The sequence below is a fragment of the Microbacterium sp. A93 genome, assembly GCF_051842835.1.
In genome coordinates this window covers 1-230686 of record NZ_JBPXMT010000007.1, presented here as the reverse complement: position 1 = coordinate 230686, position 230686 = coordinate 1, and the positions used below count along the sequence as shown (strand labels likewise).

Genomic DNA, 230686 nt, shown 5'->3' with positions numbered 1-230686 from the left:
GGCGACGTCCAGAGCCTCATGCTCGTTCACGATGAGCACATCGACTGAGGGGAGCAGTGCGGCTCCGGCCGTCACGAACGGCGCCGACGGCGCGGCGTTGAGCAGATGCCATGCCTGCGCACCGCGGCTGGCTGCGGCATCCTGTACCAGCGAGATCGGATTCTCCAGCTGGGTGAGAACGACCTGCGCCGACGCCACGACCGCACGCTGTGCCGGTGTCAGGGCGGTCGCGACCGCGTTGGCGCCGGGCACGACGACGATGGTGTTCTCGGCGGCGTCATCGACGGAGATGAGTGCGATGCCGCTCGGCCCATCGACCTGCGAGACTCCCGAGACGTCGATGCCGTCGGCGACGAGCGCGCCACGGAGGCTCTCGCCATCCGAGTCTGTGCCGACCGCGCCGACGAATGCGACGGATACGCCGCCAGCTCGGCGTGCGGCGACAGCCTGATTGGCGCCCTTGCCTCCGCCGGTGCGCACCATCGAGGACGCGAGCACTGTCTCGCCGGGGGCGGGAATCCGGCTGACGCGCGCGACGATGTCCTGGTTGATGCTGCCGACGATGACAACACTCATGACGTTCCCTCCGACAGGCGAAGCGTACGCTCGGCGAGTTCGCGGATGGATCTCTCGGCGCCACCAGGCATCGAGGTCGCGATGCGGTCCTTCAACGGCGTGGTCCATGCCTCGCCGATTCCGTCAGCGCCCACGAGTCCGCCGACAACGGACCCGACGGTCGCCCCGACCGAGTCGGTGTCCCAGCCGCCCGCCACCGCCAACGCGATCGCTGCGCCGAAGTCGTCGCCGTATGCCTGAAGAGCACACGCAGCGAGCGCCGCATTGTTGAGGGTGTGTACCCAGTGCATCCCTTCGAAAGCCGCGTGTAGAACGTCGAGCGCCGAGTCCGCGGTCAGCAAACCTGCGGCCAGCGAGCGGCCGGTCTTGCGGCCGAGACGCACGGCGTCAGCGAGGCGTGAGGCCGGCGGCACGACCGTGTCGGCAGCATCCAATGCCTCGTCTGCGGAACCGGCGACCAGCGACGCCGAGCAGAGAGCCGCGGCCCACATCTCACCGTATATGCCGTTGCGGGCATGGCTCAGCCGCGCATCGGTCCATGCCGATGCGGCAGCGGCACGCACGTCACCGGGATGCGCCCAGCCATGCACATCGGCGCGAATGAGGGCGCCGATCCATTCGCGGAACGGATTGTGATGGGTGGCAGTCTCGGGCACGGGCCTGGCATCGAGGATGTTCCGATACGCCGCGCGCTCGGCGGTGAAGACGCGGCCTGCGGGCAAAGCAGCCAGCCACGCCTGGGCGACATCCTCGGTCGTCAGATTCTCACCGTGCGTCTCGAGCAGATCGAGCGCGAGGATTGGGAAGTTGAGGTCGTCGTCCTCTGGCATCCCATCGATGTTCTCCACGAGCGAGGTGGGCGCCGAGCGGCGGTTCCACGGCCAACGCTGTGCGACCTCTGTGGGGAGTCCGACAGCCGTGAAGTACGTCTGGATCGGCCAGTTCCCGGTGGCACGCGCGATCTCTTCGATGCCGTCGCGGGGAATCTTCTCCACGGGCTTTCCGAGCAGGCAACCGGCAGACCGGCCGAGCCATGCCCCATGCACGCGGTCGAACGCCACCGAATCTGCAGAAGCGGGCGCAGCAGCGGGAAGCAGCGCGACGATATCGGACCACTCGTCCGGCTCGTCGGCGCTCGGCGTCTGCAGGCGCTGCAACTCATCGAGAACAGTGCGCGCCAGGGCGCGCAGCTCCGGGGGAGCAGGCGTAGCGCTTGCCCCCGAGGGCGCGAGCTGGATCGATCCGCCCGCGTCCGCCCATTGCTGCTCGATGGCAGCGACGTCGCTCTCCGCGACGCCCTGCTCGCGGAGCGCGGCGAGTTCTGCGGGGACCAGGTCTTCCGGCTGCGCCCAGGTCAATCTCACGCCGCGCCCTCCTGATTTTGTGACGCGCCGAGCACCGTTGCCAGTGCTGCCACCCGCTGTGTCGCACGGTCGGCGTCTGCGCGTGCGACGTCGCGGACGACCTCTGTCATCGAGGTCACGACGCCGTCGAGATCGAGTCGACTGGCCGTCGTGACGCCCGAGACCCATTCGCTCGGCACCGCATCCTGGCCATGGAGGCCACCGCAGATGGCACCGGCCATCGTCGCGATCGAATCGGAGTCACGGCCGTAGTTGACGGCGTCGAGCACCGCGGCGCGCAAGTCGCCATCGCGAGCGACGACGAAGCCGAGGGCGACGGGAAGCTCCTCAATCGACTTGGTGCGAGAGGGCAATCGGGCATCCATCGCCGGCGCGCGGTACTGCTCGCCCACGGTGTCAAACGGTGCGACTGCTGCGCGTACGACGCGAGCGAGGTCTCGTGGATCATCCGATCCACCGGCAACCATGAAGGCATCGACAGCGTCGAACACAGCACGAATCGCCGCGGCGGTGCCGTCGTGAGCGACATCGAGCACTGCCGCGCGCACGTCGGCGATCGTCGCCCCGGATGCGGCGGATGCCGCCACAGCCGCGGCGAACACGCCAGCGGCTTCGCGTCCGTAGGACGACTGGTGCGCTCCGGCGATGTCGATGGCCTCGGCATATGCACCGCGCGGGTCACCGATGTGCACGAGCCCGACGGGGGCCATATACATCGTGGCACCGCAGTTGACGATGTTGCCGACGCCTGCCTCACGGGGGTCAGCGTGACCGTAGTGCAGCTTCGCGACAATCCACTTCTCGGCGAGGAAGACACGCTGCAGGATGAGTGCGTCGTCCTCGAGCTCGGGGACCCAGCGGCGCTCACCGATCATGAGCGGGACGAGATCCCCGGCGACGTCGTACGCATCGAGGTGGCGACGCCGCTTGGCGTACACCTCCACGAGCGCGTGCGTCATGAGAGTGTCATCCGTGACGTGTCCGTCGCCCTTGTGGTACGGAGCGATCGGTCGCGCCGTCCTCCAATCGGCGAGGAATGGGCCGACGATTCCCTCGACCCGACCGCCGTGACGTTCTTCGATCTGCTCGGGGGTCCAGCCCTCGGTGGCACCTCCCAGTGCGTCTCCCACTGCGGCGCCGGCGAGCACTCCGGCCACTCGGTCCTGCAACACGAACATTTCCACTCCTTGTTTACCTCTGATGTCGATGACGGGCGGGGGCGAACCGGTGGCTCGCCCCCGCAGATGTCATCAGCCGGCGATGTCGGCCCAGCCGTCGGACAGCTGGGCGGCCAGCTGCTCACTGGTGATCTGGTCGGCCAGGTACTGCTGGAAGGCCGGCGTCGCGATGGTGTCTTTCCACTCGGTGTACTTCTCCACCTTGAGGAACGGCGGACCAACGAGTCCCTCACCGGATGCCAGCACCTGGGTCCAGGCCGGGTTATCGGCGGCCAGCTTCTCCACCGCGGCGCGTGCCGAGTCGGACGACGGGATGAGCGCATCGGCGTAGGCGATCTCGGCGAGGTTGTCGCTGCTCATGAAGAAGTTGAGGAAGTCGGCAGACTCCTCCACGTGCTCGGAATCGATGTTCACCGAGTACGTCTGCGGGTTCGCTGCCTGGATGGCACCGGCCGAGCCTTCGAGCGGCGGCAGCGCGACCCAGTTGAACCCATCGGGCGCGTCGTTCGCGATGTTCGTCGCCTGGAACGAACCCTGCACGGTCATCGCGATCGTGCCGCCGTAGAACGATGCGAGCACGTCCGATCCTGACTGGGTCAGGGAGACGGGTTGGATCGACTTGTCGGTGTACGCCATCTCGTGGATGAGCTCCGGCACGGCGAGTTCGGCATCGCCGACCTCGATCGAGGCATCCGCGCCTTCACCGGAGAAGAAACCGCCATCGAAACCGAGCGAAAGGCTCATGATTGTCGAGGTAGGCGACGCGAGGCCCCAGCCGAGTCCGTGAACGTCGGCAGTGGTCGTTGCTTTCGCAATCTCCTGCAGCTCTTCCCATGTCATCGTGTCGCCGCTGGGAATCTCGACGCCGCTGGCCTCAAGGAGGTCGGCGTTGGCGAACACCATGTACGACTGCAATGTCGATGGGTAAGCGATGATCTCGCCGTCCTGAGTGACGGACTCCCAGATGCCCTCGGAGATATCGGACTTCAGGTCCGGATCGATGTAGTCAGTGAGATCGGCAAGGTAACCATCAACGGCGAAGGAAACGATAGAGCTCGCCTCATAGTGGATGATGTCCGGTGCCGTTCCGCCCGTGAACTGGGTGATGAGTTTGTCAAACGTGCCATCCCACCCGGCCTGGATGATCTCGACCTGAACGTCGGAGTTGTCCGCGTTCCATTCGTCGACGATCGCCTTCACTGCGGCCTGCGTCGCCGGTTGGTCAGACAACGACTGGAACTCGAGGGTGACAGCATCGCCCTCACCCTCGTCGCCTCCGCCGGTCGCGCTGCCCTGCTGGCATCCGCTCAGGGCGAAGACCGCCACGCCCACGAACGCGATGGCGCCAATGCCTCGGATTCTCTTCATGATGCTCGCCTTTCTTCTGTGATCTTTTCTTGGTGAAACGAATCAGCCCTTGACTGCACCGGCGAGCATTCCGCCGGTGAGTTTCTTCTGCAGGATGCTGAAGATGATGAGCGACGGGATTGTCGCGAGGATCGCGCCTGCGGCCAGCGGGCCCAGCTGTGTCTGCCCTTCGGCTCCCAGGAAGGAGCGCAGAGCGATCGGAAGCGTGTAGAGCTCGGGGCTCTGCAACAACACGAGGGCGAGGAAGAATTCGTTCCAGGCCGAGACGAAGGTGAACATCGCGGTTGCGACGAGTCCCGGTGCGAGCAGTGGAAGGACGATCGTGCGGAGGATCGTCACTCGTGATGCCCCGTCCATCTCGCCGGCTTCCTCGAGTTCCGTCGGAATCGCCGCGACATAGCCCTGCAGCATCCAGAGCGTGAACGGCAATGTGAAGGTGACGTAGACGAGGATCAATCCGAACAGCGTGTCGTTCAGGTGGATCGTGCGGAGCACCAGGAACAGCGGGATGATGATCAGGATCGACGGGAAGACCTGGCTGGTGAGGATCCAGACCGTTCCGGCCGCACGAAGCTTGCCCTTGAGCCGCGCGAGCGCATAGGCCATTGGCATGGACAGCACTACCGTGATCACCATCGTCGCGAGCGAGACCATGAGCGAGTTGCCCGCAGCGAGCAGGAGATTCTGTCTCTCGAGTGCATTGCCGTAGTTGCTGAAGTCCCAGGTGGCCGGCAGCAGGTTGACGGCGAGAGAGTTCAGCTCTCCCGACGACTTGAACGACGCTGACAGCAACCAGAGCAGAGGGAATCCGAGGAAGAACAGGAATGCCGCGAGTGCCGTATACATCAGCACCGTCGCGTACCAGGGGCGCTTCGTGGTCATGAGCGCGCTCCCTTCGTCTGACGGAACTGGTTGATGAGATAGAGCGACAGGATCAACATGATCGCGATGACGAGCACGTCGCCCATCGCGGATGCATATCCGATCTCACGGTTGCGGAAGGCCTCCAGATAGGTGAACAGCGGAGGGATCATCGTGCGCCCGCCCGGCCCACCCTCGGTGAGCACATAGATGAGCCCGAATGAGTTGAACTGCCAGATGAAGTCGAGGGCCGTCACCGCGAAGATGATGGGGCGAAGCGCGGGAAGCGTGATGTGCCAGAACCGGCGGAAGGCGCCGGCGCCGTCGACGGCGGCAGCCTCGTGCTGCTCCGCCGAGATCGACTGCATTCCGGCCAGCAGCAGCACCGTCGTCTGAGGGATGCCTGCCCAGACTCCCACCACGATGACTGCAGGCAAGGCGGTGGAGAAGTCGCCGAGCCAGTTGACTCCGGGGATCCCGACCGCTTCGAGGGCTCCGTTGAGGGGGCCAGAGTTGGGGTTGTAGATCATTCGCCACACGATCGCGATGACCACCGGCGGCATTGCCCAGGGGATCAGTGCCAGAACCCGGGTGAGTCCTTTCAGGCGCAGGTCACTGTTGAGCAGGAGTGCGAGCCCCATGGCACAGACGAGGGTCAGAAGCGCAACGGAGCCTGCCCAGACGATGCCGATGCCGAACGATCCCCAGAAGCGGTGATCTCCGAGCAGCTCGATGAAGTTCCCGAAGCCGATGAAGTTGACCTCGGCGTTCCGCTTGAGCGTGGCATCCGTGAAGCCGAGTGCCACACCGCTGACGAGCGGGATGACGGAAAAGATGATGATCGGCAGGAGTGCCGGGATCACGAGGGCGACGGCCTCACGGCGCTGCGCGCGGGCGCGATGACCGATCCGCTTCGTCTGCCGCGGGGGTTTCGTGGCGGTGATGCTCATCCGGCTGTCCTCTCTTCATCGAGTTCGGTGGGTTCGGTGGGTTCGGTGCTCAGGTTGAGTGCGGATGCGGCGCCACCCCGTGCATGAGCGCGGGAGAGGGATGATCCGCGCACGACCAGTGACGGTGCGACGGTGACCGTGTGCGCGGCGCGCGATGGCTCGGCAATGCGCGCGAGCAGGAGCTCTGCGGCGACACGACCGCGCTCCTCGGCGCCGAGGTCGACGCTGGTCAGGCCGGGGCGGATGACTCCCGCGAGTTCCGTGTTGTCGATGCCGGTCACAGCGATGTCGTGTGGAACGGTCAACCCGAGGTCTTCGGCGGCACGAATCGCGCCAATGCCGATCAGATCGTTGGCCGCGACGATGGCGTCGGGGCGATGGTCGCCTTCGAGTACTTGGCGTGCCGCGGCGTACCCGGCAGCGATTGTGAAGTCTTCGGCGTCGAAACTGCGGGTCGAAACGAGTGGGTGCGCGGTGACGGCTGCGGCGAAGCCATCGCGACGGAAAGTTCCAGGAGTCGTATCGCTGGGGCCGTTCACGAAGGCGATGTCACGTCGTCCCTCAGCGACGAGGTGATCCACCACAAGGCGCATCGCGGTGAGCGAGTCGGCCCGCACAGTGTCGAGGCTCGAGCCGTCGGGCAGGCGCCCGAGAACGACGATCGGCGTGGGCGTCTTCGCGAGAGCAGCGAGAAGTTCGTCGGTGACGCGCAGAGGCGAGAGGATCATGCCGTCGACGTAGCCTCGCCCGAGGTCACGCACGACGTCGACCGACGACGATGACGTTCCCGTCGACGAGAGGACCAAGCGATACCCCGACGCAGACACCACCCGCTCAACCGCGGTCATCATCTCGACGTAGACGGGGTTACCGATATCGGCGACGGCATAGGCGAGTTGGTGAGTGCGGCCGAGTTTGAGCGACCGCGCGGTCGCATCGGCGACGTACCCGAGTGTTTCGGCCGCGTGCTGCACTTTCGCGATCGTCTCAGCGCTCGCGATCTGACCGTTCAGAGCCCGTGAGGCGGACGCGATCGATACGCCAGCGTGCGCAGCGACCTGAGTAATGGTTACACGAACCACGCGCTCTCCTTCGAGTACTGTAAACGTTTCCAACGGTGACAAAACTATGCCACCGGAGGGTGTTCGATGTCAAGGTGGCGGGGTGACGACCTCGTAAAGTCAGCGCTGAGACAGTCGTGGACGTACCCGTTCGCGATGTCGCGGGGGAAAAGGAGTCAGCAACACTGACGGGTATAACTTGTTATACTTCAATTATGAAAACGGCGATCTCACTCCCGGACGGAGACTTCGAACGCTTCGAGCGTGTGGCGGCACGGCATGGTATGAATCGATCGGAGTTCTATCGCCGCGCCGGAAATCGCCTCGTCGAAGAGTTGGAAGGCGAAGCCGAACTGACAGCACTGGCCAACTCCGTAATAGCGCGCATTGGGCAGCCTTCTGCGGGTAGTCCGTTCCTTCAGGAGTCGGAGCGCATCGTGCGTGAGGGCACCGAGTGGTGATCGCGCACGGCGACGTTGTCTGGGTCGACTTCGGGTCGCCGCGTGGTTCTGAGCCTGCAAAACGTCGACCTGCCGTCGTCATGCAGGAGGACTGGCTCCTCGCCACCGAACTCGCCACGGTGCTCGTGGTGCCGCTGACCTCGAATGCTGCGCTTGAGGCGTTTCCAGGCAATGTGCTTGTGCCGATCGATGCGTCTGGACTGGGGCAGGACTCCGTAGCAGTCGTGTCGCAGGTCGGTCCGGTCGGTCGTGAGTTTATTGAGCCGTATCCGGTCGGACATGTCCCGACGTATATCCTTTCAAAAATTGCCGATGGTATTCGACTGGTATTGGGCATCTGACGAGCGACAACAGATCAGCGGCGCGTGCCGACGTGAGGCTTCCTTCCCAAGATGTGGAGTAGGTGGTTCGATCGTTGGATGTCTACGAGAAGGCCACAAGCGCTGTATGTCTGGGCGCATGCGTACGCGGCGGGGCAGCTCCCAGAGGACGTCCGCATCGAACAGCAGAAGCTGCGGGATGCTGAACTTGTCATCTTCCAGTTCCCGCTCTGGTGGTACTCGGTGCCTGCGACGCTCAAGGGCTGGTTCGGCGGGTGTTCGCGTCTGGATTCGGATTCGATGTGCTTGATCCTGCGACCGGCATCCCGCGGAAGTACGGTGACGGCGTGCTTGTCGGGAAGCGTGCTCTGATCTCCATATCGCTCGGAGAGGGCCTCCGCTCGGTCGCGCCGCGCGGGATCGCGGGTGATCTCGGTTCTCTTCTCTTTCCCCGACGCACGACACGCTGTTCTACACCGGCATCGAACCACTTCCGCTTCACATAATCGCGGATGCCGATGATCTGGGTCCTGACGATGTGGAGCGTGAGATCCGACGATTCACTGTCGTGTTTGAGTGGCGAGCACAACTTCGGACGGCAGACGTGACACGCTGCCAGGGCGACGCATCTCGCGGCGTGTCGGAGGAGTGATCCGAAGTTGTGTACGGGCCGCTGGATGAGGCGTGAGCCTACCGAAGGTGAGACGCGCCGTTGAGATCGCGGACGCCTCAGTACCAGTTCACCGACTGCGAGTGGCCCCATGCCGAGCAGGGTGCGCCGTAGGCGCGCTGGATGTAATCCAGGCCCCAGCGGATCTGCGTGGTTCCGTTGGTTGCCCAGTCGTCGCCGAAGCTCGCCATCTTGTTGCCGGGGAGCGACTGGGGGATGCCGGTAGCTCCGCCGCCGGAGTTATAGGCCTGGTAGTCCCAGCCGGACTCCTTGTTCCACAGCGAGTTCAGGCACGAGAACTGGTCGTCGCCCCAGCCGTACTGATCAGCAGCGATCTGCCGCGCGACGTTGCGGGCACCCTCGGGAGTATTCGCTGCGGTGAGGGCCGCGACGGCCGCCGCTTCAGCCTGCTGCTGTGCGATCGCGGCATTCAGTCGTTCGCGCAGCGCCGTGGCCTGCGCGGTCATCAGCGCGGTCTGCTCGGTGAGGCCGGCGGTGAGGGCTGGGCGCTGCAGTATCGCGTCGGCATCGCCCTCGGCGAGAGAGCCGAGTGTGCTCAACAGGTCTGCGGTGTCAACCGCGATGCTCTCGGCACCCAGATCGACTTCGGCCGACGACGCATCCACGACGACAGTTGCGGCATTCGTCAACGCAGCGCGCGCGGTGGTGACAGCCGCGTCGGCCTCGGCCATGCCGACTCCGAGCTGTTCAGAATCGGAGACGGCAGCGCGTCCGAGCGATGCGGCAACGGCGGGCGCCGCCGCCGAGATTCCGGCGGTGACGAGCAGTCCCAGAACCGCACCTACGGCGATCGTGATGATGGCGGTGCGCGGTCGGGCAGGTGTGAGCAACGGAGTTTCTGGCATGACGAACGTAACGATCCTTTGAAGTATCTGGGGGCCGCGTACAGCGGTGGGTGTGCCTTCGGGGGCGGGCACAAGGTAACGATTCTGTATCACCGACCCTGTGCGTGGCCCCGGTGCTCCCTGGATGCCAGGTGTGAGAGAGGTTGCAAAAAGATCGCTACTCAGTCTTGCCAAGTACCGGTACCTAGTGTTACTTTCTACCGGTAGTCAGTAACACCAACTAGAAGGGAGGGCTCAGTGGCAAGTCAACTTACCGAGATGCTCAAGGGCACTCTCGAGGGCATCGTCCTTACCATCCTGACCGAGCGCCCCGCGTACGGGTACGAGATCACGGCGCGGCTGCGCGACGAAGGCTTCGTCGACGTGGTCGAGGGCACGGTGTACGCGCTGCTCGTCCGCATCGAGCAACGCGGTTTCGTGGATGTGAAGAAGGTTCCCTCTGAGAAGGGGCCGCCCCGCAAGGTTTATTCGCTCAATAGGAACGGCCGCACCCAGCTCGGAGAATTCTGGAAGACCTGGAGCTTCCTCTCCGAACGCATCGAACACCTCCACCAGAACACATACGACGAAGGGAAATGATCATGGCCGCAAAATGGATCGAAGCGCTCACTGGATCGCTCGAACAGAAGAAACTGTACAAGCAGGACAAAGCCCGCATCGATGGTCTCCCCGAGCCCTATGCTTCGGCAGCGGGTGCAATGCACCGGTACCTCATGTACTCCGGAAATGTCACCGATGGCGACACTCTCACGACGATGTTCACCGACCTGGCTGACCTCTGGGAGCGCGCCGCGGTCGATGGCACGCCCGTGCGCGAAATCGTGGGTGACGATCCGGTGGAGTTCACCGAGACGTTCGCCAGTGCCTACTTGGGCAAGCGGTGGATCGACAAGGAGCGCGCACGCCTCACGAACGCGATCGACAGTGCGGAGAAGAAGGAGGAACGATGACCAGCGCTACGCCCAGTGGGCCCGCTATCAGAGTCAAAAGCATCACGAAGTCCTTCAAAGATCTGCAGGTGCTGCGGGGTGTCGACTTCGATGTGCAGTCGGGCAGCATCTTCGCGCTTCTCGGTTCGAACGGTGCCGGAAAGACCACGCTCGTACGGATCCTGTCGACGCTGTTGAAGGCGGATGCGGGTACGGCAGTGGTTCATGGGTTCGATGTCGCGACAGCGCCGAACGATGTGCGTCAGTCGATCAGCCTGACGGGCCAGTTCGCCGCAGTCGATGAGGTGCTCACAGGCCGGGAGAACCTCGTACTGGTCGCGAAGCTGCGTCATTTGAAGAATTCTGGAGAGATCGCGGATGACATGCTCGCCCGGTTCTCGCTCACGGATGCCGGCGCCCGCAAGACTGCCACCTACTCGGGTGGGATGCGGCGTCGGCTTGACATCGCGATGAGCCTGATCGGCAACCCGCCGGTGATCTTCTTGGACGAGCCGACCACTGGCCTGGACCCGCAGGCGCGGATCGAGGTGTGGCAGACCATCAAGGAGCTGGCGAACGGCGGTACCACGGTGCTCCTCACCACGCAGTATCTCGATGAGGCGGAGCAACTCGCTGACCGGATCGCGATTCTGCACAAGGGCACCATTATTCAGAACGGCACTCTCGCCGAACTCAAGCAGCTCCGCCCCTCGGCGAAGGTCGAGTACATCGAGAAGCAGCCCTCCCTCGAAGACGTCTTCCTCGCTCTCGTCGGCGAGACAGCGACCACAGCATCCAACGGAAAGGAACTGTCATGACCAGTCACGTGCTCAGCGATACTCGTGTTCTCACCGGGCGATCGCTGACTCATATCCTTCGCAGCCCCGACACGATCATCAGCACAGCGGTCACTCCGATCGCGCTGCTGCTGCTGTTCGTCTTCGTGCTCGGCGGCGCGATCGACACCGGCAGCGGTGGTTCCTACATCGACTACATGCTGCCGGGCATCCTGCTCATCACGATCGCCTCCGGTGTCGCCTACACCGCGTATCGGCTGTTCCTCGACATGCAAGGCGGCATCTTCGAGCGGTTCCAGTCGATGCCGGTGGCACGCTCCAGTGTGCTGTGGGCGCACGTGCTCACCTCCGCCATTGCGAACATCGTGTCCGTGGTGCTGGTCACTGGTGTTGCCTTCGCGATGGGCTTTCGCACCGCTGCATCATTCGGTTCCTGGCTGGCGGTCGCCGGCATCCTGGTCTTGTTCACCCTCGCGCTCACCTGGCTGGCCGTGATCGCCGGGCTCTCCGCCAAGACAGTGGATGGCGCGAGCGCGTTCAGTTATCCGCTCATCTTTCTGCCGTTCATCAGTTCGGCGTTCGTCCCGACGGAATCGATGCCTGGACCGGTCGCCTGGTTCGCGGAGCATCAGCCGGTGACGTCGATCGTCAACACCATCCGGGCGCTGTTCGCAGGACAGCCCGCCGGTGCGGAGATCTGGATCGCCCTCGCCTGGCTCGTCGGCATCCTCGTCGTCGCCTACGGCTTTGCAGTCGCCGTGTATCGCAAGAAGCTCAGCTGACGGCAAGCGTTGCGGCTAGTGGCCGGACTGCACCAGCGCCAAGCGTGAGTACAGGCCGTCAGCCGCGACTAGTTCGTTATGCGTTCCGGTCTCGATGACGCGTCCACCGTCGACCACCACGATCAGGTCGGCGCCGCGCACAGTCGACAGACGATGCGCCACGATCAGGGTCGTTCGTCCGGTGCGGGCTCGGTCAAGCGCTTCGGTCACCCGTGCCTCAGATGCCGAATCGAGAGCACTGGTCGCCTCATCCAGAACGAGGATGCGCGGATCGCGGATTAGCGCCCTGGCAATCGCAAGGCGCTGACGCTGACCCCCGGACAAGCGCGAGCCGCGCTCGCCGACGATCGTGTCGAGTCCTTCCGGTGTTCCGGTGACGATGTCGAGGGCGTTCGCCTCGGCCAACGCTGCGAAGACGTCGACGTCGTCGACGTGGCTGGACCCGTAGGCGACGTTCTCCCGCACAGACCCGGCCAGCAGCACCGTCTCCTGGGGGACAATCGAGACGAACTGGCGCAGCGCCCGAAGGTCGAGATCCGCGAGATCACGGCCGTCGACGCGCACGACTCCGGATTCGGGCCTGACGAAACCGAGCACGGTGTTGAGGATGGTCGACTTGCCCGAACCGGACGGCCCGACGAACGCGACGGTCTTACCCGCCGGGATGTCGAGATTGATGCCGTCCAGCGCTGGTCGCTCATCGGCGGAATACCGCACGACCACATTCTCCAGGCGGATGTCGCCCCGCACGGACGACACATAGTGCTTACCTCGGCTGTCTTCCACATCGAGTTCCTCGGCCACGTCGGCGATGGACCGCATCGCGTCCATACCGCGCGTGAAGACCGGCGCCGCGTTCATCAGCATCACGATCGCATTCGTCAGCATGCCGAAGTAGGTACTCAGCAGCACGACCTGGCCCGCGGTAATCGGCACAATGCCCGTCACCGCGAGCGTTGCCGCACCCACAAGGCACAGGAGCCCCAGCACTTGATAGGCAATCCATGACATCGCGCCGAAACGACCGTTGAGCACATCGAGGTCGCGTCCGGCACGGCGCACGGAATCGGCGCGCTCTGCGACCCGCGCGGTGGCCACATCTTCCAAGCCGTGACCGCGCGTAATCGGCATGAGTGCCGCCATCTCGCTGACCCGCGCCGAGAGCTGCTCAACCTCGATGCGGAACGCCTCGTTGCGTGAGGACGCGCGACGGCGAATATAGACAATGAGCGTCGCGGCGACCGGGATCGCAATTGCGAAGACAGCGATGAACAACGGCACGTTCAGCGCGGTGACAACGAGGGCGCCGACCAGCGTCGACAGCCCGGAGATCACGGTAGGGAACACCTGCGCGAGCATGAGCTCAAGGTTTTCCACGTCGCGCACGATTTTCGTTTGCACCACGGAGGCGCTCTGTCGGTTGTGAAAACCGAGCGAAAGCCGCTGCAATCGCGCGGCCAGGCCCGCGCGCACCGTGTACGCAAGCGCCCGGTTCGCGGTACTGGTTAGCCGAACAACGATCATGTTGAACGGGTAGTTGAGCACCAGCACGCTCAGCGCAAGAAGTCCCCAGAATCCGATGTTCGTCACTGGACCGCCACCCACGACGATGTCGATGATTGCTGCGGTAACCGGAGGCAGCACCCATGCGGCGCTGTCCTTGATGGCGAACGCGCCGACGGCGAGCGACATCCCGACGCGGTGCGGGCGCAGCATCCGCAGCAGTGAACGCAATGGTTGACTGCGACGCACGCTCATCGTCAGTAGGCGCTCGGGGTCGACGAGTGGGATCAGTCCCGTCCGGGGGACGGTCACGCCGAGCCCGCGCGGTGCAGATGCGCGGCGAACGGATGCTCGGCGGCGAGGCCAGCGAGAGCGACGGCCCCGTCGATACCTGCGCCCAAGGGTGCGACGAGCTTGACGGAGTCTGGCTCGGCGCGCGTCAGGGCCGTGCGGAATGCCTCCTGCAACGGGGCAGACCGGAAGACACCACCGATCGCGCACACGGTGAACACCTCGTCGTCTTCGCGGACGCGCCGGATCGCGCACGTCACGCTCGTGCTCAGCTCTTCTGCCGCGCGGGCGGTGATTCTGAGTGCCACGGCATCACCCTCGGACGCCAGGCGGGCGACCTGGGTCGTGAATGCCGCGACGATCCGCACGCGCTCTTCGTTCGCTTGCAGTGTCATATATGCCTGTGAGAGATCGGGCCACGTCGCGCGCACGACGTCGGTGAGTCCGGTGGCGGGGCCCCGGCCGTCGTAGGCACGCATGACCGCGTCAAGCGCCTCGCGCCCGATCCAATACCCGCTTCCAGCGTCGCCCATGATGTTGCCCCAGCCGTCCACCCTGGCGATCTCTCGCGGGCCGGCCGCCAGAGTCACGACACCTGTTCCTGACGCGACGACCGCTCCATGCTGATCGCCGAGCGCGCCTAGATAGGACGTGGTGGAGTCGTGCGCGAGGGCGACCTCTTCGATGCCGTTTGTGCGCGTAAGAGCGAGCAGGGCACCCGCATCGGCATCTCGTGCCGTGAGTCCGGAGATCCCCGCGGTCAGGATGCCGGGGGCAGTCTTCGTCTGCGAGATCGAGGCGCGGACGACCTCTGCGAGCTGCGGCAGCAGCGGCTCGTGAGTGTCGATGCCGCGGAACAGAAGGTCGTCGCTGCGCTCGACAGTGAGCACTCGCACCTTTATCCCGGACTGGCCCGCATCGACTGCGATGACACTCCTCGTAGTCACGCCGACTCCTTGACGCTCAACGTGGAATATGTCGCCCGCAGGAAGTCGCCAGCGGGCTTGCCGTACGGGCAGTAATCATCGTTCGCCGCCGCATCCGCGAGGTCGTAGAGCTGTGGGGGCCAGTCCCACAGGAACCAGCCGCGCACCCACGGCCTGCGCGCGCATGCGGCGAACATCTCCTCGTACCAGGCGAGTTGCGCCTCACCGGATGGAGCCCCGGCCAGGCTCCAGTCGTTGGGAAGTGCCGGAGATCCCTCGCGGGACGGGCATCCGCTTTCGAGGAAGACGAAAGGGCGATCAGCTGCTTCGACCACGCGCTCGATGCGGTCGAGGTGCTCCTCCCACGTGCCCTCCGGGTAGTACCCGCTGGAGGAGATCACGTCGACGGCATTCCACCAGGTGACGTGATCCTCCTGGTACTTGTCACAGTTGTAGGTCACCAGCCCCGAGTAGACCTCGCGCACGTCGGCGATCAGTGCACGCCAGTGCGCTTCCTGACCATCGGCGCGCACCATCTCGCATCCGATGCAGAACATCTCGCAGCTCTCTGCCTCGGCGATGCGGGCGGAATGCAGGATGAACTCCCGGTACGAGGCGAACCACTGCGTCCAAGTCGGCTCGCCAGGCACATCCCAGTCGAAGAAGCCGATGTGGGCGCGCCAGGTGCCGTCCGCGACGTTGACGACCGGCTTCAGACACACCTTCATCCCTAGATTCTTCGCCTCGCGGATCGCCCACACGATCTCGTCATCGGCCACCGTCGGAGCATCGCTGAAGGGGATCTCGGTCGAGAACGGTGTGGCCTGAAGTGCCGCGTAGGAGATTGCCGTCCACGTCACCGCATGGTCGGCCATTTCTCGCATCGAATGCGCAGCCGTCGGCGTCGCCCAGGTGCCACGCACTCCCGTCCAGCCCCACGTCATTCCGCAGACGGGGGCGTCGAGAGCGCTCACGCGGTCACCAACTGATTCGCGCTGCGCAGCACGCCGGGATTGGCGAGAGCGGTGGCATCGAGTGAGCCGTTGTGACGCACGAAGATCCGCGCGGTCTCGCCGGGGAGCAGCGTCAGCAGGCCCTCCTCGGCGTGCGCCGAGGGGTGCACCTTGTCTACGAGCAGCGTGACATCGCGCACGAGCACCTTCGCGGTCAGCGTCACCTCCGTGCCGCCGTCGACCGTTCGCGTGGACAGCGCGATCTCCTGCGCGGGCAGGGCGGAGTCGCGCGGCTCGGCGAAGAACCACAGGCCACGGGCATCCGGTGCCTCGGCGACGAGGAGTTCGCCGGCGGCATCCGACGGCGTCGCCAACTCAGCAGGAACCGGCACAACGAGCGTGCCGCGCGCAGGCACGGCGACGTCGATCGTGCGCTCGGCCAGGACTGCGCCGTCGAACGACAGTCGGCGTAGCGCCAGAGGTCCGTTCCACGCCTCGGCAGTGTCGTTGCCGAGTGCGACGACGAGCGCATCCGGGCGCGGTTGGATCGTGGCGACCCGGGGCGCGAACGCGTTGCGCAGTGCATGAAACAGGGGCTTCGCGCGTTCCGCACCGTCGATCGCGGCCCACGAGGTGACCGGCCAGCAGTCGTTGAGCTGCCAGACGATCGCACCCATGGTGTGCGGCGCGCAGGAGCGGAAGTGATCCAGCGCCGCACCCACAGCATTCGCCTGGTTCAGCTGCATTGCCCAGTGCCATGTCTCCATGTCTTCGGGCAACCGGAAGTGCGGGAGCAGCCCGTTGGTGAGCTTCGTGTTGCCCTCCATCGCCTTCTGGTGCACCACCATGCCGGGCGATTCTGGGGTGAGCGGCGCGTCATCGAGCGACTCGACGAGCGTCGTCCATGCTGGCGGACCCTGCCATCCAAATTCCGCCACGAATCGGGGAGTGTGCTTGCGGTAGGTGGTCCAGTCGCGGTCGTTCCACTGGCGCCACAGGTGCACCGTCCCGGAGGAATGATCGAGCGGATGCGGCCCGGTCTGCGTGCCGCTCGGCGACTCGGACGTCGGCGTCGGGTCCCAACCCATGCCCGTGCTGAACGGGCTGCCGGGAACATACGGCACATGTGCGGCCAGTTCGGCTATGAGCTGCGGAAACAGCTCGTAGTAGTAATGCGCACCCCACGTCTTTCCGTCGAGGCGCAGCTGCCAACCCCAGTCTGCGAAGCCCTCAAGAGCTTCATTGTTTCCGGCGAGCAGTACGAGCGACGGATGCGACGCCAGACGAACGATGTTCTCGCGCGCCTCCGCCTCGATCTCCGAGCGCAGCGGCTCCTCCTCCGGGTATGCAGCGCAGGCGAACAGGAAGTCCTGCCACGTGAGCAGACCCAGCTCGTCGGCTAGATCGTAGAAGTCGTCCGACTCGTACAGGCCGCCACCCCACACTCGGATGAGGTTGAGATTGGCGTCCAGTGCCTGACGGAAGCGGCGTTCGATGCGTGCGCGGTCCACACGCACGGGGAGCGCGTCATCCGGAATCCAGTTGACGCCCTTGACGAAGACCGGCTGGCCGTTGACGACCAGGGTGAAGGGATTGCCTGCGTCATCCGGGGCGGTGTCCCACTCCACGGTGCGAAAGCCCACCTTGCGCGTGGCGTCGTCGATGACCTCGCCGTCTGCCTCGAGTGCGACCTGCACTGTGTAGCGCGGCTGTGCACCGTAGCCGGTCGGCCACCAGCGCTCGACCTCGTCGAGTGTCAGGCGGATGCTCGCGCGGTCGCCGACCACATCCACTTCGGCAGTGCGGTCTCCGACGGACAGCCGAAGCGACAGTGCGGCATCCGCGTCATTGCGCTCGATCACAGCTACGGCATCGACGAGTCCGCCGTCGCCGTCTGGTGTCGCAGTCACGCGTACCTCGGCGATACGCGCACCCGACCACGACTCCAGTCGGATCGGCTTCCACGGACCACTGGTGAAGGTCGCGATGCCCCAGTCCCAACCGAAGTTGCACGCGGATTTGCGGATGGCATCGTAAGGCAGCGGGTACGGCCGGGGGCGGGTACCGAGCGTGATGCTCTGCGCGTTGGCGTATGGCACCGGCGCGCGGAACGCGAGCACCAACCGGTTCGTGCCCTCGGTGAGTAGAGTCCGGACATCGAAGCGGTACGAACGGTGCTGGTTGGCCACCTCGCCGAGGAGATGACCGTTCAGCCGGATCGCCGCCACCGTGTCGAGGCCGTCGAACACGAGATCATGCCGTGCGTTGTCATCCGGCGTCCACTCGAACGTCGTCTCGTATGTCCAGTCGACCAGACCGATCCACGCCACGAGTGCTTCGTTGACGCCGTGGAACGGGTCGGGGATGAGGCCGGCGGCCAGCAAATCCACGTGCACGGTGCCAGGCACAGTCGCGGGGATGAGCGCGGACGCGACCTCGGTGGGTGCGGGACCGGATGCGGCACGCACCGTCCATCCGTCGTGTAGCGTGCGGGCGGTGAGATGTGTCACTTGACGGCTCCTGCGGTCAGACCCTTGTAGATCCAGCGCTGAAGCAGCAGGAACGCGATGAGGGTCGGGATGATTACGAGCACAGCGCCCGCGGCGATGACTTCCCATTGGGCGCCGAACGGTCCCTTGAACCGGAACAGCGACGTAGAAATGAGGCCCTGCGATGGCAGATAGAGGAACGGCGTATAGAACTCGTTGTACACCGCGATGCCCTTGATGATGACGACCGTAGCGATTGCGGGCTTGAGCAGCGGCAGGATGATCCGCCAGTAGATCGTCCAACGGTTCGCGCCGTCGATCATTGCCGCCTCGTCGAGCGAGATCGGGATCGACTGCATGAACTGAATGAAGAGGTAAATCGCGATAATGTCGGTGCCCATAAACAGCAGGATCAGCGCGGTCTTGGTGTCGTACAGACCCAGCCCATTGATCAGCTGGAATGTCGCCACCTGACTGGTCACGCTGGGGATCAACGTTGCGACCAGGAACAGGCCGAAGACAACCTTCTTGCCGCGGAACTGGAAACGGTCCAGCGCGTACGCAGCCATGGTTCCGAGGAAGATCGTTCCCACCAGTGAGACGCCGAGCACGATCGCGGTATTGACGAAACCCTCGAGCATCTTTCCGCTCGTGAACGCGGTGACAAAGTTGTCGAAGTTGAGCCAGCTCGACGGCGGGTCGAACGGCCCGGTCTGCGCATACTCGGGAGCCGTCTTCAGGCTGGCGAACAACAGCACCGATAGCGGCAACAGTGTCACGACCGACGCAATGATCAGGCTGAGATACTTTGCCGACGTTGCGCTGCCGCTACGGAGGCGCTCCCAGTGCGAACGCCCATGGATCTGCCTGGGTTGTGTGGTGCGCAACGGCATTGTGCGCAGCGACTCGGTGGAAGTCATGTCAGGTCAACCTTCTCGTCGGGGAAGATTCTGCGTTGGATCCAGGTGACCAGCAGCACGATGACCAGCAGCACGACGGCCATCGCGGATGCGAGTCCGACCTGCCGGAACGTGAACGCCGTTTGCAGCGTTTGGATGACGAACGTGGCGGAGCCGTTTGCGCCACCGGTCATGATGAATGGGATCTCGAACACCGCAAGGCTGCCCGAGATCGCGAGGATGAAGCACAGCCCAACCACACGGCGGATGCCGGGGAAGATGATCGCCCAGAACTGCTGCCAACGGCTCGCACCGTCAAGGTCGGCGGCCTCGTACAGCTCATGCGGGATCGACTGGATCGCGCCGAGGAAGAGCACGAAGTTCATGCCGGTGTATCGCCACACTGACGTGCCAGCGAGGGACATGTTGACGACATCGGCATCACCGAGCCAGAGCGGCGGATCGGTGAGACCGAACCAGCTGAGCACCGTGTCGAGCGTTCCGTCGGGCTGGAAGAGGTAGAGGAACACGAACCCGATGGCGACGCCGTTGATCAGGTAGGGGAAGAACAGGATGCCGCGGAAGAGGCTCGAAAACCGCGTCGAGAAACTCAGGATCGTCGCGAAGTAGAGCGCGATCGCCATCTGCGCGAATGACGCGACGAAGTAATAGAGGCTAACGCCGAACACGGAGAAGATGCGTGGATCGGTGAATACCTGGACGAAGTTGTCCAGACCCACGAAGTTCTTGTCGAGGTCGATGCCGTCCCAGTCGGTGAGGCTGAAGTAAATCAGATTCAGCGCCGGCCAATACGTGAACAGCAGGAGCAGCCCCACCGCCCCGGCCAGGAAGAACCAGGGGGTGAGTCGTTGCAGGAGGAAACCGGTGCGCCCGATCCGGCGGGTCTTCCCGCCGGACAGGCGCACCTGCGTGGCCTGCGAGAGGGCGGCGGATGAACCCGCCGGTGCCCCGGAAGTTGTGATGGTCATGTCTCCGCCGCCCTCTCGTCTCAGTCCGCGAGCTTCAACCCGCGAGCTTCTCGACCGAAGCGCCCCAGCGCTCGTTCAGTTCTGCGAAGTAGCTCTCCTTATCGCCATCGGCCGCGCCGCGCGCGACGTCGATGAGTTTCTGGCGATAGATCTGGCCGTACAGGTCGATCTGCGCGTCGTCGGAGACCTCGTTGATCAGGCCTTCCTTGCCAGCGGGGGCGGGGTTGGTCTCGATGAGCTGGACGCCCTCGGCTTCGAAGTCGGAGAGTGTGGAGGGGAGCGCTGCGTCCTTCAGCGGCGAGACCATGCCCTCGGACTCGGTGTAGCCAGACTCGGACACGACCCACTGGATCCATGCCCAGGATGCGGCCTTCGCCTTGGAGTGCTTGCTCACCGCGAGGTTGTAGTCGCCGCCGATCACCGCGTACTGGGTACCGTCGACGTTTGACGGGAAGGCCATGAAGCCGATGTCGTCAGCCGAGGCGCCGTTGCCTTCAGCCGCGGCCTGCAGCTGAGAGATCGCCCACGAGCCGAGAGTCATCGTCGCGATCTTGCCGGTGCCGATATCGACCTTGGACTGCTCCCAGTTGGTCGTGAGTGGGTCCTCCTCGGTGAGCCCAGCGGCGACGGATTCGTACAGCAGGCCGTCGATTGCGTAGACGTCGGAGCCCTCGGTCCACGGTGCCGGGTCCTCAGCCATCTCGGACACCGCGTCCGGGTTGTTCGTGATGCCGCCGACGTTACTGAAGCTCTGGGTCAGCGGCCAACCGTCCTTGTAATTCGTGTACATCGGGATCGCATCGGTGTTGTCCTTGACCTTCTGTAGCGCCTCGAGCCACGATTTCTCGTCCGTCGGCAGTTCCGTGATGCCAGCCTCCTCGAACACCTTCTTGTTGTAGACGACGCCGTTCGCGTTGCCACCGAAGGCGATGCCGTACTGCGTGCCATCAAAGCTGGCCGCGGGGAGGAAGCGGTACTTGTCGGCGAAGGACGCGGTGTCGCCGAGCGGCTCGAGGAACTGATCGAACTGGTCGGGCTGGATTGCCGGGATGCCGATGACGTCGCCGTAGTTGTTTGTGCTCATGCGCGTGAGCATCTCGCCGGAGTAGTCAGTGATGCCCTCGAACGTGACCTTCACGTCGGGGTAGGTCTTGTTGAACTCCTCCGCGTACGCGTCGAACGTTCCGTTCTCGATCAGATCGGTGCGCCAGGTGACGACCTTGATGTCGCCCTTGACGTCTCCGTCGATCGTGTTGGATGCATCGGCGGCGCCGCCGCCGCCACTTGAGCATCCAGTCAACGCAGCACCAGCGAGCGCGAGCGTCGCAACGGCCACGAGAGATTTGCGTGCCATGTTTTTCTCCTTGTCAGGTTCACCATTGAAACCATCACGTGCTCGCGCAGTGCGACATGTAGAAGCGCTACGACCGTGGAGCCCGCGCGGTCAGAGTAACCCGCATGGGATCGCTCCCACAAGTGGCCAATGACAGCGCTGTCTTGTCGTGTCCTGCTCGATGTCCGATCGCAGATAATGACTTTGAACTGGGTTTTAAAATCAAACCTGGACGAGTATCGGCGTGAAATGTCCCTCAAATGTCCATGGTCGTCATTTGTCACATGAGCGCGGTTTGCGGTGTAAAGTGCTCGGTCAGGAGGATCGAAAATGGTTGATCAGCGCGCAACGCTCGACGATGTCGCCCGACTCGCAGGAGTCAGTTCGAAGACGGTGTCGCGGGTGTTCGCACAGCGCGAGCTCGTCGCGCCGCAGACGGTGGAACGTGTGCTCGCCGCCGCGAAGCGACTCCGCTTTCGGCCGAATTCACTGGCGCAGGGGCTGCGCCGAGGCGGCGGAACCCGCACCGTGGGCTTCATCATCGGCGAGCTGAGCAACCCGTTCTACTACAAGATCGCTGCGGGCCTGGAGAAGGAACTCTCCGAGCACGGATACGGCCTCGTCGTCGCGTCCACCGATGATACCGACGACGGCGAAGCGCGGGTGGCGGACGCTCTGCTCGCGCAGCGGGTTGGTGCGTTGCTGCTCGTTCCGGTCAGCGATGACCAGTCGTATCTGGAGGGTGAGCGTCAGCTGGGCACGCCAGTCATCGCCATCGATCGACCAGCACGAAATCTTGCCGCGGACTCGATCGTCCTCGATAATCGTGCCGCAGTTCTCGAAGCGACGAGGCGTCTGATCGCGGTGGGGCATCGACGGATCGCCTATGTCTGCAACCCGGCCGCGGTGTACACGCAGATCGAGCGAATTGGCGGCTACCGGCAAGCGATGGCGGAGGCCGGGATCACCGACACATCGCGGTGGGAAGTGCTGCGTGATGATCTCTCGCTCAACTCGGCAGAGATGATGCGCGCACTGATGACTTCGGCTGAGCCGCCGACCGCGATCATCGCCGGCAACAACCGCATGACCATCGGTGCACTGCGGTTGCTGCGCGACATTGACGATCGTGAGCGCACGGCCCTGATCGGCTTCGATGATTTCGATACCGGTGACGTTCTCGGCGTCTCCGTCATTTCGTACGACCCTTTGGAGCTCGGCAGGCGTGCGGCGCGCCTCGCGCTTGAGCGGATCGCAGATCCTTCCGGATTCACGCAGCAGATCACGCTTCCGACCTGGATCATCGAGCGAGGAACGGGCGAGCGCCCTCCCGCTGAAGCCCGTCCGATTCAAGGCTGGGCGCCGTGACAGCGGAAGACCTCGTTACCTGGTACCGTTCCTGGAACTCGACACGAGATCGGAGGCGCGTAGTGACGGTGGAACCGACGCCAGTGCGTGCGATGACCGGCCCGGCGATCGCGAGTCTGATGCTCGCCCTTGCTGCTGCGGTGCTGGTGCCGATGGGGCTCTGGTACGTCGCCATTCCGTGTGCGCTCGCTGGTATCTCCACGAGTCTTCAGGCGCGGCGTGCGCTGCGCGCCGATCCGAACCTTCGCGGCACAACCTTCAGCCTGATCGGTTTCCTCATGTCCGCGGTCGTGCTGTTCGTCACGCTCTGGCCAACCGTGCTGTTCTTGTGGGGCCTGATTCGAACGCAGCTGGGCTGAGCCGCCAGGCCCGGGCCTCTGAAACCATGCTTCCCGCTACGGCGCGGCCCAGCGACCCTGGCTGGCATGCGCCGACTCACCTCTGAGGGCTAGCCCGGGGCGAGTTTTGAGACAAAGTCCCGGCCCTGTCGAATCGGGCACCGGCCGAACCCTATATTCGGAATCAAGTCGGCCTGCGATATTCCGGTCCGCAGAGTGACAGAGACACACAGCGTTGCCGTTGCGCGTGCAAGCCCGACTTCGTGGCAAGTGCGTCGTCGGCACGTCGGTGATTGAGTGCCGAGGGGGCAATAGTGCTGAGGAATGCGCAGAGACACCGTGCCAGCGGTCGTGCGATCGAAGAGTCCGGATTCGGGCAACGGATGCGTCATATCGCCGCGCTCGCGGCCTCTGCACTCGTCTTAGGAATGTTCGCGGCCGTGTCACCTCTCGCGGCACCCAGCGCGAGTGCCGCGCCAGGGGAAGCCTTCGACGATGCGCGCCCCACTGTGTTCGTCGCTCAGTCGCAGACCGGCAGCCCAACGGGGTTGTACCGCTCGGAGACCGCCGGAGACGGCACGTACGCATTCACGCCCGAGGGCGGTCCGATCGCCAGCGGCAATTACAACGCGATCAGCTACAACGCCGCTAATCAGTTTGTTTATGGCGCAGTGATCACCGCCATCGGCGGGATCCCGCGGAACGCGTTGGTGCGCATTGGCCAGGGCGGCGTCGTGACTCGAGTCGGCTCGGCGACCTACCCGGTGGCGCAGTGGGCTGGCGCGTTCAACCCTGCAAACGGTCTCCTCTATTCGACCAACGGCGGGGTGAGCACGTCGGCCGTTCTGTACCGGGCGAATCCCACTACGGGAGCGATCACCGCTGGTGCCACGATCACCGGCGCGAACTGGACGCTGGCAGACTTCGAGGTCCACGACGGATACCTCTGGGCCTTCAACTACAACGCCGCTCAGCCGGCCGGCACGATCGCCCGAATTGATCCGAATACCGGTATCCTCACGAACTTCCCCGGAGTGATTCCGGGTGCGGTGGGTGGCGCCTGGGGCGCCGCCTGGAAGTTCGGAAATGGGAACCTCGGATTCTCCAACAACGGCACCGGCAACATTGCGCAGCTTCGCATTACGAATGGTAGTTCCACAACGCCCACATTTGAGGTCATTTCGATGACCGCCGGTCCTCCCTCTTCGGGTAATGACGGCACGGCGATCCCCGGCGACCCGGTGGATCTCGCGATGGACAAGTCTGCTCCGCCGAGGTTCACGCCCGGTGGCGAAGTGGCCTACACCCTCACGGTGACGAACAACGGCCCCGGCGAATCAAGTGGCTGGTCCTTCTCCGACGTCGTGCCTGCCGATTTGACGGGTGTGAGCGTCACGAGCGACGACGCCACCTGCACCGCCGACATCAACACGGTGAGCTGCGCCGGTGGTCGCCTGCTCCCAGGGGACAGCGTAGAGATCATCATCACGGGTACTTCCTCTGCGACAGCGGTGGACTGCTTCAACAACACGGCAACGGTGCTCGGCAACGAGCTCGACCCGGATGAGACGAACAACTCCGATTCCGCGGAGGTATGCCCTCGCATTCTCGAGATCACCAAGCAGTCTGACGCCACGGAGAACACGCGCGTGGGAGACACTGTGACGTACATCGTCACGGCGACCAACGTCGGCGCTGCGGACTACACCGACGCGGATCCTGCCTACGTGTTCGACGACCTCTCGGCAGTTCTCGACGATGCGACCTACAACGCTCATGCTTCCGCGACGCTTCCAGGCACGGTGTCCTACACCGCTCCGACACTCAGTTGGTCTGGTGCACTCGCCGCCGGCGCGACGGTCGAGCTGGAATACACCGTCACGATGGTGGCGGGCGGCGACGGCGACGTCCGCAACGTGGCGTGGGAGCCCAACGTCCCGACGGACTCGACTCCTCCGGCGTGTGCTCCGCCCGTCGACGGTCGTGACCCGGTGACCGGGGAGAGCTGTGCAGAAGTCGAGTTCCTGCTGCCCAAGCTCACCATCACGAAGACCGCGGATCGCACCGACCTTCCCGCGGTCGGGGAGAGCGTCGAGTATACCGTCGTCGTGACCAACGTCGGCCCCGGTGTGTTCACCGCGGCAGCGCCGGCAACCTTCACCGATGATCTGACTGAGGTTCTCGACGACGCCACCTTCGTCTTCGGGATGTTGTCGTCGGGGGTCGTGACGTACGTCACGCCCAAGCTCTCCTGGTCCGGCGCCCTCGGTGTCGGCGAGTCGGTCACCGTAACCTACTCGGTCGTCTACACGGGTGCCGGCGACCAGCTCCTCGACAACCGGGCGTGCATTCCCGCCTCGGAGACGGCTGCCGGCCAGCCGAGCTGCGACACTGTGCAGATACCTGGCTCTGATCTGACGCAGTGGAAGCAGGCGACGCCGTCGTCGGATCCCGTAGTTGCGGGATCGACCATCACTTACACGCTGTTCTTCAACAACACAGGGGAAGCCCCGGCAACGGTCAACGCAGTGGACAACCTCGTGCACGTTCTCGACGACGCGGAGATCGCGATCGAGCCGACATCGCCTGACGGATTGACCGTCGCGCGCGACGGCGATGAGATCACGATCACCGGATTGGTGCCCGCTGGCGAGCAGTACACCGTCACCTACACGGTGGCCGTTCTGCCCGATGCGGACCGCAACGACAGCGTCGCGACGAACTTCCTCCTGCCTCCGGGTGGGACACCTCCGCCGGACGGCGAATGCACTCCGGTCGACCCTGCTGCACCGAATTGCACGACGACTCCGATCACCGGAGTCATCTACGCCAAGTCGGTCGTCGCGTCAGAGAACCCCGTCCAGGCCGGCACCGAGCTCGCGTACACGATCACCGTGACGAACACGGGCGCGACCGTGGTCGATGTCAACCGTGATGACAACCTCGCCGGTGTGCTCGACGATGCCGCGATCACAACGCCCGTGGCATCCGACACCGCATCTGTCACAGCCACCGGTCCGGCGGCGGACATTATCGCTATCCGCGGTACTCTCGCGGCTGGCGCGACCGCGACGATCACGTACACCGTGACCGTCAACGCGCCCACCGACCGTGGTGACAGCATCGCGGCGAACTACATCGTGACGCCGGGTGAGGCCCCCGATCCGGGATGCGACCCGGCAGACGGACTGTGTACGCTCACGCCGATTCAGAGCTATTCGGTATCGAAGTCGGTCGACAAGAGTGTGGTCATCCCTGGCGATGTGCTCGCGTACACGGTCACGGTCATCAACACCGGCGCCGTGGCGTTCGACGCGGGCAGCCCCGCGAGTTTCACCGATGACCTCGCAGCGGTGCTCGATGACGCCGTCTACAACGACGATGTCAGCGCCGGTGGCGTCGTCACCGGAGACCAGCTCAGCTGGTCAGGACCGCTCGCCGTCGGCGAGACCGTGCTGGTTACCTATTCCGTCACCGTCAACTCGCCGCTGCGCGGGAACGGTCTGCTCACGAACGCGGTCGTCCCCACTGCGCCGACAGGCGAGTGCGAGCCGGCAGACACGTGCATCACTGAGACCCCAGTGCTCGCGCTGACCGTCGAGAAGGACGTGGACGTCAGCTCGGCGATGCCGGGCGACGTTGTCTCCTACAGCGTGACCGTCTCCAACATCGGGCAGGCCGACTACACGGCAGCAACCCCCGCCGCACTCCTGGACGAGCTCGGTGGCGTGCTCGATGACGCCACCTACAACAACGACGCATCCTCGGGCGCCACCCTCACCGGGACAGTCCTGTCCTGGTCCGGCCCTCTGGCCGCAGGTCAGTCGCAGACGATCACCTACTCGGTGACCGTGAACGATCCGATCAGCGGAGACCAGGCGCTCCGTAACACCGTCTCGACGCCGTCACCCGGCGGGTCGTGTGCAAGTGGGAACAGCTGTGAAACCGAGACACCCGTTGCCTCCTTCACTGTGAACAAGGAAGCGGATGTCGCCACGGTGCTGCCCGGTGGCATCGTGAACTACACGGTCGCCGTCACCAACACCAGCGATGTCGATTACACGATTGCCAACCCGGCGAGCTTCTCCGACGACCTCACTGGTGTATTCGACGATGCCGTCTACAACGGTGACGTCTCCACCGGTGGCGCGGTCACCGGCAACACACTCACCTGGTCCGGCGCACTTGCCGCGGGCGACACTGTCACGGTGACGTACTCCGTCACGGTCGACGCGTCCGTATCGGGTGACTTCACGCTGGTCAACGCCGTGGTGCCCACGGCACCGGGTGGAGAATGCGATGTCAACTGCACGACCGAGACGCCGGTTTCCGCGCTGCGGGTAGAGAAAACTTCTACCTCCACCGAGGTCGTACCCGGGGACGTCGTCGAGTACCAGATCGTCATCACCAACACCGGCCAGGTCGATTACACCTCTGCCAATCCGGCATCCTTCACGGATGATCTTGCCGCAGTGCTCGACGACGCCAACTACAACGACGACGCGGCCAGCGGCAGCGGTGCGGGTATCGAATACGTCGACGGCGTGCTCGAATGGACCGGCCCGCTGGCGATCGGCGCATCCGTGACGGTGACGTACTCCGTCACAGTCAACGACCCGGCATCGGGCGATAGTCGCTTGGAGAACACCGTCGTCACCCCGCCCGGTACTGGCGGAAACTGTGACGAGGGATCGACCGACCCCGACTGCACTGTGCAGATCCCCGCGGCAGGGTTCTCCCTGTCCAAGAGCACGGATGTCACCTCCGCTCTTCCCGGTGACGTCGTGACCTACTCGGTGATCGTCACGAACACCGGCTCGGTCGACTACACGAACGCGGCTCCGGCCTCGTTCAGCGACGACCTTGCACGTGTGCTCGACGACGCCACATACAACGACGATGTCTCCACCGGCGGTGTCATCACGGGCGACCAGCTCGCCTGGAGCGGGGCTCTCGCTGTCGGCGAGAGCATCACGGTCACCTACTCGGTGACCGTGGACGACCCGATCAGCGGAGACTTCCAACTCCGCAACGTCGTCACGCCGACGGCACCTGGCGGGGAGTGCATCGTGGATGAATGCGTGACGACGACTCCGATCGCCGCGTACCTCGTCTCGAAGACCGCAGACGCGGCCACTGTCGTTCCCGGCGGTGTCGTCACCTACACGGTCACTGTCGAGAACATCGGCGGCGTCGCCTACGACACCGACTACCCGGCAACATTCACCGACGATCTCTCCTCGGTCATCGATGACGCAACCTACAACGGCGATGTCACCGCGGGTGGCACGGTCGTGGACGCCGAGCTCAGTTGGACAGGGCCGGTCGGGATTGATGAGACCGTTACGGTGACGTACTCCGTCACCGTCAACGACCCCGCAACGGGCGATGGCACGCTGACCAACGCGGTCATCCCGGATGGCCCCGGCGGCAAGTGCGATCCGGATGCCGAGTGCGTGGCATCCACTCCCGTGCTGTCGTACTCGGTAGACAAGGCAGCCGATGTCGCCAGCGTGATGCCGGGTGACCAGGTCACGTACACCGTCACGGTCACCAACACCGGCCAAGCCGACTACACCGACGCGGCGCCGGCATCCTTCACGGATGACCTCACCGCCGTGCTCGACGACGCGGTCTACAACGATGACGCCTCCTCAGGCGCTGCCGTCGAGGGCGCCGTGCTGAGCTGGAGCGGAGCGCTGGTGGTAGGCGAAACCGTCACCGTCACGTACTCCGTGACAGTGAACGACCCGATCAGCGGCGACCAGATGCTCGATAACGCGGTCGTTCCGACCAGCCCCGGCGGCTCATGTGTCGCCACGGACGGCTGCGTGACGCAAACACCGGTCGCCTCATACACGGTGAACAAGCAGGTGGATGCGGCGACGTCGTTGCCCGGCGGTGTCGTCACCTACTCGATCACGGTCACCAACACCGGTGCCGTCGATTACACCGACAGCAACCCGGCGAGCTTCTCGGACGACCTTTCGGGCGTGCTCGACGATGCGGTCTACAACGGCGACGTATCCGAGGGCGGTGCCGTGAGCGGCAACACCCTCACCTGGTCGGGCGCTGTGGCAGCAGGGGAGAGCGTCATGGTGACGTACTCCGTCACCATCGACGACCCGATCCTTGGCGACTTCGATCTCGTCAACGCTGTCGTTCCGACCGCACCCGGTGGTGGATGCGACACGGTGTGCACAACGCAGACGCCGTTGGCTTCCTACCTCCTGGCGAAGACGACCGCGTCGACAGAGGTCGTGCCCGGCGAAGTTGTCGAGTACGCCATCGTCATCACCAATACCGGTCAGGTCGACTACACGGACGCGATGCCGGCATCCTTCACGGATGATCTCGCCGCGGTGCTTGATGACGCCACCTACAACGGTGACGCCGTAAGCGACAGCGGTACAGGCGTCGAGTACGTCGACGGCGTGCTCTCCTGGTCTGGGCCGCTGGCGATCGGTACCAGCGTGACGGTCACCTACTCGGTCACCGTCAACGAACCGGCAACTGGCGACGGCAGCCTCGAGAACGTCGTCGTCACGCCTCCGGGATCCGGCGGCAACTGTGACGTCGAGTCGACTGACCCGGCGTGTGTGGCCAACGTGCCCGCGGCATCCTTCACCATCTCGAAGAGCGCGGATGCGGCGACCGCACTGCCCGGCGACACTGTCACCTACACGGTGACTGTCACGAACACGGGAGAGGTCGCGTACACCGAGGAGGAGCCAGCCTCCTTCACCGACGACCTGTCGCGTGTGCTGGATGACGCCACCTACAACGACGACGTCTCTGACGGCGGCGACGTTGACGGAGACGTGCTGAGCTGGAGCGGTCCGCTCGCGGTCGGCGAAAGCATCGAGGTGACCTACTCGGTCACCGTGCATGTTCCTGTCGAAGGCGACTTCACACTGCGCAACGTCGTTATGCCATCGGCACCGGGCGGCGAGTGCGTTGAGGAGGAGTGCGTCACCGAGACGCCGATCGCCTCGTACATGGTCGCGAAGGATGCCGACGTCGAAGATGTCGTCCTCGGCGGCGTCGTCACATACAGCGTCACGGTCACCAACACCGGTCAGGTTGCCTACACCGAGGACGCCCCGGCATCCTTCATCGACGACCTTTCCGAGGTTCTCGATGACGCCGCCTACAACGGCGACGTTTCGGCCGGCGGCGCAGTGGCAGGCAGTGAGCTGACCTGGTCTGGGCCGTTGGCGGTGGGCGAGTCCGTTGTCGTCACCTATTCGGTCACCGTCGCGCAACCGGCGACGGGTGATGGGATGCTGCGCAACTCGGTGATCCCCGACGGCCCTGCGGGAACCTGCGACACTGCGGCGGACTGCGCGGTGGAGACACCCATCGCCGCCTTCCAGGTGGACAAGCAGGTCTCCTCGGAAACAGTCGCTGTCGGAGGCGCCGTGACGTACACGATCACGGTGACCAACATCGGTCAGGTCGACTACACGGATGCGCGTCCTGCGGCGTTCAGCGACGACCTCAGCTCGGCACTCTCGCTTGGCACGTACAACAACGACGCCACTCACGGGGCAGAGTATGACGCTCCGATTCTGAGCTGGGAAGGCGCGCTTGCCTCGGGCGAGAGTGTGTCGGTGACCTATTCGGTGACGGCGACGCATGTCGGAGAGATCACCAACGTCGTCGTGACGGCACCGGAGTCGGGCGCCAACTGCGCACCGGATTCAGGAGATCCCGATTGTCGTACGGTCATCGATGTCATCCCCGGTCTTGCAATCACCGGTGGCGCGGCATGGGGCATCGGTGGTACAGCGGGTCTTGTGCTCGTGGCTCTCGGGATCTGGTTCTACTCCCGGCGCCGCCAACTGGAGACCGTCGGATAGGGGCCTCTCAAGTGTCCGACCGATGAGTGGAATCCTCCCCGGGTCTCTCATCGGTACGGCTGCAGAAAGGCCAGCGCTGCACCCGCACGCTGGCCTTTCTGCGCGATTTGCTGATGATCACGCGGGGTCGATACGGTCGGGGTATCAGAGGGAGGGATCTGTTGTACAGCGCAGAGCGATTCATCGTCGTCGACGCCGACCTGGCAGCCGATGACAATGACGGTGTTCGTGCGTGGACCCGGCAATCCGCGGTCGCAACAATGAACACCATCGCCTGGCTGGACGCGCGGTTGCCGTCAGGGGAGCCGATCGCGAGTGCCGGTGTGTTGTGGCGTCGTGGCATCAGTTATCTGCACTCGCAGGGGCAAATCGACGATGCCAGGCTTCACCGCGAACTTCAGGCGGCCAACGAGTCGGGGCACGCGGCTGCGGAGGGTCTGGCGAGGATCGCGCAGGATGTGGATCACTTCGTCATCGTCGTCGATGCCAGCGCTGTGGAGCCTGATCTCGTCGCGGAACTGGAAACTGATTTCGTCGCTCTGCTCTCCCGAACGACGCATGTGAGAGGCATCCTCATCAGGCCTCAAACCTCGGCGGAGATCAGTCCCGTCTCGAGCGATGCATCAGTGAGCAGTCGTCCGGCGCAACCGCCGTGTAACGGTGCGTACGCAGGTTTGTGGCAGATCGCCGCCTTCGACGCCGCACAGACATTCATCCGCGCAACGAGCGACGCGCCCTACCTTGACATTCGACTCGCGAAAGCGCTGACAGGCCAGGACGACGTTGTCGCTCAGCTTGATCGGATGGCGCAGCAGGGAATCGGAGCATGGCGTGCCGCGCCCGATGGGAAGCGCACGTTTCACTACAGTGACGTCGTGCGTGAATGGTCGCAGTCTGCGGCTGAGAGCTCATCTGACGACCGCCGCAAGCATTCAACAGCTGCGATAATTGCGCGCTGGCTCCTCGAAGAGCGATTCGAACCGCCCTCTGCGCTGGCGTTTGCCGTACGCAGCGGCGACATCGACCTCATCGCCGCTGCCGGCCTTCGCACTTTTCCGTTCACTCCGGATGCGAGCGAGGTGACGACGGACCTCATCAGGCGTCTGCCTCGATCCGAGCAGTTGGCCCACCCGATGCTGGCGCTGTGGATTGGCGTGCAGCTCGCCCTCCAGCCCGATGGTGCAGAGCGCGCGATCACGCAGTTTCGTGTAGCAGGAACACGCGGAAACGTCGGCGGACGAACGCTACCGCGGACAGAGCGGATGATCCTCATGGGAATGCAGGCCTATGTCCTGCGTAGGGCCGGGCGGGCCAGTGCAAGTCGCTCGAAGGCGAGGAGCGCGTATCGGAAAGCGGCGAAGCTCATTGTCAACGGTGACGTCGATGTCTCACTCAACCAGATCTTCGTGACGGTTGTGCATCAGGTCGGCGTTAGTCTCCTCTACGCCGGTGAGAGCGAAGAAGCCGGTGACCTCTACCGGCTCCTCTTCGAGTACTGCGAAGAGAATGGCCTGGGGCATCGCAGGAATTCGTCCGCGTCAGTTCTCGCTTTCATCGCCGCCGACGGCGGGGCGACTCGGGAGGCAGAGCGGTGGCTGGAGCAGGTTGCGGAAGACGACTGGCCATCAGCGTGGCGCACGGGGTACACCAGGACCTATTTCGACCTGGCAGAGATGCTGATCGCAATCAATCGTGCGGATCTTCCTCGTCTTGAGTCCGTTCTCGCGCGCTTCATCCAGTTCGAATCGGAAACGGAGCATTGGGATGTCGTCGTTTTCGCGCAGGTTTGTGCAGAGCTGATTCGGGGCGATGCCTCAGCGGCACTGACGTGGTTCAACGAGCGGGTGCGTGAACGACTCGCCGACACGACGCACCCGTGGATCAGAGAGCGGCTTCGTCGTCTGCGACTGATGTTGCAGGCAGCCGGAACCCATCCTCGCCAGGAGATCCCCGGGCGAGTGTCTGCCGCGGAGGGCGCCGCGCACGCGGCACTGGAAGCCTTGATCGCCGCGCGGGAGGGGAACGCGGAACGGGCGGTGGCGAAGGTTGTCTCGGCCGGACTGACCGCGCAGACGCCGCTCGAGCAGAGCTTCGCGACCATCGCATCCTTGCTCGTCGCGAGATACAGCGACTACTCCATCGACTTCTCCTCCGCGCGGGCGAAGCTACATGTCCTCTGCGAGATTCATGGGCTGCACTTCCCGCTCGTCTTCCTCGCCGAATCCGAACGCGAAGCTCTCATCTCCGACTCGGGGGTCGGAGTCACCGCGCAGCACGCGCTTCATGCCGTGCTGGACAAGCTGCCGACCTGTGTGCAGGCGGATGACGCTTGGGGTGTCCGGCGGTCGCTGCTCACGCGTCAGGAACTCGCCGTTCTGCGCGCGCTGTGCGATCACACCGCGCGGGCGGACATCGCGCAGCAGCTTCATCTCTCCCTCAATACGGTGAAGGTGCACCTCGGGTCGGTGTATCGAAAGCTCGGAGTCCATTCCCGGGCAGAGGCGCTCGTTGCCGCATCGCTCCTCGGCGTGCTGCCAGAGGACCGTCAGTGACCTTCGACGCACTCACTCCACGAGCTTGCCCTCGGACGAGACATCGCGGATGAGAGCCTGGATCTCGGCGGGCACGGGCGGGATCTGCTCACGCGTGACGCCGGTGATCGGTGACCAGACGAGGTTCACTTGCAGCGCCGGATCCGTCTCTGGGAAGTCGCTGCGATTGTGGCATCCGCGGGTCTCGCGCCTCTCTAGTGCTGCTTCCAGAGTCGCCCGTGCGGCCAGAGCCGAGCCCTTGAGGTCGAAGGCGTGCGCGAGATCCTGAAAACCGGCGATGTCGGGGTGGATACCGACGTCCTGCATCCGAGCCTCGATGCGGGTGAGCTCAGCAAGGCCCGCCAACAGCCCCTCTTCAGAACGCACCACGCCCGCGTGCGCTGTCATCGTGTTGCGGATGCCGCGCTGCAGCGCCCGCACGTTCTCTGGCCCATCGGCCGCGAGCAGGTCATCGATCTCGGCGCGAGCCTGCGCGACGGCCGCGGGGGAGCGCCGTTGTGCATCCAGCGCCGAAGCGTGTGCGATCGCGGCCTGACCGACCAGCCGCCCGTACACGAGCAGCTCGATCAGGGAGTTCCCGCCGAGACGGTTCGCGCCGTGCAATCCGCTCGATGCCTCGCCGATCGCATAGAGCCCGTCGACGTCGGTGCCGTGGTCTTCCGGACGCACCCACACGCCACCCATCGAATAGTGCGCGGTCGGAGCGATCTCGATCGGGTCGGTGGTGATATCCAGCATCTGCAGCTCCATCATCGTCTGGAAGACGCGGGGGAGGCGGGTCATGATCGTCTCGCGAGGCAGATGCGACACGTCGAGCCAGACGCCGCCGTTCTCCGTGCCGCGGCCCTCCGCGATCTCGGTGTACGCGGCCAACGCGACACGGTCGCGGGTGGACAGTTCCATCCGCTCCGGGTCGTACTTCGACATGAAGCGCTCACCGAGTGCATTGCGGAGGATGCCGCCTTCACCGCGCGCGGCCTCGGAAATCAGGGTGCCCGCGGCGTTCTCCGGCTCGATGATGCCGGAGGGGTGGAACTGTACGAGTTCGGGGTCGCGCAGCCGCGCCCCCGCGTCGACGGCGAGCCGGAACGCATCGCCGGTGTTCTCGTCACGACGCGACGAGGTGCGGCGCCAGATGCGGGTATGTCCGCCGGCAGCGAGGATTACAGCATCCGCATGGATCAGAAAGCGCGTGCCGTCGGACTGATCGAATCCGTAGGCGCCGAACACGACGTTGTCCTTGACGAGAATGCGCGTGATGTAGACGCCATCGAGGATCGGCACATCGAGCTGCTCGGCTCGGCGCACCAGCGTGCGCTGGATCTCCAGCCCCGTGTAATCGCCGGCGAATGCGGTGCGGCGGAACGTGTGCGCCCCGAAGAAACGCTGCGAGATGCGGCCGTCGTCTTCACGGGCGAAGTCCATGCCCCAGCGCTCCAGATCACGGATGCCGCGCTCCGCACCCTGCGTGACGACCTCGACCGTGTGCGGATTGGCGAGGAGATAGCTCTCCTTGATCGTGTCGGCGGCGTGCTGCTGCCAGCTGTCGTCGGCATCCATCGTGCCGAGAGCCGCGTTGATGCCACCAGCGGCGAGCGAGGTGTGCGCGTCGTCGCGGTGCCGTTTGCCGACGGCCAGCACGTCGACACCGCGTTCAGCCACTTCGATGGCCGCGCGGAGGCCGGACCCTCCGGTTCCGATGACCAGGACGGTGGTGGAGATCTGTCTTTCACGAGCGCTCATGCTTCCATGCTAAGAACGCACGTCCGATAACTCCAGTGCATTGTTCATATCATGTCGATAGACTTTGGACATGAATCTGGAGCAGTTGAGAGGCTTCGTCGAGATCGCCGACATTGGACACTTCACTCGTGCATCCGAGAATCTGCATCTTGCCCAGCCTTCGCTGAGTCGCCAGATCTCGACGTTGGAGCAGGAGTTGGGTGCCGAACTGTTCCATCGCGCTCGCGGGAACATTTCACTCACCGACGCGGGCCAGACGCTTCTGCCGCGTGCACGGCGCATGCTGGCGGATGCTGATGCCATCCGTTCCGAGATGGCAGAGCTGGCGGGTCTGCAGCGGGGGCGTGTGCGTCTCGGTGCCACGCCGACCCTGTGCATCAGTCTGGTCGCCGAGGCGATGGGGGCGTTCCATGTCGCGCATCCAGGGGTGGAGCTGCTGCTCACCGAGGCTGGCTCGAACGTATTGATCGAGCAACTTGCGGCCGGCGCCGTTGACATGGCGCTCATCACGCTGTCGGATGCGCTGCCGGTCACGGGATCTGCGCTGGTGCGCACGCCGTTGCTGACCGAGGAGTTGGTGGTCGTATCGTCCGCAGCGCACGCGCCTGTCGCCACCGATGAGGGTATCGATCTTGTCGGCCTCTCTCGTCTGCCGCTCGTGTTCTTCGCGGAGAGCTACGACCTTCGGGCGACGACGGATGCTGCCTTCCGTGCAGCCGGCCTCGCGCCGACGCCGGTTGTCGAGGGTGCCGAGATGGATGCAGTGCTGCGGTTCGTCGAGCGAGGACTCGGCGTCGCGGTGGTGCCGGCGATGGTGTTGCTTGACCGACCGACGCTGCGGTCCGCGCGCCTGCGTGACCCACGTCTTGCCCGTACGATCGGCCTCGCTCACCGCTCTGACGTCAATCCCACTCGTGCGGCGGCGGCGATGCGGCGGGTGATCGTGCGAACGGCCGGTGAGCTCGTCGACCGTGACCCGACGACGATGAGCCTGGTTGGGTGAACCGCGCCGCCTGCTCGGCCGGCGCGCCACGAAACAGGTGCTACCACGCACGACGAAGGCGGCTGGGCTGTCCGTCCGAACTGCCTGCCGCCTTCGAAGTCATTCTATCAAGCCTTCTCGACGAACACCACGGCTCCGCTCTTGAGCGTGAGAATCAAGGAAGTCAACCAAGTGCTGTGCTCAAATCGTCGCAACGCCTCACTGTAGATGACTGCGTCACCGAGCTCAGTCCGAGAAGTATCGAGAACAAGGCGTTCAGCACCCTGTTCCTTTGCCCGGCGGAACTGATTTGAAATCGTGCTCCGACCCGATCCTCTGGGAGTCTTGATCTCCCACGTCTGCCCGTTCATCAGGATGTCCAGGTTCTTCACTCGATCACCGTGTTTGAGAGGCAGGAACTCAACCTTCATTCCGACGGACGCGAGGCGTGTGGCCGTCTCCAGTTCGTTGAGTTGAAGTTTCAGGCCTCGTGGTACGCGTACGGGGTGTCGATGCTCTTGGAGAACAGCACCCATGACGTGCGCTCGCGTTTTCATCGCTTCATTACACAAGGCGGTGGACGCGCGGGTGGGGCGTGTTGGTCGCAGATGACGCGATCCGTGGAGAACTCGAGAAGATCGTGTGATGTGCAGAAGATCAGGCGCGGCCTAACCCGCGGGTAGCGCCTTCACCGCCGCGGCCAGCACCTGCGGCACCGTTGGTACTCCCTCGGCGCGGAATACCTGAATGCCGGCGGCATTGCGCACGATCACGGTGGGTGTGGCGCGGATGTAGAGCGCCTCAGCGGCATCCGGATCCTGAGCCACATCGATTTCGGTGATCGTCGCATCGGGGAGGAACCGCACCGCATCGGCGAGCACCGCGCGCGTTCGTGAGCATGCGCCACAGAATGCGGATGTCACCAGTGTCAACTCCACAGAGCAACCTCCCTTACTCCACCCCAACGCAGACTCGGGTAATCAAATTCCGTCGAAGGTCTTGCGGTTTAATTAATAAGTGTGGATTATTAATTAACCATCCGGGTCTACTCACGATGGTCTACCTAGTGGCTCACAGAGGAGTTCAGATGCGAGAGATCATGCGAGTGGCGGTGAAGGGCTGATGCGCGCGCACACTCTCATCCCGCGTCCTCGTCTCTACGAGACGGCCGATGGCGCGTTCACAATGACGGAGTCCATCGAGGTCGTGCAGGCCCCGGATGCCGCGGATGCTGTCGCACTGCTCGCTGAACGGCTCTGGGCCGGCGCCCGCATTCGCGTGGACAAATCGGAGTGCGATGGTGCCGGCATCCGCTTCGTGGAAGATGCCGAGCTGGCATCCGAGGCGTATTCGATCGACGTGACACCGCTCGCCGTCACGATCGCAGCGGCAAGTGCCAGCGGATTCGGTCATGCGGTCGCTACGTTGCTGCAACTCATGGGCGAAGGAATCTGGCGGGCGGCATCCGCTCTGCCTCGCACCATCGAGATCCCGGCCTGTCTCATCGAAGATGAGCCGGCATTCGAATGGCGTGGGGTCATGATCGACGTGGCCCGGCATTTCCTGCCGGCGCGCGAGGTGCTGCGCATCGTCGATCTGCTCGCGATGCACAAGTTCAACCGTTTGCACCTGCATCTCACCGACGATCAGGGCTGGCGGGTTGAGATCCGCGCCTTCCCTCGTCTGACTGAAGTTGCCTCCTGGCGTGATCGCACGCAGGTCGGCGCCGATGATGCGACCGCTCCTGAGATCACGCGTCCGCACGGTGGCTTCTATACGCAGGATGACATCCGCGAGATCGTCGCGTATGCCGCGGGCCGTGGTGTCGAGGTCGTTCCCGAGATCGATCTGCCTGGGCACTCGCAGGCCGCCATCTCGGCGTATCCCGAACTGGGTGTTCCCGGCCCGGGTGGTGCGCTGCAGGGTGTCGAGGTCTACCCGCGCTGGGGCGTCAGTGCGTACCCGCTCAACGCCGAGAACGCCACGGTCGACTTCTTCCGCACCGTTCTCGACGAGGTGCTCGAACTGTTCCCCTCCGTCGACATCGGTCTCGGTGGTGACGAGGTGCCTGCAGGTCCGTGGGAAGTCGACCCGCGTTCGCAGCAGTTGGCGCGTGAACGTGGTCTGACGGGTCCGCGGGAGTTGCAGTTCTGGTTCCTCGAGCAGTTGCGCACGCACATCCAGCAGAAGGGTCGGCGGATGCTGGCCTGGGATGAGGTGCTCGAGCACGAGGTCACCTCAGATGTCACGGTGCTCGGATGGCGAGGGGATGCCGGGATTGGTGAGGCACTGCGCCGCGGCATCCCGGTCATCGCCTGCCCCGACAATCAGCTGTACTTCGACTACCGTCAATCCGACGATCCGCGCGAGCCGATCCCGGTCGGTGTGGTCGTCGGGCTCCGCGAGGTCTACGGGTTCGACCCGGTGCCTGCATGGGCGACACCTGAGCAGGCGTCGTTCCTGCGCGGCGCACAGGCGAACCTGTGGGCCGAGCATTTGGAAGACGCCCGGGCGCGCGACTACATGCTGTGGCCGCGCGCGTGTGCCTTGACTGAGGTGCTGTGGAGCGGCCCAGGAGGCGACTTCGATGATTTCGCCGAGCGACTCGGCGCCCACCTGCGCCGCCTGGACGAGCGCGGCGTGGAGTACCGGCGCGCGTCAGGGCCGCTACCGTGGCAGGAGCGTCCTGGTGTGAGCGGACGTGTTCAGAATCAAATGGAACGGCAGCAGGAGATCGACGAGCTGACGTCCGCGATCGTACGGTGAGCGTGCGAGAGAAGGATGACGTGGCACGACAGGGTGAGCCGTCTCGTGGGGCGACCGGCATCCTGGCGCTGACCCCGGCCGAGTTGCGTGCGCTGCGACGTGAGCCGCATGCCCCAGGCGGGGCGGCGATCCAGGTCACCAGACAGCACAATCTGTCGGTCATCCGCCGACTGCTCTACGCGAACGGACCGCAGACCAGACCCGAGCTTGCGCGTCTCAGTGGCCTGTCGCTACCTACCGTCGGCGGGCTCGTCTCAACTCTGGTGGATGCCGGCACGGTACAGGACCTCGGGGTTCTCGCACAGGCGAAGGTGGGAAAGCCTGCATCGCGCGTGGCCATAGACGCGGCCGGAAACGTCTCGATCGTGCTCGACCTCACTCATGACGACATGTTCATCGGCGCGCTGGTCGACTTGGACGGGACAGTGGTCGACCGCGTGCACGTCAGCATTGGAGACGCCAGCGGCGAAGCCGCGCTGGAGCACGCGGTGGATCTCGCGACCCTCCTGCTCGATCGCGCCACGGCGCAGGTCATCGGCATCGGAGTGGCATCCCCCGGACTCGTGGACGATCGCGGGCAGGTTCACGTCGCCGATCGGCTGCGTTGGCGCGATGTGCCGCTCGCCGACGTGTTGCAGGAACGCACCGGCATCCCCACGGTCGTCGGCAACGATGTCAATCTTCTGGCGCTCGGTCTCAGCCGCTTCCGCAATCGCTCAGGACGCGACGCGATCGTCGTCGCGCTCGACAACGGTGTGGGTGCCGCGGTACTCGAGGGTGGCAAGCCCGTGCTCGGCGAGCAGTTCGCGGCGGGGGAGATCGCGCATCTCACCGTCGTCGCCGACAGTGAGATGTGCCCGTGTGGACGACGCGGATGCCTCGACATGATCGTTGGCACTCAGCACCTGGCGCGCCGACTCGAGGCAGAAGGCGAAGGGATTCTCGAACCGTCCGGGCGGATTCTCGGCGAGGTGCTCGCTCCCATCGTGATCATGCTGAACATCAATGTGATCGTGGTGGTGGGTCCTGCATCGCTTGTCGAGGGTCCGTTCGCGGATGGTGTTGTCAGCGGCATCCACTCACGGCTGCGCCCTGCGATCATCGAGGGCTTGAAGATCGAAGTCGGCGCAAACGATCCCGATCTGGTTCTGCTCGGTGCTGCCGCTGTCGTGATGGAGTCCCAGCTCGGCATGCGCTGAGTGCTGTCTGCGCCGGACGTTGGCCAGCACGATGCTGCCGAGCACGAGAGCGATACCCAGCAGTTGCAACGCGCTGAGCGTCTCGCCGCTTATTGCGACGCCGAGTGCGACGCCCGTCACGGGGTTAAGTAGCCCGATCACGCCGACGACTCCGGCGGGCAGGTGACGGAAGCCGCTGAACCAGCAGAAGAAGCCAAGAGCGGTGGCGATCAGGCTGACGTAGCCGAATGCGATGAGCTCGGATGGTGAGACGGCGGGCGGGGCGCCCTCGAACAGTGAGGCGGCGACGGTCAGTTCGATGCCGCCGACGATCAGCTGCCATGCGGTGACGGTGAGCACCGGCGTGCCGTCGTTCCACCGTTTCATGAGGATCGCGCCGAGCGCCGACATCGCCATCGATGCGAACGATGCCGCGATGCCCCAGGCATCTAATCGCCCGGTCGCGGTGCCGACGATGAGCAGCACGCCCGCAGCGCCGACGCCCGCGCCCAGCAGTACGCGCGCGGTGGGGCGCTCGTGCAGGATCAGCCAGGCGAAGCCCGCGATCATGAGCGGCGCGACGGAGGTGATGGATGCCGCGACGCTGGAGGGCAGCAGCTGGGCTGCCACGTAGACGAGGCAGAAGAACAATCCCATATTCAGGGTGCCGAGCACGATCGAACGCCACCACCAGGCACCGTGGGGCAGCCTCCTCACAACGAGCAGCAAGACGAGTCCGGCCGGCAGTGCGCGGATGGCCGAGCCCCACAGTGGCGAATCGGCCGGCAGGAACTCGTGCGTGACCCAGTAGGTTGAGCCGAACACGATCGGTCCGATCGCGGCGATCAGCGGCCAGCGCAGTGTGCGCCAGACACTGTGTTGATGCCGAGAATTGTTTTCCATGGAAACGAGCATACGTTCCATGGAAAGTAAGATGGTGCCTATGTCAGAGATTGATCGCGTAGCGACGTTCGTGGAGCAGTGGCGTCGGGAGCGCCCGGAGCTCGACCCGAGCCCTATGGCCGTCATCGGGCGGATGCGGCGAGTATCGGATGACTTCACCGAGGCGCTGATCGAGAACTACCGTCGCTACGACCTCGGCGAGGGGGAATTCGACGTGCTCTGTGCGCTGCGTCGCACAGGAGATCCCTTCACGTTGCCGCAGGGAGAGCTCGCCGCGCACACGATGGTGACCGCCGGTGCGACCTCGAAGCGTGTCGACCGTCTGGCTGCGGCCGGTCTGGTTACGCGGCATCCGCATGCCGAAGATGGTCGGGGCCGTGTCGTCGGGCTCGCGGACGAAGGGCGAGCGCTGATCGATGAGATCTACCCGACGCACCTCGCCCTGGAGGAGTCGCTGCTCGCACCGCTCAGCGCCGCGGAGCGCCGGGAGCTCGAGCGCATGCTGCGCAAGCTGATCACTGGCTGACGTCGGAAGGCGGATTTTTCGGCAGCGGCTTCGAGTGCAAGATACCGGACACCGCGCCGAGCGTCGCACCGATGATCGTGTCGATGATGCGCTCAAGGGCGACATCCATCGATCCGATCTGGCCCGTGGCGGCTCCCGTCAGCAGCAGCACGAGCGGAGTGATGATCATGAGTGCGAGTGCGTAATGGCGAACCACGACGAGTTCGACCGAGAACTGCATGATGCCGAGCAGCAGCGCGATCCATAGCCCGGAAGGATGCAGCAGCACCAGCAACGCATAGACGCCGACGCCGAGCACCGTGCCCAGCATCCGGTGCATGCCGCGCTGGAAGGCCGCCTTGCGCGCGGCGGCTGATCCGATCACGGCGATGGCGGCTCCGACGATCCAGTAGCTGCGAGCAGGATCAACGAAGGAACCGATTAGTACACCGAGCACGGACACGATGGCTACGCGCAGAAGCAGCATCTTCGCATCGGTGTCGAGCGCCGGGCCGGGCAGCAACTCGCGCAGAGGGCGCGCGCGTCTGGCGCGTACGCGGGGGACGAGCAGTGGAGACACGGCGACCAGATACGCGAACAGGCAACCGCCAGCAACGGCCGCGGTGTACTCGAGCGGCGTGACCGGGGAATGGGCGATGACCTGGGCCGACAGCCCGAACATCAGCACGAAGAACAATGGGCCTGGCGGGCCGAGTCGGAATCCGAACGCGAGTCCCGAGCTGATCAGCGCGATGGCCACGATGCCGATGCTGACCAGCCACGGCTCCGCGGCAGCGTATGCGCCGGCCATAGCGCTCAGGGTGAGGCCGATGCCGACCAGCGGCAGCACTTTGGCGCGCTCGACCACGGGGGCCGCGCCGGCGAACAGGACGGTGAACGCGCCGGATGCCGCGACATAACCCAGCGTCGGCATACCCAGCAGCGTCAGCACGACGATCGGTACGGTGAGCCCGATCGCCGCCTGCAATCCCAGTTGCCAACGAGGACCATGGGATGGGGCGAAGGCGAACAGACTCACACTTCCATTGTCCTCCTGCCTCCCGCACGCTCCCGCCGCTTCCGGGCTCAGCCGCGGAGGAGGATCACTCGCGGTCGAGACCGAAGGTGCGCTTCACCAGCGCCTGCACGTCACGGTCGAGTCCGTCCATTCGGCCGTTCATTGCGTCGAGACGAGTGTTCACGGCGTCGAAGCGCGCATTCATCTCTGCGCGCAGGCCGCCGATCTCGGTGCGGACCACGCGGATGAACAGCGTCGACACCACAGTGAGCATGCCGAACATCAGGGCTATGAAGGCCCCGATCATCGTCCATATCTGTGCATCGTTCAACGCGTCCACCCTTTCATTGTCATCGACACGACCCATCCTGCCAAGTGGATCGCCGACAACGCGGAATCGGTGGATAACTCTGTTGAACAGACAAATGTGCAGTAAGAGTCAGTGCGCGGTGAGCCACTCTGCGAATGTCTGACGGCCGAGCGCGGCGCCCGGTCCGGGCAGCGCGTAGCCGGCGCGCATCCCCTTCATCTGCGCCGTCGGCAGATTGATGGAGGAGATCCACGCGCGGTGTCCTTCGGCGCGCGCATAGGCCTTGATCATCGCGTCGAGGGCCTCCTCGCGGGGACCGGCAAGATCTCTCGTGCGCTCCTGAGGATCTCCTGCGGCGAGGTCGGCAAGATGCGCGCCCACCTCGCGGGCAGCGATCGGCTGTACACGGGCGCGCGGGGCGAGGTGGAGCGGCCCCACTTTCCCCCGGGCGAACAGCTGCGCGGCGAACTCATGGAACTGCGTTGCACGCAGGATCGTCCACGGCACGGGAGAGCCTTCGTACACCTTCTCCTGGGCGACCTTGCCGGCGTAGTAGTCGTGCGGCATCCGATCGATGCCCACGATCGACAGCAGCACGACATGGCGGGCTCCGGCATCCGCAGCCGCGCGCACCAGCTTTCCGGATGCCGTCGTGAAGAACTTGATCGCGGCATCCGCCTTCAGTGTCGACACGTTGGCGGTGTCGATGACGGCGTCGACGCCTGCGAGCGCGGCATCCAGCCCCTTGCCGGTGATGAGATCCACACCCTGAGATCGGCTCAGCACGACTGCCTCATTGCCTGCGGCCTGCACAGCATCGACGGCTCGCCGGCCGACGACTCCTGTTCCTCCAGCCACTGCGATCTTCATGCGATGTCCTCCTTCGTTTCGATGATGGACCCTGATCTGGGGCTGCGGCTACGGGGTCCAGGAAGCATGAGCAGAAGTCCGAGCAGAACACTGCCGCCGAGGCCGATGATGTTCCCGATCACGTCGATGATCGGCATCCCGCCGAACTGGGCGGCGTGGTAGATCAGGTGAGGGATCCCGAAAACGGTCCACGCGACGCCGACGACTCGACCCGATTCGGGGCCACGCGTGAACGCCGCTGCGATGCTGGCCGCAGCCAACGCCAGATACAGCGCGCCGACGTCGCGGATGAGGTGCTCATTGAAGGGTCCGTCGACCGCGATCCAGACTCTGCCGAGGCCAGGGAACGACTCGTAGAAGCTCGACGGCCAGACGGCTGCCCACAGTCCGACGAAGCCTCCGACGACCGCGGTCGCCCACAGCAGTATGCGGCGCATGATCATGTTCATACCTCTTCGACGATGCAGCGCAGGGAAATGTGAGGATTCCGCCTCACATTTCGGCTCGCCGCATCGTCGAAGGTGGAGGAGGATGTGACGTGATGGATGGAATCGACGCGCTCGAAGACGAACGGCGTGGCCTGCTCGCGCTCTCTTACCGGCTGCTTGGAACAGTCGCCGACGCCGAGGACGCCGTGCAGGAGACATATGTGCGTTGGTACCGGATGTCGGCTGCCGAACGTGCGGTGATCGTGAACCCCGCGGCGTGGCTCACCCGTGTCGCAGGCCGCATCTGTCTCGACATGCTTGGATCCGCGCGCGCCAGGAGGGAGCGCTACGTCGGCGAGTGGCTGCCCGAGCCGGTTCCCTGGTCATCGTCCGTTGTGTCTGTGCGGTCGGTTGATCCTTTGGATGCCGTGACACTCGACGACTCCGTCAGCATGGCGTTGCTCGTCGTTCTTGAATCACTCACCCCAGCCGAGCGCGTCGCATTCGTGCTCCACGACGTGTTCGGGATGCCGTTCGCCGAAATCGCAGCAACCGTGGGCCGAACGCCGGATTCCGCGCGGCAGCTCGCCTCACGGGCCCGTCGGCGTGTGCAGGAGCGCCGAGTCGGGGCGGCGTCTCGTGAGCAGCACGATGCGGTCGCACGGGCCTTCGCGGCGGCAGCTGCGACTGGAGAGCTCTCGGCGCTGATCGCGCTGCTCGACCCCGACGTGGTGCTGCGCTCGGACGGCGGGGGCAAAGTTTCCGCGGCCCGCCGACCCGTGTTCGGCGCCGACCGGGTGGCACGATTTCTTCTCGGACTGCCGCACCTCAACCCGGGCATGGTGCTCGCTCCGACACTGATGCCGGATGGTGTGGCGTTCCTCGCGAGCATCGATGGCAGGGTCGACACGATCATCTCCCTCGCGGTGAGGGCCGATCGCGTCGCCGAGATCTATCTGATGCGCAACCCAGACAAACTCACGCTCTGGCACGCGTCCTGACGTTCCGGTCGCAGTTTCTGTCGTCCGGCGTCCGTCGTAGCGACAGAAACTGCGACCGGAAGGATGCCGACTCACCGGATAGTCTGGCCCGATGACTGCAGTGACAGCGCGGCCGGGCATCGCTGACCGGCTCTCTCGGATGATTCAGCTGCCGACGGTGTCCGCTGAGCTCGAAGAGCGCGGGATCGAGCCTTTCGAAGATTTCGTCGTGCTGATCGCAGAACTGTATCCGCTCGTCCACGCGCACCTCCCACTCGAGCGTCACACTGAGTTCGGACTGTTGTTCCACTGGAATGGTCGAGCTGCCGCATCCGACGGCCCGCTCGTGCTGATGGCGCACTATGACGTCGTCCCTGTCGACGAGAGCGACCCATGGACGCACCCACCGTTCTCTGGCACCATCGCCGACGGCCACGTCTACGGGCGCGGTGCGCTCGATGACAAGGGTCCGCTCATCGTGATGCTCGAAGCCGTCGAGAATCTGCTCGCCACGGGTTTCGTCCCCGCACGAGACGTGTACCTCTCCTTCGGCGGGAACGAGGAGACTTTCGGTGCGGCCGCCGTGGAGATCGCCCGAGTTCTGAAGGAACGGGGGATCGTGCCGTGGCTCGTGCTCGACGAGGGCGGTGCCGTGGTGGATGCGCCGCTGGCGTTCGTACAGGGCCGTGCCGCGATGATCGGTGTCGGGGAGAAGGGCGTGCTCACGCTGAAGCTCAGCACCCGCGGTGACGGCGGACACGCCTCAGCGCCGCCGACGCTCACTGCCGTGCGTCGTATCGCCCGTGCGGTGAACCGGCTCGATCCAGGAACGTTCCGTCCTCGCACACCGAAGGCGATCTCGCGGATGCTGTCGCAGTTCTCCGAACAGGCATCCGGACCATCGCGGCTGCTGCTGAAGGTGCTGGCCAGCGTGCCCTTCCTGACTGCGCGCGTGTTCGCGGCGCTCGGCGGAGAACCCGCCGCGATGGTGCGCACCACAGTCGCTGCGACCATGCAGTCCGGAGGGACAGCGGCCAACGTCATCCCCTCACAGGCATCCGCCACCATCAACCTGCGTATCGCGCTCGGCGAGACGGTCGAGGATGCCGTCGTCCGCGTGCGCAGGCGAATCAACGACCCGCTCGTCTCCATCGATGTGCTCGAGGGCAGTGCGCCGTCACCGGAATCTCCCACCGACAACGCGCAGTTCGCTCTGCTCGGCGAGGCACTGGAACAGGCATTCCCCGGCGTCCGACCGGTGCCCTACGTGATGATGGCGGCAACCGACTCACGCCACTTCCACCGGTACTCGCCGGCCGTCTACCGCTTCGCGCCGCTGGAGATGTCGAACGCCCAGCGGGCCTCGATCCATGGTGTCGATGAGAGTGTCGAAATTTCCACGCTGGAACGCGGCGAGATCTTCCACCGAGCGTTGCTCGAACACCTGAACTGAGGACGAAGATGTCACGTACTGCCAGCCTGGGCGCTGTCGCCTCGATCGTCGGATTCCTTGCATTCGTCGAGTTCACCAGCGGAGTGCTGCAGGGGTATTACACGCCGATGCTTTCTGACATCGCCCGTCACTTGCAGATCCATGATGCGGATGTGAACTGGTTCGAGGGCACGCAACTCATGCTTTCGGCCCTCGTCGTGCCTGCGTTCGCCAAGCTCGGCGATATGGTCGGCCACAAGCGGATGCTGCTGATCTCCACCGCCCTCACGGCCGCGGCCGCGCTGGCGCTGCCGTTCACGGACTCGTTCTGGGTGTTCCTCGTTGCGTGGACGTTGATGGGCTTCTACGTCGTCTGGTTACCGTTGGAGATCGCGCTGATCTGGTCGCGATCGCGGCGGATCCAAGGTCGCTCGATCATCACCGCTCGCGCTGCGGGAATGCTCGTCGCAGCGCTCGAGACCGGCGCCATTGCGGGCGCACTCGTCGGCGGCGCACTCATCGACGTGCTGCCGCTCACGATCGTGCTGCTGATTCCGGCGCTGCTCGTCGTGGTGTGCTTCTTCGTCATCCTGTTCGGTGTGAAGGAGTCGCCGGAATCCAACGGCGGCGTGCTCGACACGGTCGGTCTCGTGCTCATCTCGATCGCTCTCATCTGCTTCACCGGCGGGCTCAGCCTGCTGCGCTTGGAGGGCGGCCTGGTCAATCCGTGGTCGTGGGCCGTCGTCGTTCTCGGAATCCTGCTCATCGTGCCGTTCGTGCTGTGGGAGCTGCGTCACGACGACCCGCTGATCGACGTGCGCATGTTCCGATCTCCCGCGCTCGGCCCGGTCTTCCTCACGGCCGGTCTGTTCGGGGTGAGCGTGCTCGGGGCTCAAGCGCCGCTGTCGACCTTCGCGCGCACCGATCCGGATGTCTACGGGTACGGTCTGGGAACGACCGGGTTCGCGACCTCGCTGATCATCGGCATCTATCTCATCGGCATGATCACCGGTGCCCTGCTTTACTCGCGGATCGCCCGCCTGATCACGCCGAGGCGCACCCTCATCGGGGCGGCGCTGCTGGTGGGCGTCGGGTTCCTGCTGTTCTTGCCTTTCCATGACACCTACGCGCAGGTGATCATGAACATGGTGATCGTCGGCATCGGTTCCGGGGCGCTCGTCGCGGCTCTCCCGGCGGCCGCGGCATCCGCTGCTCCCGAGACACAGACCGGCGTCGCGACCGGACTCACCAACTCGGTGAAGACGCTCGGCGGGGCGATCGCCTCGTGCGTGTTCGGTATCGCGCTGATGCACGGCGTTGCCACGACGGCCGGTGCGACCGAAGGAACGGCCGGGTCGCTGGAGGGCTACATGACGGTGTGGATCGTCTGCGGCGTGACAGCGCTTGTGGCAGCGGTGCTGCTGGTGTTCGTGCCGAAGCAGGCGTTCACTGATCGTGCGGTCGACGAGGTAGAGGCGATCGCCCAGTAGTCAATCCCAGCCCTTCGGATTGTGCATGAACTCCAGTCGGATGCCGTTCGCGTCCTCGACGAAAGCGGCGTAGTACCCGTCTGTGAAGCGCGGATACTCCTTCGGCCTGCGCACTTCGGCCCACCCTGCGGCGACCGCAATGTCGTGGAGCTGGTCGACCTCCGCCCGCGAATCGACGGCGTAGGCAAGGTGCTGCCAGCCGACGCGACCGTGCCGGTGAGGTCCGGTTCCTTCCTCGCGTGCCGGGTATAACAGAAGCTCGGGCTCGCCCTCCTTTTGCCAGTACGCCAGATCCTCCGCGTCATGAGCGCGGGTGTAGCCGAGCGCTTCCAACACCGGATTGAACTGCGCGGATGCGCGCGGGACGTCGTCAACGGTGATGCCGAGGTGATCGAAGGTCGCCATGGGTACAGTCTCGCTCAGAACAACGCGGTCGGAAGGGCACCTTCGAACTCCAGCAGCCGGCGCTTCGTCACGAGTCCCTGTTCACTGTCGCCGCCCGAGTATCCGCCCAGTCCGTCGCTGGCGACGACGCGATGGCAGGGGACGATGATCGGGATCGGATTCGCTCCCATCACGGCGCCGACGCCACGGGCGGGGATGCTGGTGCCACTCCGGGCCGCGAGCTCACCGTAGGTGATCGACTGCCCATGCTCGACGGTCTCTGCCAGAGCGGTCAGGACCGCGCGGGTCGTGTCGGTCTGCAGACCGAGATTGAAAGGGATGTCGAACGTCGTCAGCCGGCCGTCGAAGTAGGCGCGAAGTTGCCGCAGGGCTTCGGTCAGAAGGGGATCATCTGCACGATCGCCCACCGGTGGGATGCCCCAACCCTGGTAGCGGCGCGGATCAGTGCGGGGCGTGGTACTCGGCCTCGTCGCGCTTCCAATAACCCTTCACTATCGCCTGTGCGGTGTCGACGCTCCAGCGCTTCAGCAGTGCACGGCCGGGCTTGACGATGGCCTGCTCGGCCGCGATGAACACGAACGGGTCAGCGCCCACGGCATCCGCTTCGGTGAGCGCTTCCAGGAAAGTGATCAGCGCGGAGCCCGCCAGGGCATCGCCGCGGTGCAACCATTCGACGTCGACGGGTGCCTCGATGTCGAGCTCTCCGTCGCCACCCTGCACTTCGATGACGATGCGTGCCGGTTGGTCGCCGATCAACGCTGCGAATCGGCGGATCGCGGGGATTGCCGTCTCGTCGCCCACCAGGAGCCATGAGCCGGGCGTTCCGGTGATCACTGCAGACCCTCGCGGTCCACCGACGCCGATCTTCGCGCCGATCGGGGCGCCTGCTGCCCAGACAGCAGCAACGCCCTCGTCGCCATGCACGGCGAACTCGACCTCAAGCCAGTTGTCGCCCCACACCAGCGGCGTGTACTCGCGGCTGGGTGCGGCCCGCATCTCCTCCACGGTTTCCGGCGTCTCCTCCGGGAAGAACAACCGCATGTGGTCGTCACTGCCGAGGGAATCGAAGCCCAGGAGGTCATCGCCCTCGAGCCGTACGCGCACGTAGTTCGCGGCGAGAATTTCGCGTGCAGTGAGCGTCACGGTGCGGAACTGGAGATCGAGCGGATGGCGCACCAGCGAGAAGCCGGATTTCAGATCGGTCATGAAGTTAGGCTAGCCTACATAACAGCGAGCTGAGGTAAGCCTTACCTAGCTCTACCGCCTTCCCCGCATCCCTTCAAAGGAGCCCTATGTCTTCGCGACGTCCACTCGCCGCAGCATCCTTCGTCCTCATTTCTGCGCTCGCGCTCGCCGGCTGCGCATCGACACCGGCTGCGGAACCTGAGAAGCCGACGTCGTCAGACGAGCCCGTTTCGGTCACTGTCGAAGACAACAACGGCACCCACACACTCGACCTTCCGCTGACCTCCGTCGTCGCGACGGACAACCGCACCTTCGAGACTCTCGAATCGTGGGGCGTCGAGCTGACCGCCGCAGCCGTTTCGCTGATGCCCAACACGATCTCGTACACCGAGGATGCCTCGATCATCGACCTGGGTAGCCACCGTGAGCCGAACCTCGAGGCGGTCGTCGCCGTCGAGCCCGATCTCATCATCAACGGCCAGCGCTTCGCCGAGTTCCACGAAGATTTCGTCTCGCTTGCTCCGGACGCGGCCGTGCTCGAACTTGACCCTCGAGAGGGTGAGCCTTTCGACGAGGAACTCAAGCGTCAGACCACCGTGCTCGGCGAGGTCTTCGGCAAGCAGACCGAAGCCACTGAGCTCAACGACGCCCTCGATGCCGCGATCGACCGGGTCAAGGCCGCATACGACGACAGCGAGACCGTCATGGCAGTGACCACATCCGGAGGAGCAATCGGCTACATCGCGCCCACCGTCGGACGCACCCTCGGCCCGGTGTTCGACTTCGCCGCGCTGACTCCTGCGCTCGAAGTCACCGATGCCACCGATGACCATCAGGGCGACGATATCGCCGTGGAGGCGATCGCCGACTCCAACCCCGATTGGATCCTGGTGATGGACCGTGACGCTGCCGTCGGCGCCGATGACCCCAACTACGCACCTGCCGCCGACATTCTCGAGAACTCGGAGGCACTGGCCAAGGTCACCGCTGTCTCCGAGGGCAACATCGTCTACATGCCCGCCGATACGTACACGAACGAAGGCATCCAGACGTACACCGAGTTCTTGAACGACTTCGCGGACGCACTCGAAGCACGCTGAGCGCGACGCATGATGGGGGCCGTCGAGGCGATGGCGGCCCCCGTTTATGCGAGAGAATCTACTGAAACACCATGATGCGATCGACACTGAGCCCACAGCCGCGCACGCGCGGCAGATTATTCGACCCCACGCTCCTGATCGGCATTGTGATCGTTGCGCTGCTGCTGGTCGCGTCGCTGTTCGTCGGGGTGTATGACATCTTCGGTGCCGATGACGGAGCCGAGATGTTCGCCATTACTCGGATTCCGCGTACGGCTGCGCTCATGCTCGCCGGTGCAGCGATGGCCATGTCCGGACTGGTGATGCAACTGCTCACACAGAACCGCTTCGTCGAACCGACGACCACAGGAACTACCGAATGGGCAGGCCTCGGGCTGCTCGCCGTGATGATCATCGCGCCGACCGCTGGCATCGTGCCCAAGATGACCGGCGCCATCATCGCGGCGTTCATCGGCACCATGGTCTTCTTCCTGTTCCTGCGCCGAGTGTCGCTGCGTTCTTCGCTGATCGTCCCCATCGTGGGCATCATGCTCGGAGCTGTCGTGGGGGCGGTGTCCACCTTCATCGCCCTCCAAACCGACATGCTCCAGAGCCTCGGCATCTGGTTCGCCGGTAGCTTCACCTCGGTGCTGCGCGGACAGTATGAAGCCCTGTGGATCGTCGCGATCGTCGGCGTCGTCATCTTCATCGTCGCCGACAGATTCACCGTCGCCGGTCTCGGCGAGGAAATCTCCACCAACATCGGAGTCAACTACAACCGCGTCGTGCTCCTCGGCACCGCACTCATCGCCGTCGCCACCGGCGTCGTCACCGTGATCGTCGGCAACCTCCCCTTCCTCGGGCTCATCGTGCCGAACATCATCTCGATGGTCAGGGGCGACGACCTGCGCAGCAACCTGCCGTGGGTGTGCCTGCTCGGCATCGCCATCGTCACGGTGTGCGACATCATCGGCCGTACCATCATCATGCCGTTCGAGGTGCCGGTCTCGCTCATCCTCGGCGTCGTCGGATCGGTCGTATTCATCGCGCTCCTGCTGAAGCAGCGTCGTCGTGCTTAGGGCTCTGCGTGGCACCACGCCGCTGCATCGTCCTCCCGCCGAGCGCCGTGCAGGACCGCTTCCGCATGGGCGCGCGCGGCGCAAGTACTTCACGGTTCTCACCATCCTGATCGTGCTGGCAGTGGCGTTCGGAATCGGCATCCTGGTGTGGGACAACCCGGTGCCCTTCGGCACAGACGGGTTCTGGCGCATCACGCAGATGCGCGGCACGAGCATTGTGGTGATGATCATCGTCGCCTTCTGCCAGGCGATCGCCACCGTGAGTTTTCAGACTGTCACGGAGAATCGCATCATCACTCCGTCGCTGATGGGGTTCGAGGCGCTCTTCATCGCAGTGCAGACCGCCGCGGTGTACTTCCTCGGAATCAGTGGGCTGGTGGCGCTGCAGGGAAATCTGCAGTTCGTCCTGCAAATCGCCCTGATGGTCGGACTATCGGTGCTGCTGTACGGCTGGCTGCTGTCGGGACGCTACGCGAACCTGCAGGTCATGCTGCTGGTCGGCATCATCATCGGCGGCGGTCTCGGATCGGTGTCGGCATTCATGCAGCGTCTGCTCACTCCGAGTGAGTTCGACGTGCTCACCGCGCAGATGTTCGGCAGCATCTCCAATGCCGACCCCGAACAGTTGCCGATCGCGATCCCGCTGTGCCTGGTCGCGGGCATCCTGCTGTGGACGAACGCCAGGCGGCTCAACCTGCTCGCCCTCGGCAAAGACATCGCGATGAACCTGGGCCTGAATCATCGGCGCGAACTCATCCGGACGCTGCTGCTGGTATCGATCCTGATGGCGGTGTCGACCGCGCTCGTGGGGCCGATGACCTTCCTCGGTTTCCTCGTGGCGACACTGGCGTATCAGTTCGCCGACACCTACGACCACCGCTACATCTTCCCGATTTCGGTGCTGATCGGGTTCGTGGTGCTTGCCGGTGCCACGTTCGTCATGAAGAACCTTTTCTACGCGCAGGGCGTTGTCTCGATCATCATCGAGTTCGTCGGCGGCATTCTCTTCCTCATCGTGATCCTCAGAAAGGGTCGGCTGTGATCAACCTCACCGACGTACGCAAAGACTACAGCGACGAAGTCGCGATCGGGCCGGTCAACCTGCAGATTCCGGCCGGGGGAGTGACCGCGCTGGTCGGACCCAACGGCGCCGGAAAGTCGACCCTGCTGACCATGATCGGTCGACTTCTGGGTCTGGATGCCGGCACGATCGAGATCGGCGGATTCGACGTCGTCAGCACGCCGTCGAAGGACCTTGCCAAGATCGTCTCGGTGCTGCGTCAGGAGAACCACTTCATCACGCGGCTGACGGTGCGCCAACTGGTGGGATTCGGACGTTTCCCGCACTCCAAGGGGCGCCTCAATGTGGACGACGAGCGAGTCATCAGCGAGGCGATCGACTTCCTCGGTCTCTCCGACCTGGAGTCGCGCTATCTCGACGAGCTGTCAGGCGGCCAGCGACAGCGGGCGTATGTGGCGATGGTGCTCGCTCAGGACACCGACTACGTTTTGCTCGACGAACCGCTGAACAACCTCGACATGCGGCACTCGGTGCAGATGATGCAGCACCTCAAACGCGCAGCCGCAGAGCTGGGTCGCACGATCGTGATCGTGCTGCACGACATCAACTTCGCCGGTCACTATGCGGATCACATCTGCGCGGTGAAGGAAGGCAAGATCGTGCAGTTCGGCACGCCGGACGAGATCATGACGGATGCCGTGCTCAGCAGCGTCTTCGACACCGAGGTGCAGGTGATCGACGGGCCGCGGGGGCGGCTTGCGGTGTATTACTGAGCGCTACAACTCGATGCCGCGGGACTCGTCGTTGACGCCGCTGTTGCCGCCCTTTTTCGACTCGGCCGCAATCAGCCAGACCAATGAGACGATCACAGCGAGCAGCAGACCGAGCCACACGTTCTGCAGGATGAGTCCGATCACCACGCCGAGTACGATCAGGGCGATGGTGCCACCAAGCCACGTCCACCGCTGTTTCTTCGTCGCTGCCATGCGGCCAGCCTAGTGGTCAGCCCAGTGGTCAGCCCAGTGGTCAGCGCGTGCGATGGTCCTCGGGCGCCAGGCGCGGCCCGCGGCGGGCTTCGCGTGGACCGCCGGCGAGGATGAGACGGATGACGCGCTGACGGTGGCCTGCCCAGGGAGCGAGGAGCTCCAGCATCCCGTCGTCGTCGACGCGGGAACCGGTGAGGGCGAAGCCGACCTCGTGGGCGAGGTGGTAGTCGCCGATGCTGACCGCATCGGGGTCGCCGAGCGCGCGGATGCGGGTCTCGGCCGCTGTCCACGCGCCGATTCCGGGCAGGCTGGTGAGGATGCGGTCTCGGTCGGCGCCGGTCTCGGCTGCGATCACGGCATCGGCGATGCGCTGCCCGCGCTCCGCCGCGCGGACGATCGCGCGGGACTGCGGCGGTTCGACACCGGCGCGATGCCATGCCCAGGAAGGGATGCCGCGCCACCCATCGATCGTGGGCGGTGCGAACATCGGTCGCGGCGTCGGACCAGGGGCGCGCTCGCCGAAGCGGGTGATGAGCACGCGCCAGGCACCGAAGGCTTGCAGCGAGGTGACCTTCTGCTCGATCGTGGCACTCACCAGCGCGTCGAAGACCAGGTCGGTGCGGGTGAGGCGGCTGCCGATAGTTCGACGGGCGATGTCGGCGAGAATCGGATGCCCCGACACGTCGAATCCGCTCGCATCGTCGTCAGCGCCGCAGAGCACGGGCAGCTGTTCGAGCACCCAGGATGCGCCAGGGCCCCACGCCGTGGCATGGATGCCCTCGCCGCTTTGCCGCAGCGCCAGGGTGGCGATGCCTTCGGGCGTGCGGCTGGCGCGCCACAGTGCCACGCCATCGACGAGCATCGTCGGATCCTTCGGCCCGCGCATGAGTACGCCAACCGTGCGGAAGAGGTTCAGTGGATGTGCGGGGTGGTACGTCGTCTGCAACGGCGCTGGCAGCACTGCAGGCACGGCATCCGCTGTCATCGACATGCGAACACCCTACGCGGCACGTCCGACAGAACCCACGGCTGGCTGAACTCAGAAGCGGTCAGGCGAAGGCGTGCCGTGGCCGTAACGGATGACGACGTCGGCGTGACGGTCGAAGCGGTAGCCGACGCCACGCACGGTGCGCACGATGTCCTCGTAGCGGCCGAGCTTGGCGCGCAGGCGACGCACGTGCACATCGATGGTGCGCTCGCCGGGGGTCTCGTCATCCGGCGACTGCCAGAGTGCGCCCACCAGTTCGGTGCGCTCGATCGTGCGGCCCTCGCGAAGTACGAGGTACTGCAGCAGTTCGAACTCCTTGTAGGTGAACGCAGCGGAATCGCCGTCGATCAGAACACGCTTGCGGGAGATGTCTACGGTGACGCCGTAGTTCTCATCCTGCTCTTCTTCCTCTGCGGCCTTGGTGCGAGCGATCGCACCGGGCTCCTGCAGAGCGAGGCGGACGACGTCAAGGTCACGACCACCCGAACCGTGCGGCGCGAGAGCGACGGTAGCGTGCGTCTCAGCGCCGGGAGCGAGCTCGGCGAGTGTGCGACGGAGTGCGTCGACGAGAAGCGGCAGGCTGACGCCGGCTTCGGCGGCCTTGATCTCGTCGAGGCCGACGTACAGGGCGAAGCCGCGAGGAGAACGGGTAGCAGGAAGATCAGCGGTGGCAACGGGAGCGGGAGCAGGCTGCTCGGTGATGGGCGCAACAGCACGGAGGTGAGAGGTGCGGGTGGCGGGACGCTCGAGGAGTGCAGAGTTCGACATGATGATGAGTCCTTGCGAAGGGTGAGCCGATACGGCTCGAATGTGTTGCGTGAATGACCGGGAGGGCCGGGAGCGAGCACGCAGGTGGGTGCTCGGTGGCTCAGACGTCGCAGATCGCGAAATTCGTCGAGCCGGGCGGGGCGGCTGGGGTCAGCTACACATTCGGCAACACATGCCAACGCAGCCGGGCATCATCATCCCGGCAGTCCTGTTCGCCTCCTGGGCGGACAAAGGGCGTGCGTTGGTGGTCATGGGTGGATTATTACTGACGAAGTCACACCGTGTCAAAACGAGTCCCCGCGTGACTTTGAGATATAGCGTGGAGATGTGACCATTTCGAGCACCATCGACGGCTTCATCCTCACTGATGAGAAGGATGCTTCGCGCTACACGCTGATGCGCGATGGAGTGCTCGTCAGCGCTCTTGACTATCGCGACGACGGGAAGACGATCGCGCTCACCAGAGCCTTCACAATCCCGACTTTCCGCGGGCACGGGCATGCGGCACGTGTGGTCGCCGGGGCTGTCGCCGACATCGAGAGTCGAGGGGAGCGCAGGGTCGATCCGGTCTGCTGGTACGTGGCCGAATGGTTCGAGCAGAACCCTTCGCACGCCGGGCTGCTGCGTCGATCCTGAGAGTATGTCGCACTGTTACGCCGGGCGTCGCATCCGGGAAGGACGCAGGAGGTGAAACTCGCCGAGGCGTAACAACCCGCGGTAGGTGAGTTTCCGCGTTCCCCTGTTGCGCGAGGCGGCCCGGGTGTACCCTGGCGTCGTTCTCGCGAAAGAAGAACCTCATCATGGGTGATGATTTCGGCGCCGGGGGGCTGGGGGACGGCGTCACAACCACTTCACTGATCGTCCGGTGCAGGGTGCCGGACGGCAGCGACGACGGGCGTGCGATCGACTCCATCGGAGGAATCGATGCGCGGGGCCGGCAGTGGCATCTGCCGCTGGCCGAGGCCGTCGCACTCGCGCGCAGCGGCCTGCGTTTCGTTCTGCAGGGTCCGCCGCCGCTGACGCATTCCGGACCACCCCTGTATGTGCCGCTGCTGGTCGCGGTCAACGAACGGGGCACGGCATACCTGCGTGCGGAAGCGGGCAAGGGCCTGCGTCTGGCGGATCTGCCGCAGTGCACTCACCGATACCACGCACCGCCCGAGCTAGACGACGGCCCGCTTTCGCGTGGATGCCGTGAAGCGGTCGAGTATCTGCGCACGCATTGCCCAGACGTCCTTCCCACCCCGCTCGCTCCGGGCGAGGAATCGGCACCGGTGCCGCTGGAGAAGAAGCGCATGTCCGCGCTTATCCAGGCGGCTGCGGCGCAGAGCGCCTGGCGCTCAGTCGGGTTCCGCGGGGATGAGCAGGATGCCCCGCACGCTGTGCTGTGGCGAGATGGGCCGGATGCGCTGCTCGTACTGCTTGACACCGTGCGGGTTGACACAGCAGAGGGCGTCGTCACGGTCTCCGTCGAAGTCGCGTGTGACGAGCTGCCGGCGCGCGGCGGCCACAGGGCGAGAGTGTGGGTGGACCTTGTGGTCGGCACTGTGGAGCGGCCGACCGGGGCGATGCTCGCGGCGACGCCGCCGCGCGGCCCTGACGTAGTCACCCAGCGTTGGGCAGATGCCCTCACTGCGTTTGCCTGGCGGGCGCTGATCGACGTGTCTGCAGCGATGGGCTCGACTCTCGGTCACGACGAGGACGGTGCCGCGCTCGTGCCCAGCCGGTGGTTCGCCACTTCGGGTGGCTTCTCGCTCGGCGTCCAAGCACGCCACACCTTCGACCGGATGGGCCTCGGCATGGCGCAGGCACGCAGATGAGCGATCTCTTCGGCGACATCGGTGGGATTGCGACAGCCCTCGGCGTCACGAAACCGGGCTGGTTCTCTCAGCCGGACACTCACCTCAAGACGATGCTCTCTGACCCGGAGCAGCGCGCGGCGCTCATCGAGGTGATCGACACTCTGCTCGGCGGTGAGGATGCCACGGCGGAGGGCGATCGCACCCTGATGCCGATCGCAGATATCGGCGTCGTCAAGGTCTTCGGCACGCTCACCGAGCGCGCAGAACTCCTCGATATCGGGCTGCTCGTGCGGGTGCGGCTGGCAGGTTCCGCGACGGAGGTCGGCGGACGCCTGGACTTGGAAGTGCCGCTGTTCGCGGCATCCGGAGAGCCCCCGTCCGGCGGAGGGCCAGAGTCCACCGAGCCGCTCCTGCTCGGCACCGAGCACGGCGTGATCCGCCTCGACGTCGGCATCGACCTGCCGACGGGAGCAGCCCCAGGTCCCGGCGGGCTCAGCCTCGGGGCGGCCGAGCTGACGCTGCGCATCCCCACCGACGGCGCGCTTCCCGACCTCGACCTGGCGCTGCGCGGTCTGCGGATGCCGGGGGCCGCTGAACCCGTCGACGTGGTCGTCGCGCCCGACTCTCTCGCGGATCTTGGCGATTCGCTGCTGCAGTTCGTGATGGGGCTGGTGAGTGCGCAACTGGACGGGCTCGGTGGGAGTGACCCGGTGCGCGCGCTCGGCGGGCTGTTCGGTCTCGTCGCAGCCGACGGCGTCCCCGATTTCCCGATTGCGCAACTCGTAGCGGAAGGCCCTGGTGCGCTCGCACGGTGGTGGGGTCTCGCGCTGTCTGGCGGTTCCGGCGATGCCTGGTTCGCGCATCTGCGGACGCTGCTGGGCGGCACATCGTCGACACTCCATGGACTACCGGCGGTCGACGTCGACCTCACGAGCACGGTCCGGCTGCGCGTCGCCGTGCGCACTGCTCCCGGAGCCGCCGGACTCCCCGTGGTGACGCCGGTGATCGCGATCGTCGCGGCCGCAGCGGCCGGTGTCGAGCTCGCCGCCGAGGTCGAACCGATCTCGCTCGATCTGGCATCGGGGGCTGCCGTCGCGCTGCCCAGCCTTCGCGTCGTCGCCACAATCGCGGGGGAGGGCGGACCGCTCCTTCCTACCCAGAGCGTCGGCGGGTTGTCGATCGGCGTGGGCAGCATCACCGCTGGTTTTGCGCTCACCGCAGACCGCACACCGCAGTTCGTGCTCGCAGCCCGCAACGCCGTCGTGGGGACGACGCCTTACGACGTGCTCGATCTGTCGAATGGCGACGCGCTCGCGGCCGCAGGCGGCACGGTGCTCGGCGACGCCGCGGAGGTGCTGCTCGACCAGCTCGGTGACGTGGGCGGCGTGCTCGGCCGACTCGTCGGGCTGGACGGCGGTACGACACCGCAGATCGACCCGGTGCGGTTGCTGTCCGATCCGATCGGCGCCATCAGGGACCGGTGGCTGGAACTGTTCGACGAGACACCGGTCATCGTGCGGGGCGTGCTCGAGCAGCTGCGCGACGCGTTCGCCTCCGACGCGGGCCGTGCACTGCCTGTCGAAGGCACCGGAACCCCCAAAGACCCCTATCGACTCATGCTCGTGCCCGGCCTCGTGCTGGAGCTCGTCCGCGTCGGAACCCGCATCGCCGTCGCGCTCTCGGCTCATGTCGACCAGGAGCTGCAACCATCGATCGATTTCGCCTTCGACGCGCGGGTGGCTCTGCTGCGTGCGGACCTGGATCCGTCGCATCCGTCGGCATCCGTGCTCGGCGACCTCGCCGCCGCCGTATCGGTGGTGCCGTCCGGAGCATCTCCGATCGAGCTCGGTGACGAGCAGGTCTCGGTGCGCACCCGGGGACTCGGCGCCCGCGTCCGCTGGCGTCCAGGGGCGGATCCTGCCGTCACACCCTGGCTGCGGGAGGCGGAACTGCGCATCGGGTCGGTCACTGTCGACCTGGACACCCTTCACGCGGCAGGGGTACTCGCGGGTGGAGCCACCCCGCTCGCGGAGGTCGCAGAGCAGGCCGTTGCGGATGCGGCGATGGATGCCGCGCACGTTCTCGCCGAGCAGGCAGTGGATGCCGCAGCCGCGTGGGGCGATGCGGCATCTGTCGCCCTCGCCACCGCGGTCGAGCACCTCGGTGCGGGGATTCTCACGGCTGCGGGCTCCGATGCGCTCGTCGCCCTGCGCGACCTTGTCGCCTGGGGTGACGCCGGCGGAGGGGGCGCGCCCGGCGGAGAGACGCTGTCGATCGCCGCGCTGGTCGCCGACCCCGCCACGGAACTGCGGCGCTGGTGCGCTGCTGCCTTCGGCATCGACCCCGCCGCGGGCGAGGTCACCGATCCTGATCGGCTCATCGGGGCGGTCGCTCGCGTGGGGAGGCTCGTCGGCCTCGACATTCCAGACGCTGCGGGACTCGCGGACGATCCGCTGCGATTCGTCCTGCCGGGTATCGAGCTCCTCGCTGGCGTCGCCGGGGAGGACGCCCAGCGGCTCGTCTCGCGCGTCACCGGCATCCTGAACGGCTGGACACCCGGCGACGCACTGCCCTCGTCGACCGAGCTGCTGGAGGGGCTCGCTGTCGACGCCGGGATCGACAACGTCCTCGCCGACCTGCTCGCGGGGCGTTCGCTCGGTCCGGACATGATTGAGGGGCTCGTCGCGCGCTGGGCGGACACCGACGGCGTCGTCGCCGTCGCGACGGCCGCGCTGCCGACGGGGCTGGATCTCACCCGCATCGACGGTCTCGTGCACGGGATGCCGCTGGACGGCGCCGGAGTGCGCGACGCCGTGGCCAGCGTGCTCGGCTCGGCGCCGGCGCGCCTCGTGCTGGTCGGCGTCGAAGCGGAGGGTGAGCCCACACTGTTGCCCGCGCGGGGCGACGCCGCGATCGAACTCGATGTCGACCTGACTGCGGCCGGGGCGCCCGCGGCATCCTTCCCGCTGCCCGGCGTCGCCCCCGTCGGCATCACCGTGGTGCGCCTTGCGGGCAAAGGAGCGAGCAGTGTCCAGGGCGCGGTGGTGACGGCGGACTCCGGATTCGACGCGCAGGTGGCGCGGCTCGCCCCTGCGCTCGCCGCGCTTTCGTCCGGTGGGGACCCCGTCGTCATCGTCGCAGGAGGCGCAGCCGGACGCGTTGCGGTCGCCGCAGCCGCCGGGAGCGACGTCGCCAGCGTGGTGACGGTCGGCACACCGTGGAGCCCGCTCGCCCTCGGCGACCTGGACTCAGGGCCGGCTTCCCAGGGCCTCCGACTGCTTGCCTCGCTCGCCGACCTCGGCGATGACGGGGAACCCCTGGATGCGGTGGCGGATGCTGCGGTGAGGCGAGGACGCGACCTCGTCGCCGCACTCCTCGGCCGCGATGTGCGCGGCGATCCATTGACAGAGCTGTCGGCGCCGGTGCGTGCGCTTCCCGCAGGGCTGGACGTCCGCGCGATCGTCGGCCGGATCGACGCCGATGCGGTGCGCGAGGCCATCACGGCGCTCGTGCGCCGCGCGCTCGATGTACGTAGCGCTGTGCGGGCGGTACCGGCTACGGCGGAAGCCGCGCTCTCGCGACTCGGCGTGCGGATCCCGCTCGCGTGGGGGGATCAGCCGGGCGGGCTGCGGGCGAAGCTCGACACGGACCTCGATCTCGCAGCCTTCGCGAGTGCGGCACTCGCCGGCGGAGACATCCCGCGTCGCATCGCGCCGCGACTTCGCCTCTGGGCGGACGGACGCTGGCTCATCGGGGGACCGGACCCGGGGCGTGCGCCTGGGCCACGGCCGTTCGGGCTGCGCGCGGTCACGCTCGAGGCGGAGATCCCGCTCCCGGCCGTGGGCGGGAGCGGCGCAGCCGCACCGCGCGGCAACGGCCGACTCATCCTGCACGACGCGTTCGTGTTCGGTGTGCGCCGCGCACGCTGGGTCATTGATCTGTCCGACACCGGTGCCCTGCTGCCGGAGGCGCGGGCACTGCTCGGCGAGCTCGCGACCGCGCTGCGCCGCGCTGCCGGTGAAGTCGCCTCGTCTGCTGCGGGCGCGCCAGGCGCTGTCGCCGACACCGCGGCCCGTGCGGCGCTGGACCTGCTGCGCACCCTGGGACTCATCGGCCCAGACGGCGGGTTCGACGCGGTCACGCTCACGACCTTCCTGTCTGACCCCGGTGCCGTGCTGCAGACGGCGCTCGCGAGTGCGCCGTCTGCGCTCGCCGCGGCCCTCCGTGACGCGGTCGGCGATACGCGGACGGACGCGGGTGCCACGGTCGAAGTGCACGCCGGCCCCGCAGTGGCGAGCATCGACCTCTCGGCCCGCATGCTCACTGTGCATACGGAAGGCGCGCACGCCGAGGTCGCGTCTGCGGATGCGGCGGCTCCGCGCATCTCGCTGGAGCTCTCCGCATCGCGCGGCGGCGTTTCGCTCGGTCTCGGGCTCGGCTGGGCGGGCGGCCTCGAGATCGAGGCGACGCTTGCTGGCGGCGACGAGCTCGTGGTGTCTGCGGGCCTCGCGTACGACGCCTTTGGCGAAGCGATCTCGCTGTGGCCACAGGAGGCGGCTCTCGCGTCTGGGCTGCGGATCGGCGAGCTGGCGCTCACGTTCGCGCGGGATGCGGCGCTGGCCGTCGCCACCCGAGCGTTGCGGGGGACGCTCGGCTCCGGCTCGCCCGAGCGGGGGCTGGTCGATGGCCTGCTCGGCGCCGTGGGGCTTCTCGACCGCGACCGCCTCGTCTGGCCGGGCGGACTCATCGCGGATCCGGCGGGGTGGCTGAGCGATCAGGTCGGCGGTGCGGCGGATGCGCTCCCGCAGCTGCTGGATGCCGCGGCATCCCTTGCCGGCATCACCACGACTCCTGGCCGGCTGAGCCTCGTCGACGGGTTCGATCTCACCGCACGCACCGTCGACGGGGTGCTCCGTGTGGGCGTCGAGGTCGACGCTGCACGCTTCTCGGGAGCGGCGCCTGGCTTCGTCCTTGGTCTCACCGGAGCGGCCCTCGTCCGGGCGGATGGGGTGGTGGTGCCGGAGGCGACGCTCACGGTCGGCACCGCCGAGGGCTCGCTCGATGTGACGCTGGGTGCGCAGGCGGGCGGTGTCGGCGACGCCATCGGCCTCGCGGTCACGCTTCGTCGCGCCGGCGGCGCCGCATTCCCGCTATACCCGGGCGGCCACGGTGTCGGCTCCGCCGTCGACCTCGCCACCACGGCCGCCGTTGCCGCCCTGCCGCGACTGCTCGACGCCCTCGCGTCCCACGACTCCGCCAGCGCACCGGACGACGCCCTCGAGATTGCCGCGCGGGTCGTCGCGACCGCGGGGCGTGCCCTCGGGCTCGCCACAGCGGCCAGCGGGATCACGACGTTCGATGCGACAAGGTTCGCGGCGTTCGTGACCGCCCCGACCGCCGCACTGCAGGCGGCGCTCGGCGCTGCGGTGGGCGAATCGCTCGGCCTGCTGCGGGACGCAGCGGAGGCGCTGTTCGACGTCGGAGACCTGTTCGAGGTCACCGTCACCGGTGGCGTGCTCGCGATCGAAGCGGGACCAGCCGAGGCCCGAGTGCGGCTGGAATGGGAAACCTCGGCGGGTGCGATCTCGATCGACGTTGCCTGCGACAGCATCCCGGTGCTCGGTGCGATCCGCGGCGGCGCCAGGATCACCCCGGTCGGCGTGCAGCGCGTGAGTGCGGTGATCGGCCCCACCCAGATTCCGATCGGGCCGGTCATGCTCACCCCGCTCGCCCGATTCTCGTGGACCCCGGCCGCCACCGCGATCGAGGTCGGCCTGGCCGCGAGCGATGAGTCGCGGGTCATCGCCCGGCTGACGCGGACGGGCACTGCCGCATTCGTCTTTGCGCTGGTGGCTGAGATCGGTGAGATCGATCCAGACACGCTCCTCGCCGCGAGTGGCGGAGTGCTCGAAGAGGCAGAAGCGGTGGCAGCCGCGCTTGCGCGCACCATGCTCTCGCTCGCCGCCGACGTGGTGCTTTCACTCGAGGAAGTTTCCGACTTTCTCGACGACACCACGCTGCCGATGCCCGCCCCTGCAGGCACACCGCTGCGCGACGTGATCGAGGGCGTAGTGCTCATCGGCGGCAGGCTCGATCTCGGCATCATCGATGACCTCGACGAGCCCGGCGCACTCCTTGCGCGTGTCGGGCGGCTCGCCGCCAATCTCGCACCCGCGCTGCCTGCAGTGCCCCTCGGCGGCGGCTACGGAGTCGGCATCCTCGCGGAACTGGCGGACGCAGGGCGGACGCTGCTCGGGCTCCGCCTCGATGTCGCAGCCGAGACGCCGTTGGGCGGCGACGACGTCGTCGTGAGCCTGGTCGCGGATGCCGCGTGGATCGACGATGAGGATGGTGGTCCAGCCGGGATCCGCGTGCCGATGATCACCGTCGGCGCAGCAGATGTCGAGATCGCCCTCGGCATCGAGGTGCGCGGTCTCGGCATCCGGCTTTCCCGAGTGAGCGGGCCGCTGCTGGATGCCGGCCTGCGCATCGAGTCCGTGCAGCTGCTCACATACGGGAGCATCCAAGACACCGCCGACGGAGTGAAGCTCGGCGGTGGAGTGAGCGTTGCTCTGGAAGGCCTCGGGCTGGCACTGGGCGGTGCGGGCGGCGGCGAGGGATCCAATCCGATCGCAGAAGGCGTCATGCCGTCGGGTGGCGCAGGCGAAGATGCGCCGAAGCCCGCGTTCAGCCCGTCGCTCAGCATTCTGAAGAAGCCGGGTGTGCCGCTCGCCGTCGACGTCCGAGCGGGAACCGCACCGGGACCGTGGTGGCTCACGGTGCAGCGCGAGTTCGGTCCGATCTATCTCGAACAGGTCGGTCTGGACGTCAAGACCGCGGCCGGCGCGATCACCAGCATCAGCGTCCTCGTCGACGGAGCCGTCTCGCTGTTCGGATTCGCGGCGGCCGTCGATAATCTCTCCCTCACCTATCGCGCGCCTGGCAGCCCGTTCGAACCGTCCTCCTGGGCGGTGGATGTCGAAGGGTTCGCGATCTCGGCCGATGTGGGTGGGCTCACCCTCGCTGGCGGACTGCGCAAGTTCGAGCCCCTCGAAGGCGGCACCGAGTACCTCGGCATGCTGCTCGCCCGATTTGGCACGTATGGGCTCACCGTCTACGGCGGGTTTGGGCAGGTGGGGGAGGGCGCGGATCAGTACCTCTCACTCTTCCTCATCGGTGGTGTCAACGGGCCGATCGGCGGCGTGCCCGCCTTCTTCATCACCGGCATCGCCGGCGGATTCGGCGTCAACCGGCGCCTAATGATTCCGCCCGACCTGAACGAGTTCCCGACATTCCCCCTCATCCGTGTGCTCGATTCCGCCGCCACCGACGTCGATCCGTTCGCGGAGATCGCGGCGATGCGAGGGAAGTTCCCGCCGGAACGAGGATCGTTCTGGTTCGCTGCAGGGCTCTCGTTCAACAGCTTTGTGCTGGTCGACGGCATCGTAGTGGTGGCCATTGAGTTCGGAAACGGCTTCGAGCTCAGCATCCTCGGCCTTGCCCGAATGGCGCTGCCGCGTCCGCAGCTGACGCTGGTATCGATCGAACTCGCCCTCGTCGCCAGAGTGTCGAGCCGTGAGGGCATCATCCTCGTCCAGGCACAGCTGACCGACAACTCCTGGCTGCTGCTGCCGAGCGTAAAGCTCACCGGCGGCTTCGCGTTCGCGGCCTGGTTCGCCGGACCCAACAAGGGTCAGTTCGTGCTGACTATTGGCGGCTACCACCCCGACTTCGTGCGGGAGGGATACCCGGTCGTCCCGCGCCTCGGCATCGAGGTCTCCATTGGCGACTTCGTGGTCATCATGGGCAAGTCGTACTTCGCGCTGACCAGCGAGGCGCTCATGGCTGGCGTGCGGATCGAGATCCATGCCGAGCTCGGCCCTGCCTGGGCGCACGTCGTGCTCGGAGCGGATGCCATCATCTACTTCGATCCGTTCTGGCTGAGCGTCACCATCTATGCCTCGATCGACGCCGGCATCACGATCGACGTGTGGATCGGCAAGATCACCCTCTCGGTGCACATCGGAGCGCGGGTCACTCTCACCGGTCCTCCCTTCCACGTGATCGCGACCCTGGAGATCGGCCCGGCAGAGGTGACGCTGGAGATCGGACCGTCTGTCAGCGTGCCGAAGCCGCTGGACTGGCCGACGTTCCTCGAGAAGTACCTTGAGGATGCCGGGTCGAACACGGCGCGCGCACTGAGCATCATCACCGGCAAGGGCACGATCCCGCCGGCGGGCGGAGCTGCCGATGGAGGGGCCGCGTCTCCGGATGGGCAGCCCGATCGCCCGTTCCGCGTGGTGGCGGAGTTCCAGGTGACGCTCACCTCGACCGTGCCGATCACGTGGTACCGCGGGGCGCCGTTGAAGACGGCCCAAGGACCGGTGACCTCGTCGGGCGCGCTCGCACTGCCAGGTATCCTGCCGATGGCCGTCGCCCCCATGCGCAAGGGGCAGGTTCTCACCTGCTTGACGCTGAGGGCAAGAGCGCGAAGCGCCTCCGGCGGGATCGACGAGTCCGATCCGAACGACTACCTTGAGCTGCCAGGTGTGACAGGAGCGCACGCGACCGGCGACTTCCCGATCGGCGTGTGGGGGCCGCTACCAGACGAGGAGACCGTTCCTCAGGGCGATCTGCTGAAGGCGCCGAACACGATCTCCATCGACGTCGAAGCTGTCATCGCGATGACGCCGCTGCCGCCCGCGATCAAGTACCGGCAGGTGCGCACCGGCAGGCGGCGGGTTCTGCCGTTGCTGCCTTCGGTCGCAGCCCTCCAGCGCACGGCGATGCAACAGGCCGCGGCGTTGACCTCGGATGCGGTGCAGGCGCTGCGCGCAGCATCCGGAGGCGCCGATGACACCACGATCGCCATGGGGCTGCTCGCGGATCGGGGCGGCATCGGTCACCTGAGGGCGCAGGACTGGCGGGCCGCCCTCGCCGCCCCGGTGCGGCTCGGATCGCTCGGTCAGAACCTGGGGCTGCTCACACCAGAGCCCGCGATCGCAAACGTCACCGTGTCGCCGGTGGCCGCGCACCAGATTCGTCCCGCCCGGATTCGCACGGTGATGACGGCACCCGTGCTGCATGACAGCGTCGCGGCCGCGATTATCGGCGGCACCAGCGTCTCCGCGGCGTTGATGTCCACGCTGGCAGGCAAGGCCGCTGCTCGCAGCATGACGGCGCCGAGCGTGGCCGCGGTGGCGTCCTCGCTGGACGGCGCGATCCCCACCAGGCTCATCCGGGCCGGTTCCGCAGCCAGAGTGTCCGGTGCGACCGTGCTCGCAAGCACTCCGTTGCCCGCCGCCGTCTTTACGGCGACCGCCGCGAGTACGGCATCCCGTCTGGCGGATCCCGGGAGCGTTCGCACCGTGCGCGGGGCCTCGCAGGAGCTGACGGATCGGGGATGGACGCTCCGCGACGGCGATGTCGCGATGCTGGAGGTTCCGGATGCGGCCCGTGACGGGCGCACCGCGCGGCCCGCGCTGCGGGTAGAGAAAGGTGGCGCGCGGATCGTTTGCTTCGGAGGCGGCGGCATCGTGCTCTCCGATTCCCACTACACGCGGGAACAGGCGATCATTATTCCGGCCGGCGCGAGCGGCCTGACGGTCATCGCCGGTCCGGATGCCCCTGCCACCGCAGGCATCGCGGTGCACGGCGGCTGGCACGACACCAGCATGCTGCCCTCGGCGACCGCCGGTTCATTGGTCGGCGTGGGATGCGTTGTCGCAGCGGTCGGAGTCTTCGCCCGCACGGCGGCGGATGTCGACACTTCGTGGACCACGCCGTCTGCCGTCACCGCAGACCTCGCCCCCACGACCACCACGCTGAGGGCCCCCGCCGCGGACCGCGCGATCGCCGCGATCGCGGTGGGCGTCACCGGCTCGGGTTCCGACGGGGTCGCGGTCGGGCTGGAGAACGCAGAACCACTCGGTGCGCCGCTGGTCACCGTGGACACCGACGGAACCTCGGTGCTCGTCTTCGCGATCCGTCAGAGCGGGCCGGGCGTCGTCGTGGTCAACGCCTCCGTCGAAGATGGGCGCGATGTCACCGGGGTCTTTGCGGCATCCGCTCCGCTGGTGGGGGTGCAATCCGATCCCGAGGTCGCAGCGCGGTGGCTCGCGAACGCGATCGGCGCCCGCGGGCTCGCCGGTCTCGATCGCCCGGTCGCGGCATCCGGCGCGGGCACCACCCGCATCCGTTGGAGGCAGTCATGAGCAGGCCACCGGCAGGAACGTTCCGCATCTACCCGGCTGCCCTCCCGCCGATCACGATCGGCAGGTACGTCGTCGACGGCGAGATCGAGATCATCGACGTCGCGGACAAAGCCGCAGCCGCCCCGCAGCCGATCGGCACGCCGGTCGGCACGTTCGAGCAGTTGCAGGGGGCGTTCGACGTCGAGGGACCGCGATATCAGCTGCCGCCGGACCAGGTGCTCTCCACCTATCCGCCCTCAGGCTCTCGTGGCGCGTACAGCAGGCGGTTGCCGCAGATCGTGATCAAGCGGCGCACGCTGCCGTGGGAGTGGTCCATGCCGCCGGGGCAGGGGGGAGCGCCAATGCCATGGCTCGCCCTGGTGCTCATCGGCCCAGGGGAGGGAACGATTGTCGTCGACCGACCGATCGCGGAGTGCGTGACGTCAGGGACGACCCTGCCGCATCCGGACGTGTTCGACACTCCGAAGGGCACCTATCTCAAGGTTCCGCAGTCCGTCGTCACCAGGACCTTCCCGACCGCAGACGACCTGCCGCTGCTCACGCACGTGCGTGAAGTCGACATGAGCGACACCGAACTCGCCATCGGCGACGATGACGGCTGGCTCGCAGTGATTCTGTGCAATCGTCTGCCGCAGGCGGGCGTGACGTACACCGCGTGCCTCATCAACATCGATTCGCAGACCGCGCACCTGCCGGACGACCCAGCCGTCGAGAACTCCTTCGACCCGTTCAGCGTGGTCTTCGACATCGGCGAGTTCACACAGGTGCTCGCCAATACTCACCCCGTCAGCGTGGATGCCGCAGTAATGGGGGCGACGCAGGTCGGCTCCGTCGCCGCAGCCGAGGCGGTCGCGGGATACGCGGTGGCGAACACCGGCGCAGCGTGGGCTGCGGGCACCAAGCGCGACGTGTCGATGACTGTTCCGGTCACAGCGGGCGTGACGAGCGTTTCTGCGCAGCCACTTCTCGGCATGCTCAACTTCCCCTACGAGCTGCTCGATACGGTGCGGCATTTCCCGGTGCTGACGTCCTGGTCGTTCACCTGCGACGGCGACGGCGATTTCGCAACGCTTGCGAACGAGGTCTCCTCTCGGCTGCTCGGCGATGTCGCGTCTGCACCAGAGGACCCGGATGGCGGACCGCGCACCAAGGACCTGCCCACCCTCACCGAACCGCCGTCGAACCGCCCGCTGCCGCTGGTGACCGAGTCGGGCCACATCGTCACCGCCTATCGGACCCGCGTCGGCGACGAAAGTCAGGCGTATTTCCGCGGGCCGCTGATCCCGAACCCGAGTGTGAGACCCACCCCAGGAGACTCCGATCGGGTGGTCCTCGCGCACCACGCCGACCAGCTGCGGCTGATCGTCCCGGACGGCCTGCAGGATCTCACCTACTCTTCAGCGTTCGAGATCGGACGCCTGCTGGCGCTCAGCAGGCCAGGAGTCGTCGCGTTGCTTGCACGCTGGCGGCGCGAGAAGTTTGCCGCGGCTGCGACCGCCGCGGTCCAGGCCCACGTCTTCGCACAGTTGCCGAGCGCGCTGCGCGAAAGCATCCGAATGGTCGACCCGCTGCGGCAGGGGATACCGATCGCGGTCGGCATCGACCTGCCGGGGCCGACTCCTGATCGGTTCGAGAAGGCGCCGACCGGCAGGCAGTTCATCCGTGGGCTGCTGTCGGCGCTCGATGCCTCGGCGGACGAGATCGCGTCGCCGCTGCCTGCCGTGAACGCGGGATTCGCGCGCGACGACACGGCGAAACTCACCCGGTCGAGGGCGACGCGCCTCGCCAAGGGGCTGGCACTGGACGTGGATCTGACGGTGCCGGCGGAAGAGCTCGCCAGGCAGCTGGCCTCGACCCCGCTCGCGAGGGCCGAGCGCGACCAGGCGGCCGAGCTCGCCGGGGCACGCATCGCGATGGAGGGCCTCGTCGCTGAGCTGATCGAGGGAGCGGATGCTCTCCAATCGGGCGGTATCGAAATATCGGACATTCTCGGGAGGATGAGATGAGCTTCACGCTGTCGACCGCGCAGCTCGTGAGCGCGGTGGCGGAGATGACCACGCACATCCTCGCCACGATGGAACCGGAACAGGAGGTACAGGACGCGCCGGACCCTGGGCCACGGCGAACGCCGCGCGCGCTGCGGCTGTGGCTTGCGCGTCTGCGCCTGTTGGAGGCTGTTCCGTTCAGCCATCTGGTCGCCGATGCGACGCTCCTCCCACCGGAGTCGATCCGCTTTTTCCACGTCGATCGTGGGTGGACGGATGCCCTGGTCGAGGGTGCCCTCTCCGTCGGCACTGTCACGACGGCGGATCGCGCGACGCTGGAGGCGATCTACCCGATGCTGCGCCCTGAAGTCGATGAGGCAGAGCGACTCGTGCGTTTGCCTGGCTGGGAGCGCGGCGCGAACGTCCCGTCGGGTCCAGCGGGTCCGATCTCGGGATTCCTGCTCCGCTCGCGCCTAGTTTCGGGATGGCCCGCGATGACCGTGCGCGGATACGGCCGAGACAATTTCCGGCTGACCGGTGCGCTGCATGCCGATGACGAGCATGTCGGAATGGGGAACGCGGCCAATGCTGCCGCGCAGGAGCGCGCGATGCAAAAGCGGGAGGTGCTCCGCTTCGAGCGCCTCGCGCCCGCCGTCCTGCTCGTCCTTTTCGACGGCGTGCCGGAGGTCGTGCACCTGGAGGAGCCCCGCGCCGGCGTGCAGTTCGGATTCGAGGACACCACGGCGCCCAGCGGCAGGGTGTCGATGACTTCTCGCACTCGCGATGTCACCAACGGGGACGGTCTCAGCGAGACCGTCCCGGTCCCGTTCCGCAGGGGTGCTCCTGGCGTCGTCCACATCGGAGAGCTGATGAACCGGCTCGCAGAGGTAGATGAGACCAATATCGGCAGCAGAAAGGATGCCGCGACGCTTGCGATGCAGCTGCTGCAGTTTCCGTGGCGTGCCGTCTTCGGCGACCAGTCGCTGCAGGAGGATGGCGGGGCCGCGCCAGACATGTCTGTGGTGTTCCATCCCGAGATCTCCTACGAGATCATCCAGGACCGTATCGCACAGGGCCCGTTGGGACACCCCTATCCCGTGTCCGGCGTCGCAGTGAACCGCGTCTGAGAAAGCCGATGACATGATCTACGACCCGGACAAGGCCAGAAAGATTCTCGGTGCACCCGAGTTCTCCCTCGCTCAGCGCTGGGGTGGCGACCTCGCCCAGGCTGTCGACTGGGATAACGAGCTGCTGCGCGAACCGCGCGTCTGCGTGCCGATCGATGTGCAGGCGCTCGTGGTGCTGGGCGATGATCCGGACTCGGCCGGCGTGCGCCTGGATGGCCCGCTGACGCCGGGGAGGGCCGTTCCGGCTGACGCGGAATCTGACGTCAAACGCACGGCGCTGACGGGGTCCGACCCGTTCGATGAGCCGACGCCGCGCGAGACGGGCATCCACCTGCATTGGGCGATGCCCGACGCGCTGATGAAGGGGCGGGCATCGGATGGCTCGCCCGCCGCCCGCGACCTTGGAATGGCTCCGTTGCCGGACCGGTGGGTCATCACACGGATCCTCGTACCGGCGACGGGGACGAAGGCTGTCACACAATCCTGGGCTGTCGACGCGCTCACCGGGGCGGTCTGGCCGCTGGGTGAGAGCGGTGCGCCGGCGCCCGCCGACACTGAATCCGTGGCGGCGGGCACTCTCAACGGCACCTCGGGCGGCACGCTCACCTGGACGGCCGCCTACGACGCCGCGCGGGGACGCTTCACCTTCCACGATTCGCAGGACGACCTCGCCAGAGATGCGACGCTCGGCGGCACCGTGGCAGGTGGGCCAGTGGGCGGACGTGCCACATACCTTGTCGTCGGCTGGTGGGCGGATGCTGATCGCGACCCGCTCGACGGGATTCACGGCACGGCGGCTCGCGGTCGCCGGCTCACCGCACTGAAATGGAAGCTGGTAGAACAGGCGGCGCCCAACCATTCTGCTGTGCCGACCGGCGCCGCAAGCACCTCCACCGGAACACCGAGCTCGGGCGCGAGTGTCGTCTCGGACTCCGCTTCCGCCTTCCGGTACAAGGGGGTGTCGGTCTCGCCCTCGCTGCTCGCCGGGTTGGGCATCGCCGATGCCCAGCACATCCGTCCGGCGAATCCACCGCGGCCGGAGGCCTCCACGCTGCTGCATGGGGCAGTCATCGGCGTACCCGCTCTCGTCGAGGGTGCCCGCGAGCGAGTGGCACCGGCAGAACAGCGTCCGTCCGCCGAGCGCGTTTCGATCGCACTCGGCTCTTCACTCTCCGATGCGCTGGGGGCGCTCGCCGCACGCTCACTGGCACCGGCAGCTGTGGGCGAGGAGCGTGAACTTTTCGAAGAGCTCGTTGAGGCGTTCATCCGCGGCAGGCTCACCGATCTCGATGACCCGGCGGGGGCTGCTGAGATCGACGAGGGTCTTCATTCCGGTGGCTTCGAGACCGTCGCATCGCCGTTCCCCGGAGTCACAGACCGGCTCGTCGACGGCGCGGTGCCGCTGAACGACCAGGGGCGGCGTATCGGCACGGTGCGCTCGGGTGTCTTCGCCGGCATCAAGAAAGCCGACTCGTACAAGATCACCGCAGACCAGAGTTCGCTGTACTTCGTCGGCGGGTATAAAAAGGGCTCGCCCATCGGTGTGGGCGACGCCGCCCAGACGGCCACGGTCGCGGACGCGTACAAAAGCTCGCTCTACAGCGTGCACGCCGATGTCGCGCATGCGGCGTTGCCGATCGCGGCGGCGCAGACCGCGGCATTCCAGCAGGCGGCCGGTGCCGAGCATCAAGCGGGATCCGCCGCGCGGAAGGCGGCTGCGGCCCCGAGGGTGCGCACAGAGGTGCGGCCAGAACCGCCGTTCTTCCAGGCATCCGACCCTTATCTGCTGGTGCGAGGCGCCGGGCGCTTTCCGCGTCACGGCGGAGATGGCGCGTGGCTCGACGACGGGCGGCTGAAGGTGCGCTCGCCCAGCCTGATCTCTGACCACTACAAGGACGTGCTGGCGGGATCCGAGGTGCTCGCGCCTCTGGCCTCCGGTGCGATCCCCGCCGAGACTACGGCGCTCGCAAGAGAAGCACTGCTGCTCAGCGACTTCGCCTCCGGGTGGCTCGCGCAGCGCGCTGCGGAGAAGTCCGCGCCGAAGGGGCGGAGAGGACCCGACGCGAAAGTGGTCCGCGCCTACGAGCGGCGCTTCGAGGCGGAGCTGCTGCTGCGCTATGACGAGACGGGTGCGTACACGGGCGATGCCGTCTCGGTAAGCGCGAAGCTCGACACCGCCGACCCCCGCGTGCGCGAGCAGGTGACGCAGGGGCTGCTGTATCAATCGGTGCTGGGAGGCACCTCCCCCTCACCGGTCGGGATCACGGCGTGGGCACAGCCCTGGTGTCCGCTGTGGCTCGAGTACCGCGTCGATGTCGAGGGCCGTCCCGGCTTTGCCGGATGGGATCTCGGGTCGCATGACTTCACCGCCGTGGAGGGGCCCTCGGGCGACGTCGTGCGCACGGCCGTCGCCCGGGTGCCGCTGACCACCGGCGTCGCGCACGCACTCGGCGACAGCATCGGGCAGTACCTCAAGGAGGAGCGCACGCGCGATGCGGACAAGAAGGCCCTCACCGACGATGAGCTCGTGGGCGCGCTGGGATTGCTGCGCAATTTGGGGGCGAGCGCCGATCTGCTCGGTGCGTCTCTCGATGGTGTCCGACGAAGGATGCTGGGGCTCCTCGAGAGGGCATTCCAGGCGACGGATGCCGACGGTGAGGTCCTCCTGGAAAGTGCAGAGCATCCCGTCCTGTTGCTGGGCGGTGCGGTACGCGTCACGGGGCTGCGCGTCGTGGACACCTATGGGCGCGTGCTCGACCTCGACCCGCAGTCGGCGATCGTGCCAGCCCGGCTCGAGGCCGGTGCCGGTGCCAGCGCCAGTTCGGGTGCGGGTGCGATGCTGCGGGCGCCGCGGTTCACCCCGCCGACCCGGGTGCGCGTGCGGTTCGTCGGTGCGGAGTCGACCGGCGTCGACGGGGCGAGGGATGCCCGCATCGACGAGTCGGATGCCTCGGCGCAGGTGAGTCCCGTATGCGGGTTCCTGCTGCCGGATCACGTCGATGAGTCGATCGAGGTGTTCGGTCCGGATGCGACCGCGCTCGGCGAGCTTCTGGTCACCGGTCAGATCGGATCCTCTGGCGGTGGCGTCATCTGGGAGCCCGCTCCTGGTCGCCCGGTACCGGCGGATGCCGCGCCCTCGGTCGGCCTGCTTGCCGACGAGCATGTGCTCGGCCGGTTCGCCACCGGAATCGTCGTCGCGGATGCCGCGGCCCGAGGGTCCGAGCGAGCCACGCCCGATGCCGAGTCGGCGCTCGCCGCCCTGCTGCGCTCTATCGACACGACGCTGTGGACGGTGGACGGCAACGCCGGTGCCGGGTCCGCCCAGCTGGCGTCGATCGTCGGTGCGCCGCTCGCCGTCGTTCGCGCGGTCGTCAGCGTCGACCTGCTCGATGACACGTCGTCTCTCGCGCTGTCGGAGGATGAGGCATCCGCTCGCCGTGCGGCGTACGCCGATCTCTCACAGGATGGTGTCCCGGTGCGCCTTGGTGCGCTCAGCCGACCCGACGACGGGCTCGTGGCCTGGTTCGTTGACGATGACTACTCGCGCGTACATCTCGTAGACAAGGCGATCCTGAACGCCGCATCGCCCGCCGGGCACGGCAAGGGATTCCTTCAGGGCTGGGGGGTCGTGGTTGATCCGACCGGTGTCGAGCCGATCACGCACGAGTACGTATCGTCGGAGACCGAGCTCATCGTGCATCCGGGTGTCCCGCGGATGCTGACACTGCTGATGACGCCCGGTGCCGCCGTGCACTTCACGAGCGGGATCGTCCCGCAGGGTCGGGTGCAGCTGCAGCGTGGATGGTTCACGCCCGCGTTGGACGAACTCGTACCGGCGGTGCGAGTGGGGCCGGTGCTGATCGATCCGGGCGATGTGCGGCTGCCGCTGGTCGCGGCCCTCGGCGAGAACCAGTCCCTCACCGTGCGAGAAGGACCCACCGCGTGGCGTGACGACGCGATCCTCGCGGCGACCCAGTCGGCCGTGCTCCCCGACCGGGCGACGGTTCTGCGCGAGGGGTGGATTCGGGTCAGTCCCGGCGCGGAATCGGACCGTCGGTGATGCCGGTCGGCCGCCGTGGCGCGGCATCCGTCTCAAATTCTCAGGAATACGCGCGTTAGTATGGAACTCTGCTCAGCAACGTTCGCTGAGGCGGTCAGCTTCCGAACGGTAGCTGGTCCGAGGCTTGAAACCTCCGGCATCCTCATCAGACACCGGAGGTTTTTTCATGTCTCAGACCCTGCGCGCCCACCCCAAAGCCAAATGGTGGGCCCTGTTCGTCATCTCTCTGACTCAGCTCGTCGTTGTCCTGGACGGCACCATCGTCAACATTGCCCTGCCGCAGGCTCAGATCGCCTTGGAGATGGACGATCACCTGCGCCAGTGGGTTGTCACTGCCTACGCGCTCTCGTTCGGAGCACTGCTGTTGCTCGGCGGACGTATCGCCGACTACTGGGGTCGCAAGCGCACCTTCATGGTCGGCATGGTCGGCTTTGCCCTGGCATCCCTCTATGCGGGTCTAGCGGCCGCAGGGTGGGAGCTGATCCTCGGACGCGCCCTGCAGGGTGTCTTCGCCGCGATGTTGGCGCCCGCCGCACTCGCGCTGCTGACGACGCTGTTCCCGTCCGGCAAGGAGCGCAACGTCGCCTTCGCCGTCTTCGGAACGGTCGCCGGCACCGGGGCCGCCGTCGGCATGGTGCTCGGTGGATTCCTCACCGAGTTCTTTGACTGGCGCTGGTGCCTGCTGGTGAACCTGTTCTTCTGTGCGGTCGGTTTCATCGGTGGTGCGCTGTTCCTCACCGAGAGCCGCGCTGCCGGCGACAAGCGGTACGACCTGTGGGGCGCGCTGCTCGTCACTGCCGGCCTCGCGTCGTTCGTGTATGGCTTCAGCCTCGCGGAGACCGGCTGGACCAACCCGCTCACGATCGGCTTCATCGTGCTCGGCCTCGTTCTTCTCGCGGTGTTCGTGTGGGTCCAGGCGAAGGTTTCCAACCCCCTGCTGCCGTTACGTGTGGTCACGAACAAGGTGCGCGGAGGGGCTTTCCTCATCCAGGCCGTCGCCGGCAGCGTCATGATCGGCGCGACCCTGTACCTCACCTTCCATCTGCAGATCGTGCTCGGCATGGGCGCGCTCGAAGCCGGCGTCGCCAGCCTGCCGCTGCCGCTGGGCACCATGGTGCTGGCCGGAGTTGCGACGAAGATGCTCGGTCAGATCGGTCCGCGCCTGATGCTCATCAGCGGACCCCTCGTGGTCGCAGCGGCGCTCGTATATCTCTCGTTCATCACCGCGGATGGCAACTATTTCATCCAGGTTGCCCCGGCGCTGCTGGTCATGGGACTCGGAATGGCGTTCGTCTTCATTCCGCTGCAGAACCTCGCCCTCACCGGCGTGGCACCGCACGACGCCGGTATCGCCTCCGCAGTCACCAACTCGGCGATGCAGATCGGCGGATCGGTCGGGCTGTCGGTGTTCACCGCGGTGTATGCGGCCGTCGTCGGTGGTCACGCGCAGGGCGAGGTCGGACTCGACGTACTCACGGACGGCTACGGTGCAGTGTTCCTCGCCGCAGCGGTCGCCATGGTGCTGGCATCCGTCGTCGCGTTCACGATGGTGCGCGGCCGCAAAGAAGACCTGATGCCCCAGCACGCTGTGGTCGCCGCCGACAAGCCCGTCTCCTCGGATACCGACACGCTGTCGCTCGCGCACTGATTCGGATGCCGCGGCGGGCCTCGGCGGTAATGTCCGAGGCCCTCCGTACGGTGTAAATATGCGAATCCTGCACACCTCTGACTGGCATATCGGCCGCACCTTCCATGGCAACTCGACCATGGATGCGCTGGCCGAGGTCTTTGGTGCGCTGATCGCCCAGGTGCGCGAGCTGTCTGTCACCGAAAATCCCGTCGACGTGGTCGTCGTCGCGGGAGACGTGTTCGACTCCGCGACCCCGGCCGGTCCCGCGTACACGCTGCTCGGCGACACACTCGCCGCTCTCCACGACACCGGCGCTAAGGTCATCGTCACGAGCGGCAACCACGATTCCGCGGCGCGACTCGGGTTCCAAGCGCGACTGCTGCGCGACGGCATCCACATGATGACCGATCCACTTTCGATCGGTGAGCCGGTCACGATTGATGATGCCGACGGCCCGGTGCACTTCTACGGCATTCCCTACCTCGAGCCGGCGATCATGCGGCAGTACTGGGCGGAGTCTTTCGAGGGCGGCGTCACGCTGCGCACTCAGGCGCAGACCATGGCGCATGCGATGTCGCTGGTACGGGCCAGCATGGCGTCGCGCGAGGGCCGTTCCGTGGCGATCGCGCACTGCTTCGCGGCGGGTGTGGATGCGACGGCGGGACTCGAGCGCGAAGTACGCCAGGGTGGGCTCGACGTCGTACCGCTGAGCGTCTTCGACGGACCGGACTACGTCGCTCTCGGCCACATCCACGGACGCCAGACGCTGAGCGAACGGGTGCGGTACGCCGGGGCGCCGCTGCACTACAGCTTCGGCGAGCAGCACAAGGAGCGCGGCTCTTGGCTGATCGACCTCGATGCCCCGGGCTTCTCGTCGGCCGAGTGGCTGGCACTGCCAGTGCCACGCCGACTCGTCACGCTTACCGGAACGCTCGATGAGATCCTCTCCGACGACAACATCGCGGCACATGCCGACGACTGGGTCTGCGCGGTTTACACCGACGTGCTGCCGCAGGCCGAACCGATGCGGCGACTGAAGGAACAATTCCCGCATTGTGCGATGGTGCAGCACGCTCCTGTCGGCGGGGCCGAGCGGGTAGAGCGCTCCTACGCCGCGCGGCTGGAATCTGCCGTCACTGACACCGAGCACATCGAGGCGTTCCTTGAGCACGTGCGTGCGGGCCAGGGCCCGAGCGAGCGTGAGAGCGAACTCATTCGTGAGGTGCTCGACGAGCGCGTGGTCGCCGAGGCTCTCGTCTAGTGCGTCTCCACAGCCTCGAGATCGAGGGGTTCGGCCCGTTCCGCGAACGACAGATCGTCGACTTCGACAGCTTCGCCGACGACGGTATCTTCCTCATCGCAGGGCGTACCGGCGCCGGCAAGTCGAGCATCCTGGATGCTGTCTGCTTCGGCCTCTACGGGGGAGTGCCACGATACGAGAGCGGCGACAAACGGCTGCGCAGTGATCATTGCGACCCGGAAGACCTCAGCGAAGTCGTCGTCGAATTCAGTACGACGGCTGGCAGATATCGCGTGACGCGCTCACCGGAGTACATGCGGCCGGCGAAGCGCGGTGGCGGATTGACGAAGCAGGCTTCGGGTGTCCAGCTCGATACTCTCGCCGACGCCGGTTGGGTCACGCTGGCTGCGAAAGAGCGGGAGGTCGGGCATGAGCTCGACGAGATCCTGCAGCTGAGCCGTGAGCAGTTCCTGCAGGTGATCCTGCTCGCCCAAAACAGGTTCGCGCGCTTCCTGCTCGCCGACAGTAAAGAGCGGCAGACGCTGCTGCGGCGATTGTTCGGCACCGAGCGCTTCGAAGACGTGCAGTCTCGTTTCGATGATCGCCGCAAGACGGCAGAGAACGCGCTCTCCGGGCGCCTGGCCACCGTGAACGCGGGCCTTCAGCAGGCTGAGCGGATGGTGACTGCTGCAGAGCTGTGGGGCGAGCATGAGCCCGTTGATGCATCCGCGGAAACGACCCCAGAGCGCCTCGAGCACCTTCGCGTCGCGCTCGAGCGGGCCGAGTATCAGGTCGAGCGCCGATCTGCCGAGAGCACGGAAGCCGAGACCAGAAACACCGCGGCAGAAGCAACGCTGACCAGCGCACGCGAGGAGCGCAAGGCGCAACAGGATCGAGACGCGGCCCGGGTCGCGATGCAGCGAATCGACGCCGAAGAACCCGAGATCGCGTCGGCACGGACGACGCTGCAGCGTGCCAGGACGGCCGAGGCGCTGCGCGCAACGCTCAACGCCGCCGAGCGTGCCGCGAGCGACCGCGAGATTGCCGAGATTGCCGAACGTGCAGCCCGCGAGGCCTGGGTTGCCGCTGACATCGAACTTGTTGACATCGAACTTGTTGACATCGAACTTGTTGACATCGAACGCGGCGAGGTCACCGCCGGGGCACTGGAAGCATGGGCTGAGGAGCGGACCAGCCAGAGTGGCGAGTGGAAACGCGCGGCCGAGCTCGAACGAAGTGCCCCGGCTCTCGCTGTGGAGCAGAGGAACGCCGAGGAGCAGGTCGCCGCAGCATCCGCTCTCGTCGCCGCGCACGACACGGAACGGGCGGAACTTCCGGCGCGGGTCACCGAGCTGACCGCCCAGCGGGATGCCGCGCGGCGCAGCGCCGACCGCGTCGATGATCTGCACACAACGCTGAACGCCGCGAAGGCACGACGAGACGCGGCAGTGAAGGCCGAGCGGCTTCGTGGTGACCTCGACAAGGCCGAGCGCGCGCTCGTCGCGGCCAGCAGTGCGCTCGATGAGGCCCAGCTCGCGCTCACGCTGCTGCGTCGCCGCCGTTTGGACGGCTTCGCCGGTGAGCTCGCGACCGCACTGATTCCGGGGGAGGCCTGCACCGTGTGTGGGGCGACTGAGCATCCCTCACCGGCCGAGCACAGCGATCCTGTCTCGCCGGAAGACGTCGAGGCGGCCGAAGTCGTGCGCGACACCGCAGCACAGGGCGATCGTGCGGCGCTCGACAGGGTGTCCGATCTGAAGCGCGATCTCGCCGCTGCCGCAGCCATGGCGGAAGAGCGCTCTGTCGCTGCGGCAGAGGACGAGGTAGCCGCTGCGACAGCCGTGCACGCCGCGGCACAGGCAGCCGTCGGTGCACTCGCCGCCGCGATTGCGGCGCTGGGCGAGGCCACGGCGCGTTCGGTGCAGCTCGAGAAGGATCGTGCAGCAGCGGCGGATGCGCTGGCGAAGTCGCGCGAGACGCTCGCCCTGATCGCCCAGCGCAGTGCTGAGGCGCAGACTGTTGTCACCGCAGCACGTGGATCCTTCGGCACTGTCGCCGAGCGCATCGCCGAGGTCACCGCGCACGTCGCGGCCGCCCACGCGCTGGCGGATGCTCTCGAAGAGAGCGCCCGGCGTGAGGTGGCACTCACCGATGCCGCGGCGGAGCAGACGCGCGCGCTCGCGGCATCCGATTTCGACGGTGCCACTGCCGCACGCGAGGCGCTGCGGTCGGCAGCCGAGCAGCAAGGGCTGGAGGAGCGCATCACTGGCCACACCGTGCAGCGTGAGAAGCAGCGCGAGCTGCTGCTGGCGCTGGAGATGCGGGCGCTTCCCGAGGAGCCGATCGAGCTCAGCGCGGTGGAAGAATCGGCGGCTGTCGCTCGTACGGTGTGGAAGGCCGCGATCGATGCGGCAGGGCGAGCGGAGACCACCGTCGATCAGCTGAGCGCACTCATCGCGTCTGCCGCGGCCGAGTACGCCAGCAGCGCGGCGCAGCAGGCAGACTTCGAGGTGCTGAAGGGCCTCGCTGACACCATCGCCGGGCGCGCCGGAAATACGCACAAGATGACGCTGGAGACATTCGTGCTCGCCGCCGAACTCGAAGAGATCGTGGGGGCAGCCAACCGCCGCCTCAGTGACATGTCAACCGGACGCTACCAGCTGCAACACTCCGATGCGCTCGCGGCCCGTGGCGCGGCATCCGGGCTCGGTATCGTCGTCTTCGACGCGTTCACCGGGCAGACGCGCCCCGCGCAGTCGTTGTCAGGAGGGGAGACCTTCCTCAGCTCACTCGCGCTGGCGCTCGGCCTCGCCGAGGTCGTTACGGCGAGAGCCGGCGGCATCCAACTCGACACGCTCTTCATCGATGAAGGCTTCGGGTCCCTCGACGCCGACACTCTCGAGATCGCCATGCGCACGCTCGACGAACTGCGCTCCGGCGGACGCACCGTTGGCATCATCAGCCACGTCGAGTCGATGCAGGAGCAGATCCCCGCGCAGCTGGTGGTAGAGCAGACCGCCAGCGGACCCAGCCGCATCCGCCCCGCTCTCTGAGCTCTTCGGCAGGCTCAGTGAGCCTCGTAGAACCAGTGACCATGTGTCGGAGCGCCCGGGCCCCACCTCATGCGTTCGCAGGACTCCAGGCTGAAACCTCGTCGAGTGCGCGCAGTTCCTCGGGGGTCAGCTCCAATGTCGCGCTGGCCAGCAGATCCGCCACCTGCTCCACCCGTGACGCGCTCGCGATGGGAGCGGCAACAGCCGGCTGAGACCGCAGCCACGCCAGGGCGACCGAGGCGATCGAGGCGTCATGGGCAGCGCTGATGCTCTCCAACTCGCCGATGACGCGCAGACCGTGTTCGGTCGCATACTTCGAGGCTCCGCCAGCGCGTGCGGACGTGACAGCCGTCGCATCCGTTGACCGGTACTTGCCGGTGAGGAATCCGCTCGCCAGTGCGTAGTACGGAACCAGGCTGAGTCCGAACTCCTGGGCGACAGGGGTGATGTTCTCCTCGACGTCGTTACGGTGCACGAGGTTGTAGTGCGGCTGCACGGCGACGGGCAGTGCAATGCCGGCATCCTGTGCGAGGGAGATCCACGAGCGGATGCGGCCTGCCGAGTAGTTCGACACTGCCGTGTGGCGCACCAGGCCGTCGGTGACGAGCTGTCCGAACGCCGCGACCGTCTCCTCGAGCGGAGTCTCGGCGTCATCGAAGTGCGCGTAGTAGAGGTCGATCGTGTCGACGCCGAGACGCTTCAGCGAGGCCTCGGCAGCAGCGCGGATGTTCTTGGCCGAGAGGCCCCGGAACTCCGGGTGGCTGCTGACCTTTGTGGCGATGATGACACCCGACGGCTTGCGCGCGGCGAGCCACTCTCCGATGATCGTCTCGCTCTCGCCGCCGCTGTTGCCAGGCACCCAGGCGCTGTATCCGTCGGCCGTGTCGATGAAGTTGCCACCACCTGCGGTGAATGCATCGAGGATCTGGAACGACGCATCGCGGTCGGCGGTCCAGCCGAACACGTTGCCCCCGAGGGTAAGAGGGAATACATCGAGGTCGCTACGGCCGAGGAGGGTCATGGAGTCTCTCTTTCTTTCGTCTCACCAAGTCAAGCGCATTAAAGGGATGCATATTCCGGTTCTGTCACAGCGGCGTAACACTCAGGGGAGATACTGGGAGCATGACGCTTCAGCAGGAGATCGCTCAGTCCCTCGGCGTGCAGGCCGACATCGACCCGGCCGCCGAGATCGAGCGCCGCGTGCAGTTCCTCGTCGACTACCTTGTGAAGACCGGTGCGAAAGGCTTCGTCCTCGGCATCTCTGGTGGGCAGGATTCCACTCTCGCGGGACGGCTCGCGCAGCTTGCCGTCGAGCGCGTGCGTGCGGGCGGCGGCGTTGCCGACTTCACCGCGGTGCGGTTGCCGTACAAGATCCAGCATGACGCGGATGACGCGAACGCTGCCCTGGAATTCATCGGGCCGGATCGCTCCGTCGAAGTCAATATTCAGGGCGGCGTGGACGGTGTTGAGAAGGACATCGAGCAGGCGGCCGGCGCCGACATCTCAGACTTCAACCGCGGCAACATCAAGGCACGCATCCGGATGGTGACGCAGTATGCGCTCGCTGGACATGATGGACATCTCGTTATTGGCACCGACCACGCGGCCGAGGCCATCACCGGTTTCTACACGAAGTTCGGTGATGGGGCCGCCGACATCCTGCCCCTTGCTGGTCTCACCAAGCGCCAGGGCAAGAGTTTGCTACGTGAGCTCAACGCTCCGGACCGGCTGTGGATGAAGGTGCCGACGGCCGACCTCCTTGATGGGCAGCCTGGTCGCGCCGACGAGGATGAGCTCGGGCTCACCTACGAGCAGATCGACGACTACCTTGAGGGCAAGCCGGTGGATGCTGACGTCGTTGCCAGGCTTGAGGGTAAGTACCTCGCCACCCGGCACAAGCGACACCTGCCGGTCGGCCCTGCAGATGACTGGTGGCGCTGAGGCGCTCCTGCCCCGCCCGCTCGGGAGGACTTCACCCTTACGGGAGGAGCTTTTCGTCCATCGGCTCCGCCTGAGCGTGCGTTCTCCTCCCGAACGGGTGGGCATTTCGTGCGGGTGTGAGGACTGTCCGAGGCCCCGGCTAATCTCGAAGCATGCAGATTGATAGCCATGCCCAACGCGTCATCTTCAGCGCCACTGACCTGAAGGCGGCCGCTGAATGCGAGTTCGCCTGGGCGCGGGCAATTGACGCAAAGCTGGGGCGGGTGCCTGCTGTGGAACAGCCGGTGGATGCCACACTCGCTCGTGCGGCAAAGCTCGGTGATGCGCATGAACTGAAGGTGCTCGAGGCCTACCGCGAACGCTTCGGTACGGATGCTGTGTACGAGGTGTCGAAGGTGTCATCGGCCGACCCGGCTGCTCTCGCCGCGGTCGTCGCCGAGACCGGGGAGGCTCTCCGCTCCGATGCCAAAGTGCTGTTCCAGGGTGCGTTCTCCACCGACGAATTCGTCGGATTCGCGGATTTCCTGCTGCGCGAAGACGACGGTCGCTGGCGCGTGCAAGACTCCAAGCTGGCCCGCACGGCGCGCGTTACGGCGCTCATGCAGCTGGCAGCATATGTCGATCAATTGGATGGTCTCGGCATCCCGCGATCCGACAGGGTCGACCTCATCCTCGGCGACGGAACGATCAGCACGCATGCGGTCGATGATCTGCTGCCGCTGTTTCATGTTCGAAGGACTCGACTGCGTGCCGTGATCGCGGATCGGGACGTACCAGCGGGGGCAGCGGGTGCGCCGCTTGCCTGGGGCGATGGCAGGGGAGACCTTGACATCACGGCGTGCGGACGATGCGCGACGTGCACCGAGCAGGTGGATGCTGCGCGTGATCTGCTGATGGTCGCTCGCATGCGTCCGACGCAGCGGGCGCGACTGCGTGCGGCCGGTGTCGAGACGATCGATGACCTCGCCGCAGCGACGGATGCTCCTGACGGAATGAACGTCGACTCATTCGAGTCGCTACGTGCTCAAGCACGCCTGCAGCTGCGCGCCGACGTCGATGATGCTCCGACATTCGACGTCTACTACCCGCAGGCCATCCATAATCTGCCACGACCGAGCCGGGGTGACATCTTCTTCGACTTCGAAGGTGACCCGCTGTATACCGAACCCGCGCCTGACGGCAACGCGCAGTGGGGCATCGACTATCTGTTCGGCTGGGTCGACAACGAAGATCAGTACACGCCGCTGTGGGCGCACTCTTTTGTCGATGAAAGGCATGCACTCGAGCAGTTCCTCGACTTCGTGAATGTTCGAAGGGCCGCGCACCCGGACATGCACATCTACCACTACGCGCCGTATGAGACATCTCATCTTGTCGCGATGGCGGCGCGCTACGGCATCCGTGAAGGCGAGGTCGACAAGCTGCTGCGCGAGGGCGTGTTCGTCGACCTGTACCCGCTCGTGCTGCGGACGGTGCGCGTCGGGTCCCGCTCGTATTCGATCAAGAAACTTGAGCCGCTCTACATGGGCGAGGACGTGCGCACGAGCGACGTGCAAAAGGGTGACGACTCGATCGTGCAGTACGTCGCCGCGCGCCAGTTGTTGGCTGCGGGGGAGACTTCCGACGCCGAGGCAGTGCTCGCCGACCTCGTTGATTACAACCGCTACGACTGTGTCTCGACCCGGCGCCTGCGTAACTGGCTGATCGAGATTGCCAAGGACAAGGGCGTCAACCCCGCGCCGCCTGACGAGCCAGACGAGCTGGTCTATGAGCCATCGCACCGTTCGGTCGCGCTGCTCGCGGATGCCGAGCGTGACGTGGAGGCGGGCGGCGACGGCGAAGTACACCGCGTCGCTGCGGCGGCGATCGACTACTACCCGCGTGAGGCGAAGAGCTTCTGGGTGTCGCATTTTCAGCGACTGCGTGAGCCGGTGTCGATGTGGGATCAGACCCGTGACGTCGTGCGGGTGGATGTCACCGCGTCCGTGCTGCGACGCGATTGGAGCGTCGCAGAGGGCCGCCGCGTCATGTCTCGCGACATCGAGATCCGCGGTGAGATTTCGCCGGGTACGACGCTCGGTGAGGGGTCGAACCCCTTCTCGTTGTATCCGTTCCCGGCTCCCTTCGATGTGGAGGCGCCATCGCGCGCAGTCCACGTGCCGCGCACGATCACCGTGACTGAGGTACTCGACGACGGCTACGTGATCACCGAAACTGCGGTGAGCGGGCAGACCTGGGACGAGTTCCCGGTCGCGTTGACCCCGGCAGCACCGCCGCGTGTCGTCTCGCTGCAGGGCGCGATCGATGAATGGGCAGACACTGTGCACGAGGCGGCACCGGCATTCCCCTCGGATGCGGCGACCGACATCTTGCGCCGCATCCCTCCGCGCACGGTCTCCGGTGCGGGGCTTCCAGCGGCCGGCGACGACACGATCGATGCGATCGTGCGGGGCATCCTCGATCTTGACCACAGCTATCTCGCAGTGCAGGGGCCTCCGGGAACGGGAAAGACCTATACGGGCTCACGTGTGATCGCGCGGCTCGTGAACGAGCACGGCTTCCGGATCGGGGTCGTGGCGCAGTCTCACGCGATCATCGAGACGTTGCTGGAGCGTGTCGTCGCCGACGGTGTGCCACCGGGACAGGTGGCGAAGGCGCCGAAGGAAAAGGGGAGTGAACCGAGCTATACGATGATCCCGAAGAGCGGCATGGCGTCGTTCCTCTCCGAGCGCCAAGGTCAGGGCGTCGTCGTCGGCGGCACCGCCTGGGACTTCAGTAACACCGGGCGTGTCGAGCGACACGGCCTCGATCTGCTCGTGATCGATGAGGCCGGCCAGTTCTCGCTCGCATCCACAATCGCCGTCGCAGCGGGGGCGAAGCGGCTGCTGCTGCTCGGTGACCCGCAACAGCTGCCGCAGGTCAGCCAGGGCGCGCACCCAGAGCCGGTCAACACCTCGGCGCTCGGTTGGGTGATGGACGGCGATGCGGTCGTCAGCCCGGAGTACGGATATTTCCTTGATCACAGTTGGCGGATGCATCCGGCAGTCGCGGGGCCGGTCTCGCGGCTGTCCTACGCCGGGCAGTTGGCGTCAGCGCCCGGCACGGAACGACGCGCGATCGATGGGGTGGAGGCAGGGCTGCATGTCGTTTCCGTGCGACACCGTGGCAACGCGACGCAGTCCGCCGAGGAGGCCGCCGAGGTCGTGCGGATTGTGCGTGAGCTGCTGGGCCGCGAGTTCACTGACATGGACTCAGAGGTGGCACCCCGGCCACTGGTCGAGGCAGACTTCATTGTGGTCGCGCCGTACAACGCGCAGAAACAGCTCGTGATCGATGCGCTCGCGGCGGCGGGTCTTGCCGGGGTTCCCGTGGGTACGGTCGACAATTTCCAGGGCAAGGAAGCCGCGGTGTCCATCACGACGCTTGCTGCGTCGAGCGGGCGGGATGCGCCACGCGGTCCGGAGTTCCTGCTGCTGCAGAACCGGCTGAATGTGGCGATCTCACGCGCTCAGGTCGCGGCGTACCTGATCCACTCGCCGGCGCTACTCGATGACCTGCCGTACACGCCAGAGGGAGTGGCGCGACTCAGCGCCTTCGCGCACCTTGTGGGGGCAGACCTCGACTGAGCACCGCAGCGCGAAGCGCCATGAATGGGGTCAGACCGTGCCGTAGAGACGGTCGCCGGCGTCGCCAAGGCCGGGAACGATGTAGCGGTTCTCGTCGAGGCCCTCGTCGAGGGCGCCGAGCACGATGGTGACATCGCGGTCACCAACCAGCTTCTCAATGGCAGCAAGGCCCTCCGGGGTGCCGAGCAGGCAGATCGCGGTAACGTCCTTCGCTCCGCGGTCGAACAGGAACTGGATAGCCACGGCCAGCGAGCCGCCAGTGGCAAGCATCGGGTCGATGGCGAAGCACTGGCGGTCGCTGAGGTCTTTCGGAAGACGCTCGGCGTACGTCGTCGGCTCGAAGGTCTCTTCATCGCGCACCATGCCGAGGAAGCCGACCTCGGCGGTGGGGAGAAGCTTCACGAGCCCCTCCAACATTCCGAGACCCGCACGCAGGATCGGAACGACGATCGGGCGCGGCTCGGAGATCTTCGCACCCATCGTCTTAGTGACCGGAGTGGTGATCTCGACGGGAGTGACCTTAACGTTGCGGGTCGCTTCGTAGGCGAGCAACGTCACGAGCTCTTCGGTCAGCTGCCGGAAGACAGGAGACGGGGTGCGCACATCGCGCAGCACCGTGAGCTTGTGGGTGATGAGAGGGTGGTCGGCGACGTGAACACGCATAAACCTAAGGTTAGTGCGCTGAGGCCTGCTAAACGGTGTGGATTTCCCAGCGAACAGGTCTCAGGCGCGTGTCGCGAGCCGCGCGGCGCGGCGTTCTCGCCACTGTGCGTTGATCTTCTTCGAGTTCAAGGTGATGCAGAGAGCGGTGATGAGAGGTCCGGCAGAGATGAGGAGGACGTGAGCGAAAGTTTCCATGCCTTGAATCTACGGAGCCACAGAATCGCGCGCATCCGGCGCAGGGCGGATCATTTGCAGCGCCGTGGACCGCAGTATCCCCCACAAGGCGGATACGCTCGAACCATGCGCAAGGCGGATGAAGACGGGATGCGGCGAGCTCTCGCGCTCGCCGCAGAAGCCGCAGTCGCGGGAGAAGTCCCCGTCGGTGCCGTCGTGCTTGACAGCACCGGCCGCATCATCGCCGAAGGGCGCAACATCCGCGAAGAGACCCACGACCCGACCGCGCACGCGGAGGTCGTCGCGCTACGGCAGGCCGCGGCATCCATCGGATCATGGAATCTTGAGGGTCACACCCTCGTCGTCACACTTGAGCCGTGTGTGATGTGCGCGGGCGCGATCCTGCAGTCCCGAATCGGACGCGTGGTCTTCGGCGCCTGGGACGAGAAGGCGGGTGCGGCGGGGTCGATGTACGACGTGCTGCGCGACCGTCGCCTGCCGTATCGCGCCGAGGTCGTCGGGGGAGTCGACGAGGTTGCCTCGACCGCACTGTTGCGCGACTTCTTCGAGCAACGCCGCTGAGGTTGAGCGCACCGGCAGGTGTCGCGGGTTGCCGCTCCCGGGCGGGAGTGGCGACCATCTGCGACCCCTCCTGCCGTCCGGCGGGGCTCGACAGTGCGGGTCAGTCGGCCGACTTCAGCACGAACGCGTCCGTCGGGGGCTCCGGGTCGATCGCCGGCCGGTACACGTCCGGTTCGATGTAGATCGCGCGGGCGACGGGAACGGCATCCCGAATCTGTTTCTCGATGTGGTTGATGTCGTCCGCTGCCTCGCGCACCGTCTTGTCTGAGGTCAGCGCGATTTTGGCGGCGACCAGCAACTCATCTGGGCCGAGATACAGCGTCTTCAGGTGGATGATCTTCTCCACGTCGGGGCATCCGATGATCGCATCCATGATGAGGTCGAGATCGGACTGGTTCGCGCCTTCGCCCACCAGCAGGCTCTTGGTTTCGATACCGAGAATCACCGCGATCAGCACGAGCAGCACGCCGATGGCAAGCGTGCCGAGTGCGTCAAACACGCTGTTGCCAGTGATGACGGTGAGCCCGACACCGAGCAGCGCGAAGGTCAGGCCGATGAGAGCACCGATATCTTCTAGCAGCACCACGGGCAGCTCAGGTGCCTTCGAGTGTCGAATGAACGACACCCAGGACTGCCCGCGCTCGCGCACCAGGTTGCTCTCCTTGACCGCGGTGCGCAGCGAGAACGACTCCAGCCCGATTGCGACGACGAGTACGACGAGCGGCAGCCACCACCACACCGGATCAAGTGCGTGCGGGTGAGTGAGCTTGTCGATGCCCTCGTAGATCGCGAACAGTCCACCGACCGAGAACAGGATGATCGACACCACGAACGCGTACACGTAGCGCTCGCGGCCGTATCCGAACGGATGCTCGCGGTCAGCCGCGCGCTTGGCCTTGCGACCGCCGAGCATGAGCAGCAGCTGGTTGCCGGCGTCGGCGACCGAGTGGATCGCCTCGGCGAGCATCGAGGCAGACCCTGAAAGAGCCCACGCGACGAACTTCGCAATCGCAATGCCCAGATTCGCCAGAAACGCCGCGACGATCGCCTTGCCACCACCGGATGCACTCATGCCGCGATTCTAGTTCCGCACAGTTGGAAGCGCAGGAGCGACCTCGGCGCTGTCGAATGCCAGCAACAGCACAACGAATGCCGAGAATAGGATGGCCGCATGGCTGAATCGCTTCCCTCTCTCGCGTTCCTCGGTGCCGGCTCGATGGGGGGCGCGATCCTGCACGGCGTCGTCGCCTCGGGGCTCGATGTCGACGGCGGCATCATCGCGACCAATCGCACGGCGGCGAAAGCCGCGAGTCTGGCAGGCCTTGCGGGTGTGACGGCGATTGCGCTGGACGAGCAGCCGAGCGGAAATACGGATGCCGCGGCCGCCGCCCGCATCATTCTCGTCGGCGTGAAACCGGCGATGGTCCCCGATCTGCTGCGCGAGATTGCACCCGTGCTGCGTGACGACGCGATCGTCGTGAGCCTTGCCGCTGGCGTCACCCTGGCGACATTCTCTGCGCATCTCGGCGCTGATGTCAGCGTCATCCGCTCGATGCCGAACACTCCTGCCACCGTGGGCAAGGCCGTTACCGGGTTGGCTGCCGGGGCGGCGGCATCGGCTGAGGATCTCGCGGTCGTCCGCCGCCTGTTTGAACTGGTTGGCGCCGTGGTCGAGGTGCCAGAAGACAAGATCGATGCGCTTTCGACCATCTCCGGCTCAGGTCCTGCCTACGTGTTCCTGCTCATTGAGGAGCTCACGAAGGCGGCGATCGGCAAGGGGTTCAGCGAGGCGGATGCACGTCTGATGGCTGAGCAGACCTTCATTGGCGCGACCGCTCTGCTCGCGGCATCCGGAGAGAACCCCGCCGAGCTACGTCGCCGGGTGACGAGCCCGAAGGGCACCACCGAACGCGCTGTTGCGGTGTTGCAGGACGCGCATCTCGATCGGCTGTTCGCCGAAGCGACGGATGCGGCGCTGGCGCGCGCGAAGGAGATGGCCGCAGGAAACTGACCCCGGGGCTTACCGGTCGAGGCCGGCGAAGCGTTCGATATCGCTGTTGGTGCCCGAGACGATGATCAGGTCGTGGTTCGTGACGACGGTGTCGGCTTCGGCGTAGCTGAATGGCTTGCCGGGGCTCTTCACCCCGACGACCGTGACCTTGTACTTCGAGCGCACACCCGACTCGTTCAGACCGACGCCGCGAATGAACTTCGGCGGGTACATCTTCGCCAGCACGAAGTCGTCGTCGAAGCGAATGAAGTCCAGCATCCGTCCGCTGACGAGGTGGGCGACGCGCTCGCCGGCCTCGCGCTCGGGATAAATGACGTGATTCGCGCCGACGCGGGCAAGGATCTTGCCGTGCGACTGCGAGACGGCCTTCGCCCAGATCTGCGGGACTTTCAGATCAACGAGATTCGCTGTGATCAGGACGGATGCCTCGATGAGCGAACCGACCGCAACGACGGCGACCTGGAAGTCCTGCGCGCCGATCTGCTTGAGCGCATCGAGGTTGCGGGCGTCGCCCTGCACCGTGTGAGTGACCCGATCCGACCACTTCTGGACGAGCTCAAGGCTCTCGTCCATCGCCAGCACTTCGCGGTCGAGACGGTCGAGCTCGCCCGCGCATGCGGCACCGAATCGACCGAGTCCGATCACGAGTACGGGGGCATCTCCCCGGAGCGCTTCAACCAACGATGGGCCTTTCCACGGGCAGCGAGTAGAGCTGCGAGCGCGATGTCGCGGCGACTGCCGCGGCGAGAGTCACTGTACCAATGCGCCCCATGAAGATGGTGGCGGCCATAACGTAGGTCGCAGAATCAGGCAGCTCCGCGGTTAGGCCCGTCGAGAGCCCGACCGTGCCGAACGCCGAGATCACGTCGAAGAGCACCTCCGCGATCGGGGCCTTCGTAATCTGAGCGATGACGATCGTCGAGAGCGCGACGATCGTGGCACCCCACGCGACGACGCTGAGGGCGACCCGCTGCACATCGCTGGGGATACGGCGACCGAACGCCTGCACTGACTGACGTCCGCGCGCCTCAGACCACACGGCGATCGCAAGCACAGCCAGCGTCGTCACCTTGATACCGCCTGCAGTGGACGCAGACCCGCCGCCCACGAACATCAACATGGAGCCTGCGACAAGCGAGGAGCCGTTCAGATCGCCGATCTCGACGACGCTGAAACCGCCAGAGCGCGTCATCGCGGACAAGAAGAATGCCTGGAACGTCGTGTCAGCGGCATCCATCGAACCGAATGTGAGCGCGTTGTCGTACTCGAGAATGAGGAACACCGCGGCACCCGCGACAAAGAGGATCGCCGTCGTGATGAGAGTGAGCTTGGAATGCAGAGACCAGCGCTTCACATGCCAGTGATGCTTGGCGAGCGTGTAGATCACCGGGAAGCCGATGCTGCCGAGGAACACGCTGATCATGAGCACGGTGAGAACGAAGTAGTCATCGGCGAACTCGGTGACGCCACCCGCGTTCGGTGTGAAGCCGGTGTTTGTGAATGACATCGCCGCGTAGTAGGGGGCTTCCCAGAGGGCGGCGAGCGGGGGGATGCCGGCCATCAGAAGTCCCGGGTACAGCAGTAGCGCGACCACGCCCTCGATGACCAACAGCGACAGCGCAACAGTCTTCAGCAGTTGGCCGACCTCGCCGAGCCGTACGGTCTGGCCCTCGTTGACGACGCCGCCGTGCGCACGCAACGGGTTGGTGTCGCCGGCCGCGAGAAGCTTGGCTCGTAGCCCGAGCCTCTTCGAGATCACCATTCCCAGCAGCGACGCCAGCGTCAACACGCCCATGCCGCCGATGTTCACGCCAAGGAAGACGAGCACATGTCCGAATGGGGACCAGTGCGCTGCCATGTCGACCGTCGCGAGGCCAGTGACACAGATCGTCGACACAGCAGTGAACAGCGCATCGCTGATCGGCGTCACCGTTCCCGATGCTGAGGCGATCGGCAGGGAGAAGAGCGCGGTGAACACCAGAATCAGTCCGGCGAAGATGACGATCGCGAAGCGCGACGGAGACGATGTGACCATGCGTCGGACGAAGTGCCACAGATCGTGGACGCGCGTGCGAGGGGAGAACGACGAGCCGATGCTTGACACTCGTCCCTCCCTGCGCTTCGTCTGAGATGCCTGTCGAGGATCGTTCGACAAGCCTTCGACATGGTACTCCGGCCGTGGGGAGACTACCCTGATCTCATGACCGACATCTTCGACGTGATCGCAGACGGCACGAGGCGTGACATTCTCCAGCTCCTCCTGCGCCGGTCATCTGAGGAGGACGCAGGCACCAGCGTCTCGCACATCGTCAGTGAGCTCGGAATCAGCCAGCCGACGGTGTCGAAACACCTCAAGGTGCTGCGCGAAGCCGAACTGGTGAGCGTGCGCGAAGACGGCCAGCGCCGTTTCTACAGCATCGATGTGGGGCCGCTCGAGACCATCGACGATTGGCTCGTGCCCTTCTTAGTCGACGCCTTCGGCGACGCCGCGCCCGACATCGATTTTTCTCTCGTCCCGCTTCCCGACGGTGCAGCGCACGCTGCCGAGGTCTTCGGCCGTGCTGCAGCATCGGCGAAGCATGTGGTCACCACAGCGCTCAAGCGGCTCGGGACGTGAGCCGCACGCGCACCTGATTACGGGGGCGCCCCATTCACACAGGCCACAATTACCCCGTGGGTTTACACGCGTCCCACCTTCCCTCTAGAGTGTGCTTCAGAGAAAGGGGTAATGGGGATGCCCGAAGTTCCAGATGTCCGATTCCTGACGGTCGCAGAGGTCGCAGCAATCATGCGTGTGTCGAAGATGACCGTCTATCGGCTGGTGCACTCCGGTGAACTGCCCGCGATCCGCTTCGGTCGCAGTTACCGCGTGCCCGAGTCGGCAGTTGCCGATGCCCTTCAACGGCCGATCTCTGAGGTCGGCTGACCGTCTCGGCTCACGAGTCGTGGTCGTGCACTTTGCACCGGCCGTGGTTTGATAGAATGATCCGAGGCATTTTCCGTGCCCGTACCCGGGTGTCCGACATACTGCGACGCCCAGCCACTTGACTTAGTGAGGTTTCCGTGGGTTCTGTCATCAAGAAGCGCCGCAAGCGCATGGCGAAGAAGAAGCATCGCAAGCTGCTTCGTAAGACTCGCCACCAGCGCCGCAACAAGAAGTAAGCGCGGCAAAAGCCACAAAGCGCCCCCGGCCTGCTCACAGAGCTTGTCGAATGGGGCGCTTCGTGTCTGTATTGCCGTTTAGAATTAGCTGCCGTTTCATCGCAGAGACACGACCGTGAGGACGTCATGAAGTCGATCAATATCGCAGACCTCGCCGCGCGCGAGAGCACTCCGCTTATCGACGTGCGTGAGAGGGACGAGTTTGCGGCGGGGCATGTCCCCGGGGCGGTGAACATCCCGATGTCTGAGCTGGGAAATCGACTCGAAGAGCTTCCGTCAGAGGCTTTCGACGTCATCTGTCAGGCCGGCGGCCGTTCCGCACGCATCGTGGATGCGCTGGAATCGCGCGGTTATGACGCGACCAACGTAGAAGGCGGCACCGGCGAGTGGATCGCAGCCGGTCACCCGGTCGAGATTCCCTCCGCGTGACCACGATCACGGTCATCGGCAAGCCGGGGTGCCATCTGTGCCCCACGGCGCTGGCGATCGTGGAGACCGTGGTCGCCGATCTTCCTGATGAGATCGGTGACAGCATCGAGATCATCGAGCGGTCGATCGAAGACGACCCCGCCCTGTACGAGCTGTGGTGGGAGAAGATTCCTGTCGTACTCATCGACGAGGAACTGCATGCGCACTGGCGGGTCTCGCCCGACCGGCTGCGTCAGAGACTGGAGCAGAAATGACGATTCGCCACGTGGTCACCTGGAAGCTCAAGAGCGAAGATGCCGCGGAGCGCGGCGCGCAGGCTGCGGAAGTCGCCCGCCGACTAAACGCGCTGGCCGGGGTTGTACCCCAGCTGCTCTCCATCTCGGCGGGCGCCAATTCGGTGTATCCGGAAGCGAACTGGGATGTCACGCTCGTCGCTGATTTCGACTCGGTTGAGGCGCTCGAACAGTACGCGGTGCACCCCGCGCATGAGGAGGCCGCGGTATATATCAAGTCCGTCGTCGCCTCACGGGTCGCCGTCGACTTCGAGGTCTGAGGCTGCGCCGATCGGCGCGCGCTCAGGAGCGAAACGCAAACGTAACCCTCCGAACGGGTGCACTGGCGTCGCCACGTGTCAGGATGAACTCCATACCCGTCCGTGGGCGTAGCCGCCCCGTTACCTTGGAGCGGTCATGCCTCGTCGCCGTAATCTCATCTTCGGTCTTGCGCTCGTCGCGACCGCCACGCTTGCTCTCGCCGGCTGTGCCGGTGGAGGCGACACGCCCGCAGGCGATGGTGCCACACCCACAACGGGGGGCGATGACTACGGTCTCGTCGAAGCGGGCGTGCTCACCATGTGCTCTGACATCCCCTACGCGCCCTTCGAGTTCGAGGGTGAAGACGGTGAATACACCGGCTTCGATGTCGACCTGCTCAGCGCGATCGCAGGCAAGCTTGACCTGACTCTCGCTGTGCAGGACGTCAGTTTCGAAGCGCTGACCTCTGGCACTGTCCTGCTCGTCGGCGACTGTGACCTCGGCGGCTCTGCGATGACCATCACTGATGAGCGCAAGGCGAATCTCGACTTCTCCGACCCGTACTACGATTCGCTGCAGTCGCTGCTGGTGCGTGCCGATTCCAGCATCGAGTCGATCGACGACCTCGCGGGAAAGACCGTCGGTGTGCAGCAGGGCACGACGGGCGAGACCTACACGACAGAGAACGCGCCCGAGGACACCGAGATCATCCGCTATCCCTCGGACGGCGAGTTGTGGCCCGCGATCCAGGCCGGTCAGATTGACGCGATCCTGCAGGATCAGCCCGTCAACATCGAGCACGAGCGTGCCGACGAGACCTACATGATCGTGGAAGAGTACGACACTGATGAGTCCTACGGTTTCGCATTCGCGAAGGGCGAAAAGGACGCGCTCGTCGAGGCGGTCAACGCGGCTCTGCAGGAGCTGCGCGATGACGGGACCTACCAAGAGATTTACGACACGTACTTCGCGGCCAACTGATCCGCGCTGACACGCATCGACGACGATGGCGATGAAACGCAGGACCAAGCAACGGGCGTACCGCTTGGTGATGTACGCGATCTTCATCGCTATCGTCGCCTGGGCGGTTCTGGGCACCGATTGGGCGAGGTTCAGTAAACAGTTCCTCGACCCGGCTGTCGCGATCAAGCTGTTCCCCGAGATCATCACGGTCGCGCTGGTAAACACGCTGTGGTTCACCCTGGTCGGATTCGTGGGCGGGGCAGTTCTCGGCATCCTGTTCGCCATGATGAAGCTGTCCAGCATCCTGCCCTACCGCTGGTTCGCGACCGCGTGGATCGAGCTGTTCCGGGGGCTGCCCGCTCTGCTGACGATCTTCGCCGTCGCGTTCATGCTGCCGATCGGCCTCGGGATCAAGATTCCCGGCGGGCCAGCGGCATCCGGTCTTGTCGGTTTGATCCTGGTGTCGTCGGCATACATGGCTGAGGTGATTCGCGCCGGCATCCAGGCCGTGCCGAAGGGGCAGATCGAGGCATCTCGGTCGCTCGGTATGTCGCCGCTGAAGACGATGCTTTGGGTGATCCTTCCGCAGGGTTTCCGTATCATCATCCCGCCGCTGACGAACGAATTCGTGCTGCTGCTGAAAGACACCTCACTAGTGTTCATCGCCGGCAGCACACTGATGACGCGCGAACTCACCACTTTTGCGCGTGACCTCGCGAATCAGAACGCGAACGGCACACCGCTGGTGATGGCGGCGATGCTGTACCTCGTGGTGACGATTCCGCTCACCCGATTGGCGGCATGGCTGGAACGAAAGATGGCGAAGCAGCGATGAGTACCGACATGATCGACATCAACGCTCCGGCCATCGAGGTCCGCGGGTTGCGCAAGAGCTTCGGCGACAACGAGGTACTCAAGGGGATCGATCTCACGGTTCGGTCCGGCGAGGTGGTCTGCGTGATCGGGCCGTCTGGCTCAGGAAAGTCGACTCTGTTGCGCTCGGTGAACCTGTTGGAGGAACCCACTGAGGGCAAGATTCTCATCGAGGGCATCGACGTCATCGATCCTGATATCGACATCGACCGCGTGCGCACCCGCATCGGGATGGTGTTCCAGAGCTTCAATCTGTTTCCCCACCTGAGCGTGCTGGGCAACCTCACACTCGCGCAGCGCCGGGTGCTCAAGCGTTCCAAGGCGGATGCCGAGAAGATCGCGCACGAGATGCTCGATCGCGTCGGTCTCGCTGAGAAGGCCGATGAGTACCCTGGGCACCTCTCCGGTGGTCAGCAGCAGCGCGTGGCGATCGCACGGGCGCTGTGCATGAACCCCGACATGATGCTGTTCGACGAGCCGACCTCGGCGCTTGATCCTGAGCTGGTCGGCGAGGTGCTGCAGGTGATGCGCTCGCTGGCGGATGAGGGCATGACGATGCTCGTCGTCACACACGAGATGGGCTTTGCCCGTGAAGTGGGTTCACGCCTGATCTTCATGGATGGCGGAGCGATCGTGGAAGAGGGCGATCCGCGCGAGGTGCTCGCGAATCCGCAGCATCCCCGCACCCAAGACTTCCTAGCCCGGGTCCTATAACCCCCTCCACATCCCGCGAGACTTCGCGTGTGTCATCGAAAACGCTTGTTTTGGTGACATAAGCGAAGTCTCGCGAGAGGTGGGGCGTGGGTACCGGTGTCAGTCTTCTACTTCGACGACTTCGGCATCGGCGGCGTTGCGACGGACGGAATCGATCCCGTTCAGTGCGCCTGACTTGGATGCGTATGCCTGGCCGGTCGCGATGACCTCGCCATTGCCAGCCTTGAGCCGGAACCGGTATTCGCCGGCCTTGTCGGTGTACAGCTCGAACTTTCCTGCCATGGGATGTCCCTTCTCCAGAGCCTCGAGGGATCCGTCGCGTCCCTCGACGACACGCTATTTGGCCCGTACCGCCACGGGAACCGGCTCAACGGCGAGGTGCACGCGGTCGCCGTAAGCAGGATGGAACTGCGCGTCGTGCTGTACGCGCACCAGCTCGCCGGAATCCGTCTTCACGAGCGTGCGACGGATACTGCCGAGGAACGTGCTCTCCTCGACGATGCCGCTGGTCGCGGCATCCGCTTCTCCGGCGAATCGCAGATTCTCCGGGCGGAGGTGCACCTCGACCTTGCCCTCGGCGGGGGTGTTGGTCGGCAGGTCGCGACCCCAGACGGTGACCCGCCCGCCAGAGGCGATGCCTGACACGATGCTGGAGAGTCCGACGAAGGCAGCGACGTGCGCGGTCGCAGGTCGCAGGTAGAGCTCCTCCGGAGTGTCGATCTGGTCGATGCGTCCGGCATCCATCACGGCGATCCGATCAGAGACAGCCAGCGCCTCCTCCTGATCATGTGTGACGAACACCGTCGTGATGCCCAGGCGCAGCTGGATGCGGCGGATCTCGTCACGCAGCTGCACGCGCACCTTGGCGTCGAGCGCAGACAGCGGTTCGTCGAGCAACAGCACTCGCGGCTCGGTGACGAGTGCGCGGGCGAGTGCGACGCGCTGCTGCTGTCCGCCGGAGAGCTCGTGTGGAAACCGTTCGGCAAAGCTGCCCAGGCCGACGAGTTCGAGGGCATCCAGGGCCCGCTTCGCAGCCTTCGCCTTGCCCATTCCTCGGCGACGCAGTCCGAACGCCGTGTTGTCGTCGACGCGCAGATGTGGAAACAGCGAGTACGACTGGAAGACCATGCCGATGTCGCGCTTGTTCGTCGGCACCCGAGAGACGTCCTGCCCGCCCAGCAGCACAGCGCCTCCGTCGGCGCTCTCGAGCCCAGCAAGCACGCGCAGCGCCGTCGTCTTACCGCAGCCGGAGGGGCCGAGCAGAGACACGAACTCGCCGGGGGCGATGTCGAGGTCGACGCCGTGCAGCACGCGGTTCGAGCCGTAACTCTTCTCGATGCCCTGGAACTGCACGCGGGTTCCCTCGCCTGCCTCGGACAGCAGCATGTTGTCCTTCGTTGGGGGGAGAGTATTCGGGGTTGTCATGAACGGGCCTTTCGGTTGCCGCGGGCGGCGCGGCCGATGACGAGCAGCAGCAGGAAGCAGAACAGCAGCGCCAACAGTGTGAAGATCGCAGGGGCATAGGCATCCTGCTTTTGGACGACGACCAGCGCGGTCTGGAAGACCTGACGGTTCAGCAGCGAGGCGATCGTGAACTCGCCGAGCACGACGGCGATGGAGATGAGGGAACCGGCGAGCAGTCCCTGGCGAATATTCGGGGCGAGTACCTTCACCACGACGACCGGCCAGCTTGCGCCGAGCGAGCGGGCGGCCTCTGCGAGCGTCTTCAGGTCGGCGGCGTCGATGGATGCCTGGATCGATCGGAAGGCGAACGGCAGCACGGTGATGCCGTACGCGAACGCCAACGTCCACGTGCCGGTTCCGAGCGTGCGCCCGATCTGCAGGTAGATCGGTGCGAGGCCGACGACGAGAACGATGGCCGGGATCGAGATCGGCAGCAGCACAGCGAACTCGAAGAACGGCTTCAGCTTCGGGAAGCGCAGGTTCACCAGAATCATCGTCGGTGCCAGCAGCAGGAGAACGATTGCGACCGTGACGACGGCGAGAACGAGCGAGTTGCCCAGGCCCGTCCAGATCGGTTTGATCGCGGCGGATGCGGCCGGGTCGAACAGTGCCGCCCAGCGGTCAAAGGACCAACTGCCGTCCTTGCCGCGCACCGTGTACAGGAATGTCGAGATCAGCGGCACCGCGAAAAATGCGCCGACCAGGATGCCGATGATCCAGCGGGTCGCGCGGGAGGGGGCAAGACGGTTCATGACTGCCACCTCGCTGCCCGGCGTTGAATGATCGAGTACAGCCCCATCACGATGCCGACGACGATGATCATGCCGAGGGCGAGCGCCCCCGCAAGGTTCTCGCGGCCGAGCACGGTCTCGCTAGTGAGCGCGGCGCGGATCTGCAGCGGCACGATCTGCGAGCCCTGACTGATTAGGGCTGCCGCGGTCGCATATGAGGAGAACGCATTCGCGAACAGCAGCAGCAGGCTCGCGAAGAACGAGGGGGCGAGTACAGGGATACCCACATGCGCCCAGAAGCTCGCGCGTGTGCCGCCGAGTGTGAGGTTGGCCTCTGACCACTGCGGCTTGAGAGCGGCGAGGGCCGGCATGAAGGTGATCACCATGAGGGGGATCTGGAAGTAGACGTAGGGCATGATGAGCCCTGGCACTTCGTAGAGCCAGACGCCGTTCTCGTAGATGTTGATCCCCAGAGTGTCCTTGAGGAACAGCGTCATGACGCCCTGCGCGCCGACAGTGGCGATGAATGCGAACGCGAGCATGACACCGCCGAACTGGGCGAGCACGCCGGCCGCGGCATCCATCGTCGAGCGCACCGTGCCCTGTGCGTTCATGCCAAGCAGCGCGTAGCAGACCAGGGCGCCGACGACCGCGCCGACGACCGCGGTGAGCAGGGAGAGGCCTGCGGAGCTGGCGAAGGTGTTCAGTACGACCGGATCTGCGAGCGCGGTGACGTTGCTCCACGTGAAGGAGCCGTCTTTGGTGAAGAATCCCGATCCGATCGCGAGGATGGTCGGCACGGCCAGGAAGAGCAGCACATATGCCGAGAACGGCACGAGTCCCAGCCAGGCCCACGACGGCGCCGACCGTCGGGCCGTGCGAGACGGCCCGACGGTGGTGGGAGCGGATGCCGAGGCATCCGCCCCCAGAGTTGCGGACGTCACTGGATCGCCGCAGCCCACTTCTCGCCGAGCAGCGTGCCGGCGTTGGTGCTCTGCTCCTCAGTGGGAACCACGGTGTCTTCCGGAACCTCGGGGAGCGCTGCCGCGAGATCGGCGTCGATCGTGCCAGCCTCTGTCATCGCCTCCATGCGAACCGGTCGGGCGCCGCCCTTGAGCCACAGGTTCTGCACGTCGTCGCTGTAGAGGAACTCCTGCCACAGGCGGGCAGCCGCCGGGTTCGGAGCATCTTTGTTGATCGCCTGGTTGTAGTAACCGGCGTAGCCGACGCCATCGAGCACGACGACCTTCCAGTCAGGGTTGTCGGCGGACAGCCCGGCGTTCAGGTAGTCCCAGTCGAAGACGACGGGCGTCTCGCCGCTGGCGACGGTGGCTGGTGTCGCATCGACCTTGAGGAAGTTTCCGGCCTTCTGCAGTTCGCTGAAGAAGTCGATGCCGGGCTGGAAGTCGTCCAGTGTGCCGTCGGACTGGACCGTGGCCAGCCCCACAGCGGCGAACGCGGCGCCTGCCTGTGTCGGGTCGCCATTGATCGCGACGGCGCCCTTGTAGTCGGCACCGAGAAGATCGTCGAGCTCAGCCGGAGCGTCGAGCTTCGAGGAGTCGTAACCGATCGACAGGTACCCGCCGTAGTCGCCGACGAACAGCCCAGTCGGCTCCTTCAGCGCGTCAGGGATCTCGTCCCAGGTCTGCACCTGGTACGGGGCGAAGACGTCGGTGCTCGAGAGCGCGACGGCGAGGCCGAGGTCGAACACATCTGGCGCAGTGTCGAGGCCCTCGTTGGTCTTCGCAGCGGTGATCTCCTCGGCGCTGGAGACGTCGGGGGACTGCTCGTTGATCGTGATCTCGGGGTACTTTTCGGCGAACAGGTCGAGGACTTCGCCGTAGTTGGCCCAGTCGCGGGGGAGGGCGATGACGTTCAGCTGGCCCTCGGCCTTGGCCGCCGCCTCAAGGTCTTCGAACGAGCCGAAAGCGTCTACAGATGTCGCCGTCGCAGCATCTACGCCGGAGTCTCCACCATCGCCGGTGGTGTCATCTCCGGAAGCGCAGGAGGTCAGTACGAGGGCGGCGGTCGCGGCGAGGGCGATACCGGCGACGAATCGCTTACGTCGGGTGAAGCGTGCCATGAGGTTCCTCTCGGTGTCCGGCGCTGTGGAGCCGGTGTCGGGTTGCGAGAGGACGCTACGCGCCAGTGGTTACTCAATAAAGCGGTTCGGGTGAATGAGAGGTAGCCGATCGGTGGCGCGCGGTGTCCTCCTGCCCTCGCACACTATCGCCGGATCAGTGCCGGGGTCTAGCCCGGGGCCCCGTCCCGTGCAGGGTGACGCGGAGTGAAGAGTCGCTGACGCCCCCACTTCGCGACAAGACCCCGTGTTGCAGACGCTTGGTCTGCAACACGGGGTCTCGACGAAAACCCGGGGTCTCGGGTCAGGACTCGTCGTTCTCTGGCTCGAAGTCGACTCCAGCCTCAGCGCGCTGCGCATCGGTGATCGGTGCCGGTGCGGCGGTCAGCGGATCGAAGCCGTTGCCGGTCTTCGGGAACGCGATGACCTCGCGGATCGAATCGGTTTTGGTGAGGTGCTGCAGCACGCGGTCCATGCCGAGCGCGATGCCGCCGTGCGGGGGAGCGCCGAACTTGAACGCGTCGAGCAGGAAACCGAACTGCTCGTCAGCGACCTCATCGCTGATGCCCATGACCTCGAAGACGCGCTTCTGGACATCTTCACGGTGGATGCGGATCGATCCTCCGCCGAGTTCGGAGCCGTTGCAGACGATGTCGTATGCGTAGGCGAGCGCCGAACCAGGGTCGGTGTCGAACGTGTCTGCGAACTCCGGCTTCGGGCCAGTGAACGCATGGTGCACGGCAGTCCATGCTCCCGCGCCGACGGCAACGTCACCGGATGCCACGGCATCGGCCGCAGGCTCGAACATCGGAGCATCCACAACCCACGTGAACGCGAAGGTGTCGGGGTCGAGGAGACCCAGACGGCGCCCGATCTCCACGCGCGCAGCACCGAGCAGCGCACGGCTGTCCTTCGCAGAGCCGGCAGCGAAGAATACGCAGTCGCCTGCGGATGCGCCGACGAGGCCCGCGAGACCGGCCTGCTCAGCCTCGGACAGGTTCTTGGCGACGGGGCCACCGAGCGATCCGTCGTCGTTGAACAGCACATACGCGAGGCCGCGGGCGCCGCGCTGCTTGGCCCAGTCCTGCCACGCATCCAGCTGCTTGCGTGGCTGGCTTGCGCCACCGGGCATGAGCACTGCACCAACGTAGTCGGCCTGGAACACACGGAACGTGGTCTCCGAGAAATACTCGGTCGCCTCGACGAGCTCAAGACCGAAGCGCAGGTCGGGCTTGTCGGAGCCGTACTTAGCCATCGCGTCGGCATAGGTGATGCGCGGCAGCGGAGTCTGAACTTCGACGCCGATCGTCGCCCACATTGCCGGGACGATGGCTTCCATCATCTCGATGACGTCTTCCTGGTCGACGAAGCTCATCTCGATGTCGAGCTGCGTGAACTCCGGCTGACGGTCGGCGCGGAAGTCCTCATCGCGGTAGCAGCGGGCCATCTGGTAATACTTTTCGACGCCGCCGACCATGAGCAACTGCTTGAACAGCTGCGGACTCTGCGGGAGCGCGTACCAGCTGCCGGGGTGCAGGCGTGCGGGCACGACGAAGTCGCGGGCACCCTCAGGAGTGGAGCGCGTGAGCGTCGGAGTCTCGACCTCGATGAACTCGCGGGCGTCCAGCACATCGCGGACGGCCTTGTACACCTTCGAGCGCAGGCGCAGGTTGGCGGCCGTCGACGGTCGACGAAGGTCGAGGTAGCGGTGCTTGAACCGCACGTCCTCGCCGATCGTGTCGGTGTCTCCGAGGCCGGTGGAGACCTGGAACGGCAGCGGAGCAGACTCGTTGAGCACCTCGACCGTGGTCGCGATGACCTCGATCTCGCCGGTGGGCAGGTTCGGGTTCGCGTTGCCGGCGGGTCGCTGGGAGACCTCTCCGGTCACCTTCAGAACGAACTCGCTGCGCAGCGGATGCGCGGTCTCCTCGTCGCGGATGACCACCTGGGCGATGCCCGAGGCGTCGCGGAGATCAATGAACGCGACTCCTCCGTGATCACGACGACGATCAACCCAACCCGTGAGGGTGACGGTCTGACCGATGTGTTCGGCTCGCAGGGAGCCGGTCGTGTGAGTGCGAAGCACGGAAGATTCCTCCAGTTCAGTAAAGGGAACTCCGCCATTCTACGTGGGCGGGCCGTGCGTGCCGTCGCGCCCGGGCTCACCGTCCGGTCTCACCGTCGAGGCATCCCTAGACTGGCCTCATGCCTGCCGAACGCCTTCATCTTGTCCGCCACGGCGAAGTCCACAATCCCGAACGGGTGCTCTACGGTCGCCTTCCGAATTATGGGTTGAGCGAAGACGGTAGAGGGATGGCGCGGGCCGCAGCCGAGTACATCGCAGGGCTTGATCGCCCGGTGACCTCGCTACGCTGCTCGCCCTTGCAGCGCGCTCAGGAATCAGCAGAGCCCTTCACCGAGATCTTCGGGCTGGACCCGACCATCGATGAACGCGTGATCGAGCCGACCAACGTCTTCGAAGGCACGCGCATGAGTCGCTCACTGCGCAACCCGCTCAATTGGTGGCATCTGCGTCGACCATCGATTCCCAGCTGGGGCGAGCCGTACGCGTTGATCGCCGATCGTGTGGAAGAGGCAATGAACAACGCCTGGCACGAGACCGACGGTGGCGACGTCGTGTTCGTCTCGCATCAGGCGCCGATCTGGATCACGCACCTTCATGTCGCTGGACTCCCGCTGCGCCACGATCCGCGCACTCGCCGTTGCGCGCTGTCGAGCGTGACCTCCTTCGAGCGGATCGGCGATGTCTGGCGGGAAGTCGACTACGCCGAACCCGCTGCGACCGGCGGCGCCGTCGACGTCGGCGCCGTCTGAGCTACTTAGTCCAGCTCACGCGCTCAGTTCCTGGACGACGAAGGCCGCAGCAAGTTGGCCTGCGGCCGCAGCCTGAATGACGGATGCAACGGGCCCCGGCATCGTCGCGCGGTGAGCGAGATCACCCGCGGCGAAGATCCCGGCTACGGAAGTGTGCCCGAAGTCATCGATCTCGATCGCACCGCTGGATAGCATCTGAAGTTCTAACTGCGCGGCGAACGGAGCGTGCTGACGGATCGATCCGGATGCGAGGAACAACCCGGCGAACTCGGTGTCGGCCCCGCCGGCGGTGACGATCACACCGCCGTCTGCCCCTGCTCGCACCGAATCCACGATCTCGGCGGCGACACGTGCGCCGCCTGCCTCGAGAATTGCCCGCTCGTCGTCGGTCACTGCGGTTTCGATGGGGAACACCGTGATTCCGCCGACCACCGGACCCAGCAGGGCAAGGAGGTGCCCCGACCGAGGACCGGCGCCGATGATACCGATCTCGGCACCGTGGAACTCGTGGCCATCGCAGAACGGGCAGGCGAAAGCATGGTGACCCCAGAGGTCATTGAGCCCAGGAACAGCCGGGAGTTCATCGGTGACACCGGTCGCGAGGATGATCCGCCGCGCACGCTCGACTTCTCCGCCCTCGAGCGTGACCGTGAAGTCGTCTGCAACCCCGGCGATGCTCTCCGCCACGGCAGTCCTGAACGTCACATCGGAATAGGCCGTCAGCTGCGCGCGGGCCCGCGCGCGGTGTTCTGCTGGGGCAGTACCGTCGTCGCCCAGCACATTGTGCATATGAGACACCGGGCCGTTTCGGTACTGTGCGGAGTCGAGCACGAGCGTGCTGCGATGCATCCGTCCGAGCGTCAGCGCGGCCTGAAGTCCTGCGGGTCCGGCGCCGATTACGATCGCGTCATACATGGGTGGAGTCCTCTCTGATCTTGTGTTCTCGATCATTCTGTGACTTCATGTCAACATGAAGTCAAGTGCGTCGCGTTCATGGTCCGTCGGCGAGGTCGCGGAGAAGTTTGAACTGCCCACCAATGTGCTGCGGCATTGGGAGGCGGTGGGGCTCCTGCGTCCCGAAAGAGATTCGGCCGACCGTCGACGATACGGCGAGGAGGACATCGTGCGCATCGCGGTGATCAAACGGAGCAAAGACGCGGGGATGAGCCTGGAGCAGATCGCGGTGCTTCTGGATGACGGGCGCATGGGGCGCCACGAAGTGCTCTACGCACACCTCGCAGATATCGATCGGCGGATGGTGGAGATGCAGCGCTCGCGGGAGATGACCGAGCACGCGCTGCGGTGCAGCGCCCACGACATCACCACCTGTCCGAGGTTCAGGGCCGGGGTTGATGACGTGCTCGCTCGGTTCTGAGAGGCCCGTCGATGCGTCCAGATCACCCATAGAAACGCAGGCTTAGACTGATGATGTGCCACTCGCTTCGACGATTCGACCGATTCGCGACGGCCGCCTCTCCCGCACTCGACGTTCGCGTCGTGTAGCCGGAGCCGCGTTCGCCGTGCTGTTCGCCGTCGCTCTGACCGCCTGCACCGCAGATCCGGTCGCCGAGCAATTTCTCGAGGGTGATGACAAGGGATACATCTCGGCGGAGTTCACGGTCGTGGAGATCGCGCCCGACGATCGAGGCGCGCCGGTTGAGTTCGGTGGCGTCACGGAATCCGGCGATGAATTTGACAGTGCTGACATCGCCGGAGATGTCACGGTCGTCAACTTCTGGTACGCCGCCTGCGGCCCATGCCGGGTTGAAGCGAAAGACCTCGAGTCGGTCTGGCAGGAGTATGAGGGCGACGGAGTTTCCTTCGTCGGCGTCAACACCTACGACCAGCCCGACACCGCACGTGCCTTCGCCGAAGAGTACGGCGTGACGTATCCGAGTCTCATGGACGTTGACAATGGCGATGCGAAGCTCGCCTTCGCCACAGTCACGCCGATTCAGGCGACCCCGACCACGCTCGTGCTCGACAAGCAGGGTCGCGTCGCGGCGCGCATCATCGGACAGCTCAAGGGCCCATCGGTCCTCTCCACGCTCGTCAAGGACGCGCTCGCGGAGAGCGCGTGAACACAAACGAACTGATCGGTTCCGGCGCACTCTGGCTCGCGATCCCTGTTGCGATGCTCGCCGGTCTCGTGTCGTTCCTTTCGCCGTGCGTGCTGCCGCTTGTGCCCGGTTATCTCGGCTTCCTCGGGGGTGCGGTGGCGCCGCGTGGCGCTTCGACCGGTGCCTCGACCGGACGGGGACGCCTTGTGCTCGGCGTGCTGCTGTTCATCCTCGGTTTCAGCGTGGTGTTCATCGCGTTCACCGTGATCGGCGGCACGGCTGCCGTGTTCTTTTTGCAGTGGGGTGAGTTGATCACCCGCGTTCTGGGTATCGTCATCGTCGCGATGGGGCTCGTCTTCCTCGGGCTGTTCGGCTTCGCGCAACGGGAGTTCAAGTTGCACGTCAACTCGAAGACCGGCCTCATCGGTGCGCCCCTCCTGGGGTTTGCGCTCGGGATCGGATGGGCGCCGTGCATCGGACCGACGCTGGCGGCGATCACTGCGGTCTCGTGGACGCTCGGCGATCCGGTCCGGGCGGGCTTCCTCGGCCTGGCATACAGTCTCGGTCTCGGCATCCCGTTCCTGCTCGTTGCGCTCGGTTTCGGCTGGGCAACGAAGACGATCGGGTTCCTGCGACGTCACATCCGCATCGTGAACATCATCGGCGGCGCCATGCTCATCCTGCTCGGCGTTTTGATGATCACCGGATTGTGGACCGACATCATGTCGCGACTCGGGGCGGTGATGGGCAGTGTCATCCTCCCGCTCTGATTCCCGCTCTGATTCCGGCTCTGATTCCGGCTCTGATTCCGGCTCTGATCTCAAGAACAAGGATGCTGTGAACAGCGACGTCTCCGACCCTCTGCGCCCGTCTGACCACATCGACGGAGACGGCGGCGGCATCACCCAGCCGAAACTCGGCGTCATCGGATGGCTGCGGTGGGGCTGGCGTCAGCTGACCTCGATGCGCACCGCGATCATCCTTCTCCTGGTGCTCGCGATCGCGGCGATCCCCGGCTCGATCTTCCCGCAGCGGATGGCCGACCCGAACGGCGTCACCCAGTGGCAGACCGACAACCCCGACCTTTTCCCCGTGCTCGATGCGATGAACCTCTTCGACGTGTACCTGTCGCCGTGGTTCTCGGCGATCTACCTGCTTTTGTTCATCTCGCTGGTCGGATGCGTGATTCCGCGCATCAAGCACCATCTGAAGGCGCTGCGCGCGCGACCCCCGCGGACGCCGGCGCGACTGCAGAGACTCGAAGACCACCGCGAGGTCACACGCCCCCTGCTCCCTGAGGCGATCGAGGATGCCGATGCCGAGGCATCCCGCTCGATCGATGTCGCGCAGAAGCAGCTCAAAGCGCTCGGCTATCGCGTCGAGCGCTACGACAGGGGTCGCACGTACTCTGTTTCGGCCGAGCGCGGCTACTGGCGCGAGACCGGCAACCTGATCTTCCACCTCGCACTCGTCGGGGTGCTCCTCGTTGTCGGTATCGGCGGCAGCTTCGCGTACACCGGGCAGCGCGTGATCGTCGAGGGGCAGACGTTCGTCAACACGCTGCTCGACTACGAGTCGATGAACCGTGGGCGTTTCGTCAGTGACGACGCGCTCAGCCCCTATGCGGTGACCCTGGACTCGTTCGATGTGACGTACCAGGAGTACGGCTCCGCGGCATCCGGTCAGGCAGGTAACTTCTCGGCCAACGTGTCGGTGCGCGAGAACGGTGAAACCAGCGAGGATGCCGTACGGGTGAACCATCCGCTGGGTGTCGCCGGCGACAAGATCTACCTGCTCGGCAACGGCTACGCGCCCACGCTCACCGTGCGCAATGCCGAGGGTGACGTCGTCTACAGCAACTCGGTGCCCTTTCTGCCGCAGGACAACAACATGACCTCGCTCGGGGTGATCAAGGTGACCGACGGGATGCCGCAGCAGCTTGGCATCGCAGCATTCTTCTACCCGAGCGCGGCCGAGCTCGACACCGGTGCCTTTACGTCCGCGCATGGTGATCTGCTGTCGCCGCTGCTGACTCTGGACGTCTACGAAGGAGACCTCGGCATCAACGAGGGAACGCCTCGCTCGGTGTACGTGCTTGAGACGGGGGAACTCACGAAGCTCACCGGTCGCACGACAGACGTCGCGTCGATCGAACTGCAGCCCGGTGAGACGGCGGACCTGCCCAACGGGCTCGGAACGATCACATTCGAGGACGAGGCGCCCGCCGACGCGACCAACTACAGCCAGTCGGTCAAGCGCTTCGTCTCGCTGCAGATTCACCACGACGATTCGGCCGTGTGGGTGCTCGTGTGCGCCCTGCTCGCTCTTGCCGGACTCATGCTCGCACTGTTCGTGCCTCGCCGCCGGATGTGGGTCAAAGCGATCGTCGCGGATGATGCTGTGCACCTTGAATATGCCGGTCTCGCCCGCGGGGAAGACCCGACTCTTGCCTCCGCCGTTGATGATCTCGTCGCCGGTCACGCACGGCTGCTCGACGTCGGCCGTGGACCCAGGGCATTCTCCGATCCTGTCGAAGTGACTGACCCCTCCGACGAAGACACTCGAAAGTAGACTGGCATCATGCTCGACTTGGACTCCCTCTCGATCCTGTCCATCTGGACGGCGATCGCGATCTACGCGGCAGCATTCATCGCTTACGCGTTCGATCTCGCGCGCCGCTCTGAGGTCACCTCGGATGCTCGACTCGAGCGTGAGACGGCGCTGGTCGGTGCGAGTGCAGCCGCTGGTGTTGTTGCAGGCTCGGGTGTGGCGACAGCGGGCGCAGCGTCCACCGAAGTGGCCACACCTCGCTACGTGATGGCGCGGATTGGCACCACACTCACCGTGCTGGCATTCGTGTTCCACCTGGCGGCGACCGTGCTGCGTGGGATCGCCGCAGAGCGCGTGCCGTGGGCGAATCTGTATGAGTTCGCGATGATCGGCACACTGTTGGTCGTGCTCGTGTATCTGCTGGTGCTCACCCGCATCGATCTGCGCTTCCTCGGCACATTCATCACGGGTCTTGTCATCGTGCTGATGGGCGCTGCCGCAATCAGCTTCTATGTCGGTGTCGTGCCGCTGATGGACCCGCTGAAGAGCGTGTGGCTCGTTATCCACGTCTTCGTGGCGTCGCTGAGTACGGCATTTTTCGCGCTGGCCTGCGGCCTGTCGGTACTGCAGCTGATGCAGGAGCGTCGTCAGCGTCGTATCGCCGAGAACACCGAGAAGCCCGGCGCGGCATTCCTGCGCACGCTTCCGACGGCCGACCGGTTGGAAGGCATGGCGTTCCGCTTCGCGATCGTCGGTTTCATCCTCTGGACCTTCACGCTGATCGCCGGCTCCATCTGGGCTCAGGATGCCTGGGGTCGCTACTGGGGCTTCGACGTCAAGGAGACCTGGACCTTCATCGTCTGGGTGCTCTACGCCGGATACATCCACGCTCGAGCGACTCGCGGCTGGCGCGGCAACCGTTCAGCGTGGCTGTCGATCGTCGGTTTCACCGCCGTGATCTTCAACTTCACGATCGTCAACGTCTTCTTCAAGGGTCTGCACGCGTACTCCGGCCTGAGCTGATGTTCGAGGGCTACGGCAGGTGGCGCACGTTGCCGCATTCTCCGCCTGGATACGGCAACCCGCGACCCCTGACGAAAGCCGCCGGTTCGGCAGGTGACGCACGTCGCCGCTTCGCGCGCCGGGATGCGGCCATCTGCGACCCCGCCGACGGCCTGCGGCCTCGAGCCCGGTCCACGCCCGCGCATCCAGGGTCTTGCCGTAGACGACCGACAGATGGAACGTCCAGTCCTCGAGGCTGAGCTCGCCCAGTCGGCGAAAGTCGGTGTCTGCGAGAAGCTCGGACAACGTCGAATACGCGGACACGAGGGATGCCGTACGCGCGAGTCGTGCGATGACGATCTGCCAGGGCGCGGGGAAGGTATCGATCGCCTCGGTCGTGACCTCGATCGGATGCTGCGACGCACCCCATTCGCGGACGAGAGCAAGGACATCGTCCAGGTGATCTGCTTCGTAGAAGCCACGAAGTGTGACATGCGCGGTGTGCGGGTGCTTCATCTCGACCGGTCCGACGGGCCGCAGCACCATGATCGGGCGACGCATGGGACGAGCCTACGGTCGCCCTTACCCAGTGCGCCACACCGAGTGTCAGGGTGGAAGGAAAACCCGGCTTCGCCCGCAGGCGAATTCAAGCGGCTATTGCAACACCGGTGATGTTTTTGAATAGTACCTCGCGTGGTTTGGCCCATTCGAGGGTTTTGCGGGGGCGGCGGTTGAGGAGTCGTTCCATCTCCGCGAGGTCGTGGTCGGTGACCTTGTTGAAGTTCGTGCCTTTGGGATGAAAGTCCCGGATGAGACCGTTGGTGTTCTCGTTCGTGGGGCGTTCCCAGGGTGAGTGCGGGTTGCAGAAAAACACGGGGCATCCCGTCGCGATGGTGAACTTCTTGTGTTGTGCCATCTCCGCGCCCTGGTCCCAGGTGATCGTGGTGAACAGCGTCTCCGGAAGGCGCTCGATCATCTGCTGCAGGATCCCGGTCACGGTCTCGCTATCTCGCATTCCAGGGAGCCTGCCGATGAGCGTGAACCGGGAGCGACGCTCGACGAGCGTGATGAGGCCGGATTTCTCCGGCCCGACGACGAGATCACCTTCCCAATGCCCGGGGACAGCCCTGTCCGCGGCGTCCGCTGGCCGGTCCGTGATCATCGCACCTTCCAACCATGGCCGGCTCCCACGGCCGGGGAGCTTGGATTGGGGTTTGCGTGTTGTGCGCCCGGAGCGGAGAGCCTTCTCAACCGTCAACTCGTGCCGTAATGCGCCGCGTCCTTGCACATAGAGGGCCTGATATATCGTCTCGTGAGACACGTGCATCTCCGGCTTGTCGGGGAATTTTGTTCGCAGTTCGGCTGCGACTTGCTCTGGTGAGAGCTTGTCATTCAAGCGTGACACGACCGCCCCACGCAGGACCGGCTCCTCCAGCGTCCCAGGCCGTGACCGCGATCTCTGCTGTCTGGCAACGAGATGCGCCGCTTCGGCGTGATACCGGGGCTGCTGGTTATGCCTGACCTGATGAGCGGTGAGCTCTCGAGAGACCGTCGAGGGGGCTACCCCGAGCTCAGCGGCGATCTTCCGCATCGATAGCGGCGTCTCCAGAGCCCTCGCAGCCTGGATGAACGACCGATCAGCGAGCGTGAGCCGACGATACCCGCGGCCTGGATCCGGCGTTGCGATATCCAATGACACAGGAGCAACACCACCATGACGACCCCGCGCAAGCTTCATACCCGAGAGCCTGCCCCACCTTGACACCGTCACTGATCCCAGGCCCAGCGATTCGCTCAGCTCTACAGCCGATACACCGCGCGCCAGCCCAGACAAGGCCTCAGCACGCACTTCCCACGACACAACCCGATCCGCCATAACAACTCCTCAAATAGAGGTGTTGCGCTAGCTCCCTGAATTCGCCGCACCGGAAGCCGGGAAACTGTTCCCGCATCACGGGCGGTGTCGTGGGAGAGCGGGTCGGCGCCGGGAGGGGCCGCGCGTTGCCGCATCCCGTCACGCGATGCGGCAACCCGCGACCCCTGGCGACGGCGGTCGGGCGACGCGTGGGCCGACGGCAGATCGGGCTGCACCGGATGCTACGCCGCGGCGAGCACGGCCTTCGTCGAGGTCGTGCGACGCAGTGCCACCACGATCGTCGTGACGACGATCGACAGCACGCCCCACACGATGAGGGCCGCGATCGCGCTACCGTTCGCGGCGATCAGCCCGGTGAATGCCGGTGCGGTCGGCAGCGCGCCGCCGATTGAGGCAAGCCAGCCTGGCACCGTCGAGATGAGGCCAGTGGCCACGGCGATGACGCCGACCAGCGCGCTCACCCAGCGTCCGATTCCGCCGAACAGTGCGACGAGCGCCTGGTTCACTGCGGCGAACGCGATGCCAGCCAGCACGGCCGTGCCGGCGAAGGGCCACCATGCCGCGGCATCGTACTGAGCGACGATCTGAACGATCACCGCCACGAGCACCCCCTGTCCCGCGCCGATCAGCGCTGCCGGCGCGAAAGCCTTGAGCGTCAGTGCAGCGGACGAACGACGTGAGGTCAGCGTGCGTGCGGTGTACGCGCGCATCACGATGAACGACGCGAGAGCGCCGAACCACAGCACCACAGCTGCGAGCAGCGGAATAGCCGTCGGACCGAAGATCGTGTTCGCCTGAGTGTTCGACGCCACGGGGTTGGCGATGACGGATGCCAGAGAAGTCGATTCCGCGTCGTCAAACGAGGGGAGCGATTCGGATGCCGTCCGCAGCCCACCGGCGAGGTCTCCGGTGCCTGTCGCCAGAGTGTCGAGGCCGGTGGCCAGTTCGCTCGCGCCCTCGCCCAGAGCGGTCGCTCCGCTACTCAGCGAGTTCGCGCCGCCGCTGAGCGAGCCAGCTCCGCTGCTGAGCGCTGCGGCGCCGGAAGCGGACTGATCGATACCGCCGGCAAGCTGACCCAAACCGTCAGCCAGCGTGGTCGCACCCGTTCCCGCAGCGCGCATCTGCCCGGCGAGCTCCTGCGAAGCCGCCGTATCGAAGGCAGTCAGCCCGCCGGCAGTGCCGGCCGCGGCCTGTGCGGCCTGCCCGGCAGCACCCTGCAGTTCGGGCAGTGAGCCGGTGATCTGCGCAAGCCCCACGCACACCGGATCGGTCGTTTCACGGCCGACGCACGCGGCCTGCAGCCCGCTCAGCCCCGTGCCCAGCTGGTCGATGCCACTCTTGACGCCGGCCGTCGCCTGCTGGGCGCCGTTCGCCGCGGAGAACAGTTCGTCGGGGACGAGACCGTTCTGCTCGAGCGCAGCCGCCCCATCCGTCAGCCCTGTCCCCAGCGTGCTGGCCCCAGAGCCAGCCTCGCGAGTCTTGGCCGAGAGGGTGCCGAGCCCTGCCGACAGCTCTGATGCGCCGGAACCCAGCTCCGAAGCACCGGATGCGAGCTGCGTCGCCCCGTCCGCGATCTGCGTGGCGCCGCCCGGAAGCTCAGCCGCGCCATCCGCTGCCGATCGAGCGCCAGTTGCGAGCTCCAGCGCGCCGGATGCCGCCTCACCGATCTGGTCACCGATCGTCGTGAAGCCGACCAGTACGTTCTCCAGGGTCGCCTCCGACAGCATGGTGCCCAGGGTGGATGCCGCAGCATCCGCAATCTGCCCGGTGATGAGGTCGTCCGCGACGAGGCCGTCATCCGGCGTCGTCACGTTGATCACTGCTTGCTCGGCGGTGCCTCCGCCGTCAGAGATCGCCTGACCCGCCGACGTGGCGGCTGCCGAGAATTCGGCGGGGATCGTGATGACGGCCTGGTAACTGCCGTCGGCAAGGCCCGCAGTGGCATCCGCCTCGTTGGAGATCACCCAGGTGAGGTTGGAGTCCAGGTCGTCAGCGCCCTCCACGAGCCCGGCGGTGAGCTGGCGTCCGAGCGGGGTGTACTGATCATTGATCGTGACCGGCTCATCGAGGTTGACGATCGCAGCGGTCATGCTGTCGAGTCGATCGGTCGGGTTCTGCAGGGCAGCGACCAGGACGCCGCCGATCAGGGCAGGCAGCAGCAGCACACCCAGCAGTGTCAGCCAGGAGATGGGCTTACGGGAGCGAGCCCGTTCAATCGAGAGGGTCATGCGTTCACCTCAGAGGAATCGTCGTGAATCGAAGTCGAAGCAGTCGAAGCGGCGCTGTGCCGTGCCGAAGCGTCGAGTATCTCGGCGGCGGGCCAGGAGGCCTCCGTCAGGATGATGCGGGCGAGACCCGCATCGGATGCGGTGGCGAACACGGCGAGCGGGCGAGACGCCGCAGCATCCCGAAGCATCGCCGTGGCCTGATCGCGCTGGCCGCCGGTGAAGCGGTCGACGCCGTCGATCACAACAAGCTTCGACTTTCCGCGCAGCGCTTCCTGCAGATCGAGCAGCGCGGCATCCGCGTCATCCACCAGTACGCAGCCGACGTGAGCACGCACCCACGCGCCGCGTCCTGGCAGTAGGTGTCCTGCGACACGCAGCGTGCCGGCATCGGGGGTGAGTCTGCCGGCGATTGCCAGTGCGAGCGCACGGCGCGAGCGGGCATCGAGGTCGGTGACGACGACAGCCTTGCCGGGGGCGACGCGTAGCGTGAGTGCTTCGATGGCCGGAGCATCCGCGCTGAGCACGAGGTCGTCCGCGGCGACGATCGAGCCGTCGCCCGGCCATGCCTCGAGGTGTCGTTCGCGTTCGACGGCTGCGCCCTCGATGTCTACGCTCGGAAGGATCTTCTCCAGCCAGGCGGGGATCTGCCACGCGCGCTCGCCGAGGATCGCCATGAGAGCGGGGATGAGGGTCATGCGCACGAGGAACGCATCGATCGCGATGCCGGCGGCGAGGCCGAGAGCGATCGGTTTGAGTGAGGAGTCGCCCTCCGGCACGAACGCCACGAACACGGCGAACATGATGAGGCCTGCGGCCGTGACGACCTTGGCTGAGCCTGTAAAGCCCGTGCGGACGGCGCGGAGAGCGGCTGCCCGACGAGTCGCACGGTCAGGCGATTTCGAATCGGCATCGTGCACGAAGTCCTCGCGCATGCGGGAGACGAGGAACACCTGGTAGTCCATCGCGAGCCCGAACAGCACGCCCATGAGGATGATCGGCATGAAGCTGATGATCGGCCCGACTTTCGCGACGTGCAGCACATCGGCGAGCCAGCCCCATTCGAAGACCGCGCCGACGACGCCGAATGCGGCGATGATCGAGAGCAGATATCCGAGTGCTGCGGTGATCGGCACCCAGAGCGAGCGGAACACGACCGTCAGCAGGATCAGCGACAGACCGATCACGAAGATGCCGAACGGCAGCAGCGCACCGCCGAGCTGATCTGAGATGTCGATCGCGACAGCGGTGAAGCCGGTGACCTTCACATCGATGCCGAACTCTTCGAGCCATTCATCGTGGTGTGAACGAATCTCACGCACGAGATCGCTGGTCGCCGGGTCATCCGGTGCGGTCTTCGGAATAACCTGGACGATGCCGGTGTCAGCCGTCTCGTTCGGTGTGGCGAGGGCCACTTCCTTCACTCCGTCGATTTCGGCGACCGCATCGCCGAGATCTTCCATGAGTGCCAGCGGATCGGTCGAGGTGACGATCGTGCCCGTCAGGACGAGAGGGCCGTTGAATCCAGGGCCGAATTCGTCTGCGACAAGGTCGTAGCTCTGTCGGGCTTCGTCGTCGTGGGCGAGCACGCCGGCGTTCGGCAGTGCGAGGTTGAGGCTGAGAGCGGGGATCGCGACGATGCCGAGGCCGATGACGACGGCGAGCGAGGTGAGTACCGGATGCTTCGTCACTCCGCCGACCCAGCGTTCGCCCATCGATCCATTGAGAGGCAGGCCGCGGCGGGGCCTGGCATCCTTGCCCTTCTTGGGGGCCTTCACCTTCTTGGGGCGTCCGACGATCCGTCCCTTCATGAACCCGAGCACGGCGGGAGTCAGCGTGACCGCGATCGCGACGGCGATCGCCACGGCGACGGATGCCGCGATGCCCATGGTCGTCAGGAACGGGATGCCGGCGAAGCCGAGCCCGATCAGTGCGATGAGCACAGTGATGCCGGCGAACACCACAGCGGAACCGGCCGTACCGACAGCGCGAGCCGCAGACTCTTCCGGGTCAACGCCCTCGCGCACCTGGTCCTGGTGTCTGGCCATGATGAACAGGGCGTAGTCGATGCCGACGGCGATCCCCAGCATCAATGCGAGCAGCGGGGTAGTGGATGACACACTCGCGAAGGCCGTGGCGGCAAAGATGCCGCACATCGAGATGCCGACGCCGAGCATCGCGGTCAACAGGGGGAGTCCTGCGACCACGAACGAGCGGAAGGTGACGATCAGCACGAGTAGTGCGATCACGAGGCCGACGGCTTCGGTGAGCGTCACGCCGGGGATGGAGATGGCGAAGAGATCGCCACCGAGTTTGAGCTGCGATCCTTCTGGGAGCTCCGTCGCCAGGGCATCAACCGCTGCGGTGAGCGTGTCCTTCGTCTCGTCGGAAACGTCGGTGGACTGACCGTCGAACTGCAGCTGCACGATGGCCGCCGTCTCGTTCTCGTTGATCATGCCCGTGATCATCTCGTCGTAGGGCGATGTGACCGCGAGCACCCCGTCGAGGTCGGCGAGCTCGTCGACGGCATCCTCAATCGGCTCGCGGTAGGCGTCGTCAGTGATCGAATCGCCGTCGTCGGCGACCACGATGAACTGCGCGTTCGTGCCGCTCACCTGGGGGAAGGAACGCGCGAGTTGCTCCAGGCCGTCCTGTGACTCAGTGCCGGGGATGCTGAACGAGTTGTCCGTGCCCTGATTGAGCGCGAGGGCTCCGCCACCGGCCGCGGCCAGGATGATCAGCCAGGCGACGAGTACCCGCCAGGGGTGCACGAATGACCAGCGTCCGAGCGACGACAGGAGTGTGGACACAGAATCCTCCGAGACGAGGGGTGACAGAATGGATACAGGCATGTATCCGATACATCTGTGTATCCTACGGTGAGTTGTGCGTGCGAATCTGTGCGCCGGATGTGAAGGTGGGGGAGGAGGATTCGATGTCAGTTCCCGTGACGAGACGGCGTGAGAACACGCGTGCGCGCCTGCTGGACGCCGCATCTCAAGTGTTCGCGGAAGTGGGCCTCGAGGGTGCCAGCGTCGAGGCGATCTGCGAACGCGCGGGCTTCACGCGCGGCGCCTTCTACTCGAACTTCGAGTCGAAGGATGAGCTGTTCCTGCAGTTGACATCGGTCATCGCCGAGAGGCGGCTCGCGCTGGTGCGTTCGCGCATCGACGAGTTCGTTGAAGCTGGAGTGCTGAGCTACGACGCCGACCCGATTGACCTTGTGCGGCGCGTGATGGAATCCGGCGAGGATGATCGTCTCAGCGTCCTGATGATGAGTGAGATTCGCATCCGTGCACTGCGCGATGACGCGTTCGGTGCGGCGTACGTGCTGCAGGAACGTGAGCTTCGCGCCAGCATCCAACAGATCATTCAGGGCATCGTCGATGCTGGTCTCTTCGCGCTGCGCATTGATGTCGCGACTGCGGCGGGGCTTCTCATGATGGTCTGGGAGCACTCGATGGCACACGGTGCGATCGAGCGGCAGTCGGCTGCACAGCTGCAGCATTCCGGCAGTGAATCCCTGGGCGAACTGGTGAAGCTGATCGTCGTCGCGGACTGATCCGCACGGGGTGGAGGCGGCGAGCACCGCTCGCTGCAGGAGCGCTCGCTACAGCGCCGCTCGCTACAGGAGCGCGTGGCAGCGGCTCAGCCGCTCGAGCCACCAGTCTCGACGATCATCGGGTGCCGCGAGGTGATCGAGTCGCGCCGCATCTGGTGTCACACGGCCGACGGGAATCGCACCGTCGACAGGTGAGAGGTCGGCGACGTTCTCGACGAACAATGCCCCGGTTCCGAGGCCGCAGTCGAAGTCGAGCTGCGGAAGGCTCGCGGCAAGGGCTGCGCCCTGGCTGAGCCCGACGGCGGTGTCCAACGCGCTGGAGACCACTGCCGGAAGCCCTGATTCTGCGACGATGCGGAGGGCCCGGCGAATGCCACCGAGCGGCTGCGCCTTGATCACGATGAGGTCGGCGGCGCCGGCGCGGGCGACAGCGATCGGGTCCTCCGCCTTGCGGACGCTTTCGTCAGCGGCGATCGGGATGCCCATGTACTTCACGCGTGCGCGCAATTCGGCGAGCTCGTCGACGGTGGCGCATGGCTGCTCGGCGTATTCGAGGTCGTACTCGGCGAGAGCGTGGAGGGCCCGTTCGGCCTCGTCGACATTCCACGCACCGTTGGCATCGATGCGCACGCGCCCCTCCGGCCCCACCGCGTCGCGCGCGGCGTGCACACGAGCGATGTCGTCGCTCAGGTGCTGGCCGGGCTCTGCGACCTTGACCTTGGCTGTGCGGCATCCAGGAAAGCGCGCCAATACCTCGGCAACACGGGCGGCATCGACGGCAGGCACGGTGGCGTTGACGGGGATGCGGTCGCGCAGCGGCGTGGGTTGCGCATTCCAGGCGTAGTCGATCGCCGCGGCGAGCCAGACGGATGCCTCGGCATCCGCATATTCGACGAACGGCGAGAACTCGGCCCACCCCTCAGGCCCCTCGAACAGTAACGCCTCACGCACGTCGACACCGCGGAATCGGGTGGTCATCGGCAATGCGACGACGCGGGCGGTACCGAGCAACTCTGCGAGCGGGACGTTCATGTCCCCATCATGCACTCGCGGAGTGCCGAATCCCAGATGCAGAGTGATCAGCGCGGCGTGTCATACGGCCGACACGCCGTGGCGCCGCGGGCCTGTCTGGGAATCGGCCGCCAGTCAGGTCAAACGCTTCTGGAGCTCGCCCATGCGCTCGGACGGGGCGAAGCCGAGGTGCGTGTTGATAGCGAGCATGTGCTCGTTCACTCCGGCGTTGTAGGTATAGACCGAGGTCACGGTGGGGGCGTGGGTCTGCAGCATCCGCAGGTTGGCGATCTTCACGGCCATGCCGAGTCGGTGTCCGCGTGCGGCGCGGTGAACGAGCGTGCCCCACTGGTACGCGTTCCCGTCATCCCCGGATACGACGAGCTGCGTGTAAGCGACGGCTCGACCGGCGGCATCCAGAGCGATTGTGCTGTAGCTGGTGCGATTCTGCTGGACGAGCAGCGCCTCGGTCTCGCGCACGTCGGCGACGTCGGCAGTGCGGGCTTCGAGATCGAGTTCGCCGACTGGCGCTTCCGTGTCGATCGCGGCATCCAACTCTGCCCATTCGGCGACGACCTCCTCCGGCACGGGGCCGACCCACGAGCGCAGTGTGTAGCCGGCGGAGTGTGCGGATGCGTCGGTCTCGAGCCCATCGAGTAGCGCAGCGTCGACGGGCAGTCGGAGCCGGCTCTGCACGTCGCCGAGCGCGAGTGCGTATCCGTGGCGTCGGGCGAACTCGCGGCCCGGAATTCCCGCACCGTCAACGCCCGCGGCATACGGCCAGGATGTCTCGCCGTTCAGGATGCTGCGTCTGGCGGCTTGTGCGTCGCCTTCCAGCAGCGTCAGCACGGCGCTGCCGATCCCGCGTCGTCGCAGCGCCGGTGTGACATGCACGCCGATGCTGGCGCTACGCACATTGTCACGCAGTGGCAGGGCGAGCCGGGCGGATGCGACGACTTCACCGTCGATGCGCGCAAGGTACGCGCGCCGCTCGATCGTGTCGGTACGCTGCTGCAGTTCGAGGCGTGATTCCTCGAGCGTCCACACCGGGGTGTCTGCTCCGCGATCGGCGCGCTCGGCGGTCGCGTAGATCTCCCACCAGGTGTCCACGGCTGCGGCGTCGAAAGGGTCGATTCGGGTGAGGTGCACATGCATGTGATCGACGTTAGTCGATTGGATCAGTGGCCTGATATTAATGTGCCATTGACTATAGTGTGTGAGACACAGTAATGTGGTGAACATGAACGAGACGCTCGATACGCATCTGCAGGAACTGCGGCGCGGCACGGTGGTGCTCGCGTGCCTGCAGTTGCTGCGGAGTCCTGGCTACGGCTACGCGCTGCTCGAAGAACTCGGGCGCCGCGGCTTCGCCACCGACGCCAACACGTTGTACCCGCTGCTTCGCCGTCTGGAGAAGCAGGAGTACCTCACCAGCGAGTGGAACACCGAAGAAGCGCGCCCCCGCAAGTTCTATCGCACCTCAGACGCCGGCATCCGGCTCGCCGACACACTCACCCAGGACTGGCTCGCGCTCACTGCCGCGATCGCCACGCTCACCTCCACAACTTCAGGCACAGAGGAGAACTGAAATGACCTCCACACTCACCGAGCGGTACATCGCCGCCGTCACAAAGTCTTTGAACCCCACCGCGCAGGATGACGTGCGTACTGAGCTCGAAGCATCCATCGCGGATGCCGTCGACGCGCGTCTCGAGCAGGGGCAAACACAAGAGGATGCCGAGCGCACCGTGCTCACGGAACTCGGCGATCCGGCCGCGCTCGCCGCAGGATTCGCCGACCGCCCGCTGCACCTGATCGGCCCGCGCTACTACCTCACCTGGTGGCGACTGCTGAAGTTGCTGCTGTGCATCGTCCCGGCTGTTGCGGCATTCGGCATCGCCCTGGCTGCGGTTCTCGCAGGAGGGTCCGTGGGTGAAGTCATCGGTCAGGTCGTCGGCATCACCATCAGCGTCGGCGTGCACGTCTGCTTCTGGACCACGCTCGTCTTCTTCATATTGGAGCGCACCGGGGCTGACACAGGGGTGCGCTGGGACGTCGACCAACTGCCGGAGCCTGCGGTGAATGGAGTGGGACGTGCCGATCTCATCGCATCGCTGTTCTTCCTCGCAATCGGAATCGGAGCGATCTTCTGGGATCAATTCCTCGGATTCTTCCAGACGGGCGGCGATCCCATCCCGCTGCTGAACCCCGCACTCTGGCCGGGATGGATCACGGTGCTGTTCGCGCTTATCGTCGCCGAGGTCCTGCTCGCAGTTGCCATTTACGCGCGGGGTCGCTGGACTACTGGGCTCGCTGTGATCAACACTGCTCTCGCGGTTCTGTTCGCGTCGTGGGCGCTGACGCTGCTCGGGCGCGGAGAGCTCGTCAACCCGGAGTTCTTGGATTTCGTCGTGCGGGCTGGCGGCGAGGGCTTTGCGCAGGGCCAGGAGGCGTCAGCCGAGCAAGGCGGCGTCTTCGGAATCCTCGCAGCGATTACCGGCATCTGCCTGGTGTTCTTCCCGGCATGGGACATCATCGACGGCTGGCGCAAGGCACGCCGCGCGGCAGTCCAGGCATAGGCTGGGCTCATGGTCTCCGAGCTTTTCGATCCTGCGGAATGGGTGCTTGCGCCCGGCGCCGAGGACTACACCGACATCACCGCGCACGTCTCTGTCGATGGCGGTGTCGCCCGCATCGCGTTCAACCGGCCGGAGGTACGCAACGCCTTCCGCCCGCACACGGTCGACGAGCTGTATCGGGCACTCGACATCGCGCGGCAGGATCCGAAGATCGGCGCAGTGCTGCTCACCGGCAACGGCCCGAGCGCGAAGGACGGCGGCTGGGCGTTCTGCTCGGGTGGCGACCAGCGCATCCGCGGACGCGACGGCTACAAGTATTCCGAGGACGAGACTGCGGTCGCCAACCCGGCTCGCGCCGGACGCCTGCACATTCTCGAGGTGCAGCGGCTGATCCGCTTCATGCCGAAGGTCGTCATCGCTGTGATTCCCGGCTGGGCGGCCGGCGGCGGGCATTCGCTGCACATCGTCTGCGACCTGTCGATCGCATCCGCCGAGCACGGCAAGTTCAAGCAGACGGATGCCGACGTCGGCAGCTTCGACGCCGGATACGGCTCGGCATATATGGCGCGCCAGACCGGGCAGAAGATTGCCCGTGAGGTGTTCTTCCTGGCCGAGGAGTATTCCGCGCAGCGCGCATATGAGATGGGTTCGGTGAACCGCGTCGTGCCGCACGAGGAACTCGAACGCGAGGCGCTGAAGATGGCGCGCACCGTGCTGACGAAGTCGCCGACGGCGATCCGCATGCTGAAGTTCGCGTTCAACGCGGTCGATGACGGGATGATGGGCCAACAGGTGTTCGCGGGCGAGGCGACGCGCCTGGCCTACGGCACCGACGAAGCGGTCGAGGGCCGCGACTCCTTCCTGGAGAAGCGCGATCCCGACTGGTCCCCTTTCCCGTACCACTTCTGACCACACCCCCTCACACAGCTCGCGAGACTTCACTTATGTCCCAGATTGACCCCGAAAACAGCACACACGCGAAGTCTCGCGCGCTGATTTCGACGGACGGGGAAGATCCACTTGCCTTGTTGGGTGCGCTGAGGGGGGCACTGGACGGCGGGCCGGCCCTCGGGCTCGGGATGCTGGGTGATCGGCCAGACACCGTCGCTGACGGCACGGCCGCGGTGATCGGTACCTCGGGATCAAGTGGCATCCCCAAACGAGTGGTCGTGAGTGCCGAGGCGTTGCGTGCCGGCGCCGAGGCGACTGCGAGCCGGATCGGGACAGGCCGCTGGCTGCTCGCACTTCCCGCCGGATACGTCGCAGGGCTCCAGGTGCTGGTCAGATCAATTCTCTCGGGCACGACACCAGTGACGCTGGACGGCGGATTCTCGCCTCGGTCCTTCGCCGAGGCGACGCTGCCAATGCTTCGTACCGGCACCGAGCAGCTGTTCACTTCGCTCGTGCCCGCTCAGGTGTCGACACTTCTCGAAGCAGCAGAGGAAGACACGACGGTACTCGCCGCACTCCAGGCATACCAGGCGATTCTCGTCGGCGGGCAGGCGCTGCCTGAGCCCGTGCGCGAGCGCGCGGCGGAGATGGGCGCACGTCTTGTGCGCACCTACGGTTCGACCGAGACGAGCGGCGGATGCGTGTACGACGGCATCCCGCTGGAGACCGTTGCTGTGAAGACTGTCGAGGGGGAGTTGCGTATCGCCGGCCCCATGCTCGCCGATGGATACCTCGGTGACCCCGGCCTCACAGCGCGCACTTTCGTGCGCGATGAGCACGGCATCCGCTGGTATCGCACTGGCGACCTGGGCATCGTCGAGGACGGCGTCGTGCGCGTGCATGGCCGGGCCGACAATGTGATCGTGTCTGGCGGTGTCAATATTTCGCTCGATCGTGTCGAACGGCTGGTTCGCAGCATCCCGGGGCTCACCGGTGCTGTGGTTGTCGGCGTCGAGGACGAGCGATGGGGCGAAGCATCTGTGATCGTTGCCGCGCGCGGCGAGGCGCTGCGCCGAAGCGAGGCCGAACAGCTCGAGCATGCGCGCGAGGTCGTCGCTGCAGAGTTGGGCAAGCCCGCGCGTCCCGCGCGCCTGGTGATCGTCGACGAGATCGCCACCTTGGCATCCGGCAAGCCCGACCGCGAGGCCGTCCGCCGCCTGCTCTAAAAACCCCTTGCGAGTGGGCGTTTGTGGCTCCACTTTTGCCGGAAAAGCAGCCACGCGCGCCCACTCGCAAGGGGTCGCAGGGGTCGCAGGGGTCGCAAGGGTGGGAAGGGGTGGGAAGGGGCGTGGGATGCTGGAGGGATGGCGAACTACACCCACGGACACCACGAGTCGGTGCTGCGCTCGCACAGCAACCGGACGATCGCGAACTCGGCGGAGTACCTTCGCCCGCACCTGAATGCTGATGCGCGACTTCTCGACGTCGGTGCGGGACCGGGCACGATCACGGTCGAGTTCGCACAGCACGTCGCCCAGGTCACCGCGACCGAGATCGGACCGGCCGAGCTGGCACTCTCGCAGAAGCTCGCCGCTGAGTCGGGCGCGGCGAACATCGACTTCTCGATCGAAGACGTGCACGCGCTGAGCTTCGCTGACAACTCTTTCGACATCGTGCACACGCACCAGGTGCTGCAGCATGTCGCTGATCCGGTGCAGGCGCTGCGCGAGATGCGACGGGTCACGAAGCCCGGCGGAATCGTCGCTGCGCGCGACGCCGATTATGCCGGCTTTGTCTGGTTCCCGCTGCTGCCCGAACTCGACGAGTGGCTGCGGCTGTACCGGGCTGCGGCGCGCGCGAACGGCGGGGAACCGGATGCCGGACGCCGACTACTCTCGTGGGCTCGGGCTGCGGGGTTCGAAGACGTCACGGCGACAGCATCCACCTGGTGCTATGCGACGCCAGAGGAGCGCGCATGGTGGGGCGGCATGTGGGCCGACCGCATCCTCGAATCAGCGCTCGCACGCCAACTCGTCGACAGCAAGATGGCGACCGGCGCAGACCTCCAGCGCATCAGCACCGCGTGGCGTGCCTGGGCGGACGACGGAGACGGCTGGTATCTCCTGCCGCACGGCGAGATCATCGCTCGCGCGTGATCTGTGCCCGCGCGTGATCTGTGCTCGCGAGACTTCGTGAATGTCACGAAACCGGGCAGAGAACGTGACACACGTGAAGTTTCGCGGATACATCTTCCGGCGGATGCCGGTGGGCGCACGCTCGCGTAGCGTGAGAGGGTGATCCGTCCGCTGTCTCGCACCTCGCTCGTCCTCGACATCGTCGGGGCGTTCGTGTCGTTCGCGATACTGACACTGACATCGCTGGCGTTCTACGGGTCCGGAAACCTCAGCACGACAATGACTGAGGCCGTCGGCATTATCGCCCTGGTCATCGCAGGGTTGCTGCAGTTCGGCGCCGTCGCGATCGGACGACTTGCGCCGGGTATCGCGCTCATCGCCGCGTGGGCTGGAGCCATCGTGCAGATGTCGGGGGGTCTCGGCCCAATGCCGATCAACCTCGCGATCCTGGGGGTGCTGTACGCCACTGCCGCATGGGGGACGACGCGCGTCTTCTGGGCGGGGCTTGCTTCTTCTTTCGCCGGCGGCATCATCGCTGCCGCATACGTCGTGTTCGTCAGCGGCCTGGCCGCATCCGGACTCGTCGGCCGAATCACCACCTTCGTGCTGCTCGTCGTCATGAGTATTCTCGCGCTCGGCTCACCCTGGCTCGGAGGCTTTGGATGGCGCATGGTGCTGCGCTGGCGCGCCAGCCGCGAGGCGCAGGCGATCGCCGAGCTCTCTGCAGCGGAAGAACAGGAACGGGTGCGCATCGCACGCGACATGCACGACATCGTCGCGCATTCGCTGGCGGTGATCGTGGCTCAATCTGACGGGGCCCGCTATGCCGCGGCATCCGATCCTCAGGTTGCCACCGAGGCACTCGGCACGATTGCGCAGACCGCGCGCTCGGCGCTGTCGGATGTGCGGATGCTGCTCACACAGCTCCGCCACCGCCAGGGTGACGGACCCCAACCCACCATCGCCGACCTCGAGCAGTTGTTCGCGCAGGTGCGGCAGTCGGGGCTGGATCCGCGCGTCACGGTCGATCCGATGCCACCGGGGGAGCCGCCGGCGGCGATTCAGCTCGCGGTGTACCGCATCCTGCAGGAGGCATTGACGAACGCGATCAGGCATGGCGCGGGCGGCGCTGGCGCCGTGGTCGATGTGCGACTCGCGTGGCTATCTGACCGTGTCGATCTCGAGGTGCGCAACGCCGTCGCCCCTGCGGCGCCGGGAGCACCCGGCGGGCACGGCCTGGTCGGTATGCGCGAGCGCGCGCAGCTCATCGGCGGTTCACTCACCGCTGCGCGCGACGGCGACGAGTTCGTCGTTCGGGGAACATTACCGATCGGAACCGCCTCAGACGGTTTCGACGTTTCGGAAGGAAACGCATGATCCGCGTACTACTCGTCGATGACCAGGCGCTGTTCCGTGCTGGCATCCGGATGCTGATTTCATCTCAGCCCGACATGGAAGTCGTCGCGGAGGCGGGCAACGGGCAGGAGGCGCTCGCCGCGGTCGCGCAGTCGACGCCGGATGTCGTCCTCATGGACATTCGGATGCCGGTGATGGATGGGTTGACCGCGACCGCAGAACTTCTCAAGGCGCCGGACGCGCCAAAGGTCGTGATGCTCACGACGTTCGATCTGGATGAAGCTGCGGCACGAGCCATTCGTCAGGGTGCGAGCGGGTTCCTGTTGAAGGATGCCGAACCCGAGTTCCTGCTCGCGGCGATCCGCACTGTCGATTCCGGGTCGAACGTGATCGCGGCATCCGCCACCCGCGAGCTGTTCGCGCACTTCACCGAGCAGACGAAGCCGGTGCCCGCGCGATTCTCCGCGCTCACCGGTCGAGAGCAGGAGATCTTCGCGCTCGCCGCCCGTGGCCTGTCGAACGCCGAGATCGCGGGACGGGAGTTTCTCAGCGAGGCGACCGTGAAGACGCACATCAGCCGGATCCTCGCCAAGCTCACACTGCGCGACCGCGTGCAACTGGTGGTCTTCGCCTTCGAGCACGGGCTGGCGTAGGAGGCGACCGGGCCGCACGAGCGCTGGTGCCCTGCCCACAGGGGTTTAGTCGAGTTGAGGGCTCTGATTTTCGGGCAGCAGCCTGCCCAGCAGCGCACGAGTGGCGTGCGTTGGGCCGGTGCGCCACGCCACGCCGAGGCGTGAACGCGCTGCAGGGGCATCGATCGGCACGGCACGGACGCCCTTCCACTCGCTCGCGGTCGTTTCGCTGACGATTCCGACCCCGAGTCCGCGCACCGCGAGCATCTCCACGAAGGACGGCGTGGACACTTCCCAGCGCGGAGCCGATGCGGGCAGTATCGCGTCGAGCGCAGCGCGGACACCGGTCCCCGCGGGCAGAGTGATCAGGTCGGCGTCAACGAGCTCGGCCACGCGGATGCTACGGCGAGACGCCCACGGATGCTCAGGCGCGACGACGGCGACGAGGGCGTCGTCGAACACGATGGTCGACTGCAGCCCTTCGGGTTGCTCGCCGGTCCAGGCCGCGATTGCAAGATCGCTCTCACCACGGCGCACCGCTGCGAGGATGTCGTCGGACGTGCCCTCATTCACGCGAATATCGATGCCTGGATGATCTTGGTGCAACTGGGCGAGTGCATCGAAGAACCGCGACCATCCGAGTCCGGTCACCGTCCCCACCCGCAGTGACCCCGTGACGAGACCGCGTAGGTCGTCGGCAGCCGTGCGCACCTCGCCGACTGCGTTGAGTGCGGCGCGGAACGTGGGGATCAGGCGCTCGCCTTCTGGGGTGAGTGTGACCCGACGGGTGGATCGATCGAATAGTGCGACGCCTAGTTCGCGCTCAAGTTTCTGCACCTGAGCGCTGATGCCGGACTGGCTGACGTGGACGGCATCGGCGGCCGCGGTGAAGGAGCCGGCATCGACCACGGCAAGGGCATAACGCAACTGATGAAGTTCCATATCTTAAACAGATGGTACAGATCAGAACAAGCTGTTGGACAGATGATGGTAGCGGCAGTGAGGCTGTAGGTATGAACACTGATCCCATTGGCATCCTCACGCGCCTTGACTTCGATACCGTCGCCCCGCATTTCTCCAAGGTGCTCGCCGCGCTCGATGCGGCCGCGACGCGCGAGCTGGACGAGGCGGGCATTGAGCCGCTGCTGCGCGAACTCGTCCGCATCCGTGCCTCACAGCTGAACGGCTGCAGTTACTGCGTCGACTTGCATACGTCTGACGCGTCGACGAGGGGCGAGCACCCGCGCCGACTGGCGGCCGTGGCAGTCTGGCCGGAGTCCGCGCTGTTCACCAGGCGGGAACGTGCCGCTCTCACGCTGACAGAGAGCATGACGCGATTGTCCGAGACACACGTGCCTGATGAGGCATGGACAACCGCTGCGACGGTGTTTTCCCCAGAAGAACTGGGAGCGCTCGTCTCACTCATCGTCGTCATCAACGCCTGGAACGGCGTCGGCGTCTCGACGCGCGCCTGGACGGTGACCCTGTGACCGGCGCGGAGGCGACCAGCCGTGCGGCGACGATCTATTTCGATGCATGGCGTGACCGCGACTTCGACCTGTTGCGGACGGTGCTCGCTGACGACGTCGAATTCGCCGGGGTACTCGGATCAGCGCACGGTGCCGACGAATGCATCGCAGGGCTGCGCGGCATGGCGGAAGGGGTCATGGACGACCTCGTGCTGCACGCGCGCGTGGTCGAGGGGCAGGATGCCATGACCTGGTTCGACCTCGTCGCCAAGAACGGCGCTGTGGTGCCGACCGTGAACTGGAGTCACGTCGAAAACGGCCTGATCACCCGCATCCGGGTCACATTCGACCCTCGCCCGCTGCTCTGATAAGTCTCGCGAAACTTCGCGTATGTCACCGAGAACGCGCGTTCGGATGACACGGGCGAAGTCTCGCGGATCATCCTTGGGATGTAGGCGGATGCTACGCGCGGGCGATGTGCGGAGCATCCGCTCTTCGTAACGTCGTAGGTATGGAGATCACGACCAGCGACCTCGGGCTCGCAGCCCGCGTCCAGCACCTGACCAAGTCCTATGGCGCAGGCGAAGGCACAGTCACGGCTCTCGACGACATCAGCGTGGGCATCCGTCGCGGACAGTTCACGGCGATCATGGGGCCGAGTGGTTCTGGCAAGTCCACGCTCATGCACATCATGGCCGGGCTGGATGCTCCGACCGAGGGGCGCGCCTGGATCGGCGACACCGACATCACCGGCCTCAACGACCTTGATTTGACCATCCTCCGACGTCGCCGGGTCGGCTTCATCTTCCAGGCTTTCAACCTGGTGCCGACCCTCGATGCCCTCGGCAACATCTTGCTGCCATTCGAGCTCGATGGGCGTCGGCCCACAGCGATTGAGCGCGCCCGGATCGACGGTCTCATCGAGCGGCTCGGACTCGCGACCCGGCTCGGTCACCGCCCGCATCAGCTCTCCGGTGGTCAGCAGCAGCGCGTGGCAATCGCGCGCGCGCTCGCGACTGCCCCCGACCTCGTCTTCGCCGATGAGCCGACCGGAAACCTCGACTCGGCAACAGGCCGGGAGGTGCTGCAACTACTCGCCACGGCGAGCCGGGAGCACGGCCAGTCGATCGCGATGGTCACACACGACGCGATCGCCGCGAGCCGCGCCGACCGGGTGCTCTTCCTCGGCGACGGCCGGATCGTCGCCGATCATCCGCGACAGAGCGCCGAGGAGATCTCGGCATACATGCTTGCCGCAGAGGTGGCAGCATGAGCGCGGTCGCCACGTTCGTTCCCGAGTCGACGGCCACCGGCCCGCGGTTCGGCTGGCTGCGCGATCGGGGGATGGGTGCCAGCATTCTCGTTGCCGCACTCTCGTCAGGCTTCGGCGTTGTGCTCGTCGAAGCCACCGCGTACATCGGCGTAATGCTGAAGTCGGATCCCTACATCGGCGACAGTGGCACGCTTGCCGTGGTCGTCTCGATCCTCACAGTGCTGCTTATCGGAGTGGCGCTCTACGTTGCGGCGATCGTTACGGCGAACACATTCTCGACGATCATCGCCGGCCGCACCCGACGCATCGCTCTGATGCGGCTGATCGGAGCGAGCGCGCGCTCGCAGCGGGCAGAAGTGGCGCGGCAGGGACTTGTCGTCGGCGTGATCGGAGCCGTACAGGGGCTGATCGTGGGCCTGCTGCTCGCGGCATCCGGTGTGTACATCGCGGACAGATTCCTCGGTGAAGTGTCGGAGTTCACGATGACTCAGCCGGCGATCTTCATCCCGGCGGTCGGCGTCGCGCTGACGACGTGGGCGGCCGCGTGGAGTGGTTCGCGCCGCGTGCTCGCGGTGACGCCGTTGCAGGCGATCGGTGGATCCGTTGAGCGTTCGCATGAGGATGCTGCGGCACGCCCCACGCGGCACGTCGGGGCTCTGCTGTTGCTGATCTCCGGCGCTGCGCTGCTCGTCTTCGGAATCCTGGTGGGACTTTCCACGCCGCTCGGCGTCGTTATTGCGTTCCTGGGCGGACTGCTCTCATTCACCGGCCTGTCAATCGGGGCGGTGCTGGTGATGCCGCCATTGCTGCGACTGGTAGGACAACTGTTCGGCCGCTCGGCGACAGCGAGGCTCGCGGCCGAGAACGCCCTGCGGTATCCAGAGCGCTCGAGCCGCATGGCCATCGGCGTGGTGATGGGTGTGACGCTGGTGACGATGTTTGCCGTGGCACTCGAGTCGGTGAAGGTACTGCTGGTGAAGGCTGCTGGCGGTGAACTCGACCCGCAGTTCGCAGTGATCATGGACAGTTTTGCGGCCGTCATGATGGTGCTGGTCGGAATCTCGGCGGTCATCGCCGGAGTCGGGCTCGTGAATCTGCTGACGATTGGTGTGGTGCAGCGGCGGCGGGAGCTTGGGCTGCTGCGGGCCATCGGCCTGTCGAATCGGCAGGTGCGGCAGATGATCCTGCTGGAGGCGCTGCACGTGACGATCACGGCGACTGCCACGGGCCTCGTTCTGGGGGTCCTGTACGGGTGGATCGCGGCGCAGTCGCTGCTCGGATCGGTGCGAATGCCCCCGGACTTCGAAGCGACCGCTGGGCTCGTGGCACCGGCGGTGCCGTGGGTGCCCATCGTCGTGATCGTCATCGCGACAGTCGTACTGACCCTGGTAGCGGCTGCGACCCCCACGCGCCTTGCGACGCGAGTTGCTCCCGTCGAGGCCCTCGCCGTCGACTGAGAACCCGCGCGGCGCGCGGGGTGCGTCAGACGCGGTGCGGCTCGACGATCGACTTGATCGTCGCCGGGTCGGCGGTGGATTCCAGTGCGTCTTGCGCCTGTTCGAGCGTGAACGTGCCGGTGACCATGGCATCGAGATCGACCTGTCCGGTGGCGGCGAGTGCGATTGCCGCGGGCCAGGTGTTTGCGTAGCGGAAGACACCGGTGAGGATCAGCTCGTGAGACTGGATCCGCCCCACAGGGAGCGGAAGCGTGCTCTGCCCCATGCCCACGAGCACCGCACGGCCGCCCGGGCGCAATGCCTCGATGCCGCTCCACACGGCAGGCGCTGCCCCCGACGCATCGATGAACGAATCGGCATTCAGGCTCGCGATAGCAGAAGCATCCGCGCTCGGGTCGAGCACTGAGGTCGCACCGAACTTCAGCGCGGAAGCGCGGCGCCCCTCGCTGATATCGGTGACGATGATCTCGGCAGCGCCGGATGCACGCGCTACCTGCGCCAGCGCCAGTCCGACCGGGCCGGCGCCCGTGATGAGCACTCGATCGCCTGCCGTGATGCACGCTTTTCGTGCGGATGCCACGGCGACGGAGAGCGGCTCCAAGAGTGCCGCTGCCCAATCGCTGACGGCATCCGGGATCTCGTGGGCGAAATGACTCTGGATCGTCACGTACTCCTGGAATGCTCCGTCGGTGCCAGGGATCGCATAGAACTTCATCGCTGGGTCGAGGTTGTAATCGCCGCGCAGCGACTCCGCCGATTGCGTCGAAGGATGCTGCGGCTCCACCGAAACGCGCTGCCCGATCCTCGTCGGGCTGACGTGGGCTCCGACGGCGACGATGACTCCGCCGGACTCATGGCCGAGCACGAGGGGGCCGTCCAGGGTCCAGTCTCCGAGGTGACCGTCCTTGTAGAAGTGCACATCCGAGCCGCACACGCCGACCGCAGTGACGCGCACGAGTACCTCGTCGGCTGCGGGGGTGGGCGTAGGACGCTGCTGCATCACGACCTCGCCGGCCTTCACCAGCACGCTCGCGCGCATCGTCGGTGTCGGGCGGGGGGAGATGCCTTCAACAGCGCTGGTCATGATGCCTCTTCCTCATGCGTCACATTCGAATTTCTCATGCGTCACATTCGAAGTTGACATCCGAATGTGATGTTTCTATGTTGAATATAACGTAGTTACGTGTCAAGATCACAGGGAACCTAACATAGGCCCGTGACGAAAGCCGATGGCGGCGAAAGCACAAACAGGAGCAAAGATGCGCGCAATTGTATTCACGTCCGAAGGCCAGTTGGCACTCGAGGAGCGTCCTACGCCGACGCCCGGATACAAAGAGATCCTCATTGAGACTGCCGCGGTCGGCATCTGCGGAACCGACACGCACGTGTTCGACGGCGAGTTCGAGGGAACGGTGTTCCCCCTGGTTCCCGGACACGAGGCGACCGGCACGATTGTCGCTCTGGGCGAGGGTGTCAACAGCGGCGTCTTCGACTTCAAGGTCGGCGACAACGTCGCGGTGAACCCGAGCACCACCTGCGGTGAGTGCGAGTTCTGTCTCAATGGCCACCAGAACCTCTGCCGTTTCTGGAACGGACTGGGTGTGGTTGCCTCAGACGGTGCGGCGCAGCAGTTCTTCACCGCACCAGCCGGCAACGTCTACAAGCTCAAGCCGGAAACAGACCTTTACCAGGCAGCGCTCATCGAACCGCTCGCGTGTGCGATCCGCGGGTGGGATGTTCTGCCACGCCGTCTCGGTGACCACGTTCTGGTGTACGGCGCCGGGACCATGGGCCTGCTGATGGCCCAGCTCGCGTCGAAGGCTGGAGCCGCGACGGTCACGATCGTCGACCTCAACGCGGCGCGACTCGAGACCGCCGCCGAGTGCGGAATCGAGCTGCGCTACACGAGCCCCGATGAGGCAGAGCGTGAGAAGTGGGATGTCGTCATCGACTGCACCGGCAACATCCGGGCGATCGAGGACGCTCTCACCCGTGTGAAGCCGGCCGGGTTCTTCCAAGACTTCGGCGTTGCGCCGGCCGATCAGATGGCGAAGTTCTCGCCGTTCCGCGTCTACCGTGACGAGATCTCGATCGTGGGAACCATGGCGGTCCTCAACTCCTTCGGCCGCGCAGTCGAGCTCTTCGAAGCCGGAGCGATTAACGCTCCCGCCATGATCAGCCACTCGTTCACTCTCGACGACTACTCCGAGGCACTGGAGCTGTTCCGTCGGGGCGAGGGACGCAAGCTCCAGATTCGTCCGAACGACACCGAATCGCGGGTCTTCCTGTGAGCGGGGCGGCAGGCACCTCGTCGAAGACGGCGGGCAAGAAGCTCTCACCAGGCGCCAAGCGCGGCGTCTGGATCGGCGTGATCGTTCTCGTCGTCCTGGGCATCGTCTTGGGCACCAAGGCCGTTCCGAGCGATGACCCGCTTGCCCAGGGAGCCGTGGTGTTCGACCCGGCGACCTTCGGCGCGGACAAGTTCCCCACCGTTCAGGAGGGCATCCTCGAGCGTGCGACTCCTGCCGTGACTCTCGCGGAGGCCATTGCAGCAGATCCGGATGCCGCCGCGGAAGAGTACGCGATCGCAAGCTCCGGCGGCCCCGTCTACAGCGTCACCTTCACCGGCGTCGTCGGCGAGGGACAGTCGGGCATCTATGAGGTGGCAGTCGAGGGCATGCCGAGCGACCACCTCATCCGCATGCAGACCGGACCCGCCATCAACGGCACCGAACTGCGTGACGCGAGCGGAGACATCGTGTTCGGTGAATTCAAGAACCAGATCGACTTCCAGAACGCGGCCGCTGCGCTCAACGAACAGCTGAAGGTCGATGTCCTCGCCGACATCGACACCGCCGCTCTTGCGGGCGAAACAGTCACGGTGACGGGCGCATTCACTCTCGTGAACCCGGCCGGATGGCTGGTCACCCCGATCGAGATCGACGTCCAATGACCGACGGTCCTGGTTTCGACGACGTCGTCCTCGAAGCCCGCAACATTGTGAAGACGTACGGGGGAACCCGTGCTCTCAAAGGCGTGAACTTCCAGATCCGCAAGGGCACCGTCACGACGCTCTTCGGGGAGAATGGCGCCGGTAAATCGACGCTCATGAAGATCCTCTCCGGCGTGGAGCAGCCCACGTCGGGCGAGATCATCCTTGACGGTGAACCTGTCGTCTTGTCATCGACGACCGTTGCTCGGGACCGTGGAATATCGATCATTCACCAGGAACTCAGCCTGGCTCCGAACCTGTCCGTGCGCGACAACATCTTCATGGGACGCGAGATCACAGGTGTATTCGGGATCGACTATGCGGAGGAGACCCGGCAGGCGAAGGCGCTTCTGCTCGATCTGCAGCTACCGATCGAGCCGGACACACTGGTCGCCGATCTTCGGGTCGGCCAGCAGCAGATCATCGAGATCGCTCGCGCACTGTCGGTGAACTCTCGAATCCTCATCATGGACGAACCGACCTCGGCGCTCGCCGCTGCAGAGGTCGAGGTTCTGTTCGGAATCATCCGTGATCTGCTCGCACGTGGCGTGGCGATCGTGTACATCTCGCACCATCTCGAGGAAGCGCTGGAGGTCACCGACCATGCCGTCGTTCTCCGAGACGGCTCGATGACAGCCCTGGGTCAGCGTGCGGACATCGACCTCGAGTGGATCGTTCGCAACATGGTGGGCGAGCACTTCGATCTCGGCTCGCCGCCCACCGGCTACGAGTTCGGCGACACCGTACTCAGCGTCAAGGGCCTCACTGTTCTTGACCGTGAAAACCCCGAGCGTGCGATCGTCAGCGGGCTTGACCTCGACGTCAGGGCCGGCGAGATCGTCTGCATCTACGGACTCATGGGAGCCGGGCGCACCGAGTTGCTCGAGGCCATCGCGGGCAAGGAACCCGTCGCTGAGGGAGACATTCTCCTGGACGGCGAATCCATCCTCTCGAAGTCGATCGCCAGCCGCATCTCCTCTGGCGTCGGCCTCGTGCCAGAGGACCGCCAGCGCGATGGTCTCGTGCAGACCTTCGACGTCGGCACGAACCTCACCCTCGCGAGTCTGGACAGCAGTCTCGTGCGCGGCATGATCTCGCGCAGTGTGGAGAAGGCCCGAGCGCAGGAGCTCATCAAATCGGTCACCGTCAAGACACCGGGGCCGGATCTCCCGATCGGCTCGTTGTCGGGTGGCAATCAGCAGAAGGTTGTGATCGGCAAGATCATCGCCACCGACCCCCGGGTCATGTTGCTCGATGAGCCCAGCCGCGGGATCGATGTCGGCGCGAAGGGCGAGGTCTTCCGCCTGCTCGCCGAACGCGCACGCAACGGCCTCGCGGTCGTCTATTCCACTTCCGAAGTGGGCGAATGCCTCAGCATCGCGCACCGGATCATCGTGATGCGACGTGGTCGGATCTCAGCCGAGTTCACGCCCGACGTTTCCAAAGACATGATCATGGCCGCCTCTGGCGAGGCCGTGGCCGCCTGAATCCCAGATCGGATCGGACAATGACGACAACGACCACCGCCATCATGGCAGGCAAGAAGCAGTTCTCGTTCACGAAGCTGCTTCTGGAAGGGCGCGCCTTTCTCGCGCTCATCCTGATCATCATCGTGTTCTCAGTGATGTCACCGAACTACTTCACTGTCGACAACATTCTGATCATGTCCTCCCACGTGGCCATCTACGCCCTCCTCGGACTGGGGATGCTCATGGTGATCCTGAACGGAGGCATCGACCTCTCGGTCGGATCCACGCTCGGATTCTCCGCGGTCATCGGCGGTTACCTGCTCCAGGGGGTGCCGATCAACTTCCTGGGGATGACGCTGTATCCGAGCGTTCCCGTCGTGGTGCTGCTGTCCTGCGGCGTCGGTGGGCTCGTCGGGCTCGTCAACGGCATCCTGGTCGCGAAGTTCAATGTCGCGCCCTTCGTCGCGACCCTCGGCATGCTGTACGTCGTGCGTGGACTCGCGCTGCTGATGACAAACGGCCTCACGATCAACAACCTCGAGGGCGTCCCCGAACTCGGCAACACCGGGTTCGACTGGCTCGGGTTCAACCGCATCCTGAACATTCCGATCGGTGTCATCATCATGGGCGTCGTGGCGCTGATCCTGGGCGTCGTGCTCGGACGCACGAAGTTCGGTCGTTGGCTGTACGCCTCGGGTGGAAACGAACGCGCAGCAGAACTCTCGGGTGTTCCGGTCAGATCCGTCCAGATCTGGGTTTACGTCATCTCTGGCACGTGTGCTGCGATCGCAGGCCTCATTCTCGCTTCGACTCTGACGAGCGCGAGCCCGACAGCGGGCAACACCTACGAGTTGACGGCGATCGCCGCTGTCGTCATCGGAGGAGCTGCGCTCAGCGGCGGTCGTGGCAACGTCCGCGGCACGTTGCTCGGCGCGTTCGTGATCGTCTTCCTCTCCGACGGACTCGTCATCGTCGGCGTCTCCGCGTACTGGCAGATGGTCTTCATCGGTGCAGTCATCGTGATCGCGGTGCTGCTCAACACTCTCCAGTACGGGCGTCGGCGCAAGCCGGCAGCCACGAGTCCTGCTGCTCCCGTGTCGCCGGTCGCCGTTGGCGCGACGACTTCCACAACGTCGGAAAAGGATGCTTCGGCCACAGCCGAGCCCAAATCCTAACCACGAACTCGGCACCGAAGAACGTTGCCGAGACATCAAGAAAGGACACAATCACATGGTGCGCATGAAGACACTTGCTGCCCTCGCAACTGCGAGCGTACTCGTCCTCGGCCTCGCTGGCTGCGCCAGCGGAGGTACGGACGACGCAGCCGAGCCGACGGATACCGGAAGCGCTGACGGCGGCGGTCTCATTACGATCATCGTCAACGACCCGTCCAACCCGTACTGGAAGACCGAAGGCGACGTTGCCTCGGCTGTTGCCGAAGAGCTGGGCTACGAGGCAACGGTAGGCGCTCACAAGGGTGACGCCAACACCGAGAACACGCTCATCGACACGGCTATCTCGAACAAGTCTGTCGCGATCATCCTCGACCCGGCGAACGCTGACGGTTCGATCGCTGCGGTGAAGAAAGCCAATGCCGCGGACATTCCGGTGTTCCTGGTCAACGCTGAAATCAACGAGACCGGCCTCGCGAAGGCACAGCTCGTCTCGAACAACGCTCAGGGTGCCGCTCTCGGTGCCCAGGAGTGGGTTGCCGCCATGGGCGAAGCCGGCGAGTATGTCGAGCTCTTCGGCGCTCCCGCCGACAACAATGCTCAGACGCGCTCGAACGGTTTCACGACCGTGATCAGCCAGTACCCCGAACTCGTTCAGGTCGGCAAAGAGGTAGCCGACTGGGATCGCACCAAGGGTCACGACAAGATGCAGTCGCTGCTGCAGGCCAACTCGGACATCAACGGTGTCATGGCCGGTAACGACGAGATGGCGCTCGGCGCGATCGCCGCGCTCAAGGAAGCCGGCAAGCTCGAGGGCATCGTCGTCGGTGGGTTCGACGGCGCACCTGACGCTGTTGAGGCTGTCATCGCTGGCGAGATGGCCTACACGGTGCTGCAGCCGGTCGCTGTCTTCGCCGAAGAGGCCGTCGTCCTGGCGGACACCTTCATCCGCACGGGCGAGGCTCCTGCGGAGGAGAAGCAGTCCTTCGACTGCATCCTCATCACGGCGGACAACGCTGCCAACATGACGGCGCCGTTCACCTACACGCCCTGATCGACTGAGTAACATCTCGCGCGAACCTGCGCGAAACGGCGGGGGTGGGAGCCTTCCGGCATCCGCCCCCGCATTTTCACACCAAGACCGAGAGACACTATGAGCTACGTTGTGAATGACCCAGCGGCCTTCGCCGATGAATCCACTCTCGGATTCATCGCGGCGAACAAGGCTCTCGTGCGGCGGGTGACCGGCGGCGTCGCACGCCGCTCGGCAACACCGGACGGACAGGTCGCCATCGTCGTCGGCGGCGGATCCGGTCACTATCCTGCCTTTGCTGGCCTTGTCGGCGCAGGGCTCGCGCACGCCGCGGCACTGGGTAATGTCTTCGCATCGCCGAGCAGCCAACAGGTCTATTCCGTCGCCAAATCTGTGGCGACGAAGGCCGGAGTGCTCCTCAGCTACGGCAACTACGCCGGTGACGCATTGAACTTCGATCTCGCACAGCGCAGGCTGATCGCCGAGGGCATTGCCTGCCGCACGGTGCGGGTGACCGATGACATCTTCAGCGCCTCCGTGGACGAGCGCGAGAAGCGCCGCGGCATCGCGGGGGACCTCGCGATATTCCGTGCTGCGGCATGGGCAGCAGAGCAGGGGTTCGACCTCGATGCTGTCGCCACGATCGCCAGCCGTGCGAACGAGCGGACACGGTCCATCGGTGTCGCCTTCTCCGGGTGCACTCTTCCCGGAGCAGCCGAGCCTCTGTTTAGCGTTCCGGCAGGGCAGATGGCTGTCGGGATGGGCATTCACGGCGAACCGGGCATTGAGATGAGGCCTTTGCCCACCGCGCGCGAGTTGGCAGTGTTCCTCGTCGAGAGCCTGCTCTCCGAGATCCCCGACGGCGTCTCGGTCAACGGGGCCAAAGCGGGCATCATTCTGAACGGTCTCGGCGCTGTGAAGTCCGAGGAACTGTTCGTCATCTACGGCACCGTTGCCGCAGAGCTGGAAGCCGCAGGCGTCGCCGTGATCGACCCGGAGGTCGGCGAGCTCGTCACCAGCTTCGAGATGGCGGGCGTCTCGCTGACTGCTTTCTGGCTCGACGACGAGCTGGAAGCCGCGTGGACCTCGCCCGCTTACGCCCCGGCGTACCGCAAGGGCGTCGTGGCGCGCGGGGATGAAGCCGATGTCGCCGACGAGGCCATGGACGAGGTTTTCGCTGTCGTGGGCGAAGCATCCGACGCTTCGGTGGCGAGCGGGCAGCGTGTGGCCGCGGTCATCGAAGCCATTCGGGTGGTCATTGATCGCGAAGCCGACGAACTGGGACGACTCGATGCCATCGCCGGTGACGGGGATCATGGCATCGGAATGAAGCGCGGTTCCCTGGCTGCTGCTGCTGCCGCGGCGGAAGCGGTGAAGCGCGGCGCAGGGGCAGGATCGGTCCTCACGATCGCCGGAGATGAATGGGCCGACAAAGCAGGCGGCACCTCGGGTGCGCTGTGGGGCGCTGGACTGCGTGCTGTCGGCGAGACGGTCGGTGACCAGGATGCTCCGGATGCCAGAAGTATTGCGGCCGGCATCGAAGCTGCGCGTGCGGCAATCCAGGACTTCGGAAAGGCGATCGTCGGGGATAAGACTCTCGTCGATGCGCTGGTTCCCTTCGTGGAGACACTGGCAGCGCGGGTGGCCGATGGGGCCGGGCTCGCCGCAGCCTGGACGGATGCCGCGTCGGTTGCGAGCATCGCCGCCGACGCCACCGCAGAGCTGCTTCCCCGGATGGGCCGGGCCCGCCCGCACATGCAGAAGAGTCTGGGAACACCGGACCCCGGCGCGATTTCCCTCGCGTTGGCGATGACCGCGGCATCCGCGGTGCTGAACAGCTCGGCTCAAAACAGTGCAGATACAGAGGAGAACTCATGACCGCTCAGTGGCGCATCGTCGTCGGATCCGACGACGCAGGATTCCAGTACAAGGAAGCACTCAAGGCCGACCTGGAGAAGGACCCGCGCGTTGCGTCGGTCATCGACGTCGGAGTGGATGCGGACGGGCACACTGCTTACCCCCGCGTGGCGATCGCTGCGGCTGAGAAGATCCGTGCGGGCGAGGTCGACCGCGCTCTGCTCGTCTGCGGTACCGGTCTCGGTGTCGCAATCGCGGCAAACAAGGTGCCCGGCATCCGTGCCGTGACCGCGCACGACAGCTACAGCGTCGAGCGCAGCGTGCTCAGCAACAATGCTCAGGTGCTCACCTTCGGCCAGCGCGTCGTCGGACTCGAACTCGCTCGTCGCCTGGCGAAGGAATGGCTCGGCTACGTCTTCGATGAGGGCTCCGCCTCTGCCGAGAAGGTCGCGGTCATCGAGGAGTACGAACAGACAGGTACCTGTGAGTGACCCATCGTCGGCGTCCGAGAGATCGGCATCCGAAAGCCCTGTGATTCTCGGGATCAGCCTGAAGCTGTACCTCGATATCGCCCAGACCACGCAGTGGGCGCTCGACGTCGCTGCGATCGCGCGCGCTCATGCGGCAGTAAAGAGTGGTGCAGTCAGGCTGTTCGCGCTGCCCTCTCTGCCAGCGCTTCCCGCTGTGCGCGAGGCGCTGACCGACAGCGAAGTGGCATGGGGTGCGCAGGATCTTCACTGGGAGGATCGTGGCGCGTTCACCGGTGCCATCAGTGGCGCCGACCTGGCAGCCGTCGGCTGCAGCGTCGTGGAAGTCGGTCATGCCGAGCGACGGCATGTCTTCGGCGAGAGTGACGACATGATCTGGCGGAAGCTGGCAGCAGCATTCCGCAACGGATTGACGCCGGTGTTCTGCGTCGGCGAGCAGGAAGAGATGTCTGCGGATGCCGCGGGGGCGGAGTGCATTGCTCAGCTCGAGGCGGCGCTCGCCTCAGCAGTCGCGCATGCCGATGTCGATCAACACGGTTTCGTCGGTGAACTCATCGTCGCCTACGAACCAGAGTGGGCAATCGGCCGGGCGCAACCGGCATCGGTGGAACACGTCATCGCCGTGGTTGGCGCATTGCGCGCCCGGCTGGCATCCGAATCATCGCTGCGCTCCTCCTCGGTGATCTACGGCGGCAGCGCGCAGCGGGGCACGCTGGCCGCGCTGGGTAACAGTGTGGATGGGCTCTTCCTCGGTCGTTTCGCCCACGACCCGGAGGATCTCGCTCACATCATCGACGAAGCCGCCGCGCTACGGTGAATGCTGGGAGGTCGAATTCGATGGACAGCACGACGCACGAGGATGACACCGCGGCAAGCGATTCACGGCAGAGCCGCCAGCTGACGCGTCAGCGTGCGATCACCGAGGCGGTGATGGCCGAGGGATCCGTTCGAATCGAGCAGCTCGCGGAACGCTTCGACATCAGTGTCATGACCGTTCATCGAGATCTCGACGACCTTGAGGGTCGGGGACTCCTGCGTAAGAACCGCGGCGTCGCGACCGCGCTGTCGACCGCGCTCGTCGAGTCCTCCGACGTGTACCGGACCGGTCGAGAGAGCGCTCAGAAAGAGGCGATCGCGCACGCCGCACTCGAGTTCATCGAGCCGGGGCAGGCGATCATGCTCGATGATTCGACCACCGCGATGCACCTCGTCCCTCATCTGAGGGCGAAACGGCCGCTGACGGTGATTACCCACACGCTCACGATCATGGATCAGCTCCGTGGGGCGAACGGCATCACCCTGCTGGGGCTCGGGGGCGAATATCACAACTGGTGCAGCTCATTCATGGGGCACATCACCACCACCGCCATCAAGGCGATGCGCGCCGACCTGTTCATCATGTCGACCGCGGCCATCACTGATGACGTCGCCTTCCACCAGACGCTGGACACGGTGGACGTCAAACGCGCCATGTTCGATTCTTCGATGAAGCGCATCCTTCTGGCTGACAACACGAAATTCGACAAGCGGGCGCTGCACGCGCTGCTGCCGCTGAGCGAGTTCGATGCGGTCATCGTCGACACGGACACAGACCCCAGCCATGTCGCTCGTCTGCGAGGCAAGGGCGTCGAGGTCGTGGTCGCCCGCCGGCCAGCGGCAGTGCGCTGAGTCGTCGGCTCACACCGCGCCGCTCGAATCCGGCCATAGGCTGGATGAATGCCTCAGCCGTTCGACCAGTCCTCGTATCAAGTCCGCTTCGAATGGGGCGTCGCTGGTCTCACGCGCCTCGCCCCGGCAGACGTGGTCGTGGTTGTTGATGTGCTCCGCTTCTCATCGACGGTGACGGATGCCGTGGCATCCGGACGCAGCGTCTTACTGACGGATGCCGCGGGCTGGTCGCGAAACGGCGCAGCGACGGCCGCTGCGGCCGCCGAGACCGGTGCGACGGTACTGCTCGGATCGTTGCGAAACGCTTCGGCGGTCGCGCGCACGGTGCTCGAGCTGCAGAATCGGCGCCAGCAGCGCACCTCGGTCGCGGTGATCGCGGCGGGTGAGCTGACGGATGCCGGAGAGCTCCGTTTCGCCGTGGAAGATCAGCTCGGCGCGGGAACGATCATCGCGGCACTCAGCGACTTGGGCGCCGATCACACCTCACCCGAGGCCGCAGCAGCATGCGAATCGGCGCGGGGGCTGCGTCGGGCGATGCGGCATCTGCTCACCGCATCCGGATCCGGCAAAGAACTCGCGGATGGCGTCGCGGTGACCGCACGCATCGAAGCGGCCGGACTCGTTCCTACCGAAACAGCCGCAGCAGCTGAGGTCGACGCGACTGACGCCGTGCCCGTGCTCGCGGATGGCGTCTTCGTCGCGTTCGAGGCTTAATCCCGCGGCATCTGTGCGGCCAAGCGCACGGCCGCGCTGATCTCACGACGCACCCAGTCGAACGCGAACCGCGCATCGAACGCCCGCGAGCACTTGGCGCATGAGGTCGGCCGGCCCGGTCGCCGATGCCGATAGGTCACGTGCCCGGCAGGGCAGGTGCCGACCCACGGCGCCAGTTCTTCTGCCGTTTCGCCGCGGTGTGTCGTGCCTCCGACATAGCCGAGATCGCGGGCGATGTGTTTCCACTTCGCACCGTGCGCGGCACGGTGACCGGCGAGCGCGTGGGCGACCTCGTGCAGCAGCACCTGATGGATCTCATCGTCGTCGAAACGTGCGGCGAGATAGCGCGAAACGGTGATCCGCTTCGCCTGAAAATCACACTGTCCGGCGCGGCGCTTCGCATGGTCGAAACCGAACGACCATGAGTCATCCAGGTGCAACCGAATCAGCGCCTCGCCCCAGATGCGCACACGGTCAAGTTCGGCCATGCGCCAAGGGTAAATCATCCCGCGGACATTTAGCGACAGTGCAGTGACGCTCCAGTGCAGTGACGCTCCAGTGCAGTGACGCTCCAGTGCAGTGACGCTCCAGCGCCATCGTCTAAGTTAGCCCGTGATGAGTTGGCTGCTGCCGCGCTTCTGAGCGGCTTCAATCGCCAGCAACGCGGTCTCCAGTTCCTGGTCCGGAGCGCCGGTCTCGCGACGCAGGAACAGTGCCCGTTTGAAACTTTCGCGCGCCTCGTCGAAGTCACCGGCGTCATAGGCATTCTTGCCGTGGTGCTGGTGCGCGAACGCCGCGATCGAGGCCCAGCCTTGACCTTCGGCTTCTGACGCGCACGTGGCCAGTTCCTGCCCGGCCGCAGCGAACGCGCCGCGGTACTGCAGAATCGTTGCGTGCAGCACACGGGAGCGCAGTACGTCCTTGCGTGTGCCAGCCATACGGGCGACGCGCACTGATTCGTCAGACAGTGTGAGTGCCTCGTCGAGGCGGTCGAGGACCTTCAGTAGCCAGACGCGCTCCAACAGTGCCGGCAGGCTCCGCTGTGTCTCGATCTCGGCCAGTCGGTCGGCGCATTCGCGCAGATCAACCTGTTCCCGAAGAGTCTCTGAGTCGTAACCCCTGATGTAACCCATATGCTCTCCTCTCGCAGCGCTCTTCCCAGTGTGCCTGCCCGTTCAGCGGACTGACGGTTGGCGCGCCCCGGACAGCGATTTCAGCGCAGGAAGATCGACGCGTCAGGCTTGGGGGATGCCACGGCATCCGCATCGGTGACGATTCGTGCGCCCTTGGCGAAGGCGGTGACCTCCGCATCCTGAGCGATCTTCGCCGGATGTGGACCTGCCGCCAGCATCCGTGGAAGCCATTCGGTCGGCAGAGGAGAAGCGGATGCCGCGACCACGAGGTTTCCGAATCGGCGGCCTTTGAGTACCTGGGTGTCGGCGAGCAGCGCGACCTCGGGAAGCACCTGCGCAACGGTGGCGATCTGGCGCCGAGCGAAGGCAAGACCGGGCCCATCGGCAACGTTGATGAGCAGCACCCCGGTGGGCGCGAGCAGGGCGCGCAGTTCGGTGTAGAACTCGACGCTGGTCAGGTGTGCTGGCGTCTGCGCACCGGAGTACACATCCGAGACGACCAGGTCGCAGGCGCCGGTCAGCGCAGCGGGAAGTTTCTGCACTCCCGAGCGGGCATCGCCGATACGGATGCGGATCGCCGCCCCGCGAGGCAGCGGTAAGTTCTCGCGAACGAGCGTGGCCAGCGGTGCTTCCAGTTCGATCACCTGTTGCCGCGAACCGGGCCTCGTCGCCTCGATGTAGCGCGGCACGGTCAGCGCACCGGCGCCCAGATGCACAGCGGTGAGGGCCGCACCGGGGGAGGTCAGCTGATCGATCACCGCGCCCATTCGCACGACGTACTCGAAGTGCAGGTGAGTGGGGTCGTCCAGGTCGACGTGCGACTGGGGAGTGTCGTCGACGATGAGCTCGAATCCGCTCGTGTACTCCGAGGGGATGATCCGCGCGGTACCGCCGTGATCAAGGCGGGCCTGGGGATGCTCGGTGTCCTTCGCGCGCGTTCTGCCCATGGTCTCGAGCCTACGGCGTGCCGGTGAGCGAGTGCCCATGTCACGTGGCGTTACCGAGCTGATACCGGATCGCAACATGGATGCGTTTGGATTCCAGGAGCGGGCTGGGTAGCGTCGGATCATCACCGTGTTACGGGAGCGAAGACGCAACCGGCACGCGCAAAGAAGCGCCCCACCAGGGAAGGTACACAGACATGCTCCACTCATCCATGCGCCGGCGAGGTCTCATCGCCGTCACCGGAACCGCGATCGCAGCGATGCTGCTCGCGGGTTGCGTCGCCAGCGATCGCGGCGACGACACGGGCGACACCGCCGAAGGCTCGGGTGACATCGACGGCACATTCGTGTTCGCCGCATCATCTGACCCGGCCAGCCTCGACCCGGCCTTCGCTCAGGACGGCGAGACTTTCCGCGTCGCGCGCCAGATCTTCGAAGGACTCGTCGGCACCGTGCCCGGCACCGCCGACCCCGCTCCGCTGCTCGCCGAGTCGTGGGAGCCGTCCGAGGACAACATGTCGTACACGTTCGCGCTGAAGGAGGATGTCACCTTCCAGGACGACACCCCGTTCAACGCCGAAGCGGTCTGCTACAACTTCGACCGTTGGTACAACTGGGAAGGACTCGCGGCTTCTGAGGCGTTCGGCTACTACTACAGCAAGCTCTTCCACGGGTATGCATCGAACGCTGCGGATGCCGTCTACAAGTCCTGCACCCCTGATGGCGACTACTCGGTCACCATCGAGCTGAACAAGCCGTTCGCCGGCTTCATCCCGTCCCTCTCGCTGCCCGCGTTCTCGATGCAGAGCCCCTCCGCTCTCGCCGAATTCGAAGCGGATGCCGTGAGCGGCTCCGCCGAGGCGCCGCAGATGTCTGAGTATGCGATGGGGCACCCCGTCGGTACCGGTCCGTACCAGTTCGACTCCTGGGCGCCCGGTGAGAACGTCACCCTGAAGAGCTACGACGGCTACTGGGGCGACAAGGGTCAGATCAACGAGATCATCTTCCGCACGATCGATGACCCGACCGCACGCCGCCAGGCGCTCGAATCCGGCTCCATCGACGGTTATGACCTCGTCGGTCCCGCCGACACCGGTGCGCTTGAAGAAGACGGCTTCACCATGGTTCCGCGCCCGCCGTTCACGATCCTCTACCTGGCGTTCAACCAGGCGATTCCTGAGCTGCAGGATCCGAAGGTGCGCGAGGCGCTGTCCTACGCGATCGACAAGGACGCACTGATCACCCAGGTGCTGCCTGCGGGTACCGAGAAGGCCATCGAGTTCATGCCGGACTCTGTCAACGGTTACAACCCAGACGTCACGACCTACGACTACGACCCGGCGAAGGCCACGGCGCTGCTTGCTGAGGCAGGATACGACGAGGCCAACCCGCTGAAGCTGGACTTCAACTACCCGGTCAACGTATCCCGTCCGTACATGCCAGACCCCGAGCAGATCTTCACCGTGCTGTCCACGCAGCTCGCTGAGGTCGGCGTCGAGACCACACCGGTCTCCGAAGAATGGGTCGAGTACCTCGACCGCACCACTGGTACCCCGGATCACGGCATCCACCTGCTGGGCTGGACCGGCGACTACAACGACACCGACAACTTCGTCGGCGTGTTCTTCGGCGCGCAGAGCTCGGAGTGGGGCTTTGACAACCCGGAGCTGTTCCAGAAGCTCGCCGATGCTCGCGGAGTGTCCGACCTCGAAGAGCAGAGTGCCCTGTACGAGGAGATCAACGAGGACGTCGCGACGTTCATCCCCGGTGTGCCGCTCGCACACCCCGCTCCCACGCTGGCATTTGACCCGCGTGTGGAGAGTTACCCGGCCAGTCCGGTGAACGACGAGGTCTTCACGGACATCGTCCTCACCAAGTAGGGCTCACTGACGCGACACCCCTCTGGCTCCTGACCCTGTTCCAGGGCAGACCGGAGGGGTGTCGCGCCGCACCTGAAAAGCTGGGAGATACCTCTTGCTGCGTACTATCGGCAGGCGACTGCTGTTCCTCATTCCCACACTGATCGGCCTGAGCATCCTGCTGTTCGCCTGGGTCAGGGCCCTTCCCGGCGGCCCGGCCGTCGCCCTTCTCGGCGAGAAGGCGACACCGGATGCGATCGCCAGGGTCAACGAACTTTATGGCTTCAACAAGCCGCTCCTCGAGCAATACTTCATCTGGGTCGGAAGGCTCCTGCAGGGCGACTTCGGCGCATCGATCCAGACCAACCGACCCGTGCTGGAGGAGTTCCTGCGCCGGTTCCCTGCGACGCTGGAGCTGTCCATCGCCGCGCTCATCTTCGCGGTGGGTGTCGGTGTTCCGCTGGGCTATTGGGCCGCTCGCCGGCACGGCAAGCTCACCGATCACGCCTCCGTGGTGTTGAGCCTGGTCGGCATCACGATCCCGGTGTTCTTCCTCGCGTTCATCCTGAAGTACATCTTCGCGGTGGAGTTGGGGTGGCTGCCTTCCGACGGTCGCCAGAACCCGCGGATCGACGCCACTCATCCGACCGGCTTCTACATCTGGGACGGAATCATCACGGGGGAGTTCGACGCCTCATGGGACGCCCTCCTGCATCTCGTCCTCCCCGCGCTGGCGCTGGGCACGATCCCCCTGGCGATCATCGTGCGCATCACCAGGGCGAGTGTCCTTGAAGTGCAAAACGCGGATTACGTGCGCACCGGCCGGGCGAAGGGCGTCGCTCCTGCGACGCTGCGGAATCGCTTCATCCTCCGCAACTCGATGCTGCCCGTGATCACCACGATTGGGCTGCAGACCGGGTTGCTGATCTCCGGCGCAGTGCTCACCGAGACGGTGTTCGCCTTCCCCGGCATCGGCGCTTTCCTGGCTCGAGCGATCTTCACCAGGGACTTCCCGGTGCTACAGGGATTCATTATCTTCATCGCAATCGCCTATGCGTTGATCAACCTGGCTGTGGACGTGTCCTACAGCCTGATCGACCCGAGAGTGAGGGTCCAATGAGTGCAGTTCTTCCTCCCGCCCAAGGCGGAGAGATCATCAACACCGTCTCTGTCGCGCAGGCGAACCTCAAAGAGGGACCCGGTGGGTTCTGGCGGGACGTCTTCCGCAGAATCCGGCACAACCCGACCGCATGGGCGGGCGCGGCGATCGTCCTGCTTTTCGTTCTTGTCGCGGCGCTCGCGCCGCTGCTCGCCCCATACCCGGAGACGGCGCTGCCCGGTGCGAAGTTCATCACACCGACCCACATTCCGGGGCCCGGCGATCTCCCAGAGTTCCCTCTCGGGCTGGACCGCTTCGGCGGAGACGTGCTCTCCAAGCTCATCTGGGGTGCGCGGGCGTCACTCCTGGTCGGTGTCGTATCCACTGCGCTGGGGCTCGTTGGCGGCATGGTGCTCGGCCTCGTCGCCGGCACATTCGGCGGGTGGGTCGACACGGTCATCATGCGCATCGTCGACATCATCCTGTCGGTGCCGAACCTGCTCCTCGCCGTCTCGATCGCCGCGATCCTCGGGCAGACTCCGTACGCGGTGATGATCGCCATCGGAGCATCCCAGGTGCCGATCTTCGCCCGGCTGCTGCGCGCATCCATGCTGCAGCAGCGCTCATCGGACTATGTGCTCTCCGCGCAGACCCTCGGTCTGGGTCGAGGCAAGGTCACAATGTCGCATGTCCTGCCCAACGCGGTCGGACCGGTCATCGTGCAGGGCACGCTGACGCTGGCGACCGCCGTGATTGATGCGGCGGCGCTCTCCTTCCTCGGTCTCGGTGGCGGACGACCGGAGACAGCTGAGTGGGGGCGGATGCTCACCTACGCGCAGAGCGAGTTGGCGATTGCGCCATGGCTGGCGTTCTTGCCCGGTATCTGTATCGCGGTCACTGCGCTGGGCTTCACCCTGTTTGGTGAAGCTCTACGTGAGGCCATGGATCCCAGGACGAGGGCACGCTGAGATGTCTCCCGCTGACAAGACCCCTGCCTCCACGAGCAAGGAACTGAACATGAGCTCTACCCCGTTACTGTCGGTCCAGGGCCTCGCGGTCGACTTCTCCACGCTGGACGGTCCCGTCCATGCGGTCGAAGGTGTGGACCTCGAGATCTCTGCGGGCGAGACAGTCGCGATTGTGGGGGAGTCGGGCTCCGGCAAATCCACCACCGCGATGGCGATCATCGGCCTCCTCGCCGGCGGTGGACGCATCACTGCTGGCAGCATCCGTCTCGACGGGCGCGAGATATCCCAGGCGCCGGAGCGTGAGATGCGCACCATCCGCGGACGCGACATCGGGCTCGTGCCACAGGACCCGATGTCGAATCTGAACCCGGTCGCCAAGATCGGCACGCAGGTGGCCGAGACGCTCCTCGCCCACGGGCTCGCGACGCGCCACAACGTGTCGGCGAAGGTCGTCGAAGCGTTGGAAGCCGCGGGGCTTCCGGATGCCGCGAAGCGGGCCAAGCAGTATCCGCACGAGTTCTCCGGCGGGATGCGCCAGCGTGCGCTGATCGCGATCGGCATGGCCTGCAATCCGCGCCTGCTGATCGCCGATGAGCCCACGAGCGCTCTGGACGTCACGGTGCAGCGGACGATCCTCGACCAGATCGGGGCGATGACGCGTGAGCTCGGCACCGCTGTGCTGCTGATCACGCACGATCTGGGATTGGCCGCGGAGCGCGCGGAGCGAGTCATCGTCATGCACAGGGGCAAGGTTGTGGAGCAGGGCGCGGCCAGGCAGATCCTGGAGGCACCGCAGCATCCATATACGCAGTCGCTGGTGGCTGCTGCGCCCTCCGTCGCCGTCGCGCGACTGCAGCCGCAGGCGCTTGCGTCTTCGACGAAAGAACGGGCGCCTGAAGCATCCGGTGCAGTCGAAGCATCCGACAATATCGTCGAGATGAAGAATCTCACCAAGGTGTACCCGGTACGTGGTCGTGGTGAAGATTTCGTCGCCGTGAATGATGTGTCGTTGGTGATTCCGCGCGGTGAGACAGTCGCGATCGTGGGGGAATCTGGATCGGGCAAGACCACGACGGCACGGATGCTGTTGAAGGTGATCGAGCCGACCAGCGGCCTGATCACCTACGAGGGCAAGGACATCTCGAAGCTCAACCGTGCGGAGACCCGCGATTTTCGCCAGCGCGTGCAGCCGATCTTCCAGGACCCGTATTCGAGCCTGAATCCGATGTTCACGATCGAGCGGCTGATCGCCGAGCCGCTGGAGTTCTACAAGCGGGGAAGCAGCGCCGAGCGGCGCACACGCGTGCGAAAGCTGATGGATGATGTCGCGCTGCCGCATTCGATGCTGCGCCGGTATCCGTCTGAGCTGTCGGGCGGTCAGCGTCAACGCGTGGCGATCGCCAGGGCGTTGGCACTCTCGCCCGATCTGATCGTCTGCGACGAGCCGGTCTCGGCGCTGGACGTGCTCGTGCAGGACCAGATCCTCACACTGCTGCGCGACCTGCAGAGCGAGTATGGGCTCAGCTATCTGTTCATCTCGCACGACCTCGCCGTCGTGCGGCTGATCAGCGATTACGTGTGCGTGATGAAGGATGGCGCGCTCGTGGAAGCGGCGACATCCGAGGAAATCTTCACCAACCCTCGTGATCCTTACACCAGGCGCCTGCTGGCATCCATCCCCGGCAACGAACTCGATATCGCCTCGTAGCCGGCTGAGGGTGGGGCGAACGGATGCTTCTACCGCAGGTTTCGGAATTGGTCAAGGATCCCGCTTGCCATGTCGCGAAATCCGACGTATAGTTGATCTTTGCGCCTCGGTTCTCCCTGCCCTCATATGGTGGTCGGCAAGTTGTTGAGCATACGAGTGCGCAATCAACCTGACGACAAAGGAATCGAGAAGCCCTGCGGGGCTCACGGAGGTTATTCCCTTGGCTGCTGCTCGCAACGCATCCACATCCACCACCAACAAGAACGGGCGCGGCGTATCGCGGCTCTCGTTCGCCAAGATCTCCGACACGCTGGAAGTCCCTGACCTCCTCGCGTTGCAGACCGAGTCGTTTGACTGGCTCGTTGGCAATGAGACCTGGAAGGCCCGCCTCGCTGAAGGCAAAAAGGCCGGCCGCACGGACCTCAATGAGTTCAGCGGTCTGGAGGAGATCTTCGAGGAGATCTCTCCGATCGAGGACCTCAGCGAGACCATGCAGCTGAGCTTTACGAACCCGTACCTCGAGCCTGAGAAGTACTCGATCGATGAGTGCAAGGAGCGTGGCAAGACATACGCCGCTCCGCTGTACGTCGAAGCCGAGTTCATGAACCACCTGACCGGTGAGATCAAGACTCAGACCGTCTTCATGGGTGACTTCCCACTGCAGACGCTGCGCGGAACCTTCATCATCAACGGCACCGAGCGTGTCGTCGTGTCGCAGCTGGTCCGCTCGCCGGGTGTCTACTTCGACAAGTCCCCGGACAAGACCTCTGACAAGGACATCGTCTCCGCTCGCGTGATCCCGAGCCGTGGCGCATGGCTCGAGTTCGAGATTGACAAGCGCGACCAGGTCGGCGTGCGCATCGACCGCAAGCGCAAGCAGTCTGTCACCGTGTTCCTCAAGGCCCTCGGCATGACCAGCGAGGAAATCCTCGTTGAGTTCGCCGGTTACCCCTCCATCGAGGAGACCCTGGCCAAGGACACCATCCTTACCAAGGAAGACGCGCTTCGCGACATCTACCGCAAGCTCCGTCCGGGCGAGCAGGTTGCCGCTGAGGCTGCCCGCGCACTGCTGGACAACTTCTACTTCAACTCGAAGCGTTACGACCTCGCGAAGGTTGGCCGTTACAAGATCAACCAGAAGCTGGGCCTGAACCAGCCGCTGGACTCGTCGGTGCTGACCGTCGAAGACATCGTCGGGACCATCAAGTACCTCGTGCGTCTGCACCGTGGCGATGAGACCTTCGAGGGTCTCCGCAGCGGCAAGAAGGCCGAGATCCGGATGTCCACTGACGACATCGACAACTTCGGTAACCGTCGCATCCGCGCTGTCGGCGAGCTCATCCAGAACCAGGTCCGTACGGGTCTTTCCCGCATGGAGCGCGTCGTCCGCGAGCGCATGACCACGCAGGACATCGAAGCGATCACGCCGCAGACCCTGATCAACGTGCGCCCCGTCGTCGCCGCGATCAAGGAGTTCTTCGGAACGTCGCAGCTGTCGCAGTTCATGGACCAGAACAACCCGCTCGCGGGTCTGACCCACAAGCGTCGCCTTTCGGCGCTGGGCCCGGGTGGTCTGTCTCGTGACCGCGCTGGCGTCGAGGTCCGTGACGTTCACCCGTCGCACTACGGCCGCATGTGCCCGATCGAGACCCCTGAAGGCCCGAACATCGGTCTGATCGGCTCGCTCGCAACCTTCGCGCGCATCAACGCCTTCGGATTCATCGAGACCCCGTACCGTCGCGTCGTCGATGGCAAGGTCACTGATGACATCGACTACCTGACCGCGTCCGAGGAGAACGACTTCATCGTCGCTCAGGCCAACGCCGGTCTCAAGGCAGACGGCCGCTTCCGTGACGCACGTGTTCTGGCCCGCCGCCCCGGTGGCGAGGTCGACATGTTCGAGCCGACGGAGATCGGCTACATGGATGTCTCCCCGCGCCAGATGGTGTCGGTCGCGACTTCGCTCGTGCCGTTCCTCGAGCACGATGACGCTCAGCGCGCGCTCATGGGCGCCAACATGCAGCGTCAGGCTGTGCCGCTGCTGCGCAGCGACTCGCCGCTGGTCGGAACCGGTATGGAGGGCTACGCGGCTATCGACGCCGGCGACGTCCTCAGCGCCGAGAAGGCCGGTGTGGTCACAGAGGTTTCTGCAGACCGCGTCATCGTTCAGCTCGATGAGGGTGGAACCCAGGAGTACTACCTCCGCAAGTTCGACCGCTCCAACCAGGGCACGTCGTACAACCAGAAGGTTGTCGTCTCCGCTGGTGAGCGTGTCGAGGTCGGCGAGATCATCGCTGATGGCCCCGCCACGCAGAACGGTGAGCTCGCGCTCGGCAAGAACCTGCTGGTCGCGTTCATGACCTGGGAAGGCTACAACTTCGAGGATGCGATCATCCTCAGCCAGGACCTGGTGAAGGACGACACCCTCTCCTCGATTCACATCGAAGAGTATGAGGTTGACTCCCGCGACACGAAGCTCGGCAAGGAGGAGATCACCCGTGACCTCCCCAACGTCAGCCCCGAGTTGCTGAAGGACCTCGACGAGCGCGGCATCATCCGCATCGGAGCCGAGGTTCGCCCCGGCGACATCCTCGTCGGCAAGGTCACGCCGAAGGGCGAGACCGAGCTGAGTGCTGAGGAGCGTCTGCTCCGTGCGATCTTCAACGAGAAGAGCCGTGAAGTTCGCGACACTTCGCTGAAGGTTCCCCACGGTCAGCAGGGCACGATCATCGCTGTCAAGGAGTTCAACGCTGAAGACGGCGACGACGAGCTCGGCAGCGGCGTCAACCGCCGCGTCGTGGTCTACATCGCCCAGAAGCGCAAGATCACCGAGGGTGACAAGCTTGCTGGCCGTCACGGCAACAAGGGTGTCATCGCGAAGATCCTTCCGATCGAGGACATGCCGTTCCTTCCGGACGGTACCCCGGTTGACATCGTCCTGAACCCGCTCGGTATTCCTGGACGAATGAACTTCGGTCAGGTGCTGGAGACCCACCTCGGGTGGATCGCCAAGCAGGGCTGGAAGGTTGAGGGCAACCCGGATTGGGCTTCGACTCTGCCGAAGGCTGCCTTCGAGGCAGCTCCAGGTACAAAGGTCGCCACCCCGGTGTTCGACGGTGCGGAAGAGCACGAGATCGCAGGTCTCCTCGACTCCACGCTGCCGACACGCGACGGTGTACGCCTGATCGACTCGACCGGTAAGACGCAGATGTTCGACGGCCGCTCCGGCGAGCCGTTCCCGGCGCCGATCTCGGTGGGCTACATGTACATCTTGAAGCTCCACCACCTGGTCGACGACAAGATCCACGCGCGTTCGACTGGTCCGTACTCGATGATCACCCAGCAGCCGCTTGGTGGTAAGGCGCAGTTCGGTGGACAGCGCTTCGGTGAGATGGAAGTGTGGGCCCTCGAGGCCTACGGTGCGGCATACGCACTCCAGGAGCTCCTCACGATCAAGTCCGACGATATCCTCGGCCGTGTCAAGGTCTACGAGGCGATCGTCAAGGGCGAGAACATCCAGGAGCCTGGTATCCCCGAGTCGTTCAAGGTGCTCATGAAGGAGATGCAGTCGCTCTGCTTGAACGTCGAGGTCCTCTCGGCTGACGGCACGACGGTCAACCTCCGCGACACCGATGATGAAGCATTCCGCGCAGCGGAAGAGCTCGGTATCAACATCTCCAGCCGATTCGAGTCCGCCTCGATCGACGAGATCTGACGCTTCGACAGCGTCCGATTTCGCAGAATTTTATTGAGACACAGGAGAACTAGTGCTCGAGTCAAACACCTTTGATGAGCTTCGCATTGGCCTGGCCACCGCTGACGACATTCGCGGATGGTCCTACGGTGAAGTGAAGAAGCCCGAAACCATCAACTACCGCACGCTCAAGCCCGAGAAGGATGGCCTCTTCGGAGAGCAGATCTTCGGACCCAGCCGCGACTGGGAGTGTGCCTGCGGTAAGTACAAGCGTGTCCGCTTCAAGGGCATCGTGTGTGAGCGTTGCGGCGTGGAGGTCACCAAGAGCTCCGTTCGTCGTGAGCGTATGGGTCACATTGAGCTGGCCGCACCCGTCACCCACATTTGGTACTTCAAGGGCGTTCCTTCGCGTCTTGGATACCTGCTGGACATGGCGCCGAAGGACCTCGAAAAGGTCATCTACTTCGCCGCCTACATGGTGATTTCGGTTGACGAGGATGCTCGTCACCGCGACCTCGCCACGCAGGAGAACAACATCCGCCTCGAGCTGAAGACGCTGGGGGATCGCCGGGACTCGAAGATCGCTGAGCGCCTCACCAAGCTGGAGGAGGAGCTCGCCGCTCTCGAGGCGGAGGGTGCCAAGGCTGACGCTAAGAAGAAGGTCAAGGACGCCGCCGAGAAGGAGATGACTCTCACCCGCAAGGGTGCAGACGAGCAGATCGCCAAGCTTGAGCGCGTGTGGGAAGACTTCCGCACGCTCTCTGTTGGTGCGCTTCGTCCGGAGGATGACGTCTTCCACGAGCTGCAGGACCGGTTCGGACAGTACTTCGAGGCCTACATGGGCGCCGAGTCGATCCAGCGTCGCCTGGCAGCTTTCGACCTGCAGGCCGAGTCCGAGAGCCTGCGTCTGCAGATCTCTGAGGGCAAGGGCCAGCGCAAGATCCGTGCGATCAAGCGTCTGAAGGTCGTCAACTCGTTCCTGGAGACCGGCATGAGCCCGGCCGCCATGGTTCTCGACGTCGTTCCGGTCATCCCGCCGGAGCTGCGCCCGATGGTGCAGCTCGACGGTGGCCGCTTCGCGACCTCTGACCTGAACGACCTCTACCGTCGTGTGATCAACCGCAACAACCGTCTTCGTCGTCTGATCGACCTCGGTGCCCCCGAGATCATCGTCAACAACGAGAAGCGGATGCTGCAGGAGGCCGTCGACGCACTGTTCGACAACGGTCGCCGTGGTCGCCCGGTCACCGGTACCGGCAACCGTGCCCTCAAGTCCCTCAGCGACATGCTGAAGGGTAAGCAGGGTCGTTTCCGTCAGAACCTGCTCGGAAAGCGTGTTGACTACTCTGGCCGTTCGGTCATCGTCGTCGGCCCGCAGCTCAAGCTGCACCAGTGTGGTCTGCCCAAGCAGATGGCACTTGAGCTCTTCAAGCCGTTCGTGATCAAGCGCCTGATCGACCTCGGTCACTCGCAGAACATCAAGGCAGCCAAGCGCGCCGTTGAGCGCACCCGTCCCGAGGTTTGGGACGTGCTCGAGGAGATCATCCGCGAGCGTCCGGTGCTGCTGAACCGTGCACCTACCCTGCACCGCCTGGGCATCCAGGCCTTCGAGCCACAGCTCGTCGAGGGTAAGGCCATCCAGCTTCACCCGCTCGTGTGTGCCGCCTTCAACGCGGACTTCGATGGTGACCAGATGGCTGTGCACCTGCCGCTGTCGGTCGAGGCCCAGGCCGAGGCCCGCGTGCTGATGCTCGCGTCGAACAACATTCTGAAGCCGTCTGACGGTCGTCCGGTCACCCTGCCTTCGCAGGATATGATCATCGGCCTTCACCACCTCACGGTGGTCAAGAAGGGTGCTTCCGGCGAGGGACGTGCATTCGTTTCTGTCTCCGAGGCAATCCTGGCCAAGGATGAGGGCAGCCTCGACCTGCAGGCGAAGGTCCGCATCCAGATCCCGGGTCTGACCTTCCTCGAAGGCCAGGCTCCTGAGGGTTACGAGCGCCACGGCCTCGTGGACGCCTCGCTGGGCCAGGCGCTCTTCAACGCGACGCTCCCGAAGGGCTACCCCTTCGTGCGTGAGCCTGCCGACAAGGGCAAGCTCTCGCAGATCGTCAACAAGCTGGCCGAGGAATACCCCAAGGTCGAGACGGCTGCAACGCTGGACCGCATCAAGGATGCCGGGTTCTACTGGGCCACGCGCTCCGGTGTGACCGTCGCCCTTAGCGACATCCTCACTCCTCCGAACAAGAAGGAGATCGTCGGTCGCTACGAGAAGCTGGCCGCGAAGGTTCAGTCGCAGTACGAGAAGGGTCTGACGACCGACTCCGAGCGTCGCCAGGAGCTCATCAAGATCTGGACCGAGGCTACCGACGAGGTTCAGGTCGCGATGCGCGAGAACTTCCCGGAAGACAACAACATCAACCGGATGGTCACATCTGGCGCTCGTGGTAACTGGCTGCAGATCCGTAACATCGCGGGTATGCGAGGCCTGGTGAACAACCCGAAGGGTGAGATTATCCCTCGCCCGATCATCTCCTCGTACCGCGAGGGGCTGTCGGTTGCGGAGTACTTCATCGCGACGCACGGTACCCGTAAGGGTCTGGCTGACACCGCTCTGCGTACCGCCGACTCGGGTTACCTGACCCGTCGTCTGGTGGATGTCTCGCAGGACGTCATCATCCGCGAAGAGGACTGTGGCACATCGAAGGGCCTTGAGCTCCCGATCGCCGCACCGAACTCGCAGGGTGAGCTTGTGCGCGACGCGAACGTCGAGAACTCGGTGTTCGCTCGTACGCTGGCTTCTGGTGTTGTCAGCGAATCTGGTGAGGTTCTTGCCTCTGCCGGTGACGATGTCGGAGACGTTCTGATCGACAAGCTCGTTGAGCTCGGTGTTGACACCATCAAGGTGCGCTCCGTGCTGACGTGTGACTCGGCAGTCGGTGTCTGTGCACAGTGCTACGGCCGCTCGCTTGCAACGGGTCAGATCGTTGACATCGGAGAGGCCGTCGGCATCATCGCCGCACAGTCGATCGGTGAGCCCGGTACTCAGCTGACGATGCGTACGTTCCACACTGGTGGTTCGGCATCGGCGGATGACATCACTCAGGGTCTGCCCCGTGTGCAAGAGCTTTTCGAGGCTCGTACGCCGAAGGGTGCTTCGCCGATCTCAGAGGCCGATGGCCGCATCACGATCGACGAGAACGACAAGGCTAAGAGGGTTATCCTCACGCCAGACAACGGTGACGAGGAAGTGATCTACCCGGTGCTGAAGCGTGCAACGCTTCTCGTCGAGGACGGTCAGCACGTCACGGTCGGTCAGCCGATCCTGGTTGGCACGTTGGACCCCAAGGAGGTCATGCGTGTCATGGGTGCCCGCGAGGTACAGCGTTACCTCGTCAATGGCGTCCAGGGTGTCTACCGTTCGCAGGGTGTGCCGATTCACGACAAGCACATCGAGGTCATCGTCCGTCAGATGCTCCGCAAGGTCACCGTCGTCGATCACGCCGACACTGACCTGCTGCCGGGTGAAATGGTCGACCTCAAGCGTTACCAGGCAATCAACCGCGCGACTGTCGCCGAGGGCAAGCGCCCGGCGTCGGGTCGTTCGGAACTGATGGGTATCACGAAGGCGTCGCTTGCGACCGAATCGTGGCTGTCGGCCGCCTCCTTCCAGGAGACGACCCGTGTGCTCACCGAGGCTGCCATGCAGGGCAAGCGCGACCCGTTGATCGGTCTCAAGGAGAACGTCATCATCGGTAAGCTCATCCCCGCCGGAACTGGCCTCTCGAAGTACCGCGACATCATTGTCGAGGCGACGGAGGAAGCCAAGAGCGAGCGCTACCCGAACCGGATCTTCGCATCCGACGGCGCGTACGCCGAGGGCGACTTCGGTTACGTCGACTTCGACGCGTTCTCAACAGATGACGTCACCCCCGGTACTTACAACTGAGTGTGACTGATTGAAGAAGGCCCCGGTTCCGCAAGGAATCGGGGCCTTCTTCGTGCGTGCGTGAAGCGACGATCAGTCGAACAGGCTCGCCACGATGCTCGCGGTGTAGCCACTGGGAGCGAGGTTCGAGTACGTGGTGTCGATCAGCACGTCGTCGCGCCAGTACAGCGTTCGCCCGTCGGTGACCGGGTACAGCGCGTTCTCCCACGTCTTCTCGCAGCGTGTGCCGTCATCGGGCGTGAAGCAGGTGAAGGCCTCGTCCTCGACGAGTGCGTTCAGCATGTCGAGTGCAGGACCACGGTTCATTCCGGAGATTTCGGTGACCAGCCCGGTCGTGTCGGCCGCGGGATCGCGCCAGATGCACAGCAGTGATCCATCGGCTTGTACTCCAGACGCGCCCAGGCTCGGGTCATTCAGAGGCACATCCGCGAGCTGCGCGAGCACGTCCTCCGAGAGCATCTCCTTGCAATCCTTCGGAAGGGCCACCGGCGTTGAGGTCGGAGTCGGTGTGGCGCTTGGGGTCGCGGACGCTTCCGACGAAGCGCTCCCGCTGGGGGACGGGGCGGCGTTCGAGGGGGAGTCGCCGGGCTCTCCGGCACAGCCAGCGAGCACTCCGGTGAGCAACAGCAGGGCTGCGGCGCCGGTGATAAGACGTGATGCGTTCATGGCCACACAGTAGCGCCGCCACGCCGGTGTGTGAGGCAGGCTCGTCGATCCCGCGATACGTCAGAATGGCAGGATGCAGCAAAACGCACTGGGCGTCGTCGTCATCGGCGATGCCCTCATCGACGAAATCCATGACACCGGCGGCGTTCGCGAGTTGGTCGGTGGTGCCGCGTTGAACGTGGCTGTCGGGCTCCGGCGTCTCGGTGTGCCGACAACCCTCGTCGCCATGGTCGGCGATGACGAAGCCGGTGCGCACATCCGCGGGTACCTGGCAGACCACGATGTGCGTCTGATCGCGAGCGCGGCGCCGCACGGATCGTCTCGCGCGATCGTGCAGCGCGACGCGCACGGTGAGCCGACCTACGTCTTCAACGAGGCGGCTCAGCGCCGCAGCATCCGCTATGGGCAAGAAGCTCGGCAGGCACTCCTTGACGCGGATCTCGCTGTGATCAGCTGCTTCCCGTTCGATGTTCCGGCCGAGGTGGATGCCGTCGCCGAAGCGCTTGTGGGCGTCAGGGTCGCGATCGACCCCAACCCGCGCGCTGGAATGCTCAGTGATCGTGCCGAGTTCGTGCGCGGCTTCGAACGGCTGGCTGTGGATGCAGCGATGGTCAAGGTGGGTGCGGACGACGCGGTGCTGCTCTACGACGGCGACCTTGACGCGCTGCGGTTGAGGCTACGTGCGCTGGGTGCGGAAGCTGTGCTCGCGACGGCAGGCAAAGATGGCGCAGTGCTGGAGGCAGATGCGGGAACCTTCTCCGCCGGAATCTCTGCGCTTCCAGGGCCAGTCATCGACACCGTGGGCGCTGGTGATGCCACGCTGTCTGGTGTCGCGGAAGGGCTTGTCGGGAAGCGTCCGCAGACCGGCGAAGAGTGGCAGCTATTGCTCGAGCGGGCGATGGATGTCGCCGCGGCGACGTGTCGCGCCGAGGGCGGGCTGCTCCGCACTCCGGAGTCATTGGAGGCCGGCGAACGCGGAGTGACAGGCAGCTGAACCGTCGATTTCTTGCACTCGCTTCTGGCGGGTATGCTTGATAATCGCGCCCCCGGTTGGCTGTACAAGCTGGACGGGTGCGCACCTGGCAAGTTACCCAAGCGGCCAAAGGGATCTGACTGTAAATCAGACTGCTCAGCATTCGGGGGTTCGAATCCCTCACTTGCCACAACCGCAGAATCACGCAGTAGAAAGCCCCGGCAGGATCTCTCAGGAGGTACTGACCGGGGCGCTTTCGTTCTCGGTGAGGACATTAGCGCGTGCCCCGGACACTGAGGTGTCGTAATTGCGTGACACCGAGGCTCACTATCGGCCAGACTGAGCACCATGGGATCAGCGTTGACCACCATCGGATTACCTGTCGCACTCGGCATCATCATGCTCGGGCTGGGATTGAGCCTCACGCTCGCAGACTTTGCGCGCGTACTGAAGCAGCCGAAGGCGGTGATCATCGCGCTTGTCTGCCAGCTCCTGGTACTGCCAGCCGTCTGCTTCGGCCTCGTGTTGCTGTTCCAACTCCCACCCGTGCTGGCTGTGGGCATGATGATGCTTGCGGCGTCACCCGGTGGCACCACAGCAAACCTCTACAGCCATCTATTTCGCGGCGACATCGCACTGAACATCTCGCTCACTGCGGTGAACTCGGTCATCGCCGTGATCACGCTCCCCGTGATCACGAACTTCGCGATCATGTACTTCAACCCGTTCGACGACCAGCTCGGACTGCAGTGGGCCAAGGCGCTGGAGGTGTTCGCGATCGTGCTGCTCCCCGTCGCGATCGGGATGCTGGTGCGCCGCTTCTGGCCGAAGTTCGCAGACCGTATGGACAAGCCAGTGCGTATCGCCAGCGTGGTCATCCTCGTCGTCGTGATCGGAGGCGCCGTGGCATCCAACTGGGAGCTCTTGGTCGACAACTTCGCGCAGCTCGCACTGATCACGGTCTTGTTCTGCCTGATCAGTCTTGCGATCGGATTCTGCGTGCCGCGGATGCTGAAGGTGGGCAAACGGCAGTCGATCGCGATCTCGTTCGAGATCGGCATCCACAATGCGACTCTGGCAATCGTCATCGCGCAGACGGTGTTGGGATCGGTCGAACTGAGCCTGCCCGCGGCGGTCTACGGCGTGCTCATGTTCTTCATCGCGTTCGGATTCGGGTTCCTCATCCGCGACCGCGAGCCGAGTGTCGTGGCGGCTTCGTAGACTGGACGGATGCGAGCGCTCACCGAACTGGACGTCCGTGCATCCTTCATCAATGCCGCGGAGGAGGAGCTCGGACTGATCGGCATGCCGCACGACTTCCTGCTCGTGGACTGGGAATTCCACGACTTTCTCGCCTGGCGAGACCCTGCGGCGAGTAAACGCGGCTGTGTGGTCGTAGAGACTGACCGGGGTCCCGTCGGGATCGTGCTGCGTGCGAGCAACACCAGTCGCACACGCTCCGGCATGTGCAACATCTGCCAGACGATGCAGCCCGGCAACCAAATTGCGTTGTTCTCAGCGCGGCGCGCGGGGGCTGCCGGTCGTCGCGGCGACAGCGTCGGCACTTATATGTGCACTGACCTGTCCTGTCACGAGGGCGTGCGGCTCGCGCATCCGCTCGCTCCCAACGAGATTCGTGCTGAAGGACAGGTCGACATGCGACTCGATGGCACGCGTCGACGCATGGAACGCTTCGTCGCGCGTGTCTACGAAGGAACGGACTGACTTCGGGCCGCGGTTAGGCTGGCAGAGTCCGTCCAGTGCTTCAAGGGAGATGCCATGAGCGATGCCATTCTGTTTTCAGTCGATAAGGGGTTGGCTCGGCTGACGCTGGACCGCCCCACTCGCCTCAACGCTTTCAACGCCGACCTCGCACAGGCCTGGCGCGAGGTGACGACGGAGGCGACGTCGCGTGATGACGTGCGTGCCATTCTGCTGGATGCCGCCGGCCCCGCTTTCTGCGCGGGCGGTGATGTGATCGATATGGCAACGACCATGGGCGAGGGGTCGCAGATCGCCGATCTCGCAGGTGTCATCAATGTCGGTATCCGTGCGCTGACCGAGTCAGCGATTCCGGTGGTGGCGGCAGCCCACGGCACGACAGCGGGCGGCGGCCTCGGCATCCTGCTTTGCTCTGACTATGCCGTCGTCGGCTCCCGCTCCAAGATCGGCAGCCTGTACGCGAACATCGGCCTCACTCCTGACCTTTCGGTATCCGCTCATCTCGCGGCCGCCGTTGGGCAGCGCCGCGCCCTGCAGCTGGTGTTGCAGGATCGTCTGCTGACCGCCGATGAAGCGCAGGAGTGGGGGATCGCCGCAGAAGTTGTCAGCGGAGCGGATGCTGCGGACGAGGCCGACCGTGTACGCGAGCGCGCGGAGGAGATCGCGCGCTTCTGGCTCGCAGGCGCCGCTGGTGCTTATGGGCAGGCGAAGCGGCTCGTGCGCTCTCGGCCGGAGCGCACTTTTGTCGAGCAGCTGGAGGAAGAGGCGCGCTCCATCGGTGCGGCCTTCGACACGGCGGATGCTAAGGCGCGCGTAGCGACTTTTGCGGCAGCATCTGCAAAGAAGGCACGCTGACGCACCGACTGGTTATCCACAATCGTGCGGACGCACCGAATTATTCACAATCGCGCGGCTCCACAGTGTGAAGGTATTCGCGCGTGGCAGGATGAGAACATCGTCGACCGAAGAGGGGATCACCATGTCAGAGGTCACAACTGAGCAAAAGGGGAAGGCGAACGCTTCCCTGATGATCAGAGGGGCGATCTGGATCGCCATCGGTGCGCTGATCGCGGCCGCCATCGTCTGCGTCGTCTGGGTTCTCGTCGGCAATCAGGACGGCATCATCGGGCGTGCGTTCCTGACGATCGTGCTGCTTGCAGGGTTCGCCGGCATCGCGATCCTCGAGGCAGGGCTTGCCACGAAGCGGCCGGAATGGCTGGCGCTCGCCAGCATGATCACCTGGATCGTCGCGCTCCTCGTCGGTGCGATTAAGATCTGGCTTCCCGAAGCACACGACGAGTACACCGGCGGTGTTGGGCGCTTCTTCATGCTGCTGCTTGTCATCGGTGTGATGCAGCTCGCGCTTCTGCACGTGCGCCTGTTCACTCCCGCAGCTCGTCGCTACGTCACGACATTCACCCAGGTCATCTACTACGTCACCATCTCGATTCTGGTGCTGTTGGTCGGCATGCTTGTGATCTACCTCACGCTCCCGGATACCTTCGAATACGGCGATCTGTACTGGCGCATCGTGGTAGCGCTGGCGATTCTCGCCGCGGTCGGAACCACTCTCATTCCGCTGTTGAATGCCCTGTTTGCTCCGAAGAAGCACGAGGCTCAGGCTGTTCATTTCGCGCCCAACTCGTTCGCTTCGGCTCCGGTGGTTGCGCCGGGCGCTGCACCGGTCGCTCAGCAGTGGCCGACCTATGCCGATGGCCTGACTCCGCTGCCCGTGCTGCAGGACGGATCACCAGACTGGAACGCGTACTACACCGGGTACCCGACGCAGCAGCAGGCTCAGATCCCTGCCCCCGCGCAGAGCTTCCCGGTCGCGCCGGACTATTCGCAGGCACAGCCCGCCCCGCAGGTGGCTGAGGTGCCGGTTGTGCAAGAGGTGCCGGTTGTGGCTGAGGTACCGGTTGTGCCGGAGGTTCCTGCCGCCGAGCAGCCCGCGCCCGAGCAGCCTGCGCCCGGACAGCATCCCGCTCCCGGCGCCTTCCCGCCTCCGCCGCCGGCGCCCCCGCAGTGAGCAGCGGTGTGAGTGACGTTCGGCACCTTCAGGCGCTCGCATCCGATATCGCCAGGGAAGCGGGCGGGCTCGCCCGCCAGCGGCGCGCCGAGGGCGTCTCGTTAGCAGCCACGAAGACGACAATCGCTGATATCGTCACCGACGCCGACCGTGAGGTGGAAGTGCTCATCCGGTCGCGGCTTCAGGCAGAACGACCCGGTGACGGATTCCTCGGCGAGGAATCTGGCGGAGCCCGCAGCTCCACCGGTGTGACGTGGGTCGTTGACCCGATCGACGGCACCGTGAACTACGCGTACGGCATGCCGGCGTACAGCGTGAGTATCGCGGCAGTTCAAGGTGATGCTGACCCGAGTAGCTGGACGGCGCTGGCAGCGGCCGTGTGCAGTCCCGTGCTGGGGGAGTTGTTCACCGCGGCTCGCGGTGAGGGTGCGTGGCTGGATGGCAAGCGGCTTGCTGTCAACACCGAGACACCAGCCGGAGCGCTGCTGGCGACCGGGTTCGGCTACGACCCCGCGACGCACGACGGGGATCTGGCCACGGTACGGCGGGTCATGCCGCTTGCGCGCGACCTGCGCAGGATCGGATCAGCGGCGCTCGATCTGAGCTACGTGGCTGCCGGGCGGTTGGACGGCTACTTCGAACGGGGGCTCAAACCCTGGGACTTCGCAGCAGGTGCGCTCCTGGTTGAGGAGTCCGGAGGTGTGGTGTCGCGGTTCGACACGGCATCGGATCGTCCGATGTTGATCGCCGCCGGTCCTGATTTGCACGAGAGGATTTCCGTCCTTCTCGACAAATGAAAACTGGGAGTCCTTGCATGGCATTCTCAGGCCGAGCACGATAGTGTTTATCTGTTCGTTATCTTCGTTGCCCGAACTTCGAAGGTCCCCCCGCTTCTTTACGAATCCCCGAGAGAACCGTTTTGCCCTTCGATTCCCCTATGGCTGAGCCTGTGGCCACGCGCCGTACCAGCCGTCACCGGACCGCGAATTCTGCGAACCCGGTTCGCGTCGAAGCGACCTCTCCGATGGATGCTTTCGTGCAGCCGCTTTCGCGTCGTGCCGTCCGCGAGCGCCAGCGCGCCGCGATGTCGGCCGAGACTCTGATCGAGGACGACGCTGTTATTGAAGACGTCGAGCCGGATGCTGATGTTGCTGCTGATCCGTTCCTCTCAGCATCCCGCGCGTTCCGTTCGGTAGCGCCGGAGCCGTCGAGTTTCGGAGCCGCTTCCGAGCAGTCGCTCCCGGCTGAAGCGACCACGATTCACGTAGCTCCGCGCAAGGGCAAAGCCCGACGCAAGTTTCTTGCCGCCGGTGCGACGGTGGGAGTCATGGGAATCGCGGGTCTGCTCGCGGTGTCGATGACGCTTCCCACGGAGGCCGTCGCTGCGGCGCAAGGTGCCCAGGTGACGTCGGCCACTTCGTTGGTCGCCACGTCGCAGGTGCTCGCATCCGAAGTTTCTGAGGCCGAGATTCAGGCGTACGTCGCCTCATCCGATGTGCAGAACGAAACGATCCAGCGCACGGAGAGCTTCTCGACGGCGTCGCTCATCGACCTCGCAGCCGAGAAGGGCATTCACTACTCGAGCGCGCTCTACACGAACGACGCTGATGCAGCCATCCAGTGGCCGTTCGTGGTCGGTGTCGCGATGAGTTCGCCGTACGGCATGCGCAACACCGGGATGCACGAAGGTATTGACCTCGTTCCCGGTGCTGGTGCTCCCGTGCAGGTGATCGCCGACGGAACCGTGCGTATTGCGACCGAATCTGGCGGTAACTACGGCGTGACCGTCTACGTCGATCACATCATCGACGGAAAAGTCATCACGAGCCACTACTCGCACATGCAGTACGGCTCGCTACGGGTCACCGCAGGTGAGAAGTTGAAGGTCGGCGACATCATCGGATTGGTCGGCAACACCGGTCGTTCCTACGGTGCGCACATGCATTTCGAGCTGATCGTCAACGGTTCAACCATCGATCCGCTGCCCTGGTTGCAGAAGAACGCGGGAAGGTACGACTACTAACCGTCTCGGTTTTTGAGAACGCCGAAGAACTGGTATTCTCGTATAGTTGCCTTCTGGGCAGCGAGCGCCCCGATAGCTCAGTGGTAGAGCACTTCCATGGTAAGGAAGGGGTCCCGGGTTCGAATCCCGGTCGGGGCTCGCAGCATTCATCTCACGCGGACGGATGCCTCGCGGCAGGGTAGCTCAGCTGGTTAGAGCGCACGACTCATAATCGTGAGGTCGCGGGTTCAAGCCCCGCTCCTGCTACAGATAGAAACCCCCGGTAAATCGGGGGTTTTGTCGTATCCGGGACGCGTTGGTGTGCCCCGAGGTGTATCTCTGTGCCGGTATTGTGCCGGTTCGATACGCCGATGAGGCACTGCTGGCCCTGCACAGCACGTCCGCGGTACACTTGAGTCACGGCGGGCAGTAGCCCTCGGAGCCTGGCAGTCTTCCGGACGGTATGACGAGCCGGGCTCACGTGTTTCTATAGCCGGGTGACGCGAGACTCGACGATCGTGTCGATGCGACGGGTCCAGTCGCCGCCGTTCGAGTAACACCAGGCGACGGCGTCGCTCACCCAGAGCAGCGGATGCTCGTGAGGTACGACATGCCGGTACTGCATTTCTGATGATCCAGCGCGGCGGATCACATTGGCGATCAGCTGACGGTCAGCACGTTCAAGGGACGCGTCTCGTTCGATGATCAGCGGCATCCATGTGCAGGCGCGGTGTTGCCGCACAGTTGCGAAGGCCCCACGTGTGGCGAGAGTCTGGTGTCATGGACGAACGAGAGAACCTGGTGGCTCGCCGACAGATCCTCGGTGCCGTTCTGCTCGCTATGGAGAACGCGCCAAGAGTCCTTCAGGTGTGCGCGAACGCATCCGGTGACAATGATGTAGTGGCCACCGCGCTTGCCGCAGCTTTCGGCATCAGCGAGTTTGAGGCGCAAATCATTCTCGACATGCAGGTGAAGTGATTCACGCCGCAGAACATCACGCGGGCGCGATCCGAACTGGCAGCAGTCGAACAACGTATCGGCGACATTGATGGCGCGTGAGCGATGTCGTCTGGTCGATGTCGTCCCGCAACGGGCATTAGGCGGGCCGTGCTCCTGAATGAGCCAGGCGGACCTCGTTAACGGCAGCGGGATGGCCGAGAATCCGCGAACACATCGTGCACCAAACCCGGCATGATGGCATGCATGTGCACACGTTCGCCAACGAGCGGGGTCAGAATTTCGTGGTCCCCTGAAAACAGCAATGGAGCGTCGCCGTGGTGATGCGGGCTGTCGATGCTGAAACTATCGCTGCGACACCGGTCAAGCTCGAGCGCTGGCGGTCGATCAGGTCCGCCGCGATCGCACTGATCGAACGTGATGGCTACGCGGCGGTGTCAATCGACCACATCGCTCAGGCTGCAGCCATTTCACGGCGAACTTTCTTTAACTACTTCGACTCCAAATCATCTGTATTGTTCGATCCGGACCCGAGCCAAGCCCGAAGCCTGGCTGAGTTGCTGGACGCGGAATCGCCTGAAGGCGATCTGTGGGGTGCGCTGACTCGAAGTCTCAGCGCCTACATGCGATCTCAAAGTGAGATCGTCACCACGCGGCGTCGTATCCTGCACATGGATCCAACGCTCTACTCATATTTCCTCCAGACCAACTCTCATTTCAAGGAAACTCTTGTGCACTGGTTGACCGCTCGCGGTATGGACAGCTTTCACGGCAGTCTCTTCAGCGGCATGGCACTCACTGTCGTGCGGGAATCGTTCCTGCACTGGAATGCGGATGACGGAGCCGAAGCCTTGGGTGCTCTGATGGCCCGCGGTTTCTCCGTCGTGGCGACGGGAATCGAAAACTGAAAGTTGACAGATGCGCTGGCATGAGCCAGAGTGTGATTGCTGGGGTGAACGGACATAGTCGTCGCCCCCGGTATTTGCACCATCATCGGCGGTCAGCTATTTAGCTAAACCATCCCGGAGTGGGATCGCAATACCTTGATCGGCTTGATTGCCGGTCTTGGAGTATTGATGTTGCTCACGGAAGCGGCCGGAAAACGGCTTCTGCGTACGGCTTTTGTTCCCACCGCTGACGGCGTCGTGGTTCAAAGCGAACAGGACCTCACTGATTCTGCCCCCTGGCCATTCCCGGTCGCTGCGAAGGCGCAGGTCGCCGCTGGCGGCCGTGGCAAAGCAGGCGGAATTATCGCCTGCGATGACGAGGCGGCGCTACGAGACGCGTTCACCCACATCATGGGCTCGACGTTCTCGGGAGAGGCGCCAAGCGGCGTTCTCATCGAACCCTGGCTCACGATCGAACGCGAGTTGTACCTGTCAGTCGTGCTTGATCCTTCAGCAGACGGCTACACGGTGCTGTATTCGCCGACAGGCGGCGTCGAGATTGAATCCGCTGATACCGTGGTTCGCTATCCGTTCGGCGATCCCGCAGATTTCCGGGGCCACCTCCTACGGGAGGCAATCTCGGGCGTAGAAAGCGATGAGAGCGTGCGCGAGCACGTCGTCTCGTTCGCACGTTCACTGCTCGATATTGCAACACGCTTCGAGGCAACCACGGTCGAGATTAATCCGCTCGCCTACAGCAACAGACGGCTCATCGCGGTCGATGCAAAGGTGGTGCTTGACGACTCGGCCGTCTTCCGGCAGTCGGTAACCGCGGAACAGCTGGCCATTGCGTACTCCCAGGAGGATGAAGTCGCTGCCGCCTGCCGTGCTGCCCGGCTAGTCTTCGTGCCGCTCGGCGGCTCCGTTGGTTTGGTATCCGGAGGCGCGGGCATGACCATGCGTGCTATGGATGCCGTGTCAGAAGCCGGCGGATCGGCTGCCGGCTTCCTTGATATCTCCAGCAACCCGACGCCAGACGGCATCGCAGTCGCCGTTGAGTCGCTGCAGCAATTGGAAGGAGTCGACCGGATCCTGATCAGCATCTTCGGTGGTGGCCTCGACGTGGGACGTATCGCTAAGTCTTTGGTGGGCCTGCTTGACTCCGGACGGATCACGCTCCCGGTCGCTTTCCGGCTCTCCGGCTCCGGACGGGATGCCGCGACCACCGCGCTGGATCAGCGCGGCCTGACCAATCACGACACCCTCGAGTCCGCGGTCGCGGAACTGATGACGAAAGAGGTCGTCGCATGAGCGTTCTTCTCAACGCAGAGTCGAAGGTTGTAGTCGTAGGCGCCACCGGCCGGTTCGGTCGCCAGACGCTGGAGGACATGCGGGCCGCCGGGACGAATGTCGTGGCAGGCGTGGCATACAAGGCCAGCTCCGAGGTCGACCCGACGCTGCCGTTGTTCTCGTCGGTGTATGGCGCGGTTGCTCAGACGGGCGCGAATGCAGCGATTGTCTTCGTACCGGCATCCCGTGCTGTTGACCCACTGCTTGAAACACTCGAATCGGGTGTGAAACTGGTGGTTTACCCGGGCGAGGGTCTACCCATTCTCGATGCGATCACTGTTCGACGGGCGGCGTTGGCAAACGGTGTCGTGTATGTCGGAGCCAACACGCCCGGGCTGATTACTCCTGGGGTAGCGAAGCTCGGGTTCATGCCCACTGACTGCTACACCCCTGGCCCAGTGGGTGTGATCTCCCGCAGCGGCTCGCTCTCCTACGAGGCAGCCGCAGCGCTCACAACTGCTGGTATCGGTCAATCGACTGCCATCGGCATCGGTGGTGATCCCATCCGGGGCCTCACTGCCGGTGAGGCAATCGAGCTCTTCCATAGTGATGACGCAACGCAGACGGTCGTGTACCTGGGTGAGATCGGCGGCGATGCGGAGTACGAGATTGCCGATTATGCAGCGCGAACGGATGCGAAGCCGGTTGTCGCGCACATTGTTGGTCGTACCGCGCCCAAGGGCAAGCAGATGGGACACGCTGCAGCGCTGGTCGGTTCTCATCGCGATACCTGGGACGCCAAAGTCGAGGCGCTCGAAGCGGCCGGTGTCGTTGTCGCACGCTCGATGTGCGAGCTCCCCGAGGACGTCGGGCGCGCCCTGCGCGGTCACGAATGAGCCCGGCACTGTCGGCGCTCCCGAAGAATAACGCTGCCACTCGCAGTCAACTTTGAAACCTCTAGAAAGGAAACACCATGAGCACCAGCACCACTGAAATCGATCACGAAGCTGCCGTCGGGACAACTCCCAAGGAGGGAGTCATCACCGAACAGGGCATTGAGGATGCCCGCAGCATGATCGGGCTGCAGCTGCGACCCGAAGGCCCGTACCTTCGGGACGCGTCACCCGACACGATCATGAACTTCTCGAACGGCATCGGCGATCTGAACCCGCTGTACCGTGACTCCGAGCATGGCCGCAACTCGCGCTACGGCACTGCGGTCGCGCATCCGATGTTCCCGATGGCCTACGGCTGGATCGGGCGCACCCGCTGGGGCCTTCCTGGGGTGCACGGCTTCTACGCCGGAAACGACTGGGAGCTGTTCCGCCACATCCGTCCAGGCGACACGATCAATGCGATCGAGCGCGTGGTCGGCGTCGACGTGAAACAGTCCAAGTTCTCCGGCACGCTGGTTCTGCAGTATGTCGAGGGCACATACTACAACCAGCGCGGTGAGATGGTGGCCCGGGCACTCGGCACCTGCACTCGTCACGAGCGCAAGGCCGCACGTGACGCCGGTAAGTACGCCGACATCACGACCTACGATTACTCCAGCGAGGAGTACGACCAGATCCACGAAGCGATCATGGGCGAGCAGGCGAACATCCGCGGCGAGCAGATTCGCTTCTGGGAGGACGTCAACGTCGGCGACGAGCTGCCCTCGATCGTGCGTGGTCCGCTTTCTCTCATGGATACCATGGGCTTCCTAGTGGGCTGTGGCCGTGGTCACACGAACGGCGTCATCTACCAGGCCGCGATGAAGCACCCAGGCCACTTCTTCCGCAACCCAGAAGCCGGTGGAGGCATCGAGTACACCGGCATCGGCCATCACCGCGAGTCGGTGGCAAAGAACGTCGGCGTCCCCGGAACGTACGACTACGGCCCCCAGCGCTCAGCTTGGATGGCCAGCCTTGTCACGAACTGGGCCGGCGATGCGGCCTTCGTGAAGCGGGTACGCACGCAGATGCGCGGCTTCAACATCATGGGTGACTCCACCTGGTGCAAGGGCAAGGTTTCGGCAAAGTACATCAAGGATGGGCACGCGCTGGTCGACCTCGAGATCTGGGGCGAGAACCAGCGGGGCGAGATCACCACACCGGGAATGGCAACCGTCATCCTCCCGTCTCGCGATGTGAACATCCGGCCGTTCATCGATGGTGGCAACCTCGATCTCGAGCTGCCTGTCGTTCGGTGACGTTCCCCTCCCCACGCTGCCGATCGCAGCATCCACTCTCACAATGAGGTGAAGATGAACAGCTCTGATGCACCCCTAGATGGACTCACGGTGATCGAACGCACCCAGTCCGTCGCCGGGGCTTATGCTGGCCGGCTGCTGTCGGCGCTCGGCGCGAATACGGTGTTGGTCGAACCGCCCGAAGGTCACCGACTACGCCGTCAACCGCCGATGCTTGCTGAAAACCAGAGCAGTCTCTTCGCCTATCTGGCGGCGGGGAAGCGCAGCGTCTCACTCGACCTGCGCGACCCCGCCGACCAGACGCATCTCACCGACCTCGTCTGTGACGCAGACATCTATATCGACGACTTCTCATCTACGGAACGCGGTCACACGACGGCCCCGTCGACGTTCAGAATCGAGCATCCGCAACTGATCTACGTCTCGGTGCGGCCATACGGCATGACTGGACCGAAGGCTGACTGGGACGGCGAGGAGGTCACTATTCTGCACTCCACGGGTGAAGGCTACCTCTTGCCCAATGGGCTGGCCTACGAGCGTCATCCCAATCGGGCGCCGATCAAGATCTTCGGACACTTCGCAGAAATGCAGGCGGGAATTGCCGCGGTGCTCGGAACCCTGGCCAGCCTGGTGAGCGGTGTCGGACAGGTGATCGACGTCGCGATTCAGGATGCCGTTGTTGCGCTCGCAGCATTCGGCCTTCAGCGCTTCGGTGACGGATCGATCGAGCACCGTAGCGCACGCTCCTTCAAATATGGCGGTGTGCTGGAATGTGCCGACGGTTACGTGGAGCTTCTGACTCTCGAGGATCGTCAATGGCACGGACTTGTCACCCTGATGGGTGGCCCGGAGTGGGCTGCCGATCCCGCGCTCGCCGACGGGGTTGGCAGAGGGCATCATGGCGCTGAGATCAACGATCGCCTTCGGTCCTGGGCGAGGACGCTCAAGGCAGCCGATCTAGTGAAAGCGGCCCAGGAGCTGAACGTGCCGGCCGCGAAGTACGCGACCCCGTTCGAGGTGCTGCGTGACCCGCACGAAGTCGCACGTGGACTGTTCCAGCAGGCATTCGTGCCCGGCTTCGGCGACATCGATATCGTGTCCGCGCCATTCCAAATCGATGGAGTGGTGCCCCGGCTGAATGGTGGTCCACCAGAGCTTCCGATCAGGCAGGCGGCCATCCCAGCTGACACAAGTGCACGTGGAGGGCTCCGATGAGGCCGCTTGCTGGCGTGCGAATCGCCGACTTCACCATCCATGCGGCCGGGCCCTTTGCCACCCATGTGCTCGCGCAGCTGGGTGCCGAGTGCATCAAGATAGAGAGCGCCGCACGTCCAGACATCTTCCGTAAACCTCACGCGGTGTACGGACGTATGGAAGCCGCGACCTTCGACCAAGTTTCATCTGGAAAGCTCTCGGTGCGCCTCAACCTCAAGGACCGCCGCGGGCGTGATCTGGCTCGCCGTATCGTGGGTGTCTCAGACATCGCGGCTGAGAGCTTCCGACCTGGGGTGATGGACCGATTGGGGCTGTCCTATGACGATCTGCGCGCGGTGAAACAGGACATCGTGATGGTGTCGGTTTCATCGTCGGGCCAGTCTGGCCCTGACTCAGTCTTCGCAGGTTATGCACCCCTGTTCGGCGCGTGGAGCGGGTTGGGTACCCTGACTGGGCATGCCGACGGCCCGCCGGTGGAGATCCGACATGTAATGGACCACTCGGTCGGGCTCAACGCCGCCACAGCTGTTCTCGCTGCGCTGATTCGTCGCCGCCGCACCGGCATGGGCGGACATGTTGATGTCGCAGCGCGAGAGGTCGCAGCATCCCTCATCGGTGAAGCGCTCGTGGAGGCATCAGCCGGAATACAGACCGAACGTCTCGGCAACAGCAGCCCCGCCCTCGTACCGTCGGGTGTCTACCGGTGCGCCGGTGAGGACGCCTGGGTGGCTGTCGCTGTCTCGGATGACGTGCGCTGGGCGCAACTCATCGAACTCATCGGTACCCCGCCGGCGGGACTGACGGGGACATCGACGCTCGAAGCGCGGATCAGTCATCGCATTGAGCTTGACGCTTGGATCGAGACCTGGACTCTGCAATCGACACCGGACACATCAACGGCAGCACTTCAGTCGCGCGGGATCGCAGCGCATCCTGTCTGGTCGACCGCAGATGTCGCCGCCGACCAGCACTTGCGCGAACGCGGAGCCGTCATAGAGGTAGCGGAGCCCTCGGGACGTGTGCGCCAGGCCGTTGGTGTGCCGATCGTCTTCTCCGAGACCACCGATGTCGGGATACATCGAGGCACTCCGGAGCTCGGCGGAGACGAGGACTATGTGTATGGCGAATTGCTCGGCCTTGGCCGTGCGGAGCGCATGCGATTGGAAGAAGAAGGAGTGATCTCATGACCGATGAAGACCGTCTGGCCTCGTGGGTCGGAACGACACAGGAGAAAACTGTGTTGGTGCGGCCCGAGATTGACAGCGCGTTGCGGGGAGTTCTCGGACTGCCAGAAGACAACGGTGCAGGCTTCCTGCAAGGACTGCACTGGTTGCTCTTCGACGAGTTTGTCCCGGTCTCGCAGATCGGTGTCGATGGGCATCCGAAGCGGGGAGGATTCCTCCCGCCAATCGAACTGCCGCGCCGGATGTGGGCGGGTAGCCGCATCGAGTTCCTCGCTCCGGTGCACCCCGGCGACGAGCTCACTCGGCACAGCACGATCGCTGCGGTGACGCCCAAAGAAGGCAAAGCCGGTTCGCTCGTGTTCGTCACGGTCGATCACGTGGTCTCTTCCGGCAATGAGGTGCTCATCCGTGAGCAGCAGGACATCGTCTACATGAACATTTCGCCTGCGGCTTCTCGTGCAGCAGAGGTTGAATTCAACAGCGAAAGCGAAGCTTCGACCACAATATCGCCGGACGAAGTCATGTTGTTCCGCTACTCCGCGCTCACTCGCAACAGTCACCGAATCCATTACGACGCTGATTACGCACGTGAGGTTGAGCTGTACCCCGGCCTTGTGGTTCACGGACCGTTGACGGCGACTCTGCTGATGTGGTTCTCGAGCCAAAGTGCAGGCAGTGCGCCGCTGCGCTCATTTGCCTTCCGCGGTCGCTCACCACTCTATGTCGGGGATCCGCTCCGTCTGGAAGCTGACCACACGGAGGATGGTATTGCCACCACTGCACGCAACGCGGGCGGTGGGGTCGGCATGACCGGGCTTGCCACCACTGCACGCAACGCGGGCGGTGGGGTCGGCATGACCGGGCTTGCCACGGTGGCACAATGACCGTCGCTGAGGCGCTCGAATCGGCTCGGACCTTCCTGTTTGTGCCGGGCAACCGGCCCGATCGATTTGACAAGGCGCTCGACGCGGGGGCGGACGTCGTCGTATTCGACCTCGAGGATGCGGTGCCGCCCGGCGAGAAAGTGAGTGCCCGGCAGCACATCATTGACGTACTGCGCAGGGTTCACGTGCCGGTTGTCGTGCGCATCAACGGGGTGGAGACGATTTGGCATGACGACGATGTGCGCGCCGCCGTCGTTGGAGGAGCGCACATTATGCTCCCCAAGGCGGAGGCGCCGTGGACGATCGACGCCATGGGGATACCGTCGGACTCGGGAGTAAGGGTCGTCGCGTTGATCGAGACGCCGACCGGCGTGCTCAATGCGGTACAAATCGCACGCAGCCCGCTCGTAGCCCGGCTCGCCTTCGGCAGCCTCGATTTGGCGGCTGCATTGGGGGTCGACCCTGATCACCGGGAGGCGTTGGTTGCCGCCAGAGCGCACCTAGTGCTCGCATCGGCTGCGGACGAGTTGCCAGGGCCCATCGACGGTGTCACTCAGGCTGTGCGCGACGAGGACGCTCTCGACGCCGATCTGTGCCATGCAAAGATGCTGGGGTTCACTGGCAAGCTTTGCATCCATCCGGCACAGCTGCCACAAACGCGGCAGTCATTTGCTCCGACAGCGGACGAGCTGCGCTGGTCAGCGCGCGTCCTTGACGCGGTGACATCCCAGGCTGGCGCCGACGGCGGAGTCACCGTCCTGGACGGAAAGATGATCGATGCTCCAGTCATCAAGCGAGCTCAGCTCATCCAAGCTGCGGGTGTCTTCACATGATCATTGACGCGCTGCACAACACCGGGCTAGAGTCCTACACAACCGAGTCCCGCTCATCGTTAGCGGGCCGCGGCCAAGCAAATGTGGAACCGCCCCGTCATCGCCGACGGGGGTCGACCCTCCGCTGCGAACGCAAATCAACCTCTGCTCCCATACGCTTTTTTATGAGCCGGTTTTCTTCTAACCGTTCCGTATGGTGCACTGGGTGCAATAGTTCGCGGAAGCGTTGAGGCGGAGACAATGATGGTCGTTCCCACTAGTAGCAATGAAGGCCTGGCTGGCAAGGTCGCCGTCATCACAGGCGGGGCCGGCGGCATCGGCCGCAAGGTTGCCGAGGCACTTGAAGCGCGAGGCGCGAAGGTGTACCTCCTCGACCTGAACAAGCCCAGTGGCGATCACGATTCCCAGCCGTTCCTGGCCTGCGATGTGAGTAGCTTCGATTCCGTAAGCACAGCGATCAATCTCGTTGTCGCGGTGGCCGGTCGCGTGGACATCGCCGTCGGATGCGCTGGTGTCGTCTCCGGCACTGGACTGCTCGATCTCGATGATGACGAGAACAAGCTGATCCTCGACGTGAACCTCCTCGGTTTCATCAACTTGCTACGTGCTGTTGTTCCGCCTATGCAGAAGCAAGGCGGTGGCAAAGTTGTCGCCCTCGGTTCCGTCGCCAGTCGTATCGGCGGGGTGAAGTCCGGGCCTGTTTACGTCGCAGCAAAGGCAGGTGTCGCCGGTGTCGTGAAATGGGCAGCAAAAACCTACGGGCCCGACGGTATCCTCGTCAATGCTGTCGCTCCCGGGCCAGTGCTCACGTCCATGTGGGAAGGCTTGAACGGAGGACAGCTCGAAGAGGATGCCACTGGTTACCCGCTGGGGCGCCTCGGTCGCCCCGAGGACATTGCTGAACCGATCGCATTCCTGGCTGGACCGGAGTCGAACTGGATCACCGGTCAGACCCTCGATATCAACGGTGGGAGCTACTTCTCATGACCGTCGAGAGAGTGTGGCTGTTCAATTGTGGATGGATCGACGTCGAAGGTAGCCTGCTGATGTACCGGCAGGATTTTGGTAATCGCCGCACAATTCCGGTGACCGCGACCCTGGTTAAATCCACTGAAGGCTACTTCCTATTCGATACCGGACTGAACGTCGACGCGGTAACGGATCCCGACGGGGCCTTGGGTGCGAAAGCGGGAGCTCTCGTCGACTTCGATGAGGAGCACGGCATCCTCGCCCACCTCGACAGCGTGGGCATCGGCCCGTCCGACATCCGATGGATGACGAACTCTCACCTGCATTGGGACCACACCGGCGGCAACGCGTGTATCGACGCCGATGAGGTGCTCGTGCAGCGAGAGGAGCTCCGCTTCGCCCATGATCCTGACGCCTTCGTTTCGCAAATCTATCTGCAGAAGCAGTACGGGCTACCGGAAGACGTGACCGTCATCGACGGTGATCACGTGGTCACCGACGGTATCGGTCTCATAAGCACTCGAGGTCACACCCCGGGACACCAATCACTGCTCGTTCGGCTGCCCTCGGGGCGCACCATTCTCTGTGCAGGCGATGCGGCCTACAGTCACGCGAACGTCGATGAGAGCTGGCCACCGGGCAACGCGTGGTCAATGCCAGATGCGTATCGGTCGCTGCGGCGGATGGGCTTCGAGCAGAACTTCACGAACGCCGAACTGGTCATTGGCCATGATCCGGATCTTTGGTCGCGCGACGGGGAGCGCATCAAAGAACTTCACTGAGGCAGCGAACCTCGAATTCACAAAGGAGTGAAAATAATGAGCAAAATCGGATACTTGGGCCTCGGCGCAATGGGCGGAGGTATGGCGCGCAATCTGCTGCGCAAAGACTGCGACGTGACGGTTTTTGACAACCGTCCTGCCGTGCTCGCGGAGTTTGCAGAACTCGGTGCCGGAGTCGCTGGGTCTGCACGAGAACTGGCATCGTTGGTAGATATCGTCATCACATCACTCCCGGGAGTTGCCGAGGTGCGCAACGTCTACCTGGGCGATGACGGGATCGCTGCGGGCTTGCGGGCGGGATCTCTCGCCATCGATATGAGTACGATTCCACCGGCGACGTCCCGCGAGATCGCCGATGCGCTGAGCAAGACCGGGGGAGCGTACATCGACGCGCCGGTGGCACGCACAAAGCAGGCGGCCGAAGCGGGCACCCTTGCGATCATGGTTGGCGGTGCATCGGCCGATTTCGAACGAGCACGCCCGGTCCTCGAGCTCATGGGCACATCGGTGCGGTACGTCGGACCGGTAGGCAGCGGAAACATTGCCAAACTTGTCAACAACGCGGTTCTGATGGCCAACATCCTCGCGGTCAGCGAAGGCCTCGCTCTCGGGGACAAACTTGGCGTCGACACTGTCGAACTGGCGGAGGTGTTGTCTGAGGGCTCCGCCAATTCGTTCGCGCTGCAGAATCACGTCATCGGCTCCGTCCTCACAGGCGAGTTCGGTGAGGGGCGTTTCCCATTGACCTACGCCATCAAAGACATCACGTACTTCCTCGAATCGGCCGAATCGGTCGATCTGGTCAGTCCACAGCTGAGTCAGATGGCCACGTTCTACCTATCGGCACTCGGTCGAGGATTCGACAACGAGTACTTCCCGATCGCCACCACAGTCCTCGACGAAATCAACCACACCGCGATTGTCGGCGCAGCGACGCGTCGCAATCACTGACCACACCTGGAGACCCCATGAAGAACCGAAATCGCGCACTACGCGCCGCGGCGCCTCTCACACTGGCTGCCCTCTTGCTGTCCTCTTGTGCTTTCGCAGGTGGGGCAGAACCACTCGAGGCTGGAGCAGAGCAGGGCGTCGACATTGAAGCCAAGACCATCGAGATTGGCTCATTCGTGCCTGAGACCGGCCCTGTCCCTTCCTACAAGCTGATTGCCGAGGGATCAAAGGCTTACTTCGACTGGCTGAATGCAAACGGCGGACTCGACGGCTGGACCATCAACTACACCCAGATCGACGACGGCTACGACCCGGCCCGAAGTCTCGCAGCGACCAAGGAACTCGTCCAGAAGAACCAAATCTTCGCGCTCGTCGCACCGATCGGAACGCCGACGAACTCGGCCGTCCAGCCGTTTGCCGTAGCGGAGGGTCTGCCCGTTGTCGGTGCCGTCGGCGGGGACCCCTCCATGGCAGAGCAGGAGAACTACTTCGTCCTGCTGCCGAACTACTATGACGAGGCGAAGCTGGACACCATTTTTGGGGTGGAGGAGCTCGGCGCAACGAAGGTTGCGGTGCTCTACGAGAACGATGACCTCGGAAAGCCGGCTCTGCAGGGTGTGAAGGATGCCGTCGAAGAGTTGGGCGTGGAATTGGTTGCCGAAGAGGCGTTCAACGTGAGCGACACTGACCTTACGGCTCAGATGACCAAGGCGAAGGAAGCCGGCGCAGAGCTCACCGTCGTGTGGGGCTCGAACAGCAACATCGCCACAGCGGTCACCACTGCCGAGCGCCTCGGTTTTGAAACCCAGATGTTCGCACCGTTCTACACCGCGGACCCGACAACCTACGCACTCGCGGGTGACGCGCTGGACGGCACGATGTTCGGCTCGTGGCTGCTTCCCACCACTGATGACAACGCATCGGTGCAGGCGTATGTGGAACAGATGACTGCTGACGGCAACGCCGACGAGATCGGCGTGTTCAGCCTCAACGGATGGACGAATGCGGCACTGTTTGCTGCTGGCCTGGAGAAGTCGCTCGAGACCAGCGATTCGCCCACCAGGGCCGGCCTGCTCGAAGCACTCAGTGGCTTCGAAGAGGTGTCGGTCGGTGGGGCGCCTGCAGTGACGTTCAGCCCGGGAAACCACGCGGGCACACGTTCGCTGTCGATTATTCAGGCAGGCGATGGCGCCTTCGCCACGATCACCGACGAGACAATCCCGTTCAGCTGGTAGATCGAGAACAAGCGTAAAGAAAGGAGGGACGGACCATGTGGCAAGTACTCTTCCAAGGCGTGGTTACCGGACTGCTGTACGGTATCGCCGGACTGGGGCTGGTGTTCATCTTCCGGGCAACTGGGGTCGTGAACTTCGGCCAGGGCTATATGCTCACGTTGGCACTGTTCGGGATGTCGACGGTGATTCTGGCCGGTGGTCCGTTCCCCCTCGCATTACTCGTTGCGGTGGCGATTGCGGCCGCTATCGGCCTGGCGACCAACGAAAGCCTCAAGCTCATCAAGGACAAGAGCGAGCTGAGTATGGTCATGGCCACGCTCGCGATAGGCCTGGTGATCAAAGGTGTCGTGAGTATGGTGTGGGGCTCTCAAACCCGCGCGATTGAGCTTCCGTTTCCTGACGGCGGCCAGCAGTTCGGCCCCGTATTCGTGGAATGGAGTCAGCTGATCACCCTCGGACTTGGTCTCCTCATCGCGGCCAGCGCATTCGCGGTGATCAACTTCACTCGCGCCGGGCTCGGCATGCGGGCGGTGTTCGAGAATGAGGGCAATGCACGACTTCTCGGAGTTCCGGTCCGGCGACTGAGAATGCTCGCGTGGGCCATCGGCTCCGCGTACGCGATATTCGCCGCAGTCCTGGTCGTTCCGCAGACCTACCTCAATGAGGCCAGTCTCGTGACCTTCGCTCTCGTCTCGTTCGCTGCGATCACCATCGGCGGGCTGAGCAATATGTTCGGCACCCTGGTGGGCGGCATCCTTGTGGGCGTCGTGCTCAATCTCGTGGCTCTCTACCTCTCCTCGTCCCTGGCACACACGGCAACTCTCGTTCTGATCGTCGTCGTGCTCTTCCTCCGGCCGCAGGGGCTGCTGTCCGCTCGTCGAATCGTGAAGGTGTGATGCACCGTGGCTACAAAAGCAACTGACCAGGTCATCGCCAAGGCGCATGAGTCGCCTCCTCCCGCGCCCACGCACACCCGAGCAGCGATCGGGGAGTTCGTGCGAAACTATCGGACGCTCATCGTGGTGGGCCTGCTCCTGGTCTTACCGCTGTTCATTCCGGTAGACGAGCAGTACAACGCGAACCTCTGGGCGGCGATGGCGATCATGGCACTCAGCGTTGTGGTGGTCACCGGAGGATCAGGACAGGTGACCCTTGGTCACGCAGGCCTGATGGCTGTGGGAGCGTACGGGGCTGCGATCGCTTCGACGAAGCTGGATCTACCGCAGCCGCTTCCGCTGTTCGTCGCGCTGGGGGCAGCCACGCTCGTCGGCACCCTGCTGGCGTTCGTCTGTCTCCGACTTAACGGCATCTATTTGGCCGTGGTGACGCTCGCCTTCGGTTGGGCCGTGCCCGAGCTCGTGATGCGGTTCGAAGGTCTGACCGACGGCTACCGGGGTCTTTTCCCGGGGCCAATCATGATCGGAGACACCGAGATCACTTCGGGGCTACCCGGTGTGTATTTCGGAGTGATCGGTGTGATCATCGCGTTCGTGCTCGCCAGTAACATGCTCGGTAACTGGTCTGGCCTCAACGTTCTTGCGGTGAAGCAGTCGGAGATCCTCGCCGGAGCATTCGGCGTCGTGCCAGCACGTCAGCGCATCTGGGCGTTCGTCGTCAGCTCCTTCCTGGCCGGGCTTGGCGGTTATATCTATACGTTCTCGGTCGGCGCGGTCACCCCATCGTCGTTCACCTTCGACAACTCGATCGCCTTTCTGTCGGCCGCGGTCATCGGTGGCGTGGTCTCACCCATCGGAGCGCTGATCGGCGCAGCATTCGTATCAGTGGTGCCCAATCTGCTCGCGTCGAGTCCTGAGGTTGCGTCGATCGCATACGGAGTGCTGCTGTTCGCGGCACTGGGACTGCGAAGTGCGTTCCGGCAGTTCTCGTTCGCAGGGTTTAGGAAGAAGAAGAGCAAGAAGGGGACGGGACTGTGACGCTACTCGATAGCAGATCCGAGGAGACCACGCTCGACGACTGCGTTCTCGAGGTCGACGGGGTCAGCATCCAATTCGGCGGCGTTGCCGCACTCAAAGGTGTGTCGTTCCGTGTCCATGCTGGCGAAGTTGTAGGGCTCATCGGACCCAACGGTGCTGGCAAATCGACGATGCTCAACTGCATCTGCGGCTTCTACCGCCCCACCGCAGGCAGGGTACGGGTGGACGGCACCGACACCGTCGGCACTGTCCCACACCTGATGCGGTCCCGCGGAGTGGCACGCACATTCCAGGAAACGTTGCTTATCGACGATCTCTCACTGATCGACAACGTCATGCTGGGTCGTACAGTGCAGCGTCGCCGCGATCTGCTGCGTGGTGTGTTTACCCTTCCCGGAGCGAGCCGCCACTATCGTGAGCAACGAGAGCGGGCTGCCATGCTGCTCGAGGAATACGGACTGCGGACCTATACGCACACAGCTGCGGGCTCGGTCCCATACGGTGTGCGAAAGCTCGCTGAGGTTGCGCGTGCGCAGTTCGCCGAGCCCCGACTCCTGCTGTTGGACGAGCCCGCGGCAGGCCTCGGACCGGTTGAAGCCGAGAACCTTGCCGATCGACTGGCCAGTCTTGCGGCCTCGGGTATCGCCGTGGTTCTCATCGACCACAACATGGACTTCGTGGCACGCGCGGCCGATCGGGTTGTCGTGATGAGTGCTGGCGCGCTGCTCGCTGAGGGTACGCCGACCGAGATTCGACAGAACCAACTGGTGACCGAGGCATACCTCGGTCGGGGGAGAGGCAACCGTGCTTGAGATCACTGACCTGACGGCCGGATACCGCCCTCGCGTCGACGTGCTTCATGGCGTGACGATGACCATCGGGGACGGCGACTTCGTGGCCATACTGGGCGCGAACGGTGCAGGAAAATCATCTCTTGCCCGCACGATCTCCGGCATGATCCGGCCGCGGTCAGGCTCGATCACTTGGAATGGTGTAGCCCTGCCCTCGGATCCCGAGAAGGTGGCGCGCATGGGCATCAACCACGTGCCAGAAGCGCGCGGAGTCTTCGGCAACCTCACAATCCACGACAACCTCCTCCTCGGCGCCTACTGGGTACGCGACCGACGCACCCTGACCGAGCGTGCAGAAGTTGCCTATGAGATGTTCCCGATACTTCGTGAGCGACGTGACCACCTAGCAGGGACGCTCAGTGGCGGCCAGCAGCAGATGCTCGCGATCGGCCGCGGGTTGATGGCGAACCCGAAGTTGCTGATCGTCGACGAACCATCGCTCGGCTTAGCGCCAAATCTTGTCGAAGAGGTGATGGAGACTCTTGCGTCACTCAACAGTGCGGGTGTGACAGTGGTACTGATCGAGCAGAACGCAATCGCCCTGGAGTACTGTCAGCGCGGCTACGTTCTGCGCGCGGGCCGGGTCGTTGTCGGAAACACTGCAGAGGCGCTGGCAGGCAGCGACCTCCTCCGTGACAGCTATTTGTGAGGTGAAGGCATGACTGACGTACTGCTTTTGATGGATTACCAAGAGGGCATCTGCCGCTCGGACGGGGTGATCGGTGCTGCCGGTATGGGGGCACAGGCTGAGCAACGTGGCGTGCTGCCTGCGGCCGCCCGAGTGCTCGAGAAATACCGGGAGCTGGACTTGCCGAGGGTGTTTGTACGGGTCGCATTCGACGCCGACTATCAGCGGCTCTCGAGCGCCTCACCACGATTCGACGGATTTCGTGGCCGCGGCTTGATGATCGAAGACTCTGATGAGGCACAGATCTGCTCGGAGATCGCCCCGCTGCCGGGCGAGCGGGTGGTGTCAAAGGGATGCGTGATCCCCTTCATTGGCACTAATCTCACGTCCATTCTGACCAAGCTCGGCGCAACTCGGCTAGTCCTGGGCGGTGTCGCAACCAACATGGTGGTCGAGGGGACCGCTCGAGTTGCAGCTGACTCCGGGTACGCCGTCACTGTATTAGAGGACCTGTGCGCCAGCTCGAGCATCGAAGCTCACGAGTTCTCGGTGGGGCAGATGTTGCCGGCATTCGGCTCGGTTCAGCACTCTGAGGAGTATCTGGCGCGACTCGCCTAGCCCAAATCGCGGCGACGGTTTTTTGTGTCGAGGCAGGAAACCGTCGCCGTTCCGGGGTAGCGCAGAATCTCAGCTGCTACCCGCGGCATTTCCGTGCGCAGAAGAGGCTTCAGTGAATCGCCTAACGAGGTCGCGGAAAGCCGCGATCATCGCCTTCTGGGCAAGTCCGTGGTACCGAAGCGACAGGAACTCGATGAATGATGCTGCATCGGTGCTCAGTTTTCGTCCGACCATCGCGCGGCAGATGAACTCATCCGCGGTGCGCGTGGCGAGGGTCGTTGAAACGTCGATCACCGTTCCCGTTTGCCGGTCTACCAGAGCGACGACAGCGAGCACCTTATGCAGGGCCTCGGCGCTCGTGCCCTGCGGGAACTTGCCGTATCCAGCCACGATCATGACGTCGTCGTCCACAGACTCCACGGCACACTCAACTTTCTTCACGAGACAGAGCAATGTAAACACTCCGTCGACCAACTCGCCGGTTTCCAATGCGAGCGTGGCAATACTCTCACAGTCGATCGATTCTGCGGTTATCGAGATAGGGCTCTAAAGATGGCATTCTTCAATAAGATTCTGGTCGCGAATCGTGGTGAGATCGCGATCCGGGCATTCCGCGCGGCATATGAGTTGGGTGCGAAGACGGTGGCGGTGTTCCCGTATGAGGACCGCAATTCGATGCATCGACTGAAGGCCGATGAGTCGTACCAGATTGGGGAGACGGGGCATCCTGTGCGGGCATATCTCGATGTGGCGGAAATCCTCCGGGTAGCGAAGGAGAGCGGTGCTGACGCTATTTACCCGGGCTATGGGTTTCTCTCGGAGAATCCTGAACTGGCGCGGGCTGCGGCTGCGAACGGGATCACCTTCATCGGTCCGGGTGAGCATGTGCTGGAGATGGCGGGAAACAAGGTCACCGCGAAAGAGCATGCGATCGCGGCGGGCGTGCCAGTGCTCGCATCGACGCCAGCCACGCGCGACATCGAGGAGTTGATCGCGGGCGCTGCGGCAATCGGATTCCCGGTATTCGCCAAGGCTGTCGCAGGTGGTGGTGGCAGGGGGATGCGCCGGGTCGAACGGCCAGAAGATCTACGCAGTGCACTGGGGGCCGCCATGCGCGAAGCCGAAAGTGCGTTTGGCGATTCGACGATGTTCGTGGAGCAGGCCGTGCTTCGGCCTCGGCACATCGAAGTACAGATTCTCGCCGACCGTGCGGGGGAGACCTTTCATCTGTATGAACGGGATTGCTCGGTACAGCGCCGCAATCAGAAGGTGGTCGAGATCGCTCCGGCGCCAAACATCAGCGATGAGCTGCGGGCAGCGTTGCACGCTGACGCGATCAAATTCTCGAAGTCAATCAACTACGTCAACGCGGGCACGGTCGAGTTCCTGGTCGACACCATCGGCGATCGCGCGGGTCAACATGTGTTCATTGAGATGAACCCGCGCATCCAGGTGGAGCACACGGTGACCGAGGAGGTCACAGACATTGACCTGGTGCAATCGCAGATGCTGATTGCGTCGGGCATGACATTCGCCGATCTGGGCCTCGTCCAGGAGGATATCCAGTTGCGCGGTGCGGCTTTGCAATGCCGCATTACGACAGAGAACCCGACCGTGGGGTTCCGGCCAGACACGGGCAAGATCACCGCATACCGTTCGCCCGGTGGTGCAGGGGTGCGTCTGGATGGCGGCACGCTTGATGTCGGTTCGCAGATTAGCCCGCACTTCGATTCGATGCTGGCGAAGATGACGTGTCGTGGCCGGGACTTTCCCGGGGCGGTGCGGCGGGCTCGTCGGGCGCTAGCGGAGTTCCGCGTCCGCGGAGTATCGACGAACATCCCGTTCCTGCAGGCGGTGCTGGACGATGCCGATTTCATCGCGGGTGACGTGTCGACCCAGTTCATCGAGGAGCGGCCACAATTACTCGGAGGGTACCAGTCGAAGGACCGCGGGACGAAGATTCTGAGCTGGCTCGCGGACGTGACGGTGAACCAGCCCAACGGTGTCCGCGTGGGCACGATGGATCCGGCCGATAAGCTGCCGACGATTGACCTGGGAGCTCCTGCGCCGCACGGTTCGCGGCAGCGACTCCTCGAACTCGGGCCGGGCGGCTTCGCCGCGGCGCTGCGTGCACAAGCCTCGCTTGCGGTCACTGAAACGACGATGCGCGATGCGCACCAGTCACTGCTCGCGACCCGCGTGCGCACCCGTGACCTCGTGGCTGTGGCGCCGTACGTGGCACGAATGACTCCCGAGTTGCTGAGCGTGGAGGCATGGGGTGGGGCGACATACGACGTGGCGCTGCGGTTCCTGGGCGAGGACCCGTGGGAACGCCTCGGCGCGTTGCGGGAGGCCTTGCCGAACGTGGCGATCCAGATGCTCCTGCGCGGACGCAACACCGTTGGCTATACCCCGTACCCCACCGAGGTGACTGATGCGTTCGTGCGCGAGGCCGTGGCAACCGGAGTCGACCTCTTCCGCATCTTCGATGCCCTGAACGATGTCGAGCAGATGCGCCCTGCGATCGAGTCCGTGCTGGCCACCGGCGTTGCGGTCGCGGAGGTCGCCGTATGTTACACCGGTAATCTTCTTGATCCGGCTGAAGACCTGTACACGCTCGACTATTATCTCCGGCTTGCCGATCAGATCGTTGCGGCTGGCGCACACGTGCTCGCGATCAAGGACATGGCGGGGTTGCTGCGTCCGGCCGCGGCTGCAAAGCTCGTGACGGCATTGCGGCACGCGTTTGAGCTGCCGGTACACGTACACACCCATGACACAGCTGGCGGTCAGTTGGCCACTTTGCTCGCGGCAAGCGCAGCGGGTGCGGATGCTGTCGATGTGGCATCCGCGCCGATGGCGGGAACGACCAGTCAGCCCAGCGCGTCCGCTCTGGTCGCAGCATTGGCTCACACTGAGCGCGATACGGGCCTCTCGCTGGCTGCCGTCTCGAATCTTGAGCCGTATTGGGAGGCGGTGCGCCAGGTCTACCGCCCCTTTGAATCCGGGCTGTCGGGCCCAACCGGGCGCGTCTACCGTCACGAGATTCCCGGTGGTCAACTGTCCAACTTGCGCCAGCAAGCCATGGCATTAGGGCTGGCAGACGACTTCGAGCGCGTCGAGGACCTGTATGAGGCTGCGGACAAGATCCTGGGCCGTGTACCCAAGGTCACACCCTCATCGAAGGTCGTGGGAGATCTTGCGCTGCACCTGGCTGCAGTCAAGGCTGACCCAGCCGATTTCGAGGAGAACCCGCACAATTACGACATCCCGGACAGCGTCATCGGTTTTATGGCGGGTGAACTGGGAGAGCTACCTGGGGGCTGGCCTGAGCCGTTTCGTACCAAGGTGCTCGCCGGTCGCACCGTGAAGGCAGGCCTCACCCCGATCTCTGCGGACGACGAAGCTGCGCTCGCCGACAACGGTCGGCCACGTCAGGAAGCCCTGAACAGACTGCTGTTTCCCGCGCCCACCAGCGCGTTCATCGCGCAGCGGGAACTGTTTGGTGACCTCTCCGCGATTGACACCGTCGATTATCTTTACGGTCTCACCCAGGGTGTAGAGCACGTTGTCGAGATCAGCAAAGGTGTGCGTTTGTTGGTGGGGTTGGAGGCCATCGGCGTAGACGACGAGGGCATCCGCACGGTTATGACCACGCTCAACGGGCAGTTACGTCCGGTGAATGTGCGTGACCGTCAGGTGGCGGTCGACACCAAGTCTGCCGAGAAGGCGGATATTGATCAGCCTGGGCAGGTGCCCGCGCCGTTTTCCGGGGTGGTGACTCTCAACGTGAAGCAAGGCAGTACAGTCGGCGCTGGCGATGCGATTGCGACGATCGAGGCCATGAAGATGGAAGCAGCCATTACGACTCCCGTAAGCGGCACGGTCACACGCCTTGCGATCTCGAAGACTCAGCAAGTAGAGGCAGGTGACCTCCTCGCCGTTATCGCTCCCGGTTCCTAACAGGCCGCCGGCGCAGGTTCGACTTGATCGTTCCGAGTGCCTTGCGAGACAGGCGGATCGTGTCGACCGCGCTGTGCAGGTCACCTCGCACGAGTGGGATATCGGATGCTTCGAGCGTGACGTCCGTGCCGGTGCTCATGGTCAGACCTAGCGTGAGGAGTTATCTTGGGTATCGGTCGTATTCCTGGACGTATACATGCCTTCTGCGCCATACTTCGATTGGGGTCGATTCGGCGCGACACGTCCACGCATCGAGTCCTATTCATCACTGACGAAGGGGTCTGATCCATGTCTTTCTGGTCTGCAATCTGGGATGTGCTGCTGTGGGCGCTGACCTTCACGGTCTTCATCGCGTACCTGATGGCGCTTTTCTCGATCATCAGTGACTTGTTCCGCGACCACAAGCTCAACGGCGTAGCCAAGGCAATCTGGTTGATCTGCCTGATCTTCCTGCCGCTGCTCACCGCTCTCGCCTACCTCATCTTCCGTGGACGGGGCATGAGCGAGCGCGCGGCTGCTCAGCAGCAGGCCGCCAAGAATGCAGCGGACAGCTACATCCGTACCGTCGCAGGCAACCCGGTCGAGGACATCGCTCGGGCCAAGGAACTGCTCGACGCGGGAACGATCACCGCTGACGAGTTCGCCCAGCTCAAGTCGGCAGCGCTCGCGAAGAGCTGATCTGACACACCTGGAGGAGGCTCCCGACTTCGGTCGGTGGCCTCCTTTTGCGTGTCCCGAGATTCATCGCGTGAGACGATGGCCGCATTGCCGAGACGTGAGGAAATCCCATGACCATCGCCACCGCTGACCTCTATGACGAGCTCGACGAGAGCATCCAATCCCTGCCTGTGCAGTTGCGCTCCTTCGGACGCAAGGCCGCCTTTGACGGGCCGATTCGCACGATCCGCTGCTTCGAGGACAACGCCCTCGTGAAATCGACACTGGCGACACCCGGCGACGGCGCCGTGCTCGTCGTTGACGGAAGTGCTTCGCTGCAGACCGCGCTGATGGGTGACATGATCGCCGACTCCGCCGTTGCGAACGGCTGGGCAGGCGTCGTCATCAACGGCGCGATCCGCGACAGTGTCGCAATCAACGCGCTCGACCTCGGAGTGAAAGCGCTCGGAACCAACCCGCGCAAGAGCAGCAAACTCGGCGCCGGTGAACTGGACGTCACCCTGAAATTCGGGGGAGTGGTCTTCCGCGTCGGCGCACACCTGTACAGCGACGAGGATGGCATCCTCGTCGAGCGGTGAGTTCCCCTCCGGTCGCGATTTCTGTCGCCTGAGCGCGACTCAAGCGACAGAAATCGCGACGGGAAGCGCGGATCAGGCGAGCGCGCGGAGGCTCTCGGCGAGCGGCGTCGTCGGGCGGCCGATGAGACGGGCGAGCGTGCCGTCGGTGTCGGCGAGTGCACCGCCGCGGATGCCGGCCTCCAATGTCGTCACGAAACCGATGGTTCCGGCATCGAGGCCTGCCGACTCCAGCGCGGCAGCGTGCTGCTCGGTTGAAAGTGCCGTGTACTCGACCGGGCTGCCTGCGACATCGGCGATCGTGGCCGCAAGCTCGGCGTGATCCCAGGCGGCGTCGCCGCCGAGTTCGTACACCGCACCGATGTGGCCGTCTTCGAGGAGGACGGCGGCCGCGGCATCCGCGAAGTCACGGCGGCTGGCCGAGGCGACCTTTCCGTCTCCCACGCTCGCGGCGAGCACCCCGGTTGACGCTGCCTGAGCCATGGGCCCGGCGTAGTTCTCGTTGTACCAGTTGTTGCGTAGGATCACGGCGGGGATGCCCGATGCGGCGATGAGTTCCTCGGTGGCCTTGTGTTCGGGAGCCACCACGAGGTCGCTGGTGGTGGCTTTGGGCGCGCTCGTGTAGACGATCTTCGCGACACCGGCCGCCTTCGCAGCATCCACCACAGTCTGGTGCTGTGTGACGCGCTTGCCGAGCTCTGAGCCAGAGATCAGCAGCACGGCATCGACGCCCTTGACGGCCGCGGTGACGGTGGCGGCATCGTTGTAGTCCAACGACGCGACGCGCACTCCGCGCGCCGCGAGGTCGGATGCCTTGGCCACGTCGCGGGCTCCGGCGACAATCGACTGCGGATCCGTGCCGCGAGCGATCAGGCTGTCGATGACGAGGCGGCCGAGCTGTCCAGCTGCGCCGGTGATGAGAATGCTCATGTGAGGTCCTTTCGTGGGGAAGATCATCGGGGACAACTCTCTCTGCACCGATAACCTTCCAAACCGGTGGTACCCACTTTGAAGTAAGGTACCCACATGGCAGTGAGTTTTGCGCAGATTCAGGAGAGATCGCCCAACGTCTTCGAAGAAGGCTGCAGCACACGGGTGATCCTCGATCACATCATGAGCAAGTGGGGCGTGCTCGTCCTGGCTTGTCTGTCGGAGGGTACGCGTCGATGGGGCGCACTGCGCCGTGAGGTCGACGGCATCAGCGAGAAGATGCTCGCCTCCACTTTGCGCAAACTCGTTGATGATGGTCTCGTGCATCGGGAGGCTTTCCCCACCGTGCCTCCGCACGTCGAGTACAACCTGACGCCGCTCGGCCTGGATCTCATGGAGCGGATGCTGCCACTGGTCGCGTGGGTTGCCGACAACGCGGACGGAATGCTGGGGCGTGGGGATACAGGCCAGTAGACGAGAAGGAGCCGGCCACCCACCCCACGGTATCCACTCGATGATATGATGATTTCATCATGTCATTAAGTAATGCGCAGAAACCGCTGTACGAGGTGAAGGCGAATCTGTTCAAGGGGCTCGCGCATCCCTTCCGCATCCGCATCCTCGAACTCCTCTCCGACTCGGACGAGGTCAGCGTCGCGCAGATGCTGGCAGAAACGGGGCTGGAGGCCTCGCACCTGTCGCAGCATCTGGCGGTGCTCCGACGCCATCGGCTCGTGGAGTCCGAACGGCGGGGGAGCCACGTCTACTACCGTCTCGCGCACCGGCAGGCGGCGGAGATGCTCGCGGTCGCCAGACTCCTGCTGCTCGAAGTTCTCGCGTCGGATGGTGAGCGTCTGGACGAAGCGCGCGCGCTGCCTGCCGTCGGCCGCGGAAGCCGATGACCATGGGCGCAGGAGCCGCTGCACGGATCGGCGCGCGCCTGCGCGCGCTCCTTCCCTCCCCAAAGGACTATCGGGGGCTACGACGCACGTGGCGAGGCGATCTCGTCGCCGGAGTCACCGTCGGTATCGTCGCACTTCCACTGGCGCTGGGTTTCGGAGTCAGCTCGGGGCTTAGCCCCGCAACGGGACTGGTGACGGCAATCGTCGCGGGCGTCCTGGCCGCGATATTCGGCGGCTCACATGTGCAGGTCTCCGGACCCACCGGGGCGATGGCGGTCGTGCTGCTTCCGATCGTCGCGCTGCACGGGGCCGGTGCCGTTGCCCTCGTCAGCATCATGGCCGGCATCATCGTGCTGGCAGCCGGAGCCCTGCGCCTGGGGCGAGCGGTCAGCTTCATCCCCTGGCCGGTCATCGAGGGGTTCACCCTCGGCATCGCCGTGATCATCTTCTTGCAACAGGTGCCATCGCTGACGACGCCGGTCGCGATGGATGCCGCATCCCACAGCTCCAACGCGCTCGTCGCTGCGGCGCAGGCCGTGGCTTCCGCCGACTGGACCTACGTTCCGTGGGGTGTCGGGGCGGCGCTCATCGTCATCGTCTGCATGGTCGGAGCGCAGCGTCTGCATCGCGGAATCCCTGGCTCACTGGTGGGCATCGTCGTCATCACCGTGCTCTGCGCGTTCGTGCCGAACTCGCTGGCTGTCATCGGCGCGCTGCCGGCCAGCCTGCCCGCGCCCACCCTGCCCCCGCTGGTTCCCAGCACGCTGATGTCGCTTGTCGGTCCTGCGCTGACTGTCGCGGCCCTCGCTGCCATCGAGTCCCTACTGTCTGCGCGCGTCGCGGCCTCGCTCGATGACACCGGGCCCTACGACGCTGATCGCGAGCTGGTCGGGCAGGGCATCGCATCCATCGGCTCTGGGCTCTTCGGAGGCATGCCGGCGACGGGTGCCATTGCCCGCACCGCGGTCAACGTGCGATCGGGTGGTCGTTCTCGACTCGCTTCGATCATGCACGCCCTGGTGCTGCTGCTCATCGTGGTGGCAGTGTCTGGGCCGGTGGGGATGATCCCGCTGGCGGGCCTGGCCGGCGTGCTCATGCTGACGGCCGTTCGCATGGTGCAGCGGGCGACGATGATGTCAATTCTGCGCTCGACGCGCGCGGATGCCGCAGCGTTCTTCCTCACCGCGATCATCACCGTGTCGTTCGATCTCATCGTCGCCGTGATCATCGGCATCGTCTTTGCGGGGATCTTCGCGGTCCGCAACCTCTCACGCACGTCAGGCGTTCAGCGCGAGACGCTGCCAGGCGAAGCGATCCCTGGCGATGACCGGATCGCGATCGTGCGGTTCGACGGCCCCCTCATCTTCGCATCCAGCGATCGGGTGTTCGACGAGGTGACCGCGGTGCGAGATGCCACTGTCGTGATCTTGCGCATGTCCAGGGTCGAGCACGTCGACGCCACCGGCGCGCACATCCTCTCCGACATCGTGCGTGCGCTCGAACGCCGTGGCATCACCGTGCTCATCAAAGGTGTCCAGCCTGCGCACGAGGGCCTGTTTCGTACCGTTGGCGTGCTCGCATCGCTACGACATCATCGGCATCTTTTCGCCGACATGGACGCGGCCGTCGCCCATGCGCGCGATCACGTCAGGCGCTCTGAAGGATCCGCGCCGTCGTCCTCGCACTGAAGTACAGGCTCTCCACCGGTACGCATTCGTCGGCCGCATGGAACTGTCCATACACATCGAAGTCGTCAGGCACACGCAGCGGCACGAAGCCGTATCCGTTCACTCCGAGCCGTGCGAAGTGCTTGTTGTCAGTGGATGCCGGCAGCAGATAGGGCACGACGACACCGTCCGGATCTTCGGCGCTGATGGCCGCGGCGATCACATCGATGAACGGCCCATCGATTGGTGCATCGATCGGCGAGATCATCCGCTGCCAGGACACCTCCACCGTGTCTCCGGCGAGCTTCTCGATGCCGTCTCGCAGAGCGGCTTCGCCATCGGGTAGCGCCCGCAGATCGACTGTCGCATGTGCGCTGCCAGGGATGATGTTGCTCTTGTCGCCCGCGCGCAGCACTGTGGGAGCCGCGGTGTTCCGCGCGGCTGCGGCGATCACTCGCCCGACGAACCCGAGGGCCTCGAGCTCAGCATCCAGATTCTCATCGGTGAACTCGACACCACGCGCCGCGCCGAAAACCTCGAGGAACCGTTCCAATGCGGGCGTACGCACCACCGGAAAACGGTGCTCCCCGATCCGAGCCACAGCGCCGGCGAGCTGCGGCACCGGATCGCTCGGCAGCGGCCGTGATGCGTGCCCTGCCTCGCCGCGCGCGGTCAGCTTCACGCTGCCGACGCCCTTTTCTGCAGTCGCGAGCAGGTACGCACGGCGTCCCTGGGCCAGCGGAACTGAGAATCCGCCGACCTCGCTGATCGCCTCACTCGCACCGGCGAACAGCTCTGGCCTGTTGTCGACCAGCCACGACGCGCCCCACACGCCGCCGCTCTCCTCATCTGCGAGGAACGCGAAGATCAGATCCCGACGAGGGCGGATGCCGGAACGCGCGAAGTGCCGCGCCACTGCGAGGATGACACCGGCGAAATTCTTCATGTCGACGGCGCCTCGGCCGTACAACAGGCCGTCTTCGATTTCGGCGCCGAACGGCGGATGCGTCCAATCGTCAGCGTTGACCGGAACCACATCGAGGTGTGCGTGCACGATCAGCGCCGCAGCATCCGTGTCACTGCCGGCGATGCGCGCGATCACGCTGCCGCGCCCAGGAATCGGCTCGACGAAAGTCGTCTCGATACCGACTTCTTCCAGCTTGGCCTGCACGAATCGCGCAGCACGGGTCTCGCCGTCGCCGATCGTCTCGAGGTCTCCGGTGTTGACGCTGTCGATGCGGATGAGATTGCGGACGAAGGTGAGGGTTTCTTCTTCCAGCAGGTGGTGAGTCACCACCTCAGCGTATGTCGGACACCGCGTGCGTTACGCACGGTTACCTCTCGAATCGGAGTGGTGGTCGCTCGCGTGGTTCACTCACTCTCGTGAACAACTCCCGCGTGAAGAAGAAGCTTCTGTCCGTTCTCGGCGTGCTGGCAGCCGGCGCGCTGACCATGTCGATGGCGGCATGCGCGGGTGGTGAGCAGAGCGCCGCCGGTAGCGCTGGTACCGCTGGCGGCGAAGACAGCAAGATCGTCCTCGTCGCGGATGACGGCATCGAGGCGCACTGGACGCTTCTGAAGGAGAAGCTGGCAGACGAGGGCATCGATCTCGAGGTGCGCACTCTCACCGACGGCGTGCAACTCAACCAGGCCGTTCAGGACGGCGAAGCCGACATCAACCTGTTCCAGCACCTGATCTTCCTCTCCGACTTCAACGTGAACAGTGGGGGCACCCTGGTGCCCGTCGGCGCCACGGCACTGTACCCGCTCGCGCTGTACTCGGAGAAGTACTCCGATGTCGCAGATATCCCTGAGGGCACCGTCGTCGCAATCCCGAACAATCCCACCAACCTCGCACGCGCACTGCTGAACCTGCAGCGCGCAGGCCTGCTTGAGCTCAAGGATGGCGGCGACGCCTTCTCCTCGGAAGCCGACATCACCTCCAGCACGGTCGAGATCCTCGCCGTCGACTCGAACCAGACCGTCACTGCACTCAAGGACGGCAGCGCCGAGGCGGCAGTCGTCAACAACACCCAGGCGCAGAAGGGCGGGCTCGGCGACGACCTGATCATCTTCAAGGAAGAGCTCGATAACCCTGAGCTCGCGCCCTACATCAACGCCTTCGTCGTGAAGGACGAGAACAAGGATGACCCGCGCTGGGCGACACTCATCGAGGCCTACCACTCGGCCGAGGTCGAGGCCGCGGTCTCTGATCTGAACCAGGGCAACCTGGAATTCAAGGGCGATTGGACCGCAGAAGACCTGCAGGCCGAGCTGACCGACCTCGAAGATCAGCTGCGCGCTTCGAAGTGACATCGCGCAACGACGGGCCCGAACACCGCATCATCACGTTCGAGAATGTCTCCAAAGCGTTCCCCGGAACGCGCAAGGGGCCCGTCGTTGACGCCCTCGATGACGTCGACTTGGAAGTCCAGCAGGGCTCCATCGTCGGCGTCATCGGATACTCGGGCGCGGGAAAATCCACGCTCGTCCGGTTGATCAATGGGCTGGAGAAGCCTTCGTCCGGCACCGTAAACGTGCTCGGAACAGATGTTGGCAACGCGTCGGAGAACCAGCTGCGTGCCCTGCGTGGGCGCATCGGCATGATCTTCCAGCAGTTCAACCTCTTCAACTCGCGCACGGTGCGCGGCAACGTCGCATATCCACTCAAGGTCGCCGGGTGGAAGAAGGCAGACATCGGCCCGCGCGTGAGCGAACTGCTCGACTTCGTCGGCATCGGCGAGAAGGCCGACAGCTTTCCGCGTGCGCTCTCGGGCGGGCAGAAGCAGCGCGTCGGAATCGCGCGGGCGATCGCGACGAATCCTGAGTTGCTGTTGGCGGATGAAGCGACCAGCGCACTCGATCCGCAGACCACCGGAGAAGTACTGGCGCTGCTGCGTGAGATCAACCGCAGCCTCGGCATCACGATCGTCGTCATCACTCACCAGATCTCCGTCGTGCACGAGCTGTGTGATCAGGTCGTCGTGATGGACGGCGGCCGCGTGGTCGACAGTGGCGACACCTATCGCGTCTTCGCTCACCCGCGGGCCGCGCTCACCGAGCGATTCGTCTCGGCGGTCACCCAGGGGGTGCCATCGGGGGAGACCCTGGATGCTCTGCGTGCAGGAGGCGGGACGCTGGTCAGCGTCGACGTCAACGAGTTTACGAGCGAGAACGTCGACGAGGTCTTCGAGAAGCACGCGCTGCGCCGCGCTGTCGTTTTCGGCGGCGTGACCGACATTCGTGGTCGCCAGCTCGGCACACTCACCTACCGAGTGCAGGCGGGGCCGGATGCTGTCACCGCTGTCGTCGCGGAACTCACTGCGAACACGAAGGCGCAGGTGCTTGCGTGATGGGGGTCGGCACGCTGGGGGTTCGCACAGCGACTGACTGGATCTCACTGACCCCGGTACTTCTGGAATCGATCCAGGAAACCGTCTACATGGTTGCGGTCACTCTGCTGATCGGCGGCGTCGCTGGACTCCTGATCGGCGCATCGCTCTATGCCACGCGCCCGGGCAATCTTTTCGCGAACCGCGGCGTCTTCAATGTGATGAACTTCGTGATCAACGTGGTGCGCCCCATCCCGTTCATCATCTTCCTCACCGCTGTAGGACCACTGACGAAGGTGATCGCGGGAACCTCGCTCGGCACGGACGCCGCGATCGTGCCCATGACGATCATGGCGGCCGTGGTGATCGGACGCGTGGTCGAGCAGAACCTCGTCGCGGTCGACCCGGGGGTTGTCGAAGCAGCACTGGCCATCGGTGCCAAGCGGATTTCGATTCTGTTCGGCGTCGTGATCCCTGAGGCGCTGGCCCCGCTGATCCTCGGTTACACGTTCATGTTCATCGCGGTCGTCGACATGTCGGCGATGGCCGGATACATCGGTGGCGGAGGACTCGGAAACTTCGCCATCATCTACGGCTATCAGCAGTTCAACCAGGAAGCCACCTGGGTCACCGTGGCGATCATCATCGTGATCGTGCAGGTCGGCCAGATCTTCGGCAACTGGCTCGCGCAGCGGGTGCTGCGGCGTTAGCAGCCGGCTGAGATTTACCGCACCTGATCCACAGCGGCAGTTATCAGGATCGGCCGATGATCGCTGGAGCGCTGCGGAAGAGTCTGGATGCTGTCGATCGTGAAGCCGTCCGACGTCGCGAAATCATAATGCCCCTTGAACACGCGGTACCGCGTGTACGTGCGGTCATCGCTGAGCGTCAAGGTGTAACCGTGATCGCGCACGGTCTGGCTGAGGTTTTCTTTGAACACCGGGTAGTTGTAGTCGCCGACCATGAGCAGTGGTAGCCCCGGGCCCATCAACCTGAGCTCGGAGAGCGCGGCGCGGATCTGGTTGCGTCGCAGCGAGTTCAGCGCGGTGAGGGGAGCGGCATGGAACGAAGCCACGATCAGCTCGCGTCCGTCATCGATGTCCTGCAGTCTCACTCCGAGCACTCGTTCATGCGCCGGCTTCAGCATTCGGTCGTGCAGCGACTTCTTCAGACCGAACGTGCGCATCGCCCGCAGACGAAAAGTGTTCGTGCGGTAGTAAACGGCCAGACCGAGACGATTCCCCTGCGTAGCATCCGCAAGCGCGAGGCCGCCGATCTCATCCGGCAGAGCGGCCACGTCGCATTCCTGGAGGCAGAGGAGATCCGGCGCATACTCGGCGGCGAGCTCCTCGAGCTCGGTCGCAGCACGATGCTTGCGCAGGTTGTACGAAATGACCTTCATCATTGCCACGCTACTGCGTTTGGACGTGCGTGCGGGTGCCAACCGGAAACGTTCATTCCGATCGGTCGCGCCGTGCGCGTGTCTGCTCGGCTCGCGTCGCGAGCAGGTCATCGGCGGGATAGCCGACCTCGGTCAGTGTGAGTCCGCGGGCCGCAAGAACCTTGAACTGGCTGGTGCGATCGAGCGCGTCGCGCAGCACCACGAGATCGCTCACATCGAGGCGCTGTTCACCGACGGCGACGCATCCGCCCACGAGCGCCCGCACCATACTGTGGCAGAACGCATCGGCCTTGACCTCGGCGATCAGTACACCCTCGGCATCACGATGCCAGCGGTAATCGAGGAGCGTGCGAATCGTCGTCGCCTCCTCGCGGGCCTTGCAATAAGAGGCAAAGTCATGCAGGCCGATCAAGGTCTGTGCCGCGGCATCCATCGCCTCGACATCGAGCACACCACGGATACTGGTGGTATCGAGCCTGCGCGATGGATCGAAGCCAGCGACGTCGTCTGCGAGCCGGTAGCGATACCGGCGCCAGACCGCAGAGAACCGGGCATCGAAGCCTTCTGGGGCGAGCGAGGAACGATGCACGGTGGCGTCGGGGTAGGCGCCGAGGACTCCGCGCATGCGACGAGCGATGGATGCTGCCGGATTCTCCATAGCGAGACCATGTCGTGCGTGGATACGCGACCACTGGTCTTCATTGAGATCGACGTGCGCGACTTGGCCTGCGGCGTGTACTCCCGCATCCGTGCGCCCGGCGATCACGAACTGCACGTCTGAGCCAACGATGCGCCCGAGCGCGGCCTCCAACGTGCCTTGAACGGTGCGCAGCCGTGGCTGCTTTGCCCAGCCGCGGAAATGGGTGCCGTCGTAGGCGATGTCGAGCCGAATTCGCACCAGGCCAGCTTAGACTGGACTTTTGACTTCGTTTCGGCCGCGAGCCGACGCGCACCCCTCACGATGACACAAAACCAGACCTCTTCCCTACGCTTCGCAGGCCTTGACGGCCTGCGTGCGGTCGCCGTCATCCTCGTGGTCATCTATCACCTCTTTCCTGGCTCGCCACTGCGGGGCGGATTCGTCGGGGTCGATGTCTTCTTCGTGATCAGCGGGTTCCTGATCACTTCGTTGCTTTTGCGGCCGTCGCGCCTCGGGCGCCTGGGTACGCCCCGTCGTCTTATCGATTTCTGGCGTCGCCGCGCTCGCCGATTGCTGCCGGCGCTGGCCGTCGTCGTCACTGTGTGCGCGACCGCAGCCTGGCTGCTGGGTGGTGACCTGCTGGTCGGGATGGGCCGCCAGGTGCTGGGTGCTGCGACCTTTAGCTACAACTGGCTGGCCGTCGCCGACGGCACTGACTATTTCACCGCAACCGCACCGGAGCTGTTCCGTAACTTCTGGTCGTTGGCGGTGGAAGAGCAGTTCTATGTGGTGTGGCCGTTGCTGCTTCCGCTCGTCCTGTTGATCCCCGGGCGCTGGGTGCGCGTGGCTTTGCTCGTCGTCGCGGCGGGCGGGTCTGCGTGGTGGATGGCGCAGCTCGTCGGAGCCGGCGACGTCACGCGGGCATATTTCGGCACCGACGCGCATGCATTTGGGCTGCTGCTCGGTATCGCGCTGGCGCTGACCATCGTCAATATGCCGGAGAAGGCATGGATGCGCGGGCGAGGGATGCAGGTGACCTCGCTGTTCATCGGAGTGGTGGGTCTCGGTGCAATCGTCATCGCCGCGCTGATGCCGGAGTCTCCGGACACGGCGACCTTCCCTGGTGCGCTGCTGCTGGCTACCGTCGGTAGTCTGCTTGCGGTGCTCGCTGGCGCCTGGCCGGGTTCGTGGTTCGGGCGCGGCCTGGATGTCGCTCCGCTGCGCTGGATCGGCGATCGCTCGTACGGCATCTATCTCTGGCACTGGCCGGTTCTCGTGCTCGTGCTCGTGGGCACACAGGGCTTCGGGCCCGAGGCGGGAGTGCCGGTGATGGCCGGACTGTTGGCCCTCGTTTTGTCGGTCACGGCGGCCACGCTGTCCTACCGATTCGTCGAGCAGCCTTTGCGTCGATACGGATTCCGTCGTTCGCTTCGCGTGCTCGGGCAGCGGATTGCCGGCACTGCGGTGGCTCGCTTCACCGGGCTCGCAGCGCTGACCGTCGCTGTCGTCGCGATCGGTGGGACTACCGGCGCGATCGTGAACGCTCCGCACGCGTCGTCGGCCGCCGCGATGATCCACCTCGGCGCGCAGGCAGTCGAGGAGGCATCCCAGACGCCCGCGCCTGTGTCGTCAGATGAGCCTGTGTTACCGACTGCGTCGCCCTCGCCGGACGTGCCTGGGGAGCTGGGCGCGACGGGTGAGCCTGCGGAGTCTGGTGAGCCTGGTGCTGGGGCATCCGAATCGGTGATCGTCGTGCCTGACGGCACGCAGATCACGGCCGTGGGTGATTCGGTGATGCTCGCGTCGGCGCCGTCGTTGATCGAGCAGTTTCCCGGGATCACAGTGGATGCGGAGGTGTCGCGTTCGATCTGGGCGGCACCCGACATCCTGAACGCGCTAGCAGAGAACGGCGGGCTCCGCGAGAACGTCGTCGTCGCTCTCGGGACCAACGGGCCGGTCGACTGGGGCGTGCTCGACCAGATGGTGCAGATCGTCGGTGCCGACCGGAACCTGATCCTCGTCAACGCACATGCGCCGCGTGACTGGATTCCCGGTGTTAATGCTGACCTCGATGCCTTCGCCGGCAGCCATCGCAAGGTGTGGGTCGCAGACTGGTCGGGAGCGATCGGTGCGCGCACGGATCTGCTCGCCGGCGACGGCATCCACCCCGGCCGAGGCGGCGGAGATGTGTTCGCGGCATGCGTGGAGTCGGCCTTCCAGACGATCGAGAAGGAGCGCATCCGCGCGGAGAAGCGCTTTGAACAGGCGCCGTCCGGCCGGGCACCGCGCGTGCCGTTCCCGGAGTGAGTCGGACACCGCGCCCGCCAGCAGCACACCGATTCCCACTTCCGGGCAACATGACGTAAGCTATATCTTTGGTACTCGACTGCCGAGTGCCGCGAACGTGAGCCCTCCACTGGCGTGTTCCATAGGAACCACCCCGGAGTGGGATTCACGAACCTCTCCGTTCGAACAAGAAAGCAGCACTATTGTGACGCGCACTTACACCCCGAAGGCCGGGGAGATCCAGCGTGACTGGGTCATCATCGACGCCAACGACGTCGTTCTCGGCCGCCTCGCCTCGCACGCCGCAGCGCTCCTGCGCGGCAAGCACAAGCCGACCTTCACCAACCACCTCGACTCGGGTGACTTCGTGATCATCGTGAACGCCGACAAGGTCGCGCTCACGGGTCAGAAGCTCCAGAAGAAGATGGCGTACCGCCACTCGGGCTACCCGGGCGGCCTCAAGAAGGTCTCTTACGAAGAGCTCCTCGAGAAGAACCCGATCCGCGCTGTGGAAAAGGCCATCCGTGGCATGCTCCCCAAGAACAGCCTCGGTCGCGCGCAGCTCACCAAGCTCAAGGTTTACGTCGGTGCAGAGCACCCGCACGCTGCTCAGCAGCCCACGACGTATACCCTCGACCAGGTCGCCCAGTAAGCGCCGCAAAGATTACTAAGGACATTCTCGTGGCTGATACTCAGGACACCACCGAAACCCCTCAGAACTACTCGACGTCGAGCCCGGAGACCGAAGTAACGGAGACGGCTCCCCGTCCCGTGCTGAACGTCCCCGGCGCAGCTGTCGGCCGTCGCAAGCAGGCAATTGCCCGCGTGCGTCTGGTCCCCGGCTCCGGCACGATCACGGTCAACGGCCGTACGCTCGAGGACTACTTCCCGAACAAGCTGCACCAGCAGCTGATCACCGACCCGTTCACGGTGCTGAACCTCGTCGGTGCGTACGACGTCATCGCGCGCATCTCCGGTGGCGGCGACTCGGGTCAGGCTGGCGCATTGCGTCTCGGCATCGCCCGTTCGCTGAACGGCATCGATGAGGAGAACAACCGCGCGACCCTCAAAAAGGCCGGCTTCCTCTCCCGTGACGCTCGCGTCATCGAGCGCAAGAAGGCCGGACTCAAGAAGGCCCGCAAGGCGCCTCAGTACTCGAAGCGTTAAGGTCCACCAACTCGATGCCGCTTTTCGGCACGGATGGTGTGCGGGGGCTTGCCAACGGCATCCTCACCGCTGACCTCGCGCTCACCCTGGCCCAGGCGACTGCTGTCGTCCTGGGCCAGGGCCGCACTGCAGAGGCTCGTAAGTCTGACGGCAAGCGACTGTCCGCAGTCGTCGCCCGCGACCCGCGTGTTTCCGGTGAATTCATCGTGGCTGCAGTTTCTGCCGGCCTCGCTGCCTCTGGTGTCGATGTTCTCGACGCCGGCGTCATTCCGACTCCGGCACTGGCGTTCCTCGTCGCAGATCACGATGCCGACTTCGGCGTCATGGTGTCTGCGTCGCACAACCCGGCGCCCGACAACGGAATCAAGATTTTCGCCCGTGGTGGTGTGAAGCTCCCCGACGTGGTCGAGCAGCGCATCGAAGCCGCGATGGCGGGGGAGATGCTTCTCCCCACTGGCTCTGGCGTCGGCCGCATCAAGCGGTTCTCCGACGCTGAGGACCGCTACAAGCTGCACCTTCTCGCGTCGCTGCCGCATCGTCTTGACGGCATCCATGTGGTGCTCGATTGTGCGCATGGTGCGGCATCCGGTGTGTCGCCTGAGACGTTTAAGGATGCTGGCGCCACCCTGACCGTCATCGGCGCTGACCCTGACGGCGTCAACATCAACGACGGTGTCGGTTCGACGCATCTCGACAACCTTGCTGAGGCCGTCGTTCGTCTCGGTGCCGATGTCGGCATCGCGCACGACGGCGACGCGGATCGCTGCCTCGCCGTGGATGCCGATGGCAACATCGTCGATGGCGACCAGATCATGGCCATCCTTGCGGTGGCGATGAAGAAACGCGGAGACCTCACCGACGACACCCTGGTCGCGACCGTGATGAGCAACCTCGGTCTGCACCTGGCGATGAAAGAGCACGGAATCACTGTCCGCCAGACGGCTGTCGGCGACCGTTATGTGCTCGAAGACATGAACGCCGGCGGTTACGCGTTGGGCGGCGAGCAGTCTGGTCACGTCATCATGAGCGAGTTCGCCACCACCGGCGACGGTGTGCTTTCGGGCCTGCACCTGGTTGCCGAGATGGCACACCAGAAGAAGACTCTTGCCGAGCTTGCGGCCGTCATGACGGTGTACCCGCAGGTGCTCATCAACGTGCGCGGCGTTGACAAAGATCGTTGTGCGGACGACGAAGGTGTGCAGGATGCTGTCGCCGCTGTCGCGGCGGAACTCGGAGACTCCGGGCGTGTGCTGCTGCGCAAGTCCGGCACCGAACAGCTCGTGCGTGTGATGGTCGAGGCTGCGGATGCGGAGACCGCTCAGGCGCATGCCGACCGGCTCGTCAAGGTCGTCAAGGAGCGGTTGGCGCTGTAACACTGCGGCGCCAGTGCACACCTGCAGGGCGTTGGCACGGATGGCGGGGCATCCATCGGCGTTTCGCCCTGCAGGTGTTCGATCGCCCTGCATCTGTGCAGGGCGAATCGCCCTCAGGCCCCGAGGCGCTCCGCGAGCCACTGCGTCTGGCGCAGCCAGTGCGCGTGCTGACCGCCCTCGTGTCCGTTGAACGAATAGACCTCGATCGTGGCATCCGCTGACGCCAGATGGTTGTACGCGGCGAACACGCTCGACGGCAGCACGACAGCATCCATCAGCCCGACGGAGAACAGCGCAGGCTTCTCGATGCGGCGCGCGAAGTTCACTCCGTCAAAGTACGACAGTGTCTGGAACACCTGATCGATGCGCTCACGGTGTACGGCGAGGTAGCGCTCGATCTCGCGATACGGATGCTCCGGCGTCTGCTCGACCGAACGTCGGAAGTGGCAGAGGAACGGCACATCCGGCATCGCGGTGAACACGTCCCCGTGTAACCCAGCCGCTGCCAGTGCGATGCCGCCGCCCTGGCTCGCTCCGGCCACGCTGACCCGCGCGGCATCGACGAAGGAGAGCGCGCGCACAGCGTCGACGGCGAGCACCGCGTCGGTGAACAGGCGTCGGTAGTAGTACTCGTCGCGATTCAAGATGCCGCGAGTCATGAAACCGGTCGATGCGCCATCCGAGCCGTGCGGGTCGGGGGTATCCCCGCCAGAGCCCCAGTTCGCACCCTGACCGCGCGTATCCATCAGCACATGCACGTATCCGGCGCTGGCCCACTGCAGACGCTCTCCGGCGATGCCGCGGCCGCCGCCGTAGCCGATGTACTCAACCACTGCGGGCAGTGCCTCGCTGCTGCGCGGGCGAGTGACCCACGCACGGATCGGCTCGCCGCCGAAGCCGGAGAACGTCAGATCCTCCACGATCAGCTGACTGATCGGAGTCTCCGCAGCGACGAGCCGCGGCTCGGTTGCCGCCGCACGCGATGCCGCGAGCGTGGCATTCCAGAAGTCGTCGAAATCGTTCGGCTCGGCGACATCGGGGCGGAAGGAGCGGAGGTCATCGAGGGGCATATCTGTTAGTGGCACGCCGGTTACGGTACCGCAAAACGTGCCATCTTCGAAACGCTTCGCCTGATGCGTTGCGGATCGTGTCATGAACGGATACTCTCGGTCGAAGCGTTTCGACTTCGAATGCTCCGTCGCATTCCGAAACGCCCTCAATGACCCGAGGTGAGTGGAGATTCGATGACGCTTGGTGCCCCGACCCGAGAGGGAACAGCGGAGAACGTCGTCAGCAGCGCAACGCATCCGATCATCCCCGGGTTCTATCCCGATCCATCGATCTGCCGCGTGGGCGATGACTTCTACATCGCCAACTCGTCGTTCGAATACCACCCGGGCGTGCCGCTGTGGCACAGCACGGATCTGCTCTCCTGGCGACTGGTCGGGCATGCTCTGGCGGACGAGCCGCGTTTTCCTGCCGGGCGTGCTGGCGCGAACGGCGGGGTGTACGCGCCCACGCTTCGCCACCACGATGGCCGATTCTGGATGATCACCACTGATGTCTCCGGCGGTGGTGGACAGCTCGTCACCTCGGCGCCGACGATCGAGGGCCCGTGGGGCCCGGCGCGGGTGATCGAGGGCATCATCGGGATCGACCCCGACCTCGCCTGGGATGCAGACGGCACCTGTTACGTGACCTACAGCTCAGATGACAAGCGTGCACCCGACATCGCGCAGGTCCGTGTCGACCTCGAGCGTGGCGTCGTGCTGGGCGAGCCGTACACAATCTGCCACGGCACAGGAATGGCTTACCCCGAGGGGCCGCATCTGATTCGCCGCGGCGAATGGTGGTACCTGCTGTACTCCGAGGGTGGCACCGAGCGCGGACACTGCGTGAGCATCGCACGCGCGACGACGCCGTCCGGACCCTTCACACTGTTCGACGAGAACCCGATCCTCACCCGTCGCAGCACCGTCTTCCCGGTGCAGAACACTGGCCACGCCGACATCGTCGAGCGCCAGGATGGCTCCTGGGTCATGGTCTACCTCGCCGTGCGCGCACGCGGCACTACTCCGATGTTTCACGTCAACGGACGCGAGACGTTCATTGCCGGCATCGACTGGGCAGGCGACTGGCCGGTTGTCGTGCCGGACGCGTTCTCTTTCGCCCCGGATGCCACGGCCTTCACCGATCGCTTCGAGACTGCCCAGCTGGATCCGCGGTGGGCATCGCCGGGGGCCGCGCTGACGACTTTCGCGCGCGCACTACCCGGTGGTGGTGTGGAGATTTCGCCAGCATCCTCACCGAATGGCGCCCCGGCCTTGCTGGCGGCCAGAGTGAAGGATCTCGCCTGGCGATTCGAAGCCGACACCACGGCGACGGATGCCGCGGCACTGCGCCTGCGAATGGACGAGGCCCACTGGGCCGAGCTGCGGCTGGAGGCCGGGCGCGCCGTGTTCGCCCTGCAGATCGGGCCCGCTCGGCGCCTCGTCGTCGATGAAGAGCAGCTGCAGGCACCGGTCACTCTGCGCATTGAGGCGGCAGCGTCGACGCATAATGGGCCGGACGATCTGATCTTCACCATCGTCGACCAGGCGGGAGAGCGAACGCTCGACCGGATCGATGGTCGCTACCTTTCCACCGAGGTGGCCGGTGGCTTCCTCGGCCGCACGATCGGGGTGCGGGCAGAGGATGTGCCGGTGGTCTTCTCCGAGCTTCGGTACGAGTCATCTGAGGTGGCGGGCACGTGAACTTGCCGGCCGCAGCGGTGTATGGCGCGCGCACCGTTGGGAGCGCTCCCAATCTTTCGATCGACCCGATGATTCCGAGCCACGCACGACAAGGCGGTAGACGATGACGATGCCCACCACGGTCACGAGGACAGTGGCTGAACAGCTCGACAAGAAGAGCGAGCGTTCGCCGCGCGCAAAGGAACGCCTGCGGAAACGATCCGGCGGCCGGAAATCCTACGGGATGTTCCTGGTCATCGTGCCATTCCTGGTACTGGTGTTCCTGTTCAGCTACTTCCCGCTGTACGGCTGGATCTACGCGCTTTTCGACTACAAGCCCGCACTGGGCCTTGAAGGCAGCGAGTTCGTCGGTCTGCAGTGGTTCCAGATGCTGGTCAGCTCGCCGACCCAGATGGCGCAGATCGGTCAGGTGTTGATGAACACCCTGGCGATCAGCTTCCTCGGCATCCTCACGTCGATCCTGCCGCTTGCGTTCGCGGTGTTCCTCAACGAAGTGCGCAGCAAGTGGTTCCGAAACGCCGTGCAGACCCTGACCACCCTGCCGAACTTCATCTCGTGGGTGCTCGTCTACATGATCGCCTTCTCGTTGTTCTCGAGCTCGGGCCTCGTGAACAACGTGCTTGCGGATTTCGGCCTCATTACCGCTCCGATCAAGTTCCTCGACACGAGCGACAACGTCTGGATCGTGATGACGCTGTGGAGTATCTGGAAGGGGCTCGGGTGGGGTGCGATCATCTACCTTGCCGCGGTCGCCGGCATTGACCCCTCGATGTACGAGTCGGCACGCATCGACGGCGCGGGGCGCTTTCAGATCATGTGGTACATCACGGTGCCTGCGCTGATGCCGACCTACCTCGTACTGCTATTGCTGTCGGTCGCGAACCTGCTCAACAACGGCATGGAGCAGTACTTCATCTTCCAGAACGCCTTCAACATGCAATGGATTCAGGTCCTCGACCTGTACGTCTACAACATCGGCATGACCGGCAACAGCCTGTCGATGGCAACCGCGATCGGCATGCTCAAGAGCGTCATCTCGGTCATCCTTCTGTTCACCGTCAACGGCATCGCCAAGCGTGTGCGCGGCGAAGCGATCGTCTGAGAGGGATCTGCACATGACCGGTCTCGCCACTGCTCCCAAACTCACCAATCCGCTGAAGAACAACACTGCTTTGACGCACAAGATGTCGCACCGCACCAGCGGCGACATGCTCTTCGCGATCATCAACTACACGGTCTTCGGGCTGCTCGTGGTGATCTGCGCCTATCCGTTCTACTACCTGATCATCAACTCCGTCAGTGCCAACGACGTCTCCGCGCTCGGCGACGTGCGCGTGTGGCCGATCGGCTTCCACCTGCAGAATTACAAGGACGTCTTCGCCCTGAACGGGCTGGGGATGGCGGCCATCGTCAGTGTCGCACGCACCGTGATCGGCACGGTCGCCACGGTGCTGGCATCCGCCTTCCTCGGCTTTATGTTCACGCAGAGCCGCATGTGGGCACGCAAGTTCTGGTACCGCTTCGTCATCGTCACGATGTACTTCAGCGCGGGTCTGATCCCGGTGTTCATCATCATGAAGAACCTCGGTCTGACGAACAACTTCTGGGTCTACGTGCTGCCGTTCATCGTGCAGCCGTTCTTCATCATCCTGGTCAAGACCTATGTCGAGTCGATGCCGGAATCTCTGCAGGAAGCTGCCGAGCTGGATGGTGCGAACATCGTGCAGATCTTCTTCAAGGTCTACCTGCCGAATATGACTCCGATCCTGGCGACCGTGGCGATCTTCTCCGCCGTGGCGCAGTGGAACAGCTTCCAAGACACGTTGATCTACGTCACCGACCAGAGTCTGTACACGCTGCAGTACCTGCTCTACATGTTCATTAACCAGGCCTCCAGCCTCGCCCAGGCGGCGCAGAACGCCGGCGGCGACCTCGGTGCCATCGTCGGAGCTGCCACCTCGCAGACGCCGACCTCGATTCGGATGACAGTCTCGGTGCTCGTGGTGCTGCCGATCATCTTCATCTACCCCCTGTTCCAGCGCTTCTTCGTGAAGGGCATCATGCTGGGTGCCGTCAAGGGCTGACGCGTTCTCGCATCCATAAGAAAGGAAAAGCAATGAAGCTGAAACGGAAGGTTGCGGCGGGCGTCGTCGCCCTTGTCGCCGTGGGCATGCTCACCTCGTGCACGGGCGGAGGTGACGATAAGACGGAGGCCGAGGCCATCGACGCCTTCCCCTCGCAGTGGGAGGAAGAGATCACGATCGACGTCTTCGACGGCCTGGCCAATTACATGGGCGTTCAAGAAGGCTGGTTCGCGAAGATCGTCAAAGACAAGTTCAACATGAAGTTGAATATCATCGCCCCGAATGTCGCTGGCGGTGGCGACACCCTCTACAACACTCGAGTGTCTGCCGGCGAGCTCGGAGACCTGGTCATCATCGACAAGGGTGAACAGCTCGACGAGCTGATCGAGGGCGGGCTGGTGGCGGATGCATCCGCTTACTACCCGGCGATGGAGAACGCCGAGCGCTTTGACTCGGCGGTCGAGAACCTGAACGCGAGTTCAGACGGCATCTACGCCTTCCCGACCTCGGTCTCCAGCCTGCTGCCGACCGATCCCTCTGAGGGCATCGACTCGACGTTCGGACCGTTCCTTCGCTGGGATCTGTACGGCGAACTCGGCTATCCCGAGGTGGACACGCTCGAGGACTTCCTGCCGGTTCTGGAGGACATGCAGAATCTTGAGCCGACCGCACCGAACGGCCAGAAGGTTTACGCCCTCTCGCTGTTCAAGGACTGGGACGGCAACATGATGAACAACGTCAAGCAGCCGATCACCTACTACGGGTACGACGAGCTCGGCTTCGCCCTCGCCATGGCCGATGGCTCGGACTACCAGGGGCTCCTCGACGACGACGGCATGTACAAGCGTGTGCTGGAGTTCTTCTACGAAGCGAACAAGCTCGGCCTGGTCGACCCGGAGTCGACGACGCAGAACTACGACACGCTGTGGTCGAAGATGCAGAACGGCCAGGTGCTGTTCACCTGGTGGCCGTGGCTGGGCCAATCGGCCTACAACACTGACGCCAACATGGACGAGGGCAAGGGCTTCATGATCGCGCCGCTCAAGGACCAGGAGATCTTCTCCTACGGCGCCAATGCGTACGGCGGCAAGACGGTGCTCGCGATCGGTTCGAAGGCGGAAGATCCGGAGCGTATCGCCGCGTTCATCGACTGGCTGTACTCGGCTGAGGGCTCGCTGACCAACAGCAGCCAGACGATGGGTGCCGCTGGGCCCCAGGGACTGACCTGGGATGCCAACGACGCCGGAGAGCCAGAGCTTACCGACTTCGGTAAAGAGGTCTTCCTCAGCGGCGACGCCACAGTGCCAGAGGAATGGGGCGGCGGCGGTTACCTCGACGGCGTCTCGACGCTGAACGTCACTGTCGTCTTGCCGATCGACACCGACCCGGAAACCGGCTTCCCGTACAGCTACAAGCTGTGGGAGACGTACCAGGGTCAGACGGCAAACCCGTTGACCGATGACTGGTCGGAGAATATGGGCGGCGCTACCACGACGATGCAGTACCTGCAGGACAACGACCAGCTTCTCGTTGCTCCGGGTGCCAGTTACACGGCGCCGGCTGACAGCTCTGAGATCAACACACTGCGCAATCAGGTCAAGGCAGTGATCGTCCCGTCGTCCTGGCAGGCAGTCTTCGCCGAGAGCGATGAGCAGTTCAACACGATCTGGGTCGACCTGCAGAAGACCGCGTCCGGCCTTGGCTACGACAAGGTGCTCGAATTCGACCTTGCGAATGCGAAGGAACAGAACGCGCAGCGCGTGGCCATCGCTGCTGAGTTCGCCGAGTAGCACCGAAACCGCAAAACCACGCCGAGACTGTGGAGTTTCCCCACAGTCTCGGCGTGGTTTTGTTGTCTCGCGGTCAGGGACGTCTCGCGGTCAGGCCCCGGGAGTGTGGCGGGCGAAGGCGCTGCGGAAGAGGAACGCCGTCATGTAAGCGCCGACCGAGAAGCCGACGGTGACGAGGATCACGCCGAACATCGGAATGACCACGGTGATGCAGACCAGCGCTGCCGGCACCAATAGGATGCCCATCGTGCGCAGCGGCTGCGCCATCGGCAGCAGCAGCGCATTCCTCGCCGTCTGGCGAAACGGCGTCTCGTACAACGCGGTGAGCGCCATGGCGTACAGGAACGCCGCGAACAGGTAGAGCGCGGCGATGATCGACACGACCATGGCGACGCCCCCGACCACGGTGGCAGAGCCCGACCAGAACACCGCGACCGCCAGTAGCAGGAGCACTGGCAACAGCAGCGCGAGGGTCAGCAGCGAGGCGGGCTTGAAGTTGCGCACGAACGCGGGGAAGAAGTCCTTCAGCGGGCGCCCGCTTTCGTCATCCGAATAGCGAATCGTCACCTGGTACAGCGCTGCGGTGGCCGCTCCGATGGTCACGATGGGCAGACACAGCAGCAGGTAGAGCAGATTCAGCGTCACGAAGCTGAGGAAGCCAGTGATGCCCTGAGCCGTACGGCCCTCTGGATCGATGCGCACTCAGATCTCCGTGCCCGAGAGATCCACTCCAGAGACGAATGTCGGGGCCAGCAGCTGCACCCGCTCGGGGTTCTCGTCGCCCAGCACGGCCAGGATCGCGCGCGTTGCGATCGCGCCAATCTCAGCGGCTGGCACGTCGATAGTGTCGAGCAGCCCAGGCATGTCGCGCACCAGATGCGCAGGGCTCAGCGCGATGACATCGCGTCCTCTGCCCGTCACGTGGCCGGCAACGTGGGCGAGCGCTGCCTCGTTGTGAAACAGGATGCCGGTGATCGCCGGATCGGCCTTCAAGATGCCGTCCACGACCCCGACCGCATCCGCGGAACTCGGGCAGGCGTGCACTGTGCCGGTGAGTCCCAGCTCGCGGCATGCCGTCAGGAAGCCGTCGTTCAAACGCTCGGCGTATGAGGTGTGCCGCTGCAGCACTTCGGCGGATGCGCCGAACAGCGCGACGCGCTGGTGCCCGAGGCGTGCAAGGCGTGTGGCGGCCAGGCGCCCGGCGGCCGCGAAGTCGAAGTCGACGCAGAAGAGGTCGCCTGCGCCGGCGGGGAGGCCGATGAGCACGCTGGGAGTCGGCAAGTCCTGCAGCGTCGCGATGCGAGGGTCCTCTGATTCGATATCCATCACCATCAGGGCATCAACCATCGACCCTCGTGCGGCGCGGCCCAGCCCCTCAGCGTCGTCGCTGGTGAGCAGCAGGATGTCGTAGTGGTTCTCTCTGGCTTCCTTCACGACACCCGAGATGATCTCCATGATGACGTTTACGTCGACGCCTGTGCGTAGCGGTGCCTGCAGTCCGATGACGTTCGTGGAGCGGGAAGCGAGTGAACGCGCACTGGCGTGCGGGCTGTACGCCAGTTTGTCGATGGCGGCCTCGACGCGCTCTTTGGTGTCCGGTGAGATCGTGCGTTTGCCGCTCATCACATAGGAAACCGTTGAGATCGAGACACCAGCGGCCTCTGCGACATCCGCGATCGTCACCATGAAAGCTCCTTTGTTTCGATGGTCGCCGGACGTCGGTAACGCAACACGTGGAGGGTCTCCATGGCCCGCGTGGACATCGGCATCTGGTTAGTATATGTTCTCGTTGTTGAAACGCTTCGACAATTCGACGGGGAATCACTGAAAATGTCATCGACGACCAGCGCACGGCATGCCTTCGACGCGCTCATTTCCGACCGTGGACTCGCGTTCGGCGGTGATTACAACCCCGAACAGTGGTCGAGGGAGACGTGGCGTGAAGACGTCGAACTCATGCGCCAGGCCGGGGTCAACTTCGTCACCGTCGGGGTGTTCAGCTGGGCGACGATCGAGCCGCGTGCCGGCGCCCGCGAGTGGGGATGGCTGGACGAGATCCTCGATTTGCTGCACGCCGCCGACATTTCGGTCGATCTCGCCACGCCCGTGGCATCCCCGCCGCCGTGGCTGGGGGTGCAGCATCCTGACATCCTGCCCGTCGACCGTGACGGCGTGCGTCTGATCGCCGGGTCACGCAACCAGTTCTCCCCGGCCTCGCGCACGTACCGTGAGCATGCGCTGGCGATCACCCGAGACATCGCCGAGCGCTACGCGACTCACCCCGCCGTGCGTATGTGGCATGTCGGCAACGAGTACGGCCAGATCGACCATGGCGATGAGGCGGCACGTGAGTTCCGTCGGTGGTTGCAGGAGCGCTACGGTTCGATCGACGAGGTCAACCGGGCTTGGAATACCGCGTTCTGGTCGCAGCGCTACGACGACTTCGCCGAGATCATGCCCCCGAGGCGCATGCCGTATCTGGTCAACCCCGCGCAGTCCCTGGACTTTCGCCGGTACAGCTCTGACCAGCTGCTGGACTGCTACACCGAGCTGCGCGACGCCATTCGTCAGACCGGCGCCGAGCAGCCGATCACCACGAACTTCATGGGATTCTTCGCGCTGGCCGACTACCACTCCTGGGCAGGCGAGGTCGACGTCATCGCGGACGACCAGTACCCCGACCCGGCGAACCCGAACGCGCCGAGTGAGATCGCCCTGGTGCAGGATCTGATGCGTTCCCTCGGCGGCGGGCGCAGCTGGGTGCTCATGGAGCAGGCCATCAGCGCGGTCAACTGGCGCTCGCACAACGTACCCAAGTCGCCGCTTCGTGCGCGTCAGGATTCGCTGCAGGCCGTCGCCCGTGGTGCGGATGCGATCTGCTTCTTCCAGTGGCGGCAAGCACGCTCTGGCGCCGAGCGCTTCCACTCGTCGATGCTTCCGCACGCCGGTGCGGACAGTGACGTGTTCCGCGGCACCTGCCAGCAGGGCGCCGACCTGAGGCTGCTCGCCCCGGTGGGCGGATCCCGCGTGGCCACCGACGTCGCGATGCTGTTCGACTGGTCGAGCTGGTGGGCGGCGGAGGAGCCCGCTCGCCCCACCGAGCGCCTGTCGACGATGACCGAGATGAATCGCTGGTATCGCTCACTGTGGCGCCGCGGCGTCTCGGTCGACGTGCTCAGCCATGACGCTGCGCTGGATGCGTACAAGGTGATCCTGGTGCCGCACGCGTACATCCTGAATTCCGCCACCGCTGCGGCGCTCACCGCTGCCGCCGCGCGCGGCGCGCAGATCGTGATCGGGCCGTTCAGCGGCGTTGCCGATGAGAATGGCGGCATCATGCAGGGCCGATCGCCCGTACTGCTGCGCGAACTCCTCGGCGTAAGTGGCGAGGAGTGGGCAGGGATGCCGGATGAACCGGGCGCGCTGCGCTTCGCCGATGGCTTCGGGCCGTCCGAGCCGCAGACGGCAAGCATTCTCGCCGAGCACCTCCGTACCGAGGGCGCCGACGTGATGGCAACCCATGACGGCGGCGAACTGGCAGGGCTCCCGGCGATCACGCGCAACCGCACCGCCTGGTACCTGAGTGCGGTCGTCTCGGATGGCGCGCTGGATGCTGTTCTCGCAGCCGCTCTCGCCTCGGCATCCGTCTCCGGCGCCGTCCCTGGGCTCGATGTGCTGCCCGAAGGACTCGAGGCCGTGCAGCGCGGCGACGTGCTGTTCCTGCTGAACCACGGCATCCATTCCGTCGAAGTGCCGGTGACGGCGGGTCTGATCGACCTGCTCACCGGAGATGAGACCGCAGAAATCGTCGGCATCGCGCCCGGCGAAGTCCGCGCGCTGAGTGAAAGGCACACGAGGTGAAGTTCACCGACGGCTACTGGTTGACAAGGCCGGGATTGACCCCGCTGTTCGCGGTTGAAGTCGACGACATCCGCATCGATGAGGCGGCGGGCACGCTCACCGTGTATGCGCCGACGGCGCACATCCGCCACCGCGGAGACACGCTGAACCGCCCGATGATCACCGTCACGTATTCGTCTCCGGCGCCCGGCGTCGTGAAGGTGCGCGTGCAGCGGCATGCCGGCGGTGTGCATCGCGGGCCCGACTTCGAGATCAACGCGGAGCCGGGGTTCGTGCCGGCGGTGTCAGCCGATGAGAACGGCGGCGTGCTGCAGACCGGCGACCTCACGGTGCGCGTCAACCGCGGCGACGGGTGGGATGTCGTGTTCGAGCAGGACGGCCGTGTCCTCACCCGCTCCGAGCGGCGTTCGGTCGGTCACTACAGCGACACAGACCAGGCCACCTGGGTGCACCAGCAGCTGGCGCTGGCACCCGGTGAGCGCGTCTACGGCTTCGGCGAACGCTTCGGCGCCTTCGTGAAGAACGGTCAGACCGTCGAAACCTGGAATGCCGATGGCGGCACTTCGAGTGAGCAGTCGTACAAGGCCGTGCCGTTCTACGTCACCTCGCGCGGTTACGGCGTGCTCGTCGACAGCCCGGACGAGGTCTCGTTCGAGGTCGGCAGCGAGGTCAACTCCCGCGTGCAGTTCTCGGTTCCTGGTGAGACTCTCGACTACTTCGTCATCGGCGGAGGCACACCCAAGGCAGTGCTGAGCCGGTACACCGCGCTCACCGGTCGGCCGGCGCGCGTGCCGGCGTGGTCGTTCGGGCTGTGGCTGACGACCTCGTTCACGGCGAACTACGACGAGGCCACGGTGAACGAGTTCATCGACGGCTTCGCCGAGCGCGAGCTGCCGCTGAGCGTGTTCCACTTCGACTGCTTCTGGATGCGCGAGTACCAGTGGACCGACTTCGAGTGGGACCCGCGGACCTTCCCCGACCCGGAGGGGCAGCTGTCTCGTCTGCACGAGCGCGGACTCAAGGTCTCGGCCTGGATCAACCCGTACATCGCGCAGCGCTCGGCGCTGTTCGCTGAGGCGGTCGAGAAGGGATACCTTCTCACGCGCACCGATGGCAGCGTCTGGCAGTGGGACCTGTGGCAGGCGAGCATGGGCATCGTCGACTTCACGAACCCGGATGCCGCGGACTGGTACGTCGCGCACCTCGAGCGGCTGATGGCGCAGGGTGTCGACTCGTTCAAGACCGACTTCGGCGAGCGCATCCCGCATGAGGGCGTCGAATGGTTCGACGGATCTGACCCCGCGCGGATGCACAATTTCTATCCGAAGCTGTACAACGAGGTCGTCTTCCGTGCGCTGGAGAAGCGTCGTGGTGAGGGGCAGGCGGTGCTCTTCGCCCGCTCGGCGACCGCAGGCACGCAGCAGTTCCCCGTGCACTGGGGCGGCGACAGCGACTCGACCTTCCCGTCCATGGCAGAGTCGCTGCGCGGTGGCCTGTCGCTGGCGATGAGCGGCTTCGGCTACTGGAGTCATGACATCGGCGGCTTCGAGGGCACACCTGACGCCGGGCTGTTCAAGCGCTGGCTCGCCTTCGGGCTATTGTCTTCGCACTCTCGACTGCACGGCTCGGACAGCTTCCGGGTGCCGTGGATGTTCGACGAAGAGGCCGTCGAAGTCACCCGTGCGTTCACGACGTTGAAGATGCGACTCATGCCGTATCTGGCTGGCATCGCCGAGCAGGCGCACACCGACGGCATCCCGATGATGCGTCCGATGGTGCTGGAGTTCCCCGAGGACCGCTCCGGCTACGACGCTGACACCCAATACATGCTGGGTGGCTCGTTGCTGGTGGCGCCGGTGTTCACGTCCGAAGGGGATGCCTCGTATTACCTTCCGGTCGGATCATGGACGTCGCTGATCGATGGTTCGGTTGCTGCGGGAAGTCGCTGGATCTCCGAGAATCACGACTACCTGTCGGTGCCGCTGCGCGTGCGTCCTGGCACCGTGCTGCCGTGGGGTGCAATCGACTCCCGCCCCGACTACGAGTGGGCCGACGGCGTGACGTTGCGCTGCTTCGAGCTGCCGGACGGCTACGACGAAGTGACTGTCGTCCCCGGGCTTGCCGGTTCATCGACGAGCTTCCGGGTGCGCCGCGAAGGCTCGCGTGTCGTTGCGTCGAGTGCCGACGCGACCGCATCGTGGTCGCTGCACGTGGGCGAGAGCGTCGCGGTGGCGGACGGCGCTGGCGAGATATTTGTTTTCGTGGGAGATGTTTCTCTGGAGGGTAACGAGTGATGTTCCGTCGTACTGATCTGTCGGTTTCCGAGCGTGCCGCCGACCTGCTGTCGCAGCTGACCGCCGAAGAGCGCATCGCAATGCTGCATCAGGCGATGCCCGCGATCGAGCGACTGGGTATCGCCGAGTCTCGTACCGGTGCCGAGACCCTGCACGGGGTCGCGTGGCTGGGCAACGCCACGGTGTTCCCGCAGCCGGTGGGCATGGCCGCGACCTGGGACCCGGCGCTTCTCGAAGCGATCGGCGAGGTCACCTCGACGGAGGCGCGTGCGAAGCGCTCCGAAGACCCACTGGTGAGTCTGAATGTGTGGGCGCCAGTGGTCAACACGCTCCGCCACCCCCAGTGGGGACGCAATGAGGAGGGGTACTCCGAGGATCCGCACCTGACCGGTCAGCTCGGCGCCGCCTATTCGAAAGGCCTGCGTGGTGACGATGAGCGGGTCTGGAAGACAGTCCCCGCGCTGAAGCACTTCCTGGCGTACAGCAACGAGACCGACCGCTCCGCGACGTCGTCAGAGATGTCACTGCGGACACTGCACGAGGAGGAGCTGCCCGCGTTCCGCGCGGCGATCGAGCAGGGCGTCGCCGGCAGCATGATGCTGGCGTACAACCAGGTCAACGGGGCGCCCGCGCACACACAGCCGGAGCTCGTCGCCGAGGCGCGCAGTTGGACTGAGGGCTCGTTGGCGATCGTGTCGGATGCCGGTGCGCCGACCTTCACCGTGACGATCCAGGGGGCTCAGCCCGACAGCATCCATGCGGCCGCAGCACTGGTGCGAAGCGGTATGGACTCGTTCACCGACAATGATGCTGACGCAGAGCCGACGATCAAGAACCTCACGGCCGCGCTGGAGCAGGGACTCCTCACCACCGCTGACATCGACCAGGCGGTGACGCACATCCTCGAGATGCGCATCCGCACTGGCGAGTTCGACGGGGATGCCGATCCATACGCAGGTATCGGCGCGGATGCGATCGACGCACCCGGTGCGCGTGAGTTGGCGCGCGAGGCCGCCGGTCGTTCGGTGGTCGTGCTGCGCAATGACGATGCCGTGCTGCCGATTGCTTCGCCCACGCGGATCGCCGTGGTCGGCCCGCTCGCCGATGTCGTGCTGACCGACTGGTACTCGGGAACCCCGCCGTACGCGGTGGGCATCGCGCAGGGGCTTGCTGAGCGGTATCCGGCAGCGGATGTCGTCGTCGAGACCGGCGCCGACACCATCTCGCTGCGCGCGGCGAACGGCCGGTATGTCGTGGCATCCGCCGACGGGAAGACGATCGCGGCGACCGCACCTTCGGTAGAGGATGCCGCGTTGTTCGACGTCACCGACTGGGGTGACGGGCTGCTGACGCTGCGCGCGCACGCCAGCGGCAAGCTGCTCACGGGTGGCGGGTGGCCGATGCGTGCCGACTCCGCGCGGGTCGGTGAGTGGGTCGTGCAGGAAAGCTTCCGCACGCATGTGCACGCCGACGGCACCTGGTCGCTGCTGCACCTGGGATCTGGCCGATGGGTACGCGTGGCGCGCGAAGTGGGACTGCTGCTGGCCGAGGGCGTAACCCTCGATCAGGCCGAGCGCTTCGGCGTGCGCACGGTGCGTGCGGGCCACGCCGCAGTTGCGGCGGTTGCGGCCGCGGCGGATGTCGTCGTGGTCGCCGTGGGCAATGATCCGCACCTGGCCGGGCGTGAGACCGAGGATCGTCCGCACCTGATGCTGCCGGACACGTTCACGGAGATCTGGCGCACAGCGCGCGAGGCCAACGAGCACACCGTGCTCACGATCGTGTCGAGCTACCCATACGTGCTCGGCGAGGCGGATGCCGCGGCCACGGTCGTCTGGTCGAGCCACGGCGGTCAGGAACTCGGACACGGCATCGCCGATGTCTTCAGCGGTGACCGCGAGCCGACCGGGCGTCTGGCGCAGTCCTGGCCGGCCGACCCCGCGCAGGCCGGCGACCTGTTCGACTACGACACGCTGCGACAGCAGGCGACGTACCGGCACCAGCCGGCGCCCTACACGTTCGCGTTCGGGCATGGCCTGACGTACTCGACCGTCGAGTACCGGGGTGTGACGCTGAATGCGGATCAGGTGGCGGCGCCCGCGCCGACACATCGGCATCCGGCCCTCGGCGTCCGAGGCGACATCACGGCCGTCGTCACCGTCGCGAACACCGGCGACCGCCCGGCCGAAGAACTCGTGCAGGTGTATGTGCTGGCACCGTCGCTGCCGCTGCCGGCAGCGCGCCGTCTGCTGGTCGGGTACCGGCGCGTGCGCCTGGAGCCGGGGGAGGAGCGCCGGGTTGAGGTGTCGTTCGAGACCGCGCGGCTTTCAGTCTGGGATGACTCGCTACGCCTGGACGGCGCCGTGGACGATTGGCTGCACGAGGGCGCGCTGCGCGTGCAGCCCGGCGAGTACCGGGTGGCCGCGGGGCCGAGTGCTGACGAGCTGCCGGTGGCGGCGGTGCTCACGATCTCCTGATCCCTTCTGGTTCGCAGAAGAATGGACTTTCTTCTCGTCGTCATTGGCTAGAGGACCGCTGTTTCTTGCCTAAGAGTGGACGTAACGCCTCGCCACCACAGTAAGGAAACATCATGACCGCCTACCAAGACGACATCGACGCTATCCGGGAATTGAAAGAGCAGGCCGGGTCGAGCTGGGATGCCATCAACCCCGAGTCGGTTGCTCGAATGCGGGCGCAGAACCGCTTCAAGACCGGACTGGAGATCGCCCAGTACACCGCTGACATCATGCGCCGCGACATGGGTGAGTACGACGCCGACTCCTCGGTGTACACGCAGTCGCTCGGTGTGTGGCACGGTTTCATCGGTCAGCAGAAGCTCATCTCCATCAAGAAGCACCTCAAGACCACCAACAAGCGATACCTCTACCTGTCCGGTTGGATGGTCGCCGCGCTCCGCTCTGAGTTCGGCCCGCTCCCTGACCAGTCGATGCATGAGAAGACCTCGGTGCCTGCGCTCATTGAAGAGCTTTACACCTTCCTTCGCCAGGCCGATGCCCGCGAGCTCGACCTCTTGTTCACGCAGCTTGACGACGCACGCTCCGCAGGCGACGACACTGCGGCAGAGTTCGTCCAATCACAGATCGACAACTTCGAGACTCACGTCGTGCCGATTATCGCCGACGTCGATGCGGGCTTCGGCAACCCCGAGGCCACCTACCTCCTCGCGAAGAAGATGATCGAGGCTGGTGCCTGTGCCATCCAGATCGAGAACCAGGTCTCGGACGAGAAGCAGTGCGGTCACCAGGATGGCAAGGTCACCGTTCCGCATGAGGACTTCATCGCCAAGCTCACCGCCGTGCGCTACGCGTTCCTTGAGCTCGGCATCGGCAACGGAGTGATCGTTGCGCGCACCGATTCGCTCGGTGCTGGCCTCACCCAGAAGCTCGCCGTCACGAACACTCCCGGCGATCTGGGTGACCAGTACAACTCCTTCCTCGACGTCGAAGAGATCACTGAGAACGAGCTCGGCAACGGCGACGTCATCATCAAGCGCGAAGGCAAGCTGCTGCGCCCGAAGCGTCTCGCCAGCAACCTGTTCCAGTTCCGTGCTGGAACCGGCGAAGAGCGTTGCGTGCTCGACAGCATCACGTCGCTACAGAACGGCGCAGACCTGCTCTGGATCGAGACCGAGAAGCCACACGTGGAGCAGATCGCCGGAATGATGGACAAGGTGCGCGAGGTCATCCCGAACGCGAAGCTGGTCTACAACAACAGCCCGTCGTTCAACTGGACCCTCAACTTCCGCCAGCAGGCCTACGACCTGTTCGTGGAGCAGGGCAGAGACGTCTCGGTATACGAGCGCGGTGCACTCATGAACGTCGACTACGACGACACTGAGCTGGGGCGGGCGGCCGACGAGATGATCCGCACGTTCCAGCGAGACAGTTCCGCGCGGGCGGGCATCTTCCACCACCTCATCACTCTGCCGACGTACCACACGGCCGCGCTCTCGACGGATGACCTGGCCAAGGGCTACTTCGCAGAGGAGGGCATGCTCGCCTACGTCAAGGGTGTGCAGCGCCGCGAGATTCGTGAGGGGATCGCCACGGTCAAGCACCAGAACATGGCTGGCAGTGACATCGGCGACAACCACAAGGAGTACTTCGCCGGCGACGCGGCCCTCAAGGCCGGCGGCAAGGACAACACGATGAACCAGTTCGGCTGAGTTCGTCCACGCGAGGGGGCTCCGGTGCTGCCGGTGCCCCCTCAGTATGTGTCGGGGTGTCGCGGGAAGCTCAGATTCCGACGCCGCCCCAGCTGAGCGACTCGGTGTAGCGCAGCAGCACGCCCTCGCGCAGCGCCCACGGCGAGACCTCGAGCTCATCGAGGTCGAGCATCTTCATCGCCGTGTGAAGTGACACCGCAGCGGCGACGATCTGGAAAGTGCGGTCGGGCGTGATTCCCGGCAGTTCTTGACGAGCGGATGCCGGAATGCGCGCAAGCCGCGGAATCCACGAGCCCAGCGCCGAACGCGACAGCACCGTGCGGTCGAAGCCGAGCCCTGACACTTCGCGGCCGGCCAGGTTCGCGAGCGAACGAATCGCCTTGGATGATCCGACGATGTGATCAGGATCGGGCAGCGCGTTGAGCTTCTCCGCCACGGGGGTGAGTACCGCGGTGGCGTGAGCGCGCAGCAGCGCGACAGCATCCTCACCCGGAGGGTCATTCGGCATGAACTGCACGGTCATGCGTCCGGCGCCGAGGGGGACGGATGCGGCGACCTCCGGCTGCTCGTCCTCGCCGGCAGCGAACTCGAACGAGCCGCCGCCGATGTCGAGCAGCAGAATGCGTCCGGCATCCCACCCGAACCAGCGCCGCACGGCGAGGAAGGTCAGCTCAGCCTCTTGCACACCGGTGAGCACCTGCAGTGGCTGGCCGAGCGCCTTCTCGATGCGCGCGATGACGTCTTCGCCGTTGAGCGCATCGCGGACCGCGCTGGTCGCCGTCGCGAGCAGCGTCTCGACGTGCTCGGTCTCAGCGATCTGGCGGGCACGGGTGACCGCAGCCTCCAGCGCCAGGACGCCCTGTTCGCTGATTGCACCCTCGGGTGTGAGGAAGCGCATCAGACGCACCACCGTGCGATCGCTTGTCGTCGCGTGTGGACGGCCCCCGGGGCGGGCATCCGCAGCCAGCAGGTGGACAGTGTTCGAACCGATGTCGAGGATTCCTAAGCGCACGGGTTGAGACTACGCGGGTGGGGCGCCGGTGCGTCGCGCGCATCCGGCCCCCGTTACGATGGAGTTCGTGACCACCGCTGACCCCACGCTGCCACTGTCGCCGTATCGCGAGATCGGACGTGCGGAGTGGGCGCGATTGGCCGCGGGCCTGGATCAGCCGTTGAGCGAGACCGAGGTCGTGGAGCTCCGCGGGATCGGTGACCGTCTCGATCTCACCGAGGTGCGTGAGGTGTACATGCCGCTGAGTCGTCTGCTCAGCCTGTACGCGACATCGACCAAGCGTCTCGGCGCGGCGACCAGTGCATTCCTCGACGAAGAAGACACCACGACGCCGTTTGTCGTCGGTGTGGCGGGATCCGTCGCCGTGGGCAAGTCGACCATCGCGCGCCTGCTGCGCGAGTTGATGAGTCGCTGGCCCGGAACGCCCCGGGTCGAGCTCGTCACCACTGACGGATTCCTCTACCCGAACGCGGAACTCGAGCGCCGCGGGCTGATGGACCGGAAAGGGTTCCCGGAGTCGTACGACCGCCGCGCGCTGCTGGAGTTCCTCACCGAGGTGAAGTCAGGGGCGCCTGAGGTGCGCGCGCCGTTCTACTCGCACATGCGCTACGACATCGTTCCGGATGCCCGCGTCGTCGTACGTCGCCCCGATGTCGTGATCGTCGAAGGCCTCAACGTGCTGCAGCCGCCGCCCGCGCCCAACGATGTCGCGGTCAGCGACCTGTTCGACTTCTCGATCTTCGTCGACGCCGACACTGCGCACATCGAGAAGTGGTACGTCGACCGGTTCCTGGCGCTGCGCAAGGGCGCGTTCAGCAACCCATCGTCGTACTTCAACGTGTTCGCGCATCTCACCGATGAAGAGGCTCAGGCCACGGCGTTGGGGTACTGGAACGACATCAACATGCCGAACCTCGTCGAGAACGTGATGCCGACCAGGCACCGGGCGACGCTGGTGCTGAACAAGGGCATCGATCACAACGTTGAGAGCGTGCTGCTGCGCAAGGTGTGAGCGTGGCGGGTGGAGGAGTACACGGCATCCACATATTGTTCGGACGACTCGCAAATTTTCGGCCGTACCCTTGATCCCATGTGTGGAATCGTCGGATACGTGGGCCCGCGCCCCAGCCAGGACATCCTTATTGCTGGCCTCGCCCGCCTCGAATATCGCGGTTATGACTCCGCAGGAGTCGCGATCATCGACGGCAACGGTGAGCTGGGGATGCGCAAGAAAGCGGGCAAGCTCAGCATGCTGCGCGACTCGCTGGCAGACTCACCGCTGAGCGATGGCAACACCGGCATCGGCCACACGCGCTGGGCGACCCACGGTGGCCCCACCGACGTGAACGCGCACCCGCATCTTGCTGACGATGACAAGCTCGCCGTCATCCACAACGGCATCATCGAGAACTTCTCTGCGCTGCGCGAGGAACTGCTCGCCGCCGGCACCACCTTCCGCAGCGAGACGGATACCGAGGTTGCCGCGGCTCTGCTCGGCCAGGAGTACGTCTCCAACGGGGGAAACCTCGAGCTCGCCTTCCAGAACGTCGTGAACCGTCTCGAGGGCGCATTCACTCTCCTCGCGATGCACCAGGACCACCCCGGCCTCGTCGTCGGCGCCCGCCGCAACTCGCCGCTGGTGATCGGCCTCGGCGAGGGGGAGAACTTCCTCGGCTCCGACGTCGCCGCCTTCGTCGAGCACACCCGCAAAGCGCTCGCCATCGGTCAGGATCAGATCGTCTCGATCACGCCTTCCGCGGTCACAGTCACCGATTTCGAGGGCAACCCGGTCGAGGCCGAGCCGTTCGACGTGTCATGGGATGCCGCCGCCGCAGAAAAGGGCGGCTGGTCTTCGTTCATGGCGAAGGAAGTCTCTGAGCAGCCCGAAGCCGTCGCGAACACGATCCGTGGCCGCGTGCAGGACGGACAGGTCGTCATCCCTGAGCTCGAGGGTCTGGACGAACTCTTCCTCGGCATCAACCGTGTGATCATCACGGCGTGTGGCACGGCATCCTATGCCGCCCTCGTCGGAAAATACGCGATCGAGCAGTGGGCACGCATCGCCACCGACGTCGAACTCGCGCACGAGTTCCGCTATCGGGACCCGGTGATCGGCGACGACACCCTCGTCATCTCGATCAGCCAGTCCGGCGAGACCATGGACACGCTGATGGCCGTCAAGTACGCCCGCGAGCGTGGTGCGCGCACCCTGTCGATCTGTAACACGCAGGGCGCGACGATTCCTCGCGAGTCGGATGCTGTGGTCTACACGCACGCGGGGCCAGAGGTTGCCGTCGCATCCACCAAGGCGTTCTCCGCGCAGATCACCGCACTGCTGCTGCTCGGCCTGCACATGGGGCGCGTGCGCTCGACGCTGCCCGCCGACTCGACCGATGTCGAAGAGCTCACCACGCTGCCCGAGAAGATCGCACGCGTGCTGGCAGAGGAGCACGAGCACGTCTCGCAGCTGGCGAGCTGGATGGCCGACACCCGCTCGGTGCTGTTCCTCGGCCGCCACGTCGGCTACCCGATCGCGCTCGAGGGTGCGCTCAAGCTCAAGGAGATCTCGTACATTCACGCCGAGGGCTTCGCTGCCGGTGAGCTCAAGCACGGTCCGATCGCGCTGATCGAGCCAGGCCAGCCGGTGTTCGTGATTCTGCCGTCGCCGCGTCACTCGGCGCTGATCCACTCGAAGGTGGTCTCGAACATCCAGGAGATCCGCGCCCGCGGAGCTCGTGTGATCGTGATTGCCGAAGAGGGCGACGCCTCGGTGCTGCCGTTCGCCGATGAGGTCATCCGCATCCCGCTCGCTGGTGCGATGTTCGAGCCGCTTCTTACGGTTGTCCCGCTGCAGATCTTCGCCATGGCGCTGGCTACGGCCAAGGGCCTCGACGTCGACCAGCCGCGCAACCTCGCGAAGTCCGTCACAGTCGAGTAGGGACTGGACCGCTCGGCCGGCCCAGTGGCCTCCGGGTACACCTGTCGGTCGAAAGTACAGATGTCAGCCGAATCTGCGGATTCTGGCTGACTTCTGTGTTTTGGGCCGACATCTGTACCGGGGTAGTCGGTGCCGGCGGGCTTAGGCCTGGGAGCGGGCGAGCGCAGGCAGGATCGCGGCGACGACACGAGGCCAGTCGTGCACGATCATTGCGTAGTCAAAGTGCAGGGTTTCGTATCCCAGAGCGGATGCCGCGGCATCCCGAATCAGGTCTTTGTGGCGTTTGTCGGCTCCTGCGTGGTTCTCCTTGCCGTCTGCTTCTAGGATCAGCCGTCCGCCGATTACGAAATCGACCCGCCCGACCCCGTCGATCTCCACTTGGCAGTCGAGCTGGATGCCGAGCAGATGCAGGCGAAGGCGCAGGATCGATTCCAAGCCGCTCTGCGCGTCAGCACGAGCCAAATCCAACAGCCAAGCAGCCGAATCGGGAAGCTCTTGGCGGATGCGCGCACGGTCGACAGCGGAGATGAGCCGGCTGTTCCATGCCGATTCATAAGCGGCGAAGAATGTCTCCTGGTCGAGGCAACGATAAACATGGATGAGCGCCGTTGCGACCGGTGCGAGGCCAAGCTCCGCGCGGCCGGGGGAGTAGTGCGTCACACACGAGCATCCCTCGTGCGGATGCTTTCGCCCAGCTCCGCCCAGCCACACGTGGATTCCCGCGTCCGGATCTGGCAGCATCCAGACACCGTGCGCGCGCAACGCCGCCGCACAACTGAGCGCACCACCGTGTGCCGCCGCAGCCACAACCTTCGTATCGGCCGTCGGGAGCGCGAAGACTCCGGGCCTGACGCGGCGGATTTTTCCGGCGTTGGTGTCCGCTGCGAGCTGATTGCGCGTGCATCCGTAAGCCTGCAGGAGTGTGCCGCGAGCGACACCGTCGAGGCGGGCGAGAAGATCTGCGGGAGGAAACATCCCCCGAGTGTGCCGGAGAGCGCGAGTTGTGCGGGGCCGATTGCGGTGAATGTGGATGAGTCGGGCAGGAGGTGAACTGTGGAGAACAAGTGGCCGGGTACACCTGTCGGTCGAAAGTACAGATGTCAGCCGAATCTGCGGATTCTGGCTGACGCCCGTGTTTCGAACCGACATCTGTAGCCGGGGAGAACGGGAGAGGGGCGCGAGTAGGCTGGAAGCGTGATCATCGGGACCGGCATCGACCTCGTCGACATCCCGCGGTTCGAGCGCACTGTGTCCCGAACTCCGCGGCTTATGGAGCGACTTTTCGCGCCGTCAGAGCGCACGCTCAAGCTGGCGTCGCTTGCCGCCCGCTACGCGGCGAAGGAAGCCCTGATCAAGGCGCTCGGAGGATCCGACGGCGTGCACTGGACCGAGATCGAGATCGCCTCGGAAGAGTCCGGCAAGCCACATTTCAGGCTGTCGGGCACCACCGCCGAGGTCGTGGAGCAGCGCGGCATCACGCACCTGCACCTGACCATGTCGCACGACGCTGGCCTCGCCACGGCCTTCGTCGTCGCCGAAGGAGCACCGCGCGGCGCCGAGGGAGAAGCATGACCGTTCCGTTCCGCGAGGCCACCATCGAGCTGGATGCCATCGCCGACAACACCCGGCACCTGCGCCGTCTCACCGGCGTCGAGGTCATCGCGGTCGTGAAGGCCAACGCCTACGGTCACGGCGCTGCGCCCGCCGCGGTAGCCGCACTGTCGGGGGGAGCGACCAGGCTCGGCGTCGCCGAGATCGCCGAAGCGATCGATCTGCGACGCCAAGGCATCAATGCTCCGATCATGGCGTGGCTGCACGAGCCAGGCCAGCGATTCGAGCTCGCCGCTGCCAACCGCATCGAGGTGGGCATCTCCTCCTTCGATCAGCTCGAAGCAGCGGGCGCAGCCGCCGGCGTCAACCAGCCCGTCGGCGTGCACCTCAAACTCGACACAGGTCTGTCGCGCAACGGAATCGCACCGGGCGACTGGAGCCGTATCTTCGCCGAGGCCGCGCGTCTGGAGCGCATCGGACGCGTCCGTATTGTCGGACTCTTCAGCCACCTGTCCAACGCCTCGCCCGCAGATGACCGTGCAGCACTTGCACGGTTCGAAGAGGGCTCAGCGGCCGCCGTGTCTGCGGGCGTCCGCCCTGAGATCCGGCACATCGCCGCCACCGCCGCTGCGATCGACCTGCCCGAGGCGCGCCTCGACGCCGTGCGCATCGGCATCGGGCTCTACGGACTCTCTCCGTTTGATGACCGGTCTTCGGCTGAACTCGGGCTGCGACCTGCCATGACTCTGCGCGGTGCAGTTGCCGCCGTGCGGCGCGTGCCCGCCGGCGCTGGCGTCTCGTACGGGTACGACCATCGCGCGAACCACGACACGACTCTCGCTCTGATTCCGCTCGGTTATGCCGACGGCATCCCTCGTCAGGCGTCCGGACGGGGCCCCGTCGTCATCAACGGGCGCCGCTTCACGGTGGCCGGTCGCATCGCAATGGACCAGTTCGTCGTCGACGTCGGCGACGCCCACGTCGCGGTAGGCGACGAGGCCGTGCTGTTCGGAGATCCGACGCTGGGCGCACCGTCTGCCACCGAGTGGGCCAATGCCGCAGGCACCATCAACTACGACATTGTCACGCGCATCGGAAACCGGGTGCCGAGGAGGAGCGCGTGAGCGTCGATCCGGCCTTTCTCGGACGCCGCGAGATTGCGACCTCGGACGACATGGAGCGTCTCGGATTCGTCATCGGCGAGCAGCTGGATGCCGGAGACCTGCTGGTTCTCACCGGGCCCCTCGGCGCGGGCAAGACGACCTTCACACGCGGGCTCGCCGAAGGGCTCGGCGTGCGCGGACCCGTGCAGAGTCCGACCTTCGTCATCGCCCGCACGCACCCGTCGCTCGTCGGACGCGCCCCGCTCGTGCACGTCGACGCGTACCGGCTCGGATCGGCCGCGGAGCTTGACGACCTCGACGTTGACCTCGCGCGTTCGGTCGTCGTGGTCGAGTGGGGTCGTGAGATGGCGTCGTCGATTGCGGATTCCTGGTGGGACATTGAATTGGAGCGGCCCGTAGGCGTCGCCGACGACGGCGTCGCGGACGAGGACCTGGATGCCGATGCGCCACGAGTCGTGACGATCGAGCGCCTCGGGCGCTGAGAGTGCGGCGGGCAGTAGCGGCGATCTGCGACACGTGACGAGACGGCCGACTACCCTGGAGAGGTGATCCTTGCCGTCGATACCTCCCTGGGCACCGCCGTCGCGCTTGTCGACCCGGATGGCCATCTGCGGGCGAGCGCTTCCAGCCCGGACCCACTCGGACACGCGGAAGTCATCGGCACGCTCCTGGAGCAGGTGCTGACAGACGCTGCCGCAGACGATGCAGCGGCTGCCACCGAGGACATTACCCATGTTGTCGAAGGCATGGGCCCTGGCCCCTTCACCGGCCTTCGCATCGGCATCGCCGCGGCACGGGCATTCGCGCTCGGTCGCGGCATCCCGGTCATCGCTGTGCCCAGCCACTTCGCTGCCGCACTTGCAGTGATCGAGGCGGAATCCCCGGACACTCCCTTCGCGATCGTCACGGATGCCCGCCGCCGCGAGGTCGCGATCAGTGTGTTCGACGGCCTCGACGACGACGGCATCCCGAACCTCACCGCGCCCACTGTGCTCGTGCCCCGGGCCGACTCGGAGGAGCGACTCAGCGGCATCCATGCCATTGAGGTCGCCACGCTCGACGCCGCAGCGCTTGGCCGGGTCGGCATCCGCGCAGTGAAAGCCGGACGCGAGCTGGCCGGTGCCGAACCGCTTTATCTTCGCCAGCCCGACGTCACCGTTCCCGGCACCCCGAAACGCGTGGGCTCGTGAGCGTCCGTATCGCGACTCCCGCCGACCTCGACGCGATCATGGCGATCGAGAACGACTCTTTCCCCACCGACGCGTGGAGCACGGAGTCGATGGCAGCCGAACTTGTCACTGAGCACGGCCGCTACCTCGTAGATGAGGATGCCGGTGACATCATCGGTTACGCCGGCCTCCGTTCGATTCGCGGAAATGCGGATGCTGACATCCAGACCATCGCGCTGCTCGAGGCGCGCAGGGGAGAGGGCCGTGGCCGTGTGCTTTTGCGCGCGCTGCTCGCCGAAGCATCCGCTCGCGGAGCCCGCGAAGTGTTCCTGGAGGTCCGCGCCGACAACCCCGGTGCTGAGTCGCTCTACCTTTCGGAGGGGTTCGATGAGATCGCCCGCCGGTTGCATTACTACCAGCCTGACAACGTGGATGCGATCGTGATGAAGCTCGACCTGCGGGCGTGGACGAAGAAGGCGACAGCATGAGCGAACCACTGGTCCTCGGTATCGAGACGAGCTGCGACGAGACCGGCATCGGAATTGTCCGCGGGCGCACGCTGCTGTCGAACACGATCGCCTCCAGCATGGACGAGCACGCCCGCTACGGCGGCGTCGTGCCTGAGGTCGCCGCGCGCGCGCACCTCGAAGCACTGCAGCCGTCGATCGAGGCCGCGCTCGCAGAAGCGCAGGTTCGCCTGGAAGATCTTGACGCGATCGCCGTCACGAGCGGCCCAGGCCTCGCCGGTGCCCTCATGGTCGGGGTCGGTGCGGCCAAGGGCCTCGCTGTCTCGCTCGGTAAGCCGCTGTACGCGGTGAACCATCTCGTCGGACACATCGCCGCCGACATCGTCACACCGGATTCTGACCCGCTCGAATATCCGACGATCGCATTGCTCGTCTCGGGCGGACACACCTCACTGCTGCACGTGCGCGACCTCACCACCGACGTTGAGCTGCTCGGCGAGACGATGGATGACGCGGCCGGCGAAGCCTTCGACAAGGTCGCCCGGTTGCTGTCTCTGCCGTATCCGGGAGGACCCGAGATCGATCGTGCCGCGGTCGGCGGCGACCCGAAAGCGATCCGCTTCCCGCGGGGACTCTCCAAAGCGCCGGACATGGTGAAGCACCGTTACGACTTTTCGTTCTCGGGGCTGAAGACGGCCGTCGCGCGCTGGGTCGAGCGCTGCGAGGCAGAGGGCAGGCCGGTGCCGGTTGCCGACGTGGCAGCGAGCTTCCGCGAGGCTGTCGTCGACGTGCTCGTCACCAAGGCGCTCGCCGCCTGCAGCGACCTCGAAGTGCCTCGGCTGCTGCTTGGCGGTGGTGTGATCGCCAACAAGCGACTGCGCGATGTGGCCGTCGAGCGCGCCGAAGCAGCAGGTGTCACCGTGCGGATCCCGCCGCTGTCGCTGTGCACCGATAACGGTGCGATGATCGCCGCGCTCGCCGCTGATCTCATCGCCTCCGGGCGTCGCCCTTCCACACTCGCGTTCGGTGCGGATTCCACGTTGCCGGTCACCGAAATTCAGGTCGCCGAGCGAGCGGATGCCGTCCGCGAGGATGCCGTATGAGCGAGTCGAGCGATCAGCCGACTTTCGAGGAGCCGAGCGCCGAAGTTGAGCGCCCGGCGGGTACTGCGCGAATGCCGGGAGCGCCGCGCGAGGGGTACACGAAGCTTCCTACCGGTCCGGTCGGCATCGAACCGGTCGTCGCCAGCGGGCCGGCCGACACCGCGGGGATGCCTGCTGTGCAGTGGGCTCCGAATGACGATGCCGTCGGCGATGACAACACTCGCCTCGCACCGTGGGCGCTTGTCGCTGCGATCGTCGCGCTGGTCGCGTCGTGGTTCGTCGGCTGGGGCATCCCGCTCGCGATCGTCGCCGTGGTAGCCGCGATCATGTCGTTGCGTCGCCCGGTCGAGAGCCGTGCGATCGCGCGTTGGGCGCTCGTGCTCGGGCTTGCCGCCACGATCTTCAGTCTGGGGTGGCTCATCTGGGCCGCAATGCAGTTCGAGAAGCTCGGATAGCGGATGCTCACCGCCGATGAATCCGCAGAGTTGCGGATACTGCAGGCCCAGGCGTACCGACAGGATGACGACCTGTCGGCGGAGCAGATCACGAGGCTGCGAGAGCTGGAGCGGCGACGCGACGCGGAGGTGTCCGCCGGCGAAGCGGATGCGCGGCCTGTCGATGACTCGTCGACGCTCTCAGGGCTCGAAGTGGTGCGTGACGTTTCCGGCGACTTCCCGGTGGCGCCGTCTCCGCGCATCCGAACGTGGCTCGCCGCGCTCGCGGTCATTGTCGTCTTCGCTCTGGGGATCGGCTTCGGCTGGATGCTGTTCGGACGCGCGGACATCTCGTCGATCGGATTGACCCAGGAGCAACGGCTGCGCGGCGAGGAACTCGTCGCCGACGGCAACTACGACGCGAACTCGCTGCGGGCGATGCTCGCACACGACGGTGTCATCGTCTGGCTCGCGACAACCGATGCTGGCGAAACGCTGTGCTTGATGGTCGATGACGGCCTCGATGCCACCAGCGCCTGCAGCGATGAGGATCGGGTGGCATCCGACGGCCTCGCCGTGGTGCACCAGACCGACGGCGATGGCTATACCGACGAGGCGTACGCCACGCTGCTGCTCACCGCCGAACGCGAACCGGCTGTGCACCTGGACGTGCATCGCAGCACCGACGAATGACATGATCGAACGGATGCTGAACGAATCAGAGACCGCGCAGCTGCGGTCGCTTCATGAACGCGCGTACGGACGCGATGGCGGCCTGACCGCCGAGGACGCGGCGCGACTGCACGAGCTGGAAGCGAAGCTGCGGCCGGTGCCCGCGGTGCCGGTTGATGCTCGTGTTGACGTTGTACCCCTCTCGGCGGTGGACGCAGAGGTCGTCGTTGTCGAAGCGGTCGAGGCATCCGGGGCGCCGCCAGAAGAAGCATCCGCCCCGCCCCGCAGACGACGCTGGTTCGCGCTCGCCGCGGTGTGTGCACTGCTCATCGGGTTCGGCGCCGGCTGGATGCTCTGGGGATGGAACCTCGCCGAGTTCACCCTCGCCACAGCCCACGCCGAGCAACGTGGCGAGTTGGAAGCGAGCGGCGACTACGACGCGGGAACCGTTGCCGCAGTGTCAGAGAACCACGGCGTGGTCATCTGGCGCGCAGAACGAGGCGAGGGCGAGCAGCACTGCGTCATCGCCACCACGTCGACCCAGACGCAAAGCGGATGCGCGGCGATGGAGGACAGCAACTCAGAAACCGCCAACGCCACCATCACTGTGCCAGAAGGCGATGAGTTGGCGGGGCAGACGCTGTCGGCATACCTGTTGCTCTCCGTGACCGGGGAGATCGTTCCCACTATTCAAATCTGGAACCAACAGGACAACAACTGGGAGGCGCAGTTCAGTGGCGAAGAACTCGAAGCCATCGGCCGCATCGAAGCGGCGGGCTTCGATCCCTCATCGCTCAGTATTCTCGGCTACGACGGCGATACGCCCGTTTGGACGAGCTGGGGCGGCGAGATGTGTCTGATCGCAGAATCTGACGATGGCATCGTGTCGGACTGCGCATCGACCACGGAGACGCCATCGACCGACCTCATCCTCGCGGCAACGGTGGGTGGAGTCCCGACTCAGTACATCGTCCACCAGAGCGCGACGCGTGGTCAGCAACTCACGATCGTGAAGGTTCCTGAAGTCACTCGAGTCGAGGTCGGAGACGGCGAGCAGATCGAGATCGACGACAAGACCGGCGACAGGAACGGCTGAGCGCCCCGTCTCACACCCGGTCGGCGAGGATCGCCACCCTCTTGTCGCCGGTGCGCGTGAGGATCAGTGTCGCCGACTGTGAACCCTTGAGGTTCAGCTTCTTCCGGAACGCGGCGGGATCGATGTCCATCCCGCGCTTCTTGATCTCCAGCGTGCCGATGTCGTTCGCCCGCAGCACAGCATTGATCGACTTGGGATTCACCGCCATCACCTCGCGCACCCGGAACGACTGCACGAACGGACTCGTGAGAGCGGCATCCCCGGTGATGTAGGCGATCTTCTCGTCCAGCATCCCTGACTTGAGGCTGCGCGCCACGTCGCCGATCAGGCGCGCGCGGATGACGGCGCCATCGGGCTCGTGCAGGAATGCGCCGAGTTCGCGGACGTCGGCGTCCTCGGCATCCGCCCCGCCGGTGAGCTCGTGTGACTCGTCGCCGCGGATCACGAGCGCTGCACGCCGCACGCCCTCGCGAGCCAGGATGCCTGACCAGAGCACGAGCTCGACGACGCTGCCGTCGGCGCTGACCCACTGCGCCTCGGCGTCCGCAGGAAGCGCGTCTCGATCATGCCCCGGGCCGAGCTTGATGCCGGTCGGCACGCGCGATGCGAGATCGAAGGCCCAGTCGAGGGAGGGGGAATAATCGGATGCCGCGACCCGCCGCGTCTCGCTATGACCTGCCGTCCGGCGCGCAGGATCGAGCCAGACCGCGTCGATGCCGGCAAGGTCGGTGGTCTCGGCGGTGCCGTGCTGCACGGTCGCGTCATCGCCGAACGGCGCGAGGTTGTAGGCGGCGATCGCTGCGGTCACCTCGTCGGCATCCACCGCGAGCACGCTCAGGCCAGCGCCGGCGAACGCAAGCGCGTCGCCGCCGATGCCGCACCCGAGGTCAGCAACGCGTGAGATTCCTGCGCGGCGCATGCGTCCGGCGTGCCGTGCGGCGACTCCCAGACGCGTGGCCTGTTCGAATCCGGCTCTCGTGAACAGCATCCGCTCGGCGAAGCCGCCGAACTTGGCTGCGCCCTTCGCGCGCAGATGCGCCTGGCCGACGACAGCGGATACGAGATCGGGGGAGTGACCTGCGGCGCGCAGGCGGGAGACGCTTTGCGCGACATCCGCCGTCGATTCGATCGTGCCGACCTCGTCGAGCAGCCGGAGCCCCTCGGAGGTGAGCAGGGCAGTGAGCTCAGACATTTCCACGTGCTCAGCCTACGAGGCGGTCGGCGAGGGGTCGTCCGTGGGACGAAGATCCGCCTCAAGATGTCCAAAACTGGCACTCGCATTGCATGAGTGCCAGCCGACGGCATACACTCGAGTTAGCACTCTCGGGTTGAGAGTGCGAACAAGTCTTTCGTGTCAGCGTCAAGAAAGAAGAGGTAGACCGTGTCGGTTTCCATCAAGCCGCTCGAAGACCGCATCGTCATCCAGCAGGTCGAGGCCGAGCAGACCACCGCGAGTGGCCTGGTCATCCCTGACACTGCCAAGGAGAAGCCCCAGGAGGGCGAGGTTGTGGCCGTAGGCCCCGGCCGCATCGACGACAACGGCAACCGGGTTCCGATCGACGTCGCCGTCGGCGACCGCGTTCTGTACAGCAAGTATGGCGGCACCGAGGTGAAGTTCGGCGCCGATGAGTACCTCGTGCTCTCGGCTCGCGACGTCCTCGCCGTCGTCGTTCGCTAAGCGTTCAACAAAACCAAGAAGGGCCCGGATGCCAACGCATCCGGGCCCTTCTTGTTCCCCCCCCCGCCCGCTCACGCCCGCCCGCCCACGGTTGCGAGTGGCCATTTGTGGCTCAATTTCTGCCATGTGATGTCTCATGACGTGCCTGACAGTTCATGTCTCAGTGGGATCTGACACTTCGTAGCGTGCGAGGAAGCCACGGGGTTTGCCGTTGGGGATGTAGGTTCCCGCGGGTG

203 protein-coding genes and 3 tRNA genes (1 of these 206 cut by a window edge) are annotated in these 230686 nt (G+C 64.9%); 139 read left to right on the top strand and 67 right to left on the bottom strand.

Annotation, left to right across the window (positions count from 1 at the left end; all coding sequences use genetic code 11):
• From ACSU1G_RS18655 to ACSU1G_RS18625, 7 genes are all read right to left on the bottom strand, one after another.
• A protein-coding gene (locus ACSU1G_RS18655) for a ribokinase (protein WP_439281476.1) crosses the window boundary here: on the bottom strand, positions 1 to 576 show its 5' portion. The gene continues 357 nt to the left of window position 1, outside the view; only the first 576 of its 933 coding nucleotides appear in the window; its start codon is at positions 574 to 576; its stop codon lies beyond the left edge, outside the window.
• Positions 573 to 1940 (bottom strand): ADP-ribosylglycohydrolase family protein, encoded by a 1368-nt coding sequence (locus tag ACSU1G_RS18650; RefSeq protein ID WP_439281475.1) that lies wholly within the window; start codon positions 1938 to 1940, stop codon positions 573 to 575. Before ACSU1G_RS18650 ends, ACSU1G_RS18655 begins: the two co-directional genes overlap by 4 nt.
• Positions 1937 to 3118: an ADP-ribosylglycohydrolase family protein gene (locus ACSU1G_RS18645; RefSeq protein ID WP_439281474.1), complete on the bottom strand. Its 1182-nt coding sequence runs from the start codon at positions 3116 to 3118 to the stop codon at positions 1937 to 1939. Before ACSU1G_RS18645 ends, ACSU1G_RS18650 begins: the two co-directional genes overlap by 4 nt.
• A 72-nt stretch (positions 3119 to 3190) precedes the next feature.
• Positions 3191 to 4486, bottom strand: a complete 1296-nt coding sequence (locus ACSU1G_RS18640; RefSeq protein WP_439281473.1) for an ABC transporter substrate-binding protein — start codon at positions 4484 to 4486, stop codon at positions 3191 to 3193.
• Positions 4487 to 4528: 42 nt separating this feature from the next.
• Positions 4529 to 5368 (bottom strand): carbohydrate ABC transporter permease, encoded by an 840-nt coding sequence (locus ACSU1G_RS18635; protein ID WP_439281472.1) that lies wholly within the window; start codon positions 5366 to 5368, stop codon positions 4529 to 4531.
• Positions 5365 to 6297 (bottom strand): carbohydrate ABC transporter permease, encoded by a 933-nt coding sequence (locus ACSU1G_RS18630; RefSeq protein WP_439281471.1) that lies wholly within the window; start codon positions 6295 to 6297, stop codon positions 5365 to 5367. The genes ACSU1G_RS18635 and ACSU1G_RS18630 overlap by 4 nt, the downstream gene beginning before the upstream one ends.
• Positions 6294 to 7379: a LacI family DNA-binding transcriptional regulator gene (locus ACSU1G_RS18625; RefSeq protein WP_439281470.1), complete on the bottom strand. Its 1086-nt coding sequence runs from the start codon at positions 7377 to 7379 to the stop codon at positions 6294 to 6296. Before ACSU1G_RS18625 ends, ACSU1G_RS18630 begins: the two co-directional genes overlap by 4 nt.
• Positions 7380 to 7573: 194 nt before the next feature.
• Here ACSU1G_RS18625 and ACSU1G_RS18620 point away from each other — a divergent pair, with 194 nt between their 5' ends.
• The 3 genes from ACSU1G_RS18620 to ACSU1G_RS18610 are packed head-to-tail and all read left to right on the top strand — an operon-like array spanning position 7574 to position 8511.
• Positions 7574 to 7819, top strand: a complete 246-nt coding sequence (locus tag ACSU1G_RS18620; protein WP_439281469.1) for a CopG family transcriptional regulator — start codon at positions 7574 to 7576, stop codon at positions 7817 to 7819.
• A complete protein-coding gene (locus ACSU1G_RS18615; protein ID WP_439281468.1) occupies positions 7813 to 8160 on the top strand; it encodes a type II toxin-antitoxin system PemK/MazF family toxin in 348 nt (115 codons plus the stop codon). The genes ACSU1G_RS18620 and ACSU1G_RS18615 overlap by 7 nt, the downstream gene beginning before the upstream one ends.
• Before the next feature lie 51 nt (positions 8161 to 8211).
• A complete protein-coding gene (locus ACSU1G_RS18610) occupies positions 8212 to 8511 on the top strand; it encodes an NAD(P)H-dependent oxidoreductase (protein WP_439281467.1) in 300 nt (99 codons plus the stop codon).
• Between the two features lie 357 nt (positions 8512 to 8868).
• On the opposite strand, the gene ACSU1G_RS18605 is transcribed toward ACSU1G_RS18610, so the two are convergent.
• Entirely contained in the window at positions 8869 to 9675 is an 807-nt protein-coding gene (locus tag ACSU1G_RS18605; protein WP_439281466.1) for a phospholipase, read from the bottom strand.
• A 237-nt stretch (positions 9676 to 9912) separates the two neighbouring features.
• Here ACSU1G_RS18605 and ACSU1G_RS18600 point away from each other — a divergent pair, with 237 nt between their 5' ends.
• From ACSU1G_RS18600 to ACSU1G_RS18585, 4 genes are read left to right on the top strand one after another with little or no spacing between them, the layout of a single operon-like run.
• A complete protein-coding gene (locus tag ACSU1G_RS18600; RefSeq protein WP_439281465.1) occupies positions 9913 to 10254 on the top strand; it encodes a PadR family transcriptional regulator in 342 nt (113 codons plus the stop codon).
• Between the two features lie 2 nt (positions 10255 to 10256).
• Positions 10257 to 10625 (top strand): DUF1048 domain-containing protein, encoded by a 369-nt coding sequence (locus ACSU1G_RS18595; protein WP_439281464.1) that lies wholly within the window; start codon positions 10257 to 10259, stop codon positions 10623 to 10625.
• The gene (locus ACSU1G_RS18590) at positions 10622 to 11422 is read left to right on the top strand and encodes an ABC transporter ATP-binding protein (protein ID WP_439281463.1); all 801 of its coding nucleotides are present in this window, start codon (positions 10622 to 10624) and stop codon (positions 11420 to 11422) included. The genes ACSU1G_RS18595 and ACSU1G_RS18590 overlap by 4 nt, the downstream gene beginning before the upstream one ends.
• The gene (locus tag ACSU1G_RS18585; RefSeq protein WP_439281462.1) at positions 11419 to 12183 is read left to right on the top strand and encodes an ABC transporter permease; all 765 of its coding nucleotides are present in this window, start codon (positions 11419 to 11421) and stop codon (positions 12181 to 12183) included. The genes ACSU1G_RS18590 and ACSU1G_RS18585 overlap by 4 nt, the downstream gene beginning before the upstream one ends.
• 15 nt (positions 12184 to 12198) lie before the next feature.
• Here ACSU1G_RS18585 and ACSU1G_RS18580 read toward each other — a convergent pair whose 3' ends face one another.
• Genes ACSU1G_RS18580 through ACSU1G_RS18550 form a run of 7 tightly spaced genes read right to left on the bottom strand, consistent with a single transcriptional unit; the run spans position 12199 to position 21587 of the window.
• Entirely contained in the window at positions 12199 to 13998 is a 1800-nt protein-coding gene (locus ACSU1G_RS18580) for an ABC transporter ATP-binding protein (protein ID WP_439281461.1), read from the bottom strand.
• Complete coding sequence (locus ACSU1G_RS18575) at positions 13995 to 14924, bottom strand: N-acetylglucosamine kinase (protein ID WP_439281460.1); 930 nt, start codon at positions 14922 to 14924, stop codon at positions 13995 to 13997. The genes ACSU1G_RS18580 and ACSU1G_RS18575 overlap by 4 nt, the downstream gene beginning before the upstream one ends.
• Positions 14921 to 15877: a glycoside hydrolase family 113 gene (locus ACSU1G_RS18570; protein WP_439281459.1), complete on the bottom strand. Its 957-nt coding sequence runs from the start codon at positions 15875 to 15877 to the stop codon at positions 14921 to 14923. Before ACSU1G_RS18570 ends, ACSU1G_RS18575 begins: the two co-directional genes overlap by 4 nt.
• Positions 15874 to 18366, bottom strand: a complete 2493-nt coding sequence (locus ACSU1G_RS18565; RefSeq protein WP_439281458.1) for a glycosyl hydrolase 2 galactose-binding domain-containing protein — start codon at positions 18364 to 18366, stop codon at positions 15874 to 15876. Before ACSU1G_RS18565 ends, ACSU1G_RS18570 begins: the two co-directional genes overlap by 4 nt.
• Complete coding sequence (locus ACSU1G_RS18560; protein ID WP_439281457.1) at positions 18363 to 19265, bottom strand: carbohydrate ABC transporter permease; 903 nt, start codon at positions 19263 to 19265, stop codon at positions 18363 to 18365. The genes ACSU1G_RS18565 and ACSU1G_RS18560 overlap by 4 nt, the downstream gene beginning before the upstream one ends.
• Complete coding sequence (locus ACSU1G_RS18555) at positions 19262 to 20233, bottom strand: carbohydrate ABC transporter permease (protein ID WP_439281456.1); 972 nt, start codon at positions 20231 to 20233, stop codon at positions 19262 to 19264. The genes ACSU1G_RS18560 and ACSU1G_RS18555 overlap by 4 nt, the downstream gene beginning before the upstream one ends.
• Positions 20234 to 20267: 34 nt before the next feature.
• On the bottom strand, positions 20268 to 21587 hold the full coding sequence (locus tag ACSU1G_RS18550) for an ABC transporter substrate-binding protein (protein ID WP_439281455.1): 1320 nt from the start codon (positions 21585 to 21587) through the stop codon (positions 20268 to 20270).
• A gap of 309 nt (positions 21588 to 21896) precedes the next feature.
• Between ACSU1G_RS18550 and ACSU1G_RS18545 the strand changes: the two genes are divergently transcribed.
• The 4 genes from ACSU1G_RS18545 to ACSU1G_RS18530 all read left to right on the top strand — a co-directional run bounded on the left by ACSU1G_RS18545 (position 21897) and on the right by ACSU1G_RS18530 (position 33686).
• Positions 21897 to 22934, top strand: coding sequence for a LacI family DNA-binding transcriptional regulator (locus ACSU1G_RS18545; RefSeq protein WP_439281454.1), 1038 nt, complete (start codon positions 21897 to 21899; stop codon positions 22932 to 22934).
• An 83-nt stretch (positions 22935 to 23017) separates the two neighbouring features.
• Positions 23018 to 23293, top strand: a complete 276-nt coding sequence (locus ACSU1G_RS18540) for a hypothetical protein (protein WP_439281453.1) — start codon at positions 23018 to 23020, stop codon at positions 23291 to 23293.
• Positions 23294 to 23712: 419 nt separating this feature from the next.
• Positions 23713 to 31134 carry a DUF6923 family protein gene (locus ACSU1G_RS18535; RefSeq protein WP_439281452.1) on the top strand — a complete coding sequence of 2474 codons (7422 nt, stop codon included), beginning with the start codon at positions 23713 to 23715 and terminating at the stop codon, positions 31132 to 31134.
• Between the two features lie 161 nt (positions 31135 to 31295).
• Entirely contained in the window at positions 31296 to 33686 is a 2391-nt protein-coding gene (locus tag ACSU1G_RS18530; RefSeq protein WP_439281451.1) for a response regulator transcription factor, read from the top strand.
• A gap of 12 nt (positions 33687 to 33698) precedes the next feature.
• Here ACSU1G_RS18530 and ACSU1G_RS18525 read toward each other — a convergent pair whose 3' ends face one another.
• Positions 33699 to 35429, bottom strand: coding sequence for an L-aspartate oxidase (locus ACSU1G_RS18525; protein WP_439281450.1), 1731 nt, complete (start codon positions 35427 to 35429; stop codon positions 33699 to 33701).
• Positions 35430 to 35499: 70 nt separating this feature from the next.
• On the opposite strand from ACSU1G_RS18525, the gene ACSU1G_RS18520 reads away from it, so the two are divergent.
• Complete coding sequence (locus tag ACSU1G_RS18520) at positions 35500 to 36432, top strand: LysR family transcriptional regulator (protein WP_439281449.1); 933 nt, start codon at positions 35500 to 35502, stop codon at positions 36430 to 36432.
• 107 nt (positions 36433 to 36539) lie between these two features.
• Here the strand turns inward: ACSU1G_RS18520 and ACSU1G_RS18515 are convergent, their stop codons facing one another.
• Together ACSU1G_RS18515 and ACSU1G_RS18510 are read right to left on the bottom strand one after the other, a co-directional pair.
• Entirely contained in the window at positions 36540 to 36803 is a 264-nt protein-coding gene (locus ACSU1G_RS18515) for a hypothetical protein (protein ID WP_439281448.1), read from the bottom strand.
• 276 nt (positions 36804 to 37079) lie between these two features.
• Positions 37080 to 37349, bottom strand: coding sequence for a glutaredoxin domain-containing protein (locus ACSU1G_RS18510; RefSeq protein WP_439281447.1), 270 nt, complete (start codon positions 37347 to 37349; stop codon positions 37080 to 37082).
• A gap of 184 nt (positions 37350 to 37533) precedes the next feature.
• On the opposite strand from ACSU1G_RS18510, the gene ACSU1G_RS18505 reads away from it, so the two are divergent.
• On the top strand, positions 37534 to 39177 hold the full coding sequence (locus tag ACSU1G_RS18505) for a beta-N-acetylhexosaminidase (protein ID WP_439281446.1): 1644 nt from the start codon (positions 37534 to 37536) through the stop codon (positions 39175 to 39177).
• A 20-nt stretch (positions 39178 to 39197) separates the two neighbouring features.
• A complete protein-coding gene (locus ACSU1G_RS18500; protein WP_439281445.1) occupies positions 39198 to 40376 on the top strand; it encodes an ROK family protein in 1179 nt (392 codons plus the stop codon).
• On the opposite strand, the gene ACSU1G_RS18495 is transcribed toward ACSU1G_RS18500, so the two are convergent.
• Entirely contained in the window at positions 40257 to 41258 is a 1002-nt protein-coding gene (locus tag ACSU1G_RS18495) for a DMT family transporter (protein WP_439281444.1), read from the bottom strand. The genes ACSU1G_RS18500 and ACSU1G_RS18495 overlap by 120 nt on opposite strands.
• 40 nt (positions 41259 to 41298) lie before the next feature.
• Between ACSU1G_RS18495 and ACSU1G_RS18490 the strand changes: the two genes are divergently transcribed.
• Positions 41299 to 41784, top strand: a complete 486-nt coding sequence (locus ACSU1G_RS18490) for a MarR family winged helix-turn-helix transcriptional regulator (protein WP_439281443.1) — start codon at positions 41299 to 41301, stop codon at positions 41782 to 41784.
• Here the strand turns inward: ACSU1G_RS18490 and ACSU1G_RS18485 are convergent.
• The 4 genes from ACSU1G_RS18485 to ACSU1G_RS18470 all read right to left on the bottom strand — a co-directional run bounded on the left by ACSU1G_RS18485 (position 41774) and on the right by ACSU1G_RS18470 (position 44404).
• Positions 41774 to 42802, bottom strand: a complete 1029-nt coding sequence (locus ACSU1G_RS18485; protein ID WP_439281442.1) for an FUSC family protein — start codon at positions 42800 to 42802, stop codon at positions 41774 to 41776. The genes ACSU1G_RS18490 and ACSU1G_RS18485 overlap by 11 nt on opposite strands.
• Before the next feature lie 64 nt (positions 42803 to 42866).
• On the bottom strand, positions 42867 to 43121 hold the full coding sequence (locus ACSU1G_RS18480) for a hypothetical protein (protein WP_439281441.1): 255 nt from the start codon (positions 43119 to 43121) through the stop codon (positions 42867 to 42869).
• A gap of 99 nt (positions 43122 to 43220) precedes the next feature.
• Complete coding sequence (locus ACSU1G_RS18475; RefSeq protein WP_439281440.1) at positions 43221 to 43961, bottom strand: SDR family oxidoreductase; 741 nt, start codon at positions 43959 to 43961, stop codon at positions 43221 to 43223.
• Positions 43958 to 44404, bottom strand: coding sequence for a hypothetical protein (locus ACSU1G_RS18470; RefSeq protein WP_439281439.1), 447 nt, complete (start codon positions 44402 to 44404; stop codon positions 43958 to 43960). The genes ACSU1G_RS18475 and ACSU1G_RS18470 overlap by 4 nt, the downstream gene beginning before the upstream one ends.
• A 98-nt stretch (positions 44405 to 44502) precedes the next feature.
• Between ACSU1G_RS18470 and sigJ the strand changes: the two genes are divergently transcribed.
• The 3 genes from sigJ to ACSU1G_RS18455 all read left to right on the top strand — a co-directional run bounded on the left by sigJ (position 44503) and on the right by ACSU1G_RS18455 (position 48291).
• Positions 44503 to 45390, top strand: coding sequence for an RNA polymerase sigma factor SigJ (sigJ, locus tag ACSU1G_RS18465; RefSeq protein WP_439281438.1), 888 nt, complete (start codon positions 44503 to 44505; stop codon positions 45388 to 45390).
• A gap of 91 nt (positions 45391 to 45481) precedes the next feature.
• Positions 45482 to 46822 carry a M20/M25/M40 family metallo-hydrolase gene (locus ACSU1G_RS18460; protein ID WP_439281437.1) on the top strand — a complete coding sequence of 447 codons (1341 nt, stop codon included), beginning with the start codon at positions 45482 to 45484 and terminating at the stop codon, positions 46820 to 46822.
• A gap of 8 nt (positions 46823 to 46830) precedes the next feature.
• Positions 46831 to 48291: an MFS transporter gene (locus ACSU1G_RS18455; protein WP_439281436.1), complete on the top strand. Its 1461-nt coding sequence runs from the start codon at positions 46831 to 46833 to the stop codon at positions 48289 to 48291.
• Here ACSU1G_RS18455 and ACSU1G_RS18450 read toward each other — a convergent pair whose 3' ends face one another.
• From ACSU1G_RS18450 to ACSU1G_RS18440, 3 genes are read right to left on the bottom strand one after another with little or no spacing between them, the layout of a single operon-like run.
• Positions 48292 to 48696: a VOC family protein gene (locus ACSU1G_RS18450; RefSeq protein WP_439281435.1), complete on the bottom strand. Its 405-nt coding sequence runs from the start codon at positions 48694 to 48696 to the stop codon at positions 48292 to 48294.
• 14 nt (positions 48697 to 48710) lie between these two features.
• Positions 48711 to 49103 (bottom strand): methylated-DNA--[protein]-cysteine S-methyltransferase, encoded by a 393-nt coding sequence (locus ACSU1G_RS18445; protein ID WP_439281434.1) that lies wholly within the window; start codon positions 49101 to 49103, stop codon positions 48711 to 48713.
• A 34-nt stretch (positions 49104 to 49137) separates the two neighbouring features.
• Complete coding sequence (locus ACSU1G_RS18440; protein ID WP_439281433.1) at positions 49138 to 49902, bottom strand: siderophore-interacting protein; 765 nt, start codon at positions 49900 to 49902, stop codon at positions 49138 to 49140.
• A gap of 86 nt (positions 49903 to 49988) precedes the next feature.
• Here ACSU1G_RS18440 and ACSU1G_RS18435 point away from each other — a divergent pair, with 86 nt between their 5' ends.
• The 4 genes from ACSU1G_RS18435 (at position 49989) to ACSU1G_RS18420 (ending at position 53833) form a co-directional block, all read left to right on the top strand.
• Entirely contained in the window at positions 49989 to 50981 is a 993-nt protein-coding gene (locus ACSU1G_RS18435) for a siderophore ABC transporter substrate-binding protein (protein ID WP_439281432.1), read from the top strand.
• A gap of 74 nt (positions 50982 to 51055) precedes the next feature.
• Positions 51056 to 52039, top strand: a complete 984-nt coding sequence (locus tag ACSU1G_RS18430) for an ABC transporter permease (RefSeq protein WP_439281641.1) — start codon at positions 51056 to 51058, stop codon at positions 52037 to 52039.
• Positions 52032 to 53081: an iron chelate uptake ABC transporter family permease subunit gene (locus ACSU1G_RS18425; protein ID WP_439281431.1), complete on the top strand. Its 1050-nt coding sequence runs from the start codon at positions 52032 to 52034 to the stop codon at positions 53079 to 53081. Before ACSU1G_RS18430 ends, ACSU1G_RS18425 begins: the two co-directional genes overlap by 8 nt.
• Complete coding sequence (locus tag ACSU1G_RS18420; protein ID WP_439281430.1) at positions 53078 to 53833, top strand: iron ABC transporter ATP-binding protein; 756 nt, start codon at positions 53078 to 53080, stop codon at positions 53831 to 53833. Before ACSU1G_RS18425 ends, ACSU1G_RS18420 begins: the two co-directional genes overlap by 4 nt.
• A 3-nt stretch (positions 53834 to 53836) precedes the next feature.
• Here ACSU1G_RS18420 and ACSU1G_RS18415 read toward each other — a convergent pair whose 3' ends face one another.
• Genes ACSU1G_RS18415 through ACSU1G_RS18405 form a run of 3 tightly spaced genes read right to left on the bottom strand, consistent with a single transcriptional unit; the run spans position 53837 to position 55802 of the window.
• On the bottom strand, positions 53837 to 54046 hold the full coding sequence (locus tag ACSU1G_RS18415; RefSeq protein WP_439281429.1) for a hypothetical protein: 210 nt from the start codon (positions 54044 to 54046) through the stop codon (positions 53837 to 53839).
• A 40-nt stretch (positions 54047 to 54086) separates the two neighbouring features.
• On the bottom strand, positions 54087 to 55037 hold the full coding sequence (locus ACSU1G_RS18410; protein WP_439281428.1) for a DNA-3-methyladenine glycosylase family protein: 951 nt from the start codon (positions 55035 to 55037) through the stop codon (positions 54087 to 54089).
• A gap of 48 nt (positions 55038 to 55085) precedes the next feature.
• Positions 55086 to 55802, bottom strand: coding sequence for a winged helix-turn-helix domain-containing protein (locus tag ACSU1G_RS18405; RefSeq protein ID WP_439281427.1), 717 nt, complete (start codon positions 55800 to 55802; stop codon positions 55086 to 55088).
• Between the two features lie 327 nt (positions 55803 to 56129).
• On the opposite strand from ACSU1G_RS18405, the gene ACSU1G_RS18400 reads away from it, so the two are divergent.
• The 9 genes from ACSU1G_RS18400 (at position 56130) to ACSU1G_RS18360 (ending at position 80913) form a co-directional block, all read left to right on the top strand.
• Positions 56130 to 56438: a GNAT family N-acetyltransferase gene (locus ACSU1G_RS18400; RefSeq protein ID WP_439281426.1), complete on the top strand. Its 309-nt coding sequence runs from the start codon at positions 56130 to 56132 to the stop codon at positions 56436 to 56438.
• Between the two features lie 164 nt (positions 56439 to 56602).
• Entirely contained in the window at positions 56603 to 57622 is a 1020-nt protein-coding gene (locus ACSU1G_RS18395) for a hypothetical protein (RefSeq protein WP_439281425.1), read from the top strand.
• Complete coding sequence (locus ACSU1G_RS18390; RefSeq protein ID WP_439281424.1) at positions 57619 to 67818, top strand: DUF6603 domain-containing protein; 10200 nt, start codon at positions 57619 to 57621, stop codon at positions 67816 to 67818. Before ACSU1G_RS18395 ends, ACSU1G_RS18390 begins: the two co-directional genes overlap by 4 nt.
• Positions 67815 to 69824: a hypothetical protein gene (locus ACSU1G_RS18385; protein WP_439281423.1), complete on the top strand. Its 2010-nt coding sequence runs from the start codon at positions 67815 to 67817 to the stop codon at positions 69822 to 69824. The genes ACSU1G_RS18390 and ACSU1G_RS18385 overlap by 4 nt, the downstream gene beginning before the upstream one ends.
• Positions 69821 to 70930, top strand: a complete 1110-nt coding sequence (locus ACSU1G_RS18380) for a hypothetical protein (protein ID WP_439281422.1) — start codon at positions 69821 to 69823, stop codon at positions 70928 to 70930. Before ACSU1G_RS18385 ends, ACSU1G_RS18380 begins: the two co-directional genes overlap by 4 nt.
• 13 nt (positions 70931 to 70943) lie before the next feature.
• Complete coding sequence (locus tag ACSU1G_RS18375) at positions 70944 to 74990, top strand: hypothetical protein (RefSeq protein ID WP_439281421.1); 4047 nt, start codon at positions 70944 to 70946, stop codon at positions 74988 to 74990.
• 166 nt (positions 74991 to 75156) lie between these two features.
• Positions 75157 to 76638, top strand: a complete 1482-nt coding sequence (locus ACSU1G_RS18370) for an MFS transporter (RefSeq protein WP_439281420.1) — start codon at positions 75157 to 75159, stop codon at positions 76636 to 76638.
• Between the two features lie 58 nt (positions 76639 to 76696).
• Positions 76697 to 77881 (top strand): exonuclease SbcCD subunit D, encoded by a 1185-nt coding sequence (locus tag ACSU1G_RS18365; protein WP_439281419.1) that lies wholly within the window; start codon positions 76697 to 76699, stop codon positions 77879 to 77881.
• A complete protein-coding gene (locus tag ACSU1G_RS18360) occupies positions 77881 to 80913 on the top strand; it encodes an AAA family ATPase (protein WP_439281418.1) in 3033 nt (1010 codons plus the stop codon). Before ACSU1G_RS18365 ends, ACSU1G_RS18360 begins: the two co-directional genes overlap by 1 nt.
• 67 nt (positions 80914 to 80980) lie before the next feature.
• On the opposite strand, the gene ACSU1G_RS18355 is transcribed toward ACSU1G_RS18360, so the two are convergent.
• Entirely contained in the window at positions 80981 to 81934 is a 954-nt protein-coding gene (locus tag ACSU1G_RS18355; protein WP_439281417.1) for an aldo/keto reductase, read from the bottom strand.
• A 101-nt stretch (positions 81935 to 82035) separates the two neighbouring features.
• Between ACSU1G_RS18355 and nadE the strand changes: the two genes are divergently transcribed.
• Positions 82036 to 82854: an ammonia-dependent NAD(+) synthetase gene (nadE, locus tag ACSU1G_RS18350; protein WP_439281416.1), complete on the top strand. Its 819-nt coding sequence runs from the start codon at positions 82036 to 82038 to the stop codon at positions 82852 to 82854.
• Between the two features lie 152 nt (positions 82855 to 83006).
• The gene (locus tag ACSU1G_RS18345; RefSeq protein WP_439281415.1) at positions 83007 to 86480 is read left to right on the top strand and encodes a TM0106 family RecB-like putative nuclease; all 3474 of its coding nucleotides are present in this window, start codon (positions 83007 to 83009) and stop codon (positions 86478 to 86480) included.
• Positions 86481 to 86510: 30 nt separating this feature from the next.
• Here the strand turns inward: ACSU1G_RS18345 and upp are convergent, their stop codons facing one another.
• Positions 86511 to 87143 carry a uracil phosphoribosyltransferase gene (gene upp / locus ACSU1G_RS18340; RefSeq protein WP_439281414.1) on the bottom strand — a complete coding sequence of 211 codons (633 nt, stop codon included), beginning with the start codon at positions 87141 to 87143 and terminating at the stop codon, positions 86511 to 86513.
• A 60-nt stretch (positions 87144 to 87203) separates the two neighbouring features.
• Positions 87204 to 87338: a hypothetical protein gene (locus ACSU1G_RS18335; protein WP_439281413.1), complete on the bottom strand. Its 135-nt coding sequence runs from the start codon at positions 87336 to 87338 to the stop codon at positions 87204 to 87206.
• A 105-nt stretch (positions 87339 to 87443) separates the two neighbouring features.
• On the opposite strand from ACSU1G_RS18335, the gene tadA reads away from it, so the two are divergent.
• On the top strand, positions 87444 to 87899 hold the full coding sequence (tadA, locus tag ACSU1G_RS18330) for a tRNA adenosine(34) deaminase TadA (RefSeq protein WP_439281412.1): 456 nt from the start codon (positions 87444 to 87446) through the stop codon (positions 87897 to 87899).
• Between the two features lie 100 nt (positions 87900 to 87999).
• Here tadA and ACSU1G_RS18325 read toward each other — a convergent pair whose 3' ends face one another.
• Positions 88000 to 88971, bottom strand: coding sequence for a cation diffusion facilitator family transporter (locus ACSU1G_RS18325; RefSeq protein ID WP_439281411.1), 972 nt, complete (start codon positions 88969 to 88971; stop codon positions 88000 to 88002).
• Positions 88972 to 89070: 99 nt separating this feature from the next.
• Between ACSU1G_RS18325 and proC the strand changes: the two genes are divergently transcribed.
• Positions 89071 to 89910, top strand: coding sequence for a pyrroline-5-carboxylate reductase (gene proC, locus ACSU1G_RS18320; RefSeq protein ID WP_439281410.1), 840 nt, complete (start codon positions 89071 to 89073; stop codon positions 89908 to 89910).
• Positions 89911 to 89919: 9 nt separating this feature from the next.
• Here the strand turns inward: proC and ACSU1G_RS18315 are convergent, their stop codons facing one another.
• Both ACSU1G_RS18315 and ACSU1G_RS18310 read right to left on the bottom strand, forming a co-directional pair.
• Positions 89920 to 90591 carry a potassium channel family protein gene (locus ACSU1G_RS18315; RefSeq protein ID WP_439281409.1) on the bottom strand — a complete coding sequence of 224 codons (672 nt, stop codon included), beginning with the start codon at positions 90589 to 90591 and terminating at the stop codon, positions 89920 to 89922.
• Positions 90584 to 91945: a TrkH family potassium uptake protein gene (locus ACSU1G_RS18310; protein ID WP_439281640.1), complete on the bottom strand. Its 1362-nt coding sequence runs from the start codon at positions 91943 to 91945 to the stop codon at positions 90584 to 90586. Before ACSU1G_RS18310 ends, ACSU1G_RS18315 begins: the two co-directional genes overlap by 8 nt.
• Positions 91946 to 92110: 165 nt before the next feature.
• Here ACSU1G_RS18310 and ACSU1G_RS18305 point away from each other — a divergent pair, with 165 nt between their 5' ends.
• From ACSU1G_RS18305 to ACSU1G_RS18265, 9 genes are all read left to right on the top strand, one after another.
• Entirely contained in the window at positions 92111 to 92527 is a 417-nt protein-coding gene (locus tag ACSU1G_RS18305; RefSeq protein WP_439281408.1) for an ArsR/SmtB family transcription factor, read from the top strand.
• Between the two features lie 117 nt (positions 92528 to 92644).
• Positions 92645 to 92836 carry a helix-turn-helix domain-containing protein gene (locus tag ACSU1G_RS18300; RefSeq protein ID WP_439281407.1) on the top strand — a complete coding sequence of 64 codons (192 nt, stop codon included), beginning with the start codon at positions 92645 to 92647 and terminating at the stop codon, positions 92834 to 92836.
• A 137-nt stretch (positions 92837 to 92973) separates the two neighbouring features.
• Positions 92974 to 93072 (top strand): 30S ribosomal protein bS22, encoded by a 99-nt coding sequence (locus ACSU1G_RS18295; protein ID WP_003792170.1) that lies wholly within the window; start codon positions 92974 to 92976, stop codon positions 93070 to 93072.
• Between the two features lie 126 nt (positions 93073 to 93198).
• Positions 93199 to 93501 carry a rhodanese-like domain-containing protein gene (locus tag ACSU1G_RS18290; protein WP_439281406.1) on the top strand — a complete coding sequence of 101 codons (303 nt, stop codon included), beginning with the start codon at positions 93199 to 93201 and terminating at the stop codon, positions 93499 to 93501.
• On the top strand, positions 93498 to 93755 hold the full coding sequence (locus tag ACSU1G_RS18285) for a glutaredoxin family protein (protein ID WP_439281405.1): 258 nt from the start codon (positions 93498 to 93500) through the stop codon (positions 93753 to 93755). The genes ACSU1G_RS18290 and ACSU1G_RS18285 overlap by 4 nt, the downstream gene beginning before the upstream one ends.
• Positions 93752 to 94054: a Dabb family protein gene (locus tag ACSU1G_RS18280; RefSeq protein ID WP_439281404.1), complete on the top strand. Its 303-nt coding sequence runs from the start codon at positions 93752 to 93754 to the stop codon at positions 94052 to 94054. The genes ACSU1G_RS18285 and ACSU1G_RS18280 overlap by 4 nt, the downstream gene beginning before the upstream one ends.
• Positions 94055 to 94190: 136 nt before the next feature.
• Positions 94191 to 95015 carry a transporter substrate-binding domain-containing protein gene (locus tag ACSU1G_RS18275; protein WP_439281403.1) on the top strand — a complete coding sequence of 275 codons (825 nt, stop codon included), beginning with the start codon at positions 94191 to 94193 and terminating at the stop codon, positions 95013 to 95015.
• A 31-nt stretch (positions 95016 to 95046) separates the two neighbouring features.
• Positions 95047 to 95832, top strand: a complete 786-nt coding sequence (locus tag ACSU1G_RS18270; protein ID WP_439281402.1) for an amino acid ABC transporter permease — start codon at positions 95047 to 95049, stop codon at positions 95830 to 95832.
• Complete coding sequence (locus tag ACSU1G_RS18265) at positions 95829 to 96584, top strand: amino acid ABC transporter ATP-binding protein (RefSeq protein ID WP_439281401.1); 756 nt, start codon at positions 95829 to 95831, stop codon at positions 96582 to 96584. The genes ACSU1G_RS18270 and ACSU1G_RS18265 overlap by 4 nt, the downstream gene beginning before the upstream one ends.
• A 99-nt stretch (positions 96585 to 96683) precedes the next feature.
• On the opposite strand, the gene ACSU1G_RS18260 is transcribed toward ACSU1G_RS18265, so the two are convergent.
• The 6 genes from ACSU1G_RS18260 to aspS form a co-directional block, all read right to left on the bottom strand.
• On the bottom strand, positions 96684 to 96866 hold the full coding sequence (locus tag ACSU1G_RS18260) for a YegP family protein (protein WP_439281400.1): 183 nt from the start codon (positions 96864 to 96866) through the stop codon (positions 96684 to 96686).
• A 54-nt stretch (positions 96867 to 96920) separates the two neighbouring features.
• Positions 96921 to 98009 carry an ABC transporter ATP-binding protein gene (locus tag ACSU1G_RS18255; protein WP_439281399.1) on the bottom strand — a complete coding sequence of 363 codons (1089 nt, stop codon included), beginning with the start codon at positions 98007 to 98009 and terminating at the stop codon, positions 96921 to 96923.
• On the bottom strand, positions 98006 to 98800 hold the full coding sequence (locus ACSU1G_RS18250) for an ABC transporter permease (RefSeq protein ID WP_439281398.1): 795 nt from the start codon (positions 98798 to 98800) through the stop codon (positions 98006 to 98008). The genes ACSU1G_RS18255 and ACSU1G_RS18250 overlap by 4 nt, the downstream gene beginning before the upstream one ends.
• Positions 98797 to 99723 carry an ABC transporter permease gene (locus tag ACSU1G_RS18245; protein ID WP_439281397.1) on the bottom strand — a complete coding sequence of 309 codons (927 nt, stop codon included), beginning with the start codon at positions 99721 to 99723 and terminating at the stop codon, positions 98797 to 98799. The genes ACSU1G_RS18250 and ACSU1G_RS18245 overlap by 4 nt, the downstream gene beginning before the upstream one ends.
• The gene (locus tag ACSU1G_RS18240) at positions 99720 to 100862 is read right to left on the bottom strand and encodes an ABC transporter substrate-binding protein (protein WP_439281396.1); all 1143 of its coding nucleotides are present in this window, start codon (positions 100860 to 100862) and stop codon (positions 99720 to 99722) included. Before ACSU1G_RS18240 ends, ACSU1G_RS18245 begins: the two co-directional genes overlap by 4 nt.
• Positions 100863 to 101163: 301 nt before the next feature.
• Entirely contained in the window at positions 101164 to 102945 is a 1782-nt protein-coding gene (aspS, locus tag ACSU1G_RS18235) for an aspartate--tRNA ligase (protein ID WP_439281395.1), read from the bottom strand.
• Positions 102946 to 103064: 119 nt separating this feature from the next.
• On the opposite strand from aspS, the gene ACSU1G_RS18230 reads away from it, so the two are divergent.
• Positions 103065 to 103694, top strand: coding sequence for a histidine phosphatase family protein (locus tag ACSU1G_RS18230; RefSeq protein WP_439281394.1), 630 nt, complete (start codon positions 103065 to 103067; stop codon positions 103692 to 103694).
• 15 nt (positions 103695 to 103709) lie between these two features.
• On the opposite strand, the gene ACSU1G_RS18225 is transcribed toward ACSU1G_RS18230, so the two are convergent.
• Positions 103710 to 104609: an NAD(P)/FAD-dependent oxidoreductase gene (locus tag ACSU1G_RS18225; protein WP_439281393.1), complete on the bottom strand. Its 900-nt coding sequence runs from the start codon at positions 104607 to 104609 to the stop codon at positions 103710 to 103712.
• A 55-nt stretch (positions 104610 to 104664) separates the two neighbouring features.
• Between ACSU1G_RS18225 and ACSU1G_RS18220 the strand changes: the two genes are divergently transcribed.
• From ACSU1G_RS18220 to ccsB, 5 genes are all read left to right on the top strand, one after another.
• On the top strand, positions 104665 to 105069 hold the full coding sequence (locus ACSU1G_RS18220) for a MerR family transcriptional regulator (RefSeq protein WP_439281392.1): 405 nt from the start codon (positions 104665 to 104667) through the stop codon (positions 105067 to 105069).
• Positions 105070 to 105124: 55 nt separating this feature from the next.
• Positions 105125 to 105775, top strand: a complete 651-nt coding sequence (locus ACSU1G_RS18215; RefSeq protein WP_439281391.1) for a TlpA family protein disulfide reductase — start codon at positions 105125 to 105127, stop codon at positions 105773 to 105775.
• Entirely contained in the window at positions 105772 to 106524 is a 753-nt protein-coding gene (locus tag ACSU1G_RS18210) for a cytochrome c biogenesis CcdA family protein (protein ID WP_439281390.1), read from the top strand. Before ACSU1G_RS18215 ends, ACSU1G_RS18210 begins: the two co-directional genes overlap by 4 nt.
• Before the next feature lie 67 nt (positions 106525 to 106591).
• The gene (gene resB / locus ACSU1G_RS18205) at positions 106592 to 108325 is read left to right on the top strand and encodes a cytochrome c biogenesis protein ResB (protein ID WP_439281389.1); all 1734 of its coding nucleotides are present in this window, start codon (positions 106592 to 106594) and stop codon (positions 108323 to 108325) included.
• 9 nt (positions 108326 to 108334) lie between these two features.
• Positions 108335 to 109327: a c-type cytochrome biogenesis protein CcsB gene (ccsB, locus tag ACSU1G_RS18200; protein WP_439281388.1), complete on the top strand. Its 993-nt coding sequence runs from the start codon at positions 108335 to 108337 to the stop codon at positions 109325 to 109327.
• On the opposite strand, the gene ACSU1G_RS18195 is transcribed toward ccsB, so the two are convergent.
• From ACSU1G_RS18195 to ACSU1G_RS18180, 4 genes are all read right to left on the bottom strand, one after another.
• Complete coding sequence (locus tag ACSU1G_RS18195; RefSeq protein WP_439281387.1) at positions 109226 to 109867, bottom strand: 2'-5' RNA ligase family protein; 642 nt, start codon at positions 109865 to 109867, stop codon at positions 109226 to 109228. The two genes, ccsB and ACSU1G_RS18195, sit on opposite strands and share 102 nt — an antisense overlap.
• A gap of 85 nt (positions 109868 to 109952) precedes the next feature.
• On the bottom strand, positions 109953 to 111182 hold the full coding sequence (locus ACSU1G_RS18190; protein WP_439281386.1) for an IS30 family transposase: 1230 nt from the start codon (positions 111180 to 111182) through the stop codon (positions 109953 to 109955).
• A gap of 221 nt (positions 111183 to 111403) precedes the next feature.
• Positions 111404 to 113410 carry a YhgE/Pip domain-containing protein gene (locus tag ACSU1G_RS18185; RefSeq protein WP_439281385.1) on the bottom strand — a complete coding sequence of 669 codons (2007 nt, stop codon included), beginning with the start codon at positions 113408 to 113410 and terminating at the stop codon, positions 111404 to 111406.
• Positions 113407 to 116217 (bottom strand): MMPL family transporter, encoded by a 2811-nt coding sequence (locus ACSU1G_RS18180; protein ID WP_439281384.1) that lies wholly within the window; start codon positions 116215 to 116217, stop codon positions 113407 to 113409. The genes ACSU1G_RS18185 and ACSU1G_RS18180 overlap by 4 nt, the downstream gene beginning before the upstream one ends.
• A 125-nt stretch (positions 116218 to 116342) precedes the next feature.
• Between ACSU1G_RS18180 and ACSU1G_RS18175 the strand changes: the two genes are divergently transcribed.
• The gene (locus ACSU1G_RS18175) at positions 116343 to 116969 is read left to right on the top strand and encodes a TetR/AcrR family transcriptional regulator (RefSeq protein WP_439281383.1); all 627 of its coding nucleotides are present in this window, start codon (positions 116343 to 116345) and stop codon (positions 116967 to 116969) included.
• A gap of 63 nt (positions 116970 to 117032) precedes the next feature.
• Here the strand turns inward: ACSU1G_RS18175 and ACSU1G_RS18170 are convergent, their stop codons facing one another.
• Complete coding sequence (locus tag ACSU1G_RS18170) at positions 117033 to 118001, bottom strand: o-succinylbenzoate synthase (protein WP_439281382.1); 969 nt, start codon at positions 117999 to 118001, stop codon at positions 117033 to 117035.
• A 114-nt stretch (positions 118002 to 118115) separates the two neighbouring features.
• Positions 118116 to 119135, bottom strand: a complete 1020-nt coding sequence (locus ACSU1G_RS18165) for a GNAT family N-acetyltransferase (protein WP_439281381.1) — start codon at positions 119133 to 119135, stop codon at positions 118116 to 118118.
• Positions 119136 to 119220: 85 nt separating this feature from the next.
• On the opposite strand from ACSU1G_RS18165, the gene ACSU1G_RS18160 reads away from it, so the two are divergent.
• From ACSU1G_RS18160 to ACSU1G_RS18130, 7 genes are all read left to right on the top strand, one after another.
• On the top strand, positions 119221 to 119568 hold the full coding sequence (locus ACSU1G_RS18160) for a PadR family transcriptional regulator (RefSeq protein WP_439281380.1): 348 nt from the start codon (positions 119221 to 119223) through the stop codon (positions 119566 to 119568).
• Between the two features lies 1 nt (position 119569).
• Positions 119570 to 120559 carry a permease prefix domain 1-containing protein gene (locus tag ACSU1G_RS18155; protein WP_439281379.1) on the top strand — a complete coding sequence of 330 codons (990 nt, stop codon included), beginning with the start codon at positions 119570 to 119572 and terminating at the stop codon, positions 120557 to 120559.
• 9 nt (positions 120560 to 120568) lie between these two features.
• Entirely contained in the window at positions 120569 to 121468 is a 900-nt protein-coding gene (locus ACSU1G_RS18150) for a 1,4-dihydroxy-2-naphthoyl-CoA synthase (RefSeq protein WP_439281378.1), read from the top strand.
• A 35-nt stretch (positions 121469 to 121503) separates the two neighbouring features.
• Positions 121504 to 122676: an AMP-binding protein gene (locus ACSU1G_RS18145; RefSeq protein WP_439281377.1), complete on the top strand. Its 1173-nt coding sequence runs from the start codon at positions 121504 to 121506 to the stop codon at positions 122674 to 122676.
• A gap of 138 nt (positions 122677 to 122814) precedes the next feature.
• The gene (locus ACSU1G_RS18140; protein ID WP_439281376.1) at positions 122815 to 123606 is read left to right on the top strand and encodes a class I SAM-dependent methyltransferase; all 792 of its coding nucleotides are present in this window, start codon (positions 122815 to 122817) and stop codon (positions 123604 to 123606) included.
• A 138-nt stretch (positions 123607 to 123744) separates the two neighbouring features.
• Positions 123745 to 124962, top strand: a complete 1218-nt coding sequence (locus tag ACSU1G_RS18135; protein ID WP_439281375.1) for a sensor histidine kinase — start codon at positions 123745 to 123747, stop codon at positions 124960 to 124962.
• Positions 124959 to 125594: a response regulator gene (locus tag ACSU1G_RS18130; RefSeq protein WP_439281374.1), complete on the top strand. Its 636-nt coding sequence runs from the start codon at positions 124959 to 124961 to the stop codon at positions 125592 to 125594. The genes ACSU1G_RS18135 and ACSU1G_RS18130 overlap by 4 nt, the downstream gene beginning before the upstream one ends.
• A gap of 45 nt (positions 125595 to 125639) precedes the next feature.
• On the opposite strand, the gene ACSU1G_RS18125 is transcribed toward ACSU1G_RS18130, so the two are convergent.
• Positions 125640 to 126515, bottom strand: coding sequence for a LysR family transcriptional regulator (locus ACSU1G_RS18125; RefSeq protein WP_439281373.1), 876 nt, complete (start codon positions 126513 to 126515; stop codon positions 125640 to 125642).
• A 71-nt stretch (positions 126516 to 126586) separates the two neighbouring features.
• Between ACSU1G_RS18125 and ACSU1G_RS18120 the strand changes: the two genes are divergently transcribed.
• The 4 genes from ACSU1G_RS18120 (at position 126587) to ACSU1G_RS18105 (ending at position 129772) form a co-directional block, all read left to right on the top strand.
• Positions 126587 to 127063 carry a carboxymuconolactone decarboxylase family protein gene (locus ACSU1G_RS18120; protein ID WP_439281372.1) on the top strand — a complete coding sequence of 159 codons (477 nt, stop codon included), beginning with the start codon at positions 126587 to 126589 and terminating at the stop codon, positions 127061 to 127063.
• A complete protein-coding gene (locus ACSU1G_RS18115) occupies positions 127060 to 127410 on the top strand; it encodes a nuclear transport factor 2 family protein (protein WP_439281371.1) in 351 nt (116 codons plus the stop codon). The genes ACSU1G_RS18120 and ACSU1G_RS18115 overlap by 4 nt, the downstream gene beginning before the upstream one ends.
• 143 nt (positions 127411 to 127553) lie before the next feature.
• Positions 127554 to 128315 (top strand): ABC transporter ATP-binding protein, encoded by a 762-nt coding sequence (locus tag ACSU1G_RS18110; RefSeq protein WP_439281370.1) that lies wholly within the window; start codon positions 127554 to 127556, stop codon positions 128313 to 128315.
• Positions 128312 to 129772 carry an FtsX-like permease family protein gene (locus tag ACSU1G_RS18105; RefSeq protein ID WP_439281369.1) on the top strand — a complete coding sequence of 487 codons (1461 nt, stop codon included), beginning with the start codon at positions 128312 to 128314 and terminating at the stop codon, positions 129770 to 129772. Before ACSU1G_RS18110 ends, ACSU1G_RS18105 begins: the two co-directional genes overlap by 4 nt.
• Before the next feature lie 25 nt (positions 129773 to 129797).
• Here ACSU1G_RS18105 and ACSU1G_RS18100 read toward each other — a convergent pair whose 3' ends face one another.
• The gene (locus tag ACSU1G_RS18100) at positions 129798 to 130856 is read right to left on the bottom strand and encodes an NAD(P)-dependent alcohol dehydrogenase (RefSeq protein WP_439281368.1); all 1059 of its coding nucleotides are present in this window, start codon (positions 130854 to 130856) and stop codon (positions 129798 to 129800) included.
• A 175-nt stretch (positions 130857 to 131031) separates the two neighbouring features.
• Here ACSU1G_RS18100 and ACSU1G_RS18095 point away from each other — a divergent pair, with 175 nt between their 5' ends.
• The 10 genes from ACSU1G_RS18095 to ACSU1G_RS18050 all read left to right on the top strand — a co-directional run bounded on the left by ACSU1G_RS18095 (position 131032) and on the right by ACSU1G_RS18050 (position 141165).
• Complete coding sequence (locus ACSU1G_RS18095) at positions 131032 to 132063, top strand: zinc-dependent alcohol dehydrogenase family protein (protein WP_439281367.1); 1032 nt, start codon at positions 131032 to 131034, stop codon at positions 132061 to 132063.
• Positions 132060 to 132725 (top strand): DUF2291 family protein, encoded by a 666-nt coding sequence (locus ACSU1G_RS18090; RefSeq protein ID WP_439281366.1) that lies wholly within the window; start codon positions 132060 to 132062, stop codon positions 132723 to 132725. The genes ACSU1G_RS18095 and ACSU1G_RS18090 overlap by 4 nt, the downstream gene beginning before the upstream one ends.
• On the top strand, positions 132722 to 134251 hold the full coding sequence (locus ACSU1G_RS18085; protein WP_439281365.1) for a sugar ABC transporter ATP-binding protein: 1530 nt from the start codon (positions 132722 to 132724) through the stop codon (positions 134249 to 134251). The genes ACSU1G_RS18090 and ACSU1G_RS18085 overlap by 4 nt, the downstream gene beginning before the upstream one ends.
• A gap of 20 nt (positions 134252 to 134271) precedes the next feature.
• Positions 134272 to 135408 (top strand): ABC transporter permease, encoded by a 1137-nt coding sequence (locus ACSU1G_RS18080; protein ID WP_439281364.1) that lies wholly within the window; start codon positions 134272 to 134274, stop codon positions 135406 to 135408.
• A gap of 64 nt (positions 135409 to 135472) precedes the next feature.
• On the top strand, positions 135473 to 136459 hold the full coding sequence (locus ACSU1G_RS18075; protein WP_439281363.1) for a substrate-binding domain-containing protein: 987 nt from the start codon (positions 135473 to 135475) through the stop codon (positions 136457 to 136459).
• Between the two features lie 99 nt (positions 136460 to 136558).
• Entirely contained in the window at positions 136559 to 138316 is a 1758-nt protein-coding gene (locus tag ACSU1G_RS18070; protein WP_439281362.1) for a dihydroxyacetone kinase family protein, read from the top strand.
• A complete protein-coding gene (locus tag ACSU1G_RS18065; protein ID WP_439281361.1) occupies positions 138313 to 138786 on the top strand; it encodes a ribose-5-phosphate isomerase in 474 nt (157 codons plus the stop codon). Before ACSU1G_RS18070 ends, ACSU1G_RS18065 begins: the two co-directional genes overlap by 4 nt.
• Positions 138779 to 139600: a triose-phosphate isomerase family protein gene (locus ACSU1G_RS18060; protein ID WP_439281360.1), complete on the top strand. Its 822-nt coding sequence runs from the start codon at positions 138779 to 138781 to the stop codon at positions 139598 to 139600. The genes ACSU1G_RS18065 and ACSU1G_RS18060 overlap by 8 nt, the downstream gene beginning before the upstream one ends.
• Before the next feature lie 20 nt (positions 139601 to 139620).
• Positions 139621 to 140451 carry a DeoR/GlpR family DNA-binding transcription regulator gene (locus ACSU1G_RS18055; protein WP_439281359.1) on the top strand — a complete coding sequence of 277 codons (831 nt, stop codon included), beginning with the start codon at positions 139621 to 139623 and terminating at the stop codon, positions 140449 to 140451.
• Positions 140452 to 140499: 48 nt separating this feature from the next.
• Positions 140500 to 141165, top strand: coding sequence for a 2-phosphosulfolactate phosphatase (locus tag ACSU1G_RS18050; protein ID WP_439281358.1), 666 nt, complete (start codon positions 140500 to 140502; stop codon positions 141163 to 141165).
• On the opposite strand, the gene ACSU1G_RS18045 is transcribed toward ACSU1G_RS18050, so the two are convergent.
• The 3 genes from ACSU1G_RS18045 to ACSU1G_RS18035 all read right to left on the bottom strand — a co-directional run bounded on the left by ACSU1G_RS18045 (position 141162) and on the right by ACSU1G_RS18035 (position 143245).
• Positions 141162 to 141653 (bottom strand): SprT-like domain-containing protein, encoded by a 492-nt coding sequence (locus ACSU1G_RS18045; RefSeq protein ID WP_439281357.1) that lies wholly within the window; start codon positions 141651 to 141653, stop codon positions 141162 to 141164. The genes ACSU1G_RS18050 and ACSU1G_RS18045 overlap by 4 nt on opposite strands.
• A gap of 117 nt (positions 141654 to 141770) precedes the next feature.
• The gene (locus ACSU1G_RS18040; protein ID WP_439281356.1) at positions 141771 to 142298 is read right to left on the bottom strand and encodes a hypothetical protein; all 528 of its coding nucleotides are present in this window, start codon (positions 142296 to 142298) and stop codon (positions 141771 to 141773) included.
• An 80-nt stretch (positions 142299 to 142378) separates the two neighbouring features.
• A complete protein-coding gene (locus ACSU1G_RS18035) occupies positions 142379 to 143245 on the bottom strand; it encodes a spermidine synthase (protein ID WP_439281355.1) in 867 nt (288 codons plus the stop codon).
• A gap of 194 nt (positions 143246 to 143439) precedes the next feature.
• Between ACSU1G_RS18035 and ACSU1G_RS18030 the strand changes: the two genes are divergently transcribed.
• From ACSU1G_RS18030 to rpoC, 6 genes are all read left to right on the top strand, one after another.
• On the top strand, positions 143440 to 145122 hold the full coding sequence (locus ACSU1G_RS18030; RefSeq protein WP_439281354.1) for an ABC transporter substrate-binding protein: 1683 nt from the start codon (positions 143440 to 143442) through the stop codon (positions 145120 to 145122).
• A gap of 94 nt (positions 145123 to 145216) precedes the next feature.
• Complete coding sequence (locus tag ACSU1G_RS18025; protein WP_439281353.1) at positions 145217 to 146221, top strand: ABC transporter permease; 1005 nt, start codon at positions 145217 to 145219, stop codon at positions 146219 to 146221.
• Entirely contained in the window at positions 146218 to 147168 is a 951-nt protein-coding gene (locus tag ACSU1G_RS18020) for an ABC transporter permease (RefSeq protein WP_439281352.1), read from the top strand. The genes ACSU1G_RS18025 and ACSU1G_RS18020 overlap by 4 nt, the downstream gene beginning before the upstream one ends.
• Positions 147169 to 147217: 49 nt before the next feature.
• Positions 147218 to 148876: an ABC transporter ATP-binding protein gene (locus ACSU1G_RS18015; RefSeq protein WP_439281351.1), complete on the top strand. Its 1659-nt coding sequence runs from the start codon at positions 147218 to 147220 to the stop codon at positions 148874 to 148876.
• A gap of 220 nt (positions 148877 to 149096) precedes the next feature.
• A complete protein-coding gene (rpoB, locus tag ACSU1G_RS18010) occupies positions 149097 to 152591 on the top strand; it encodes a DNA-directed RNA polymerase subunit beta (RefSeq protein ID WP_439281350.1) in 3495 nt (1164 codons plus the stop codon).
• 52 nt (positions 152592 to 152643) lie between these two features.
• Entirely contained in the window at positions 152644 to 156519 is a 3876-nt protein-coding gene (gene rpoC / locus ACSU1G_RS18005; protein ID WP_439281349.1) for a DNA-directed RNA polymerase subunit beta', read from the top strand.
• 72 nt (positions 156520 to 156591) lie between these two features.
• Here rpoC and ACSU1G_RS18000 read toward each other — a convergent pair whose 3' ends face one another.
• Positions 156592 to 157185, bottom strand: coding sequence for a hypothetical protein (locus tag ACSU1G_RS18000; protein WP_439281348.1), 594 nt, complete (start codon positions 157183 to 157185; stop codon positions 156592 to 156594).
• A gap of 73 nt (positions 157186 to 157258) precedes the next feature.
• Here ACSU1G_RS18000 and ACSU1G_RS17995 point away from each other — a divergent pair, with 73 nt between their 5' ends.
• The 10 genes from ACSU1G_RS17995 (at position 157259) to ACSU1G_RS17950 (ending at position 164178) form a co-directional block, all read left to right on the top strand.
• Positions 157259 to 158179, top strand: coding sequence for a carbohydrate kinase family protein (locus ACSU1G_RS17995; RefSeq protein ID WP_439281347.1), 921 nt, complete (start codon positions 157259 to 157261; stop codon positions 158177 to 158179).
• An 87-nt stretch (positions 158180 to 158266) separates the two neighbouring features.
• Positions 158267 to 158348 (top strand) — tRNA-Tyr (locus tag ACSU1G_RS17990).
• 158 nt (positions 158349 to 158506) lie between these two features.
• On the top strand, positions 158507 to 159379 hold the full coding sequence (locus ACSU1G_RS17985) for a bile acid:sodium symporter family protein (RefSeq protein WP_439281346.1): 873 nt from the start codon (positions 158507 to 158509) through the stop codon (positions 159377 to 159379).
• Positions 159380 to 159388: 9 nt separating this feature from the next.
• Positions 159389 to 159883 (top strand): FBP domain-containing protein, encoded by a 495-nt coding sequence (locus ACSU1G_RS17980; protein WP_439281345.1) that lies wholly within the window; start codon positions 159389 to 159391, stop codon positions 159881 to 159883.
• Positions 159884 to 159937: 54 nt separating this feature from the next.
• On the top strand, positions 159938 to 160735 hold the full coding sequence (locus ACSU1G_RS17975; RefSeq protein ID WP_439281344.1) for an enoyl-CoA hydratase/isomerase family protein: 798 nt from the start codon (positions 159938 to 159940) through the stop codon (positions 160733 to 160735).
• Positions 160736 to 160907: 172 nt separating this feature from the next.
• Positions 160908 to 161909, top strand: coding sequence for a hypothetical protein (locus ACSU1G_RS17970; protein WP_439281343.1), 1002 nt, complete (start codon positions 160908 to 160910; stop codon positions 161907 to 161909).
• Between the two features lie 8 nt (positions 161910 to 161917).
• A complete protein-coding gene (locus tag ACSU1G_RS17965) occupies positions 161918 to 162706 on the top strand; it encodes an inositol monophosphatase family protein (RefSeq protein ID WP_439281342.1) in 789 nt (262 codons plus the stop codon).
• 140 nt (positions 162707 to 162846) lie between these two features.
• On the top strand, positions 162847 to 163932 hold the full coding sequence (locus tag ACSU1G_RS17960) for a M23 family metallopeptidase (protein WP_439281341.1): 1086 nt from the start codon (positions 162847 to 162849) through the stop codon (positions 163930 to 163932).
• A gap of 66 nt (positions 163933 to 163998) precedes the next feature.
• Positions 163999 to 164070, top strand: a tRNA-Thr gene (locus ACSU1G_RS17955).
• A 34-nt stretch (positions 164071 to 164104) separates the two neighbouring features.
• Positions 164105 to 164178 (top strand) — tRNA-Met (locus ACSU1G_RS17950).
• A gap of 220 nt (positions 164179 to 164398) precedes the next feature.
• Here the strand turns inward: ACSU1G_RS17950 and ACSU1G_RS17945 are convergent.
• Positions 164399 to 164626: a hypothetical protein gene (locus ACSU1G_RS17945; RefSeq protein ID WP_439281340.1), complete on the bottom strand. Its 228-nt coding sequence runs from the start codon at positions 164624 to 164626 to the stop codon at positions 164399 to 164401.
• A 65-nt stretch (positions 164627 to 164691) separates the two neighbouring features.
• On the opposite strand from ACSU1G_RS17945, the gene ACSU1G_RS17940 reads away from it, so the two are divergent.
• From ACSU1G_RS17940 to ACSU1G_RS17855, 18 genes are all read left to right on the top strand, one after another.
• Positions 164692 to 164889 carry a hypothetical protein gene (locus ACSU1G_RS17940; protein WP_439281339.1) on the top strand — a complete coding sequence of 66 codons (198 nt, stop codon included), beginning with the start codon at positions 164692 to 164694 and terminating at the stop codon, positions 164887 to 164889.
• A 302-nt stretch (positions 164890 to 165191) separates the two neighbouring features.
• Positions 165192 to 165776, top strand: coding sequence for a TetR/AcrR family transcriptional regulator (locus ACSU1G_RS17935; protein WP_439281639.1), 585 nt, complete (start codon positions 165192 to 165194; stop codon positions 165774 to 165776).
• A gap of 135 nt (positions 165777 to 165911) precedes the next feature.
• Entirely contained in the window at positions 165912 to 167066 is a 1155-nt protein-coding gene (locus ACSU1G_RS17930) for an ATP-grasp domain-containing protein (RefSeq protein ID WP_439281338.1), read from the top strand.
• A complete protein-coding gene (locus ACSU1G_RS17925) occupies positions 167063 to 167941 on the top strand; it encodes a succinate--CoA ligase subunit alpha (protein WP_439281337.1) in 879 nt (292 codons plus the stop codon). Before ACSU1G_RS17930 ends, ACSU1G_RS17925 begins: the two co-directional genes overlap by 4 nt.
• 77 nt (positions 167942 to 168018) lie before the next feature.
• Positions 168019 to 169239: an FAS1-like dehydratase domain-containing protein gene (locus tag ACSU1G_RS17920; protein ID WP_439281336.1), complete on the top strand. Its 1221-nt coding sequence runs from the start codon at positions 168019 to 168021 to the stop codon at positions 169237 to 169239.
• A gap of 54 nt (positions 169240 to 169293) precedes the next feature.
• Entirely contained in the window at positions 169294 to 170454 is a 1161-nt protein-coding gene (locus ACSU1G_RS17915; RefSeq protein WP_439281335.1) for a CaiB/BaiF CoA transferase family protein, read from the top strand.
• Entirely contained in the window at positions 170451 to 171641 is a 1191-nt protein-coding gene (locus ACSU1G_RS17910) for a CaiB/BaiF CoA transferase family protein (RefSeq protein WP_439281334.1), read from the top strand. Before ACSU1G_RS17915 ends, ACSU1G_RS17910 begins: the two co-directional genes overlap by 4 nt.
• The gene (locus ACSU1G_RS17905; protein ID WP_439281333.1) at positions 171638 to 172522 is read left to right on the top strand and encodes an FAS1-like dehydratase domain-containing protein; all 885 of its coding nucleotides are present in this window, start codon (positions 171638 to 171640) and stop codon (positions 172520 to 172522) included. Before ACSU1G_RS17910 ends, ACSU1G_RS17905 begins: the two co-directional genes overlap by 4 nt.
• Positions 172519 to 173355 (top strand): HpcH/HpaI aldolase/citrate lyase family protein, encoded by an 837-nt coding sequence (locus tag ACSU1G_RS17900; protein WP_439281332.1) that lies wholly within the window; start codon positions 172519 to 172521, stop codon positions 173353 to 173355. Before ACSU1G_RS17905 ends, ACSU1G_RS17900 begins: the two co-directional genes overlap by 4 nt.
• Positions 173356 to 173595: 240 nt before the next feature.
• Positions 173596 to 174342 (top strand): SDR family NAD(P)-dependent oxidoreductase, encoded by a 747-nt coding sequence (locus ACSU1G_RS17895; protein ID WP_439281331.1) that lies wholly within the window; start codon positions 173596 to 173598, stop codon positions 174340 to 174342.
• Positions 174339 to 175106, top strand: coding sequence for an N-acyl homoserine lactonase family protein (locus ACSU1G_RS17890; protein WP_439281330.1), 768 nt, complete (start codon positions 174339 to 174341; stop codon positions 175104 to 175106). Before ACSU1G_RS17895 ends, ACSU1G_RS17890 begins: the two co-directional genes overlap by 4 nt.
• A 36-nt stretch (positions 175107 to 175142) precedes the next feature.
• Complete coding sequence (locus tag ACSU1G_RS17885) at positions 175143 to 176057, top strand: NAD(P)-dependent oxidoreductase (protein ID WP_439281329.1); 915 nt, start codon at positions 175143 to 175145, stop codon at positions 176055 to 176057.
• Positions 176058 to 176074: 17 nt separating this feature from the next.
• Positions 176075 to 177292, top strand: a complete 1218-nt coding sequence (locus tag ACSU1G_RS17880) for an ABC transporter substrate-binding protein (RefSeq protein WP_439281328.1) — start codon at positions 176075 to 176077, stop codon at positions 177290 to 177292.
• A gap of 35 nt (positions 177293 to 177327) precedes the next feature.
• The gene (locus ACSU1G_RS17875; protein ID WP_439281327.1) at positions 177328 to 178188 is read left to right on the top strand and encodes a branched-chain amino acid ABC transporter permease; all 861 of its coding nucleotides are present in this window, start codon (positions 177328 to 177330) and stop codon (positions 178186 to 178188) included.
• Between the two features lie 6 nt (positions 178189 to 178194).
• The gene (locus ACSU1G_RS17870; protein WP_439281326.1) at positions 178195 to 179226 is read left to right on the top strand and encodes a branched-chain amino acid ABC transporter permease; all 1032 of its coding nucleotides are present in this window, start codon (positions 178195 to 178197) and stop codon (positions 179224 to 179226) included.
• The gene (locus ACSU1G_RS17865; RefSeq protein WP_439281325.1) at positions 179223 to 180038 is read left to right on the top strand and encodes an ABC transporter ATP-binding protein; all 816 of its coding nucleotides are present in this window, start codon (positions 179223 to 179225) and stop codon (positions 180036 to 180038) included. Before ACSU1G_RS17870 ends, ACSU1G_RS17865 begins: the two co-directional genes overlap by 4 nt.
• On the top strand, positions 180031 to 180726 hold the full coding sequence (locus tag ACSU1G_RS17860; protein WP_439281324.1) for an ABC transporter ATP-binding protein: 696 nt from the start codon (positions 180031 to 180033) through the stop codon (positions 180724 to 180726). The genes ACSU1G_RS17865 and ACSU1G_RS17860 overlap by 8 nt, the downstream gene beginning before the upstream one ends.
• Before the next feature lie 9 nt (positions 180727 to 180735).
• Positions 180736 to 181323 (top strand): cysteine hydrolase family protein, encoded by a 588-nt coding sequence (locus tag ACSU1G_RS17855; protein WP_439281323.1) that lies wholly within the window; start codon positions 180736 to 180738, stop codon positions 181321 to 181323.
• Positions 181324 to 181392: 69 nt separating this feature from the next.
• Here ACSU1G_RS17855 and ACSU1G_RS17850 read toward each other — a convergent pair whose 3' ends face one another.
• Positions 181393 to 181734 (bottom strand): DUF3870 domain-containing protein, encoded by a 342-nt coding sequence (locus ACSU1G_RS17850; RefSeq protein ID WP_439281322.1) that lies wholly within the window; start codon positions 181732 to 181734, stop codon positions 181393 to 181395.
• 141 nt (positions 181735 to 181875) lie between these two features.
• Between ACSU1G_RS17850 and ACSU1G_RS17845 the strand changes: the two genes are divergently transcribed.
• Positions 181876 to 185286 carry a pyruvate carboxylase gene (locus ACSU1G_RS17845; protein ID WP_439281321.1) on the top strand — a complete coding sequence of 1137 codons (3411 nt, stop codon included), beginning with the start codon at positions 181876 to 181878 and terminating at the stop codon, positions 185284 to 185286.
• On the opposite strand, the gene ACSU1G_RS17840 is transcribed toward ACSU1G_RS17845, so the two are convergent.
• Positions 185267 to 185425, bottom strand: coding sequence for a hypothetical protein (locus ACSU1G_RS17840; protein WP_439281320.1), 159 nt, complete (start codon positions 185423 to 185425; stop codon positions 185267 to 185269). The two genes, ACSU1G_RS17845 and ACSU1G_RS17840, sit on opposite strands and share 20 nt — an antisense overlap.
• A gap of 149 nt (positions 185426 to 185574) precedes the next feature.
• Between ACSU1G_RS17840 and ACSU1G_RS17835 the strand changes: the two genes are divergently transcribed.
• Positions 185575 to 185964: an SHOCT domain-containing protein gene (locus ACSU1G_RS17835; protein ID WP_439281319.1), complete on the top strand. Its 390-nt coding sequence runs from the start codon at positions 185575 to 185577 to the stop codon at positions 185962 to 185964.
• A 110-nt stretch (positions 185965 to 186074) separates the two neighbouring features.
• The gene (rraA, locus tag ACSU1G_RS17830) at positions 186075 to 186542 is read left to right on the top strand and encodes a ribonuclease E activity regulator RraA (RefSeq protein WP_439281318.1); all 468 of its coding nucleotides are present in this window, start codon (positions 186075 to 186077) and stop codon (positions 186540 to 186542) included.
• Between the two features lie 72 nt (positions 186543 to 186614).
• Here rraA and ACSU1G_RS17825 read toward each other — a convergent pair whose 3' ends face one another.
• Entirely contained in the window at positions 186615 to 187469 is an 855-nt protein-coding gene (locus ACSU1G_RS17825; protein WP_439281317.1) for an SDR family oxidoreductase, read from the bottom strand.
• Positions 187470 to 187565: 96 nt separating this feature from the next.
• Between ACSU1G_RS17825 and ACSU1G_RS17820 the strand changes: the two genes are divergently transcribed.
• The 3 genes from ACSU1G_RS17820 to ACSU1G_RS17810 are packed head-to-tail and all read left to right on the top strand — an operon-like array spanning position 187566 to position 190059.
• Positions 187566 to 187943: a winged helix-turn-helix transcriptional regulator gene (locus ACSU1G_RS17820; protein ID WP_439281316.1), complete on the top strand. Its 378-nt coding sequence runs from the start codon at positions 187566 to 187568 to the stop codon at positions 187941 to 187943.
• 59 nt (positions 187944 to 188002) lie between these two features.
• The gene (locus ACSU1G_RS17815) at positions 188003 to 188371 is read left to right on the top strand and encodes an ArsR/SmtB family transcription factor (RefSeq protein ID WP_439281315.1); all 369 of its coding nucleotides are present in this window, start codon (positions 188003 to 188005) and stop codon (positions 188369 to 188371) included.
• Positions 188368 to 190059, top strand: a complete 1692-nt coding sequence (locus tag ACSU1G_RS17810) for a SulP family inorganic anion transporter (RefSeq protein WP_439281314.1) — start codon at positions 188368 to 188370, stop codon at positions 190057 to 190059. Before ACSU1G_RS17815 ends, ACSU1G_RS17810 begins: the two co-directional genes overlap by 4 nt.
• Here ACSU1G_RS17810 and ACSU1G_RS17805 read toward each other — a convergent pair.
• Positions 190019 to 191332, bottom strand: coding sequence for a M20/M25/M40 family metallo-hydrolase (locus ACSU1G_RS17805; RefSeq protein WP_439281313.1), 1314 nt, complete (start codon positions 191330 to 191332; stop codon positions 190019 to 190021). The genes ACSU1G_RS17810 and ACSU1G_RS17805 overlap by 41 nt on opposite strands.
• A gap of 89 nt (positions 191333 to 191421) precedes the next feature.
• On the opposite strand from ACSU1G_RS17805, the gene ACSU1G_RS17800 reads away from it, so the two are divergent.
• From ACSU1G_RS17800 to ACSU1G_RS17790, 3 genes are all read left to right on the top strand, one after another.
• Positions 191422 to 192351: a MetQ/NlpA family ABC transporter substrate-binding protein gene (locus ACSU1G_RS17800; RefSeq protein ID WP_439281312.1), complete on the top strand. Its 930-nt coding sequence runs from the start codon at positions 191422 to 191424 to the stop codon at positions 192349 to 192351.
• Positions 192348 to 193391: a methionine ABC transporter ATP-binding protein gene (locus tag ACSU1G_RS17795; protein WP_439281311.1), complete on the top strand. Its 1044-nt coding sequence runs from the start codon at positions 192348 to 192350 to the stop codon at positions 193389 to 193391. The genes ACSU1G_RS17800 and ACSU1G_RS17795 overlap by 4 nt, the downstream gene beginning before the upstream one ends.
• Before the next feature lie 89 nt (positions 193392 to 193480).
• The gene (locus ACSU1G_RS17790) at positions 193481 to 194080 is read left to right on the top strand and encodes a methionine ABC transporter permease (RefSeq protein WP_439281310.1); all 600 of its coding nucleotides are present in this window, start codon (positions 193481 to 193483) and stop codon (positions 194078 to 194080) included.
• A gap of 14 nt (positions 194081 to 194094) precedes the next feature.
• On the opposite strand, the gene ACSU1G_RS17785 is transcribed toward ACSU1G_RS17790, so the two are convergent.
• Both ACSU1G_RS17785 and truA read right to left on the bottom strand, forming a co-directional pair.
• Positions 194095 to 194772 carry an endonuclease/exonuclease/phosphatase family protein gene (locus tag ACSU1G_RS17785; protein ID WP_439281309.1) on the bottom strand — a complete coding sequence of 226 codons (678 nt, stop codon included), beginning with the start codon at positions 194770 to 194772 and terminating at the stop codon, positions 194095 to 194097.
• A 52-nt stretch (positions 194773 to 194824) separates the two neighbouring features.
• Positions 194825 to 195670 carry a tRNA pseudouridine(38-40) synthase TruA gene (gene truA, locus ACSU1G_RS17780; RefSeq protein ID WP_439281308.1) on the bottom strand — a complete coding sequence of 282 codons (846 nt, stop codon included), beginning with the start codon at positions 195668 to 195670 and terminating at the stop codon, positions 194825 to 194827.
• Here truA and ACSU1G_RS17775 point away from each other — a divergent pair.
• From ACSU1G_RS17775 to glmM, 4 genes are all read left to right on the top strand, one after another.
• Entirely contained in the window at positions 195632 to 197719 is a 2088-nt protein-coding gene (locus ACSU1G_RS17775) for an acyltransferase family protein (protein WP_439281307.1), read from the top strand. The two genes, truA and ACSU1G_RS17775, sit on opposite strands and share 39 nt — an antisense overlap.
• 184 nt (positions 197720 to 197903) lie before the next feature.
• Positions 197904 to 198350 carry a 50S ribosomal protein L13 gene (gene rplM / locus ACSU1G_RS17770; RefSeq protein WP_439281306.1) on the top strand — a complete coding sequence of 149 codons (447 nt, stop codon included), beginning with the start codon at positions 197904 to 197906 and terminating at the stop codon, positions 198348 to 198350.
• Positions 198351 to 198379: 29 nt separating this feature from the next.
• Positions 198380 to 198865: a 30S ribosomal protein S9 gene (gene rpsI, locus ACSU1G_RS17765; protein WP_439281305.1), complete on the top strand. Its 486-nt coding sequence runs from the start codon at positions 198380 to 198382 to the stop codon at positions 198863 to 198865.
• Between the two features lie 14 nt (positions 198866 to 198879).
• On the top strand, positions 198880 to 200238 hold the full coding sequence (gene glmM, locus ACSU1G_RS17760; RefSeq protein ID WP_439281304.1) for a phosphoglucosamine mutase: 1359 nt from the start codon (positions 198880 to 198882) through the stop codon (positions 200236 to 200238).
• Between the two features lie 113 nt (positions 200239 to 200351).
• Here glmM and ACSU1G_RS17755 read toward each other — a convergent pair whose 3' ends face one another.
• Positions 200352 to 201323 carry an acetylxylan esterase gene (locus ACSU1G_RS17755; RefSeq protein ID WP_439281303.1) on the bottom strand — a complete coding sequence of 324 codons (972 nt, stop codon included), beginning with the start codon at positions 201321 to 201323 and terminating at the stop codon, positions 200352 to 200354.
• Positions 201324 to 201482: 159 nt separating this feature from the next.
• Between ACSU1G_RS17755 and ACSU1G_RS17750 the strand changes: the two genes are divergently transcribed.
• The 4 genes from ACSU1G_RS17750 to ACSU1G_RS17735 all read left to right on the top strand — a co-directional run bounded on the left by ACSU1G_RS17750 (position 201483) and on the right by ACSU1G_RS17735 (position 206865).
• Complete coding sequence (locus ACSU1G_RS17750; protein ID WP_439281302.1) at positions 201483 to 202991, top strand: glycoside hydrolase family 43 protein; 1509 nt, start codon at positions 201483 to 201485, stop codon at positions 202989 to 202991.
• 103 nt (positions 202992 to 203094) lie between these two features.
• Positions 203095 to 204093: an ABC transporter permease gene (locus ACSU1G_RS17745; protein WP_439281301.1), complete on the top strand. Its 999-nt coding sequence runs from the start codon at positions 203095 to 203097 to the stop codon at positions 204091 to 204093.
• Between the two features lie 13 nt (positions 204094 to 204106).
• Positions 204107 to 205075: a carbohydrate ABC transporter permease gene (locus ACSU1G_RS17740; protein WP_439281300.1), complete on the top strand. Its 969-nt coding sequence runs from the start codon at positions 204107 to 204109 to the stop codon at positions 205073 to 205075.
• Between the two features lie 32 nt (positions 205076 to 205107).
• Entirely contained in the window at positions 205108 to 206865 is a 1758-nt protein-coding gene (locus ACSU1G_RS17735; RefSeq protein WP_439281299.1) for an ABC transporter substrate-binding protein, read from the top strand.
• A gap of 90 nt (positions 206866 to 206955) precedes the next feature.
• Here the strand turns inward: ACSU1G_RS17735 and ACSU1G_RS17730 are convergent, their stop codons facing one another.
• Together ACSU1G_RS17730 and ACSU1G_RS17725 are read right to left on the bottom strand one after the other, a co-directional pair.
• A complete protein-coding gene (locus ACSU1G_RS17730; RefSeq protein ID WP_439281298.1) occupies positions 206956 to 207567 on the bottom strand; it encodes a YesL family protein in 612 nt (203 codons plus the stop codon).
• Positions 207568 to 208551, bottom strand: a complete 984-nt coding sequence (locus tag ACSU1G_RS17725) for a LacI family DNA-binding transcriptional regulator (protein WP_439281297.1) — start codon at positions 208549 to 208551, stop codon at positions 207568 to 207570.
• A gap of 144 nt (positions 208552 to 208695) precedes the next feature.
• Between ACSU1G_RS17725 and ACSU1G_RS17720 the strand changes: the two genes are divergently transcribed.
• The 4 genes from ACSU1G_RS17720 (at position 208696) to ACSU1G_RS17705 (ending at position 217206) form a co-directional block, all read left to right on the top strand.
• Positions 208696 to 210726 carry a beta-galactosidase gene (locus ACSU1G_RS17720; RefSeq protein ID WP_439281296.1) on the top strand — a complete coding sequence of 677 codons (2031 nt, stop codon included), beginning with the start codon at positions 208696 to 208698 and terminating at the stop codon, positions 210724 to 210726.
• Positions 210723 to 213020 (top strand): alpha-xylosidase, encoded by a 2298-nt coding sequence (gene yicI, locus ACSU1G_RS17715; protein ID WP_439281295.1) that lies wholly within the window; start codon positions 210723 to 210725, stop codon positions 213018 to 213020. The genes ACSU1G_RS17720 and yicI overlap by 4 nt, the downstream gene beginning before the upstream one ends.
• A complete protein-coding gene (locus tag ACSU1G_RS17710) occupies positions 213020 to 215497 on the top strand; it encodes a glycoside hydrolase family 3 C-terminal domain-containing protein (RefSeq protein ID WP_439281294.1) in 2478 nt (825 codons plus the stop codon). Before yicI ends, ACSU1G_RS17710 begins: the two co-directional genes overlap by 1 nt.
• A 113-nt stretch (positions 215498 to 215610) precedes the next feature.
• Complete coding sequence (locus ACSU1G_RS17705) at positions 215611 to 217206, top strand: isocitrate lyase (protein WP_439281293.1); 1596 nt, start codon at positions 215611 to 215613, stop codon at positions 217204 to 217206.
• A 70-nt stretch (positions 217207 to 217276) separates the two neighbouring features.
• Here the strand turns inward: ACSU1G_RS17705 and ACSU1G_RS17700 are convergent, their stop codons facing one another.
• The gene (locus tag ACSU1G_RS17700) at positions 217277 to 218218 is read right to left on the bottom strand and encodes a Ppx/GppA phosphatase family protein (RefSeq protein WP_439281292.1); all 942 of its coding nucleotides are present in this window, start codon (positions 218216 to 218218) and stop codon (positions 217277 to 217279) included.
• Positions 218219 to 218276: 58 nt separating this feature from the next.
• Here ACSU1G_RS17700 and coaA point away from each other — a divergent pair, with 58 nt between their 5' ends.
• Together coaA and glmS are read left to right on the top strand one after the other, a co-directional pair.
• On the top strand, positions 218277 to 219230 hold the full coding sequence (gene coaA / locus ACSU1G_RS17695) for a type I pantothenate kinase (RefSeq protein WP_439281638.1): 954 nt from the start codon (positions 218277 to 218279) through the stop codon (positions 219228 to 219230).
• 78 nt (positions 219231 to 219308) lie between these two features.
• Entirely contained in the window at positions 219309 to 221156 is a 1848-nt protein-coding gene (gene glmS / locus ACSU1G_RS17690; protein WP_439281291.1) for a glutamine--fructose-6-phosphate transaminase (isomerizing), read from the top strand.
• 141 nt (positions 221157 to 221297) lie between these two features.
• On the opposite strand, the gene ACSU1G_RS17685 is transcribed toward glmS, so the two are convergent.
• A complete protein-coding gene (locus ACSU1G_RS17685) occupies positions 221298 to 222131 on the bottom strand; it encodes an endonuclease domain-containing protein (protein ID WP_439281290.1) in 834 nt (277 codons plus the stop codon).
• Positions 222132 to 222350: 219 nt separating this feature from the next.
• Here ACSU1G_RS17685 and ACSU1G_RS17680 point away from each other — a divergent pair, with 219 nt between their 5' ends.
• The 9 genes from ACSU1G_RS17680 to ACSU1G_RS17640 all read left to right on the top strand — a co-directional run bounded on the left by ACSU1G_RS17680 (position 222351) and on the right by ACSU1G_RS17640 (position 228772).
• Positions 222351 to 222728, top strand: coding sequence for a holo-ACP synthase (locus ACSU1G_RS17680; RefSeq protein WP_439281289.1), 378 nt, complete (start codon positions 222351 to 222353; stop codon positions 222726 to 222728).
• A complete protein-coding gene (gene alr, locus ACSU1G_RS17675) occupies positions 222725 to 223831 on the top strand; it encodes an alanine racemase (protein WP_439281288.1) in 1107 nt (368 codons plus the stop codon). The genes ACSU1G_RS17680 and alr overlap by 4 nt, the downstream gene beginning before the upstream one ends.
• Complete coding sequence (gene tsaE, locus ACSU1G_RS17670; protein ID WP_439281287.1) at positions 223828 to 224313, top strand: tRNA (adenosine(37)-N6)-threonylcarbamoyltransferase complex ATPase subunit type 1 TsaE; 486 nt, start codon at positions 223828 to 223830, stop codon at positions 224311 to 224313. Before alr ends, tsaE begins: the two co-directional genes overlap by 4 nt.
• A gap of 63 nt (positions 224314 to 224376) precedes the next feature.
• Complete coding sequence (gene tsaB / locus ACSU1G_RS17665; RefSeq protein WP_439281286.1) at positions 224377 to 225021, top strand: tRNA (adenosine(37)-N6)-threonylcarbamoyltransferase complex dimerization subunit type 1 TsaB; 645 nt, start codon at positions 224377 to 224379, stop codon at positions 225019 to 225021.
• Positions 225018 to 225488, top strand: coding sequence for a ribosomal protein S18-alanine N-acetyltransferase (gene rimI, locus ACSU1G_RS17660; protein WP_439281285.1), 471 nt, complete (start codon positions 225018 to 225020; stop codon positions 225486 to 225488). The genes tsaB and rimI overlap by 4 nt, the downstream gene beginning before the upstream one ends.
• Entirely contained in the window at positions 225485 to 226570 is a 1086-nt protein-coding gene (gene tsaD, locus ACSU1G_RS17655) for a tRNA (adenosine(37)-N6)-threonylcarbamoyltransferase complex transferase subunit TsaD (RefSeq protein ID WP_439281284.1), read from the top strand. Before rimI ends, tsaD begins: the two co-directional genes overlap by 4 nt.
• A complete protein-coding gene (locus tag ACSU1G_RS17650) occupies positions 226567 to 227025 on the top strand; it encodes a hypothetical protein (RefSeq protein ID WP_439281283.1) in 459 nt (152 codons plus the stop codon). The genes tsaD and ACSU1G_RS17650 overlap by 4 nt, the downstream gene beginning before the upstream one ends.
• A gap of 3 nt (positions 227026 to 227028) precedes the next feature.
• A complete protein-coding gene (locus tag ACSU1G_RS17645) occupies positions 227029 to 227697 on the top strand; it encodes a hypothetical protein (protein ID WP_439281282.1) in 669 nt (222 codons plus the stop codon).
• A gap of 13 nt (positions 227698 to 227710) precedes the next feature.
• Positions 227711 to 228772 carry a hypothetical protein gene (locus ACSU1G_RS17640; protein ID WP_439281281.1) on the top strand — a complete coding sequence of 354 codons (1062 nt, stop codon included), beginning with the start codon at positions 227711 to 227713 and terminating at the stop codon, positions 228770 to 228772.
• Positions 228773 to 228782: 10 nt separating this feature from the next.
• Here the strand turns inward: ACSU1G_RS17640 and ACSU1G_RS17635 are convergent, their stop codons facing one another.
• The gene (locus tag ACSU1G_RS17635; RefSeq protein WP_439281280.1) at positions 228783 to 229970 is read right to left on the bottom strand and encodes a THUMP-like domain-containing protein; all 1188 of its coding nucleotides are present in this window, start codon (positions 229968 to 229970) and stop codon (positions 228783 to 228785) included.
• Positions 229971 to 230153: 183 nt separating this feature from the next.
• On the opposite strand from ACSU1G_RS17635, the gene groES reads away from it, so the two are divergent.
• Complete coding sequence (groES, locus tag ACSU1G_RS17630) at positions 230154 to 230450, top strand: co-chaperone GroES (RefSeq protein WP_028502311.1); 297 nt, start codon at positions 230154 to 230156, stop codon at positions 230448 to 230450.
• The last annotated feature ends 236 nt before the right edge of the window (positions 230451 to 230686 follow it).

Excerpts from the sequence above, each read along its gene's own strand:
- ACSU1G_RS18645 (WP_439281474.1), bottom strand. The coding sequence starts at position 3,118 with ATGTTCGTGTTGCAGGACCGAGTGGCCGGAGTGCTCGCCGGCGCCGCA.
- ACSU1G_RS18640 (WP_439281473.1), bottom strand. The coding sequence starts at position 4,486 with ATGAAGAGAATCCGAGGCATTGGCGCCATCGCGTTCGTGGGCGTGGCG.
- ACSU1G_RS18635 (WP_439281472.1), bottom strand. The coding sequence starts at position 5,368 with ATGACCACGAAGCGCCCCTGGTACGCGACGGTGCTGATGTATACGGCA.
- ACSU1G_RS18630 (WP_439281471.1), bottom strand. The coding sequence starts at position 6,297 with ATGAGCATCACCGCCACGAAACCCCCGCGGCAGACGAAGCGGATCGGT.
- ACSU1G_RS18620 (WP_439281469.1), top strand. The coding sequence starts at position 7,574 with ATGAAAACGGCGATCTCACTCCCGGACGGAGACTTCGAACGCTTCGAG.
- ACSU1G_RS18610 (WP_439281467.1), top strand. The coding sequence starts at position 8,212 with ATGTGGAGTAGGTGGTTCGATCGTTGGATGTCTACGAGAAGGCCACAA.
- ACSU1G_RS18605 (WP_439281466.1), bottom strand. The coding sequence starts at position 9,675 with ATGCCAGAAACTCCGTTGCTCACACCTGCCCGACCGCGCACCGCCATC.
- ACSU1G_RS18595 (WP_439281464.1), top strand. The coding sequence starts at position 10,257 with ATGGCCGCAAAATGGATCGAAGCGCTCACTGGATCGCTCGAACAGAAG.
- ACSU1G_RS18590 (WP_439281463.1), top strand. The coding sequence starts at position 10,622 with ATGACCAGCGCTACGCCCAGTGGGCCCGCTATCAGAGTCAAAAGCATC.
- ACSU1G_RS18585 (WP_439281462.1), top strand. The coding sequence starts at position 11,419 with ATGACCAGTCACGTGCTCAGCGATACTCGTGTTCTCACCGGGCGATCG.
- ACSU1G_RS18560 (WP_439281457.1), bottom strand. The coding sequence starts at position 19,265 with ATGACTTCCACCGAGTCGCTGCGCACAATGCCGTTGCGCACCACACAA.
- ACSU1G_RS18555 (WP_439281456.1), bottom strand. The coding sequence starts at position 20,233 with ATGACCATCACAACTTCCGGGGCACCGGCGGGTTCATCCGCCGCCCTC.
- ACSU1G_RS18550 (WP_439281455.1), bottom strand. The coding sequence starts at position 21,587 with ATGGCACGCAAATCTCTCGTGGCCGTTGCGACGCTCGCGCTCGCTGGT.
- ACSU1G_RS18545 (WP_439281454.1), top strand. The coding sequence starts at position 21,897 with ATGGTTGATCAGCGCGCAACGCTCGACGATGTCGCCCGACTCGCAGGA.
- ACSU1G_RS18525 (WP_439281450.1), bottom strand. The coding sequence starts at position 35,429 with ATGAGCGCTCGTGAAAGACAGATCTCCACCACCGTCCTGGTCATCGGA.
- ACSU1G_RS18520 (WP_439281449.1), top strand. The coding sequence starts at position 35,500 with ATGAATCTGGAGCAGTTGAGAGGCTTCGTCGAGATCGCCGACATTGGA.
- ACSU1G_RS18505 (WP_439281446.1), top strand. The coding sequence starts at position 37,534 with ATGCGCGCGCACACTCTCATCCCGCGTCCTCGTCTCTACGAGACGGCC.
- ACSU1G_RS18495 (WP_439281444.1), bottom strand. The coding sequence starts at position 41,258 with ATGGAAAACAATTCTCGGCATCAACACAGTGTCTGGCGCACACTGCGC.
- ACSU1G_RS18490 (WP_439281443.1), top strand. The coding sequence starts at position 41,299 with ATGTCAGAGATTGATCGCGTAGCGACGTTCGTGGAGCAGTGGCGTCGG.
- ACSU1G_RS18475 (WP_439281440.1), bottom strand. The coding sequence starts at position 43,961 with ATGAAGATCGCAGTGGCTGGAGGAACAGGAGTCGTCGGCCGGCGAGCC.
- ACSU1G_RS18470 (WP_439281439.1), bottom strand. The coding sequence starts at position 44,404 with ATGATCATGCGCCGCATACTGCTGTGGGCGACCGCGGTCGTCGGAGGC.
- sigJ (WP_439281438.1), top strand. The coding sequence starts at position 44,503 with ATGGATGGAATCGACGCGCTCGAAGACGAACGGCGTGGCCTGCTCGCG.
- ACSU1G_RS18460 (WP_439281437.1), top strand. The coding sequence starts at position 45,482 with ATGACTGCAGTGACAGCGCGGCCGGGCATCGCTGACCGGCTCTCTCGG.
- ACSU1G_RS18455 (WP_439281436.1), top strand. The coding sequence starts at position 46,831 with ATGTCACGTACTGCCAGCCTGGGCGCTGTCGCCTCGATCGTCGGATTC.
- ACSU1G_RS18450 (WP_439281435.1), bottom strand. The coding sequence starts at position 48,696 with ATGGCGACCTTCGATCACCTCGGCATCACCGTTGACGACGTCCCGCGC.
- ACSU1G_RS18440 (WP_439281433.1), bottom strand. The coding sequence starts at position 49,902 with ATGACCGATCTGAAATCCGGCTTCTCGCTGGTGCGCCATCCGCTCGAT.
- ACSU1G_RS18435 (WP_439281432.1), top strand. The coding sequence starts at position 49,989 with ATGTCTTCGCGACGTCCACTCGCCGCAGCATCCTTCGTCCTCATTTCT.
- ACSU1G_RS18430 (WP_439281641.1), top strand. The coding sequence starts at position 51,056 with ATGCGATCGACACTGAGCCCACAGCCGCGCACGCGCGGCAGATTATTC.
- ACSU1G_RS18415 (WP_439281429.1), bottom strand. The coding sequence starts at position 54,046 with ATGGCAGCGACGAAGAAACAGCGGTGGACGTGGCTTGGTGGCACCATC.
- ACSU1G_RS18410 (WP_439281428.1), bottom strand. The coding sequence starts at position 55,037 with ATGTCGATGACAGCGGATGCCGTGCCTGCAGTGCTGCCAGCGCCGTTG.
- ACSU1G_RS18405 (WP_439281427.1), bottom strand. The coding sequence starts at position 55,802 with ATGTCGAACTCTGCACTCCTCGAGCGTCCCGCCACCCGCACCTCTCAC.
- ACSU1G_RS18395 (WP_439281425.1), top strand. The coding sequence starts at position 56,603 with ATGGGTGATGATTTCGGCGCCGGGGGGCTGGGGGACGGCGTCACAACC.
- ACSU1G_RS18390 (WP_439281424.1), top strand. The coding sequence starts at position 57,619 with ATGAGCGATCTCTTCGGCGACATCGGTGGGATTGCGACAGCCCTCGGC.
- ACSU1G_RS18385 (WP_439281423.1), top strand. The coding sequence starts at position 67,815 with ATGAGCAGGCCACCGGCAGGAACGTTCCGCATCTACCCGGCTGCCCTC.
- ACSU1G_RS18380 (WP_439281422.1), top strand. The coding sequence starts at position 69,821 with ATGAGCTTCACGCTGTCGACCGCGCAGCTCGTGAGCGCGGTGGCGGAG.
- ACSU1G_RS18375 (WP_439281421.1), top strand. The coding sequence starts at position 70,944 with ATGATCTACGACCCGGACAAGGCCAGAAAGATTCTCGGTGCACCCGAG.
- ACSU1G_RS18370 (WP_439281420.1), top strand. The coding sequence starts at position 75,157 with ATGTCTCAGACCCTGCGCGCCCACCCCAAAGCCAAATGGTGGGCCCTG.
- ACSU1G_RS18365 (WP_439281419.1), top strand. The coding sequence starts at position 76,697 with ATGCGAATCCTGCACACCTCTGACTGGCATATCGGCCGCACCTTCCAT.
- ACSU1G_RS18355 (WP_439281417.1), bottom strand. The coding sequence starts at position 81,934 with ATGACCCTCCTCGGCCGTAGCGACCTCGATGTATTCCCTCTTACCCTC.
- nadE (WP_439281416.1), top strand. The coding sequence starts at position 82,036 with ATGACGCTTCAGCAGGAGATCGCTCAGTCCCTCGGCGTGCAGGCCGAC.
- ACSU1G_RS18345 (WP_439281415.1), top strand. The coding sequence starts at position 83,007 with ATGCAGATTGATAGCCATGCCCAACGCGTCATCTTCAGCGCCACTGAC.
- upp (WP_439281414.1), bottom strand. The coding sequence starts at position 87,143 with ATGCGTGTTCACGTCGCCGACCACCCTCTCATCACCCACAAGCTCACG.
- ACSU1G_RS18335 (WP_439281413.1), bottom strand. The coding sequence starts at position 87,338 with ATGGAAACTTTCGCTCACGTCCTCCTCATCTCTGCCGGACCTCTCATC.
- tadA (WP_439281412.1), top strand. The coding sequence starts at position 87,444 with ATGCGCAAGGCGGATGAAGACGGGATGCGGCGAGCTCTCGCGCTCGCC.
- ACSU1G_RS18325 (WP_439281411.1), bottom strand. The coding sequence starts at position 88,971 with ATGAGTGCATCCGGTGGTGGCAAGGCGATCGTCGCGGCGTTTCTGGCG.
- proC (WP_439281410.1), top strand. The coding sequence starts at position 89,071 with ATGGCTGAATCGCTTCCCTCTCTCGCGTTCCTCGGTGCCGGCTCGATG.
- ACSU1G_RS18310 (WP_439281640.1), bottom strand. The coding sequence starts at position 91,945 with ATGGTCACATCGTCTCCGTCGCGCTTCGCGATCGTCATCTTCGCCGGA.
- ACSU1G_RS18305 (WP_439281408.1), top strand. The coding sequence starts at position 92,111 with ATGACCGACATCTTCGACGTGATCGCAGACGGCACGAGGCGTGACATT.
- ACSU1G_RS18300 (WP_439281407.1), top strand. The coding sequence starts at position 92,645 with ATGCCCGAAGTTCCAGATGTCCGATTCCTGACGGTCGCAGAGGTCGCA.
- ACSU1G_RS18290 (WP_439281406.1), top strand. The coding sequence starts at position 93,199 with ATGAAGTCGATCAATATCGCAGACCTCGCCGCGCGCGAGAGCACTCCG.
- ACSU1G_RS18280 (WP_439281404.1), top strand. The coding sequence starts at position 93,752 with ATGACGATTCGCCACGTGGTCACCTGGAAGCTCAAGAGCGAAGATGCC.
- ACSU1G_RS18275 (WP_439281403.1), top strand. The coding sequence starts at position 94,191 with ATGCCTCGTCGCCGTAATCTCATCTTCGGTCTTGCGCTCGTCGCGACC.
- ACSU1G_RS18270 (WP_439281402.1), top strand. The coding sequence starts at position 95,047 with ATGAAACGCAGGACCAAGCAACGGGCGTACCGCTTGGTGATGTACGCG.
- ACSU1G_RS18265 (WP_439281401.1), top strand. The coding sequence starts at position 95,829 with ATGAGTACCGACATGATCGACATCAACGCTCCGGCCATCGAGGTCCGC.
- ACSU1G_RS18260 (WP_439281400.1), bottom strand. The coding sequence starts at position 96,866 with ATGGCAGGAAAGTTCGAGCTGTACACCGACAAGGCCGGCGAATACCGG.
- ACSU1G_RS18255 (WP_439281399.1), bottom strand. The coding sequence starts at position 98,009 with ATGACAACCCCGAATACTCTCCCCCCAACGAAGGACAACATGCTGCTG.
- ACSU1G_RS18250 (WP_439281398.1), bottom strand. The coding sequence starts at position 98,800 with ATGAACCGTCTTGCCCCCTCCCGCGCGACCCGCTGGATCATCGGCATC.
- ACSU1G_RS18240 (WP_439281396.1), bottom strand. The coding sequence starts at position 100,862 with ATGGCACGCTTCACCCGACGTAAGCGATTCGTCGCCGGTATCGCCCTC.
- ACSU1G_RS18230 (WP_439281394.1), top strand. The coding sequence starts at position 103,065 with ATGCCTGCCGAACGCCTTCATCTTGTCCGCCACGGCGAAGTCCACAAT.
- ACSU1G_RS18225 (WP_439281393.1), bottom strand. The coding sequence starts at position 104,609 with ATGTATGACGCGATCGTAATCGGCGCCGGACCCGCAGGACTTCAGGCC.
- ACSU1G_RS18220 (WP_439281392.1), top strand. The coding sequence starts at position 104,665 with ATGAAGTCAAGTGCGTCGCGTTCATGGTCCGTCGGCGAGGTCGCGGAG.
- ccsB (WP_439281388.1), top strand. The coding sequence starts at position 108,335 with ATGCTCGACTTGGACTCCCTCTCGATCCTGTCCATCTGGACGGCGATC.
- ACSU1G_RS18195 (WP_439281387.1), bottom strand. The coding sequence starts at position 109,867 with ATGCGTCGCCCGATCATGGTGCTGCGGCCCGTCGGACCGGTCGAGATG.
- ACSU1G_RS18190 (WP_439281386.1), bottom strand. The coding sequence starts at position 111,182 with ATGGCGGATCGGGTTGTGTCGTGGGAAGTGCGTGCTGAGGCCTTGTCT.
- ACSU1G_RS18185 (WP_439281385.1), bottom strand. The coding sequence starts at position 113,410 with ATGACCCTCTCGATTGAACGGGCTCGCTCCCGTAAGCCCATCTCCTGG.
- ACSU1G_RS18175 (WP_439281383.1), top strand. The coding sequence starts at position 116,343 with ATGTCAGTTCCCGTGACGAGACGGCGTGAGAACACGCGTGCGCGCCTG.
- ACSU1G_RS18170 (WP_439281382.1), bottom strand. The coding sequence starts at position 118,001 with ATGAACGTCCCGCTCGCAGAGTTGCTCGGTACCGCCCGCGTCGTCGCA.
- ACSU1G_RS18165 (WP_439281381.1), bottom strand. The coding sequence starts at position 119,135 with ATGCATGTGCACCTCACCCGAATCGACCCTTTCGACGCCGCAGCCGTG.
- ACSU1G_RS18160 (WP_439281380.1), top strand. The coding sequence starts at position 119,221 with ATGAACGAGACGCTCGATACGCATCTGCAGGAACTGCGGCGCGGCACG.
- ACSU1G_RS18155 (WP_439281379.1), top strand. The coding sequence starts at position 119,570 with ATGACCTCCACACTCACCGAGCGGTACATCGCCGCCGTCACAAAGTCT.
- ACSU1G_RS18150 (WP_439281378.1), top strand. The coding sequence starts at position 120,569 with ATGGTCTCCGAGCTTTTCGATCCTGCGGAATGGGTGCTTGCGCCCGGC.
- ACSU1G_RS18145 (WP_439281377.1), top strand. The coding sequence starts at position 121,504 with ATGTCCCAGATTGACCCCGAAAACAGCACACACGCGAAGTCTCGCGCG.
- ACSU1G_RS18140 (WP_439281376.1), top strand. The coding sequence starts at position 122,815 with ATGGCGAACTACACCCACGGACACCACGAGTCGGTGCTGCGCTCGCAC.
- ACSU1G_RS18130 (WP_439281374.1), top strand. The coding sequence starts at position 124,959 with ATGATCCGCGTACTACTCGTCGATGACCAGGCGCTGTTCCGTGCTGGC.
- ACSU1G_RS18125 (WP_439281373.1), bottom strand. The coding sequence starts at position 126,515 with ATGGAACTTCATCAGTTGCGTTATGCCCTTGCCGTGGTCGATGCCGGC.
- ACSU1G_RS18120 (WP_439281372.1), top strand. The coding sequence starts at position 126,587 with ATGAACACTGATCCCATTGGCATCCTCACGCGCCTTGACTTCGATACC.
- ACSU1G_RS18110 (WP_439281370.1), top strand. The coding sequence starts at position 127,554 with ATGGAGATCACGACCAGCGACCTCGGGCTCGCAGCCCGCGTCCAGCAC.
- ACSU1G_RS18105 (WP_439281369.1), top strand. The coding sequence starts at position 128,312 with ATGAGCGCGGTCGCCACGTTCGTTCCCGAGTCGACGGCCACCGGCCCG.
- ACSU1G_RS18100 (WP_439281368.1), bottom strand. The coding sequence starts at position 130,856 with ATGACCAGCGCTGTTGAAGGCATCTCCCCCCGCCCGACACCGACGATG.
- ACSU1G_RS18095 (WP_439281367.1), top strand. The coding sequence starts at position 131,032 with ATGCGCGCAATTGTATTCACGTCCGAAGGCCAGTTGGCACTCGAGGAG.
- ACSU1G_RS18085 (WP_439281365.1), top strand. The coding sequence starts at position 132,722 with ATGACCGACGGTCCTGGTTTCGACGACGTCGTCCTCGAAGCCCGCAAC.
- ACSU1G_RS18080 (WP_439281364.1), top strand. The coding sequence starts at position 134,272 with ATGACGACAACGACCACCGCCATCATGGCAGGCAAGAAGCAGTTCTCG.
- ACSU1G_RS18075 (WP_439281363.1), top strand. The coding sequence starts at position 135,473 with ATGAAGACACTTGCTGCCCTCGCAACTGCGAGCGTACTCGTCCTCGGC.
- ACSU1G_RS18070 (WP_439281362.1), top strand. The coding sequence starts at position 136,559 with ATGAGCTACGTTGTGAATGACCCAGCGGCCTTCGCCGATGAATCCACT.
- ACSU1G_RS18065 (WP_439281361.1), top strand. The coding sequence starts at position 138,313 with ATGACCGCTCAGTGGCGCATCGTCGTCGGATCCGACGACGCAGGATTC.
- ACSU1G_RS18055 (WP_439281359.1), top strand. The coding sequence starts at position 139,621 with ATGGACAGCACGACGCACGAGGATGACACCGCGGCAAGCGATTCACGG.
- ACSU1G_RS18050 (WP_439281358.1), top strand. The coding sequence starts at position 140,500 with ATGCCTCAGCCGTTCGACCAGTCCTCGTATCAAGTCCGCTTCGAATGG.
- ACSU1G_RS18045 (WP_439281357.1), bottom strand. The coding sequence starts at position 141,653 with ATGGCCGAACTTGACCGTGTGCGCATCTGGGGCGAGGCGCTGATTCGG.
- ACSU1G_RS18040 (WP_439281356.1), bottom strand. The coding sequence starts at position 142,298 with ATGGGTTACATCAGGGGTTACGACTCAGAGACTCTTCGGGAACAGGTT.
- ACSU1G_RS18035 (WP_439281355.1), bottom strand. The coding sequence starts at position 143,245 with ATGGGCAGAACGCGCGCGAAGGACACCGAGCATCCCCAGGCCCGCCTT.
- ACSU1G_RS18030 (WP_439281354.1), top strand. The coding sequence starts at position 143,440 with ATGCTCCACTCATCCATGCGCCGGCGAGGTCTCATCGCCGTCACCGGA.
- ACSU1G_RS18020 (WP_439281352.1), top strand. The coding sequence starts at position 146,218 with ATGAGTGCAGTTCTTCCTCCCGCCCAAGGCGGAGAGATCATCAACACC.
- ACSU1G_RS18015 (WP_439281351.1), top strand. The coding sequence starts at position 147,218 with ATGAGCTCTACCCCGTTACTGTCGGTCCAGGGCCTCGCGGTCGACTTC.
- ACSU1G_RS18000 (WP_439281348.1), bottom strand. The coding sequence starts at position 157,185 with ATGAACGCATCACGTCTTATCACCGGCGCCGCAGCCCTGCTGTTGCTC.
- ACSU1G_RS17995 (WP_439281347.1), top strand. The coding sequence starts at position 157,259 with ATGCAGCAAAACGCACTGGGCGTCGTCGTCATCGGCGATGCCCTCATC.
- ACSU1G_RS17985 (WP_439281346.1), top strand. The coding sequence starts at position 158,507 with ATGGGATCAGCGTTGACCACCATCGGATTACCTGTCGCACTCGGCATC.
- ACSU1G_RS17980 (WP_439281345.1), top strand. The coding sequence starts at position 159,389 with ATGCGAGCGCTCACCGAACTGGACGTCCGTGCATCCTTCATCAATGCC.
- ACSU1G_RS17975 (WP_439281344.1), top strand. The coding sequence starts at position 159,938 with ATGAGCGATGCCATTCTGTTTTCAGTCGATAAGGGGTTGGCTCGGCTG.
- ACSU1G_RS17970 (WP_439281343.1), top strand. The coding sequence starts at position 160,908 with ATGATCAGAGGGGCGATCTGGATCGCCATCGGTGCGCTGATCGCGGCC.
- ACSU1G_RS17960 (WP_439281341.1), top strand. The coding sequence starts at position 162,847 with ATGGCTGAGCCTGTGGCCACGCGCCGTACCAGCCGTCACCGGACCGCG.
- ACSU1G_RS17945 (WP_439281340.1), bottom strand. The coding sequence starts at position 164,626 with ATGCCGCTGATCATCGAACGAGACGCGTCCCTTGAACGTGCTGACCGT.
- ACSU1G_RS17940 (WP_439281339.1), top strand. The coding sequence starts at position 164,692 with ATGGACGAACGAGAGAACCTGGTGGCTCGCCGACAGATCCTCGGTGCC.
- ACSU1G_RS17935 (WP_439281639.1), top strand. The coding sequence starts at position 165,192 with ATGCGGGCTGTCGATGCTGAAACTATCGCTGCGACACCGGTCAAGCTC.
- ACSU1G_RS17925 (WP_439281337.1), top strand. The coding sequence starts at position 167,063 with ATGAGCGTTCTTCTCAACGCAGAGTCGAAGGTTGTAGTCGTAGGCGCC.
- ACSU1G_RS17920 (WP_439281336.1), top strand. The coding sequence starts at position 168,019 with ATGAGCACCAGCACCACTGAAATCGATCACGAAGCTGCCGTCGGGACA.
- ACSU1G_RS17915 (WP_439281335.1), top strand. The coding sequence starts at position 169,294 with ATGAACAGCTCTGATGCACCCCTAGATGGACTCACGGTGATCGAACGC.
- ACSU1G_RS17910 (WP_439281334.1), top strand. The coding sequence starts at position 170,451 with ATGAGGCCGCTTGCTGGCGTGCGAATCGCCGACTTCACCATCCATGCG.
- ACSU1G_RS17905 (WP_439281333.1), top strand. The coding sequence starts at position 171,638 with ATGACCGATGAAGACCGTCTGGCCTCGTGGGTCGGAACGACACAGGAG.
- ACSU1G_RS17900 (WP_439281332.1), top strand. The coding sequence starts at position 172,519 with ATGACCGTCGCTGAGGCGCTCGAATCGGCTCGGACCTTCCTGTTTGTG.
- ACSU1G_RS17895 (WP_439281331.1), top strand. The coding sequence starts at position 173,596 with ATGATGGTCGTTCCCACTAGTAGCAATGAAGGCCTGGCTGGCAAGGTC.
- ACSU1G_RS17890 (WP_439281330.1), top strand. The coding sequence starts at position 174,339 with ATGACCGTCGAGAGAGTGTGGCTGTTCAATTGTGGATGGATCGACGTC.
- ACSU1G_RS17885 (WP_439281329.1), top strand. The coding sequence starts at position 175,143 with ATGAGCAAAATCGGATACTTGGGCCTCGGCGCAATGGGCGGAGGTATG.
- ACSU1G_RS17880 (WP_439281328.1), top strand. The coding sequence starts at position 176,075 with ATGAAGAACCGAAATCGCGCACTACGCGCCGCGGCGCCTCTCACACTG.
- ACSU1G_RS17875 (WP_439281327.1), top strand. The coding sequence starts at position 177,328 with ATGTGGCAAGTACTCTTCCAAGGCGTGGTTACCGGACTGCTGTACGGT.
- ACSU1G_RS17855 (WP_439281323.1), top strand. The coding sequence starts at position 180,736 with ATGACTGACGTACTGCTTTTGATGGATTACCAAGAGGGCATCTGCCGC.
- ACSU1G_RS17845 (WP_439281321.1), top strand. The coding sequence starts at position 181,876 with ATGGCATTCTTCAATAAGATTCTGGTCGCGAATCGTGGTGAGATCGCG.
- ACSU1G_RS17840 (WP_439281320.1), bottom strand. The coding sequence starts at position 185,425 with ATGAGCACCGGCACGGACGTCACGCTCGAAGCATCCGATATCCCACTC.
- ACSU1G_RS17835 (WP_439281319.1), top strand. The coding sequence starts at position 185,575 with ATGTCTTTCTGGTCTGCAATCTGGGATGTGCTGCTGTGGGCGCTGACC.
- rraA (WP_439281318.1), top strand. The coding sequence starts at position 186,075 with ATGACCATCGCCACCGCTGACCTCTATGACGAGCTCGACGAGAGCATC.
- ACSU1G_RS17825 (WP_439281317.1), bottom strand. The coding sequence starts at position 187,469 with ATGAGCATTCTCATCACCGGCGCAGCTGGACAGCTCGGCCGCCTCGTC.
- ACSU1G_RS17820 (WP_439281316.1), top strand. The coding sequence starts at position 187,566 with ATGGCAGTGAGTTTTGCGCAGATTCAGGAGAGATCGCCCAACGTCTTC.
- ACSU1G_RS17815 (WP_439281315.1), top strand. The coding sequence starts at position 188,003 with ATGTCATTAAGTAATGCGCAGAAACCGCTGTACGAGGTGAAGGCGAAT.
- ACSU1G_RS17810 (WP_439281314.1), top strand. The coding sequence starts at position 188,368 with ATGACCATGGGCGCAGGAGCCGCTGCACGGATCGGCGCGCGCCTGCGC.
- ACSU1G_RS17790 (WP_439281310.1), top strand. The coding sequence starts at position 193,481 with ATGGTTGCGGTCACTCTGCTGATCGGCGGCGTCGCTGGACTCCTGATC.
- ACSU1G_RS17785 (WP_439281309.1), bottom strand. The coding sequence starts at position 194,772 with ATGAAGGTCATTTCGTACAACCTGCGCAAGCATCGTGCTGCGACCGAG.
- ACSU1G_RS17775 (WP_439281307.1), top strand. The coding sequence starts at position 195,632 with ATGGGTGCCGTCGTAGGCGATGTCGAGCCGAATTCGCACCAGGCCAGC.
- glmM (WP_439281304.1), top strand. The coding sequence starts at position 198,880 with ATGCCGCTTTTCGGCACGGATGGTGTGCGGGGGCTTGCCAACGGCATC.
- ACSU1G_RS17750 (WP_439281302.1), top strand. The coding sequence starts at position 201,483 with ATGACGCTTGGTGCCCCGACCCGAGAGGGAACAGCGGAGAACGTCGTC.
- ACSU1G_RS17745 (WP_439281301.1), top strand. The coding sequence starts at position 203,095 with ATGACGATGCCCACCACGGTCACGAGGACAGTGGCTGAACAGCTCGAC.
- ACSU1G_RS17740 (WP_439281300.1), top strand. The coding sequence starts at position 204,107 with ATGACCGGTCTCGCCACTGCTCCCAAACTCACCAATCCGCTGAAGAAC.
- ACSU1G_RS17735 (WP_439281299.1), top strand. The coding sequence starts at position 205,108 with ATGAAGCTGAAACGGAAGGTTGCGGCGGGCGTCGTCGCCCTTGTCGCC.
- ACSU1G_RS17725 (WP_439281297.1), bottom strand. The coding sequence starts at position 208,551 with ATGGTGACGATCGCGGATGTCGCAGAGGCCGCTGGTGTCTCGATCTCA.
- ACSU1G_RS17720 (WP_439281296.1), top strand. The coding sequence starts at position 208,696 with ATGTCATCGACGACCAGCGCACGGCATGCCTTCGACGCGCTCATTTCC.
- ACSU1G_RS17710 (WP_439281294.1), top strand. The coding sequence starts at position 213,020 with ATGTTCCGTCGTACTGATCTGTCGGTTTCCGAGCGTGCCGCCGACCTG.
- ACSU1G_RS17705 (WP_439281293.1), top strand. The coding sequence starts at position 215,611 with ATGACCGCCTACCAAGACGACATCGACGCTATCCGGGAATTGAAAGAG.
- coaA (WP_439281638.1), top strand. The coding sequence starts at position 218,277 with ATGGAGTTCGTGACCACCGCTGACCCCACGCTGCCACTGTCGCCGTAT.
- glmS (WP_439281291.1), top strand. The coding sequence starts at position 219,309 with ATGTGTGGAATCGTCGGATACGTGGGCCCGCGCCCCAGCCAGGACATC.
- ACSU1G_RS17685 (WP_439281290.1), bottom strand. The coding sequence starts at position 222,131 with ATGTTTCCTCCCGCAGATCTTCTCGCCCGCCTCGACGGTGTCGCTCGC.
- alr (WP_439281288.1), top strand. The coding sequence starts at position 222,725 with ATGACCGTTCCGTTCCGCGAGGCCACCATCGAGCTGGATGCCATCGCC.
- tsaD (WP_439281284.1), top strand. The coding sequence starts at position 225,485 with ATGAGCGAACCACTGGTCCTCGGTATCGAGACGAGCTGCGACGAGACC.
- ACSU1G_RS17650 (WP_439281283.1), top strand. The coding sequence starts at position 226,567 with ATGAGCGAGTCGAGCGATCAGCCGACTTTCGAGGAGCCGAGCGCCGAA.
- ACSU1G_RS17645 (WP_439281282.1), top strand. The coding sequence starts at position 227,029 with ATGCTCACCGCCGATGAATCCGCAGAGTTGCGGATACTGCAGGCCCAG.
- ACSU1G_RS17640 (WP_439281281.1), top strand. The coding sequence starts at position 227,711 with ATGCTGAACGAATCAGAGACCGCGCAGCTGCGGTCGCTTCATGAACGC.